This is a genomic window from Amycolatopsis sp. NPDC034160 (genome assembly GCF_055575355.1).
Genome location: NZ_JBVISU010000003.1, coordinates 246,350 through 470,410, shown reverse-complemented (window position 1 = coordinate 470,410; position 224,061 = coordinate 246,350). Strand labels below are relative to the sequence as shown.

General features: G+C 67.4%; 223 protein-coding genes, 4 tRNA genes and 6 pseudogenes (2 of these 233 only partly in view). 124 read left to right on the top strand and 109 right to left on the bottom strand.

Annotated elements, in window-relative coordinates; all coding sequences use genetic code 11:
- Nucleotides 1-345: pseudogene (locus tag ACZ54P_RS10740) on the top strand (SAM-dependent methyltransferase); it begins 56 nt to the left of the window's first position.
- Nucleotides 346-400: 55 nt separating this feature from the next.
- Nucleotides 401-622 (top strand): DUF2188 domain-containing protein, encoded by a 222-nt coding sequence (locus tag ACZ54P_RS10735; protein WP_465461281.1) that lies wholly within the window; start codon nt 401-403, stop codon nt 620-622.
- A gap of 294 nt (nt 623-916) precedes the next feature.
- Here the strand turns inward: ACZ54P_RS10735 and ACZ54P_RS10730 are convergent, their stop codons facing one another.
- The 3 genes from ACZ54P_RS10730 to ACZ54P_RS10720 all read right to left on the bottom strand — a co-directional run bounded on the left by ACZ54P_RS10730 (nt 917) and on the right by ACZ54P_RS10720 (nt 6,632).
- Complete coding sequence (locus ACZ54P_RS10730) at nt 917-1,063, bottom strand: ANTAR domain-containing protein (RefSeq protein WP_465461280.1); 147 nt, start codon at nt 1,061-1,063, stop codon at nt 917-919.
- 928 nt (nt 1,064-1,991) lie between these two features.
- Nucleotides 1,992-5,864: a tetratricopeptide repeat protein gene (locus ACZ54P_RS10725; RefSeq protein ID WP_465461279.1), complete on the bottom strand. Its 3,873-nt coding sequence runs from the start codon at nt 5,862-5,864 to the stop codon at nt 1,992-1,994.
- A 57-nt stretch (nt 5,865-5,921) separates the two neighbouring features.
- The gene (locus tag ACZ54P_RS10720; protein WP_465461278.1) at nt 5,922-6,632 is read right to left on the bottom strand and encodes an NUDIX hydrolase; all 711 of its coding nucleotides are present in this window, start codon (nt 6,630-6,632) and stop codon (nt 5,922-5,924) included.
- Between the two features lie 170 nt (nt 6,633-6,802).
- On the opposite strand from ACZ54P_RS10720, the gene ACZ54P_RS10715 reads away from it, so the two are divergent.
- Together ACZ54P_RS10715 and ACZ54P_RS10710 are read left to right on the top strand one after the other, a co-directional pair.
- Nucleotides 6,803-6,991, top strand: a complete 189-nt coding sequence (locus ACZ54P_RS10715; protein WP_465461277.1) for a hypothetical protein — start codon at nt 6,803-6,805, stop codon at nt 6,989-6,991.
- On the top strand, nt 6,988-7,338 hold the full coding sequence (locus ACZ54P_RS10710; protein WP_465461276.1) for a hypothetical protein: 351 nt from the start codon (nt 6,988-6,990) through the stop codon (nt 7,336-7,338). Before ACZ54P_RS10715 ends, ACZ54P_RS10710 begins: the two co-directional genes overlap by 4 nt.
- A 25-nt stretch (nt 7,339-7,363) precedes the next feature.
- On the opposite strand, the gene ACZ54P_RS10705 is transcribed toward ACZ54P_RS10710, so the two are convergent.
- Nucleotides 7,364-8,503, bottom strand: a complete 1,140-nt coding sequence (locus ACZ54P_RS10705) for a hypothetical protein (protein WP_465461275.1) — start codon at nt 8,501-8,503, stop codon at nt 7,364-7,366.
- Between the two features lie 569 nt (nt 8,504-9,072).
- On the opposite strand from ACZ54P_RS10705, the gene ACZ54P_RS10700 reads away from it, so the two are divergent.
- Together ACZ54P_RS10700 and ACZ54P_RS10695 are read left to right on the top strand one after the other, a co-directional pair.
- Nucleotides 9,073-10,446 (top strand): hypothetical protein, encoded by a 1,374-nt coding sequence (locus ACZ54P_RS10700; protein WP_465461274.1) that lies wholly within the window; start codon nt 9,073-9,075, stop codon nt 10,444-10,446.
- 160 nt (nt 10,447-10,606) lie between these two features.
- The gene (locus tag ACZ54P_RS10695) at nt 10,607-11,833 is read left to right on the top strand and encodes a hypothetical protein (protein ID WP_465461273.1); all 1,227 of its coding nucleotides are present in this window, start codon (nt 10,607-10,609) and stop codon (nt 11,831-11,833) included.
- Nucleotides 11,834-12,222: 389 nt separating this feature from the next.
- Here the strand turns inward: ACZ54P_RS10695 and ACZ54P_RS10690 are convergent.
- A pseudogene (locus ACZ54P_RS10690) lies at nt 12,223-13,028 on the bottom strand (IS5 family transposase); the annotation flags it as partial.
- Nucleotides 13,029-13,247: 219 nt separating this feature from the next.
- Here ACZ54P_RS10690 and ACZ54P_RS10685 point away from each other — a divergent pair.
- On the top strand, nt 13,248-13,493 hold the full coding sequence (locus ACZ54P_RS10685; RefSeq protein WP_465461272.1) for a hypothetical protein: 246 nt from the start codon (nt 13,248-13,250) through the stop codon (nt 13,491-13,493).
- Nucleotides 13,494-13,841: 348 nt separating this feature from the next.
- On the opposite strand, the gene ACZ54P_RS10680 is transcribed toward ACZ54P_RS10685, so the two are convergent.
- Both ACZ54P_RS10680 and ACZ54P_RS10675 read right to left on the bottom strand, forming a co-directional pair.
- Nucleotides 13,842-15,008 (bottom strand): amidase domain-containing protein, encoded by a 1,167-nt coding sequence (locus tag ACZ54P_RS10680; RefSeq protein WP_465461271.1) that lies wholly within the window; start codon nt 15,006-15,008, stop codon nt 13,842-13,844.
- A 125-nt stretch (nt 15,009-15,133) separates the two neighbouring features.
- The gene (locus ACZ54P_RS10675) at nt 15,134-16,315 is read right to left on the bottom strand and encodes a hypothetical protein (protein WP_465461270.1); all 1,182 of its coding nucleotides are present in this window, start codon (nt 16,313-16,315) and stop codon (nt 15,134-15,136) included.
- Between the two features lie 947 nt (nt 16,316-17,262).
- Between ACZ54P_RS10675 and ACZ54P_RS10670 the strand changes: the two genes are divergently transcribed.
- Nucleotides 17,263-17,598, top strand: coding sequence for a hypothetical protein (locus tag ACZ54P_RS10670; RefSeq protein ID WP_465461269.1), 336 nt, complete (start codon nt 17,263-17,265; stop codon nt 17,596-17,598).
- A gap of 93 nt (nt 17,599-17,691) precedes the next feature.
- Here ACZ54P_RS10670 and ACZ54P_RS10665 read toward each other — a convergent pair whose 3' ends face one another.
- Nucleotides 17,692-17,907 carry a hypothetical protein gene (locus tag ACZ54P_RS10665; protein ID WP_465461268.1) on the bottom strand — a complete coding sequence of 72 codons (216 nt, stop codon included), beginning with the start codon at nt 17,905-17,907 and terminating at the stop codon, nt 17,692-17,694.
- A gap of 347 nt (nt 17,908-18,254) precedes the next feature.
- Here ACZ54P_RS10665 and ACZ54P_RS10660 point away from each other — a divergent pair, with 347 nt between their 5' ends.
- Nucleotides 18,255-18,569, top strand: coding sequence for a penicillin acylase family protein (locus ACZ54P_RS10660; RefSeq protein WP_465461267.1), 315 nt, complete (start codon nt 18,255-18,257; stop codon nt 18,567-18,569).
- Between the two features lie 191 nt (nt 18,570-18,760).
- Here the strand turns inward: ACZ54P_RS10660 and ACZ54P_RS10655 are convergent, their stop codons facing one another.
- The 10 genes and pseudogenes from ACZ54P_RS10655 to ACZ54P_RS10610 form a co-directional block, all read right to left on the bottom strand.
- On the bottom strand, nt 18,761-19,003 hold the full coding sequence (locus ACZ54P_RS10655) for a hypothetical protein (RefSeq protein ID WP_465461266.1): 243 nt from the start codon (nt 19,001-19,003) through the stop codon (nt 18,761-18,763).
- Between the two features lie 10 nt (nt 19,004-19,013).
- Entirely contained in the window at nt 19,014-19,325 is a 312-nt protein-coding gene (locus ACZ54P_RS10650; protein WP_465461455.1) for a GNAT family N-acetyltransferase, read from the bottom strand.
- Entirely contained in the window at nt 19,229-19,510 is a 282-nt protein-coding gene (locus ACZ54P_RS10645; RefSeq protein WP_465461465.1) for a hypothetical protein, read from the bottom strand. Before ACZ54P_RS10645 ends, ACZ54P_RS10650 begins: the two co-directional genes overlap by 97 nt.
- Nucleotides 19,511-19,531: 21 nt before the next feature.
- Nucleotides 19,532-19,913: pseudogene (locus ACZ54P_RS10640) on the bottom strand (M15 family metallopeptidase).
- Between the two features lie 2 nt (nt 19,914-19,915).
- The gene (gene vanA, locus ACZ54P_RS10635) at nt 19,916-20,950 is read right to left on the bottom strand and encodes a D-alanine--(R)-lactate ligase (protein ID WP_465461265.1); all 1,035 of its coding nucleotides are present in this window, start codon (nt 20,948-20,950) and stop codon (nt 19,916-19,918) included.
- Nucleotides 20,951-21,116: 166 nt separating this feature from the next.
- Nucleotides 21,117-21,650: a hypothetical protein gene (locus ACZ54P_RS10630; protein WP_465461264.1), complete on the bottom strand. Its 534-nt coding sequence runs from the start codon at nt 21,648-21,650 to the stop codon at nt 21,117-21,119.
- Between the two features lie 33 nt (nt 21,651-21,683).
- Nucleotides 21,684-23,105, bottom strand: a complete 1,422-nt coding sequence (locus ACZ54P_RS10625) for a hypothetical protein (RefSeq protein ID WP_465461263.1) — start codon at nt 23,103-23,105, stop codon at nt 21,684-21,686.
- Nucleotides 23,102-23,572, bottom strand: coding sequence for an ATP-binding protein (locus ACZ54P_RS10620; RefSeq protein ID WP_465461262.1), 471 nt, complete (start codon nt 23,570-23,572; stop codon nt 23,102-23,104). The genes ACZ54P_RS10625 and ACZ54P_RS10620 overlap by 4 nt, the downstream gene beginning before the upstream one ends.
- A complete protein-coding gene (locus ACZ54P_RS10615; RefSeq protein ID WP_465461261.1) occupies nt 23,560-24,048 on the bottom strand; it encodes an ABC-three component system middle component 2 in 489 nt (162 codons plus the stop codon). Before ACZ54P_RS10615 ends, ACZ54P_RS10620 begins: the two co-directional genes overlap by 13 nt.
- On the bottom strand, nt 24,045-24,929 hold the full coding sequence (locus ACZ54P_RS10610; RefSeq protein ID WP_465461260.1) for an ABC-three component system protein: 885 nt from the start codon (nt 24,927-24,929) through the stop codon (nt 24,045-24,047). Before ACZ54P_RS10610 ends, ACZ54P_RS10615 begins: the two co-directional genes overlap by 4 nt.
- Nucleotides 24,930-25,764: 835 nt before the next feature.
- Here ACZ54P_RS10610 and ACZ54P_RS10605 point away from each other — a divergent pair.
- From ACZ54P_RS10605 to ACZ54P_RS10590, 4 genes are all read left to right on the top strand, one after another.
- Nucleotides 25,765-26,343, top strand: a complete 579-nt coding sequence (locus tag ACZ54P_RS10605; RefSeq protein WP_465461259.1) for a hypothetical protein — start codon at nt 25,765-25,767, stop codon at nt 26,341-26,343.
- Nucleotides 26,344-26,712: 369 nt separating this feature from the next.
- Complete coding sequence (locus ACZ54P_RS10600; protein ID WP_465461258.1) at nt 26,713-27,450, top strand: nitrilase-related carbon-nitrogen hydrolase; 738 nt, start codon at nt 26,713-26,715, stop codon at nt 27,448-27,450.
- 149 nt (nt 27,451-27,599) lie between these two features.
- Complete coding sequence (locus tag ACZ54P_RS10595; RefSeq protein WP_465461257.1) at nt 27,600-28,391, top strand: DddA-like double-stranded DNA deaminase toxin; 792 nt, start codon at nt 27,600-27,602, stop codon at nt 28,389-28,391.
- Nucleotides 28,388-28,801 (top strand): Imm1 family immunity protein, encoded by a 414-nt coding sequence (locus ACZ54P_RS10590; RefSeq protein ID WP_465461256.1) that lies wholly within the window; start codon nt 28,388-28,390, stop codon nt 28,799-28,801. The genes ACZ54P_RS10595 and ACZ54P_RS10590 overlap by 4 nt, the downstream gene beginning before the upstream one ends.
- A gap of 591 nt (nt 28,802-29,392) precedes the next feature.
- On the opposite strand, the gene ACZ54P_RS10585 is transcribed toward ACZ54P_RS10590, so the two are convergent.
- The 10 genes and pseudogenes from ACZ54P_RS10585 to ACZ54P_RS10540 form a co-directional block, all read right to left on the bottom strand.
- Nucleotides 29,393-32,290, bottom strand: a complete 2,898-nt coding sequence (locus tag ACZ54P_RS10585) for an NACHT domain-containing protein (protein WP_465461255.1) — start codon at nt 32,288-32,290, stop codon at nt 29,393-29,395.
- A 209-nt stretch (nt 32,291-32,499) separates the two neighbouring features.
- Nucleotides 32,500-33,459, bottom strand: a complete 960-nt coding sequence (locus tag ACZ54P_RS10580; protein WP_465461254.1) for a C40 family peptidase — start codon at nt 33,457-33,459, stop codon at nt 32,500-32,502.
- Between the two features lie 15 nt (nt 33,460-33,474).
- On the bottom strand, nt 33,475-34,512 hold the full coding sequence (locus ACZ54P_RS10575; RefSeq protein WP_465461253.1) for a replication-relaxation family protein: 1,038 nt from the start codon (nt 34,510-34,512) through the stop codon (nt 33,475-33,477).
- A 65-nt stretch (nt 34,513-34,577) separates the two neighbouring features.
- On the bottom strand, nt 34,578-37,079 hold the full coding sequence (locus tag ACZ54P_RS10570; RefSeq protein ID WP_465461252.1) for a type IV secretory system conjugative DNA transfer family protein: 2,502 nt from the start codon (nt 37,077-37,079) through the stop codon (nt 34,578-34,580).
- A 36-nt stretch (nt 37,080-37,115) separates the two neighbouring features.
- Entirely contained in the window at nt 37,116-37,949 is an 834-nt protein-coding gene (locus ACZ54P_RS10565; protein WP_465461454.1) for a GP88 family protein, read from the bottom strand.
- A 62-nt stretch (nt 37,950-38,011) separates the two neighbouring features.
- Nucleotides 38,012-39,904: a VirB4 family type IV secretion system protein gene (locus tag ACZ54P_RS10560; RefSeq protein WP_465461251.1), complete on the bottom strand. Its 1,893-nt coding sequence runs from the start codon at nt 39,902-39,904 to the stop codon at nt 38,012-38,014.
- 14 nt (nt 39,905-39,918) lie between these two features.
- Nucleotides 39,919-41,075, bottom strand: a pseudogene (locus ACZ54P_RS10555) (PrgI family protein).
- Nucleotides 41,072-43,222 (bottom strand): TrbL/VirB6 family protein, encoded by a 2,151-nt coding sequence (locus tag ACZ54P_RS10550; protein WP_465461250.1) that lies wholly within the window; start codon nt 43,220-43,222, stop codon nt 41,072-41,074. The pseudogene ACZ54P_RS10555 and the gene ACZ54P_RS10550 overlap by 4 nt, the downstream one beginning before the upstream one ends.
- A 4-nt stretch (nt 43,223-43,226) precedes the next feature.
- Nucleotides 43,227-43,532 carry a pilin gene (locus tag ACZ54P_RS10545; RefSeq protein WP_465461453.1) on the bottom strand — a complete coding sequence of 102 codons (306 nt, stop codon included), beginning with the start codon at nt 43,530-43,532 and terminating at the stop codon, nt 43,227-43,229.
- A gap of 173 nt (nt 43,533-43,705) precedes the next feature.
- Nucleotides 43,706-44,728: a hypothetical protein gene (locus tag ACZ54P_RS10540; RefSeq protein WP_465461249.1), complete on the bottom strand. Its 1,023-nt coding sequence runs from the start codon at nt 44,726-44,728 to the stop codon at nt 43,706-43,708.
- 509 nt (nt 44,729-45,237) lie between these two features.
- Between ACZ54P_RS10540 and ACZ54P_RS10535 the strand changes: the two genes are divergently transcribed.
- The 6 genes from ACZ54P_RS10535 (at nt 45,238) to ACZ54P_RS10510 (ending at nt 51,092) form a co-directional block, all read left to right on the top strand.
- The gene (locus tag ACZ54P_RS10535) at nt 45,238-46,218 is read left to right on the top strand and encodes a hypothetical protein (protein WP_465461248.1); all 981 of its coding nucleotides are present in this window, start codon (nt 45,238-45,240) and stop codon (nt 46,216-46,218) included.
- Nucleotides 46,211-47,167 (top strand): DNA methyltransferase, encoded by a 957-nt coding sequence (locus ACZ54P_RS10530; RefSeq protein WP_465461247.1) that lies wholly within the window; start codon nt 46,211-46,213, stop codon nt 47,165-47,167. The genes ACZ54P_RS10535 and ACZ54P_RS10530 overlap by 8 nt, the downstream gene beginning before the upstream one ends.
- Before the next feature lie 298 nt (nt 47,168-47,465).
- Entirely contained in the window at nt 47,466-48,419 is a 954-nt protein-coding gene (locus ACZ54P_RS10525) for a DNA-methyltransferase (RefSeq protein ID WP_465461246.1), read from the top strand.
- Nucleotides 48,420-48,556: 137 nt separating this feature from the next.
- Nucleotides 48,557-49,291, top strand: coding sequence for a DNA-methyltransferase (locus tag ACZ54P_RS10520; RefSeq protein ID WP_465461245.1), 735 nt, complete (start codon nt 48,557-48,559; stop codon nt 49,289-49,291).
- Nucleotides 49,288-49,521 carry a helix-turn-helix transcriptional regulator gene (locus ACZ54P_RS10515; protein WP_465461244.1) on the top strand — a complete coding sequence of 78 codons (234 nt, stop codon included), beginning with the start codon at nt 49,288-49,290 and terminating at the stop codon, nt 49,519-49,521. The genes ACZ54P_RS10520 and ACZ54P_RS10515 overlap by 4 nt, the downstream gene beginning before the upstream one ends.
- A gap of 92 nt (nt 49,522-49,613) precedes the next feature.
- A complete protein-coding gene (locus ACZ54P_RS10510) occupies nt 49,614-51,092 on the top strand; it encodes a site-specific integrase (RefSeq protein WP_465461243.1) in 1,479 nt (492 codons plus the stop codon).
- A 126-nt stretch (nt 51,093-51,218) separates the two neighbouring features.
- Here the strand turns inward: ACZ54P_RS10510 and ACZ54P_RS10505 are convergent, their stop codons facing one another.
- The 4 genes from ACZ54P_RS10505 to ACZ54P_RS10490 form a co-directional block, all read right to left on the bottom strand.
- Entirely contained in the window at nt 51,219-51,674 is a 456-nt protein-coding gene (locus ACZ54P_RS10505; RefSeq protein WP_465461242.1) for a hypothetical protein, read from the bottom strand.
- Nucleotides 51,675-51,968: 294 nt separating this feature from the next.
- The gene (locus ACZ54P_RS10500) at nt 51,969-52,721 is read right to left on the bottom strand and encodes a hypothetical protein (protein ID WP_465461241.1); all 753 of its coding nucleotides are present in this window, start codon (nt 52,719-52,721) and stop codon (nt 51,969-51,971) included.
- Nucleotides 52,718-53,476, bottom strand: a complete 759-nt coding sequence (locus tag ACZ54P_RS10495; protein ID WP_465461240.1) for a response regulator — start codon at nt 53,474-53,476, stop codon at nt 52,718-52,720. The genes ACZ54P_RS10500 and ACZ54P_RS10495 overlap by 4 nt, the downstream gene beginning before the upstream one ends.
- Nucleotides 53,477-53,511: 35 nt before the next feature.
- Entirely contained in the window at nt 53,512-54,657 is a 1,146-nt protein-coding gene (locus ACZ54P_RS10490) for an ATP-binding protein (protein WP_465461239.1), read from the bottom strand.
- Nucleotides 54,658-54,828: 171 nt separating this feature from the next.
- Between ACZ54P_RS10490 and ACZ54P_RS10485 the strand changes: the two genes are divergently transcribed.
- The 3 genes from ACZ54P_RS10485 (at nt 54,829) to ACZ54P_RS10475 (ending at nt 58,716) form a co-directional block, all read left to right on the top strand.
- Nucleotides 54,829-55,290 (top strand): DUF2690 domain-containing protein, encoded by a 462-nt coding sequence (locus ACZ54P_RS10485; protein WP_465461238.1) that lies wholly within the window; start codon nt 54,829-54,831, stop codon nt 55,288-55,290.
- A gap of 36 nt (nt 55,291-55,326) precedes the next feature.
- On the top strand, nt 55,327-55,755 hold the full coding sequence (locus ACZ54P_RS10480; protein WP_465461237.1) for a DUF2690 domain-containing protein: 429 nt from the start codon (nt 55,327-55,329) through the stop codon (nt 55,753-55,755).
- Nucleotides 55,756-57,318: 1,563 nt separating this feature from the next.
- Nucleotides 57,319-58,716: a pentapeptide repeat-containing protein gene (locus ACZ54P_RS10475; RefSeq protein WP_465461236.1), complete on the top strand. Its 1,398-nt coding sequence runs from the start codon at nt 57,319-57,321 to the stop codon at nt 58,714-58,716.
- A gap of 51 nt (nt 58,717-58,767) precedes the next feature.
- Here the strand turns inward: ACZ54P_RS10475 and ACZ54P_RS10470 are convergent, their stop codons facing one another.
- Nucleotides 58,768-58,902, bottom strand: coding sequence for a hypothetical protein (locus tag ACZ54P_RS10470; protein ID WP_465461235.1), 135 nt, complete (start codon nt 58,900-58,902; stop codon nt 58,768-58,770).
- Here ACZ54P_RS10470 and ACZ54P_RS10465 point away from each other — a divergent pair.
- Nucleotides 58,891-59,172 carry an iron-sulfur cluster biosynthesis protein gene (locus ACZ54P_RS10465; protein ID WP_465461234.1) on the top strand — a complete coding sequence of 94 codons (282 nt, stop codon included), beginning with the start codon at nt 58,891-58,893 and terminating at the stop codon, nt 59,170-59,172. The genes ACZ54P_RS10470 and ACZ54P_RS10465 overlap by 12 nt on opposite strands.
- 104 nt (nt 59,173-59,276) lie before the next feature.
- Nucleotides 59,277-59,621: pseudogene (locus tag ACZ54P_RS10460) on the top strand (GAF domain-containing protein); the annotation flags it as partial.
- Nucleotides 59,622-59,865: 244 nt separating this feature from the next.
- On the opposite strand, the gene ACZ54P_RS10455 reads toward ACZ54P_RS10460, so the two are convergent.
- Nucleotides 59,866-59,938, bottom strand: a tRNA-Lys gene (locus ACZ54P_RS10455).
- Between the two features lie 196 nt (nt 59,939-60,134).
- Here ACZ54P_RS10455 and ACZ54P_RS10450 point away from each other — a divergent pair.
- Nucleotides 60,135-61,355 (top strand): L,D-transpeptidase, encoded by a 1,221-nt coding sequence (locus ACZ54P_RS10450; RefSeq protein WP_465461233.1) that lies wholly within the window; start codon nt 60,135-60,137, stop codon nt 61,353-61,355.
- A gap of 282 nt (nt 61,356-61,637) precedes the next feature.
- Here the strand turns inward: ACZ54P_RS10450 and ACZ54P_RS10445 are convergent.
- Nucleotides 61,638-61,713, bottom strand: a tRNA-His gene (locus ACZ54P_RS10445).
- A 78-nt stretch (nt 61,714-61,791) separates the two neighbouring features.
- Complete coding sequence (orn, locus tag ACZ54P_RS10440; protein ID WP_465461232.1) at nt 61,792-62,400, bottom strand: oligoribonuclease; 609 nt, start codon at nt 62,398-62,400, stop codon at nt 61,792-61,794.
- A 112-nt stretch (nt 62,401-62,512) separates the two neighbouring features.
- Between orn and ACZ54P_RS10435 the strand changes: the two genes are divergently transcribed.
- Both ACZ54P_RS10435 and ACZ54P_RS10430 read left to right on the top strand, forming a co-directional pair.
- A complete protein-coding gene (locus ACZ54P_RS10435; RefSeq protein ID WP_465461231.1) occupies nt 62,513-64,045 on the top strand; it encodes a helicase HerA-like domain-containing protein in 1,533 nt (510 codons plus the stop codon).
- Between the two features lie 47 nt (nt 64,046-64,092).
- The gene (locus tag ACZ54P_RS10430; RefSeq protein WP_465461230.1) at nt 64,093-64,470 is read left to right on the top strand and encodes a DUF3224 domain-containing protein; all 378 of its coding nucleotides are present in this window, start codon (nt 64,093-64,095) and stop codon (nt 64,468-64,470) included.
- Nucleotides 64,471-64,569: 99 nt separating this feature from the next.
- On the opposite strand, the gene ACZ54P_RS10425 is transcribed toward ACZ54P_RS10430, so the two are convergent.
- The 3 genes from ACZ54P_RS10425 to ACZ54P_RS10415 all read right to left on the bottom strand — a co-directional run bounded on the left by ACZ54P_RS10425 (nt 64,570) and on the right by ACZ54P_RS10415 (nt 67,716).
- On the bottom strand, nt 64,570-65,529 hold the full coding sequence (locus tag ACZ54P_RS10425; RefSeq protein WP_465461229.1) for a S1C family serine protease: 960 nt from the start codon (nt 65,527-65,529) through the stop codon (nt 64,570-64,572).
- Nucleotides 65,530-65,620: 91 nt separating this feature from the next.
- Nucleotides 65,621-66,949, bottom strand: coding sequence for a M20 family metallopeptidase (locus ACZ54P_RS10420; protein ID WP_465461228.1), 1,329 nt, complete (start codon nt 66,947-66,949; stop codon nt 65,621-65,623).
- On the bottom strand, nt 66,946-67,716 hold the full coding sequence (locus ACZ54P_RS10415) for a class I SAM-dependent methyltransferase (RefSeq protein ID WP_465461227.1): 771 nt from the start codon (nt 67,714-67,716) through the stop codon (nt 66,946-66,948). The genes ACZ54P_RS10420 and ACZ54P_RS10415 overlap by 4 nt, the downstream gene beginning before the upstream one ends.
- 142 nt (nt 67,717-67,858) lie before the next feature.
- Between ACZ54P_RS10415 and ACZ54P_RS10410 the strand changes: the two genes are divergently transcribed.
- From ACZ54P_RS10410 to ACZ54P_RS10400, 3 genes are read left to right on the top strand one after another with little or no spacing between them, the layout of a single operon-like run.
- Nucleotides 67,859-68,800 (top strand): DNA-3-methyladenine glycosylase family protein, encoded by a 942-nt coding sequence (locus ACZ54P_RS10410; RefSeq protein ID WP_465461226.1) that lies wholly within the window; start codon nt 67,859-67,861, stop codon nt 68,798-68,800.
- Nucleotides 68,801-68,835: 35 nt separating this feature from the next.
- Entirely contained in the window at nt 68,836-69,549 is a 714-nt protein-coding gene (locus ACZ54P_RS10405; protein ID WP_465461225.1) for a M50 family metallopeptidase, read from the top strand.
- Between the two features lie 52 nt (nt 69,550-69,601).
- Nucleotides 69,602-70,834: an aldehyde dehydrogenase family protein gene (locus ACZ54P_RS10400; protein WP_465461224.1), complete on the top strand. Its 1,233-nt coding sequence runs from the start codon at nt 69,602-69,604 to the stop codon at nt 70,832-70,834.
- 60 nt (nt 70,835-70,894) lie between these two features.
- On the opposite strand, the gene ACZ54P_RS10395 is transcribed toward ACZ54P_RS10400, so the two are convergent.
- The 4 genes from ACZ54P_RS10395 to ccrA form a co-directional block, all read right to left on the bottom strand.
- Nucleotides 70,895-72,049 carry an adenylate/guanylate cyclase domain-containing protein gene (locus ACZ54P_RS10395; RefSeq protein ID WP_465461223.1) on the bottom strand — a complete coding sequence of 385 codons (1,155 nt, stop codon included), beginning with the start codon at nt 72,047-72,049 and terminating at the stop codon, nt 70,895-70,897.
- A complete protein-coding gene (locus tag ACZ54P_RS10390) occupies nt 72,049-72,498 on the bottom strand; it encodes a universal stress protein (RefSeq protein ID WP_465461222.1) in 450 nt (149 codons plus the stop codon). Before ACZ54P_RS10390 ends, ACZ54P_RS10395 begins: the two co-directional genes overlap by 1 nt.
- Nucleotides 72,499-72,602: 104 nt before the next feature.
- Nucleotides 72,603-73,739 (bottom strand): chromosome segregation protein, encoded by a 1,137-nt coding sequence (locus ACZ54P_RS10385; protein ID WP_465461221.1) that lies wholly within the window; start codon nt 73,737-73,739, stop codon nt 72,603-72,605.
- 78 nt (nt 73,740-73,817) lie between these two features.
- On the bottom strand, nt 73,818-75,158 hold the full coding sequence (gene ccrA, locus ACZ54P_RS10380) for a crotonyl-CoA carboxylase/reductase (protein ID WP_465461220.1): 1,341 nt from the start codon (nt 75,156-75,158) through the stop codon (nt 73,818-73,820).
- Between the two features lie 205 nt (nt 75,159-75,363).
- Here ccrA and ACZ54P_RS10375 point away from each other — a divergent pair, with 205 nt between their 5' ends.
- Nucleotides 75,364-75,732 (top strand): SPW repeat protein, encoded by a 369-nt coding sequence (locus tag ACZ54P_RS10375; RefSeq protein ID WP_465461219.1) that lies wholly within the window; start codon nt 75,364-75,366, stop codon nt 75,730-75,732.
- Between the two features lie 16 nt (nt 75,733-75,748).
- Nucleotides 75,749-76,312, top strand: coding sequence for a TetR/AcrR family transcriptional regulator (locus ACZ54P_RS10370; RefSeq protein ID WP_465461218.1), 564 nt, complete (start codon nt 75,749-75,751; stop codon nt 76,310-76,312).
- Here ACZ54P_RS10370 and mce read toward each other — a convergent pair.
- Entirely contained in the window at nt 76,306-76,755 is a 450-nt protein-coding gene (mce, locus tag ACZ54P_RS10365) for a methylmalonyl-CoA epimerase (protein WP_465461217.1), read from the bottom strand. The genes ACZ54P_RS10370 and mce overlap by 7 nt on opposite strands.
- A 132-nt stretch (nt 76,756-76,887) precedes the next feature.
- On the opposite strand from mce, the gene ACZ54P_RS10360 reads away from it, so the two are divergent.
- Complete coding sequence (locus ACZ54P_RS10360; RefSeq protein WP_465461216.1) at nt 76,888-78,069, top strand: acetyl-CoA C-acetyltransferase; 1,182 nt, start codon at nt 76,888-76,890, stop codon at nt 78,067-78,069.
- A gap of 5 nt (nt 78,070-78,074) precedes the next feature.
- Entirely contained in the window at nt 78,075-79,040 is a 966-nt protein-coding gene (gene meaB, locus ACZ54P_RS10355; protein WP_465461215.1) for a methylmalonyl Co-A mutase-associated GTPase MeaB, read from the top strand.
- Between the two features lie 42 nt (nt 79,041-79,082).
- On the opposite strand, the gene ACZ54P_RS10350 is transcribed toward meaB, so the two are convergent.
- The gene (locus tag ACZ54P_RS10350) at nt 79,083-79,670 is read right to left on the bottom strand and encodes a hypothetical protein (RefSeq protein ID WP_465461214.1); all 588 of its coding nucleotides are present in this window, start codon (nt 79,668-79,670) and stop codon (nt 79,083-79,085) included.
- 146 nt (nt 79,671-79,816) lie between these two features.
- Between ACZ54P_RS10350 and ACZ54P_RS10345 the strand changes: the two genes are divergently transcribed.
- On the top strand, nt 79,817-80,497 hold the full coding sequence (locus ACZ54P_RS10345; RefSeq protein ID WP_465461452.1) for a peptidylprolyl isomerase: 681 nt from the start codon (nt 79,817-79,819) through the stop codon (nt 80,495-80,497).
- A gap of 87 nt (nt 80,498-80,584) precedes the next feature.
- Here the strand turns inward: ACZ54P_RS10345 and pdxR are convergent, their stop codons facing one another.
- Nucleotides 80,585-81,964, bottom strand: a complete 1,380-nt coding sequence (pdxR, locus tag ACZ54P_RS10340) for a MocR-like pyridoxine biosynthesis transcription factor PdxR (RefSeq protein WP_465461213.1) — start codon at nt 81,962-81,964, stop codon at nt 80,585-80,587.
- 45 nt (nt 81,965-82,009) lie between these two features.
- Here pdxR and ACZ54P_RS10335 point away from each other — a divergent pair, with 45 nt between their 5' ends.
- Both ACZ54P_RS10335 and ACZ54P_RS10330 read left to right on the top strand, forming a co-directional pair.
- On the top strand, nt 82,010-82,474 hold the full coding sequence (locus ACZ54P_RS10335) for a carboxymuconolactone decarboxylase family protein (RefSeq protein WP_465461212.1): 465 nt from the start codon (nt 82,010-82,012) through the stop codon (nt 82,472-82,474).
- Nucleotides 82,471-83,214 (top strand): isocitrate lyase/PEP mutase family protein, encoded by a 744-nt coding sequence (locus tag ACZ54P_RS10330; protein ID WP_465461211.1) that lies wholly within the window; start codon nt 82,471-82,473, stop codon nt 83,212-83,214. The genes ACZ54P_RS10335 and ACZ54P_RS10330 overlap by 4 nt, the downstream gene beginning before the upstream one ends.
- Before the next feature lie 66 nt (nt 83,215-83,280).
- Here the strand turns inward: ACZ54P_RS10330 and ACZ54P_RS10325 are convergent, their stop codons facing one another.
- The 6 genes from ACZ54P_RS10325 to ACZ54P_RS10300 all read right to left on the bottom strand — a co-directional run bounded on the left by ACZ54P_RS10325 (nt 83,281) and on the right by ACZ54P_RS10300 (nt 89,283).
- Complete coding sequence (locus ACZ54P_RS10325) at nt 83,281-84,909, bottom strand: solute symporter family protein (protein ID WP_465461210.1); 1,629 nt, start codon at nt 84,907-84,909, stop codon at nt 83,281-83,283.
- Entirely contained in the window at nt 84,906-85,247 is a 342-nt protein-coding gene (locus ACZ54P_RS10320) for a DUF485 domain-containing protein (RefSeq protein ID WP_465461209.1), read from the bottom strand. Before ACZ54P_RS10320 ends, ACZ54P_RS10325 begins: the two co-directional genes overlap by 4 nt.
- A 145-nt stretch (nt 85,248-85,392) precedes the next feature.
- Complete coding sequence (locus ACZ54P_RS10315; RefSeq protein WP_465461208.1) at nt 85,393-87,126, bottom strand: sodium/solute symporter; 1,734 nt, start codon at nt 87,124-87,126, stop codon at nt 85,393-85,395.
- Nucleotides 87,126-87,473, bottom strand: coding sequence for a hypothetical protein (locus tag ACZ54P_RS10310; protein WP_465461207.1), 348 nt, complete (start codon nt 87,471-87,473; stop codon nt 87,126-87,128). The genes ACZ54P_RS10315 and ACZ54P_RS10310 overlap by 1 nt, the downstream gene beginning before the upstream one ends.
- Nucleotides 87,470-88,240 carry a LytR/AlgR family response regulator transcription factor gene (locus tag ACZ54P_RS10305; protein ID WP_465461206.1) on the bottom strand — a complete coding sequence of 257 codons (771 nt, stop codon included), beginning with the start codon at nt 88,238-88,240 and terminating at the stop codon, nt 87,470-87,472. The genes ACZ54P_RS10310 and ACZ54P_RS10305 overlap by 4 nt, the downstream gene beginning before the upstream one ends.
- A complete protein-coding gene (locus ACZ54P_RS10300; RefSeq protein WP_465461205.1) occupies nt 88,237-89,283 on the bottom strand; it encodes a sensor histidine kinase in 1,047 nt (348 codons plus the stop codon). Before ACZ54P_RS10300 ends, ACZ54P_RS10305 begins: the two co-directional genes overlap by 4 nt.
- Nucleotides 89,284-89,354: 71 nt before the next feature.
- Between ACZ54P_RS10300 and ACZ54P_RS10295 the strand changes: the two genes are divergently transcribed.
- The gene (locus ACZ54P_RS10295) at nt 89,355-89,834 is read left to right on the top strand and encodes a hypothetical protein (protein WP_465461204.1); all 480 of its coding nucleotides are present in this window, start codon (nt 89,355-89,357) and stop codon (nt 89,832-89,834) included.
- Nucleotides 89,835-89,920: 86 nt separating this feature from the next.
- Here the strand turns inward: ACZ54P_RS10295 and ACZ54P_RS10290 are convergent, their stop codons facing one another.
- Genes ACZ54P_RS10290 through ACZ54P_RS10280 form a run of 3 tightly spaced genes read right to left on the bottom strand, consistent with a single transcriptional unit; the run spans nt 89,921 to nt 92,084 of the window.
- A complete protein-coding gene (locus ACZ54P_RS10290; RefSeq protein ID WP_465461464.1) occupies nt 89,921-90,049 on the bottom strand; it encodes a hypothetical protein in 129 nt (42 codons plus the stop codon).
- A complete protein-coding gene (locus ACZ54P_RS10285) occupies nt 90,046-91,101 on the bottom strand; it encodes a class I mannose-6-phosphate isomerase (protein ID WP_465461203.1) in 1,056 nt (351 codons plus the stop codon). Before ACZ54P_RS10285 ends, ACZ54P_RS10290 begins: the two co-directional genes overlap by 4 nt.
- The gene (locus tag ACZ54P_RS10280) at nt 91,098-92,084 is read right to left on the bottom strand and encodes a LacI family DNA-binding transcriptional regulator (RefSeq protein WP_465461451.1); all 987 of its coding nucleotides are present in this window, start codon (nt 92,082-92,084) and stop codon (nt 91,098-91,100) included. The genes ACZ54P_RS10285 and ACZ54P_RS10280 overlap by 4 nt, the downstream gene beginning before the upstream one ends.
- Before the next feature lie 273 nt (nt 92,085-92,357).
- Here ACZ54P_RS10280 and ACZ54P_RS10275 point away from each other — a divergent pair, with 273 nt between their 5' ends.
- The 11 genes and pseudogenes from ACZ54P_RS10275 to ACZ54P_RS10225 all read left to right on the top strand — a co-directional run bounded on the left by ACZ54P_RS10275 (nt 92,358) and on the right by ACZ54P_RS10225 (nt 102,221).
- Entirely contained in the window at nt 92,358-92,804 is a 447-nt protein-coding gene (locus ACZ54P_RS10275; RefSeq protein ID WP_465461202.1) for a hypothetical protein, read from the top strand.
- A gap of 30 nt (nt 92,805-92,834) precedes the next feature.
- Nucleotides 92,835-93,434: a phage tail tube protein gene (locus ACZ54P_RS10270; protein ID WP_465461201.1), complete on the top strand. Its 600-nt coding sequence runs from the start codon at nt 92,835-92,837 to the stop codon at nt 93,432-93,434.
- Nucleotides 93,435-93,458: 24 nt separating this feature from the next.
- Nucleotides 93,459-93,767 carry a hypothetical protein gene (locus ACZ54P_RS10265; RefSeq protein ID WP_125673574.1) on the top strand — a complete coding sequence of 103 codons (309 nt, stop codon included), beginning with the start codon at nt 93,459-93,461 and terminating at the stop codon, nt 93,765-93,767.
- Nucleotides 93,768-93,814: 47 nt separating this feature from the next.
- Nucleotides 93,815-94,150, top strand: coding sequence for a hypothetical protein (locus tag ACZ54P_RS10260; protein ID WP_465461200.1), 336 nt, complete (start codon nt 93,815-93,817; stop codon nt 94,148-94,150).
- Complete coding sequence (locus ACZ54P_RS10255; protein ID WP_465461199.1) at nt 94,147-95,748, top strand: phage tail protein; 1,602 nt, start codon at nt 94,147-94,149, stop codon at nt 95,746-95,748. Before ACZ54P_RS10260 ends, ACZ54P_RS10255 begins: the two co-directional genes overlap by 4 nt.
- Entirely contained in the window at nt 95,730-96,599 is an 870-nt protein-coding gene (locus ACZ54P_RS10250) for a phage distal tail protein (protein WP_465461198.1), read from the top strand. The genes ACZ54P_RS10255 and ACZ54P_RS10250 overlap by 19 nt, the downstream gene beginning before the upstream one ends.
- Before the next feature lie 14 nt (nt 96,600-96,613).
- Nucleotides 96,614-97,567: a hypothetical protein gene (locus ACZ54P_RS10245; RefSeq protein ID WP_465461197.1), complete on the top strand. Its 954-nt coding sequence runs from the start codon at nt 96,614-96,616 to the stop codon at nt 97,565-97,567.
- Nucleotides 97,568-97,577: 10 nt separating this feature from the next.
- Nucleotides 97,578-98,681: a hypothetical protein gene (locus ACZ54P_RS10240; protein ID WP_465461196.1), complete on the top strand. Its 1,104-nt coding sequence runs from the start codon at nt 97,578-97,580 to the stop codon at nt 98,679-98,681.
- 28 nt (nt 98,682-98,709) lie between these two features.
- The gene (locus ACZ54P_RS10235) at nt 98,710-99,168 is read left to right on the top strand and encodes a hypothetical protein (protein WP_465461195.1); all 459 of its coding nucleotides are present in this window, start codon (nt 98,710-98,712) and stop codon (nt 99,166-99,168) included.
- Between the two features lie 94 nt (nt 99,169-99,262).
- A pseudogene (locus ACZ54P_RS10230) lies at nt 99,263-101,649 on the top strand (GH92 family glycosyl hydrolase).
- Nucleotides 101,650-101,852: 203 nt separating this feature from the next.
- Nucleotides 101,853-102,221, top strand: coding sequence for a DUF3817 domain-containing protein (locus tag ACZ54P_RS10225; protein WP_465461194.1), 369 nt, complete (start codon nt 101,853-101,855; stop codon nt 102,219-102,221).
- Nucleotides 102,222-102,298: 77 nt separating this feature from the next.
- On the opposite strand, the gene ACZ54P_RS10220 is transcribed toward ACZ54P_RS10225, so the two are convergent.
- Nucleotides 102,299-102,799, bottom strand: coding sequence for a MarR family winged helix-turn-helix transcriptional regulator (locus ACZ54P_RS10220; protein WP_465461193.1), 501 nt, complete (start codon nt 102,797-102,799; stop codon nt 102,299-102,301).
- Nucleotides 102,800-102,886: 87 nt separating this feature from the next.
- Between ACZ54P_RS10220 and ACZ54P_RS10215 the strand changes: the two genes are divergently transcribed.
- Complete coding sequence (locus ACZ54P_RS10215; RefSeq protein ID WP_465461192.1) at nt 102,887-103,186, top strand: thiamine-binding protein; 300 nt, start codon at nt 102,887-102,889, stop codon at nt 103,184-103,186.
- A gap of 1 nt (nt 103,187) precedes the next feature.
- Here the strand turns inward: ACZ54P_RS10215 and ACZ54P_RS10210 are convergent, their stop codons facing one another.
- Nucleotides 103,188-103,664: a hypothetical protein gene (locus ACZ54P_RS10210; protein ID WP_465461191.1), complete on the bottom strand. Its 477-nt coding sequence runs from the start codon at nt 103,662-103,664 to the stop codon at nt 103,188-103,190.
- 39 nt (nt 103,665-103,703) lie between these two features.
- Between ACZ54P_RS10210 and ACZ54P_RS10205 the strand changes: the two genes are divergently transcribed.
- Nucleotides 103,704-104,675: a tetratricopeptide repeat protein gene (locus ACZ54P_RS10205; protein WP_465461190.1), complete on the top strand. Its 972-nt coding sequence runs from the start codon at nt 103,704-103,706 to the stop codon at nt 104,673-104,675.
- Between the two features lie 104 nt (nt 104,676-104,779).
- Here ACZ54P_RS10205 and ACZ54P_RS10200 read toward each other — a convergent pair whose 3' ends face one another.
- Nucleotides 104,780-106,246 carry a neutral zinc metallopeptidase gene (locus ACZ54P_RS10200; RefSeq protein WP_465461189.1) on the bottom strand — a complete coding sequence of 489 codons (1,467 nt, stop codon included), beginning with the start codon at nt 106,244-106,246 and terminating at the stop codon, nt 104,780-104,782.
- Between the two features lie 144 nt (nt 106,247-106,390).
- On the opposite strand from ACZ54P_RS10200, the gene glgP reads away from it, so the two are divergent.
- On the top strand, nt 106,391-108,931 hold the full coding sequence (gene glgP, locus ACZ54P_RS10195; RefSeq protein WP_465461188.1) for an alpha-glucan family phosphorylase: 2,541 nt from the start codon (nt 106,391-106,393) through the stop codon (nt 108,929-108,931).
- A gap of 115 nt (nt 108,932-109,046) precedes the next feature.
- On the top strand, nt 109,047-109,898 hold the full coding sequence (locus ACZ54P_RS10190) for a hypothetical protein (protein ID WP_465461187.1): 852 nt from the start codon (nt 109,047-109,049) through the stop codon (nt 109,896-109,898).
- A 4-nt stretch (nt 109,899-109,902) separates the two neighbouring features.
- Here ACZ54P_RS10190 and ACZ54P_RS10185 read toward each other — a convergent pair whose 3' ends face one another.
- Both ACZ54P_RS10185 and ACZ54P_RS10180 read right to left on the bottom strand, forming a co-directional pair.
- Nucleotides 109,903-110,298 (bottom strand): rhodanese-like domain-containing protein, encoded by a 396-nt coding sequence (locus tag ACZ54P_RS10185; RefSeq protein ID WP_465461186.1) that lies wholly within the window; start codon nt 110,296-110,298, stop codon nt 109,903-109,905.
- Complete coding sequence (locus tag ACZ54P_RS10180; RefSeq protein ID WP_465461185.1) at nt 110,295-110,843, bottom strand: cysteine dioxygenase; 549 nt, start codon at nt 110,841-110,843, stop codon at nt 110,295-110,297. The genes ACZ54P_RS10185 and ACZ54P_RS10180 overlap by 4 nt, the downstream gene beginning before the upstream one ends.
- A gap of 345 nt (nt 110,844-111,188) precedes the next feature.
- Between ACZ54P_RS10180 and ACZ54P_RS10175 the strand changes: the two genes are divergently transcribed.
- The 5 genes from ACZ54P_RS10175 to ACZ54P_RS10155 all read left to right on the top strand — a co-directional run bounded on the left by ACZ54P_RS10175 (nt 111,189) and on the right by ACZ54P_RS10155 (nt 115,614).
- Nucleotides 111,189-112,001 (top strand): ABC transporter ATP-binding protein, encoded by an 813-nt coding sequence (locus ACZ54P_RS10175; RefSeq protein WP_465461184.1) that lies wholly within the window; start codon nt 111,189-111,191, stop codon nt 111,999-112,001.
- A 63-nt stretch (nt 112,002-112,064) separates the two neighbouring features.
- Complete coding sequence (locus ACZ54P_RS10170) at nt 112,065-112,844, top strand: enoyl-CoA hydratase/isomerase family protein (RefSeq protein ID WP_005167845.1); 780 nt, start codon at nt 112,065-112,067, stop codon at nt 112,842-112,844.
- A gap of 4 nt (nt 112,845-112,848) precedes the next feature.
- Complete coding sequence (locus ACZ54P_RS10165; RefSeq protein WP_465461183.1) at nt 112,849-113,811, top strand: methyltransferase domain-containing protein; 963 nt, start codon at nt 112,849-112,851, stop codon at nt 113,809-113,811.
- Entirely contained in the window at nt 113,812-114,981 is a 1,170-nt protein-coding gene (locus tag ACZ54P_RS10160; RefSeq protein ID WP_465461182.1) for a class I SAM-dependent methyltransferase, read from the top strand.
- A gap of 258 nt (nt 114,982-115,239) precedes the next feature.
- On the top strand, nt 115,240-115,614 hold the full coding sequence (locus ACZ54P_RS10155) for a DUF427 domain-containing protein (protein WP_465461181.1): 375 nt from the start codon (nt 115,240-115,242) through the stop codon (nt 115,612-115,614).
- Nucleotides 115,615-116,094: 480 nt separating this feature from the next.
- On the opposite strand, the gene ACZ54P_RS10150 is transcribed toward ACZ54P_RS10155, so the two are convergent.
- Nucleotides 116,095-116,814, bottom strand: coding sequence for a hypothetical protein (locus ACZ54P_RS10150; protein WP_465461180.1), 720 nt, complete (start codon nt 116,812-116,814; stop codon nt 116,095-116,097).
- A 67-nt stretch (nt 116,815-116,881) separates the two neighbouring features.
- On the opposite strand from ACZ54P_RS10150, the gene ACZ54P_RS10145 reads away from it, so the two are divergent.
- From ACZ54P_RS10145 to ACZ54P_RS10135, 3 genes are read left to right on the top strand one after another with little or no spacing between them, the layout of a single operon-like run.
- Complete coding sequence (locus tag ACZ54P_RS10145) at nt 116,882-117,667, top strand: helix-turn-helix domain-containing protein (RefSeq protein ID WP_465461179.1); 786 nt, start codon at nt 116,882-116,884, stop codon at nt 117,665-117,667.
- 27 nt (nt 117,668-117,694) lie between these two features.
- Nucleotides 117,695-118,129 carry an acyl-CoA thioesterase gene (locus ACZ54P_RS10140; RefSeq protein ID WP_465461178.1) on the top strand — a complete coding sequence of 145 codons (435 nt, stop codon included), beginning with the start codon at nt 117,695-117,697 and terminating at the stop codon, nt 118,127-118,129.
- A 55-nt stretch (nt 118,130-118,184) separates the two neighbouring features.
- Nucleotides 118,185-118,361, top strand: a complete 177-nt coding sequence (locus ACZ54P_RS10135) for a hypothetical protein (protein ID WP_465461177.1) — start codon at nt 118,185-118,187, stop codon at nt 118,359-118,361.
- A 280-nt stretch (nt 118,362-118,641) separates the two neighbouring features.
- On the opposite strand, the gene ACZ54P_RS10130 is transcribed toward ACZ54P_RS10135, so the two are convergent.
- Nucleotides 118,642-119,898 carry an HNH endonuclease signature motif containing protein gene (locus ACZ54P_RS10130; RefSeq protein WP_465461176.1) on the bottom strand — a complete coding sequence of 419 codons (1,257 nt, stop codon included), beginning with the start codon at nt 119,896-119,898 and terminating at the stop codon, nt 118,642-118,644.
- A gap of 394 nt (nt 119,899-120,292) precedes the next feature.
- On the opposite strand from ACZ54P_RS10130, the gene ACZ54P_RS10125 reads away from it, so the two are divergent.
- From ACZ54P_RS10125 to ACZ54P_RS10115, 3 genes are all read left to right on the top strand, one after another.
- Nucleotides 120,293-121,087: a nitroreductase/quinone reductase family protein gene (locus tag ACZ54P_RS10125; protein WP_465461175.1), complete on the top strand. Its 795-nt coding sequence runs from the start codon at nt 120,293-120,295 to the stop codon at nt 121,085-121,087.
- Between the two features lie 94 nt (nt 121,088-121,181).
- Complete coding sequence (locus ACZ54P_RS10120) at nt 121,182-121,403, top strand: hypothetical protein (RefSeq protein ID WP_465461174.1); 222 nt, start codon at nt 121,182-121,184, stop codon at nt 121,401-121,403.
- Nucleotides 121,404-121,546: 143 nt separating this feature from the next.
- A complete protein-coding gene (locus ACZ54P_RS10115; RefSeq protein WP_465461173.1) occupies nt 121,547-122,533 on the top strand; it encodes an acyl-CoA desaturase in 987 nt (328 codons plus the stop codon).
- A 6-nt stretch (nt 122,534-122,539) separates the two neighbouring features.
- Here the strand turns inward: ACZ54P_RS10115 and ACZ54P_RS10110 are convergent, their stop codons facing one another.
- From ACZ54P_RS10110 to lexA, 6 genes are all read right to left on the bottom strand, one after another.
- Entirely contained in the window at nt 122,540-123,334 is a 795-nt protein-coding gene (locus ACZ54P_RS10110) for an alpha/beta hydrolase (protein ID WP_465461172.1), read from the bottom strand.
- 13 nt (nt 123,335-123,347) lie between these two features.
- Nucleotides 123,348-123,512 (bottom strand): hypothetical protein, encoded by a 165-nt coding sequence (locus ACZ54P_RS10105; protein ID WP_465461171.1) that lies wholly within the window; start codon nt 123,510-123,512, stop codon nt 123,348-123,350.
- Between the two features lie 17 nt (nt 123,513-123,529).
- Entirely contained in the window at nt 123,530-124,186 is a 657-nt protein-coding gene (locus ACZ54P_RS10100; protein ID WP_465461170.1) for an enoyl-CoA hydratase/isomerase family protein, read from the bottom strand.
- Nucleotides 124,167-124,793 (bottom strand): TetR/AcrR family transcriptional regulator, encoded by a 627-nt coding sequence (locus tag ACZ54P_RS10095; protein WP_465461169.1) that lies wholly within the window; start codon nt 124,791-124,793, stop codon nt 124,167-124,169. The genes ACZ54P_RS10100 and ACZ54P_RS10095 overlap by 20 nt, the downstream gene beginning before the upstream one ends.
- 71 nt (nt 124,794-124,864) lie before the next feature.
- Nucleotides 124,865-125,206, bottom strand: coding sequence for a VOC family protein (locus ACZ54P_RS10090; RefSeq protein ID WP_465461168.1), 342 nt, complete (start codon nt 125,204-125,206; stop codon nt 124,865-124,867).
- A 35-nt stretch (nt 125,207-125,241) separates the two neighbouring features.
- On the bottom strand, nt 125,242-125,898 hold the full coding sequence (gene lexA / locus ACZ54P_RS10085; RefSeq protein ID WP_465461450.1) for a transcriptional repressor LexA: 657 nt from the start codon (nt 125,896-125,898) through the stop codon (nt 125,242-125,244).
- 283 nt (nt 125,899-126,181) lie between these two features.
- Here lexA and ACZ54P_RS10080 point away from each other — a divergent pair, with 283 nt between their 5' ends.
- The 3 genes from ACZ54P_RS10080 (at nt 126,182) to ACZ54P_RS10070 (ending at nt 127,488) form a co-directional block, all read left to right on the top strand.
- A complete protein-coding gene (locus tag ACZ54P_RS10080) occupies nt 126,182-126,637 on the top strand; it encodes a hypothetical protein (RefSeq protein ID WP_465461167.1) in 456 nt (151 codons plus the stop codon).
- 29 nt (nt 126,638-126,666) lie between these two features.
- Nucleotides 126,667-126,987: a hypothetical protein gene (locus tag ACZ54P_RS10075; protein ID WP_465461166.1), complete on the top strand. Its 321-nt coding sequence runs from the start codon at nt 126,667-126,669 to the stop codon at nt 126,985-126,987.
- 339 nt (nt 126,988-127,326) lie between these two features.
- A complete protein-coding gene (locus ACZ54P_RS10070) occupies nt 127,327-127,488 on the top strand; it encodes a hypothetical protein (RefSeq protein WP_465461165.1) in 162 nt (53 codons plus the stop codon).
- Between the two features lie 14 nt (nt 127,489-127,502).
- Here the strand turns inward: ACZ54P_RS10070 and ACZ54P_RS10065 are convergent, their stop codons facing one another.
- Nucleotides 127,503-128,345, bottom strand: coding sequence for an alpha/beta fold hydrolase (locus ACZ54P_RS10065; protein WP_465461164.1), 843 nt, complete (start codon nt 128,343-128,345; stop codon nt 127,503-127,505).
- Between the two features lie 86 nt (nt 128,346-128,431).
- Between ACZ54P_RS10065 and sigJ the strand changes: the two genes are divergently transcribed.
- From sigJ to ACZ54P_RS10050, 3 genes are all read left to right on the top strand, one after another.
- Nucleotides 128,432-129,376, top strand: coding sequence for an RNA polymerase sigma factor SigJ (sigJ, locus tag ACZ54P_RS10060; RefSeq protein ID WP_465461163.1), 945 nt, complete (start codon nt 128,432-128,434; stop codon nt 129,374-129,376).
- Nucleotides 129,377-129,458: 82 nt separating this feature from the next.
- Nucleotides 129,459-130,637: an NAD(P)/FAD-dependent oxidoreductase gene (locus ACZ54P_RS10055; RefSeq protein ID WP_465461162.1), complete on the top strand. Its 1,179-nt coding sequence runs from the start codon at nt 129,459-129,461 to the stop codon at nt 130,635-130,637.
- Between the two features lie 25 nt (nt 130,638-130,662).
- Nucleotides 130,663-131,505, top strand: coding sequence for an NAD(P)H-binding protein (locus tag ACZ54P_RS10050; RefSeq protein WP_465461161.1), 843 nt, complete (start codon nt 130,663-130,665; stop codon nt 131,503-131,505).
- A gap of 23 nt (nt 131,506-131,528) precedes the next feature.
- Here the strand turns inward: ACZ54P_RS10050 and ACZ54P_RS10045 are convergent, their stop codons facing one another.
- Both ACZ54P_RS10045 and ACZ54P_RS10040 read right to left on the bottom strand, forming a co-directional pair.
- The gene (locus ACZ54P_RS10045; protein ID WP_465461160.1) at nt 131,529-132,653 is read right to left on the bottom strand and encodes a C40 family peptidase; all 1,125 of its coding nucleotides are present in this window, start codon (nt 132,651-132,653) and stop codon (nt 131,529-131,531) included.
- Nucleotides 132,653-133,612: a nucleoside hydrolase gene (locus tag ACZ54P_RS10040; RefSeq protein ID WP_465461159.1), complete on the bottom strand. Its 960-nt coding sequence runs from the start codon at nt 133,610-133,612 to the stop codon at nt 132,653-132,655. The genes ACZ54P_RS10045 and ACZ54P_RS10040 overlap by 1 nt, the downstream gene beginning before the upstream one ends.
- Nucleotides 133,613-133,665: 53 nt before the next feature.
- On the opposite strand from ACZ54P_RS10040, the gene ACZ54P_RS10035 reads away from it, so the two are divergent.
- Nucleotides 133,666-134,424 carry an acyltransferase gene (locus tag ACZ54P_RS10035; protein WP_044852646.1) on the top strand — a complete coding sequence of 253 codons (759 nt, stop codon included), beginning with the start codon at nt 133,666-133,668 and terminating at the stop codon, nt 134,422-134,424.
- Between the two features lie 7 nt (nt 134,425-134,431).
- On the opposite strand, the gene ACZ54P_RS10030 is transcribed toward ACZ54P_RS10035, so the two are convergent.
- Nucleotides 134,432-134,998: an NADAR family protein gene (locus ACZ54P_RS10030; RefSeq protein ID WP_177242282.1), complete on the bottom strand. Its 567-nt coding sequence runs from the start codon at nt 134,996-134,998 to the stop codon at nt 134,432-134,434.
- Between the two features lie 93 nt (nt 134,999-135,091).
- Here ACZ54P_RS10030 and ilvA point away from each other — a divergent pair, with 93 nt between their 5' ends.
- A complete protein-coding gene (ilvA, locus tag ACZ54P_RS10025; RefSeq protein ID WP_465461158.1) occupies nt 135,092-136,348 on the top strand; it encodes a threonine ammonia-lyase IlvA in 1,257 nt (418 codons plus the stop codon).
- Between the two features lie 82 nt (nt 136,349-136,430).
- On the opposite strand, the gene ACZ54P_RS10020 is transcribed toward ilvA, so the two are convergent.
- Nucleotides 136,431-137,255: an NAD(P)H-binding protein gene (locus tag ACZ54P_RS10020; RefSeq protein ID WP_465461157.1), complete on the bottom strand. Its 825-nt coding sequence runs from the start codon at nt 137,253-137,255 to the stop codon at nt 136,431-136,433.
- 78 nt (nt 137,256-137,333) lie between these two features.
- On the bottom strand, nt 137,334-138,761 hold the full coding sequence (locus ACZ54P_RS10015; protein WP_465461156.1) for a short-chain fatty acyl-CoA regulator family protein: 1,428 nt from the start codon (nt 138,759-138,761) through the stop codon (nt 137,334-137,336).
- Nucleotides 138,762-138,994: 233 nt separating this feature from the next.
- Between ACZ54P_RS10015 and aceA the strand changes: the two genes are divergently transcribed.
- From aceA to ACZ54P_RS10000, 3 genes are all read left to right on the top strand, one after another.
- A complete protein-coding gene (gene aceA / locus ACZ54P_RS10010) occupies nt 138,995-140,281 on the top strand; it encodes an isocitrate lyase (protein WP_465461155.1) in 1,287 nt (428 codons plus the stop codon).
- A gap of 106 nt (nt 140,282-140,387) precedes the next feature.
- Complete coding sequence (aceB, locus tag ACZ54P_RS10005; protein ID WP_465461154.1) at nt 140,388-141,992, top strand: malate synthase A; 1,605 nt, start codon at nt 140,388-140,390, stop codon at nt 141,990-141,992.
- Between the two features lie 366 nt (nt 141,993-142,358).
- Nucleotides 142,359-142,490: a hypothetical protein gene (locus ACZ54P_RS10000; RefSeq protein ID WP_465461153.1), complete on the top strand. Its 132-nt coding sequence runs from the start codon at nt 142,359-142,361 to the stop codon at nt 142,488-142,490.
- A gap of 101 nt (nt 142,491-142,591) precedes the next feature.
- Here the strand turns inward: ACZ54P_RS10000 and ACZ54P_RS09995 are convergent, their stop codons facing one another.
- The 6 genes from ACZ54P_RS09995 to ACZ54P_RS09970 all read right to left on the bottom strand — a co-directional run bounded on the left by ACZ54P_RS09995 (nt 142,592) and on the right by ACZ54P_RS09970 (nt 149,215).
- On the bottom strand, nt 142,592-143,845 hold the full coding sequence (locus ACZ54P_RS09995; protein WP_465461152.1) for a glycosyltransferase family 4 protein: 1,254 nt from the start codon (nt 143,843-143,845) through the stop codon (nt 142,592-142,594).
- A gap of 183 nt (nt 143,846-144,028) precedes the next feature.
- Entirely contained in the window at nt 144,029-144,517 is a 489-nt protein-coding gene (locus ACZ54P_RS09990) for a glutathione peroxidase (protein WP_465461151.1), read from the bottom strand.
- 13 nt (nt 144,518-144,530) lie between these two features.
- Nucleotides 144,531-146,042: a 1,4-alpha-glucan branching protein domain-containing protein gene (locus tag ACZ54P_RS09985; RefSeq protein WP_465461150.1), complete on the bottom strand. Its 1,512-nt coding sequence runs from the start codon at nt 146,040-146,042 to the stop codon at nt 144,531-144,533.
- Nucleotides 146,039-146,812, bottom strand: coding sequence for a class I SAM-dependent methyltransferase (locus ACZ54P_RS09980; RefSeq protein ID WP_465461149.1), 774 nt, complete (start codon nt 146,810-146,812; stop codon nt 146,039-146,041). The genes ACZ54P_RS09985 and ACZ54P_RS09980 overlap by 4 nt, the downstream gene beginning before the upstream one ends.
- Before the next feature lie 67 nt (nt 146,813-146,879).
- Complete coding sequence (locus ACZ54P_RS09975; RefSeq protein ID WP_465461148.1) at nt 146,880-147,938, bottom strand: ParA family protein; 1,059 nt, start codon at nt 147,936-147,938, stop codon at nt 146,880-146,882.
- Nucleotides 147,935-149,215, bottom strand: a complete 1,281-nt coding sequence (locus tag ACZ54P_RS09970) for an ATP-binding protein (protein ID WP_465461147.1) — start codon at nt 149,213-149,215, stop codon at nt 147,935-147,937. Before ACZ54P_RS09970 ends, ACZ54P_RS09975 begins: the two co-directional genes overlap by 4 nt.
- Here ACZ54P_RS09970 and ACZ54P_RS09965 point away from each other — a divergent pair.
- Nucleotides 149,199-149,621 carry a hypothetical protein gene (locus ACZ54P_RS09965; RefSeq protein ID WP_465461146.1) on the top strand — a complete coding sequence of 141 codons (423 nt, stop codon included), beginning with the start codon at nt 149,199-149,201 and terminating at the stop codon, nt 149,619-149,621. The genes ACZ54P_RS09970 and ACZ54P_RS09965 overlap by 17 nt on opposite strands.
- On the opposite strand, the gene ACZ54P_RS09960 is transcribed toward ACZ54P_RS09965, so the two are convergent.
- On the bottom strand, nt 149,602-150,453 hold the full coding sequence (locus ACZ54P_RS09960) for a DegV family protein (protein WP_465461145.1): 852 nt from the start codon (nt 150,451-150,453) through the stop codon (nt 149,602-149,604). The genes ACZ54P_RS09965 and ACZ54P_RS09960 overlap by 20 nt on opposite strands.
- 242 nt (nt 150,454-150,695) lie before the next feature.
- Between ACZ54P_RS09960 and ACZ54P_RS09955 the strand changes: the two genes are divergently transcribed.
- The 4 genes from ACZ54P_RS09955 (at nt 150,696) to ACZ54P_RS09940 (ending at nt 154,312) form a co-directional block, all read left to right on the top strand.
- Nucleotides 150,696-151,481: an electron transfer flavoprotein subunit beta/FixA family protein gene (locus tag ACZ54P_RS09955; protein ID WP_465461144.1), complete on the top strand. Its 786-nt coding sequence runs from the start codon at nt 150,696-150,698 to the stop codon at nt 151,479-151,481.
- A 26-nt stretch (nt 151,482-151,507) separates the two neighbouring features.
- Complete coding sequence (locus ACZ54P_RS09950; protein WP_465461143.1) at nt 151,508-152,467, top strand: electron transfer flavoprotein subunit alpha/FixB family protein; 960 nt, start codon at nt 151,508-151,510, stop codon at nt 152,465-152,467.
- A 175-nt stretch (nt 152,468-152,642) separates the two neighbouring features.
- Entirely contained in the window at nt 152,643-153,425 is a 783-nt protein-coding gene (locus ACZ54P_RS09945; RefSeq protein ID WP_465461142.1) for a GNAT family N-acetyltransferase, read from the top strand.
- Nucleotides 153,422-154,312 carry a lysophospholipid acyltransferase family protein gene (locus ACZ54P_RS09940; protein ID WP_465461141.1) on the top strand — a complete coding sequence of 297 codons (891 nt, stop codon included), beginning with the start codon at nt 153,422-153,424 and terminating at the stop codon, nt 154,310-154,312. The genes ACZ54P_RS09945 and ACZ54P_RS09940 overlap by 4 nt, the downstream gene beginning before the upstream one ends.
- A 45-nt stretch (nt 154,313-154,357) precedes the next feature.
- Here the strand turns inward: ACZ54P_RS09940 and ACZ54P_RS09935 are convergent, their stop codons facing one another.
- Nucleotides 154,358-155,248: an NADP-dependent oxidoreductase gene (locus tag ACZ54P_RS09935; protein ID WP_465461140.1), complete on the bottom strand. Its 891-nt coding sequence runs from the start codon at nt 155,246-155,248 to the stop codon at nt 154,358-154,360.
- A gap of 135 nt (nt 155,249-155,383) precedes the next feature.
- Between ACZ54P_RS09935 and ACZ54P_RS09930 the strand changes: the two genes are divergently transcribed.
- The 4 genes from ACZ54P_RS09930 to mnmA are packed head-to-tail and all read left to right on the top strand — an operon-like array spanning nt 155,384 to nt 160,408.
- Entirely contained in the window at nt 155,384-156,652 is a 1,269-nt protein-coding gene (locus ACZ54P_RS09930; RefSeq protein WP_465461139.1) for a helix-turn-helix transcriptional regulator, read from the top strand.
- Between the two features lie 33 nt (nt 156,653-156,685).
- Entirely contained in the window at nt 156,686-158,068 is a 1,383-nt protein-coding gene (locus ACZ54P_RS09925) for an MFS transporter (RefSeq protein ID WP_465461138.1), read from the top strand.
- 46 nt (nt 158,069-158,114) lie between these two features.
- Nucleotides 158,115-159,311 carry a cysteine desulfurase family protein gene (locus ACZ54P_RS09920; RefSeq protein ID WP_465461137.1) on the top strand — a complete coding sequence of 399 codons (1,197 nt, stop codon included), beginning with the start codon at nt 158,115-158,117 and terminating at the stop codon, nt 159,309-159,311.
- A 5-nt stretch (nt 159,312-159,316) separates the two neighbouring features.
- A complete protein-coding gene (gene mnmA / locus ACZ54P_RS09915; protein WP_465461136.1) occupies nt 159,317-160,408 on the top strand; it encodes a tRNA 2-thiouridine(34) synthase MnmA in 1,092 nt (363 codons plus the stop codon).
- Between the two features lie 74 nt (nt 160,409-160,482).
- Here mnmA and ACZ54P_RS09910 read toward each other — a convergent pair whose 3' ends face one another.
- From ACZ54P_RS09910 to ACZ54P_RS09900, 3 genes are all read right to left on the bottom strand, one after another.
- Nucleotides 160,483-160,926, bottom strand: a complete 444-nt coding sequence (locus ACZ54P_RS09910; RefSeq protein ID WP_465461135.1) for a GNAT family N-acetyltransferase — start codon at nt 160,924-160,926, stop codon at nt 160,483-160,485.
- Nucleotides 160,923-161,960 (bottom strand): MBL fold metallo-hydrolase, encoded by a 1,038-nt coding sequence (locus ACZ54P_RS09905; protein WP_465461134.1) that lies wholly within the window; start codon nt 161,958-161,960, stop codon nt 160,923-160,925. Before ACZ54P_RS09905 ends, ACZ54P_RS09910 begins: the two co-directional genes overlap by 4 nt.
- 178 nt (nt 161,961-162,138) lie before the next feature.
- Nucleotides 162,139-162,945 (bottom strand): LURP-one-related family protein, encoded by an 807-nt coding sequence (locus ACZ54P_RS09900; protein ID WP_465461133.1) that lies wholly within the window; start codon nt 162,943-162,945, stop codon nt 162,139-162,141.
- A 121-nt stretch (nt 162,946-163,066) separates the two neighbouring features.
- Here ACZ54P_RS09900 and ACZ54P_RS09895 point away from each other — a divergent pair, with 121 nt between their 5' ends.
- From ACZ54P_RS09895 to ACZ54P_RS09875, 5 genes are all read left to right on the top strand, one after another.
- On the top strand, nt 163,067-164,104 hold the full coding sequence (locus tag ACZ54P_RS09895; RefSeq protein ID WP_465461132.1) for a methionine synthase: 1,038 nt from the start codon (nt 163,067-163,069) through the stop codon (nt 164,102-164,104).
- A 22-nt stretch (nt 164,105-164,126) separates the two neighbouring features.
- A complete protein-coding gene (locus tag ACZ54P_RS09890) occupies nt 164,127-164,831 on the top strand; it encodes a hypothetical protein (protein ID WP_465461131.1) in 705 nt (234 codons plus the stop codon).
- Nucleotides 164,832-164,841: 10 nt separating this feature from the next.
- Nucleotides 164,842-166,989: an NAD-dependent DNA ligase LigA gene (gene ligA, locus ACZ54P_RS09885; protein WP_465461130.1), complete on the top strand. Its 2,148-nt coding sequence runs from the start codon at nt 164,842-164,844 to the stop codon at nt 166,987-166,989.
- A complete protein-coding gene (locus ACZ54P_RS09880) occupies nt 166,982-167,476 on the top strand; it encodes a GNAT family N-acetyltransferase (protein ID WP_465461129.1) in 495 nt (164 codons plus the stop codon). The genes ligA and ACZ54P_RS09880 overlap by 8 nt, the downstream gene beginning before the upstream one ends.
- A 118-nt stretch (nt 167,477-167,594) precedes the next feature.
- A complete protein-coding gene (locus tag ACZ54P_RS09875) occupies nt 167,595-167,735 on the top strand; it encodes a hypothetical protein (protein WP_465461128.1) in 141 nt (46 codons plus the stop codon).
- 49 nt (nt 167,736-167,784) lie between these two features.
- On the opposite strand, the gene ACZ54P_RS09870 is transcribed toward ACZ54P_RS09875, so the two are convergent.
- The gene (locus tag ACZ54P_RS09870; RefSeq protein ID WP_465461127.1) at nt 167,785-168,438 is read right to left on the bottom strand and encodes an ACT domain-containing protein; all 654 of its coding nucleotides are present in this window, start codon (nt 168,436-168,438) and stop codon (nt 167,785-167,787) included.
- Nucleotides 168,439-168,696: 258 nt separating this feature from the next.
- Here ACZ54P_RS09870 and gatC point away from each other — a divergent pair, with 258 nt between their 5' ends.
- The 5 genes from gatC to ACZ54P_RS09845 all read left to right on the top strand — a co-directional run bounded on the left by gatC (nt 168,697) and on the right by ACZ54P_RS09845 (nt 173,996).
- The gene (gatC, locus tag ACZ54P_RS09865) at nt 168,697-168,996 is read left to right on the top strand and encodes an Asp-tRNA(Asn)/Glu-tRNA(Gln) amidotransferase subunit GatC (RefSeq protein ID WP_061982060.1); all 300 of its coding nucleotides are present in this window, start codon (nt 168,697-168,699) and stop codon (nt 168,994-168,996) included.
- Nucleotides 168,993-170,510, top strand: coding sequence for an Asp-tRNA(Asn)/Glu-tRNA(Gln) amidotransferase subunit GatA (gatA, locus tag ACZ54P_RS09860; RefSeq protein WP_465461126.1), 1,518 nt, complete (start codon nt 168,993-168,995; stop codon nt 170,508-170,510). Before gatC ends, gatA begins: the two co-directional genes overlap by 4 nt.
- Nucleotides 170,507-172,012: an Asp-tRNA(Asn)/Glu-tRNA(Gln) amidotransferase subunit GatB gene (gene gatB, locus ACZ54P_RS09855; RefSeq protein ID WP_465461125.1), complete on the top strand. Its 1,506-nt coding sequence runs from the start codon at nt 170,507-170,509 to the stop codon at nt 172,010-172,012. Before gatA ends, gatB begins: the two co-directional genes overlap by 4 nt.
- On the top strand, nt 172,005-172,511 hold the full coding sequence (locus ACZ54P_RS09850; RefSeq protein ID WP_465461124.1) for a hypothetical protein: 507 nt from the start codon (nt 172,005-172,007) through the stop codon (nt 172,509-172,511). Before gatB ends, ACZ54P_RS09850 begins: the two co-directional genes overlap by 8 nt.
- Nucleotides 172,512-172,595: 84 nt before the next feature.
- Nucleotides 172,596-173,996, top strand: coding sequence for a DUF6351 family protein (locus ACZ54P_RS09845; protein WP_465461123.1), 1,401 nt, complete (start codon nt 172,596-172,598; stop codon nt 173,994-173,996).
- 24 nt (nt 173,997-174,020) lie between these two features.
- Here the strand turns inward: ACZ54P_RS09845 and ACZ54P_RS09840 are convergent, their stop codons facing one another.
- On the bottom strand, nt 174,021-175,250 hold the full coding sequence (locus tag ACZ54P_RS09840) for a PQQ-dependent sugar dehydrogenase (RefSeq protein ID WP_465461122.1): 1,230 nt from the start codon (nt 175,248-175,250) through the stop codon (nt 174,021-174,023).
- 62 nt (nt 175,251-175,312) lie between these two features.
- Here ACZ54P_RS09840 and ACZ54P_RS09835 point away from each other — a divergent pair, with 62 nt between their 5' ends.
- From ACZ54P_RS09835 to ACZ54P_RS09825, 3 genes are all read left to right on the top strand, one after another.
- On the top strand, nt 175,313-176,218 hold the full coding sequence (locus ACZ54P_RS09835; protein ID WP_465461121.1) for a 2-hydroxyacid dehydrogenase: 906 nt from the start codon (nt 175,313-175,315) through the stop codon (nt 176,216-176,218).
- A 32-nt stretch (nt 176,219-176,250) separates the two neighbouring features.
- Nucleotides 176,251-177,075 (top strand): DUF72 domain-containing protein, encoded by an 825-nt coding sequence (locus tag ACZ54P_RS09830; protein WP_465461449.1) that lies wholly within the window; start codon nt 176,251-176,253, stop codon nt 177,073-177,075.
- 79 nt (nt 177,076-177,154) lie between these two features.
- A complete protein-coding gene (locus tag ACZ54P_RS09825; protein ID WP_465461448.1) occupies nt 177,155-177,697 on the top strand; it encodes a DoxX family protein in 543 nt (180 codons plus the stop codon).
- A gap of 104 nt (nt 177,698-177,801) precedes the next feature.
- Here the strand turns inward: ACZ54P_RS09825 and ilvD are convergent, their stop codons facing one another.
- The gene (gene ilvD, locus ACZ54P_RS09820) at nt 177,802-179,646 is read right to left on the bottom strand and encodes a dihydroxy-acid dehydratase (RefSeq protein WP_465461120.1); all 1,845 of its coding nucleotides are present in this window, start codon (nt 179,644-179,646) and stop codon (nt 177,802-177,804) included.
- A 71-nt stretch (nt 179,647-179,717) separates the two neighbouring features.
- The gene (locus tag ACZ54P_RS09815; protein ID WP_465461119.1) at nt 179,718-180,188 is read right to left on the bottom strand and encodes a PH domain-containing protein; all 471 of its coding nucleotides are present in this window, start codon (nt 180,186-180,188) and stop codon (nt 179,718-179,720) included.
- Nucleotides 180,189-180,594: 406 nt separating this feature from the next.
- On the opposite strand from ACZ54P_RS09815, the gene ACZ54P_RS09810 reads away from it, so the two are divergent.
- The 4 genes from ACZ54P_RS09810 (at nt 180,595) to ACZ54P_RS09795 (ending at nt 184,304) form a co-directional block, all read left to right on the top strand.
- A complete protein-coding gene (locus tag ACZ54P_RS09810) occupies nt 180,595-182,403 on the top strand; it encodes an acetolactate synthase large subunit (protein ID WP_465461118.1) in 1,809 nt (602 codons plus the stop codon).
- A complete protein-coding gene (ilvN, locus tag ACZ54P_RS09805; RefSeq protein ID WP_076162709.1) occupies nt 182,400-182,906 on the top strand; it encodes an acetolactate synthase small subunit in 507 nt (168 codons plus the stop codon). The genes ACZ54P_RS09810 and ilvN overlap by 4 nt, the downstream gene beginning before the upstream one ends.
- 43 nt (nt 182,907-182,949) lie before the next feature.
- Complete coding sequence (gene ilvC / locus ACZ54P_RS09800; protein WP_465461117.1) at nt 182,950-183,963, top strand: ketol-acid reductoisomerase; 1,014 nt, start codon at nt 182,950-182,952, stop codon at nt 183,961-183,963.
- Nucleotides 183,964-184,040: 77 nt separating this feature from the next.
- Nucleotides 184,041-184,304 (top strand): DUF397 domain-containing protein, encoded by a 264-nt coding sequence (locus ACZ54P_RS09795; protein ID WP_465461116.1) that lies wholly within the window; start codon nt 184,041-184,043, stop codon nt 184,302-184,304.
- A 32-nt stretch (nt 184,305-184,336) separates the two neighbouring features.
- On the opposite strand, the gene ACZ54P_RS09790 is transcribed toward ACZ54P_RS09795, so the two are convergent.
- From ACZ54P_RS09790 to ACZ54P_RS09775, 4 genes are all read right to left on the bottom strand, one after another.
- Nucleotides 184,337-185,287, bottom strand: coding sequence for an NADP-dependent oxidoreductase (locus ACZ54P_RS09790; protein WP_465461115.1), 951 nt, complete (start codon nt 185,285-185,287; stop codon nt 184,337-184,339).
- 151 nt (nt 185,288-185,438) lie between these two features.
- A complete protein-coding gene (locus ACZ54P_RS09785; RefSeq protein ID WP_465461114.1) occupies nt 185,439-186,395 on the bottom strand; it encodes an ankyrin repeat domain-containing protein in 957 nt (318 codons plus the stop codon).
- Complete coding sequence (locus ACZ54P_RS09780; RefSeq protein ID WP_465461113.1) at nt 186,379-187,215, bottom strand: TIGR03620 family F420-dependent LLM class oxidoreductase; 837 nt, start codon at nt 187,213-187,215, stop codon at nt 186,379-186,381. Before ACZ54P_RS09780 ends, ACZ54P_RS09785 begins: the two co-directional genes overlap by 17 nt.
- Nucleotides 187,212-188,120 (bottom strand): TIGR03620 family F420-dependent LLM class oxidoreductase, encoded by a 909-nt coding sequence (locus tag ACZ54P_RS09775; protein ID WP_465461112.1) that lies wholly within the window; start codon nt 188,118-188,120, stop codon nt 187,212-187,214. Before ACZ54P_RS09775 ends, ACZ54P_RS09780 begins: the two co-directional genes overlap by 4 nt.
- A gap of 97 nt (nt 188,121-188,217) precedes the next feature.
- Between ACZ54P_RS09775 and ACZ54P_RS09770 the strand changes: the two genes are divergently transcribed.
- The 6 genes from ACZ54P_RS09770 to ACZ54P_RS09745 all read left to right on the top strand — a co-directional run bounded on the left by ACZ54P_RS09770 (nt 188,218) and on the right by ACZ54P_RS09745 (nt 198,192).
- Entirely contained in the window at nt 188,218-188,784 is a 567-nt protein-coding gene (locus ACZ54P_RS09770) for a TetR/AcrR family transcriptional regulator (RefSeq protein WP_465461111.1), read from the top strand.
- 95 nt (nt 188,785-188,879) lie between these two features.
- On the top strand, nt 188,880-190,478 hold the full coding sequence (gene serA / locus ACZ54P_RS09765) for a phosphoglycerate dehydrogenase (RefSeq protein WP_465461110.1): 1,599 nt from the start codon (nt 188,880-188,882) through the stop codon (nt 190,476-190,478).
- A gap of 310 nt (nt 190,479-190,788) precedes the next feature.
- The gene (locus tag ACZ54P_RS09760; RefSeq protein ID WP_465461109.1) at nt 190,789-194,193 is read left to right on the top strand and encodes a S8 family serine peptidase; all 3,405 of its coding nucleotides are present in this window, start codon (nt 190,789-190,791) and stop codon (nt 194,191-194,193) included.
- A gap of 235 nt (nt 194,194-194,428) precedes the next feature.
- Nucleotides 194,429-195,472 (top strand): 3-isopropylmalate dehydrogenase, encoded by a 1,044-nt coding sequence (locus ACZ54P_RS09755; RefSeq protein ID WP_037304890.1) that lies wholly within the window; start codon nt 194,429-194,431, stop codon nt 195,470-195,472.
- 305 nt (nt 195,473-195,777) lie between these two features.
- On the top strand, nt 195,778-197,412 hold the full coding sequence (gene cimA / locus ACZ54P_RS09750; RefSeq protein WP_465461108.1) for a citramalate synthase: 1,635 nt from the start codon (nt 195,778-195,780) through the stop codon (nt 197,410-197,412).
- Nucleotides 197,413-197,421: 9 nt separating this feature from the next.
- The gene (locus ACZ54P_RS09745; RefSeq protein WP_465461107.1) at nt 197,422-198,192 is read left to right on the top strand and encodes a fumarylacetoacetate hydrolase family protein; all 771 of its coding nucleotides are present in this window, start codon (nt 197,422-197,424) and stop codon (nt 198,190-198,192) included.
- Nucleotides 198,193-198,259: 67 nt separating this feature from the next.
- Here the strand turns inward: ACZ54P_RS09745 and ACZ54P_RS09740 are convergent, their stop codons facing one another.
- Nucleotides 198,260-199,498, bottom strand: a complete 1,239-nt coding sequence (locus ACZ54P_RS09740; RefSeq protein ID WP_465461106.1) for an FAD-dependent oxidoreductase — start codon at nt 199,496-199,498, stop codon at nt 198,260-198,262.
- Nucleotides 199,499-200,053: 555 nt separating this feature from the next.
- Between ACZ54P_RS09740 and ACZ54P_RS09735 the strand changes: the two genes are divergently transcribed.
- The 4 genes from ACZ54P_RS09735 (at nt 200,054) to ACZ54P_RS09720 (ending at nt 202,041) form a co-directional block, all read left to right on the top strand.
- Nucleotides 200,054-200,788: an HAD family hydrolase gene (locus ACZ54P_RS09735; RefSeq protein ID WP_465461447.1), complete on the top strand. Its 735-nt coding sequence runs from the start codon at nt 200,054-200,056 to the stop codon at nt 200,786-200,788.
- A 51-nt stretch (nt 200,789-200,839) separates the two neighbouring features.
- Nucleotides 200,840-200,911 (top strand) — tRNA-Gln (locus ACZ54P_RS09730).
- A 131-nt stretch (nt 200,912-201,042) separates the two neighbouring features.
- A tRNA-Glu gene (locus ACZ54P_RS09725) sits at nt 201,043-201,115 on the top strand.
- 596 nt (nt 201,116-201,711) lie between these two features.
- Complete coding sequence (locus ACZ54P_RS09720) at nt 201,712-202,041, top strand: hypothetical protein (RefSeq protein WP_465461105.1); 330 nt, start codon at nt 201,712-201,714, stop codon at nt 202,039-202,041.
- Nucleotides 202,042-202,224: 183 nt separating this feature from the next.
- Here the strand turns inward: ACZ54P_RS09720 and ACZ54P_RS09715 are convergent, their stop codons facing one another.
- The 3 genes from ACZ54P_RS09715 to ACZ54P_RS09705 form a co-directional block, all read right to left on the bottom strand.
- The gene (locus ACZ54P_RS09715) at nt 202,225-202,695 is read right to left on the bottom strand and encodes an OsmC family protein (protein WP_465461104.1); all 471 of its coding nucleotides are present in this window, start codon (nt 202,693-202,695) and stop codon (nt 202,225-202,227) included.
- A 233-nt stretch (nt 202,696-202,928) separates the two neighbouring features.
- Entirely contained in the window at nt 202,929-203,780 is an 852-nt protein-coding gene (locus ACZ54P_RS09710; protein WP_465461103.1) for a hypothetical protein, read from the bottom strand.
- 52 nt (nt 203,781-203,832) lie between these two features.
- Nucleotides 203,833-204,594 (bottom strand): hypothetical protein, encoded by a 762-nt coding sequence (locus ACZ54P_RS09705; RefSeq protein WP_465461102.1) that lies wholly within the window; start codon nt 204,592-204,594, stop codon nt 203,833-203,835.
- 287 nt (nt 204,595-204,881) lie between these two features.
- Between ACZ54P_RS09705 and ACZ54P_RS09700 the strand changes: the two genes are divergently transcribed.
- Nucleotides 204,882-205,112, top strand: coding sequence for a hypothetical protein (locus ACZ54P_RS09700; protein ID WP_208616240.1), 231 nt, complete (start codon nt 204,882-204,884; stop codon nt 205,110-205,112).
- Between the two features lie 53 nt (nt 205,113-205,165).
- Here the strand turns inward: ACZ54P_RS09700 and ACZ54P_RS09695 are convergent, their stop codons facing one another.
- Both ACZ54P_RS09695 and mbp1 read right to left on the bottom strand, forming a co-directional pair.
- Nucleotides 205,166-205,387, bottom strand: coding sequence for a DUF6480 family protein (locus ACZ54P_RS09695; RefSeq protein ID WP_465461101.1), 222 nt, complete (start codon nt 205,385-205,387; stop codon nt 205,166-205,168).
- A gap of 128 nt (nt 205,388-205,515) precedes the next feature.
- On the bottom strand, nt 205,516-205,752 hold the full coding sequence (mbp1, locus tag ACZ54P_RS09690; protein WP_465461100.1) for a microaggregate-binding protein 1: 237 nt from the start codon (nt 205,750-205,752) through the stop codon (nt 205,516-205,518).
- Between the two features lie 135 nt (nt 205,753-205,887).
- Between mbp1 and ACZ54P_RS09685 the strand changes: the two genes are divergently transcribed.
- Complete coding sequence (locus ACZ54P_RS09685; RefSeq protein WP_465461099.1) at nt 205,888-206,670, top strand: ATP-binding protein; 783 nt, start codon at nt 205,888-205,890, stop codon at nt 206,668-206,670.
- Here ACZ54P_RS09685 and ACZ54P_RS09680 read toward each other — a convergent pair.
- Nucleotides 206,652-206,930: a hypothetical protein gene (locus ACZ54P_RS09680; protein WP_465461098.1), complete on the bottom strand. Its 279-nt coding sequence runs from the start codon at nt 206,928-206,930 to the stop codon at nt 206,652-206,654. The two genes, ACZ54P_RS09685 and ACZ54P_RS09680, sit on opposite strands and share 19 nt — an antisense overlap.
- Before the next feature lie 199 nt (nt 206,931-207,129).
- On the opposite strand from ACZ54P_RS09680, the gene ACZ54P_RS09675 reads away from it, so the two are divergent.
- Both ACZ54P_RS09675 and katG read left to right on the top strand, forming a co-directional pair.
- A complete protein-coding gene (locus tag ACZ54P_RS09675; RefSeq protein ID WP_465461097.1) occupies nt 207,130-207,555 on the top strand; it encodes a Fur family transcriptional regulator in 426 nt (141 codons plus the stop codon).
- A 23-nt stretch (nt 207,556-207,578) separates the two neighbouring features.
- A complete protein-coding gene (gene katG, locus ACZ54P_RS09670) occupies nt 207,579-209,813 on the top strand; it encodes a catalase/peroxidase HPI (RefSeq protein WP_465461096.1) in 2,235 nt (744 codons plus the stop codon).
- A 65-nt stretch (nt 209,814-209,878) separates the two neighbouring features.
- On the opposite strand, the gene ACZ54P_RS09665 is transcribed toward katG, so the two are convergent.
- Together ACZ54P_RS09665 and ACZ54P_RS09660 are read right to left on the bottom strand one after the other, a co-directional pair.
- The gene (locus ACZ54P_RS09665) at nt 209,879-210,670 is read right to left on the bottom strand and encodes an ANTAR domain-containing protein (protein ID WP_465461095.1); all 792 of its coding nucleotides are present in this window, start codon (nt 210,668-210,670) and stop codon (nt 209,879-209,881) included.
- A gap of 15 nt (nt 210,671-210,685) precedes the next feature.
- On the bottom strand, nt 210,686-211,063 hold the full coding sequence (locus ACZ54P_RS09660; RefSeq protein WP_465461094.1) for a VOC family protein: 378 nt from the start codon (nt 211,061-211,063) through the stop codon (nt 210,686-210,688).
- Nucleotides 211,064-211,140: 77 nt separating this feature from the next.
- Here ACZ54P_RS09660 and ACZ54P_RS09655 point away from each other — a divergent pair, with 77 nt between their 5' ends.
- Entirely contained in the window at nt 211,141-211,485 is a 345-nt protein-coding gene (locus ACZ54P_RS09655; RefSeq protein WP_465461093.1) for an STAS domain-containing protein, read from the top strand.
- Nucleotides 211,486-211,488: 3 nt separating this feature from the next.
- Here the strand turns inward: ACZ54P_RS09655 and ACZ54P_RS09650 are convergent, their stop codons facing one another.
- A complete protein-coding gene (locus ACZ54P_RS09650; RefSeq protein WP_465461092.1) occupies nt 211,489-211,698 on the bottom strand; it encodes a hypothetical protein in 210 nt (69 codons plus the stop codon).
- A gap of 252 nt (nt 211,699-211,950) precedes the next feature.
- On the opposite strand from ACZ54P_RS09650, the gene ACZ54P_RS09645 reads away from it, so the two are divergent.
- Entirely contained in the window at nt 211,951-212,775 is an 825-nt protein-coding gene (locus ACZ54P_RS09645; protein ID WP_465461446.1) for a SigB/SigF/SigG family RNA polymerase sigma factor, read from the top strand.
- Nucleotides 212,776-212,794: 19 nt separating this feature from the next.
- Here the strand turns inward: ACZ54P_RS09645 and ACZ54P_RS09640 are convergent, their stop codons facing one another.
- From ACZ54P_RS09640 to ACZ54P_RS09630, 3 genes are all read right to left on the bottom strand, one after another.
- Nucleotides 212,795-213,004 carry a hypothetical protein gene (locus ACZ54P_RS09640; RefSeq protein WP_465461091.1) on the bottom strand — a complete coding sequence of 70 codons (210 nt, stop codon included), beginning with the start codon at nt 213,002-213,004 and terminating at the stop codon, nt 212,795-212,797.
- 173 nt (nt 213,005-213,177) lie between these two features.
- On the bottom strand, nt 213,178-213,597 hold the full coding sequence (locus tag ACZ54P_RS09635; protein ID WP_465461445.1) for a DUF6292 family protein: 420 nt from the start codon (nt 213,595-213,597) through the stop codon (nt 213,178-213,180).
- Nucleotides 213,598-213,679: 82 nt separating this feature from the next.
- On the bottom strand, nt 213,680-214,117 hold the full coding sequence (locus ACZ54P_RS09630; protein WP_465461090.1) for an Hsp20/alpha crystallin family protein: 438 nt from the start codon (nt 214,115-214,117) through the stop codon (nt 213,680-213,682).
- Nucleotides 214,118-214,222: 105 nt separating this feature from the next.
- Between ACZ54P_RS09630 and ACZ54P_RS09625 the strand changes: the two genes are divergently transcribed.
- A complete protein-coding gene (locus ACZ54P_RS09625) occupies nt 214,223-214,837 on the top strand; it encodes an HSP18 transcriptional regulator (protein WP_465461444.1) in 615 nt (204 codons plus the stop codon).
- A 121-nt stretch (nt 214,838-214,958) separates the two neighbouring features.
- Complete coding sequence (locus tag ACZ54P_RS09620; protein ID WP_465461089.1) at nt 214,959-215,795, top strand: DUF4097 family beta strand repeat-containing protein; 837 nt, start codon at nt 214,959-214,961, stop codon at nt 215,793-215,795.
- A 742-nt stretch (nt 215,796-216,537) separates the two neighbouring features.
- Here ACZ54P_RS09620 and ACZ54P_RS09615 read toward each other — a convergent pair.
- A complete protein-coding gene (locus tag ACZ54P_RS09615; protein WP_465461088.1) occupies nt 216,538-216,663 on the bottom strand; it encodes a hypothetical protein in 126 nt (41 codons plus the stop codon).
- Between the two features lie 80 nt (nt 216,664-216,743).
- A complete protein-coding gene (locus ACZ54P_RS09610) occupies nt 216,744-217,493 on the bottom strand; it encodes a nucleotidyltransferase domain-containing protein (protein ID WP_465461087.1) in 750 nt (249 codons plus the stop codon).
- A gap of 110 nt (nt 217,494-217,603) precedes the next feature.
- Here ACZ54P_RS09610 and ACZ54P_RS09605 point away from each other — a divergent pair, with 110 nt between their 5' ends.
- On the top strand, nt 217,604-218,080 hold the full coding sequence (locus tag ACZ54P_RS09605) for a TspO/MBR family protein (RefSeq protein WP_465461086.1): 477 nt from the start codon (nt 217,604-217,606) through the stop codon (nt 218,078-218,080).
- On the opposite strand, the gene ACZ54P_RS09600 is transcribed toward ACZ54P_RS09605, so the two are convergent.
- Nucleotides 218,073-219,386: a type VII secretion protein EccE gene (locus ACZ54P_RS09600; protein WP_465461085.1), complete on the bottom strand. Its 1,314-nt coding sequence runs from the start codon at nt 219,384-219,386 to the stop codon at nt 218,073-218,075. The two genes, ACZ54P_RS09605 and ACZ54P_RS09600, sit on opposite strands and share 8 nt — an antisense overlap.
- Nucleotides 219,387-219,514: 128 nt before the next feature.
- On the opposite strand from ACZ54P_RS09600, the gene ACZ54P_RS09595 reads away from it, so the two are divergent.
- The 4 genes in view from ACZ54P_RS09595 to ACZ54P_RS09580 are tightly spaced (at most 2 nt apart) and all read left to right on the top strand, a layout consistent with a single transcriptional unit that may run on beyond the window.
- Complete coding sequence (locus ACZ54P_RS09595) at nt 219,515-221,659, top strand: fibronectin type III domain-containing protein (protein ID WP_465461084.1); 2,145 nt, start codon at nt 219,515-219,517, stop codon at nt 221,657-221,659.
- Nucleotides 221,656-222,609: an AAA family ATPase gene (locus ACZ54P_RS09590; protein WP_465461083.1), complete on the top strand. Its 954-nt coding sequence runs from the start codon at nt 221,656-221,658 to the stop codon at nt 222,607-222,609. The genes ACZ54P_RS09595 and ACZ54P_RS09590 overlap by 4 nt, the downstream gene beginning before the upstream one ends.
- Before the next feature lie 2 nt (nt 222,610-222,611).
- Nucleotides 222,612-223,769: a DUF58 domain-containing protein gene (locus tag ACZ54P_RS09585; RefSeq protein ID WP_465461082.1), complete on the top strand. Its 1,158-nt coding sequence runs from the start codon at nt 222,612-222,614 to the stop codon at nt 223,767-223,769.
- Nucleotides 223,766-224,061 carry the 5' portion of a transglutaminase TgpA family protein gene (locus ACZ54P_RS09580; protein ID WP_465461081.1) on the top strand. Its footprint extends 1,882 nt past the window's final position, so only the first 296 of its 2,178 coding nucleotides appear in the window; it begins with the start codon at nt 223,766-223,768; its stop codon lies beyond the right edge, outside the window. The genes ACZ54P_RS09585 and ACZ54P_RS09580 overlap by 4 nt, the downstream gene beginning before the upstream one ends.

Below are 224,061 nucleotides of genomic sequence, written 5' to 3'. Positions count from 1 at the left end.
CCGACTGGGCCCCACCACGCGGATCGACCGGGCCATGCCCAGCGTCTCCCGCATCTACGACTATCTGCTCGGGGGCGCCCACAACTTCACCGCCGACCGGGCCGTCGCACAACGGCTGATCGCCATCCCGCCAGAAGTCGTCGACGTCGACCGGCACAACCGGGCCTTCCTACGCTGTGCAGTGCGCTTCATGCTCGAAGCCGGGGTGCTCAGTTCCTCGACTTGGGCTCCGGCATCCCCACCGTCGGGAACGCTCACGAGGTCGCCGAGGCCGTGTACTTACAGGGCCGCGCCGTCGCGCTGGCTTCGCCGGTCGGGCGCCAGTGCCGGACGGGGTTCGGCTGATCATCGCCCCGGGTATCCCCGCGATGACGGTGATACCGAGGACAGGAGCTGCGTGATGCAGGGCGACGTCGAGACCTACTTCGAGGACGGCCAGTGGAAGAACAAGGTCGAGGGCAGCACGCGCGCGACCAGTACCCATGACACCAAGGCCGAAGCCGTCGACAAAGGCCGCGACATGGCGCGGGAATGTAAGGTCGAGCACTTCATCCGGAACCAGGACGGTCAGATCGGCGAGCGCAACACCTACGGCCATGACCCCCGCGACATCCCCGGCTGAGCGCTCGACAGGGCCTGTAGGGGCGATCCGTTTAACCAATCCGGCTGCGGGCACTCACGCTATGGGCCGTTCAGAGAAGAGCGGTGCTCTGATCCCGCCGGTCCAGCTCACTGTGTCCGGCGGGGCGCAGTCACTTACTCGCCGAAGGACGAGCCCAGCACGGATCGTCGCGTCTCGGCCAGAACCGCCCGCACCACCTCGAGATCGGGCACGGATGGCTCGGCATGGCTGCCCGCGGCGACGATCACCGTTGCGACGTCGTGCAGCTTGACGTTGGTGTGCTGGAGAACGATTTCAGTGCCAGAACGTCCGCTCGGCCGGCCAGCCGCGCAACGACATGAACATCCCCTTGGCCTGTTCGATCACCGGCAGGGTCTCCATGGCCCGGCGCAGCTGATCCCGCTCGACTGAGGGATCCTTCAGATCCTCGTGTGCAGTCATGATGGTTATTTCACCGCACTACCGCCTTGTAGATCACCTCGGAATGCCGCCAACCTGATCTGGCGGAGGTGAAAAGCGGGCAACTTGACGGCGAGGCGCTCGCGCCGGTCAAGTAGCGTCCACGACCCCCGTTGAGCACGGCGGGACGAACGGAGACATAGTAGAGCCCACATTGCCCATTAGCAAACGCAAACATGATCTTTAGGTCCGGAGAAGCCGCAGGTAGAATCCCTGTTTTGTGAAGGCTCCTTCAAGATCGCCGCGATCGAACCCGTGGGCTTTTAATCCCGTAGGTGCTGAGTTCAAGCTTGGAGTTGCTCGCAACATCAACATTCCTACGGGCTGCGCCGGTGACCAAGTTTGGGTGGGCTCACTCGGGGTGCATGTTCGAGCCGGCGTCGAACTAGGGGGCTGGGAACACCGATACGCTGGCGGTGTCGAACTTGCTGAGCGTCGGTGAAGATCAGCTACGAGAACGCACGCCGACAGCTCGGGCGCGTCTCGGGCTCGGATCAGACCATAATGGACAACAAGGAAGCGGAAGAAACGTGTCCACATAGCACAAAGCCCCACGTCATCGAAACTGAAAACGTGAGGCTTGAGAGTGCGCCATCAGGGACTCGAACCCCGAACCCGCTGGTTAAGAGTCGGCACCTCAGCGTGTCGGATGGTGCCGAGTGATGCCAAACAAGACCTTTTCGTCTGGTCGCGAGGCATCCGCTGTGTCGGGGTGTGCCGCCTGGTGTCGTCCTGTGTTGGACCTCTCGGGCTCTTCTCGGGCTCGGGCGTACCGGATTCTGTCGCGGTGGTCGCGAAGGGCGATCGTAGTCTCGGGTTGGGGTTGCCGGGGCCGTTGATCCGCCATGCGTCGCTGAGATGCGCTCTACGTGCGTGGCGCGGCGGGAGCCGGGAGCGTCGGGCTGGTAGTTCAGGCCCGGTTGCTGGCAGCCGTCCGCTGGCCGGAGGTGTTGTCCTTGACACTGGCACTCTGCGGCGCTTCACCGTCTCCCGGCATTGCTGTAAGATTGACGCGGACGGTCTGCAACAACCTGAGATCGCCGTGGTCTTCGAGAACGGCGATCGCGGCTTCCCACAACTCACGGGCCCCTTTCTGATCTCCCTCGTCGAGGCGGATCATGGCAAGGTTGTTCAAGGTCAGCCCCTCGCTGCCGCGGTCGTCAAGCTGGCGCCAGAACTCGAGTGCGGTCCGCAGATGTTCCTGCGCCTCCTGTGCTTGACCGTTGTCCGCGTATGCGTTACCCAGATTTCCCATTGCGTTGGCCTCTCCAACGTGGTCACCGATTACCTGGAACAGGGCGATCGCCGATCTGTGGGAGGAAATCGATTTGCCGTGATCGCCGATTTCCCTCTGAGCCATGCCGAGCGCAGTGAGAACAACAGCTTTTTCGGCCGGAGCGTCGTGGAGTTCGAGGCATGCGGAAAGCGTACGGACCCCGTCGGCGAAGTGCCCGGCTGCGACCTGGGCGAAGCCGGTGATCGACCGCAGTGACGCCGGTGCGCTCCCCTCCTTGCCGCAGAGGCGATACGCTTCTGCGCAGTAGTCCAACGCTGCTGCCGGAGAGTCCGACCTCCAACAAATGGTCGCCAGCGAAACCAGTATCTCAACGGCTTCTTCGTGGTCGTCGGCTTCGGCCATATCCAGCCACTGGCGTCCGTAGTGGATGGCGGCCGGGGCGACGCCCATGCCGAAGTACGCCCGCGAGAGATTGGCGAGCACCATCTTCATCGAGCGTCTGTCGTCGTAGCCGATGTAGATGTTCAGAGCGGTCGAGAAGCAGTCGATCGCGAGCGGAAACTCACGAAGCCGGCAGTACTCGGCGGCCAGGGTGTTCACCACGTCTGCGTGTCGCCGCTGGTCGCGCCACACGTCAAGATCGAGACTCGCGCGCAAGCACCGGACGGCATCGGCGGATCGGCCCAGCCGGCTGTACAGAGAGCCCAGGCTCCACAGCTCGCTCGCCTCGCCGTGCCGGTCCCGGCTTTCGCGAAAGCCCAGCAACGCGCGCTCCCGGTACCGCATGGCCTTCGTGGGCTCTTCCAGCTCTTCGTAGACGTTCGCGATCTCCGAACACACCTTCGCCGCCCCATTCGTATCACCGGTACCGGTGCGGAGTGACAGCGCGGTTTCGAGGTAGCCGACCGCCTTGGTGAGATCGCCCTTCATGCGGTGTGCGCGGGCGAGGTTCGTCAAGTCGATCCCCTCGGCCTGCTTGTCTCCGAGGGACCGGGCGAGTGCAAGACTGTCGTGGTACAGGGCGAATGCCGCATCGAACCAGCGCAACCCGCGACAGGCGTTCGCCAGGTTGCCGAGGATCGCCGCCTCGTTCCGTCGATCCCCGAGTTCGCGGAAGATTGCCAGGGCCTGCTGGCCGCAGCGGACGGCCGACGCCAAGTCTCCGCAGTCGAGGTGAACATTCGCCAGCCCGTTCCAGGCAGCGGCGCTCGCGGCGTCTGGCTGAGCGTCGTCGTCGGTCCGGATCACTGCCCGGAAATGCGCTGTTGCCCGTTCGAACTGCTTCAGCCGGACACAGGTGTCGCCCAGGCGCCACCGGAAATGCCTGATCGATTCGGGGGCTTTGAGCACGCGAGCGGAGTTCACCGCGTGCGTGAAAATGGCCTGCCAGTCCAGCGACACAGGCCGGACCACGACGAACTGGCCAAGAGAATTCGCCAACCGCAGCACATGCTGATGCTTACCGGCGTGCTGGGCGCTCTCGAGCGCCTCGGTCAGGGTCTCGGCCTCGCGGTCGAAGGTGGCCAGTGCCCGCGACCGCAGAGTGCGGAATGCGGTGAGCAACGGGGAAGCCGTGAATTTTTTCGCGATCGCTTCCGAGTGATCACAGAAGTGGTCGAGCAAACGGACCGAGGCGGCCTGACGGTCCTCGGCGCGTTCTCGCTGATCCAGTAGGTCTTCGGCGTACATGCGCAGCAGATCGTGCATCCGCCACGCGACGGAGTCCGCGTAAACCAAGCCGGCGTTCGCCAAGGCCTCGACCGTCCGTTGCGCCTCCTCGATCGAGGCGTCGAGGAGTGCGGCGACTGCGGCCGTGCCGAATCTCGGGCCGGGGTGCAGTGCCAGTAGGCGGAAAGCTCGAACCTCGCCGTCGGCCAGGGTGGCGTGGGAGAAGTCGAACGCGGTGCGGACAGCGAGGTTGCTGATACGAAGGTTTTCCAGGCGGCTCCGCGCGTCGGTCAGCGTGACCGCCAGCTCGCGCACCGTTCGATCAGGGTACCGAATGAGGATTCCGGCGACGATGACCAGGGCCAGCGGCAGACCGCCGCACAACCGGACGATCTTCGCCGCGCACGCGTCGGTCGTGGCGACCCGCTGGTCGGCGGGCAGCGCCGACCGAACCAAGTTCTCGATCAGTGCGATTCCCTCGTGTTCGGTCAATGTTGGCAATACGATGCGGCGTACACCCACCCAGTCGTTGATAGAGGCGCGGCTAGTGACGACGGCTCGGTGTGCGGGCGAGGCCGGGAGCAGGCTGTGGATCTGCTCGTAGGAGCTGGCGTTGTCCAGAACCAGTACTACCTGTTTGCCGGCTTGGGCCCGTTGGTCCAGCTTTGCCTGGTAGAGCGCAGCTGCGGTGGCCGGATCGGCCGGCGTCTCCGCCTCGGAGACGCCCAACTGCGCAAGCAGATTTCCCAGCGCCCGCACAGGAGCTACTCGCTGTTCGGTCGAGTAGCCGTGGAGGTCGATGAAAAGCGCATCCGTGCACCGGTCGTTCCCGACGGCTCTCCGTGCGGACTGCAGGGCCAGTTCGGTTTTCCCACCTCCTGGAGTTCCCGTGATGAGACACCGGCTGCCCCTGGCGATGATCTCCGTGATCGTCGCGAGGTGCTCCGAACGACCGACGAACACCTCGCTGGCGGGCGGCAAGGTGTTCACGTGCGGTGCTGGCAGGCCCGACGTGCAGAAGGTGGTGGCCGTTTGACTGCCGAACAACTGCGCCACGATGTCAGGACGGTCGCGTAGCAGATCGATGGTGCCGACTGCCGGGCTCGGCGGTGTGGTGTGGCGTGCGAGAAGTTCGAAGGCGAACGCGGCGGCGTGGCTGGATGCGGTGGGCTGCCAGCGTGTGTCGGCAGCGTCGGTCTTGTCTGAGAGCAGGTCGGAGATGCCGCGCACGACCAGGGCTTGGACGGTGTCGTTGACGTAGGCGCCGTGCAGGAATCCGTAGCCCTCCATCTCCACCGCAGCGGCGTCTCCGCAGTAGGTGGTCAGGTACTGGGCGGTGGCAGCGTTCTGGTCGGCGATCACTTTGCTGCCTGCGGCGATGGGCTTGATCACCGCCTTCGGTGCCGAGTGCGGGGTGGCGGGCAGGATGCGGTGCTGCCAGGCGTCGTCACGGGCCAGGGCTTTCGCGCGTGCGATCAGCCGGTGGGCTGGCGCCTTGGTCTTGATGCGGGGCAGGAGCTCGCTGGCGGTGTCCTTTCCGGACTCGTAGTCATAGATTTCATCGGCGACCACCACGTCGCCCGGCTCGACGTCCTTGCGTCCGCCGGCCACGCCGACGAACAGCACGATCTGCGGGTGGAACACTGAGATCGCGCGTTCCAGCTCGATTCCGGCCTGGGTGTTCCCGGCGCCGGTCTGCGCGAGCGCGACCACCCAGCGTCCGTGGTTGGTGCGGAAGGTGCCGACCTGGTAGAGGGTGCCGTTCTTCTCGCGCTCGTCGCAGGGTCCGTCCAGGTGCTCGCGGACTGCGCGGTACTCGACGTCCAGGGCGGTGCAGATCACCGCGGTGCCCAGCACGGTGTCGTTGCTGGTGGTCATGGAATCCTCCGCGTGCTCGTGCCGGTGGTTGAGCTTGTGCGTAGTGCTGGTGTCGGGCTACCGGTTTCTCGGGTGACGTTCGCGTAGCAGGGCGGGGTGCAGCCGGGAGGCCGGTCCGGCTCGGAACAGCGCGGCCGGGCGGCCACCGTCGGTGGCGGCCTTGCTGCCGGTCGGGAGGAGGAAGTCTTCGGCGCGGGTGACCTTGCGGTGGAAGTTCGAGGGATCCAGCCTGGTGCCCCAGATGGTTTCGTAGACCGAGCGGAGTTCGGCGATGGTGAACTCCGGCGGGCAGAACGTGGTGGCCACCGTCGTGTCGGAGAGGCTGTCGCGGGCGTGCTCGACGGCGTCGTTGAGCATCTGGTGGTGATCGAACGCCAGCTCGTCCGGCTGGGCCAGCAACTCCTCGGCGGGTCGCCAGGTCGCGGTGGCGGCTCCGCCGCCGGCGGCAGGCAGGGGCAGGTCGGGCAGCAGCGCGACGTAGAGGACGGACACGATCCGGCGGCGAGGATCGCGGCCGGGGTCGCTGTAGGCACGCAGCTGGCGGACGTGCAGGTGCGCGACATCCAGGCCCGTCTCCTGGGTCAGCTTGCGATGAGCGGCATCGTCCAGCGTCTCCCCGGCCAGCAGGAAACCACCTGGCAGAGCGGACATTCCCTGGTGAGGCGGTGTGGCGCGCTCGATGACCAAGACCTGCAGTGTCTGCTCGCGGACCGTGAGAATCGCCAGGTCGACTGCGACCGCGCATTCGGGCGGCTCCTGGATCCTCATGGGCCCACACCTTACCTTCTTGTCTCATTGACTAGAAGAGGTCTCGGCGCTACCGTTCGAGGGGCAGCACGGAATTGTCAGTATGACCAAAAGTGGTGATTCTGCACTGGCGGCGCTGCCGAACAGGCCCAAGCCAGGAGCAGGGCACCTCTATCAGGAGGAGCGGACGAATGAAGGTCCTGTGCTCGGTACGCACCTTGTTCCTGCTCACGATCTGGGCAGGCGGAATCGGCATGATCCTCGGCGTGATCCTGATCCAGGCAGCAACACCATTCCTTCACCGCGCTGGCACTGCCGAATACGTCGGCGACGCACCTCGGGCCGTGGCGATCAGCACTTACTTCACCACAGCGCGATGAAGTCCTGGACTCACATACTCGCCGTCATTGTTGGCGCCGCCCGGGCCGACGGCCCCCTTGTCGGCCGGAAGCGCGCAGGTATCGAGGGACTGCAGGCGTTCAAGAACGCGGGAACGGAGTTCACGCTGGCGGAGCAGGGTGCGCCCCTGGCGGGACTTGACGACGACTTCGTTGAGCGTGCGAAGCAAGTCGATGCTCAGCATCGCGAGTTGTACCAGTGGCCGATCTCGGCCGAAGGCATTCGTAAAGCCTTGGGTGTCGGGGCTGAGCGCTCCCGCATCCTGACGCGCGTGGTCCGCTCGGAATGGCGTGGACCGTCGCATCTCGTCACGGAATCTGCCTCCTAAACGAAAGTCTTGTCGTACAGGCCGATCACAACAGTCGTTCTTGGTTGGCCTCGGCTTCGGTACGGACGGCATCTTCGAACTCGTTGTCGAGTTGTTCGGTGTGTTCGTCCGCCTTGGCGTTGTCGAACTCCTCCTCCATGTCGTCGGCATCACCATCGGAGTACTCGTGGAAGAGGAGACGGCAGCCGTGTATCCCGTCGAGAAGGTCTTCGAGCAGGTCGTGGGCAGGCCGTAATGGGTCCAAGAGGCTGATACGGGGCTGGGTCGTGTCGAGTGGGTCTTCTTCGCCGGGGCGGCTCTGCTCAGCCCATCGCCGCGCGTTCTCGATGGCGTCGGGGAGGGAGGTGAGGTCGGCGATGCGGCCTTCGGCGGCCGTCATCGCGGTCCGGATCAGGTCGAGGACGACCTCGCGGGGCGTCTCGCCTGAACCAAGCCGTTCCAGGACCTGTGTCGGTGTTTCAACGGCGAGCGCTTCGATATCGTCTGCCTGAACCACGACTTCGGCGGGATCGCAATCAGCGATGTCCGCGGTGATGTTGGCGGCGGCTTGGAGCCAGTGCGCTGCCGCTACGGCCGCGGCTGTGGGGTCGACTTCGTGGAGAAGTTTCTCCGACCCCAGGGGATGCTCACGAAACAGGTCATTGGCGGCGTTCACCTGTAGCGGGGAGGCGTCGGCGCGGCTGAGGAGTACTGCCTGTTTTGCCCGGCCGGAAAGATCGCCGCGTTCGGCATGTTCGACAGCGGCGAGCTCGACTTCGACGTCTGCGACCACGTGCTCGGTGAGTGTCGCGTCGTCGAGCTTATGGAGCGCGCGGCCGACTCGGTGTGCCGCTTCCTCGACACGAATGTAGGACTGGATCATGTGGCCTTCTTGCAGCAGATTGGGCTTCTTCAGAGCGTTGATCACGGTGTCGAACGCGTCGCGCTCAACCTGTCGCCGCCACCCTTCGGTGTTCACCTCCAGGCTGCCCGCAGCGCTGGCCGGATGCGTGTACGTGCGCCACAGCTGGCGGGACAAACCAGTAAGAACGTCGGCGAGACGCAGCACGTCCTCCTGTGCCACAGTCTGGGGAAGCTCGGCGACACTGGCCGCAATGCACCCGAGCCCCGTGTCCCAGGTGCTGATCAGAAGGTGCCGTGTCCCATCGAAGGCATAAACTGTCACGACGACGATCCTGCCAGCGATGACACGACCAAGCAGGTTTCGATCGAGCTGTGGTGCCGGGCGTCACGGGTGCGCTGTGGCTCGGCAGAGCGCGCTGCCGGTGGAACGGTGCCGACCAGAAATTTCTGCTGAGGGTGGCTCGGTCGTTGAGCACCAGCTTTCACCCGATCGCACCGATACTGACTCGGCGATTCGAGGCGCCAGCGGTGTGCACCAGGTACAAGCCTTGCCCGGACGAGGGCGTACCACCTCGGTAGCGACATGTGAATCTTCACCTGATTAGAGCAGTCGGAGTTGTAACTAATCGCGTTGGTCTTCCGACTAGTGTTGGTACGTAGCGTTACACCTCGTGACGAGGCGCACCGTGACGTTCGGTCGATCGGCAGCACATCCAACCTCGCAACAGCCATCCTGCGTCCGAAGACGGATGATCGGCAAACTTGGGGCGGGGCCTGCTCCGGTTGCTTAAGTGAGCAGAGAGGCATGGTTCCAGGCATGAATCGCAGTCCAGGATGCGATGTTGCTCCTACGGCTGTTGAGGATTCAGTTGAAGTGCGTGGAGACCTGCCATGCTGACCGTGCTTGAAGGAGGCGGCCAGCCAGACGATCGGTTGGCTGTTGGCGACCTTCCATTGGGGCCTTGGTCCGGCGTCGAGGTCCAGGTATGGGCGAGCAAGACCGGCGCAGTGTGGCACTGCGATCCTGACTGTTCGGACCTTCGCAGCCGTGCACGCAGCGAAATCTATCCGCAGCCTGCCTACGGAACCATGGCTGACATCCGTTTGCCGGACCGCGTGCATTGTTACCCGGCGGGAGAGCTGGGCGACTACCGGCGTGCAGTCAAGGCCATGGTGAGATTCGACGAAGTTACCTGTGACGCCACAGCGGCGTTGAGCCGTCAAGATCTTACCTTGGATGTTCTCGACGAATCGATCCGCGACGTCGGCCGCCGCGGGCATACCGCGAGTTCGCTTGAAGGCATCTTGGACCGTGACCCTTTGGTGGGGCACTGGGAACGTTGCAAAGATCGGCGGGCACGCATCGTGTCCGCCAGCCGCAGGGCACTCACTGCCCGGCTTCCCATCATGCTTGCGGCTACGTGGGTGGAGAGCGGTCGCACTCCGCGGCAGCATCAGGACCGCTACGTCTCGTTTCTCCGAGTAGCTGAGGACGAGTGCGGTCGACGCGGTATCGACGCGACCTCCGGTATTCGCGGTTTCGCCAACGACAAGGTTCTTCCGTACTGGTTGGCTGGCGTTGCGGGTGGAATGCATCCCTCAAACGAGACGAAGAAGCTGGTCGACGATGAGGTTGAACGAGCGAAACAGTGGAACCGCAAGGAAGGCGAAGAGTTTCAGGGCAAGATCCGCGAGGCATGGCTCGCAACAGCCGCAGCGTGGACCCACAGACTGGAGGGCATAGCTCTCGGGCACCCTGGCGAGGTCTTCGCCTTGTTCCACCGGGATCGTCTCGGGCTTGGCTGGGAGTTACATGATTTCCTCGATACTCTTGTTCCGCACGCGAGCCTCGATGCTCATGAGTTCAACTGGGTCGCGGCCAAAGTACCTGCGGTATTCAGTTTGTTCCTGGCCGAAAGGGAGCGTGGTCTGACTGGACTCGTGTTGGACAACGAGCGCATGCGTCGCTTCGATGCATCGACGGCGGCGTTGTTCCTCCGCAACCTTGTGGTCGATCTTGGGCAGCCGGCCCTCGCGCGACACGTTCGGGAACGAGGACCGGGTGTTGCTGAAACAAAGCATGCGGCATCAGAGCCGGAGGCCTGCTCTCTGCCCTGGCAACTGCAAGGGTTCGGTACCGGTATCTCCGACTCTGGATTGACCCGTGAGCAATGTCTGCCGGCGCTGAGGGCTGCGATCGACGGCACAACTCTCGCAAGTGTTGGCGTAGCACGCCGGCGGCGGCGCCCCGCCGCACGACAGTAGGCGTCCTGTGACTTCATATGGCAAAAGTGGACCACCGGGACAAGCCCTTGGCTGTCGATAGATCGCTATGCTGCGTTCGGTGTAGCTTTCTGTTTGGAGGATGTGAATCGTGGACTCCGCTAATACGTCTCCGCGATCCGGCGAGGCTGAAGGGCCACAGATGCTGCGTCGGCTGGCTGCGCCGTTGCTGCGGGCCGGATGGTCAGAAGTGGAATTCGAGACGTGGCGGGACGATGCGGACGGGGCCGCTGAAGACACAGACGATAGTTGGTACCGCAACGCGATTTCCAACATCGAGTTGGAACGATCCGGCTTCCATATCAGCTTGTCGTGGGAGCCCGCTGGCCGCAGGTTGATCGCCGATGACCCGACAGAAGGCTGGGATTGGATCGAGAGCCTGCCTCCATTGTTCCCCCTGGACGCGCCACTGTCCTTCGAATTGACAGACCGCACCTCGCCAGTTGCGCACGTTGAGACGGCGCGTCGAGCGTTCGCAGCCGCAGGCTTGTTGGACGCGACTAGAGTCCGCTTGCCTAAGGAGGCGCGCTCTCTGGACCACGATGTGCTCATGCTGTTCCTGGCTGATCACTTGTTTAGCGTGGCAGAGCAGCATCGCGGGCAACGCGATGCCGGTAAAGTTTTCGAATCGCTCAGTGAAGACTTTTCTTGGCGGATCGCGGCAGGGTTTCGTGCCTATCCTTTGATCGTTCCCGCTCCAGTGCCCACCGCGGCCGCCCTGGGTATCGCCGAATGGTGTTGGCGTAGGGAAAGCGAAGTCGAGGACTGGCACCACAAGGTTGACGACCTCACGATGGCTCGGACCAACATTGCAGCCACCCGGGCTGTGCTGCCTCACGTGCATCTTGAAGGTGTCGACTGGCCCGCTGTGCTTACTGCGCTTACGTTTCCCAACCGTCGTCTCGCCGACGGCCGGGCTCTGAACGACCTGTTCGGAGAGGGGTGGTCTCCAATCTTGACCTCGGTCCGGGACCAGATCGAGGTGTGGCAACGCGCAGACGACGAACTTGGCCCACAGACCGTGCTGCAACTCCTAACTCTTCACGGCTCGCGTACTGAGTCCATCGGCGACTGGTGGGGCTCAGGCTGGTACGAGACTCTCACTCGCGACGTCATCGAGAAGGCTGCGCAACAAGATGAGCTCCCCGGAGCGCTGTCTCAGATGTTCTCAACCTCGGCAGAACTTGCAAATGCTGTCGTGCACAGTCCGGACCTCTTGGACGACGACGCCTTGCGCTGGCTGACTCGTGCGATCTTCGGCGAGCAGTCGGCCAGGCGTGCTGCCGACAAACCGAATCCCACTGCAGTGACACTTCCCGACTGGGCGATCGAGCAGCTCACCGAGCTCCTTAACGCAGGAGGTGAATGACCCGCAGGATTATGCATCAGCTCCTCTCGGTCAATTGAATGGACTGGCGGACCTGGGCTTTCAAGGGATGGTTTGATCGATGCGATGTAACGTCGTGTGGATTGTTCGATATAAGGTGTTTTCTCGCGTGCTGCGCAGGGGGTCTAAGTGGATACCGAGCGAACTCAGCATCGGATCGACGTGGTACCGGTGGTCGATCTTGTTCGCGTGGGGGCTGGCGCTGGCCGTGCGGGTGAGTGGACGTGCCCGTCATCGCTGGGGTGGAAGTCGCGGCCGTTGTCACGGTCGGTCAGCCGTTTCCCTTACGAGCATCTGGATGATTTCGTTCTTCGCCCGGTGATGGTCGCCTTAGAGCTTGCCTTATGTGGTGAGTTTACGGAGTTTTTGTAGCAGGTCAGGCTGGCGCCGAGGACGAGGAAGGCGAGGAAGTGTTCGGCTGTGCGTTCGTAGCGCAGGGTCAGGCGTCGGTATCCGGTGAACCAGGCCATGGTGCGTTCGATGACCCAGCGGTGCTTGCCGAGTTTGTCCTTGGATTCGATACCTTTACGGGCGATGCGGACCTTGATGCCCCGGTTCCGGACCCCCCGTCGCAGGGCGGGCTGGTCGTAGGCCTTGTCGGCGTGCAGCTTGGCCGGCTTGCGCCGCCGCGGACCACGGCAGGACTTGATCGCCGGGATCGCCATCACCAGCGGCTTGAGCGCGTAAGAGTCGTTCGTGTTTGCAGCGGACACGGCCACGGCGAGTGGCAACCCGGCACGATCGGACAAGACGTGGATCTTCGAGCCGGGCTTGCCGCGGTCGACCGGGCTGGGACCGGTCAAAGAGCCCCTTTTTTCGCCCGAACACAGGCACCATCCACGATCGCACGGCTCCAGTCGAGCAGGCCCTGGCTGCCGAGCTCATCCAGCAGCACATGATGCAACTGTCGCCACAACCCGGCCTTGGTCCACTGACCGAAGCGGCGGTGCGCGGTCTGGAACGGCACCCCGAACGACGGCGGCAGATCCCGCCACGCACACCCGCTGGTCAGCACATACACGATCGCCGTGAACACCGCACGAGCGTCCACCGGGGCAGTGCCACCGCCCTGCGGACGCGGCTCGAACACCGGGATCAACGGCTCAACCAAGTTCCACAGCTCATCCGGAACCAACCGCAACGACAACTGATCAACCACAGCAACATCATCGCTCATCAGCGACAAATCACCACGTAAGACACGCTCTTAAGCGAAACCCGGACTTCCGCTGTGTTGCGTCGGCCAACACTTATGGACGTGGGGCTGATCGGGCCTACGTGGGTCGGCAGCAAATCGACCCGGCTACGCTCGATCGCTTCTCAGTTGAAACAATCGGTGTAGACGAAGCGCTGGAGACGTCGCTATGTCTGGCAACGGGACTCGACAAGGTCATGATTGACAGGGTTCTCAAATTCGTGCGAACCCTGCGCGAAAACGCTGAAGCGCGCGCTATGTCGCGCCCAGCACCACAACGACGATTTCGAACTGAACGCCGAGACCGGCATCGCTGCCGGCGACCCGGCGCTGTGCTCGAGCACAGCACCGAAAGGAACCGGCAACGAGGGCCCGCAGGATCGCGCCGCCGAGCCGCTCGGTCAGCGTGTGCTGCCGCGCCAGAATCCGGTCGCCCTGACCGGTTAGCGCGGCAATGCGCCCAGTAGTGCAAGGAACCCCACCCGAACCTCCCAGAACTCCCACCCGTGACATTCAGGCGATCCCGCTTTAATTTGTGGCCAAGGTGGGCCAATCGGCTTGCACTGGCAAGTAAATGTGAACTACCGGGTCGAAATTACGCGAGCTGCGGGTTTCCATCAATCGCCAGCGACGACAAACTATGCGGAAGTAAGCAAAATCAAGGCTAGCAGTGTATCTGTGGCTCGAGGTGGTTTCCGGCAGATTTCCCGCCGGAAACCACCCATGCTGATAGCTCTTAATGTTGCTAACTTGCGATCGAGTTCACATCAGAAGTAGATCGCAATCGATTCGACCTTAGATAATATAATACGCCCAGTACCCGTCTTGCATTGACCAGCCAGGGCGATGCTGGATCGACTGCAATGACCTATTGTAGGTGTCATTGGTGTGGTAGGTCATAAATAGGTCTTCCTTTACTTGTCCGCTTCCATAGTAGGCCGTTACAAACATTGCATGATCAGCGGTGTTAGGTTCTTCATTGTGGTCCCAGTTCACATATACAACATCCCCATTTTCCAGAAGGTATACATCTTGCCAGTTGGGTTGAGGGCTTCCAGCGCGTACAGCAACACCGGAATAGCCGTTGAGGTAAAGCAAATTGTTATGTGCAGCCGCCCAGGTGTAGGAAGTGGTCGCCTGGATGCCTCCCGCAAACCAGACATCTGGATCTTCTCTGTCGAATAGCGATCCATGCTGCTGATGTCCACCCGCATTGAGGATCTGCGACAAGAAGTTCGTGCAGTCGTTATCATAGTTCGGAAAGTCTGAATTTCGCTTGTCCCACCATGCGTTTGCATAATTCAGCATTGCAAACTTGTTCATCTTGCTCGACTTCGGTCGAGGTGTCAACGGGCTATTCGGTAGCTGATGATTTCGAGCTTCTGCCACTGTCGGCGGCCGTGCGGGAGCGGGGAGCCCCGCGCTGCCGACCGCTTTTGACTTGTGGCGACTCGGCATCTGAGCTTTGTCCATTTGAGTTGGCGGCGGAGGCCCGGGATCCAGCTCCGGCGTTGCTTCATCGATTACCCAGCGGCCCTTTTCGACGATAAAGCTGAACCGATGTTCGATACCATATGCCTCGAAATTATCAGGAACTCTTCCTGTGAGGTGATCTTTCGTTATCGACGGCTTCCGGAAGAACAATTTTGTTCTCTCGTGAGCGCGCACGCTAACAGAGGTACCGTGCTCTTCTATTATCACTCTTGAAACCGAAATCTCAGACGAGATGTGGCCGCCGAAAGGAAGATCGCGGAGTCGACGATGCTCGAGAGCGAGGCTGCCTAATTCGTTTTCTGTGCGAGTGTCGGCGCGTCGAGACAGCAAGGCATCGACGCTGGACAAACTCGCCGTAACTTGCGTTCCGGTCAGAATGTTTGCGCGAGTTTGAAGATACCGTTCGATCATTCGTTGCGCTTCGAATGATTGCAGCTTCAACTGTCCAGATGCTGCCGCTGCTGGCATCGCTGCACCTGCGATCAGGACTCCGATTATCCCGGCAATCGTTGCTCCACGAAGTGCTCGTATATGACGAAGTGTTCTACGCCCTAGAAAGCTACTATGCATTCGTTAATCCCTTGCTGTCTATGTTAGTTATAGAGCAGTACCCACAGTGCTTCACCGTCAACTACGCGCCATTCCTTTACGAAGCTCCGAAATTCTGCTTCGGCTGCATCGTTATGGGCCTGACTCACATGGGCAACTGTGTAATCGTCGTTTAGGCTTGGACCCTCACGTGTCATCTCGAATGGGTAGAGATCACAGCTATCACCAGGGCGTGCGGGGTCGGGAACGAACGTCCGGCAGCCTTTATCTCGGTTGCTGGCGATGAGAGATTGATCGGTCGTATAGTGCAGCGGTTTGCCCTTGCCGGGCCATCCCCAATAATTAGGCGCCTTTTGCATCGTATTCCAGACGTGCCGCGTGACTTCCCCGTGCGTGAGACTACTGAGGCTCAAGCGCGCGAAGTTGGGAGTGATACCCGGCACGGCGCAGCCTGGGCTTAGATCCGGAACTGTGCTATCACAACGAATGACTGGAGCTGTCCAGTAAATTGCGCCAGGCGCCTGCGCGGTCGCTGAGTCATAGACCGCTAGAGCAGGACTATTTTGGAGATTATCTACCGGTCTCGTTGATGTGCCATTGCTCATGATGATCTTGCCATCAATCGGTTGGTTGACCTGCCAGTCTGTTCGAGGTTTCTCGAAACTTCCCGTCCGTTGAATTACTCCGCAAGGCCCCGTCCCCTTGCAGCTCGTGGTAAATTCGAGTTTCTGAACCGGGAAGTCGCCCGTGGTTGAGAGCATTTCAATATGAATGTGCTCAGACCACGTGCGCGGCCCCCACTGTGATCCGTTCATGTTAGCAATTACTACACCCAGGTTGAAATTCGCTGTTCCAACCTTGGCTCCGCCAACGATGCGACCAATGGTCGCGTTCGCGGCGAAGCACATATCGTAACGTCGCCCCCACCATTTGCCGTCTTCTTTATTGCGGCACCACTCAGGAAAATTCGGAGGGTTAATCGACTGAGTCGACCTAGAGCTTGCCGGCTCGCTTGTGCAGTAGGAAGTTGTTTTAGCGTGCGTGGTCGGGTTCGCTTTAGTCTGCGCGAGCGCATCGTCGCATGACTGAAGAGCTATCCGCGGCGCTTCTGCGTGGATTTGAACGATGCTGTCGATTGTGTCGGCGTAGGGTGCATTGGGGACCCGCAAATCGGCTGCTGCTGCAGTCAGGTTGGATCCTGGAATTGCGGCTGCGGCCAGCAGCATTAATGCGAACGTGAGCCGAATAGATCTTCGCATAGTGATTCCTTTGTTTTAGACTGCACTATTGTTGCTCAACCGTATATCGATCGACGATTGCCTCGCTTGATATGCCCCTTTCTGGGTATACTCAAGAAACGTGCAAGCTTGGCCGTGTGTAGTAAGTGCTGTCGCGAGCAATTGATAACGTCGATGTCAACAACCCCCTGCACATCGATCAGATTGACAGGACATGCGTCACGACTGCTCGCCCTGGCCTGATCGACTACTGTTATGACATAACAGCCAAGCGATCATCGTGAGCAATCCTCCAACAGAGTGATCGGCCTGCTCATGTGGACATATCGATGGTTCGGGGCAGCTGTGCTGTCGTTCGAAATCGCTGCGAGTTCGTCGCTTTAGGGCTACTTTTCTGCGGACTACGTAATAAGTTCCACTAAAATATGCTTATCGAGCTGCGAGGTCGGCGCCGGAAGGCTCATCGGTCAAGTCTTGGTGACTGCTGAGCTCAGATGAGCTCTCTTAGATCCGTAGCAATCCGTAGCAATCCGTAGCAATCCGTTGCCACCAGCCGCTGGCCATGACTCTTAGTGCTCGTGGACAACTAATGCTGCCGGGGCGAATGCCTATGATGTCCAGGAGGTCGGCATGTCAATCGGCCGAATGTGTGACTGGTTGTGTTCGCGTGCTAGTGTCTGTATTCCACGTCCTGGGCGCAAGTGGTCGAGGATGTACGCCCAGCTGAAGATGTGGCTCGCTCGATCGAATGGGGCCACGGCAGTATCGGGATGTAGGTGTACTGTGGCCTCTGGCAGCTTGGAGGGAGCCGCATGGTAATCGCACTTGCAACAAGGGCTATAGGAACCAAGTCGTCAACTCGAGTTCGAGGCGTGACTTCAGTGCTCGGGGTACTTCTCGTTACCGCTCTTGCGGCTTGTGGAGGAGATCCTACGATGGTGCCGATTCGAGAGGGTGCCAAGGGTGGCGACTCGCCGATCGCGGCCTCTGCTCTGTATGTCGACGCTTTGAACAAGTCGGATCGCGCTTCCCTGCTGAAGTTGTCAACCGGCTCAGCGCCAGCCGAGGAGGCGGCAGTAGATAGATTGATGAGCGCCTGGGGTAACAAGGAAATTCGAATCGCTGACGCTCGGGAATTTCCTGGGCTTACGCCAAGGCAAGCGTATGTAGAGCTTGTAGGAACGGCCTCAAAAGGACAGTTTAAACAGCGTGTCTTCATGAGCAAGCGAGAAGACGACTGGCTTGTCGACATGAGCGCCACGGCCGCTTAGGGACCCTAACAGACTGGGTGGGCTTTGAGTCCGCATCAGTTTGCGGACCACGCACTGGGTCGTGCTCGTCGCGTCAGGAGCGATCTCGGCTGGTCAGGTCCATTGGAGACCGTCGAAGGCAATCGGGCCGGGCTTGGCTCCCTCGATCTCGGCGATGACCGCGCTTTGCCGTTGTCCGGCAGGACTCGGGGCGATCCGCAGCAGATCTTCGGCGTGGCGGTGCAGGTGCTCCAATTCGTCGTCCGCGATGCCCAGCCATCGCTCGTGGGTGACCAGGCGCGGGGCCACGCAGTTCCAGAGGACACCCATTCCGCCGACCAGGTTCAAGAGGTGGAGCGGGTGGCCGGGGTGCCGGCCTCAGAGTCCTGCGCCGGGTGATGGGTGTGCCGGTGAGTTTCGGCTTCGTCAAAGACGTGTCGCCGCCGCAGCCACCCAAACCGAAGACCAAGAAACCGGCTAAGCCGCGAGCATCAAAGAAGGACACGCTGAAACCCTAACAGAACGTTAAGATCTGCGAAGTATGGCTTGCCTGGAGAAGGCGGCACATCGCGGTCATGTGCTGCCGGATTCGATGAACGCTAGTCGGCTACGCCGCGGAAGCCTCGGAGATAGTCGAGGTTTTCGCGCACATCCTCGAGGACTCGGCACCATCCCTGGTGATCACGTCGGACGTGGTGGCCGGAGTGCTGCCAGCGGGCACACCGGTCCTGCCGTTGGACGAGGTGGTGTCGGGCGGCGCGTACCGCAGGCCCTCGGTCGGCCCCGAAACAATGGCCCCCAACCCGACCGGCACCATCACCGAAGGCGCCCCCTGGCGTTTCGTGGCCGAACTGACCGAAGACCATCCAGTCCTCTGGGACGTCCTACGCCACGGCAGTTCAGGCCACCCACTCACACCCCACTACGACGACCAAACCCCCACCCACACCAATGGCCACCTGTACCGCGTACACCTCCATAACGCCCAATAACGCGGAAAACGCATTCGTACACACAGCACACCAGACCGCCACTGGCCCGTTCCGTGAGGTTGACCCTGGACTGTTCGAATGCCAAGCAGATCACCTGGGGGAGCACGCGGGCGAAGGCGTGCACGCTCCTGGTCTTGCTGAGCTGCTGGCGCAGCTGGGCATACGACGTGCTCGTCAGCGTGTCGAGGTCGTTAAGCATCGCCGTCAATTGATGCATCGCGACTGGATCGAGCTTCTGCCCCTGCCGACCACGTTGTTGCAGCGCATACAGCAGTTCCCACCGCACGGTCGGCGATGACGCTGGTGTTCTGCTTGGCCAGCAGGACCGGGCCGACCGCAGCGATCCCGTCGCCGGTGATCAGCACATCGGCGATCCCGTCGAAGCCAGCTGCCGGATCGATCACTCGACCGTCGCGCAGGATTGTCATTGCCACAGTGACGACGTTATCCGCGCGAGCGGGCCGGATCCAGGCTCGCGGGCGACCCGTCTCTGTGCTGATCGGCCTCGGTGAGGTTGTGGCGGAACAGGGTTGACCGTCCGGCTTGGTTGACGTAGCCCCGGCGCCGGAAGAACGCGTGCGCGTCATCGCGCCGGTCGGCGCTGGTGAGCTCCAGCCGGATGCAACCGTGCCGGGCGGCGAACGATTCGGCCGCGGTCATCAGATGGTCACCGATTCCGCGGCGGCGGGCCTGCTCGTCGACGACCAGCGCCACGATCCGACCTGTGTTGCCAGTGCGCTCGAAGAACGGGAACACGTGCACGGCGACCTGACCAGCAACTTGCCATCGGCCTCGGCGACATAGGCGGCGCTGGTCGGTAGTTCCGTCCAGGTCTGGATGCGCCACCGAGTCACCGTGACGTCATCCTGCGGGTAGCCCAGCTGGTGCAGCAGCCCGTTGACGGCAGCGGCGTCGGTAGGGCGTACCGGTCGGATCTGCATCAGCTCCCCCCAGGGAGTTCGCTATTCGATCGGGAAATCGAAATACGTGTCGGGATAGGGCTCGTCCTGCAACGTGTAGTGCCGCCCTTCGCAGTCGTAGGCGATGAAGCGGCTGGTCTCCATGATGTCGCGCAGGCGCTGCCGGTTCTGGGTTCCTCCGTCGTGATACCCGCGGCGCCGTGATGGGAAATCTCGTCCATCACGGCGTGGTCACCGCCTATGGCGGCGAGCTCACCGCTGCCAGATGAAAGGTCGTCAGGTCAACGGTGCTGCCCTGGGTGTGGCCGGATTTGGTGGCCACATAGCCGTCCACTGGCTTGCCGGTGGACGGCTATGTGGCGTACTGGGCGTCCCAGCGAATTCCCGTGACCAGCTCGTCAACGAAGGTGAAATTCTCGTGCATGGTCACTTGTCGGCCAGCGCCAACGACACCAGCCGATCGATCACCTCGGTCAGCGAGAAGCCAGCGGCCTTCATCATCCGCGGGTAACGGCTGTAGGAGGTCAATCCCGGCAGGGTGTTCACCTCGTTGAGCACTACACTGCCGTCTTCCTTAACGAACAGGTCCACCCGAGCCAGACCGCGGCAGCCCAGCGCGCGGTAAATGGCCTTCGCGGTTTCCTTCACCAGATCGCGCGACTCGTCGGAGATATCGGCGGGGCAAATGAACGAGGAGTTCTCGGAGCCGGTTTCCGGCGAGGCTTCCTGATGAATCTTGAAGAATCCGTGCGTGAGCACCACCCGGTCCAGCTCGCCGATCAGCAACTCCGAACCATTACCCAGGATGGAGCTACCGACCTCGCTGCCGACCACTGCTTCCTCGATCAGCACCTTCGCGTCGTATTCCCGGGCAGCGGTCAGCGCTGCGGACAGTTCTTCCTTGCTGGACACCTTGCTGACCCCGAAGGCGGAGCCGGACCGGGCCGGCTTCACAAAAACGGGGTAGTTGAGCTGGTCGGGGTCGACATCCGCGTCGGAGTTGACGATCCAGAATTTCGGGGTGGCGATTCCGGCGTTGCTGACCACGGTGTAGGTCAGCGATTTGTCCATACACACTGCGGAACTCGGGATATCGCAGCCGACATAGGGGATGCCAGAAAGTTCCAGCAGGCCTTGCATCGCGCCGTCTTCACCGAACTTGCCATGCAGCACGGGCAGCACGACATCCAGGCCGATCGAGTCGTACTTACCCTCGTCCAGCACCAGCAAGCCGCGGGTGCTCCGGTCCGGCGACACCACGACCGGGCGGCAGTCGCCGCTTTCCCAGTCCCCATCCGGGCCGTCGCAGAGCTTCCACGCGCCGTCGCGGGTGATGCCGATCCAGAACGGTTCGTACTTGGCCGTATCGAGGCTCTTGGTCACCTCACGCGCCGACTTGACGGAGACGAGGTGCTCCTCGCCCGAACCGCCGAACAAGATGCCGAGCTTCAACCTAGCCATGATGCCTCCCATTTTCGAAATTCAGGCAGTTAAGGAGCTTGTTTTCCACAATATCCTGCAGCGCGTGATCGGTGGTCAGCTGGGGTGCAGGCGGGCCAGTGCGGTGGTGATCAAGCCGGTCCAGGGCCAGTGTGCGGCGACGGCCTGATGATGGAGGGCTGGTGGATCACGAAGTGAAGATCGGATACAGCTTCTGGGGCTTCCTTGTCTCCGGAATCCTCGGCACCCCGACGGCGGACGCAGCCATCGCCGCACGCTGGTCGACGGCCTGCGCTCCCGCGAGCACCAGCTGGTTTTCCTGCAACCTGACCGCGACCACGCCAAGGTCGGACTGGGCCTCTCCGCGCATTACACCTGAGACATCGGCCCGCCCGAGGTCGACGCAATATTCCTGGAGTGGCGGTGGCCGATAACCGGCCGCAACGCCACCTGGTGTGGCGCTGCCGGGCACACCTGTGATTTGCACCGTCAGCTGGATCTGCTCGACAACTACACCGACCGACGCAGAGCCTTGGGCGTTGGGGCGGAGCGCTCCCGAATCTTGACGTGTTGGTCCGATCGGAATGGCGCGGATCGTCCACCTCCACCGAGCGGCTGTCCACAGGTTGATCATGGTCATCCACGCCAGTGCGTCGGTGATCCGTTGGCTTGAAACGAATGCGGCAGATTCGGCCGCCCGCGGGTAGCGGGCGGCCGCCATGCTCGGCGCGGATCCTGCTGGCGTGAATGTGCTTTACAGGGCTGTTTTGCCGCTTGTTTCTTCTGGGCTGACGGTGCCCGTCCGGGGGAACAAGCCGTAGCGCCCGTGGTCTGCGTTTTTGGTGAAGGAGATGTCCCGTGTCCCGGTCTCCAGGTGATTCGGCGGGTTCTGGTTCTCCAGGATGATGATTTGGCCGGAGAAGTTCGTCTGGATATCGGCGAAGAACAGGGCTGAGAGGCTGGTGGTGTCGAGGATGTCGCCGCTGTTGTCGGGTTCGTCGCTCGGGTCCGGGGGCCGGTAGACGACCAGGGGGGAGTCGAGTATGACGAAGCCGGGGTGGGGGAGGTCGTTGTCGAAGCAGTACTGGGCGAGTGAGATGGTGAAGGCGGCGTGCAGGATGGCCCGGACGCCTTTGCCGTGGGCGGAGCGCAGCTGGTTGCCGGACATGATGTCTTGTTTGTCGAAGTTGTAGCTGGTGGTTTCGGCTTCCTGATAGCCCCAGGCCCCTAGTCGGGCTGCGATCATGCGGGAGAGGTTGGCGACCGCGGTGCGTTGCAGACCTGCCGTTCGCTCCATTTTGTCTGGCTTCGGTGCCTCCTGGATCTCGGTGCGGAGTCTTTCGAGGCGCTGAATGCGGTTGATGGCGTCGGCGTCGCGTTCCAGTTGAGATGTTTTAGTGAGTAGGTCGCGGAGCTCGGTTTCCTGGGGATTAAGCAGGCTGTCCAGTCGCGCGATCTCTGCCCGCGCCTGTGCCACTTGGAAGGTGAAGACCTGGAGCCTCTGAACCTTGTCGTTGCGTTCTTCGCGTAAGCCGGCGATGGCTTCAAGCAGGTCCGTGCGGAGTGCGATCGTCTTGAGCTGTTCCTCGCGCACGGATTCGGCGAGCGCAGTTGTGTCGTCGGCGCAGTCTTCGTTGAGGTGCTGGTGTTCAGGGTCTGCGCCGCAGAATACACAACGCCCTGGACTGAAGTAGCCGAGTAGTGTCCCGGCTTCAGCGACGGCGTCCAGCCGGTCTAGGTCAGAGGTGTACTGCTCGTGCAGGAGTGTGAAGCGCGCATCGAGGGTCTCCAGTTCGGTGAGACTTCGCCGTGCGGCGGTGGCAAGCCGCTCGTTGTTGGACAGGGTATGCCCCCACTGCTGCCTCGCTTTGGCTGCCTGCTCGATGCTCGCTGTCGATCTGGCAATCGTTTCTTGTAGGCGCTGGAGTTGTTCGTTGATCTGTTGAAGGGTTTCGTTGCTGTGGAGTTTTTCGCGCAGCTCGGAAATCAACGTGTCGATGACTTCGCTTTTGGTCGTCTTGGACCTGCGCTGGTCCTTATCCGATTCGCCTGGCGTGATCGCGGAGTCGTCATCGCCCTGCAACAGCAGGCGAAACGCAGAGATTTCTTTGGTCTCGTCTGTGCGCTGCCCTGTTGAGATCGGTGAGGTCTTGGCCTGGATCTTAATTTCGTTCACGAGGAACAGGGGGCCAGGGCTCGAATGGTGAACGAGACGGTGTTCCCGGCTCCGTCCTTGCGAATGACCTTTTCGTCGAGGCCGAGCTTGTCCAGGAGATAGCGGGAGAGGTTCTCGGTGCTCGTGGCGCTGTGTTTCGCCGATAGCAGCTTGCGGTCGACGGGCAGCGGGTAAGCACGGTGATCCCCTTGGAAGAGGCTGAACTTGCCACCGTGCGGGCTCCGGGCCAGTGTCACCGGCTCCCCGTCGGGCAGTTGCAGCCCGAGTAGCACTTGGTCGTAGCCGTCGTGTTCAGGGAGTTCCTCGAGTTTCGATCCGCCCAGCATGAAGTCGAGGGAGTCGGCGATGTGGGACTTCCCCGTGTCTGACGGTCCGCGGACGAGGGTGAGCTTGGGGCCGAATTCCACGGTGGCGGGGTCGACCGACGGGCCGATGAAGGTCAGGTGCAGCAGCCTCAGCCGTTCCATGGCTCTGCCTGCCTCTCGCGGCCGGCGGTGCCTGCGTCAGCGGGGCGTCTGCCGAAGATCACCATAGTCTGCTGTCGGCTTTCCTCGTCGGACAGTGTCGCGAACCGCTCGACCACCCACCGGGTGCGGTTGCGCAGTTCGGCGATGTAGCTGGAGGCGAGTCCGCTGACGAAGCTGTATGCCTCCTCGCCGGCTTGGTATCGGATGCCGGCGCTCGGCGCCTGCATGTCGATGAGCCCGGCGCGCAGCATGACTCGTAGCCCTTCTTCGACGTTGGCCCGCCGGACGCCGAGCTCACCGGCGTGCAGGGGATGGTCAGGATGGATGGAGGGCGGCCCTCCGATTTCGGCGGTATGGAGCACGGTGTGGTCGAGCAGGACCAGGTGGTTGATGTCCAGCTGCTGCGGATAGGCCTCGGTCAGCATCACGAGGACGCGGAGCCCGTATTCGAGCGGACCGTTGAGGGGGCTTCTCATGACTCGTCCACCCAGGTCAGGCGGTCATCGTTGGCCAGTTGGTGGCAGACGCCTTGGCGGTCTTCGATTTCGGTCACGTTGATGAGCTTGTGCCTGCTGAGGTCGAGGCTGCCCACGTGCGTCATCACCTGGTTCAGCTTCGCGAAGCCGTCCGGGTGGTCGGCATCGGCGACGTCGACCACCCCTGCGTGGATGTCCTCTTGAAGCTTCTCGAACGTGCCTGGCGGCACCGCTCCGGCGGAGTAGGCCTTCAGCGACTCGGCTTTGAAGAACCGCACCCGTTGCCGCTGCAGGTTCTTGGCCATCTTCGGGACGGCAGCCACGGACTCCAAGGTGGTGATCGTGCCTGGATGGCGTTCGGCATACACCGCCAGAAGCTGCTGCAGGTAGCGCGTCTCGTCCGGCGAGTAGTCGTCCGGCGGGCTCTCGCTGCTACCGCGTTCGGGAAGTGACGTGCCGAACCGGGAGGCATGCCATCTGGTCTGGGAGTGTGTGGTCAGTGCATCTTGCACCTCCACCGACCTGAACATGCTGAAGGCGGTGCCTGCCGCCAAAGTCCGTACGGCTTCGATTGCGTCTTTGTCCAGCCCTTTCACCAGAGCGTCGCTGTCGACGAGCCGGTCCAAGAACTTCGCGCGCAGGGCAGTTGGCTTGCTGACCAGCATGTTGAGCTGAGTAGACAGCCCTCTCGGCGCCAGAAACTGGTAGCTGCGGGGAAGGGTGTATGCCCCCTCCAAGGTGGACATGAAGACCTTGAGGATCTCCTCTGCGGCGACACCGAAGCTGAGCGGCTTGTCGTAGTGCTTGGCCTGGAAGCAGTCCCATGGCCCCTCGAACTGCTGGTGGGTCTTGAACGCGGCGATGTTCCGCGCCCTTGTCACCCGCTCCGCCGAGGCGCTTGACCTGGACGTAGTCCTCATCCAGGGCAGTGGCCCACTCGCGGATGAACTCCTCCCAGTCGTCAGGCGAGTACGACAGGATGCGGGCCATGGGCGGGACAGGAGGCCCGTCCAAGGTTACCGACGGAGTCGAGTCGGCAGGAATGGGCATGGCGCTGATGGCGACGCGCCGGTCGACCTGCTGTTCACCCGTGGTCACGCTCTGCTCGCCCTCCGCCCCAATTGATTGCTGATCATAATGTCGCTGCAAGGGCCGCGCGCGTAACAGAGAGTTTGCGGGCAAGGTCGACGGAACTCGTACCCGTGGCGCTATGCATCTTCGAAATCCGACGCCGTCGAAGCCAAAATGGGCGCCAGTCAGTCGTATCGGTAGTGGATGCATGTCTGAGCCACACGCGGAGGTCGACAGTGGCCGTGGTCGTTCCTCGAAGACCACCCGACCCGGGTGCTTGACCAGCGCATACCCGGCGCTGTTAGGCCAAGCGGGTTATCGTCGAACCACGGACGACGCGCACGTGGAATTCCTGTGTGTGTGGGGATGCAGGACCGGGCGGCGAGCGGTGTTCCGGGGCGGGGTGAGTCCGACGCTAGCTGGCGAAATCGGCCCCAAGGCCACCTCGGATGGCGAATACCTCTCGCCGAAGAGGCTGAATCGGAAGACCATGTGCAGATTGTCGACAAGCTAGGAATGTCGGAGCCCCGGCCGGGTGCTATGGGCAGAGCCGGTTCGGGTGGCGCGAGGAATCGAACCTCACGGCTGCCAGTGCTGTCGGGCTGAGGTGGCCGTTCAACAGGAAGGTACGACTAACATGTTGTGGTGACTTCAAGACTGCTAACAGGGACAGCCCAGGAAGTGCTTCGCCTGGAGATTGATCTTGGTGAGAGCCCCACGCTCTTACAGTTCAGGCAGCAGGTGGAGCGACTTGAGCGACTTGCAATGTCAGCCAGCTTTACGTCCATGCCATTTCGTGAAGTGGGGCTGTATGGCGAACTTGTGCCTGACATCCACGTCCGCCGGACGAGACTTTCAAGTCCTTGGTTGACAATCCTGTCCGAGGCAGCGACCAAGTCGGCACCGGTTGGATATACACTTACAGGCCTGTTCTGTCTGCACAAATTGATGCGGATGACAATGGACTGGCAGAACCATCGGCTAGACCTTGCCAGAAAGCGTGAGGGTGTTACTGGCCTAAAGGCAGTTCGTGAGGCAGAGGCGGGTGACTTGCTCGCTCAGTTTCAGTATGAAGTCGCGCAGCGTGCGGCAGACGCGGGAAGCCCAGTGCCGGCTGACAGGATTCCCTCGCCAAGTCAATCGGATGCACAAGCTGTTGCGGAGTTTGGCCCGATCAGTTCAGTCGAACTCCTGGATGAATCAGACCCAGCGGTCGATATCTGAGTAGGTAGTTCGGCTGACCGACCCTGACGCAGGATGGCTCTGGTTTCGGCAAGTTGATATGGTTCCAGTTCGGCATTCTGAACTGGCCCCGGCGGCTGGGTTGCGGGATCGGTCGGCATCTTGATTTGGCCCCACCTGCTGTGGTCGGCGGTGGGACGGCACTCTGATCTGGCCCTATCTCGCTCAGGCGTTTCTGATGGTCGCACGCGGGCTCGCGGGTGACGATGGGGTGGTGAGCGAGCGTGCGTCGAACCGGTCGTGACGCTGGCGTGAGCGCTGGCCAGTGCGAGATTCTGGCTGAGGGGTAGCCGGTCCTTCCTCGATCTAGGCGGCTAGGTTGGCGGTGTCACCTAGTCGGAGGAGTTTGTGATGCGTGTCGCCGCTGCCCAGGTTCGCTGTCCGTGGATGGACCGTGAGGCCGGGGTGCGCAAGGTGATCGACTTCGTCGGGCGGGCCGCGGAGGCAGCGGTCGAACTCGTCGTGTTTCCCGAGACTTTCCTGCCGGGCTACCCGTTCTGGCTCACTCAGGCCGGTGGCGCGAGACTCGATGACCCCAAGCAGGAGCTGGCCTACGCGGCGTACCATGAGGCCGCGATCGAGCTGACCAGTCCCGAGCTGCGTACAGTCGTCGAGTGCGTCCGGGATCACGGTGTGTTCACCTATCTCGGGATCGCCGAGCGTGGACCGGGACGCGGCACCGTGTACTGCACGCTGCTCGCGATCGACCCGGTGGCCGGGGTGTGTGGCGTGCATCGCAAGCTCGTGCCGACCTTCGAGGAACGGTTGGTGTGGGGCAACGGCGACGGGCACGGTCTGCGGGTGCACCAGGTTGGTGGGGCGCGGGTCGGCGGGCTGTGCTGCTGGGAGAACTGGATGCCGTTGGCGCGGCATGCCCTCTACGCGCAGGCTCCCGACCTGCATGTGTCGGTGTGGCCGGGATCCACGAGGCTGACCGGCGACATCATGTATCGAGTTCGGCTGGATGCAAGAAGGAGACCCCAGCCTCCCCGACCTCAACCGCCTCTACACCACCGCGACCTGGAACCCTCGCAGCCGCCGCTGGACCCGGCCCTGACCGGCCGACCCCGCAAAACCACAATCGAATGATCCGGTCCTCCGGGGAAGGCGAGATGCACCCAGCCACCTCGACCGCACGGCGCCGTCGAATATGGACTGCCGCTGCAGGCCACCGAGCTCAGCTCCCTTGTCAGACCCTCATGTCATGATCCACGACAGGTCCTGACAGGGGAGTCAACGTGAGCGACATCGAAACGATCGTTGCGACGTTGGAGACTGCCATGGCAGCGATCGACCAGGCAGAACGGGCAGGCACGCACGCTGCCAGCGGGTTCGCAGAATCCTCCCTGCACCTCGGCCAAGCCGTCTCCGGCACTAGCAACGCCGAGGTAGCGGCCTTGCCGGGGCTGCTAACCCAGGCCCGCGAGGCAACGGAGCAGGAAACCGGCCGTCTACGCGCTGCGAAGGCGAAAATATCGGCTTACCTAAACAAGCTCGGAGGCTCGAACGGGCCGGCGGAGCACGACGCTACCGTGCCAAGCCCGCGGGCTGATGCTCGTCGGCGGGAGCCGGATGTCGAGACAACAGTCCAGTCCAAACCTGATCCGGTTTCACCGGACCGCGTCGACGAACTACGGCGCAGCCTCCCGTCACCCGTCCAGCCGAGCGAGCGGCAGAAGACTCACGGGGAATGGGTCGCCGGTACGGGCGGCGACGAGGTCGGTGGACACATCGTCAGCGGACGGGATGACATGGAAGCCGCGGCCGTCCAGTTCTTCAAAGACCAAGGGGCGCGGCGAATGCCTTCCACCGTCGCCGACGTCGAGGTCAAGCTCGCCGTTCACATGCAAAACCAGGGCATCACCAGTGCAACGGTGACTGTCAACAACGAAGTCTGCAAAGGCCCGTTCGGCTGTGACACGCTCTTACCTAAGATCCTGCCTCAAGGAAGCGCGCTCACCGTCTACGGGACCATGCCTGACGGCGCACCGACCGGGGCAACCTACCTGGGACAGAGAAGGAAGCCATGATCGAAGCTTGGTACGACAGCAACGCATCGGGGGCGACCAAGGTCACCACCGCGGAAGACCTCGACAGAGTCCTGGACGCCGTAGCAGCCATGGACGGACCTACGCTCGCCGAGCTGTACACCGACGGTGACCCCGACAAGTCATCGCTCGAAATCGGTCTGGACGGCGAACGTGCCAGCTTGCGCTACCTAGGCGACGACGCGCCGAACGGGGCCTACTCGAAGGGCGGAACGTTCGCACCCCCGCCCGGCGGCGAAGTGCTGTACTATTACATGAGAAACCCCCGTGAGTACCCGGCGGACGCGGAGATCCCCGTCGAAGTGGCGAGGAAGGCCGCGCACGACTTCCTTGTGTCCAGTGGACAACGTCCTTCTGGTGTGGCTTGGACTGAGCAGGACGGGCCCTTATAGCATCAGCATTTGCCTGGACATGCGAGTCCCAACCACAGCCCGATGAAGCTGTGGCCGTACAAGCCGCTCGACGGCTGGGTAGAGAATCCGATCATTCTGGGCTAGTCGACAGTGGAGGTAGAAGCAAATGCGTGCTATGGAGTTGCTCGCCGCCTTCACCCGTGTGCGATTGGCAGCCGAAGAACACATGGACGAGCGCGACCGAGCCGGCCTGGGCTGGGCTGGGCCGAGGAATCGGTGACAGGCGCCGCGGTGCACCCGCGGCCTACCCGCAGCTGCACTCGTGGTCCAGTTCAACCGCCTGCAGGAGGGGCGCGGTGTCGGTGCCGACTAAGCTGCTGTACGTTCCGCGCCCGGATGATCACGTTCGACCACTTGGCCCGGTGGTTCCGCGTGGCATGACCACTCGACAAGCGGTTCATTTCCGCACTACTTGATCACTTGCCGTCAAAGCTCCGGATACGGGTCGTATCGGAGCTTACTCGGGGAAGGGAAGGAATTGTGCTGGAGCAGTTCGCGAGCGGCTTGGTCATGCGAGAGTGGGACGGTCCTGCGGCGAGTAAAAGTATCCATCGGTGCTCGGCGAACTGGTCACCCTTCCTTCGAGCGCGCTTGGCCGCGCAGGATGTTGATCTGCTGACGTTCCCTGGGCGAGTGTGCACGCATCGTGAGCTTGCCGGGATTACTGCTGTCGTAGTCTCGAAGCAGAGAGTACAAGCCGGGCACCTGTTCCTTGGGCATCAGCATCCACACCCTGGGCTTTATCGGCTCCTCCATCTGTTTGGGCATCGTTTCTTTGATGAACTCGAGCACACTATCGAGGTTCGACAACAAGGTCTCCGACGCGCGCAAAGAGTCAACGTTCACGGAGAGTCGTCCCAGTCCTTCCTTGATCGCATCTGACCCGCCGTCGAACCGAAACACATCAACCGGATCCGCGTCGAGTTCACGCTTCGACCCAGAACCGGTCCGCGGCACATTGAGGGTGTTCGGACGGGCCGCTATAAGGCCAGCGATCCCGATCACTAGCAACAAGGCGCTTGCAACAGATTCGACCGTTTCTTTGTCGGACCACAGGTGCGGTGTAATGGAAAAAAATGTGAGGCCGGCGAGGGTGACCGCGAAGAAGAGTGCCCGCACCGGAGTGGACCGTGCGCGCCGCACCACGAGCCTTACCTGGTCGACGATCGGGCGTACCATTGGATTGCGTAGAACTCGAAACTGTGGTAGCAGAAGTAGGCGTGCTACGGTGTCTGATGGTGCTGTGGCGGCGTAAACCACCATAGCGGGCGCCCAGGTGAACAACCACAGCCACAACACGCTCCTTGCGGCAGCTGCGACCTGGCCGGTAATAATCTCGCCGATGAGTGAAACTGCTGCGGCGAGACCGCCGAACGCGGCATGCAGAGAGACCACCCAAATGAGGGCGACACCGCAGAAACGGCCGATTCTGCTGCCGCCAGCGGAATGCGGTATCGCAGAAAGAAGCAGAAAGGTCACCGCCGGAGTCGCTATGCACGCTCCGAGCACGAAAGTCGACGGTCGCGGCGTATTAAAAGCCATCCTGACCATCAACCCGATGACCCCTAGAGCCATCACCTGACCGATGCGGAGCATCCATCGCATCCGCCCAGGAAGCGAACCTGCTGAAGTGTCCTGGGCGACGCCGTAAAGAACGTGGTTGAGTCGATGAGGTTTGGTCGACGCGCGCAGCATCCGTATCTGGTTCGCGCCACTCAACCCCTGGTAGATCTCCGGAGAAGCCGCGAGCTGTGTTACCAGCCGGTCGATGAGGCCGGTCTCGTCCTCCAGTCGAATCACATAGTCGGTGACAGCGGCGGCGACTTCGCTTGATGTCAAAGGGAGGAGGTCGATGGCATCGGCTCGGTCACGGTTGGCGCCGGCCGCGATCGCGGTGAGGACCAGGGCATCAGCCTCGACCATGACTGCATTGGTCCGCTGATCCGCCGTCTCGTCGAGAAGTCCGTCGCGGAGCAAAGTGAGTGACGCGAGTGACGCGGGGGGCCAGTTGAAGCTGCCGGGCGTTGGAAGATCACCTTCACCGGCCAGAGCTTCAATGCTCGTGACGACATGCTCCATCGATCCGACGTCCGTAGCGAGTCTCGTCCGAACCGACTCGACGACCTTTTCTTGGAGGGCACCACAACCGCCGCCTAGTGCGGCGACGACCACTGGGTGCCAGCGCGGATCATCCAGAAGCGGGTCCACGTCTACCGTTGCCGCGATTTGGCACAGGTGTTTGCCGGCCAGGTGGTGGTGGATTGCTGCATGGGCGAACCGGAAGCCGGTCGCACTCGTTCGACCGATACCAGAGTGGGCGAGAGTTTCGGCGATCTGGACGTCCGGCGCTGCATTGCGGGGCTCATCGATCGCGAGATATGCCAACTGGCTGGCGTCGACGACGTCGGAGTCTCGTGTCAGCAATGTCGTGATGATCTTGTCGAGCACCTGGTGTCGGGTGGCGCGCAGCTCATCACGCGTCAACGAGGTGCCCAGCAGGCTGAGCAGCAACGGGTTGCCCGCGATGTCACTTATACGCGGGTCATGCCGCAGCCGCCGCAGAACCCCAGGATGCGTGTGCCCGGTGGCGCTGAGAAGTTGTCGCTGTTGTTTCGGCGTGAGTGGTGCCATCGCGAAGGTAGACGACTCGGGCACCGAGGTGCGAGTGGCCACGATTGCGCAGTCATCCCTGCTGATGACGAAGCCGCGGACCGCCTGGACGTATTGCTCGGCCTGTATGGGGGTGAGCCCCTCGTCGAGATCGAATACGAACAACCAGGTCAGTCTCCCCGGTGCTTGCTCGAGGTACTGGGCAAGGTTGTCTTCCTTGCCCTGCACCGAGGCCGCCAGATGATTCTTGATCGTGTCATCGTCTATCCGGCCGTCGGGCAGATCTTCGGCACGCACATCTACGTACAGCGCGAGTCGGCGAGGCCGTCTCTTTGCCCGTTCGCAGACAGCCGCGACGATTGAGCGCAGACCGACGGTCTTGCCTGATCCCGCTGGCCCTATCAGGACGACGAGCTTGCTCGGGGGCCTGCGCCCCAGCCGCCGCAACCTGCCCCGTCTTCTGCCGACGACGTCCAGCTCAACTGTTTCGTGGGCCCGTCCCGTCGGATCTGGCGGGTACGTCAGTCCGTGAACGATTGACGCGATCGCGTGCAACATCTGGTGATTCGGTGCACGGGTGCGAACCACAATGCCCACACCCACGGCACTGAGCAGAACACCGAAAGCAGCGATGCCGCCGCGCACGGCGGAATCAGCGGAAAGTAGCGGCGCCTGGTGGCTCACCAACGAGGTGACGACGCCCGCGGCGGTGAGGAAGCCAAGCAGCGCCAAGCACCAGCCGACCGCCAGCCTGCCGGATTGACGACCGCGCAGGTTGAGGATCAAACCGAGGATTCCCGCGATGCCGGATATCACGCTCACCAAGTCAGGCCAGCTCTTCAGCGCGTCCAGTGGCACCAGGTCACCTCCAGCGAGCTCGTGAGAGTAATCGAACCTTACCAACCCTTGAAGTGGGCAGGATCTCCAGTCAACCGAGCTATCGAGCCTTCGTGGAATGCGAACTGTCGCGAGTCAGCCTGAGGAACTTCCAAGGCATCTGATCAAAAGATCACACGCCTATCATCTAGATCCGGAACATGTCATGTTCCTCCGGAAACTACAGCTGCTTAGTTAGTCGGTCGTGTCGCCCCCGCGTAGTCGTCTCCTCGGCGGCGATGGTTGTCGATCTGAACGGGTTGGCCGAAGGTCGGGGCGTTGATCATTTTGCCGTTGCCGATGTAGAGGCCGACGTGGTGGATTCTGGCGGGTGTGCCGTAGAAGACGAGGTCGCCGGGCAAGAGTGGTTGCCCGTCCGGCACTCGGGGCCCGGCATGAAATTGGGTGTGAGCTGTGCGGGGTAATGGGACCCCTGCTGCGCCGTATGCTGCCTTGGTCAGCCCGGAGCAGTCGAAACCGTCATGCCCGCCGTCCGGGCCGTTTCCGCCCCAGACGTAGGGCAGGCCACGTTGACTGCATGCGTAGGTGATCGCGGCCATCGCAGCGGGAGTGGGCGCCTGGATCGCGTTGCAGTCGCCTGTTCCGCTAGTTGTACAGGTCGCGCCATGGACTGCTGCGACGACCTGGCGAGCGGCGGGTTCGAACTGTGCGTAGCGGTCGGGAAAACCGGACCGTTGCACGGTTTGGGCGGCTTCGGCGACGGGCATCGCCTGCCAGCTCGGCAGCGCTGTGAGGTGCCGGTAGAACTGCTCGCTGCTGTACTTCGGGTTCATGATCTGGGCGACCGAGCCCCAGCCTTGCGAGGGCCGTTGCTGGAAGAGTCCGACGCTGTCGCGGTCCCCGTAGTTGAGGTTCCGCAGTCGTGACTCCGTGATCGCGGTCGTGATCGCGATCACCCATCCCTGTTCCGGAACGTTCATCTGCTTGCCGACGGCGACGATCGTCGCCGCATGGCCCATTTCCTCGGGGCCGTATCCGGTTGCCGGGGTGCTTACTGCTCCAGTGGGGATGCAGCTCGTGCCTTGGGCGGAGCTGCCGACCACTGCGTAGACGACGGCGATCACGCCACCGCCTATGAGAAGGATCAGTACGACGAAGAACGCGACGCCGGCCGCGGCGAGCTTAGCCATCGACTAAGAACCCCCTTAGCGGTTAAGGCGTGAGGAACTGGTCGGCGGCATCGGCGTGGGCGGCTCCAACTCCGGCCGCGCGGTACGAGTGACAACCTCGTGATGCCACTCGCCGCTAGACGGCGGTGATGCAGGTAGATGCGGCCAGAGCCTGGGAAGTTCGGGCAGCGCGACCCGTCCCGCGGTGCCGAGGTCATCGATCCGGCGCCATCGAGGCGCGGTCATGTCGAGTGGTTCACCGGCGGACTCGCCGCTCGTCGTCGCCACCGGCACCCTCGCCGGGCTATCGAGGCCTCGCAGGGCTTGGGTCATGGCGCGGCGCGCGTTGGCTTCCCTGGCCACGGTGGGGAACCAGACCAGAACGGGCGTGGTGATGGCCGTGGCGTCGGCCAGACGCTCGTATCGGACCAATTTGCTCGACAGTCGGGACAGGCTCTCGGTGCCGAAGTCGAACTCGACGAACCATTCGATCTCCCGTCCGGCGTCGGACCACCTGCCGTAGCCGTCCGGGGTGACGATGTCGCCCCAATGCCGTCCGCACCGGGCCGCCGACCACCAGGTGATGAGTTTCCCGGTGGACCCGGGCTGACGGGCAGCGCGGATCAGGGTGGTGAAGAGCGCGTTGCAGCCGACGGTGTGGGCGAGCTGGAGGGAGAAGGCGCGGCCCACTTCGCGTTCGCGGCTGTAGCCGAGGTCTTTGAGTTCGAGGCCGTCTTCGTGGGCGAGCGCGATGGCTCCGGCGGTGTCGAGGACGTAGTGCATCGGGTGCGAGCCGAGGTCGCGGTGTGGCTGGAACCGATGCACAACGCCCCATTGGTAGAGGCTGCGCAGGCGCAGGTTCGCGGCGCGCCGTCCGGGAAAGGCGATGTCGACGATCTGCGTGCTGGTGAGGACGTGATGCTCGAACAGCATCCGGCACAGCCAGCGATCGCGGTCGGTGAGATGCCGGGCGAGCCAGGCATGGTGCTCGGCACTGTTCAGCACTCGCGGCGCGGGACGTTCCGGCCGGTGTGCTCGCAGGTGTCGTTGCGGGGTCGGGTTGCTGATCTGCATTTGGTGTACCTCCAAACGCGCCAATGCGCGACCTTGGTTCCAACGAGGGGATGGCGAGCGCCGGGTCAGGCGGCACGCCGGGGATCGAATTCTGCGGGTCGTGCGTGTTCGGCAGGTCGCGGTGTGCTCGGAGCCTCGGCGTTGGTCCGTGCGAGCCTGCGGATCTCCTTGGCACGTCCGGGAATTGCGGGTGGGAGCTTCTCGGTGACGCCGGTGAACGGAGGCGCTTCTTCGCTGTTGAGCACCAGTCGTGCAGCGATGTGGTAGCGGCCCAGGTTGGCGAGGTCGTGTTCGGAGAGCTGGGGCTCGGTGTGCCGGGCGAGGGCGCGTGCGTCTTCGGGCGAGGCGGAGAAGATGATCTTTGAGCGGGCGTTGGCGCTGATGCCTTCTTCCAGCTCGCGGGGGAGCTGGCGGAGGTATTGGTGTGCCAGGGTCATCGACATCCGGTAGCCGCGGGCTTCGGCGAGCATGTCTTCCAAGGGGTAGGCGAGGGACAGGAAGTTGTGGCATTCGTCGATGTAGAGCGAGCTGTCGAGCCTTTCCCGCTGGGGGATTCGCACGCGGCGGGTGGCGGCTTGCCAGGTTCGGGCGACTACGATCGAACCGACCAGCCGGGCGGTGTCGATCCCGAGCGAGTTCTTGCTCAGCCGGACGAGGCAGATGCCGCCGTTGAGGACCGCGTCCATGTCGACGGTGGATTCGCCGCCTGCGAGGGAGGCGCGGATGAACGGGCGCAGCAGCAGGCCGCGGAGTTTGTTCATCAACGGGGCGACGACCTGGGCTTTGCTGGCATCGGATAAGTCGTCGTACCAGGCCCAGAATCCGCGCAGGACGTCGTCGGAGACCTGCGCGAGGGCGCGTTCCCGGAAGCTCGGCACCGTCAGGAGTTTCGGCAGGTGCGTCAGGGTCGGGGTGCCGGGGAGCTCGCGAAGGGTCAGCAATCCGGATCGGAGGATGTCTTCGGTGCGCGGGCCCCAACTTGAGGCGTACACGTGGGAGAAGATCGACACCAGGTCATCGACGGTGCGTGCGGTGTCGGCACCTTCGAGGGGGTTGAGCACCGGCGGCCGGGATCGGCTATCGGCGTCGAAGAGCACGACCTTGTCTCCAAGCCGCGAGGGAAGCCGCATCAGGACGTCGGTGATCAGGTCGCCTTTCGGGTCGATGACCACCAGGCCGCGGCCGGCGTCGGCATCGTCGAGAATCATCCGCGCCATCAGTTCGCTCTTGCCGCTGCCGGTGGCCCCGAGGATGTGCAGGTGGTGCCGGGCGTCGGCGACGCGCAGTCCGACCGGCCGGGAATGTCCGGAGTCGCTGACCCCGATCGGTTTCACTCCCACGCCACCGGCGGCGATGCCCGGTGGTGGGGGGACCGCCTTTGCTCCGGCTCGCTGCAGGCCGGGTATGGCGTCGTCGGTCGGGAGGTGCGCGAGCGCGGCCAGCTCGGTGATGGAGAGCAGGTCGCCGTCGGTGAGGCGGCGTTCGGTGACGGCCCGGACTGGGTGGGGGAGTCGGACGCGGCGGTAGTAATTGTGTTCGCTGTAGGCCGCGAACGCGCTGGCGATGGCGTGGCCGCGTCCGGCCAGGTGCTCGCGTACCGGTGAACGCTTCGCGTCGGTCAGGTCCTTGTCGACGAGGGTGGCGACGGCGTAGCGGACGCGGGTTTCGAACTGGGGGCCGCGCTGCTTGGCCACGATGACCCGATCTTGGGACGAGGTCTCCAGGACGGTCTGGCGATCGGTGACCGACTTCGTCGCGCTGGTTCGGGGTCGGCGTCCCCTCGTGTGCGGGGTGATCAGGTCGAGGAAACGCCCAGCCAGTTTCGCGGAGCTGCCGGAGCGGACGTGGCGGGCGGCTCGGCGGGCCTTGCGGACACGCGTCCCAGTGACCGGTCGCGCGAGGATCTGGACGACGGCGCGTTCGCGGGAGCCGAGCCCTGCCGGTGCGCCGAGCAGGGCGCGGACCGGGTCGGCGGGGAAGTCGGAGCGGATCGGCAGCGCTTCGCTGCGAGCCAGGCGCATTTCCCCACCGACGGCCTCGACGGCTTTTCCCGCAGGTATGGATTCCGGGATCGGTGGTTTGGCCGGGGTGGTCCGGGTGTGGGCACCGGGCCATGCCGCCTCGATCGCGCGTTCGGCCATGCCGGGCGGGACGATCCCCGGCAGCCACACGCGCACGGCGACACCGGCATGGGAGAACACGTACTCCCACACGATGTGCGGCTGGCCGTGGATCCGGCGTTTCCAGCCGGGGCGCAAGAGTCCGACCAGGTTGGAGAACAGCGCCTCGGCGCCGCCCGGGTCCACGGTGGGCGGGGCCAGCACCGTGACCAGCCTGGCTCCGGCCGCCATCCGGTCATGGCGCCGTCGCATCCACCACCGACGTCCGAGGACAGCACCGGTCCAGGCCAGCGCTAGCACAGGACCGGCGACCGGCCCCCACGACACGGCGACGTCTCGCACCTTGGCGAGCACTGCGTGCACCGCGCCTCCGGGATCACGGAGGTAGTCCTGCAACGGCGAGGTAAACGCCTCCGCGTAAGCAGCCACGGTTGAGGCAGAAGACATCAGAACTCCTTTCTGCACGGGGAAATCAGGGAGGTCTCAGGCTGCGTCGCGATCGGCGTTCGTCGGGCGCGGACGGCTCTGCGGCGACGGCGCTGCCGGGCCGGTGCCGGGTACGAGCCGGAGGTGTCGGCGTCGTTTGTGGGCACGGTTCACGTCGATTTCGGCCTGCCATTCCGATAACCGTCGCCCGTCCATCCGCTTGAGAAAGTGCGGGATGTTGTTCGCAGGAACTCCGACGAGTCGCGGGCCGAGTACGGCCAGCAGGTCGGATGCTTCCTGCGAGGACCACCCGGCCGCGGTGATGGCGTCGGTGTCGGGGAACACGTCGGCGACCCGGTCGCGGCTGGGGTCGATGTGGGCGTCTTCCTTGCCGCCGTAGCTGTAGACCCACAGGAAATTGCCGGGCGGATCCGGCTCGATCAATCGCTTGAACCGAAGGACTTCCTTGGTATAGGCGTAAAAAGTTACGTCCGGGCAGGCGCGCATGACACGGCACCACGCCAGGGTGTAGGAGTCGTCGAAGAAGTCTCCGGCGTCGTGGACGCGGATGAATTTCCCGGTGAATCGTGGGGCTGAGAGTTCGAGGATCATGGCCGATTCCCAGCCGGGAAGGTCGTCGAGAACGAAGGCGAGATTGGCTTGGTGGCGGGCTTTCACGGCAGGAAAGCGATAGGTTCCGTTGCGGGCGTAGCAGATCTGCGCGCATGCCGAGGCCGCGGGACACGTCACCTGTGTGCGTCCGTCGGGCAGCCGGGCCGCGAGCGCGGGCAGTGTCCAGTTCCAGACGCCGATGGCGCGCATCGCCCGGTTCTGCGTCAGCAACCGCGCGGGCCGAGGCGAGCTAGCGGGTTTCGCACTGGGTGAAGATATACGGCACCTCACATAAGGCAAGCGGGAGCAAGAAAAGGGGGCGGCTAAGGCGGGCTTGGCCGTCAGGCGGCGGGGTCGAGGTCGATGTGGCGGTCGGCGTCTTCGTCGAACGCCGGCTCGGTGTCGATGCCGTCGAGGTCGACGAACGCACTGTCGTCGGTCTCGCCGCCGGGCTCGGCGTACACGGCGAGCTCGGCCGGATCAGTGGTGATGAGCGCGTTCTCCTGGGGCGAGGCCAGGGCTTGAAACGCGACTCGCTGTGTCCCAGTGCTGAGCAGGCCTTGCCCCTTGTCCGCGGAGACGAGGAACTGTTTCTCCCCGTCGGACAAGTTGAACGTCGCCACGATCTCGTCGATCGCTTGCGTCGCCTGGCGGAGCAGAACCTGAGTGGCGGCGTTGGCGATGATCGCCTTGCCCAGCTCGGTGCCGAGGACGTCACCGACATCCTGTGTCGCGATGGTCAGCCCTGCCCAGTGTTTCCGGGCAGCTTTGGCCATGCGGTGCAGGAAACGCGCCCCCGCCGGGTCCTGCATGAGCAGCCACGCTTCCTCGACGGTGATCAGCCGCGGTCGCCGGATGGCAGGGTTGGAGACCCGCCGCCAGATCGTGTCCAAGGTGAGCAGGGTCCCGATCGCGCGCAGTTCGTCGGGCAGGTCGCGGAGGCTGAAGACGGTCAGGTGGCCTTCGGGCCTGGTGGTGGTGTGTCCGGCGAACATCGCAGAGGATGCGCCGTCGACGAACGGATGGAGCCGGGACGCGAGATCGGCCGCGACCGGATCACCGGTGCCGGTCAGGGTCGCGGAGAGGTCGGCCAGCAGTGGTGCCTGTCGGCCCCAGGTCCGGGGATCGCTGGTGATCCCAGCCTGCTGGTAGGTGGCCAGGATCGCCCGGTCGAGCACGGCCCGCTGGTGCGCGGACAGTTCCATGCCGAGCAGGACGCCGATCACGGTGTGCAGGAACAGAACCCGGCGTGTCAGCGCGTCCTTCGGTGCGGTGCGGCGTCCGTCGGGCCGGGTCGCGATCGGCAGGTCGAAGGGGTTGATGCGCACCGCGGGATCGCCGAGACGGATGTAGGTGCCGCCGATGGCCTCGCACAACCGGCGGTACTCGTCTTCCGGGTCGATGATCGCGACTTCGATACCCCGGTAGAGCGAGCGGAGCGCTTCGAGTTTGACCAGGTAGCTCTTCCCGGCGCCGGACCGGCCGAGGACGACGCTGTTGTAGTTGTCCGCGGCGAACCTGTTCCAGTGCACCAGCCCCTGGCTGCCGATGTTGAACCCGTACAGCACACCGTCCGGTGCGGCAACGCTGGTCGGGTCGGCGGGCGGAAGGTCCGGTGAGGTGAACGGGAACGAGGCGGCCAGCGCGCTGGTGTCGAAGGTACGGCGCATGCCGATGAGGTCCAGTGCGAGCGGCAGGGTCGATACCCAGCCTTGCAGTGACCGGTAGGTGGTGGGCTGGGCGTTCATCAGCAGAGATGCTGCGAGCGACCGGACGGCGGCGACGTGCTCGGCGAGGTCCGCTTCGCTGGTGGCGTGCACGGTCAGGTACACGCCGAATCGGTAGAGCTTTCCCTCGCCGCGGGCAACGCGGGCGGACAGGTCGTAGGCGTCTTCGGTGGCGGCCTCGACCACCGGGTCCAGCAGCCGCCCCTTCTCGTTGCTGTGCCGTCGCCCGGATTCCAGTTTGGACAGCTGGCGCTTGAGTCGGTTGGCGGCGGTGACCGGGTCGATCGGCTCGATATGCAGCGAGACATCGACACGGCCGGGATAGGACAGCAGCGGCTGAAGCCATCCCGCGTGCACTTCACGCGGGTAGCCGGTGATCGCGAACGACGAGACCCACTCGCCGCCGACCTCCAGATGCCGCGGCGCGACCGAGAGCGAGTCCGGAGTGAACGCGCTCGCCCTACCCGCCGGTGTAGCTGCGGTGCGCCGGGCGCGTCGTCGAATCATGCTGGGTTTCCTGCTCATAGCTCCTCGCCCTCCCACTCGTCGAGCGCTGTCGCTTGCGGTGCCGCGCGGTGCACGGGCGCCCCGCGTGCGCTCTTGGGCCGGATCGGTGGTTCGTCATCGGGGTCGGCGGCGGTGGTGATCACCTCGTCGGCGCCGGCGAGCCCTGCCGATGGCGGGATGAGGGTGTCGGGATTGCAGGCGGTGGCGAGGATGGCGGTGGCTTGCCCGGCGTCCAGCGGGGTGATCGTGATCCCGGCGGGGGAGAGCAGTTCGATGGCTTCGCCAAGGCGGCGCACGAGCCGGGTTTCCGCGGACCGCAGCGCGCTCTCGGAGACCGTGTCGCTGCGGTTGGCGTGGCGGCGTGCGCGCAGGACAGCCAGCGGTGACGCGCCGCCGAGCCCGTCGGTCGGACCGGCCGCGCGCACCGGTTCACGCAGGACGATCAGCACTTGACGGCGCAGCAGATCGGTCGAGCGGCAGAGTTGGTCGAGGTAGGTCGCGTGCTCTCGCGCGGCCGCTTCGAGCCTCGGATGCGGCAGACCGGGAGCGGCCTCGCGCAGATGGCTGATCTGGCTGCTCAGGTCGAGCCGCTCGGCGCGGACGAGGATCTGCACCGGCGCGGAGATCGAGTGCAGGTACCGGCCGAACGACGCGACGAGTGCTTCCTGTTCGCCGGGGGTGCGGAGCGCGAAGTTCACGGTGCTGGCGACCGCGACCATGGCCACGCCGTCGGACCCGAGGTCGATAACACCGGCCTCGGTGACCCCTTCGCGGGCAGTCGCAACGCGGCCGGAGACACTTGCGCACCGTCCGCCGCGCCGGAGGCATCGCTCGCCGCGACGTGGCTGGTCAGCCATTCAGGCGCGGGACGGACCCCTTCAGGCGCGGCTACCCGATGGCGGGGCTGCATGCGTTGCCGGATGGCCGCGAACAGGAGCCGGTCGAGGTTCATGCCGTCGCGCTGACCCAGGGCCAGCACTGCGGCCGCGACTCCGGCCGGGACGGCGATGATCAGGTACACGAGTAGCGGCACCGCGCTGCGGGCCAGGGACCATCCGCCGTAGAGGACGATCCCGGTCACCGCGAGGATCGCCAGCTGCCTGGCGGTGAGGTTGGCGAGGACGCGGTCCTCGCGGTCGACGTCGGACGGTATGCGTACGGGCTGGGTCATGACTTCGTACCTCCACGGGACGAGGGCTTCGGAGCAGGCGGTGGCGGAGTCGGTGCACGGAACGCGACCGGGGGAGCGGCCGGAGTGCGCGGCCGGGCGTCCGCGGGCCGTGGTTCGGGATGCGGGGTCCGGAACACCGGTGCCGACGGCGTCGCGGTCGCGGGCGTGACCGGGCGCGAGAGGTGGCGCGGTTCCGGCACTGCGGGTTGGAACCGCAAGTGCGGCGGGACCGCCGCGACACCGACCGGCCGCGCGGGCGCCTGCCCGTTCCCTGGGCGGTGTGACGGATTCGCCGTCTGGAATCGCGGGTTCGCCACGTGCCGCCGACCACTGCGGGACGGCGGGAGGGGAACGGCGGGCCGGGGCGCCGAACTGAACTCCGGCTTCGGCGGAGGTCCTGACGGAGCGGGGTGGGCGGCGGGGTCGTGCGTCGTGGTTTGCGGTCCCGGTTGCAGGAACTTCGGTTCTTGCGAGGGGATGTGCGGCTGCTGGGCGGCGCGCAGCCGCTCGGCGTCGTAGTGCTGTTGCATGCGCTTGTTCACCGCTTCGGGAGTCGGGGCCAGCCGCGGTTGCGGCGGCCAGGGCGGGTCGGCGACACGGGCACGCCCAGGCCCGCCGCGGCTGGACGATGTTGTGGCGATGCCGGCTGCGCGGGACCCGCCGAACCCGCCGGAGTGACCGGTGATGGCGCCGAAGGTTTTCGCGGCGATCACGGCTTTGACCAAGCCGCCGAGGAACGAGCGTCCGCCTCCGCCGAGCTTTGTGGCGGAGAGGAACCAGGACGGGATCTTGATCAGGATGTAGAGCAGTCCGAGGACGGCGAAGAGCATCATCAGACCGCCGCCGACGGAGCTGAACAGCTTCGTGCTGCCGTTGAGGAAGGTGTTGACCGCGACGATCAGCGTGAGCGATTGGACGACCTGGATACCGAGCGTGGCGGCGAGCGCCCGCCAGCCCCAGCGGGCGATGCCGTCGGTGTGGGGGAGGGCGTGGCAGGCGACCCATATCGGGGCGGACACGGTCAGCAGCAGTGTGATGATCACCCGCACCACGTAGACCAGCAGCAGCGCGATGACGGCGATGACCAGGAGGACTTGCAGCAGGATGACGAACAGCCCGCCGGAGGCCATTGCGGAGTAGGTGCCGTTGATCGACTGGGTGAGGTTGTCGCCGAGCTTGGGCGGATCGGCGCCGCCGGACAGGACCGCGGTCGATAGCGCGTTCGCGAGCCGGATCGCCTTGTCGATGACGAACAGCGACAGCATCGAGGCGATGAAGGAGATGCCGAGACGGGGCGCGATCTCCTTGATCGAGTAGCGGCTCTGGACCGACTCGTGCGACATCACGATGATCCCGCCGATCATGATCAGCCCGCTGTAGCAGGCCAGCACGATCAGCCAGGAGTTGTTCCACAGGTTCGTCACGCCGGGCAGCGAATCCAGCGTCGGCGTGCTGAACGCGGTGTCGCCCAGCAGTTTCAGCAGAGGGTCGAGCGCGGACTTGACCAGCTCGCGGAACACCGCGTTGATGGCCTTGTTGATGCAGCCTTCGATGTTGGTGATCCCGCAGTCCGGGTCGTCACCGTCGGCGCCCGGCTCGGTCGGCCCCGGAGGCGTGGACGGCGCGGGGGAGCTGGGTTGCGGGATGCACCCTTCACCGACACAGGGGCTGCCAGAGCTGGTGTTCGGAGCCGTGCTCGGTCCGCCGGGTGCGCAGCCGATCTGGCCGGGGAAACAGGTCTCCGGTGCCGGCAGTTCGGTGATCGGTGGCAGCGGAGTCGCAGGGACCGACGGCCGTGGCGACCCGGTCGGGAAATGACATGTCGGGTCCGGCGAACCCGGCGCACACGTGTCGCCCGGTGCGACGGTCGGGAGAGGGAGGGGAAGCTCGGGTTGCTGCTGCGCCACCGCGGCCTGCGACCCGCCAGGAGGCGACGAAGGCTCCGGCGAGGCCCACGCGCCGACCGCGAGAAGACAGCCGAGCACCACGACCACGCCGAGCGGAAGCAGCCGCAGCAGGCGACGTCGCGGACGGCCGGTCCCGTCCGAGCCGGACGGGCTGAGCAGGATGCGTCCGCAGACCGTCACGCGCGTGTCGGCCTTGCTGCGGTCGGGTGCGAGCGCGGGGGCGCGCCGGGACTTGGTCATGACCTCAGGCCCCGACAATCCCGCGCAGGATCTCCACGGCGAGCGGTGCCAGCGCCGCAAGGCCGTAGCCCCACGCAGCGTTCCGGAAGGCCGATTTCGCCTTCTCCGTTTCGCCCGGGTCGCCACCGGCCAGCAGGTACCGGACACCGCCGACGGTCAGGAACACCGTCGCCAGTCCCGCCAAGATCCCGACCAGCCAGTTACGGATGTTGGTGAAGACCTGATCGACGGTGGTCGCGAGCGCGACAACATGTGTTGAGGCCTGCGCCGAATCCACCGCGTGTGTGGTGAGAAGGAGCGCGATGACGATTGTCGCGCGCCCCAGCCGGGAGAACGTGGTGCGCGCCGACCGGGCACGAATGCTCGGATGATTGGCCTTCGAGCAGCCGCGCTCTGCACTCGGCAGGGCAGAGCGCGGGTTTTCGGTAGCGCGTGCCGCGTTTGGCGGTGGCGAGACGGTGGGCTGGGTCGAGGGATGGGATGTCAGGCGCATCGGCGCACCTCCGAAGTCGGCTCGTTCTCGGCGGTCCGCGGAGAGTTGGTCGGGCTCTCCCCGCACCCCAAGAGGCCGGATTTCGGGTCGTTTTTCGACACCGAGCGTGACGCTTTCTTCCGGTTGGCCGGTCGCCCGTTGCGGAGACGGCCGCTCACAGCACGTGACTTTCCGGTGTCGTCGTCGGCGGTGGCGGCCGGAGCGGAGGAGCTGAGCGCGCTCAGGGCGGCGTCGGCGACCGGGTCTTCGTCGTCGGTGCCGTCGGTCTGCTGCCGCAGCCAAGTCACCAGTCGGTCTTCGGCTCGATCGCGCGCCTTGAACGCCGTCTTGAGAGCCACGCCGTGGCGCTGAGCCCACGCCGTCATCGATGTCTCGCCGAGGCGCGTGGCGGAGATCAGCTCCGCTTCGGCAGGGGTCAGGATCTGTTCGCCGACTGCCGTCGCGAGCACCAGGTCGGGGTGTCCGTACGGCGGCTTGGGAACGGTCGAACGAAAGCTCATCCCCGCGGGGCGAGGTGCGTCGAGGGACTCCTCCAGTGCCGCCTGGCCGGCGCGACGGGCCGCGAAATGGAGCCGGAGGAAGATGCCGGGATCGGTCAGGTCCACGGTCGCCAACGCCTCGATGAACCCGGCAAGAACTGCCGCGTGTGCGTCGGCGCGGTCGCCGCGATATCGCGCCGCCAGCCACCCTGCGCTCGAGGCCAGCGAGGGCAGTGCCATGCCGACGCAGGCCACCGTCCACGCGCCACCCTGAGCGCGAGAGCTCAAGACAAGATGTGCCCAGACGGCGTCGCGAGTACGCGATGGGCAGTGCTTGCTCAGCAACCGGTCCCGGAGCTCGTCCAGAGGCACCGGCCGCCGTGGCAACCCGGCGAACTTGGAGCCGTGCACGGCCATCGGCTCCGGGCCGGTGACCAGCCAGCTGAACGCATCGCGGGCGGTATCAAGAGGAAACCAGTCGTGCTCGTCCCGTTCATCCCGGGGCGAAGCGGAGAAGGTGTCATCGGCCATCATGATCAGCTCCCGTTCTCGTGGTTCGGAAATCCGTGAGAACAGAACGCCAGAGCTGCGACAAGAAAAGGACAAGAAAAGAACAAGGCGAATCTGATATTGGAACTAAAGAACGACTAAAGGTCGATGTTGAACGATTCGACGGTCAGTCTCGGCGCATGGTTTCGGGGGTCGAAATACCTGCCTACACCTGGGGTTTTAAGTGGTTCTTAGTCGGATCTCGCGTGTTGTGGACATCGGGTGCCCAGTGCTGGCGACGTGGTAGTTCGCGATTATGGGGCGCGATCAGGGGGTGGCGCTGCGAGTGGCCCGTCTAGGCGCAGATTTGCCAACTGTTCGCTAGCGCGTCTCGCGCACGGGGGCGTAATCCTTCGTTTCTGCGATGCCGTTTCATCGGCTCTCCCGATCTGCAGAAAATTCGGAGTGCGGTGTCGAAAAACGGGTCCAAAAACGGCCTCTTGGAGTGACTCGGCTGACCAAGCCGATGAGCATCCGCGAGGAAGGGCTTATCGATGACCTCGACATCGCACCGTGATCACGAAGGGCGCCCCCGGCGCACGCCAGGGCATCGCTCGACCGGCCACAAGCACGACAACCAGGGCGGGCGCCGCGCGGCGCTCCGGGGCGCCGGGCGCAGCCGCATCCGCGGCGCCCGGCCGACGACATTCTGGGCTTTCGCGGACGTCGAGCAACTGCCCGGCACCGCACTGCTCGCCGGCTGGCTGGGACGCACCGTCGTCACCCTCGTCACGACCTACACGCGCCCGGGTGACCGCGTCCTTCTGCTGACACCACCCGCGCCGAACCAGGTTGCTCCGTGCGCCTCCGGTCGGGTCCACGACTCCGCCCACTACGGCGGACTCGCTGAAGCGGTGTGGACCGTCACCCGGCTCGGCCGCCGCGTCGACACCGCGGCCGCCGCGCCAGCCCCGGACTGCCGGGACGATCGCACCGACTCGCAGCCGAACTCCCGAGACGAGTCGGTGATGCGACCCCGCCCGAGTCGGCTCGGCCTGAGGTCGGTCGCCGAACCGTCCCCCGACTCCACGCGTCGTCCACAGCACGACCCGGACCGCTCCCGCGGCACGTTCGATCTGATCATCACCGCGGTCAACCCGGGCGCCACCGACTGGATCCGACACACCGACTGGGACACCCAGATCACTCCGGATGGCCTCGTCGCCATCATCACCCACAGTGCACGCCGCGCCGGGCGTCCCGTCGAACCGACCGCCGAACTGGTCGCAACGCTCAGTAACTTCCAGTTGCGTTGTCTCGACCACATCGCCGTGCAGTCCACCCCTGTCCCCGAGTTCTCGGACGCCCCGCGGGACAGCAGGACGAGCCCGGGCCGTGTCACGAAGCCGCCCGCGGGCATCGCCAGGCCGGTGCCCTTCCGGCAGGTCCATCACGACCTCGTCCTGTTCGCGCGGCCATCTGCGCCAAAGGCAGAGGCTGACGTCGCCGGGGAAGGAGAGACCTCGGATGTCTGAACACACGAGTCGGCCCCAGCTCGCAGAAGAACTCGACCCGCAAGACCCTCAGGTTCTGGCGTCGGTGTGGCAGACAGGGACAACCTCTGTCAGAACCCAGCTCGAGGACGGCGGTTACCACGAGGCAACGAGCACCGATTCCGCGCTCATGGCTCCGGCGATCGCCCGGTACGCGATCTCGGCGTTCACGAGGCCCGGCGATGTGGTCCTCGATCCGGACTGCGGCGCAGGCACCACGGTCGTCGAAGCACTGCGCCGCGGAAGGCACGCGATCGGGCTGACCGGTCAGCGCCGGTGGTGGCGGCTCGCCCGGGCGAACGTAACCGCCACCAAGGCGCGCGGCGTGTTCGTCGACGGCATGGTCCTGGTCCTCGACCGGCGCCCCGGCACGGCCGTCGCCGCTGCGACAGCGGGCCTGACCGGACGCGTCGATCTCCTGCTGACCACGCTGCGTCCCACCGGCCAGAACACCGGCGTGGAAGGCGACGTGGACTGGTTGGGTGCCGTGCTGGCGCAGTACCGGCCGCTGCTTCGTCCCGGCGGCCACGTCGTCGTCACCTGCTCCCCGCACCGCCACCCCGCCCGGCACGAGCTGCTCGACGTTCCCGGGCGGATCGCGGCGATCGGCAGCGCGGCTGGGCTGGTCCCGGTGGCCCGATGCGTCGCCCTGACCGCGGCGGTGCAACGAGGCAGGACCTATACCCGTACGACGTTCGCTCAGCGCCGTGCCGTTCAGGGCGCGGAGGACGCTTTCGGGTACCCGATCGCGCTCCCTGCACACCACACGGTGCTGGTCTTCCAAGCCGGTCCTGACGCCATCGGCCAGGCCGTGGTCGAGCCGACCTGGCCGTCTCCTATGCGGCACCGGCGACGACGCCGAAGCTGGCGACGCCCGGCGACGACTCCCGGGATCGACACTCTCACCGACGAGGATCGGGAGGCGGCGTGAACACGCAACCGAGGAGCGCCGTCCACTACCGCGACGAGTCGGTCACGCTGCTGACCGGCAATGCCGTATCGACCCTGACTGGGGTACCGGATCGGTCGGTGGATTGCGTTGTCACCAGCCCGCCCTACTGGGGGCTGCGCGACTACGGCACCGGGACCTGGATCGGAGGCGACACTGACTGTGCGCACCTGGCCGCGGCCGGGCGCGGCGGCAACGTCCGGCAGTCCATCCAGCGTCAATCCGTTTACCCTGCCTCGTCCGCGCATCGCGGTGGGGACGTGCCCGCACGTTGTCGCCGGTGCGGTGCGCAGCGGGAGGACGACCAGCACGGTCTGGAGCCGACACCGGGGACTACGTCGACCGCCTCCGCGAGGTCTTCGGCCAGCTGCGCAGAGTGCTGGCCGATACCGGCACGGTCTGGCTGAACCTGGGGGACTGCTACTCCACCGAGCCGCCTGGCCGCGCCGATGACGCGATGCGGGCCAGCACGTTGACCGGCCGGAGCACGGCGGCACAGCTGCGGGATTCCGTCCGCCGCGCGGGGGCAGGGCGCACCCACGCCCTTCCGCGGAAGAACCTGATGGGCATGCCGTGGAAGGTCGCGTTCGCGCTCCAGGCCGACGGGTGGATCTTGCGCAACGCGATCGTGTGGCACAAGCCCAACGCCATGCCCGAATCCGTGCGAGACCGGCTGTCCAACCGGTACGAGATGCTGTTCCTGCTGACCAAACAGCAAAAGTATTTCTTCGACCTCGACCCGATCCGCGAACCACTCGCCCGCCCCGAGGCGGTCGGGGAGGGCATCGTGATCGGCGGCGCGAACAAAGGCCGCCACGGCGGGATCGACGCGACCGCACGCCGCCGAGGCCACAGCATGTACGGCAAGTACCGGGACACCGAACCGTTCGCCGGAAAACCCCACGGCGAGGCGATGCGCCCGACCGGCGCCCAGCACACCGCGTCGCATGCACGGGGTAAGAACCCCGGGGACGTTTGGTCGATCACCACCCGGCCGTTGCGGGAGGCGCATTTCGCCGCGTTCCCGGTCGATATCCCGCTGCGCTGCATCGCCGCTGGATGCCCCGATGGCGGTGTGGTGCTCGACCCGTTCAGTGGCGCCGCCACCACCGGTCTCGCCGCGACGAAGCTCGGACGGAACTACATCGGTATCGACCTCAACCCCGACTTTCATGACATCGGCCTCCGGCGACTCGGCCTGGCAACCGGTGGTGGAGATGAGGTTGCGGCATGACGGACCCGCATACGCCCAGCCAAGGGCGACACAACCCTGCCGTCTCCGCTGACGGGGACCGGGATCGTGTACGGCTTTGTCTGGGGGACGCGCGAGAAGTCCTTGCCGCCATGCCCGCGACATCGGTGGATTGCGTGGTGACGTCCCCGCCCTACTGGGGCTTACGCGACTACCGGATCAACGGCCAGCACGGCGCGGAGCCCACGATCGAACAGTACGTCGACCGGCTTGCCGATGTCTTCGACGAAGTCCGGCGGGTGCTGACACCGACGGGGACGGCATGGCTGAACCTCGGCGACAGCTTCGGCGGCTCGTGGGGAAACTACGTCGCCCGCGGATCCATCGCCCGGACCGCATCAGCCCGCTCGGCGCAGGCATACGGAGTGCACCGGCCGCCCCAGTCGAGGTACCGCGCGAAAGACCTGATCGGGGTCCCGTGGCGTGTCGCGTTCGCCTTGCAGAACCGGGGCTGGGTGTTGCGGAATGCAGTGGTGTGGGCGAAAACCAACGGTCGTCCGGAGAGCGTCCGGGACCGGCTTTCCCAGCGCTACGAGTCGGTCTTCCTCTTAGCCCGCGACGGTGAGCACTGGTTCCGCGACGTCGATGCCGAAGGAGTTGAGTCAGACGTCTGGACGGTCGCGGCGGACCGTGGCCGCACGGGGCATCGCGCGGCGGGAACCGTGGAGATCGCCCACCGCTGTGTGCGGCTCGGGTGTCCGGACGGTGGCGTCGTGCTCGATCCCTTTTCCGGTAGCGGAACGACCGGTATTGCCGCGCTCGCGCAGGGCTGCTCATTCATCGGGATCGACCTGGATCCCGAGTGCCATGCTCTGGCCCGGCGCCGGCTCGACAGACTCGTGGAGGCGTCGTGAACCCGGATGCCGAGCGGTTCACGACGTTGACCTTGGCCGAGGTCGCGGCGCTGCCCGCCGTTGTCGATTTGATGACCGCCGCACGCGCGTTGGGGATCGGCCGGACCACGGCCTACGGCCTGGCCCGCAACGACGATTTCCCTTGCCCGCTGCTGCGTGTCGGTGGCGAGTACCGCGTACCCACCACCGGGCTTCTGCAGGCGTTGGGTGTTGATCCACCCATCAGGTGAATTCGCTGCGTCTCGGGCTTCCCCGAGGGGTGTGGTCAGCGCGAGCATCGTGCGAACCCGCTGATTCAACAGAAGAGAAAGGAGGACGACCGGTGGCACAGATACCGTTGGGGTCGGTCTTCAAGCGTTGTTCCTGCCGGGACACCAACAATCGCGAACTGGGCAGCAACTGTCCCAAGCTGACTCAGCACCGTCATGGCCAGTGGTGCTGGCGGATCGAGCTACCTGCCGACACTAAGGGCACGCGGCGTCCCCGCCGCCGAAGTGGCTTCGAGTCGTCGGCGAAGGCCCAAGAGGAACTGGACCATGTCCGGGATCTGCTCGCGATCGCCGAGGACGACGACGAGGACACGCGACGGAAGATCGGTGACGTGATCGCGACCGTGGTCGCGAAGAAGCAGAAGCTGCCGGAGGTGGACGACGTCCGGCGTCTGGTGCGGGCGGGCGCGAGCGTCTTGGAACACCCGTACATGGACGACGTGTTCACGGCATTTCTCGCGTTGAAGAAGAAAAATCGGAGCCGCAACACCTACCGGTCGTATGAGTCGCATGTCCGGCTCTACCTGCGACCGCACCTCGGTCATATCCGTAGGGACAAGCTCGGTGTGCCTCACTTGGAGAGCATGTTCGACGCGATCGTGGAGCACAACGACCTCATCGCCGAGTACCGGAGCAGTGGGGATCCGCAGAAGATCGCGGCGGTGAAGTGGCAGCGTCCGGTCGGGCCGACGTCGATCCGGCGAATCCGGGAGACGTTGCGTGCGGTGCTCAGCCCAGCGGTGAAGCAAGGGCTGCTGTCGGTGAACGTGGCATCGCTGGTCGAGTTGCCACCGGCGAACCGGCCAACACCGAAAGTGTGGACGGCGGAGCGCGTCCTGCGCTGGCAGCTCACGGGAGAGATCCCGTCACCGGTAATGGTGTGGACACCGGGACAGACTGGACAGTTCCTCGACGCCGCGGTGAATGACCCGCTGTATCCGCTTTTCCACCTGGTCGCTCATGTCGGGGTCCGGCGTGGTGAGGCCTGCGGCCAGCGCCGGGCGGACACGTATCTGGACGCGGCAACACTGGAAGTCGCGAACCAGATCGTGCAGTACGGGTGGGAGACCGGCCAGTCAGCGCCGAAGACCACGTCGTCGGAGGGCTTGGTCGCGCTCGATGCGAACACCGTCCTCGTCCTGCGTCGGCACATCGCGTGCCAGGACGCGGACAAGGCACGTCTCGGTAGCGCGTGGGTGGACAGCGGGCTGTTGTTCACCCAGCCGGACGGGAGTCCTCTGTATCCCGCCGATGTCACTGAGCGGTTCTACGAGATCGCCCGGCAAGCCGGGCTGCCGCCTATCCGCTTTCACGACCTCCGGCACGGTGCCGCCACGCTAGCCCTCGCCGCCGGTGCCGATATGAAGGTCGTCCAGGCCATGCTCCGGCACTCGTCGATCACCGTGACCATGGACACCTACACCACGGTCCTGCCCGAGATCGCACTCGCAGCGGCCGAAGCGACTGCCAAACTCATCGCTCAGAGCGCAAGCCGACGGCTTGAGCTTGAACGAGACAGCGAAGAGCGATAGCCAATTAGCGATCACTGAATATGAATATCTGACGCGCGTCTGCTGGATTGCGATATGACTACCTGTGCTCGGTGTCGTGCTCGCCCGGTAGAACTTGTGTTATCGGCAGAATACCCTAGCCGCTCTTCATCTGACGTGCATCTGCTTGTGGGCCACTGCGTTTGCCCGGCTCTTACGTGATGGAGTGAACGGATCTGGCATTACTCCAGCGCGCATTACGGTTCCTGCATGTGGGTTGGTAAGCTTGTCGGCAATATTTGCGAGGCTCGGGCTGCTGGGAGGGACGTCGATCTGGAAGTGGCCGTCCTTCGGGTGTTGTAGATCGTCCGCACCCCAACGGACGACTCCCTCGCAGTCGGCGATGATGTCCCGAATGATCGCCACTTCGGCGGTGTTGAATCCTCCTGCTAGCCCTAGCGGATAACGTTGTGGGTGGATGGCGATTGCGGTGCCAGACAAATAGTTGGATTCGGCAGGAGAAAATATTGATCGGTCAGCTGTGTGCCCGGCCACGTCGCCGCGGCCCAGGGCAAACACTTCATAGTGAAACCGGCGTATAACGTGAGATAGCACGGTGGCCACGTCACCTTGTAGGAGCGCAACTTGAGCTGCCGATCCCTCCACTCGGAACGTTTTCGTCATCATGGAAGTAACTACGGGCCAGCCGTTGGCTGAGGCGCTCCGGCTCCATAAGTGCACTGTGGGTTCAGCTGTGGCGTGCGGAGCGAAGGCGGTGGTGCCGACGCAGGCCGTCAAGCTAGTTAGTGCAACCGCGGTGACGAACCCACGTCTGCTGAACGTGTTCTTGGTCGGTGATTGGCTGTCCATGATTTGCCCTTCTTGTAGCAACGGCTAGCTGCGGCTTGATCTCATGGCTCAGGAGTTTTCAGCCAGCTTCAAGATTAGCTGTGCGTATCCTTCGATGAAAGAATCGAGTTCACTCGCTGGCAGTGCCGATGGGGTCAGCGTGTCCCAGCCGCCCGTGCTGACCATCGCGCCACGACGAAGAGAAAAGAGCACAGGATCTGTGACGAAGTGGTCGCACAGCATCGATCGGCTCGTGTCGCGAACACTCGTACTTGTCCCGCCGTAGCGCTGTTGGAAAAGCCGTGAGAACCGGGTACGGAGGCCGCCTCCGTCGAGGTACGCACGGATGGCGTGGTCGATGCGCGCGCCTTCGCGAACGGCCGTGCCAATCAAATAGCCGTCTGTGTCCTCGATGAGGTCGTTGAATGAGAAGGATGAAGTGACCTCGGTCTTGGCCAATCGCGCTAAGCAGTACTCATAGCCGGATGCATATTGTCCGGAGTTATCTTGCCACTCCCCGTAAAATGTGGTTAGGTCTCCGCCCCAACCTCCGAAATCTCCTCTGTTAGTCGAGGTTTCGGCGCCGGCCTGGGCCCATCCTGAACCTCCTGCGGCAGACTCGATCCACACGCCAACGACCTTGTTGCCCGAGGTGCAGCCTACGTCGAGTGTCAAAGTACGGTCGGTTGCGAGTGGCAACGAGATGGCTAGCCAAAACCACGCCATCACAAGTATGGCTAGCAAGGTGTATGACGACCAGAAGTCAAGATTTGCCCATGGTCGGTGTAGTGGCGGTTCTCCGGATAAATTGGTGCGGCTCATCGATAGATCTCACGTACGGTGTCATCGAGGAAGAATTCCCAGTTCTGGCTGGCGTACCTGATGAGCTCAGTACTAGGTGATCCGTTTGCGACACAGCCGGGGTCAAATTCCAATAGGCGCAATCGCATATCCTCCATGCCCTTTTTTACTGTATCAGCTTTTACTTTGGCGGTGTGAGCAATAGTCTTGTGCTGGTGCTGTCCAAGTGCCAGCGCTCTCCACACTGCGAGCTTGGCGCTGGACGAAAGAACAGTATCTTTGATTGATTTCGCAAACCGAGGAGGCAAATACATTTTGAGAACAGGGTGGATGAACACCTCGTCGGCAAGTGCTGCGCCGACTGCACGCGGTAGATCCGCGACCGCGTCCTTTGAGCACAGTACCCGGCAATTAAGGACCTCGTATGCAAAGATCATGTGAAGGCGTCGGTTAGCTTCGCCGCCAGTCCAGAGAACAGGCCGCGTCGACAGTCTTGCCGTTTTTAGGGAGTTAAGGACTGCTAAACCGCTGACGTGAAGTCGTTCGTCATCAAGGTCGACCTCGTTCCGCCTTCGCCGTGCCTCGAAATGGTTCGTGTATTCCTGGAAGAGCATGTCGACGACGACGGCATGATAGGGCTGCGCGTCACTGTCCGCGGCGGTCAACTGTGAGATTGCTTCCAGGGGGTCGGAGCATACGGTGACCTGGCACGACATTGCGCTGATGAGCGCTTGTGCGGCCATGTCGGCTGAAACCCCCTGGTCTTCAACGATCATGATTCGAGAGGCTGCGGTAGCAGGAGGGTGCGCTGTCATCGCCTGACCCGCAGCGGGAGTGTGAGCTTGATGGCTGTGCCGTCGTCCGCAGGACTCACCAGGGCTAGGTCGCCTCCTAGATCGCGGGCTGCGGTACGGAGCCGTTGCATACTAGTGCCAGGGAGATCAAATTTTGACTGCTTTAAGCCGGGTCCGTTGTCGCGCACAATTAGCTCCATCTCCTCGCCTTTGAGATCAAAATCTATGTGAACCTCTCCGCCGCCGTGTTCTGCAACATTTGCGAGCAGGTCAACGAGTGCACGCTCTAGGACCATCGCGATCTCGTTCGGGAGTGTGAGTGCCCCCAGTGAGGGGAGGTCTATGACTTTCAAGCGGTTTCCAAAGAGGCGAATTGCGTTCTTGAAAATGTCGACCACTTCAATCTGATTTTCTTCCAGAAGCAGCTGTCGTCGGCGATGGTATGTAATCTCACGCAATCGCTGCGCCACCAAGGTTAAGTCTTGCCCTGCGGCGATCGCGCGGCTCGCTTGCTCGACGTAGGAGTGGAAGTCGCCGAGAGCGGTCTCATAGCTCCGGATCAACGCTTCTGACTGGGCGCGTGCGGCGATTCTGCACAATCTTGCAATTCCTTTGCCGACTAGGTACCAAACGACCGCCCATAGCGTGTATTGAAATAGGCTTTGAATATTTTTAACGGTGAAGTTCCAGTGGCGCATCATTCCAATGATGTAGATTGGATGTGATACGACCGCCACTATTAGGCTTACCTCTATTAGGCGTCGTTGGTGCAGTTTGCGAAATTCTCCCCAAGGGTAGAACGCAAGTAGTGCTAAAGGAATCAGGACCAGATTTCCAGCTTGTATGCCATTTCCATAATTTCCAAAGTCTCCGGGGACGAGCAGGTGTGCGATCAGCAGCTGCATGACGAACATCATGGCGATCCACGCTGCAGTCCACGCGTGTCCCCGAGTCAGTGGTCCGCGATAGCGGAGCACCGTGACCGACAACGCCAAATGGCCGACCGTCAACGATAGGACAATCGTCCAGGCTCCGGGCCGGTAGTGATCATTAATAAGGCTCATGCCTAGGTTGGCGGCCTGAAGTAACAATGCGGCCGCCTCTAGAGGACGAATGAGCTCGGAGGTGGTGCGTGCGCGTAGCTCGTTGCTGGTCAAGATCATGTTGAGCGTGCTCCCTAGGCGCAGATCGCGCGGCGAGTATCTGCAGACGCGACTTGATCAACGGTCGTACGTTCGACGGCTCGCAGTCAAGGGGACATTCGTGTATTCCGGTGACCCAATGGCCTAATTAGGCTGCGATGTCTGACCGATACCTCAGAAAGGAGAACAGTGATGTGGCGTAGACGGATCGCGTTGGCGACTGTGTCAATGGCGGCTTGGATGGGGGTGGCGATGGGTGCGGCGATGCCGGCTAGTGCGGCATCTTGTATTGGTGCATCGTGCTTTGGGATTAACCCGCAGGCTACGGATTGTGTCAATGGTGCCCAGACGTTGCTGGGACGTGACTACTCGGTTGGCGGCCGCGTCTCGTTTCGGATCAACTTGCGCTACTCACCAACCTGTCAATCCGGCTGGATGCAACTGGTGGTCTATCCAGGCTCCGGGGGCTCCTCGTTCCAGGGATCGGCATGGAACCCTGGTGGTGCCAGCGTGGGATTCGCAGGACACCAGGCGCCCAGTACCTGGACAGCCATGATAAACGCGACCCCGGGTCGCAACGTCTGTGGCGGCACGCACCTGCTGATCGATGGCGCCCACCGAGGCTGGTACGACCCCGGTTGTGCATCGCGCTGAAAGCTCGATCTCGAATATCAATGAAAGGGCTTAGCCATGAAGACATCGCTACATGCACTGATCATGCTCTCGTTGCTTGTGTTCGGAATTAGCTTGACACCCTCGCCTGGCGTTGCGGTCGCCTCGCCGATGAGCGTCGGTTGCTACGGCGACTACTGTTCCGGTCAGGATCCGATATCCACTAACTGCGCTGCGGATGCGTACACGGTCGTGTCCGCCGGGGTGTACGGGACCGGAGGAACGCAGTACGTCGAGACCCGTTGGTCACCGGCCTGCAAAACCAACTGGGCGCGCACGAACATCATCACTGGCAACGTTAAGTCCGTTCAGCAGAACGGATATACGCAGGGTTACAGCTCGAACAACGGGACGTTCGCCTGGTCGAAGATGATCTACTCGCCGTCACTTTGCGTGAAAGGCGTTATTTGGAAATCATGGGGGGTTACTGAGACCTGGTGCGTCTGAAAACCCGCTGCGCGGCGAGAATGCCAGTGCAGAACGGCGGTACGGCGACGGCCGGGCCACCTGCATCGCGATGCTGACCGACCGGATTATGCATCCGCTATCAGGGCATCGTGGGCGACCTTCTGCAAGTCGAGGTGAGCCATGCGCGCGATGATCCGCAGTGGCGGCCGGTACATCCCGAGGTGTGGCGACGACCCATGGTGCGTACCGAGAGGTTGATCCGTCGGCAACCAGCGCGGTGGCGATTCGGCGAGGGGGCATAGGAGGGGTGATGCGGGCGGCATCACCCCTCCTTGGGTAACCACGGAGCCCGCCAGGCCGTGTCGGGACGGCCAGAGGGGCTGCGATCATCGTGTTTTCGTGGTCATGCGCTACGAGACGCCGGGTCGTCAATACGGGGTTTGTCCATCAGCATCCTAAGCAGTGTGCGGGACCGCAGGACCATGTTGCTGGCCGCGGCGCTTTGCGTGCTTGAGTCGCCGCCCTACTCGGAGATCCTGACGATCGGATGCTTGTCATGACCAGTCCAGGCGAGGCGAGGGGTGATCGTCCACGGGAATGGCAACCGACTGTCGCGCTTGTCCGGAATCCATCCTGAGCTTCCGATGAGTAGTGCAGCCGGTCGTGTTCGCAAGATGTCGAGTGCCGGCGGCGACACCGAAGAGGGTGCAGCACACGCCCGCCGGGTATCCAGCACTGCTCACCAGCGACGGGCGCGCGGAAACACAGCGTGCGCACGATTATCGGATGCTAGGGTGCATCGGTCGTTACGGCGGACAATTCTGCGGATCAGTCTCGAAGGGACGTGATCGCCGCCCACGTGAGGGCGGCCAACGCGGCCTGGACGAGGTTTGAGTGGCCCCCTGGACGGAGAATCCAATGGGCGTGATCACCTCGCTGCATTCGAGGTTGTATTGACCCCCTCGCTCGGATGAGTATCGCAGTCGGCCCTTCGACACTTCATCGCCGATGGTGCTGTCTAGGCCCGCCATGCCGTACGTGCCGACTGCGCCGTAGCGGGGGAAGCGCGGGCGCAGGCGGTTGTCCCTGGACACAGCGGCTGCTGCGCGCGGTAGTCAGTTCCCCTGTGCGTACCCATTTCACCCACACTTTCTCGTGGGCGGTCTGGACGAAGTCTTCCGCGAGCTGAAGCTCGGTACCGTCCTTGTGGACGTGACGGAGCAGCGTCGACGTGGTTCTCTCGGTGAACTTCTCCAGCGCCTCCTCGGTGGAGGCCGGGCTGCACATCGAGTGGTCCGTTCTCGTGGACACACTTGTCGACGGCGAGGCGCGGTCCCCTTGGGGGGCGGGATGATCGCGACCGTCCGTCTGGTTGTCCGGTAGTACCGGAGGCGTGAACTTCGGTTCCTTCACGCCGTAGCCGACTCGCTTTAAGGGGAGACCGAGCAGGAGATCCGCTGGATGCGGATCCAGTCGCACACCACCACGGTTTGCCCCTCGGCGATGCCACTGGCCCACGCCACAAGGCACCCATATGGCCGTATGCGGAGGTGTTGAGCATCTTCCAGGCGGCAGGAGGCATTCTATCTCGACGATCTGTTCATGTTGCTGGACTATTACACCCTGCCCGGCGGCGACATCGACGAGCTCAAGGACATCTTCGCCGAGCAACAGCTCGGAACAAAGGTCGTCCGAAACGTTCCCGCTACGTTGAAGGTCATGACCGACGATCTGCAGCCCGCGGCCGCCCCTAGCCCGCCGCCGAGTCCGACATCGGCGCCTGTGCGGCGATTGCCGGAGTTGACCAGGAAGACGATGTGGACCACCGCGGCCGTGATCGCCGTGCTGACCGCGGCGGCGGTGGTGGCGTTGTGGTGGCCGGCCACCGCCGGGCTCACCGGCCCCGACCTGGTCAAAGCCCGCCTCGACGCACTCAAGACCGGGCTGAGCATCGGCGTCGGCAGCGGAGGAGTGGTCGCCCTCTACCTCGCCTGGCGGCGGCAGCACTCCACCGAAGCCGACCTCGACAACCGTGAACGCGCCGTCGCCCAGCAAGAGCGCGCCGCCGACGACGTCCGCGCCGACGCCACCGAACGCCGGATCACCGATCTCTACACCAAAGCCGTCGAACTGCTCGGCTCGGACAAGGCCCCCGTCCGGCTCGGCGGCCTCTACGCCCTCGAACGACTCGCCCAGGACAACGAGACCCAGCGGCAGACCATCGTCAACGTCCTATGCGCCTACCTCCGCATGCCCTACCGGCTCCCCGAATCATTGCCCGCCGACGCCGAGCAACACCAGACGTTCGCCCAGGAACGCGAGGTTCGACTTACCGCTCAACGCCTGCTGAGCGATCACCTGCGCCCGAACCGCGGTACCGCCTACTGGGGGCCACGTGAACTCGACCTCAGCGGCGCCAGACTCATCAACGTCGACCTGGCCGGCGCGCAGGTCGGAACCAGCACCTTTCAACGCGCCATCTTCAACAGCGACACCGCATTCGACGGCGCGACCTTCATCGGCGACGTGTCATTCGACGATTCGACCTTCGTCGGTGACATCGCAGCAGGCAAAGCCACCTTCCTTGGCGCCGCAACATTCAACAATACGACATTTACTGGAAAGGCCTGGTTCGCTGCGGCGAATTTCGCCAGCTCCGTCACCTTCAACGCAGCGGCCTTCATGAGCACCGCTTGGTTCAGCAGAACGTCTTTCACCGGCAAGGCCTGGTACTCCGGAACAACCTTCAGTTGTGGGGTCATATTCGAAGCGGCGACTTTTACCAGCGACGCCGTGTTCCATAAGGCGACCTTCGACCGCGACGCCAGATTCGACCATACCGTCTTCGACGGCATCGTCATGTTCGACGATGCGACGTTCTCCGGGATCACCGTGTTCGACGCGGCGAGCTTCGCCGGCATGACGTCATTCAGCGAGACCACGGTGAGCGGCAAGCCATTTGACCCCACGGCCGACACCAGCGATAAACCGGAAACCTGAATCGCCAAGGCGAACCGGCGTGCCACCGAGACGAGCGATCAGTGGAAACGATCAGCGGAAGATGTTGCCGAAGGTGCCGGTGTTGACGACTATCGCCACGTCGAGCATGGCGTCGATCCCCGTCTCATCACTGCGGCCGACAAGTTCGATGACCGGAGGCCGTCGATGTTCTCCATGACCGAACAAGCCACTGAGGCGATCAACCAGCTCACCTCGGCCCAGAACGTCCATTCCGAAGGCGGTTTGCGCCTGACCCTCGACGGCCTCCCCGCCGACGGTGCCGAGTTGACGGTCGAGGTCGCCGCGCACCCCATGGCCGGAGATCGCGTCATCACCACCGCGAGTACCCAGGTGTTCCTCGCCCGCGAGACCCGGGCTCATCTCGCCGACAAGGTCCTCGACGTCCGCAAGGACATCGACGGCCACTACACATTCCTGATCACCACCCCCAACTAGCGCCAGATTCGAACTGTCCGGCCGGCGTCGGAACCGGTGCCAAGGTCAAGCCCGAAGACGAGAGGTTCATCGTGACCGCTCAACGGCACGTCGAGCTGCTGAGCATGCTCGACGCCGAGAGCGATGATCCGGCCGTGCTGCTGCGACGAGTGTGTGAACTGTGCGTCGAGGTGTGCGCGGTGTCCGGCGCCGCGATAGTCGTCCACACCGACGGCGGCACCGCGCAGGCCGTCGCCTGCGCGACCGATCCGGTCATCCTTATCGTCGACGAGCTGCAGCGCACCGTCGGCGAAGGCCCCAGGACGGCGGCGCACACCCTGGGTGGCCCGGTGCTGGTCGCCGACCTGGCGACCGCGGGTACCCGCTGGCCCGCCTTCACCCCCGCGGCGCAGGCCTCCGGTGTGGCGGCGGTGTTCTCGTTCCCGCTGCATGTCGGCGCGATCCGGATAGGCACGCTCGACCTCTACCGCGGCAGCGAGGGTTCCCTCGGCCGGGCAGAACTGAGGGGCGTCCGTCGGGTTGGGGTCGAACGTCACCGAGCGACGGTGAAGATCATCCGCAAGAACGCGCGCGACAGCTCGGGCTCGTCTCGGGCGCGGATCAGACCACAATGGATAGTGAAGAAGTGGAAGAAATGCGTCCACATAGCACAAAACCCCACGTCGTCGGAACCGAAAACGTGGGGCTTGAGAGTGCGCCATCAGGGACTCGAACCCCGAACCCGCTGGTTAAGAGCCAGCTGCTCTGCCAATTGAGCTAATGGCGCCTGCTTGTTCCCGCCGCTTTGGTGTTCCCCTCGGCGACGTGGAAAACATTAACACAGGGTTGCTGACCCCCGTTTCAGGGGGGTCCCCTAGTGACGGGCCAGGACGTATTCGGCCATCCGGCCGCGGGCGTTGCGGCCGGTCAGGCAGACTATAGCCAGACGTTGGGGTTGGTACCACGCGAAACGGGCGGTGTGCATGAGGGTCTGGGGAGCGACGGGGCGGTCGCGGGTGTGGGTGGTGGCTGTGGTGGCCGGGGTCACACTCGCCGCGTGCAGCAGTACACCGTCGAGTGAATCGCCGTCACCGGGTGGTACTCCCGGTGGCACGCAACAGAGCAGTGCGGCCGCTCCGGCCCCGAAGCCCGCCGTGATGACGCTGACCCCGGCGCAGGGCGCGGCGAACGTGGCGCCCGGTGAGCCGGTCACGGTCGCCGTCGCCGACGGCAAGGTGGGCGAGGTCAAACTCGCCGGTGCCGACGGCAAGGTTGTCGCGGGCAAGCCGAAGGAGGACGGTTCGGGCTGGGAGTCGGCGGAACCGCTCGGCTTCGGCAAGACCTACACCGTCACCGCGGCCGCGACCGGAACCGACGGCAAGCCGGTCACCGCGACCTCGACGTTCTCCACGGCCAAGCCGGGCCGTCAGATCGGTGTCTCGATCAACCTCGTCGAGGGTGAGACGGTCGGCGTCGGTCTCCCGCTGATCTTCACCTTCACCGGCAACGTGCCGGACAAGGCGGCGACCGAGAAGATGCTGAAGATCGTCACCGAGCCGCAGGCCGAGGGCGCGTTCCACTGGTTCGGCGAGAAGACCGTGATGTGGCGGCCCAAGGAGTACTTCAAGGCGGGCACGAAGATCTCGGTCAACGCGGCGATCTACGGCAAGAACCTCGGCAACAACACCTTCGGCCGTGAGGACAAGCCGGCCAAGGTGGTCGTCGGCGACAAACTGGTCGCGACCGCCGACGGCGGCACGCACCAGATGAAGGTCGTGGTCAACGACCAAGAGGTCAGGCAGATGCCGATTTCGATGGGCAAGCCGTCGAGCAGCACGCCGGCCGGGACCTACACCGTGATGAGCGAGCACACCGGGTACACGATGGACTCGAGCACCTACGGCGTCCCGACGGACAGCAAGGCCGGCTACCGGACGTTCGTGAAGTACGCGGTGCGGATGTCGAACAGCGGCATCTTCTACCACTCGGCGCCGTGGTCGGTCGGTTCGCAGGGCAAGCGGAACGTGAGCCACGGTTGCATCAACCTGTCGACCGAGAACGCGCAGTGGCTGATGGAAACTTCGAAGAAGGGCGACATCATCACGGTCGCCAACTCGGGTCCGCAGGTACTGGAGCCGACCGACGGCTGGTCGGTGTGGCAGATGTCGTGGGACGACTGGAAGACCGGCGGCGACCGGAACTGACCTGATGTCATGAGGGGTCCCCATAGGACGAATTTCGTCCTATGGGGACCCCTCATGACGTTCCGGGCGGGTAGCTCGATACCCGGGGCTCGCATCGCCACGGTGACTTCGTGACGCAGATCGTGGTTTTGCCAGTGCGCGCTAGGTCCGGCGAAAAGGTCGTGCAGGCCAGGCCAGCACGATCGCCCCTCGCAGCACCGAACGGATGGGGGCCCGGCCCCGAGAAAAGGCGAAACCCCAGCTTGGTGGAGGGCCCGCCGGGGCCCGACCAAACTGGGGTGATGGGGTGAGCGACGGGTTTCGAACCCGCGACCTCCTGGACCACAACCAGGTGCTCTACCAGCTGAGCTACGCCCACCATCGCCGGGCTCGGGAAGCTTCCCCATCACCTCGGCCGCACTATATTAGCGTGCCCGTTTCAGGGGCTCGCAACGGGTTAGGGTTCGTGGCGTTCCTGCACTTCAGCGGCCGCGGCCTTGGCCTGTTCGGTGGTCGGGCCGGGCTGCGGGACGAAGGCGACGCGGCGGTAGTAGTCGAGTTCGCCGATGGATTCCTTGATGTCGGCGAGCGCGCGGTGCGCGAGGCCCTTTTCGGGCTTGGCGTAGTAGATCCGCGGGTACCAGCGCCGGACGAGTTCCTTGATGGACGAGACGTCGACCATGCGGTAGTGCAGGTGCCCGTCGAGATCGGGCATGTCGCGGGTGATGAAGCCGCGGTCGGTGCCGATGGAGTTGCCGGCGAGCGGCGCGACGTTGGCCTCGGGCACGTACTCGCGGATGTACTCGAGGACGCGCTGCTCGGCCTCTTCCAGGGTGACGGTGGAGCGCCGGACCTCTTCGGTGAGGCCGGAGCGGGCGTGCATCTCCCGGACGATCTCCGGCATGCCGTCGAGGGTTTCGTCGTCGGTGTGGATGACGATGTCGACGCCTTCGCCGAGGACGTTGAGTTCGGCATCGGTCACTAACGCGGCTATTTCGATCAACGCGTCCTTGCCGAGGTCGAGCCCCGTCATCTCGCAGTCGATCCAGACTAGGCGGTCGTTCACCCCGGAACCCTAACCCGACCCGGGGATTCAGGGTGCGCGACGTGCGGGTCGAGCGCGTTACTGGCAGCGTGTGCATCCTCAAGTGAGCCATCTCACAGATCGGGGAGCGACAGTGGCCGAACAGGGTCCAGCCCAGGAGATCGCGCAGGGTTACGTGAGCGAGGGCGCCGCGGTCGAGCTCGGCGCCGTCGTGATCGACGGCAAGGCCGACGCCGGGGCGGCGGTCCGGCTGCCGCTGGCGACGCTGAACCGGCACGGGCTGGTCGCGGGCGCGACCGGTACCGGCAAGACGAAGACCTTGCAGCTGATCGCCGAACAGCTGTCGGCAGCCGGGGTCCCGGTGGTGCTGGCGGATGTGAAGGGCGACCTTTCGGGTCTCGCCGCGCAGGGCGAGAGCAACGACAAGATCGCCAACCGCGCGGAAGAACTGGGTGACCAGTGGGAGCCGGCCGCTTTCCCTGTGCAGTTCCTGTCGCTGGGCACGGGTGGCAAGGGCTCGCCGATCCGGGCGACGATCACGAGTTTCGGCCCGATCCTGCTGTCGAAGGTGCTGGGGCTCAACGAAACCCAGGAGTCGACGCTCGGCCTGATCTTCCACTGGGCCGATCAGCGCGGCCTCGCTCTGCTGGACACCAAGGACCTTCGTTCGGTCATCACGCACCTGACCGGTGATGAGGGCAAGGAGGACCTCAAGGGCATCGGTGGCGTCTCGGCGGCGACGGCCGGGGTGATCCTGCGGGCACTGTCCAATCTGGAGGCTCAGGGCGGCGAGGACTTCTTCGGCGAGCCCGAGCTGGACGTCCACGATCTGATGCGCCAGGTCGACGGCAAGGCGATGGTGACCTTGCTGGAACTGGACAACCTCCAGTCGAAGCCCGCGCTGTTCTCGACGTTCCTGATGTGGCTGCTGGCCGAGTTGTTCGAGGAGCTGCCCGAGGAAGGCGATCTCGACAAGCCGAAGCTGGTGTTCTTCTTCGACGAAGCGCATCTGCTCTTCAACGACGCGTCGAAGGCCTTCCTGGAGCGCATCGAGCAGACCGTGAAGCTGATCCGGTCGAAGGGTGTCGGGGTGTTCTTCTGCACGCAGCTTCCGACGGACATCCCGAACAACGTCCTGTCGCAACTGGGCGCGCGGGTCCAGCACGCGTTGCGCGCGTTCACCCCCGAGGACCAGGCGGCGCTCACGAAGACGGTGAAGACGTACCCGAAGACGAAGCACTACGAACTGGACTCGGCGCTGACGTCGCTCGGTATCGGCGAAGCGATCGTCACCGTGCTGTCCGAGCGAGGAGCGCCGACACCGGTCGCGTGGACGCGTCTGCGCGCGCCCCGTTCGAAGATGGGCTCCATTGGTGCCGAAGCGATCTCCGCGGCGACGACGTCGTCAGACCTGCACGCGAAGTACTCCGAGACGATCGATCGCGAGTCGGCTTACGAGAAGCTCGCCGCGAAGGTGGCCGTGCCGCCCGCGGGCGAGGTCCCGCCGCCTGCCCCCGAAGCGCCCGCGCCGAAACCTGAGAAGGAAGGGCCAGGGGTGGTCGAGCAGGCCATGAAGAACCCGGCGGTGAAGTCGTTCCTCCGCTCGGCGGCGAGCGCGCTCGGCCGGGAGATCACGCGCGGCTTGTTCGGGAACCGGAGGCGCTGAGGAATACCTGACGTGTTCTGTCAGGTATCTCCGGCAAGATCGACGCCATGAACAACACCGCGACAGCCTCGTTCACTGTGGACGGCTGGGATCCGCAAACCACCGAAAAGGCCGAGGGCACCGAGTTCTCCCGCGTCTTGCTCGGCAAGACCTTCACCGGCGGTGTCGAGGGCACCAGCACCGTGGAGATGCTCACGGCGGTGAACGAGACGTCGTCCGCGTACGTCGCCTTCGAGCGCCTGGCCGTGTCCGTCGACGGGCGTAAGGGCGGCTTCGTCCTGCATCACTCGGCGGGGGAGAACGGCCATCACCTGTTCGTCTTGCCCGGCTCCGGTCACGGTGAACTGTCCGGCATCACCGGCACCGCCACGATCACCAAGGACGACGAAGGCGACCACACCTTCACCCTGACCTACGAACTCTGAACGCGCGTGAAGGACTCCTTCCCTCGGCTCAGCCGAGGGAAGGAGTCCTTCACGCGCTCACCAGCTGGGCCGCCCCCTGACGCGGTCCAGACGGCCGGGTCAGCCGACGATCTGCTCGACGATCTTCTTCGCGTCGTTGACGGGAATCGCGAAACCGATGCCGATGCTGCCGGTCGAGGTCGGGTTGTACAGCGCCGAGTTGATGCCGATGACGTTCCCCTGCGCGTCCACCAGCGCCCCGCCCGAGTTGCCCTGGTTGATCGGGGCGTCGGTCTGGATCGCGGTGTAGCTCGGCCCGGCTTCGTTCGTGGTCCGGCTGTACGGCGAGCGGCGTTCCTGGCCGCCGCTCAACTCGTCGAGTTTGCGGTTCAGCGCGCTCACGATCCCGGTGGTCACGGTGTTCTGCAAGCCGCCGGGCGAACCGATCGCGACGACCTGCTGGCCGACGGCGAGCTTGCTCGAATCGCCCAGCGACGCGGCCGTGAGCCCGCTCGCGTCCTTCGCCTGCAGGACGGCGATGTCGGCCTTGGTGTCCGCGCCGACCACGCTCGCCTTGTACTGCTTGCCGTCCGACAGCGTGACGGTGACGTCGCCCTCGGCGTCGGCCACCACGTGGGCGTTCGTGAGGATGCGCCCGTCCGAAGTCAGGATGACGCCGGAACCGACGGCCTCACCCCGCGCGGTGGTCACGTTCACCTGGACGACGCTCGGCGTCACCTTCGCGGCGACCGCGCTGACGTCACCCGACGTGGTGTTCCCGACCAGCTGCCCGGTGGCGACCGCGGACGAACCCGTGCCGGACGCCGACGACGTCGAGTCGAGACCGACGAGCGCCGCGCCGCCGACTCCGCCGATCAGTGCGGCGGCGAGCGCCGTCGCACTGACGAGGACGGCGACCCTGCCACCCTTCTTGCGAGGCGCCGGAGCCGGGGGAGGCTGCGGAGTGAAGAGCGGATTCGGCGCGGCCTGCCAAGGGGTGTGGTCGTGCTGCTGGTGGTGGTGCGGCGGCTGGTGCCCACCGGTGGAGGCGGGTCCGGGCCGACTCTCGTTCTCGGTCATGGCACCAGATTCGCGCCCGTACTTGTGAACCGCCTGTGGAAAACCCCTGGGCTTTCCTGAGAAGAATCCCCTGAGAAAGCTCAGAATCCTCTCAGTCGAAGAACGCCGGTACGTCCAACGCTCCGCCCGACGCCTCGAACTCCTCGTGCACCGCCGTGCGGAGTTTCGCGTCGGCGAGATAGTCGACGGCGGTCAGTGCCAGGCCCAGCGCGCCGTCGACGACCGCCCGATCGCCGTCCGGCGAACCGGCCGCGGCCGCGAACTCCTTGGTGTGCAAGGCGGTCGTCGGTCCGGCGATGGCGATCATCGGATGGATCGCCGGCATCCGGTAGGAGAGGTTGCCGAGGTCGGTCGAGCCGGTGAGGAAGTCGGGCACGATCCCCGGCGGCAGCGGTTTGCGGCCCGCGCCGACCTGGTGCACCGACCAGCGCCCGGCGAGCGTGGTGTTGAACCGGATCGGGAGATAAGCGGGCTGGCCGTCCCAGTGCAGTTCCACGCCGCAGCCGGTCATCTCCGCCGCGCCGCGCGCGATCGCCGAGATCCGTTCGGCGAGGTCGCGCAGCGTGTCCGGCTGCGAGGACCGTAGGTAGAACAGCAGTGCCGCGCGTTCGGGGACGACGTTCGGCCGCGCGCCACCGTCGGTGAAGACGCCGTGGACGCGGTCACTGGAGGGAAGATGCTGCCGAAGCGCCGCGACACCCTGGTACGCGGCGACGGCGGCGTCGAGCGCGTTGCGTCCCATGAACGGCTGAGCCGAGGCGTGCGCGCCGACGCCGTGGAACACCATCTCCAGCTGACGCCTGCCGAGGAACGGGTGCATGGCGATGTCGTGGCTGAAGGGGTGCAGCATGAGCACGGCGTCGACGTCGTCGAAGACGCCCGCGCGGGCCAGGGTTTCCTTGCCACCGCCGCCTTCTTCCGCCGGGGTGCCGATCAGGGAGACACGGCCGCCCAGCCGTTCGGCGACCGCCGCCGCGCCGAGGAACCCGCCGGCGCCCGCGGTACAGATGATGTTGTGCCCGCAGCCGTGGCCCAGGCCGGGAAGCGCGTCGTATTCGGAGAGGACCGCGATATGCGGGCCGCTTCCGGGCGTGCTCGCGACCAGGGCGGTGTCCAGCCCGCCCGCGCCGATCGTCACCTCGTGGCCGTGGCGGCGCAGCAGCTCTCCGAGCGCGCGGACCGAGCGGTGCTCGGCGAATCCCTCTTCGGGGTGAGCGTGCAGGTCTTGGCTCAGTGCCACCAATTCCGTCGTCAGCGCGCGGATCTCGGCGGTGACGGCGTCCCGCGTGGCGGAATCCGCCCCGTCATGTGGCGAGCCGAGGGGTTCGGCCGCGGCGACGGCGTCCGCGGTCGCTTCGACCAGCGAACGGAGATAGCTGTCGTCGGGCGGAATCGGCGAAGCGTGCTCAGAGCGGATCATGGCCGGATGTTAACCGGTAGCACACCCGTGACGATTTGCGTGACACCGGAGAACCGCTCCTCCACATCGTCGAATCCGCGCCGGAACAGTTTCCCGGAGATCTCGCCGCGGTCGAACATCCGTTGTCCGCTCAACCTGCCGAGGAAGGTGTCCGCCAGCCGCATCGGCTGGTCGCAGTGCCGGGCGCTGGTGAGCAACACCAGTGAGCCGCCGGGTTTCAGCACGCGGGCGAAGGAGTCCAGCGCGGCGTCCGGATCGGCGAACATGTGCAGCGCGGCGAAGCAGCAGACGGCGTCCACAGTGGAATCGGCGAGCGGCAGGTCGACCGCGTCGGCGCGCAGATAGGCCACCGAAGCCGGATTGGGCTCGGCAAGTGCCTTTTCCAGCATGGTGACCGAACCGTCCAGTCCGATCGACAGCCCGTCCGGGCCGACGGCTTCGCCGAACGCGCGGGTGAACCGCCCGGTGCCGCAGGCGACGTCCAGCGCGATCCGCCCGGGATGCAGGTTGAGCGCTTCGAGCGCGATCCGGACCTCGTCCGCCATGCTCGGGCCGCTCAGTCCTTTCGCGACCCTGCCCAGCACCGGACGCCAGTACCGCTCGTAGATCATCGGCACGGCGGAGGTGCGCATCAGCCGTTGCGCGAGACCGGTCGGCGGCCCCGCCTGCGGGATTTCACCCAGCAGATCGAGAAAACCTTCCCTTGCTTCGGTGGGCGTGGTGCCCGGCCGCAGCAGGCCCACGAGACGTTCGCGATGGTCCGGCATGGCTGCTCCCTTCACGGTCCCCACCCGAGAATCTGCCATGACCGGCCCGTTCGCGACATTCGCGGCGCCGCGGCCCGAAACTGTCGGTGGCCGTCTCTAACGTCGGAGGGAGTCGCCGTTCCCCAGCCGAAGGAGCCCGAAAATGACCGGCTCGATCCTGCAGCACACCGCCACGACCACGCTTCGCATCCCGGTGCGCGGCCCGTTCGACCTCGACAAGTCCATCCGGTTCCTGACCGATTTCCCGCCGGCGTGCCGCACCGACGACGCCGCCGAACCCGGCATCTTGCGCCTCGCCTTCCCCGCCGAAGCGGGCTGGGAGCACGTCGGTGCGGCCGTCAGACAGAGATCGCCCGGCTCGATCGAGGTGGAGGTCTTCGCCGAAGAAGGGCTCGCCGTCGACGTCGGTGCCCAAGTGCGGCGGATTCTTTCGGTGGACATCGACGGTGTCGGTTTCGCGAAGGTCGGCAGCGCGGACCCTGTGGTGCGCCGCCTTCAGCAGACGTTCCCCGGGTTTCGGCCCGTCCTGTTCCACTCGCCGTACGAAGCGGCCTGCTGGGCGATCTTGAGCCACCGGGCCCGGATGTCGCAGGCCGCCGTGGTGAAACGGCGGCTCGCCGAGGAATTCGGCAGGCCGGTGGATGTCGGCGGCGAGATCCTCATGTCGTTCCCGGCGCCGGACGTGCTGGCCGGGCCGGAGGCCGGGCGCGGCCTGCCGGACGTGAAGGCCGAGCGGCTGCGCGCGGTGGCCAACGCCGCCAAGGACGGTCTGCTCGACGCCGCGTATCTGCGCGCCATGCCGGTACCGGACGCGTTGCGCTGGCTGCAGCGGTTGCCGGGGATCGGTCCGTTCTCGGCGCAGCTGATCCTGATCCGGGGAGCCGGGCATCCGGACGTCTTCCCCCGTGACGAGCCCCGGCTGCAGGAAGCCATGCGGACCGCGTACGACCTGCCGCTGGCCCCACCCGAAGAGCTGGAGGAACTCTCCACGGCGTGGCGGCCGTTCCGCAGCTGGGTCGCCTTCGCGCTGCGCAACGACCGGGAGTTTCGCACGCGCGGGATCGGGGGTTCGATGACCGCCTGACACGGGACATATCCGGCTTGTGGTGAGCTGGTGCGGTGAGCTCGTCTCCCGCCGAAACGGTTTCCGACATCGCCCAGTCCACCCCGCCCGGCACGATCACCCTGGTCACCGGTGGTCTCGCACTGCTCGTGGTGCTCTCCGGCAGGCCTTGGCGGATCGCCCGCAATGTGATCACGCTCGTCCACGAGGCAGGCCACGCGCTGGCGGCCGTCCTGGTCGGCCGACGGCTGCAGGGCATCAAATTGCATTCGGACACCTCCGGCGTCACCGTCTCTCGTGGCAAGCCCGAAGGGCCGGGAATGGCGTTCACCGCGCTGGCCGGGTACCCGGCGGCCGCGGTGCTCGGACTGGTGTTCGCCGGGCTGCTGTCGTCGGATCTGATCGCCGTCGTGCTGATCGTGATGGCCCTGATGCTGCTGGGTGTGCTGGTGATGGTGCGCAACACCTACGGCGTGTTCGCGGTGGTCAGCAGCTCGGTGGTGCTCGGCCTGGTCGCGCTCGCGGCGCCGTCGTGGTTCCAGGCGATCTTCGTCTACCTGCTGACCTGGTTCCTGCTGTTCGGTGGCGTCCGGCCCGTGTTCGAGCTGCAGATCAAGCGGCGCCGGGGTGCGGCGAGGGATTCGGACGCCGATCAGCTCGGCAGGCTCACCGGCATGCCCGCGGTGCTGTGGGTGCTGGTGATGGCCGTGCTGACGGTGAGCTGTCTCTTCGCGGGCGGGTTGTGGCTGCTGGAGCCGACCGTCGCCTGACCGGGGCGGTACGGCAGACTGGTGGCTCGTTCCGCGCGGAAGGAGTCACCAGATGGACGAGGTCGCCAAGGCCGTCGAGGAATGCGCTCGATCGGCGAAACGGGCCGCGCCGTCACTGGCCGCCGCGTCCGCGGACGCGATCGACGCCGCGCTGAACGCCATGGCGGACAAGCTGGTCGAGCACGCCGACGCGGTGCTGGAGGCGAATCAGGCCGACATCGCCAAGGCGCGCGAGGACGGCATGAGCGCCGGGCTCCTCGACCGGCTCACCATCACGCCCGAGCGGCTGACCGGCATGGCCGAGCAGCTCCGTCTCCTGGCCGGTGCGCCGCACCAGGAGCGGTCCGTCGATGTGTCCACTTTGGACGGCGGACTGAAGCTGGTCGAACGGCGCCGCCCGGTCGGCGTGATCGGCGCGAACTACGAGGCGCGCCCGAACGTCACCGTCGATGTCGCTTCGCAGCTGGTGAAGTCCCGTAACGGCGGCGTGCTCCGCACGGGTTCCGCCGCGCTCGGCTCGGCCCAGCGCCTGCGCGAGACCGTGATCGCCCCGGCGCTCGCCGACGCGGGTATCGACCCGGACGTCATCCAGCTGGTACCGCGCGCCGAACGCGAAGCGGCTTCCGCGCTGGTGCGTTTCCCCGCGCTCGTGCCGCTGGTGATCCTGCGGGGCAGTGGTGACAGCACCCGGGCGCTGGCCACGGAGGCGGCCGTCCACGGCGTCCGCACGCTCGCCCACGCCGACGGTGGCGGCGTGCTGTACATCGATGAAGCGGCCGACACCGACAAGGTGCGCGACCTGGTTTTCAACAGCCTCGACCGGCTCGGCGTCTGCAACCGCCTGAACCTGCTGCTGATCCACGAGGGCGCCCACGACCGCGTCTGGCCCGGCGTTTCCGGTGCGCTGGCCGAGCGTGGCGTCACGCCGTCGCTCGCCCCGCACGAGCACGCCATCGGCTACGAATGGGCACTCGACTCCGACCGCGAAGCGACCGTCACCGTCGCGAAGGTCGCCAGCCTGCCCGAAGCGGTCGAGATCGCCAACGAGCAGACCTCGGGCCTGGCCGCCGGCATCGCCACCGAAAGCAACGAAGCCGCCGACGCGTTCTTCGACGCCTACACCGGCACCGGCGTCTTCTGGAACGCCCCGACTCGGCTGCTCGACGGCTTCAAGCTCCTGGCCGTCCCCGAGACCGGCATCAACCTGGACAAGGTCCCCGGCCCGCGCGGTCCGGTCACCTACACCGACCTCTACGTGCGCCAATACGCCGTCCTGCCAGCCTGACCGCGAGCGACCCGCCAGGCGATAGCAAAGGTCCCTTGCTCCCTCGCCGGGCCAACGGGGTCAGCGCCGACGGCGTCGCTTCGGCCGCGGCCGTGGCGGCAACGAGTCCGCGGTAGCGTCCTCGTCCGGAGCAGGGTTCGAGGCGTCCGGAGCCGGGGCGATTCCCGGTGCCAGCCCGAGCATCTCCGCGGCGAGCTGCTGCGAGGACGCGAACATGCCCGAAGGCCGTTCCCGCGCCCGTCGCAGCGAAGAAGGCCGCAGCCGGTTGTAGCCCCGCACCGAAACCGGCCGTCGGGCACGCACCTCGTAGGTGTCGAAGACGGCCAGTTCGGTGGCGAGTTCCTTGTCCACCAGGATGGTGCCTGGCCGCGCGGTCGAGGTGAGGCGGGCGGCGATGTTCACGACCGAGCCGTAGACGTCGCCGAACCGGCTGAGGATCCGGCCGGAGGCCATGCCTGCCCGTACGCCGGGCAAGGTCTCGTCGGCGTCGGCGCGTTCGGACAGCGTCAGGACGATCTCGGCGCCGTCGACGGCGGAATCGGCGACGAACAGCACCTCGTCACCGATCATCTTCACGATCCGCCCGTGGTGTTCGGCGACGACCTCGGTGGCGAGGGATTCGAACCGGTCGAGGACGGCGCTCAGCTCGTCTTCGTCGATCTGCCTGGTCAGCCGGGTGTAGCCGACCATGTCGACGAACCCGACGACCTCGGTCCTGGCACCGAGATCCTCGTCCGTGGCCGCGAACGCGCGTCCGGCGTACGCCGCGAGATGCCGCCGCCAGACGAAGTTCTGCACCTGTTCCAGCTCGGGCAGGAGCCGGTCGACGAGCCGCGCGATCTGCCGTTCGCTGGTGCCGACGTCCTTGTTCTCGGTGATCATCGTCCACAGCATGTGGACCTGCCATTCCGCGAGCCGCGAAAGGTGCTGGCCCAGTGCGCGCGTCACCGCCAGTTCGATGCTCGGATCGATCAGGCCCGAGTGCATCAGCTGATCGGCCGTGCGGATCGCTTCGATGTCGGCGTCGGTGAAAACGACCTCGTCGTCATCGACGGTCGCGAAGCCCAGCGCACGCCAAAGCCGCCGAGAACGCTCTTCGGGAACGCCCGCCTTCTCGGCGACTTCGAGCCGGGTGTACTTGCGTCTGCCGCCGAGCAGGATCCGTTCGAGACGCTGCTGAAGCGCGTCGGGCGCGGGCTCGCCGGTATCGGCCATTAGGTGGTGTGGACGATGAGCACGTCCACGCCCGATTTCCGGGCGACTTCGGACGGCACTGAGCCCAGGATGCGGCCCGCGAGTGTGTTCAGCCCGCGGTTGCCGACCACCAGCAGGTCCGCCGAGCGTTCCGCGACGACCTTGCGCAGCGAGTCGACCGGGTCGCCGACGACGGCCGCGGTCTCGATGCTCTTCGCGCCGGCCTTGGCCGCGCGGTCGCGAGCGGAGAGCAGGGTGTCTTCGGCGGGTGCCGAGCCGACGACCTGGTACGCCTCGTCGCCGAGGACGTCCTGCGCTTTCTCCACGGCACCCTTGCCGGCGGGGTAGTAGGCGCACACGATGACCAGGGTCGCTCCGGAGTCCCCGGCGACCCCCGCGGCCTTGTCGACCGCGGCGAACGAGGAATCCGATCCGTCCGTGCCCACGACCACGGTCCGATATGCAGCCATCCGCAACCTCCACCGATCTGTCTGCCGCACCAGCGTGCGAGCAGCGACGATAACCGCTCGTCGGCGGCCTCGCAGGCCGTCGTGAGCTCGGTCGGATGAAAAGGTTACTCGCCAGTCGGTTTCCGCGCTGCCGCAGGTCGGGGTGAAGGCTTCGCACCCGATGTGGCCTTCGGCACATCGGCCGTCCGGAGCTGCACGGTGGCCTCCGAATCGGGTGACGGCTTCGCCTTCAGATCCGCCGGGATATGCGGCTCGTCGCCGAGCACGTGGGTCGCTTCGGCGAGCGCTGCCCGCGCGGTGCGGACCTGCTCGGCCAGGCTGGAGCGCACCTTGCGCAGCGCTTCGACCCGTTCGGTGGCCTGGGTGATCCGCCGGTTGGACTCCTCGGTGGCCTGCCGGACGCGGCGGCGGGCCTCGTCGGCCGCTTCGGCGAGCCGGGCGTTGGCCTCGGTGATCGAGTCCTGCTTGCGCTTGTTGGCGTCGGCGACGGACTCGCGCTGACGGCGTTCGATCTCGGCCTTGGCCGCGGTCTCCTCTTCGAGCACCTTCGCGCGGATGGCGGCGGCGTCCTCGGTGGCCTCGCGGACGCGGCGGGCGGCCTCGGCCTTGCTCGCGGCCTCCTGCTCGGCCAGCGCGTGCATGGCTTCGGTGCGCCGCGACGCCATCGCGATCTCGAAGTCCTCTTCGACCTGAGTGCGGCGCTGCTGCGACTCGGCGTCGAGCTTGTCCCGCTCCGCCTTCGCCTTGTCGGTGATGTCCTTGGCCTCGGCGCGCGCCTTCTCGAGCACGCCGCGGTGCTCGGCCTCCATCTCCTTGCGGCGGAGGTCGAGCTCGTTGAGCAGCTGCTCGTAGCGGGCCCGCATGGCGCTCGCGTCGGTCTCCGCCTTGGCGCGGATGTGCCCGGCTTCGGCTTCGGCGCGTGCCTTGGTGTCGGCGGCCTCGTCCTGCGCGAGCCGCAGCATGCGTTGCAGGCGCTCGGAAAGGCCTTCGACGCTCGTCGGCGGCTGGGCCAGCCTGTCGACCTGGCCGCGCAGGTCCGCGATCTCGCCGCGCGCGATCTCCAGCTGCCGTGCCAGGTCGCCCGCCTGTGCGATGGCGGCATCGCGATCGGCGGTGAGCATCTTCAGATCGGCGTCCAGCCGTTCGAGATGTTCGTCGACCTGCGCACGGCTGTAACCGCGCTTCGCCACGTCGAAGCCGGCTCCCAGCGGCACTAGCTCCCGTTCCTCGCCAAGGCTCATCCTTCTACCGTAGTCGAGCTGGAGTCACGGAAGGGTGAGCACCCACTTGAACGCGCGGTGAAAGTGCGTTCTGGTGCGCTAAACGTTCCTGAACGCGTTGATCCCCTCGATGTGCTTTTCGCGCAGTTCGTGGTTCCGGACGCCCAGACCTTCTTCCGGCGCAAGGGCCAGCACACCGACCTTGCCCTGGTGCGCGTTGCGATGCACGTCCAGCGCGGCCTGTCCGGTGTCTTCGAGCGAGTAGGTCTTCGACAGCGTCGGGTGGATCAGACCTTTCGCGATCAGCCGGTTCGCCTCCCACGATTCGCGGTAGTTGGCGAAGTGGCTGCCGATGATCCGCTTCAGGTTCATCCACAGGTAGCGGTTGTCGTACTGGTGCATGAATCCGGACGTCGACGCGCACGTGACGATCGTCCCGCCCTTGCGCGCGGCGTAGACCGAAGCGCCGAAGGTTTCCCGGCCAGGGTGCTCGAAGACGATGTCGGGGTCCTCGCCGCCGGTCAGCTCACGGATCTTCTTGCCGAACCGCTGCCACTCCTTCGGGTCCTGGTTGTGCTCGTCCTTCCAGAACTTGTAACCCTCGGCGTTGCGGTCGATGATCAGCTCCGCGCCCAGCTTCCGGCAGATTTCGGCCTTTTCGGGGCTGGAGACCACGCACACCGGGATCGCGCCGCCGTTGAGCGCGTACTGCGTCGCGTAGGAACCGAGACCGCCCGAGGCGCCCCAGATCAGGACGACGTCGCCCTGCTTCATGTCCGCGCCGTTGCGAGACACGAGCTGCCGGTAGGCCGTGGAGTTCACGAGGCCGGGGGAGGCGGCCTCCTCCCAGGTGAGATGGTCCGGCTTCGGCATCAACTGGTTCGCTTTGACGAGCGCGATTTCGGCGAGCCCGCCGAAGTTCGTCTCGAAGCCCCAGATCCGCTGCTCGGTGTCGAGCATCGTGTCGTTGTGCCCGTCCGGGCCTTCGAGTTCGACGTTGAGGCAGTGCGCGACGACCTCGTCGCCCGGCTTCCAGTTGTGGACGCCGGGACCGGTGCGCAGCACGACGCCGGACAAGTCCGAGCCGACGACGTGATAAGGCAGGTCATGGCGCTTCGACAGCGGCGAGAGCCGCCCGTAGCGCTCCAGGAACTTGAAGGTCGAGACCGGCTCGAAGATCGAGGTCCAGACGGTGTTGTAGTTGATCGCGCTCGCCATGACCGCGACCAGCGCCTCGCCCGGGCCGAGTTCCGGGGTGGGGACCTCGTCCACGTGCAGCGACTTGCGCGGGTCCTTGTCCCGGCTTTCGAGGCCCTCGAACATGCCTGCCTCGTCCTTGTGCACGGTCACCCCGCGATAGGTCTCCGGCACGTCGAGCGACGCCACGGCGCCGAGGTCATCGTTCAGAATGGCCTGCTGGATCTCGCCGAGCTGCGACATCGGAACCTCCGCGAAAAAAGGGGGACGGCGTTAGCGGCACAAATTACTCACCGGTAACCAAGTCCACAACCGTACGAGACGTGGAGCACGTACACATCCCGAAGTGTTATCGACCAGTCTTGACCGGCTGGCCAACCAAGTGGACCATGGGCGGTGGAGATCTCTCCGACCTGCAGGTTTCGTCGATTATCGGAGGTGAGCACGCATGAATGAACCCACGACGCGCCCCTGGACCCGTCCCCATGACTGGGCGGAGGTGGTCATCGGTGTCGTCGTCGCGCTTTCACCCCTCTGGATGACCACGGACAACACCGCCATGTGGACGCTCGTCGTCCTCGGCGCGCTGATCGCGCTCGACGGCCTCGCCTCGCTCGCGATGCCTGGCATGGTTTACGGCGAAGGCATCCAGATCGTGCTGGGCGCACTGCTGTTCATTTCGCCGTGGGTGATGGGATACGCCGACTTCATGGGCGCGTCCTGGACCGCCTGGATCGCCGGCGTCCTGACCGTGGTGGCCGGGGCGGCCGCGATGCCGATCGCCCAGGCGACGCACCGGACAGCGGGACAGCACTGATCGCGAAGGAGACAGCGTGAAAGAGGATTCGGCGAAACAGCGCATCCTGCGGGCCGCGGAGGCGCTCTTCGCCGAATCCGGTTTCGACGCGACACCCACGTCGCGGATCGCGGAGCGGGCAGGCGTACCCAAAGGGCTGGTGCACTACTACTTCCGGCGTAAGTCGGACCTGCTGGCGGCGCTGGTCGCCGAACTGCCGGACGCCCGGATCGAACCGGCCGTCGTGGTGGTCCCCGGCGACCTCGCTGGCAGCCTTCGCGGGCTCGTCGTGGAACTTGACAGGCGGTTCAACCGGTCCCTGGCGCTGTCACATCTGCTGTGGCGCGAGGCCGACACGCATCGGGCGGTCCGCGACGCGCTGGCCGACCGGTTCCAGCAACTCGTCCGCCAGGTGAAGGCGGTGATCGTCGCCGCGACCGGCGGCAAACTCGCGGTCGCCGACATCGATTCGGCCTCGGGGCTGCTCGCGAGGGCGGTCAGCCATCGGCACGCGACGGCACGGCACAGCGAAGACGAGGACCCCGCCGAAATCGATCGCGAGGTCGCCTTCATCGCCGAAGCGTTGACGCGCGGTCAGTGACCCTCCGCCGCGGGCTCGACCAGTTCCACGAGCACGCCACCGGCGTCCTTGGGGTGGACGAAGTTCACCCGGCTGTTGGACGTGCCCCGTTTGGCCTCCGCGTAGAGCAACCGGAGTCCCTGCGCGCGCAGTGCCGCCGCGGCGGCGTCCACATCGGACACTCGATACGCCAGCTGCTGCAGCCCCGGGCCGCTCTTCGCGAGGAACTTGCCGATCGCCGAGTCCTCGCGCAGCGGCGCGAGGAGCTGGATCGCGGTCTCCGTCCCGGCGGTGCCGGGCGCGCGCAGCATCGCCTCGCGGACACCCTGCTCCTCGTTGACCTCCTCGTGCGCCACCTCCAGGCCGAAATGCTCGGCGTGGAAGGCGATCGCGGCGTCGAGGTCGGGCACCGCGATGCCGACGTGGTCGATGGCGGTCACGAACGGTTTCAGCGCCTGGTTCATGCAGAGCAGGATAGGTCCGCGGGCGGGCGAACCGGCGTGCGCCGCCTCACACTGGCTCCATCAAGAAGGCCATGACGCGGGTATGGTCGCGAAGACCGCCTATTGCCCTTGCGCCGATGCTTGGAGGACGCCGTGTCCGGTTCCGTGATCCTGGGTGCCGCCCGTACACCGATCGGGCGATTGCTCGGTTCCTTGAAGGATTTCTCGGGTGCGCAACTGGGCGGATTCGCGATCAAGGCGGCACTGGAGCAGGCGGGCGTCTCGCCGGACGCGGTCCAGTACACGATCATGGGCCAGGTGCTCACCGCGGGCGCGGGCCAGATCCCGGCCCGTCAGGCCGCGGTCGCCGGCGGTATCCCGATGACCGTCCCGGCACTGACCATCAACAAGGTCTGCCTTTCCGGTCTCGACGCCATCGCGCTCGCCGACCAGCTCATCCGCGCGGGTGAGTTCGACCTGATCGTCGCCGGTGGCCAGGAATCGATGACCCAGGCGCCGCATCTGCTCCCGAAGTCCCGCTCCGGCTTCAAGTACGGCGACACCACGCTCGTCGACCACATGGCTCACGACGGCCTGTTCTGCGCCTTCGACCAGGTGGCGATGGGCGCGTCGACGGAGAAGTACAACAGCCGCTACGGCATCACCCGCGAGCGGCAGGACGAGTTCTCCGCGCGTTCGCACCAGCGCGCCGCCGCCGCCATCGCGGAGGGCCGCTTCGACGCCGAGATCGCGCCGGTGTCGATCCCGCAGCGCAAGGGCGACCCGGTCGTCTTCTCCCAGGACGAGGGCGTTCGCGCCGACACCACCGCGGAGAGCCTCGCCAAGCTGCGCCCGGCGTTCGCCTCCGACGGCACCATCACCGCCGGTTCGGCCTCGCAGATCTCCGACGGCGCCGCCGCGGTCGTCGTGGCCAGCAAGGCCAAGGCCGAGGAACTGGGCCTGACCGCGCTCGCCGAGATCGGCGCGCACGGCGTGGTCTCCGGTCCGGACGCCAGCCTCCACGAGCAGCCGTCGAACGCGATCCTGGCCGCGCTGGCCAAGGAGAAGCTGACCGCGGACGCGCTCGACCTGATCGAGATCAACGAGGCGTTCGCCGCCGTCGGCCTGGTGTCGGCCGACAAGCTCGGCGTGGACGTGGACAAGGTCAACGTCGACGGCGGCGCCATCGCGCTCGGCCACCCGATCGGAGCTTCCGGCGCCCGGCTGGCCGTGCACCTGATCCACGAGCTCCGCCGCCGTGGCGGCGGCCTCGGCGCGGCCGCGCTCTGCGGTGGCGGCGGTCAGGGCGACGCGCTGCTGCTCCGGGTCCCGTAAAGCCCTTGCCGGTACAGCTGGACATCGACGAACTGGTCGGTCGCGCGCGGGACGGCGTTCCCCGCGCGATCGCCCGGTTGCTGTCGCTGGTCGAGGACGCCCATCCGCAGTTGCCCGAGGTCGCGGCGAAGCTGACGCCGCATACGGGCAACGCGCGTGTCATCGGGCTGACCGGCCCGCCCGGTGTCGGTAAGTCGACATCGACGTCCGCACTGCTCACCGCCCTGCGGGCGCGGGGGCTGCGGGTCGGGGTGCTGGCGATCGACCCGTCGTCGCCGTTCTCCGGCGGGGCACTGCTCGGCGACCGGATCCGGATGACCGAACACGCCACCGATCCCGGCGTGTTCATTCGGTCGATGGCCACCCGCGGGCATCTCGGCGGACTGTCGTGGGCGACTCCGCAGGCTGTCCGCGTACTCGACGCGTCGGGTTTCGACGTCGTGCTGATCGAGACCGTCGGCGTCGGGCAGTCCGAAGTGGACGTCGTGAAACTGGCCGACACCACGGTGGTCCTGCTAGCGCCCGGGATGGGCGACGGCATCCAGGCCGCGAAGGCCGGTGTGCTGGAGATCGCGGACGTGTTCGTGGTCAACAAGGCCGACCGCGAAGGCGCGGACGCGACCGTGCACGACCTCAAGCAGATGATCTCCTTGGTGCGCCGGGAGATCCGTGGTCCCAGCTGGCGGCAGCCGATCGTGCGAACGGTGGCCTCGCGCGGCGAAGGTGTCGCAGACGTCGTCCGCGCGCTGTCCGACCACCACGATTGGCTGGTCCAGCGCGAAGAACTGCCCCGGCGCCGGGCGGCGCGGGCCAAGGACGAGGTCGAGGCGATCGCCGTCCAGCGGCTGCGCGCGGAGATCGTCGACCTGCGCCACGGTGACCGGCTCACCGAACTGGCGGAACGTGTCGTCGCGCGGAAGATCGACCCGTTCGCGGCGGCCGACGAACTGATAGCGGACCTCCGCTCGTGAGTGGTAATGACGGTTCTAACCGTCATTACCACTCACGAGTTACTAGAATTCGACGTACATCTTGATGTCGCCGAAGTCGCTGTCGAGGTTGTCCAGATGGGCGATGGCGTCCTCTTTCCAGACCTCGAGCTGGTTGGTCTCGCCGAAGGTGAGCTGTTCGCCGTCGGCGACCTTGTTCGCGTAGTTCGTGATCGTGACCGTCTGCCCCCGGCAGAACTCGACCCGCTCCAGGAACCTGTCCGCCATGTCGGGGTCGAAGACGCGGCCCATCCGGACGTAGCCGTTGTTGATGTGCTCCTCGCAGTAGAAATGCGCCGCGGCCGAGGCGATCCACTCGGTCAGCGAAGGGTCGCGAGGCGGCCACTTGTCGCGGACTTGCGACTTGATTTCCCTGGCGAGGCGGATGACCCGGCGCCGTTCGAGGTCGGTCAGCCCGTCCTCTTTGCGGAAGTCGAGGATCATGTCGTCGACGATCTTGGCGAGCCGGAGGACGCGCGGTTTGTCGAGCTCGGCGGGTTTGTCCGGCGGCAGCCCGGCCATGACCCTCTCGTGCACCAGGACGTATTGCGTGTACGCGTAGAGGAAGGTCAACGCGTTCAGCTGCCATTGGTGTCGTTCGGCGATCTCCACGGCTTCGACCCTAACCGCGGACCTACTTCCGGACCTGTGGAAGCGGCGGGGATTCACCCTATGCTCTCTTCTTCGTCCACGGCTGGGAGGCAGGAACCGTGCAGAGGATCGCGAAGGTCGTTGTGAGTGTGCTGGGTGCCGGGCTGATGCTCGCGGCCGGTACCGGGACCGCGTCGGCGGAGGCCGATCCGCCGAAGGTCACGAAGGGGCCCTGCCAGTACACGGAGACTCCGGACGAGCCGGCCGCGCGGCGGGTCCCGCTGCCGCCGGACCCGCGGCGCACGCCGAGCCGGGGCACGGTGCCGGTGCAGCTGAAGACGAACCAGGGCAAGATCGACCTGACCCTCGAGCGGGCGAAGGCGCCGTGCACGGTGCAGAGTTTCCTGCACCTGGCGGTGCACCGGTTCTACGACCGCACCACGTGTCACCGGCTGACGTCGTATCCGACGCTGAAGGTGCTGCAGTGCGGCGATCCGAGCGGCACCGGTGAAGGTGGCCCCGGCTACAAGTACAAGGACGAATTGCCCGTCGGCCTGCCGCCCGCGCCGACCGACCCGACCGGCGAGCGGAAGGTGTACTCCCGCGGCGTGCTCGCGATGGCCAACGCGGGCCCGGCGACGAACGGCAGTCAGTTCTTCGTGGTGTACGGCGATTCCGCGTTGCGCCCGAATTACACGATCTTCGGCACCGTGGGCTCCGACGGTCTCGAAACCCTCGACAAGGTCGCCGCGGGCGGCATCCAGCCCACGCCGGAGAACCCCGCCCCGGTCGACGGCGCTCCGGTGCTGAAGACCGACATCCTGCGCGCCCGCCCCTGGTACTGCTGACCGCCTCTCGACGCGTTTCGTCCTCTGAACGCGGTAGTACGCACTACGAATCACCGCATTTAGAGGACGAAACGCAGGGAGGGGGCGTCAGGTCACCTCGAAGATGGCCTCGCGCAGGGCTTGGGTGGCGCCGGTGAAGGCGTGTTTCGCGGCGGCGCCGTACCCGATGATGAGGCCTTCGCGCTGGGGTTCGCCGATCCAGTAGCCGCTGAGTCCTTCGAGCCCGATCGCGCGACGGCGGCAGGCGGCCAGCACCTCCATCTCCCGGGGCTCCTCGCCCGGGAACTGGAGCACCAGGTGCAGCCCGGCCGAGATCCCTTGCGGCAGCACGGAATCCGGGAGGGCCGCCAGTAGCCGGTCGCGACGCGAGCGGTACTCGGCGCGGCAGCGGCGGATGTGCTGGTCGTAGGCGCCCGACTCGATCAGTTCGGCCATCGCGAGCTGGTCCAGTAGTGAGGGCCGGGCGCCGGTCACGGCCAGCTCCGCGCGCACCGGTTCGACCAGGAACCTCGGCAGCACCATCCACCCGAGGCGCAACGACGGCGCGAGCGTCTTGCTCGTCGTCCCCACGTACACGACCCGTTCGGGTGCCAGCGCCTGCAACGCGCCGACCTGCTGATGGTCGAACCGGAACTCACCGTCGTAATCGTCCTCGATGACGACGGCGCCGGTTTCCGCCGCCCACCGGGTGAGTTCCGCCCGCCGTCCGGGGGCGAGGGTGACGCCCAGCGGGTACTGGTGCGCCGGGGTGACGACCACCGCCGGACTGTCCAAAGCGGACACCCTGATCCCGTCGTCGTCGACTCCGACGCCGACCACCCGGGGACCGTTGGCCGCGGCGATGTCCCGATAGATGTTCAGTGACGGGTTTTCGAACGCGATCTCGTCCGCCCCGCGCGCGTGCAGCACCCGCGTCAGTATCGCGATCGCGTGTGAGAACCCGGCGCAGACCAGGATGCGCTCGGGGTCGGCGACGACACCGCGGCTGCGGGCCAGGTACCCGGCGAGCGTCTCCCGCAGTTCGGCCGCACCGGACTCGGCCGTGTAGTCGAACGCCGACATCGGCGCCCGGTGCAGCGCGCGCCGGGTCGCCGCGAGCCAGGCCGTCCGGGGGAACGCGGACAGGTTCGGCCTGCCGGGGCGCAGGTCCCAGCGCGGCGCCGGGTCGCGGGGGATGGGCCTCGGTGGTGACGCGGGCAGCGCGCCCGCCGTCGCGACGCGGGTCGGCGCGCCCTGCGAGGTCCGCAGATAGCCCTCGGCGGCGAGGTCGGCGTAGACGCGGGTGACCGTTCCCCTGGCCACTCCGAGGTCCTGCGCCAAGGCCCTGGTCGACGGCACCGCCGCGCCCGCCTGCCAGCGTCCTTCCCGGATGGCCGCGCGGATCGCCGCGGCGAGGCCGGTCCGGCCGCTTTCGGGACGCCAGTCCAGATGGACGTCTATTCCCGAACTGGACCATGATTCTGCCATGTGACTGGACCATACTCGTGGGCCAGTTGTCGCTAGGTTCGAGGTATGACCGAGCGAATCCATGTGGGCAAACGAGTGCCCGAGATCTACCAGGCCATGGCCAAACTGCAGGCCGAAGTCGAGAAGGCCGCCGCCAACGCCGGGGTCGACCAGAAGATCCTCGAACTGGTGAAGATGCGTTCCTCGCAGATCAACCACTGCGCGTTCTGTCTCGACATGCACTCCCACGACGCGCTGCAGATGGGCGAGTCGCCGCGGCGGCTCTTCGTGCTGCAGGGCTGGCGTGAGACCGAGCTGTTCACCGAGCAGGAGCGGGCCGCGCTCGCGCTCACCGAGGCGATCACGAACGTGGCGACCCTGCACGAGGTCCCGGACGACGTCTACGAAGAGGCCACCCGGGTCTTCACCGAGGAGCAGTACCGGGCCGTCGTCTGGGAGGCCATCGCGATCAACAGCTGGAACCGGATGTGCGTGACCAGCCACGCGCCGTTGCCCGAGCGCGCCGAATGACGGCGGCGCGTCTGCGGGAACTGCATGTCGCGGGCACACCACTGCTCCTGCCGAACGCGTGGGACGCCGACAGCGCGCGCCTCGTGGAAGCAGCCGGATTCCCCGTGGTGGCAACGAGTTCCTTCGCCATCGCCAAGGTTCTCGGTTACGAGGACGGGGAGGCCGCGCCCGTCGAGGAGATGTTCGCGGCGGCCGCGAGGATCGCGCGAGCGGTCTCGGTTCCGGTGACTGTCGACGTGGAATCCGGTTACGGGCTCGAAGCGGGAGACCTCGCGGGGAGGCTGGCCGAGGCGGGTGCGGTCGGCTGCAACTACGAGGACACCGACCACGTCGCGGGCGGGCTTCGTGCACTGGAGCGACAAGCGGAACAGATCGCGAAGTTGCGCGAGGCCGCCGGAGACGCGCTGGTGATCAACGCCCGGGTCGATGTCTTCGTGGGCGCCTCGGACGAACGCGCCGTACTGGATGACGCGATCGTGCGGGCCAAGGCGTATTTCGAGGCGGGGGCGGACTGCGTCTACCCGATCCTGGCGAAGTCGCCGGAAGTGCTGGGCGACTTCGTGAAGGCGGTCGCGCCCGGTGCGGTCAACGCCATGCCGCTTCCCGGCGGCCCCGATCTCTCCGCGCTCGCCACACTGGGGGTGGCGCGGATCTCGCTGGGCACGGGACTGTGGAAGGCGGTCCGCGCCGATCTCCGGGCGAAACTGACCGAACTGGCGGCGGGAAAGCTACCGTATTAGGGAAATGGGAACCGGGACGATGCGGCCGGGGGGCGTGAAGGATGCCCGGCCGCACCGTCCCGGCGACTAGTGGGCGACGGCCTTTTCGGCGCCGGCGCCGGTGAGGGAGCGGACCTCCATCTCGGCGTACTTCTTCTGGTTGTGTTCCTTGGAGAGGACGGTGCCGAGCCAGCCGAGGAAGAACGCGACCGGGATGGAGACGATGCCGGGGTTGTCGAGGGGGAACCAGTGGAAGTCGACGCCCTGGATCATCGAGGCGCTTTTACCCGTTTTCGGGTCCACGGGCTTGCCTGAGACCGCTGGTGAGAAGACGATCAGCAGGACACAGACCCCGAGACCGCCGTAGATGCTCCATAGCGCGCCCTGGGTGTTGAAGCGTTTCCAGAACAGCGAGTACAGGATCGTCGGAAGGTTCGCCGACGCCGCCACCGCGAACGCCAGCGCCACCAGGAAGGCGATGTTCTGCCCGTTGGCGAGGATGCCGCCGAGGATCGCGACCGCGCCGATCACCAGTGCGGTGATCCGGGCGACCTTCACTTCCGAAGCAGGGGACGCCTTTCCCTTCTTGATCACGTTGGCGTAGACGTCGTGCGCGAACGACGCGGAAGCCGTGATCGTGAGCCCGGCGACCACCGCGAGGATCGTCGCGAAGGCGATCGCCGCGATCAGGCCGAGCAGGATCGGTCCGCCGAGTTCCAGTGCCAGCAGCGGCGCCGCCGAGTTCACGCCACCCGGGGCGGCCTTGATCGCGTCCGGCCCGACGAGCGCGCCGGCACCGTAGCCGAGCACGAGGGTGAACAGGTAGAAGGTGCCGATCAGCGCGATCGCCCAGACCACCGAGCGACGGGCTTCTTTCGCGGTCGGCACGGTGTAGAAGCGCATCAGGACGTGCGGCAGGCCCGCGGTGCCGAGCACCAGCGCGATACCGAGCGAAAGGAAGTCCAGTTTGGTCGTGCCGGTCTTCCCGTACTGGTTACCCGGTCCGAGCAGCGCTTCACCGGCCTTGCCCGCCTTGTCCACGGCGCCCTGCAGGAGGCCGGAGAAGTTGAAGCCGTACATCGCGAGCACCCAGATCGTCATCGCCAGCGCACCGGCGATCAGCAGCGCGGCCTTGATGATCTGGACCCACGTGGTGCCCTTCATGCCGCCGATGAGCACGTAGGCGATCATGATGATGCCGACGATCACGATGATCGCGGCCTGCCCCGCCTTGCTCTCGATCCCGAGCAGCAGCGCGACGAGGCCACCGGCACCCGCCATCTGCGCGAGCAGGTAGAAGAACGAGACGGCCAGGGTGGACGTCGCCGCCGCGGCCCGCACCGGGCGCTGCTTCATCCGGAAGGCCAGCACGTCGCCCATGGTGAACTTGCCGGTGTTGCGCAGCAGTTCCGCGACCAGCAGCAACGCGATCAGCCACGCCACCAGAAAGCCGATGGAATAGAGGAAACCGTCGTAACCGTAGACGGCGATCGCACCCGCGATCCCGAGGAACGACGCGGCGGAGAGATAGTCGCCCGCGATGGCGACGCCGTTCTGCGGGCCGGTGAACGCGCGGCCCGCGGCGTAGTAGTCCGACGCGGTCTTCGTGTTCCGGCTGGCCCGGAACACGACGAACAGCGTGACCAGGACGAAGAGTCCGAAGATGGTGATGTTGAGCGCGGGGCTGCTGCCCTCGACTCCGGCGGCGAGGGTCATTTGGTCTCACTCTCGATGTCCGTGCGGATCTTCTCCGCGAGGGGGTCGAGTTTCTTGTTCGCGTAGCGGACGTAGAGCCCGGTGATCAAAAAGGTCGATACGAACTGCAACAGGCCGAACACGAGCCCGACGTTGATGTTGCCGAACAGCTTCGTGCTCATGAAGCCGTGCGCGTAGTCGGCGAGCAGCACGTAGAGCAGGTACCAGACGAGGAACAGCGCCGACACGGGGAACACGAACCGGCGCAGCCGCGAACGCAGCTCTTTGAACTCGGCGCTGTCGTGGGCTTTGTCCCAATCCGTCTCGGGTGGACTGGGTGAGTCCGTTTCAGTGCTCATGGTGGTCTCCTTGCTGTCCACGAGAACGACCACGGCCGGGGGACCGGGGGAAGCCAGACGCACTCGTACGCACATCGTCTTCCCTTCGCCGCGCCGCGAATGTGTTCCGCGCCACGCTAAGGAGAGGTCAGGTGGACCGGAACCGTCAGCGGTTCAAACGCCTGCCGAGACGACGAACGGTCGACGAACGGTACTCGGACCACGACGAAGGGGTTTCGGCTGTGCGATCGTCCAGATGCAGCCGCAACATGGCGGCGGTTGACCAGGTAGGAGGCCTGCCTCGTAAGGAAACCACGAGCATTACGCCGAATGCCAGTGGAACCGCCCACGGGGCGGGCTGCGACACCAGGATCGCGGGCAGACCGCTCAGCGCGGGCCCGAACAGGGCCACGAGGATCGAGCCGGAAGACGCGACCAGTCCGGTGAGGACGCCGCTGATCGCGCCGGCCGCGGTGAGCCGGTTCCACCAGATGCCGAGCACCAGCAACGGACAGAACGTCGACGCGGCCACGGTGAAGCCCCAGGTGACGAGCACGCCGGCGTCCAATCTGGCCGAGGGCAGCGCGAGCAGGACCATCACCGCCGCCGCCCCGAGCACCGACCAGCGCAGCCGCCGCAATCCACCCGGCATCAGGTCGTGCGCGATGGCGCCGGAGATGACCAGCAGCAGGCCCAGCGACGTCGCGAGGAAGGCGGCGAACGCGCCCGCCGTCAGCAGTCCGGTGAACAGCGAACCGGCCCAGCCCTGGTCGACCTGTGACGGCAGCGCGACGACGACGATGTCCGTCGCGCCGGAGACGTACAGTTCGGGCACCAGCACCCGGCCGAGCACGCCGTAAACCCCTGGGAACAGGTAGAAAACACCGAGCAGGGCGACGGTGATCGCCGCCGTCCGGCGGGCGGCGCGGCCGTCGGGGCTGGTGTGGAAGCGCATCAGCACGTGCGGCAGGCCCATCGTGCCGAGCATGGTCGCGATCAGGATCGCCCAGGTGCCGAGCAGCGGGTAGCCGTGGTCGCCGAGGTCGAGCAGCGGCCGCTGCCAGTCCGGTCCGCCCAACGGAGCGCCACCTCGGACGGCGGGAACCGGTGTGCCTTCGGCGAATTCCAGCGTCTCGCCGCTTCTGGCGATCAGTTCTCCCGGCGGTACCACGTGTTTCTCCGGGGTGAGTAGCGTGGTCGGCTCGCGCAGGGTCAGCGTCACGTCGATCTCGAACGACAGCTGGGTATCGCGGGCGAAGTGGGTGAACTCCACCGGGTGCACCGAAGCGGACCGCTCCTCCGGCGAGAGCTGGGAGACCAACCAGATCGCGGGAATGAGGAACAGCAGCAGTTTCAGCACGAATTGGAACGCCTGGACGTAGGTCGCCGCGCGCATCCCGCCGAGCGCCAGTGTCGCGCTGACCGCGGTGCCCGCGATGACGACACCGACCCAGTACGGCGTCCCGCCCACCGCGGTGAGCACCAGCCCCGCGGTGCGGAATTGGGGTACCAGGTAGAGGGTTCCGATCACGAGGACGACGAGCGCGGCCAGCCGGCGCAGCGCGGGGGAGGCGAGCCGTGCCTCGGCGAAGTCCGGGACGGTGAGCGCGCCGGACCGCCGCATCGGCGCCGCGACGAGCACCAGCATCGCGATGTACCCCGCGGTGAACCCGACCGGGTACCAGAGCGCGCCGATGCCGTCCTTCACCACCAGTCCGGCGACGCCGAGGAACGACGCCGCGGACAGGTACTCGCCGGAGACCGCGGCGGAGTTGACCAGTGGCGAGATCCGGCGCGAGGCGACGAGGAAGTCCGACGTCGTCCGCATGGCGGCGACCCCGCGCAACCCGATCAGCAGGGTGATCAGGACGACGGGGGCCACCGACAGCGCCGCGACCACTAGTCGTCCTCGAGCTTTTCGGCCCGGCGCAGCTGCCACCACGACAGCAGCGCCATCGCCGGATACGGCAGGACCGCGATCATCAGCCAGGACAGCGGGATGTCGAGCAGCCGCACCGAATCCAGGCCGGGGAAGAGGCCGAACACCAGTGGGAGACCGAAGACCAGGCCGAACATCCCGGCCAGCGCGGGCAGCCCGCGACGCCGCTGGGCGCGATAGAGCCGGTCCGCGCGTTCGGCGTCGTTCACCGCCAGCCGGGGCACGCGCCAGCGGCCGCGCGACCGGCGCCGCGAATGCGCGAGGCGGGTCTGCGGACTGGTGACAGCCACCCGTTTGACGCGGCTCACGCGCGGTTCCCCCGGCCGAGGTCGCCGCGTTGCGCGGCTGCGAGCAACCGGTCGCGCAGGTCACGCGCGTGGCGGCGGCTCACCGGGACGTCGCCCGCCTCGGTGTGCGCGAGCAGTCCGCCGGTGGTGTCGCTGCGCAGTTCCAGTACCGCGTCGACGGCGAGCAGGAAACCTCGGTGCACCCGGGTGAACCCCGTGCCCTCCCAATACTCTTCCAGCCGGGAGATGGGCATCCGCGTGACGTGGACGCCGGTTTTCGTGTGCAGCCGGACGTAGTCGCCGTGTGCCTCGACGAACTGGACGTCGTCACGCCGGACGTAGCGTGTGCGCCCACCGGATTCGACCGGCAGCGCCGACATCGCGTCCGGCGCGGGCTTCTGTTCTTCGGCCTGGTTGCCCGCCATTCGGACCACTTTGGACAGTGCGGCGGACAGCCGTTCCGCGCGGACCGGTTTGAGCAGGTAGTCCACGGCGCCGATGCCGTAGGCGGTCACGGCGTGGCCGTCGTGCGCGGTGACGAAGACGATCACCGGCGGTTCGCTGAGCCGTGCCAGCAGCGAGGCCAATTCGAGCCCGTCGAGACCCGGCATGGAGATGTCGAGGAAGACGGCGTCGAAATGACTGGCCTGCAGGAGTTTGAGTGCGTTGAGCGCGTCACCGGCCGCGACCACCTCGGTGACTTCCGGCGCCTCGCGCAGCAGGCTGCACAGCTCGTCGAGGGCGGGCGGGACGTCGTCGACCGCCAGCACCCGCAGTCCGTGCGTCACGGCAGCACCCCCGGCTGGAATCGGGGCACGCGCACCACGACCCGGGTGCCCGCGCCGACCTCGGTTTCCACCGTGAGGCCATACCACGGCCCGTAGACGCTGCGCAGCCTTCTGTCCACATTGGCCAGTCCGACGCCACCGTCGTCGCCGCGCCCGGCCAGGATCGCCGCCGCGCGGGCGGGGTCCATGCCGAGTCCGTCGTCCTCGACGCTGATCACGCAGTCGTTCCCTTCCGCCATTCCCTGTACCTGGATGAAACCGGCCTCGGAGCGCGGTTCGATCCCGTGCCGGATCGCGTTCTCCACCAACGGCTCCAGCACGAGATACGGCACCGCGACGGCCAGCACCTCCGGCGCCACCCGCACCTGGACCCGCAGCCGTTCGCCGAGGACCGCGCGCTGCAGCGCCAGGTAGGTCTCGATGGCGCGGAACTCCTCGGCGACCATCGTGTATTCGCCGTGCCTGGCGAGGCTGTAGCGGGTGTACTCGGCGAAGTCGAGCATCAAATCGCGGGCGCGATCCGGATCGGAGCGGACCAGCGAGGAGATCACGGTGAGCGCGTTGTAGACGAAATGCGGGGAGATCTCGGCCCGCAGCGCACGCAGTTCCGCCTCCGCCGCTTGCTCGGCGGACGCCTCCAGCCGCCCGCGTTCGAGCGCGTGGACGACGAGTTCGGCGGCCTGGCGGGCGACGGCGGTCTTTCCTTCGGTGACCAGGAGGACACCGGCGAGTTCGTCGTGGACGTGCAGTGGCAGCGCCAGCAGCCCCGGCTCGGACACCGGTGTCTCGGAGTGGAGGACCTCGTCGAGCGCCGAGACGACGACGACGTCGGCCGCGGGACGGCCGGACCAGATCAGCGAGCCGGAGAGGTCGGTGAGCCCGAGACCGGGGACGCCGAACAGCCGGCGGAGGCCGTGCGCGGCGTGACGGGTGCGCGGGCCGGCGAGGCCGTCCATGAGATCGTCGGAGACGCGCTGGGCCGCGGCGAGCACCGGCACCGGATCGGCGCTCGCGGCGGGGCGCCAGGGCAGACGGGTGGTCATCCGGCCTCCTCCGCGACGTCGAGGGCTAGATCCTAACGTCGGTGCGTGGTTTCGGCGGTTACGCTCCGGGCATGGTCGTTGGGGATGCCGTGGTGCTGCGCCTGGACGTCGTGATGCGGAGGCTCGCGTGGGCGGGTTTCGTGGTCTTCGGCGGTGGCGGTGTGGCGACCGTCGTCGTCTCGCTGTTCTCCCGCTCGGTTTCCGGCGTGGTGTTCGGCCTGCTCAGCGTCGGTTTCGCGGGGCTGATCCTGCTCGGGCTGCGACGGTCGGCCGCGGTTCTGACGGTGTCTTCGTCGGGGTTCGAGGTGCCGGGCCGGTTCGCTGTCCGGTGGACCGAGGTCACGCGGCTGCGGGTGTACCGGGAGAAGCGGCGGGTGGGGCGGTGGATGCACTGGTGGCACTACCGGCTCGAGTGGACCGGGGCCGGTCCGGATTTCCTTGTCGAGGGTGACGAGTACGTGTACGCGCTGGGGCACCTGGGCGGTGGCGCCGCGCTGTACGGCGCGCTGGCCCGGTTCGCGCCTGCTGGGGCGGTTGAACTGCTTGAGTGAGCGGTGGGACTGCTATGAAAGGACCTTTCCTTGCCAAATTCGCAAGGAAAGGTCCTTTCATAGCACGTGAAGAGACCCGAAGCCGGTCAGCAGCTCTGCTTGTGGAAGTACTGCGCGTTGGCGTCCATGTTCGCCTTCGTGATGGAGTGCAGCGAAGCGGTCAGGTTGCGCGTGACCTCGACCAGGTCCTGTGCGTCGAGCAGGAGCTCGCTCACGACCGCTCCCTCTTCTCCGGTGCCGGCGGCCTGCAGCGGATGACCGTGACGTCACCATCCACAATGGACTGACCGGCGTCGTGCGGGACCACGTAGGTCTCACCCTTGGCCAGTGCGTACTCGCCGCCGTGTTCGGTGCGGAGCGTCCCCGAACCGTCCATGACCACCAGCACCGCGAACGACGGGTCCAGTGACAACGATGTCGACCTACCGGAAACAGCGGGACGGAGCTGGTCGGCACGGAAGTAAGCGTCGCTGCCGTCGGCGAGCAGGTCCACAGTGGACGCTTCGTCGGCCGCCGTGCGCTTGACGATCGTGCCGAGCCGCTCTTCGTCCCAGCCCGAGGTGTCCAGCGTCTCGATGGCGGTTTCGAAGCCGATCCCGAGATGCGCCTTCTCCGGGCTCGCCAGGAAGTCGCGCCACTCCAGGGTCAGCGAGAAGTCGGTCGGCTGCTGGAGTTCGACGACGAACACGCCCTCGCCGATCGCGTGCGGCAGGCCCGCGGGGATGTAGACCGTGTCGCCGGGCGTGACGGCCACGCTGTTCAGCGCGTCGAGCATGGCTGGCGCGTCCTGGGTGCGGGCCCATTCGTTGACCGTCGCCTTGTCGACCGTCTCCTTGAAACCCGGGTACACCCGGGGGTCGTCGCCGTAGGTCCCGACCACGATCCACGCCTCGGTCTTGCCGAAATGCGAGTCGAAATGCCGACGGGCGAACGCATCCGACGGGTGGAAGTGCACCGGCAGGCGCTGTCCCGCGTCGAGCAGTTTCACCAGCAGGCCGGTCGAGTCGCCGAGCGCCTCGACGTGTTTGGCGCCGAGCCAGCCCGCCGGGTCTTCGCGGACGGCGTCGCGCAGCCAGACCCCGTCGGGGAGTTTGGTCAGGCCGTTGGTCTCCTGGCCGAACATCGTCGTGGCCGAGCCGACCCAGTCTTCGGGCCCGAATTTGGACTCCGAGGGGGCGCCCCGCAGCGCCGCGATGGCGTCGCCGCCGCGGTAGAACTGCGGCGGCTGGTTCGCCGGCAGGCGGATCGGTGAGAGGTGGCCGCTCATGACGGGGCGACCTCCCCGGAACCGCGGGCTACGAGATGCACGGGCAGAACTACCTTTCTCGGTGCGGATTGATCTCCCTGGACCCGGGCGAACAGCAGCTCCGCGGCCGCCCGGCCCAGTGCGCTCACGTCGTGCGCGATCACGGAGACCGGCGGATCCAGCAGATCCGCCAGCTCGAAGTCGTCGAAACTGATCATCGCGGGACGCCGCCGCGCGTGCGCCAGCGCGCGCAGCAGGTGCACGGCGACCCGGTTGTTGCCCGCGATCACCGCGGTGGCCGGATTCGGCCCGGTGAGCAGCCGCCGCACGGCGTCGCCGACGCTTTCGGCCGTCGGCGTCCGCATCACGACGAGGGTCTCGTCGTAGGGGATCCCGTTGCGGACACAGCCTTCCCGGAACCCGCGCAGGCGTTCGCCCGCGGTGAAGATGTCCGGGCTGTCGGCGAGGAACGCGATCCGGCGGTGACCGTGTTTCGCGAGGTGGGCGACCGCTTCGATGGTGCCGCCGATGTTGTCGACCAGCACCGTGTCGGCCACGATGTCGCCGGCGGGCCGGTCGAGGAACACCACGGGGGTCCCGGCGCGCATCTCGGGCACGAGGTAGCCGTGCTGCATCCCGGCGGGGACGACCAGGATGCCGTCGACGCGGCGGGAACAGAACTCGAGGACCAGTTCGCGTTCGCGGTCGGAGTTCTCCTCCGACGAACCGGTCAGCACCTGGCGTCCGAACGAGGTCGCGATACGTTCGACCGCACGGTTGAGTTCCGAGTAGAAGGGGTTCCCGACGTCCTCGACGATCAGGCCGATCGTCCCGGTCGTCGAGCCGCGCCGCAGGTTCCGCGCACCGAGGTTGCGCCGGAACCCGAGCTGCTCGATCGCCGCCATGACCCGCTCCGCGGTGTCCGGATGGACGGCGGGCTCGTCGTTCACTACCCGCGAGACGGTCTTGATGCTCACGCCCGCGAGCCGGGCCACGTCGCTCATCGTGGCCCGTCGGCTGGTGGTGCGGTGGCCGTTGTCCGGGCCGCTGGAAGACAACGTTGTCATAGTGGCGGGAATTGAACGCGAGCGACGCGATGATGTCAATGCCCGGTTCGCCGGGCAGGCGCTTTCCGAGTTCGAACCGTTACGACGTCCCAGTGACCGTCTGTGGGCCGTCCGGGGAGGGCACCTTCGCCCGAACGGATCCTTACGGCACAAGATCACTGAGTTACGTTGGTCACATTCCTGCGGGTCCATGGGGGAGGCGAGTGGGGGATGGGGATCACGGTTTCGGCCATGGCCGAGGTGCGCCCGTTGGTGTTCCCGAACGCCGAAAGCGTCGTGGCCGGCTATCTCAAAAGCCGCCAGGAGCTGGCCGGAGTCTCCATCGGTTCGCTGCCTCCGCCGGGTTTCGACGGGACTCAGCGCGCGGTCGTGCTCACCCGGCTCGGCGGTCATTTCGCCGACGACGATCTGCTCGACCACGCGGAAGTGCGGATCGACTGCTACGGGCCCGACAAGCCCGCCGCGCACGCGCTCACCTTGGCCGTGCGCGGGGTGCTGCCGTTGATCACCGGCGTGGCACTGGCGGACGACGTCGTCCTGCCGGACACGACGGAGCTCCAGGGGCCGTGTTTTTCGCTCGACCGCAGGTTTTCGAACGCCGATCGGTATCTCATGAAGTACCGGTTCCTGCTCGTGATCAGACAAAGACCGGCCTGACCGGGCCGGCTGAGACTGGGAGGGGCTCTCATGCCAGGACTGAACGCCAGCGAGATCCGGGTGGCGGGAACCGGATCCCTTTACGTGGCACCCGCGCACACGCCGGCTCCGGCGGATTTCACCAAGGACTGGGCGGCACCGTGGGTGAACCTCGGCTACACCAGTTCCGACGGGGTCAAGTTCGTCAAGAAGGACAAACTCGATCCGGTCGACACCTGGCAGTCGGTGGCGGCGATCCGTTACGTGTTCAGCGACCGCGACTTCTCGGTGAAGTTCTCCCTCTTGCAGATCAACAGCGACACGCTGACCTTCTTCTTCAGCTCACCGGCGCCCGTCACCCCGAACGTCTACCACATCGACGCGGCACCGCGGGTCGACGAACGCGCGCTCGGCATCGAGTTCAGCGACGGGCCCACCGTGCGGCACCGGTTCTACATCCCGCGCGGAGTGGTCACCGAAACCGACGAGACGTCGGTGACGAGGACCTCGGCGATCAAGCTCGGCGTCACCTTCACCGCGCTGACGCCGATCAGGGACAACAAGTTCGAACCGCTGGCGCAGTGGTCGATGAACGCCGCCGCGCCGACGGCGGCCGATGCCGAGAACGAGACCGAAGAACAGTCCGCGTAAGCAGAGCCAGGGGGAACACCGCAAATGGCGAAGTACAACGTCAACGCCGCCCGCGCGCAACGGCTCGAAGCGCTCGGCGAGCGGTGGGAATTCGAACTCGACGGCGAGACCTTCTCGCTGCCGACCGAGTTGCCGAGGGATTCCGTCGGCAGGCTCGCCGCGCTCGATCCGTCCGATTTGGACGGTCTGTTGCAGGTACTGCTCGGCGACGAGCAGTTCAAGCGGCTCGACGAGCACGCCGTTTCGGTGCAGGACGTCCAGGCCCTGCTGGAGGCGTACGGCCGTGACACCGGCATGTCGCTGGGGGAATCTTCGGCCTCGACGAGCTCCTGAAGGAGCACGGCGAGGCCGTCGAAGCCGATCTTCTCCGGTTCTACCGGGTGGATTTACTCGACTACTACCGCGGACGGCTTTCCGCGCGACGCCTGCGGGTGCTGATCCGGCACCTGCCGAGGGAGTCCGCGCTGGTGCGCGCGCTGCACGGGGACGTCGCCGACTGGGGCATCGCCGAACATCTGCTCGCCGGCGCGGTCGACGAACTCGCCGTGGGCAACTGGCTGTTCGTCTCCGCGAATTCCGACGAGAACGCCGAACGACCGCAGCGGCCGCGTCCGGTGCCCAGACCCGGTGTCGAAGAGGAGGAAGAGGTCGTGGCGACAACGCCTGAGCAGCTCGCCGCCTTCTTCGGCGCGCCGGTGCCGGGAGGTGGCCGGTGACCGCGCCGTTCACCCCGATCCCGCCGATCGACATCGTCAGCGGGTTCAAGAAGGCGGCCGACGAGATCGGCAAAGGGCTCGAAGAGTTCGCGAAAGGCGTCAAGGCGAGCGCCCAGTACGTGAAGGCGGACGCACAGGTCATCAAGGCCGACACACAGGCGATCAAGGTCGACTTGAGTGGAATCCAGCTCAGGAGCATCAAGGAGATCAAGGAAGCGGTCGGGGGACTGGCGAGTGGTGCGTCGAAGGCGTTCAGCGCCCTCGGGTCCAAAGCCACCGAGGCAGGGCGGGCGGTGTCCGGATTCGCCGCCTCGGCCAAGGGAACCGCTTCGTCCGCGATGACCAGTACGGGCAAGGCCGCGACCAGCGCGGGGCAGGCCGTCGGGAGACTGGGCACCAGCCTTCGCGGGGCTGGGGCCGCCGCACTGTCCGGGGCGGGGACGGGGCTCAGCAGGTTCGCGACCGGGGTCCGCGGCCTGGCGGTCGCCGCGGCGGCCGGGACACGCGAAATGGTCAAGCTGACGGTCGCGACCGCGAAGAGCGCCGCGGCGTCGGCCATCGCGACGGCCAGAACGATCGTGCAGGCCGTCGCGCAACGGGTCGTCACCGTGGCCACCAGGTTGTGGGCGATCGCGCAGACCCTGCTGAACGTGGTCATGCGGCTCAACCCGATCGGCCTGATCATCACCGCGATCACCCTGCTCGTCGGCGCGGTCGTCCTGGCGTACAACCGGAGTACGACGTTCCGCAACATCGTCAACGCCGTCTTCACCGCGGTCAAGAACGTCGTCGTCGGCGCGGTGAACGTGGTGCGGAACATCATCTCCGTGGTCTGGCCGTACGTCGCCAAGGTCATCCAGGTCGCGGTGACGGTCATCCGGACCTACGTCACCACCTACTTCACGGTCGTCAGGACCATTGTCACGGCGGTGTTCACCGCGGTGCGGTCGATCATCTCCGGCGCGATCAAGTTCGTGGTCGGCACGATCCGCGGGGTCGGTCAGGTGGTCGGCATCGTCCGGAACGCCTTCAACCAGGCCAAGGACGCCGTCAGGTCGGCGATCTCCGGCGTCATCGGCTTCGTCCGCGGCCTGCCGGGGAAGATCGTCGGCGCGCTCGGCAACATCGGCAGCACGCTGTACGGCGCCGGGAAATCGCTGATCACCGGGTTCATCGGCGGTATCCGTGACATGGCGGGGAACATCCTGTCCGCCATCAAGAACTTCATCGTCGACAAGATCCCCGGTCCGATCAAAAGCTTCCTCAAGATCTTCTCCCCGTCCCAGGTGATGGCCGGGATCGGCAAGAACATCGGCGAAGGATTGATCGTCGGCATCGACGGGACCGGCGACAAGGTCTCCACCGCGATGAAGAAACTCGTCCCGGTCCCGAATTCGGCGACCATCAAACCCGCCATGGCGAACCTGAGCACCACGATCGCCGCGACCGTGACCGGACCGCTCGGCCGGGCGGCGTCGGTGCGGCAAGCGGCCGCCGAAGCCGGGGTGACGGTCAACGTGCATCCGAGGGCGGGCCAGTCGGAATACGAGATCGGCCGGGTGGCGGCCAGGGAGGTGGCATGGGCGGCGAAGCGGTGATCACCGGCGTGCTCGCGCTGCCCACGTACACGGTGGACGGCTGGGCGGGAAACACGGTCGACGGTGACGGTGTCGAATGGTGGGTGACCAAAGAGGACGGCTGGTCCAGCGCGCCGGGAGTGCGCCTCGAACTGTCCGACCGGCCACAGCGTGACGGGAGTTTCGACGCGCCCTCGTTCCGGTCGGCGCGGGTGATCACCTTGGAGGGCACGGCCGTCGCACCGGACGAGGACACCCGCGAGCGGGCGAAAGACCGGCTGGTGGCGGTGCTCGCGGACGGGTCGGCGCTCGCCGAATTCGCCGTCGCCGAACGGACGGTGACCCGGCGCGCGCTGGTCCGGCTCACCGCGGGCACGAAGGTGGTGGACACGACGCCGGTCAGTTTCGACTTCTCCGTCCAGCTGGTCGCGCCGGATCCGTTGCGGTACGGCGCCGTCGTCCACGAGGAATCCTGCGGCCTGCCGAGGCCGGGTAGCGGGCTCACGTTCCCGCTCACCTTCCCGCTGGCGTTCGGTGAATCCGTCGACGGGGTGATCGCGGTGACGAACGCGGGCACCACCACCGTGTGGCCACTGTGGACGATCACCGGACCGTGCACGCAGCCGGTGATCCACAACGATTCGACGGGTGAACGGCTCGCGTTCTCCTTGAGCCTGGCGGCGGGGGACGTGCTCATGGTGGATGTGGCGGCCCGGACCGTCCTGCTCGGCGGGGTGTCCCGGCGCGCGGCCCTGCTGCCGAGGTCGAAGTGGTTCGGTTTCCTGCCCGGCAGCACCACGATCGGTTTCGATTCGTTCGACGACTCGGCGTCGGGGAGGCTCACCGTGAGCTGGCGCGACGCCTGGATCTAGGGGAGGCAACGGCGATGGCAGAGCGGCGTCCAGGGTGGGGAAACGGGGTCGAAGCCGCCGACGCGCGGCTGGTCACCGGCGCGCTCGTGCAGGCGCAGGGCATCGGCGACGCCCTCGACCCGCTCCGGGTACGGCCGGGGATCCGCGACAGCGCGGGTACCCCCGGCAACTGCGTACTGGCGAGCAACAAGGTCACGGTCAACCCGTTCCAGGCGGTGCTCGCCGATCCGGCGAAACCCGGTGACGGCGCCTACATCGTCACCCTCGACGCGGCGAGGGAACTCGCGTTCGGCGCGCAGCACGCGTCCTTGCGCCGGATCGATCTCGTGGTCGCCGAGATCACCTCCGAGGGCCGGTTCGCGGTCACCTTGTACGCCGGGGAGAACTCCGCGACGCCGGTGCGCCCGGTGCCGTCGGGCAGTCCCTTCCTCGTGCTCGCCGAGATCACCGTGCCGCCCGCGGGGAGCGTGCCAGGACCGTCGCTTGTGGACAAACGGCAGTTCACCGCGGCGGCGGGGGCGATCCTCCCGGTGCGGGGCGAAGCCGACCTCCCACCGGTCGGGCCCGCGCACGGCAGCCAGTTCGTCTACCGGCTCGACACCGGTCAGCTCCAGGTCAAGAAAGGGGGCGCTTGGGTCGCCTACCGGCCGCCCCGCGGCGACACCTGGCATGCGGCCACCCTTCAGAACGGTTGGCAGAACTACGGTGCCGGGTTCAACGGCGCCGCCTACACGTTGATGGACGACGGCTGGGTGCGGTTGCGTGGCCTGGTCAAATCCGGCACCTTCGACAAGCCGATCTTCACGCTGCCGGTCGGTTTCCGTCCGGTCGCGCAGTGGCTGCTCCCGGTAAGCACGAACCCCGATACGGTCGGCCGGGTCGACATCCATGCCAACGGATCGGTGATGGCCACCACGGGCAGCGCCGGCTGGCTCAGCCTGGACGCCCTGACCTTCTCCACCTACTAGCGGGCAGGCCATGGGCACGACGTACACCTACCTCATCGCGGACCTTCGCGAGGGCACGATCCTGGACGAACTCCCCCTGTCCGGGGTGTCGTTCGACAAGAAGCTGAACGACGTCGGGACCTTGCGGGGGCAGGTGCGCGTCGACGATCCGGTGCTGCGGGCGCGGGAGCCGCGGGTGTCGACCGAACCCGGCCGGACCGCGATCTACGTCGATCGCGACGGGGATCTGTTGTGGGGCGGCGTCATCTGGACGAGCCGGTACTCCGCGGCCAAGGGTGTGCTGGAACTCGGCGCGTCGGATTTCCTGTCCTACTTCGACCATCGGCTCGTCCTCGACCCGGCCGATCTGGCCAAGACCGTGACCTTCACGGGGGTGGACCAGATCACCGTGGCGCGGGGTGTCGTCGGCCTCGCCCAGTCCCATGTGGACGGTGATCTGGGGGTGACCTTCCTCGGGGCCACCGCTTCGGGCGTCGCGCGGACGGTGAGCTACGCGCCCGCCGAAGCCAAGGCGGTCGCCGAGGTGCTGCGGGATCTCGCGGGTGCCGACAATGGTTTCGACTTCACCTTCGACGTCCGCTACGACGGAAGCGGGGCGATCGAGCGTTTCCTGCGGTTCGGCCATCCCCGGCTCGGGCAGCCGGGCGGACCGCACGTCTGGGAGTACGGCGCGAACCTGATCGACTTCACCTGGCCGAGCGACGCGGCGAGTATGGCGACGCGCGTGCTCGGGACCGCGAGCGGGCAGCCGGGCGCGCCGGTGATCCGCGCCGATCCGACCGCGTCCGCGGCGGGCTGGCCGCTGCTGGAAGCCGTCGCGCCGCAGCTGGACACCGCCGACGGCGCCTTGCTGGCGGCGCACGTGGCCGGGGAACTCTCCGTCCGGCGGCGACCGGTGGTGCTGCCCGAACTGACCGTACGGGCGGATCTCGACCCGGTCGTCGGCTCGTACTCGGTGGGCGATGACGCGCGGGTGCTCGTCGACGACCCGTTCTTCGCCGGAGACCTGCTCGACGTCACCGTCCGGATCCTCGGCCTTTCCGTCACTCCCGGCGATGACGCCGGGCTGGAGGAGGTCGTGCTGACCGTGGCACCGATACTGGGGACCGGATGAGCGCGTTCCCTTCCCGGCCGGAGGCGGTATGAGCAAGGTCTACCAACCCGACACGCTGGTGTCGGAGCTGCGCGAGATCCAGCGCCGGCTCCGGTTGCTGGAGGCAGGCGCTCCCCGGGTCGCGATGGCGATGGCCGCCGCGGCCCCGGCGGGTATCGCGCTGGGCGAGCCGTTCGCCCCCGCGCGGCCGTCGGACTGGCCCGGCACGGAGTCCACGGACTGGGAACCCCTTCTGCGTGCCTTCGTCACGCCCGGCCGGGTGCGGCTGATTATCGAGACCGTCGCGGGCGAGGGGACCGTGGGCCGCGTGCGCCTGCTGCTCGACGGCGATTCGCTGGCCACCGAGCTGGGCGCGGGCGAAGACGTTTCCCGAGAAGTCGTCGAACTGGACATCGAGGACGAGCCGACCGAGATCGTCCTGGAAGGACTTCGGCAGTCGGGGCCGGGCACGGTCCGCGTCGCGGCTTTCGTGCTGCCGCTGTCCTGAATCGGACAGGGTTCGGCGGACCTCTTGACCGGGTGGTCGGTTCTTGTCGAAGGTGAGCAGGCAGCGACAACGTTGTCAGGAGGCGGCCTTTCCCATGCCTGCACGCACTTCGACCCGCGTCGCCGGGTTGCTCACCGCGCTCGTCGTCCCCGCCGGGCTGCTCACGCCCGCCGCGTCGGCCGCGCCCGGTGGCGACCCCGTGGACGCGGTCAACACCTTCATCGGCACCAAGGACGACGGCAACACCTTCCCCGGCGCTTCGGCGCCGTTCGGGATGACCCAGGTCAGCCCGATCTCCTCGCATTACGCCGGCTACCGCTACGACGACACCGCGATCCGCGGCTTCGGGCATTTCTTCCTGTCCGGCGCGGGCTGCTGGGAGCAGGGTGGCCTCGTGTCGACCCTGCCCACCACCGGCGCGGTCGGCCCCGGCGCGGCGTTCGACACGGGCAAACCCGAGACGTTCGACCACAAGCGGTACGCCTCGCCGTACACGCACGAGGGCGAGGTCGGGAAACCCGGCTACTACAAGGTGCGGCTCACCGGCTACGGCGGCGTCGACGCCGAGACCACCGCGACCACGCGGACCGGTGTCGAGCGCTACACCTTCGCTAAATCCGGTGACGCGAACGTGTTCGTCAACGTCGGGCAGGCCAATGACAAGGAGCCGGTGACGGCGAGCCAGGTCCGCGTCGTGGGGGACCGCACAGTCGAAGGGATGGTGGAGTCCCAGGCGTTCTGCGGCGGGAAGCCGTACAAGACCTGGTTCACCACGACGTTCGACAAGCCGTTCAAAGCGTTCGGCACCTGGTCGCCGACCGGCGGCACTCCCGGTTCGAAGGAGGCCTCCGGCGGCGAGGGCCTGCGTGGTGCTTGGCTGACCTTCGACGGCGGTCAGGTCACCGCGACGACGGCGATCTCCCATGTGGACGCTTTCGGGGCCCGGCTCAACCTCGCGTCCGAGAAGAACCGTTCGTTCGACGCGGTCCGCGACGGCGCTCAGCGTGCCTGGCGCAAGGAACTGTCCTCAGTGGACATCCGTGGCGCGGCGAAGGACGACCGCACGGTGTTCTACACCTCGCTCTACCACGCGCTGCTGCAACCGTTGACCGGCAACGACGCCGACGGCCGCTACCGCGGGTTCGACGACAAGATCCATCGCGCGCTGGGGTGGACGTACTACGAGTTCTTCTCGCTGTGGGACACCTATCGCACGCAAAACCAATTGCTCGCCTTGTTGCGGCCGTCGCGCGCGAAGGACGTCGCGAAGTCCGTGCTCGCCATCCACGACCAGGGTGGCTGGCTGCCGCGCTGGGCGTACGCGAACCAGGAGACGAACACGATGACCGGCGATCCGGTCACGCCGTTCCTGGTCGACCTGTGGCGGTTCGGGGCGTTGTCGGGCAGGAACTGAAGGCGTACCAGGCACTTCTGCGGAACTCGCGGGAGATCCCGCCCGCGTCGTCGCCGTTCCAAGGCCGTTCGGGAAACGCGAGCTACCAGAAGGACGGGTTCGTCCAGTACGACAAGGACTTTCCGAAGAAGGGGCAGGACACCGATCCGCACCACGGGGCTTCGGCCACGTTGGAATACGCGCTCGCGGACTGCTCACTGTCCATCATGGCCGAGGGGCTCGGCAAGAAGGACGACGCGAAGGCCTTGGCGGACAAGGGACGCGGCTATCGCACGCTGTGGGATTCGTCGGTGACCGACCGCGGCTTCACCGGGTTCTACCGGCCCAAGCTCGAAGGCGGCGAGTGGTTCAGCCCGGCGGGCAAGCCGTTCGACCCGCAGAGCCAGGACGGGTTCCACGAGGGCACGTCGTGGCAGTACCAGTGGCTGACCCAGCAGGACGTCCCCGGCCTGGTCGACCGCATGGGCGGCAAGGAGAACGTCGGCAAGCGACTCGACGATTTCTTCGCCTACGGGGATCTGGTCAAGGATCCGGCGAAGACCGTGCGCGAGGAATGGGTCGTCGGCCCGTACAACTACTACAACCAGTTCCGCTACAACCCGAACAACGAGCCGGATCTGCACTCGCCCTGGCTGTACACGCTGACCGGGCAGCCGTGGAAGACCTCGGCCGTGGTGCGTGCCGCGCACACGTTGTTCACCAACGCGCCGAACGGCGTCACCGGCAACGACGACCTGGGCACCATGTCCGCGTGGTACGTCTTCAGCGCGCTGGGCCTGTATCCGGTTGTCCCGGGCACCGGGCAGTTCGTGCTCAACGCGCCACGGTTCGAGAAGTCCGTGGTGCACCTGGAGAACGGTCGCGACATCACGATCGAAGCCGACGGCGCGGACACGTCGAAACTCCAGTACGTCCAGGGGCTCGGGTCCGGTTCGCAGCGGGCATATGTCGGTTTGGAACAGTTGACGCGAGGGACCACTTTGGACTTCCGCCTGACGGATGACGCCGCGAAGGCGAAGTGGGCGACCGGCCCCGAAGGGGCGCCGAAGTCACCGTGTGCGGGGTGATCCGACTGGTTTAGACCGGTTCGCAGCGGGGGTCGTGAGGAGCATCACGGCCCCCGGTGTTCCGGTGAGGGCCGTCACGCCTCACACTGGTATTACCACGTCCGACAGCGCTGTTGACGTCCTTGACGAGTCCGTCTTGGACAGTGCTCGTCGGACGTAGTCATGTGTGTACACGCAGTGGTGAGACCCCACAGGAGGAGAAAGTGTCCAGCAAGGCCGCTCTAGTATTCCGCGTGGCCGCGGTAGCCGAAGCCCTCTCCTGGGCAGGGCTGCTGGTCGGGATGTTCCTCAAGTACGCCGTCAAGCTCGGCGAGGGCGGCGTTCCCGTCCTCGGCATGGTGCACGGCGTCGTGTTCGTCCTCTACGTGCTGGTCTCCCTGTCCGTGGCGAAGCCGCTCGGCTGGCGCCCGAAGACCCTGATCCTGGCGCTGCTCTCCAGCATCCCACCGCTGTTCACCTGGCTGTTCGAGTCCTGGGCGCTGCGCAACGGCAAGCTCGACGGCCCGCAGCGGCTGTCGCACGGCGGTGTCGGCCTGTTCGCCCGCACCCCGGAAACCGCTGCCGCCGCCTGATCTCCGGTCCCCAAGTACGTGAAGGCCCCCTTCACTGCGCTAGACGCAGTGAAGGGGGCCTTCACGTACTTCCGGGGTTATTCGGTGAAGTCGCCGGTGGCTTTGCGGACCTTGGTGAGCAGGTCGGTCAGCTGCTCGGTCTGCTTGCCGGTGAGGCCGGTCAGCCCGAAGTCGATTTCGGTGACCGCCTTGGTGGCCTCTTCGCGGCGTACGCGGCCTTCTTCGGTGATCTCGACCAAGGTGGTGCGGCGGTCGGTCGGATGCGGGACACGCTTGACCAGGCCGTCTTTTTCGAGCCTGTCGACGATGTTGGTGACGCTCGTCGGGTGCAGTTGCAGCCGCTCGCCCATCACGCGCATCGGCAGACTGGACGCGCGGGCGAAGGTCAGCAGGACCAGTGCCTCGTACCGGGCGAACGTCAGCCCGTGCGGTTTGAGGGCACCGTCCACCGCGGACTGGATGATCTGTTGCACGCGCATGATCCCGGTCACCGCGGCCATGGTTTCGGACGGCCCGATACGGGCCTCCCACAGCTGCGCCGCGCGGGCGATCGGGTCGAACGGCAACGGACGGCTCATGGCGTTCGAAGTTACCAGCGGGTACCCGTGCCACGTCGCACGACCGGGTGTTATGCGTGGGAAAAGTGTCTGAACGAGGAGCAGAAGATGATCGTGGCCTTCAGTGTCAGCCCGTCCGCGACCGAGGAAGACGGCGGGGTCAGCGAAGCGGTCTCCCGCGCGGTCAAGGTGGTGCGCGAGTCCGGCCTGCCGAATTCGACCAACGCGATGTTCACCAACATCGAGGGCTCCTGGGACGAGGTCATGGACGTCGTCAAACGGGCCGTCGAGGCCGCCGGTGAGGGTTCGTCGCGGGTCGGGCTGGTGCTCAAGGCCGACATCCGGCCGGGTTACGAAGGCCAGCTGACCGCGAAGGTGGAGCGCGTCGAGAAGCACTTGGGCGAATGAGTCAGGGGAGTGGCGGGGTGAACGAGACCAGCCACAGCTTGTCCTTGACCGCGATGGCCACCACGTAGCCGAACACGCTGCCGTCGGCCAACTTCCCGCTGACGGTCGCCGAAGTCGGCGCGAGATCGTCCGGGGCGAACTTCACCGTCACGTCGTGGGCGCCGCGGCGGGCCAGCGCGTCGATATAGGACTTCGCGAAGTCGTCCGCCGAGGCGGGCGGATAGTCGATGAGTTCGGAGAGGGCCTCGACGTCGTGTTCGTTGAGCGCGGCGGTGAGGCCCTCCCGGAGTTGGCCGGGACTGGCGACACCAGGGTCGGGTTGATGGGCGATCAGTACCGTGATGACGCTCACCCAGACGATGGCGACGGCGATCGCGGCGGCCACCGTGGCGGTCCTGCGGGTCGGAATGTCGATCACCCCCTCGTGGGCGAGCCTGCCGGAACGGAACCGTCCTGCCAAGCGGGCAGCCGGGGGCATGCGGTGAAACGCTCGGGGATGCGTGCCAGGATGGAACCCGTGACACACCCACGCGGATCAGCATCGAAGACGGCGGCCCTTTCCGCCGCGCTTTCCGGCGCGGTCGACCTTTCCGCGCTCAAGGCGCGTGCCGAGGCGCCCCAGAAACAGCCTCCTGCCCCTCCGCGGCCCGCCGACGGTGCCGCGCCAGGCGGTCCCGCCACGGCGGGTGCCGTGATCGAAGTCACCGAAGCGACCTTCCAGGCCGAGGTCGTCGAGCGATCCCTGCAGCAGCTGGTGGTCGTCGACCTGTGGGCCGAATGGTGCGGGCCGTGCAAGCAGCTCAGCCCGGTGCTGGAGCGCCTCGCCGCCGAGTCCGGCGGTGCCTGGGTGCTCGCGAAGGTGGACGTCGACGCGAACCCGCGCATCGCGCAGCTTTTCGGCGCGCAGTCGATCCCGACGGTCATCGCCATCGGCGGCGGCCAGCCGGTCGACGCGTTCTCCGGCGCGCTGCCCGAACCCGAGATCCGCAAGTGGCTCGGCTCGCTGCTCGACGCGCTGCGCGACCGGCTGCCCGGCATCAAGGCGGCCGAGGAGAACGGCGGCGGCGTCGAACAACCGGAGGACCCGCGGTTCACCGAGGCCGAGGAGGCCTTCGAACGCGGTGACTTCGCCGCGGCGCAGGCGGCCTACGAGCGCATCCTCGACGTCGAACCGGCGAACGAGGAGGCGAAGACCGCGCTCGCGCAGGTCAAGTTCACCGCGCGCGCCGAGGCCGCCGGCCCGGACGCGATCGCGAAGGCGGACGCCGACCCGGCCGACCTCGACGCCCAGCTCGCCGCGGCCGACCTCGAGGTCGCCGGGCAGCAACCCGAGGCGGGTTTCGCGCGGTTGGTCGCGGCTGTGCGGCGTACCGCGGGCGACGACCGCGACAAGGTGCGGGAACACCTGGTGGCGCTGTTCGACCTGTTCGACCCGACCGACGAGCGCGTCATGAAGGCGCGACGGGACCTGGCGAGCGCGCTGTACTGAGGTTTCGCAACCCCCGGATGCTATGAAAGGTCCTTTCCTTGCAAAATTTGCAAGGAAAGGACCTTTCATAGCACTTCAGGGACCCGTGACCGGACCGCTCACGATCAGCCGTACTGGGTCGAGCACACCGACGAGCTCTCCAGGTAGCCCTTCCGCAGCGCCTCGATCCGCTCGAAACCGTTGTCCACGCGCTTGCCGTTGACGTCGGCCGAGACGAGGCTCTCCGGGCTCAGCAGATCCGAGATGGCCTCGTCGAGGTCACCGGACGAAAGCCGCAGGGTCGCGCCGGGCACCGTGCTGGCCTTCGCCCACGCGCCGACCAGGCACGCGGTACGCAGTCCGGCGTTCGCGTTGTCGATCGACGCGCCGACACCCTTCTGGATGCCCATCGCGTAGCGGGACGCGATTTCCGAGAACGCGGCGAAGTCGCCCTTGCCCTCGCTGTGCCCGCTCTTCCACTCGGCTTCCTGGTCGACCGGCTGGGCGAGTTCGCGCAGCTTGGCCATGTCGATGCTGACGGTGTTGTTCGACGCGCAGTACGACGCGGGCGGGGTGCTGGGGCCGCCGGCACAGCTGCCGTTGCCGTCCTCGGTGATCTCCGGGCCCGGGACGCCGGCGCCCTTGAAGGCCTCGTCGAGGCTCTTCTTCAGGATCCCGACGATCTCGGCGTCGATCTTCTCGTCACCCTTGCCCTTGTCACCCTTGTCGAACGGGCGCTCGGTGATCCGCGCCTTGATGTTCTCCTCGTTCATCGCGGCGCATTCCTTCGGGCCCTTCTCGAACCCGACCTGGAACGCGTACGTGCGGTCGAACGCCGTGCCGTGCGCGCCCTGCTTCGTCGCGCTGGTGCCCGCCTGGTCGCGGATCAGGAACAGCGACGCCATGACCTGGTTGAGGCCTTCGGACGTGGAGACGCGGTAGAACTTGCTCTTGTCCTCGGCGACCCAGCGGAAGTAGCCGCCGGCGAAGCAGTCGGCCTGCTGCTCCTTGACGATCGACGGGGTGTTCTTCTTGATGCTGGCCTTCTCGCCGAGCCGGTACTGGACGGCGTGCCCGAGTTCGTGCGCGAGCACGACGGCGCCGGCCATTTTCCCGAACCGTTCGCGGAGCATCGGCAGCAGCACGCCGCGGTCCCACGCCACCGAATCGTCCGGCGGGCAGTAGAAGGCGTTGACCAAGCCCTTGACGCTGCCGCATTCGGTGTCTTCGTCGTCGGTCCGCGCGCTGTAGGACAGCAGCGACTTCAGCGGCTCGTACGGCTGGCCGAAGTCACGCGGCATGACCTCGGCCCAGTAGGTCTGCGCGTCGGCGATCGCGGCGATGGCGAGCTTGTCGTCCTCGGAGCCGTCCTCGTTGCGGACCTGCAGGTCCGGCTTGGGCGCGTCCGGCTTCAGCCCGCTTTCGAAATGCGTGACCGGCAGTCCGGCGATGTCGCCGGCTCCCGGCTGGCTGCCTTCCTTGCCGGTCGAGCTTCCCTTGTCGCCGCAAGCGCTCAGCCCGAGGGCCAGCACCGTCACGACCGCGATCAGAGCCGGGCGGCGACCTAAGCCCCGCGCTCCCCCTTGGATCATCTTCACTCGCTTGTCGTCAGGGCCCCGACCGGGCCGCGTACTCCGGCAAGCAGGGACCATACCCAGCGCTTATGGCCCGCGTGCAGGTAATCCCCGAAGTGGGTCTTGAGCGGGGCGGGGTCGGTCCCGATATGGTCGCTCCTCATGAGAGCTGTCCGCCGGTTCACCGTCCGCGCGAGCCTGCCGGAGTCGCTCTCCGGCCTCGGTGACCTCGCCACGAATCTGCGCTGGACCTGGCATCCGCCGACCCGCGACCTGTTCGCGTCGATGGACGCCGAGCTGTTCGACCGCGTCCGCGACCCGCTGCGGATGCTGACCGCCCTGCCACCGGCCCGGCTCGACGAACTGGCCGTCGACGACGCCTTCCTCGCCCACGCGCGCGAGGCGGTCGCCGATCTGGACCGCTATCTCGCCGAGCCGCGCTGGTACCAGAAGCAGGCCGACGCCGATCTGCCGTCGGCCGTCGCGTACTTCTCGATGGAGTTCGGTGTCACCGAAGCACTGCCGAACTACTCCGGCGGCCTCGGCGTGCTCGCCGGCGACCACCTCAAGGCGGCGTCCGACCTCGGCGTGCCGATGATCGGTGTCGGGCTGCTCTACCGTGCCGGGTACTTCCGGCAGGCGCTGTCGCTCGACGGCTGGCAGGTCGAGCACTACCCGGTGATCGACCCCAACGCCTTCCCGCTGGAGCTGGTGACCGACGGCGGCAAGCCGGTGCTGGTCGACGTCGCGATGCCCGCCGGGCGCACGCTGCACGCGCAGATCTGGAAGGCCCGCGTCGGCCGGATCCCGTTGCTGCTGCTGGACACCGACACCGAGACCAACGACGAGGATCTGCGCGCGGTCACGGATCGGCTCTACGGCGGCGACGCCGACCATCGCATCCGCCAGGAGATCCTGGCCGGGATCGGCGGCTTCCGCGCGGTGCGGCGGTACTGCGAGCTGACCGGGCATCCGCAACCGAAGGTGTTCCACACCAACGAAGGCCACGCCGGGTTCCTCGGCCTCGAACGTGCCCGCGAGATCATCCAGGCCGACGGGCTGGCGTTCGACGAGGCACTGCCCGCCGTCCGCGCGGGCACCGTGTTCACCACGCACACCCCGGTCAGCGCCGGTATCGACCGATTCCCCGTCGACCTCGTCCAGCGGTACTTCACCGACGGCAGGCTCGTCCCGGACGTCGACCCGCGCCGCGTGCTGGCGCTCGGCGCGGAGGACAACCCCGGCCTGTTCAACATGGCGCATATGGGATTGCGGCTCGCGCAGCGCGCGAACGGCGTCTCGGCCCTGCACGGCCGCGTGTCACGGCGGATGTTCTCCCGGCTGTGGCCCGGCTTCGACTTCGACGAGGTGCCCGTTTCGTCGGTCACCAACGGCGTGCACGGGCCGACCTGGGTGGCACGCGAGCTGAGCGCGCTGCTCGGCCGCAACCACGAGGAGTGGGGCCTCGACGGCACCCAGGGCAAGCCGCTGCGGGACGGCGTCAGCGACGAGCAGCTGTGGGCACTGCGGCGTGAACTGCGCGAGAAGCTGGTCGCCGAGGTCCGGCGCCGGGTGCGGGCCGCGTGGATGCAGCGCGGCGCGTCCGCGCTCGAACTCGGCTGGACCGACACGGTCTTCGACCCGGACGTGCTGACCGTCGGCTTCGCGCGCCGCGTGCCGACGTACAAGCGGCTCACGCTGATGCTGCGCGACCCGGAGCGGCTGCGCGCGCTGCTGCTGGACGAGAAGCGCCCGATCCAGCTCGTCGTCGCGGGCAAGTCGCATCCGGCCGACGAGGGCGGCAAGCAGCTGATCCAGCAGATCGTCCGGTTCGTCGACGATCCCGAGGTACGGCGCCGGATCGTCTTCCTGCCCGACTACGACATGTCCATGGCGCGCTACCTCTATCGCGGCTGCGACGTCTGGCTGAACACGCCGGTCCGCCCGCTGGAGGCGTGCGGGACCTCGGGGATGAAGTCCGCGCTGAACGGCGGCCTCAACCTGTCCATCCGGGACGGCTGGTGGGACGAGTGCTACGACGGCAGCAACGGCTGGGCGATCCCGACCGCGGACGGCGTCACCGACCCGCTGCGCCGTGACGAACTGGAGGCCGCGGCGCTGTACGACCTGCTGGGCCACCAGATCGCGCCGCTGTTCTACGACCGCGACGCCGACGGTGTGCCCGGAGGCTGGCTGTCGATGGTGTGGCACACGTTGGAGACCCTCGGGCCGCGCGTGCAGGCGTCGCGCATGGTGCGGGAGTACGTCGAAGCGGGTTATCTGCCCGCGTCGCGGATGGTGGCCGAGGCGACGGGCGACGGGTACCGCGGCGCGCTGTCGCTGGCCGACTACCGGACCAAACTCGACGTCTCCTGGCCACGGGTGCGCATCTTCGACACCGAACTGCTCGTCGAGGACGCCGCGCCGATGGTCACCGGGACCGAGGTGATCATCCGGGCGCGGATCGACCTCGCCGGTCTCGAACCGTCCGAAGTGGACGTCCAGGCCGTCGTCGGGAAGGTGGGCGACGGGGACGAGCTGAGCGAACCCGTCACCGTCGGCATGTCCGGCGACGGGATCGGCGCGTTCTCCGCGCGGCTGAAGCTGCCGCATCCCGGCTCGATCGGCTACACCGTCCGGGTGCTGCCGAAACACCGGTTGCTCGCGACCCCCGCCGAACTCGCGCGGGTGGTCCTGGCCTGAGCGGCTGTCAAGCCGGTAGCGAACAAAGTAAAACCCTGATCTTCGATTTCCGCCGAACAATGACAAACACACAGGTGAAATAGACTTTGCCGGGCCTATCCCGAATATCGGAGGAATGGTGGCTTCGGCGAAGGAAACGAAACTGTCGCGCCGGGCCAAGGACCGGCTGCATCACATCCACGCCCGCGCCGGTATCCGGCAGGAGGGGCTCGCCCACGCACTCGGGCCGGAACTGCGCGCCATCTGGGGCATCGCCGAGGACGCCGAGCCCGGCCGGGTGCGCGAGATCGTCCTCTTGCGACTGAACCGCGTCCTCGGCCGGTTCGCCGATCCGCTCATGCCCGACATCGTCTGGACCGCCTACAACCTTGGCGTGGATCCGGCGGACGGCGAGTCGGGAATGGTCGGCAGGCTCCGGGGTCTGGTCGGCCGCGGCCAGGTCGGCGTCTCCGAGCGGACCTGCACCCGGCGGTTCTACGAATTCCTGGGGAGCGTCAAGAACAGTCTGGACGGCTTCCAGGAGGACCTCACCGGAGAAGACTTCAGGCTCGCTTCGCAGTGGCTCGCGAGGAACGTCCGGCCGGATCGGGAAGAGCTCGCCAGCCCCAGCGCGCTTCCCGAGGCCACCCGCGAACTCGTGTCCCCGGTACTGCGGACGTTCCTCGAACGCACGGTGTGGGGTCCGGCGGATCCGGCGGGCGCGCCGCTCCCGGCCCGGCTCGGCACGCACGGCGACTGGTTCTGCGTCTTCACCGACGAGCGGTTGCTCACCGAGTACCGCGCGGCCACCGGTGCGGGCTGGCCCCGGATCCACCGCCGGACCGGGCGCGAGGTCGTGGCGGCCGCCGCCGGCCGGGCGGTGGCGACCGGCGTGCTGGTCAACCCGCGCCCGATGCGGGGCTCGGGCATCGACGCGGCGCTGCCGTTGTCACCGGACTCGGTCGCCCGGCTGACGATCCGCCGGTAGGGCGTCAGGGGACGGCGGGGGTGCCGCCCTCGCGGATCGGGAGGCCAGCCGAACGCCAGGCGCGGAACCCGCCTTCGAGATCGGTCGCGCCCGGCAGGCCGAGCCGCCGCAGATCGGCGGCGGCCAGGCTGGACGAATACCCCTCGTTGCATACGACGATCACCGTCGAGTCCGGTTTCACCTGAGGCAGCCGCCATTCGCTGTCCGGCGCGAGCCGCCATTCGAGGTGAATCCGCTCGACGACCACCGAACCGGGGATCTCACCCTCTTCGGCCCGGTTGACCTGCGGGCGGATGTCCACGATCAGGGCTCCGTCGCGTTGCAGCCGCAGTGCCTGCTCGGGCTCCGCCCGGTCCAGTCCGGACCGGGCGGCCGCAAGCAGGTCGTCAATAGCACTCATCGGCCCAGTATCGGGGCCAGCGAGGGGATCTCGGCGGGAACGTCGGCGAGCGTGCGGTATTCGCGGGTCGCGACCAGCGGCGGCGAGTACGCGTGAACGCTGGCAGCGGGCTCGGAACCGATGCCGGTCACCTGGTGCGCGCGCCCCGCACCGAAGCCGATGCTCTCGCCAACGACGTGCGTGCGCCGCCGGATCGGGCCGCCGGGGTAGCGGTACTCCTCGCCGAGTTCGCCCTGCAGCACGGTGAACGAACCGGACGCGCCGCCGTGGTCGTGCGGTTTCGTCTGCTGGCCGGGCAGCCAGGACAGCAGCCACAGCTCGACGCCGTCGGTCAGCGCGAGCCGGGCCCACCAGCGGCGGTCGGCGTCGAAGCGCAGCAGACCACGCAGGCCGGTGGTCAGTTCGGTGGCGACGGTGGAGGTCAGCTCGGCCAGTTCCCGTGGCGTCCAGAGCAGGCGCTCGGGGTGCAGCAGCTCGGGCAGCAGCGGGTCGGTCAGCTGAGGGTGGGTCTCGAAGTCATGGCGAGGCGAAAGGGACGTGGTCAACTCGGGGCTCCTCGTGAAGATTCGCGGGCTCGGAAAAGCAGGGCCGAACGCGGCGCGACACGGGTGCCACGGCACACGGGACGTGTGTGCCGTCGAAAGGATCGGGCTCAGCCGTGCCGCGCGGTGGTACACCCGCACGAGGCGACGAGGAGCAGGTCGATGGTCCGGCGGCGCCAGAAAGAACCCCCGATGACGGGGAAGGCGGCGGACACGGACCTGATCACGCCTCCGATCGTGCCACAGCCACCACGCCGGGGTCGCCGCGTCCCACTCCCTGGACCAGCCGGTTTCCCCGGACCGGCGGCCCGGTGTTCACGCGCGCGCGTGTGCGGACACAATGGGCGCGTGAGTGAGCCGATCCAGCCCAGCGAACTTGACGACCTCGTGGTGAGGATGACCGGTGTCGGGGTCCGCCGAACAGGCAACGATCTCCTCGCCGACCTCGACTGGACCGTGGAACTGGACGAGCGATGGGTGGTGCTCGGCCCGAACGGCGCGGGCAAGACCACCCTGCTCCGGCTGGCCGCGGCCGAACTCCACCCGACCTCGGGCACGGTCGACCTCCTCGGCGACCGGATCGGCAAGGTCAACATCTTCGACCTGCGCCCGCGGATCGGGTTCACCTCGGCCGCGATCGCGCAGCGGGTGCCCGGCGACGAGCGCGTGGTCGACGTCGTGGTGAGCGCCGGGTACGCCGTCGTCGGCCGCTGGCGTGAGGAGTACGACAGCCTCGACACCGACCGCGCCCGCGAACTGCTGGGCGCGCTGGGCATTCCGCACCTGGCCGAGCGCACCTTCGGCACGCTGTCGGAGGGCGAGCGCAAGCGGACCCTGATCGCGCGGTCACTGATGACCGACCCGGAGATGCTGCTGCTCGACGAGCCCGCCGCCGGACTCGACCTCGGCGGCCGCGAAGACCTGGTCGCGCGCCTTTCGGAGCTGGCACTCGACCCCGAAGCCCCGGCCATGGTGCTCGTCACCCACCACGTGGAAGAAATCCCGCCGGGATTCACCCACGCGCTGCTGCTCCGCGACGGCCGCGCGGTCGCTTCCGGGCTCATGGACGACGTCGTGACCAGCGAGAACCTGTCCAAGACGTTCGACCAGGACCTCCTGCTCGAACGGTCCGGTGATCGCTACTTCGCCCGTCGCCGCTGAGCTGACGTACTGAGCGGTAACGTGTGGTCTGTCGTGGTGAACGGCCTGTTAAGGAGGACTGGCGTGGGAGAGTTCGTAAGCCTGGAGGTCGAAGGCGGGGTCGGCACGATCCGGCTGGACCGCCCGCCGGTCAACGCCCTGAACAACCAGGTGCAGGCCGAGCTCGCGGAAGCGGCTCGTGAGGCCTCCGAGCGCGACGACGTGCGCGCCGTGATCCTCTACGGCGGCGAGAAGACCTTCGCGGGCGGCGCGGACATCAAGGAGATGGCCGAGCGCACGTACCCCGAGATCGCGAAGTTCGGCGCGGCGCTGACCGCGTCGCTGGCCACCATCGCGAACATCCCGAAGCCGGTCGTCGCGGCCATCACCGGCTACGCGCTGGGCGGCGGCCTCGAACTCGCGCTGACCGCCGACCGCCGGATCGCCGGCGACAACGTCAAGGTCGGCCAGCCGGAGATCCAGCTCGGCGTCATCCCCGGCGCCGGTGGCACGCAGCGCCTCGCCCGGCTCATCGGCCCGAGCAAGACCAAGGACCTCGTGTTCACCGGCCGGTTCGTGAAGGCCGAAGAGGCGCTCGCGCTGGGCATCCTCGACGAGGTCGTCGCGCCGGACGACGTCTACGCCGCCGCGCACAAGTGGGCCTCGCAGTTCGCGAACGGTCCCGCCGTGGCGCTGCGTGCCGCGAAGGCCGCCATCGACGGCGGTCTCGACACCGACCTCGCGAGCGGGCTCAAGCTCGAATCGCACCTCTTCGCCGCGCTGTGGGCGACCGAGGACCAGCGCAACGGCATGAAGTCGTTCATCGAAAACGGCCCTGGCAAGGCCACCTTCGAGGGGAAGTAACCCGATGACGCAGGTGAACGATCCGGCGCCGAACCCGCACGCCACCGCCGAAGAGGTCAAGGCCGCTTTCGCCGACCCCAAGCTCGCCAACGTGCTGTACCACGACTGGGAAGCCGGGACCTACGACGAGAAGTGGTCCATCTCCTACGACGAGCGCTGCATCTCCTACGCGACCGACGTGTTCAACGCGGTCGCCGGTGAGGACGGCCAGCCGTACCCGACCGCGATGGAACTGGGCAGTGGCACCGGCTTCTTCCTGCTAAATTTGATGCAGGGCGGCGTCATCAAGAAGGGGTCGGTCACCGACCTCTCACCGGGGATGGTCCAGGTCGCGCTGCGCAACGCCGAGAACCTCGGCCTCGACGTCGACGGCCGGGTCGCCGACGCCGAGCGGATCCCCTATGAAGACAACAGCTTCGACCTCGTCGTCGGGCACGCGGTGCTGCACCACATCCCGGACGTCCGCGCGGCGTTCGCCGAGGTGCTGCGCGTGCTGAAGCCGGGCGGCCGGTTCGTGTTCGCGGGTGAGCCGACGAAGGTCGGCGACTTCTACGCGCGCAAGCTCGGCCAGCTCACCTGGTACCTCACCACCAACCTGACCAAGCTGCCGGTGCTGAACGGCTGGCGCCGCCCGCAGGAGGAACTCGACGAGTCCTCCCGTGCGGCCGCGCTGGAGGCCGTCGTCGACATCCACACCTTCGACCCGTCCGAACTCGAGTCGATGGCTCGTGGCGCCGGGGCGCAGGATGTCCGCGCGGTCACCGAAGAGTTCGCGGCCGCGCTCGCGGGCTGGCCGATCCGGACCTTCGAAGCCGCCGTGCCGCAGGAGAAACTGACCCTGCGCTGGCGTCTGTTCGCGTACCGGCTGTGGCTGCGGCTGTCCGCTTTGGACAAGAAACTGCTCGCCAAGGTGCTGCCGCGCGAACTGTTCTACAACGTGATGATCACCGGTACCAAGCGGTCGTAGGTGCCGTATCAGTTCACGCTCGACGACGTCGCCTTCCTGCGCTCCGGCGCCGGAAGCGCGGCGCTCGCCGACTGCTCGTCCCTGCCGCTGACCGACAAGACCCGCATCGCCGACGTCGCCGCCGTGCGCCGGATCGCCCCGGACCACGCGGCCGCGGTGCTGGAAACGGTGGTGCTGCGGCGGAAGTCATCCGCCAAACTGGACTCCGCGGCCTCGTGGCTGTTCACCGGTGACGCGCTCCAGCAGGCCAGCGCCACCGCGGTCGCCCGGCATCGGGCCGCGCGGCTGGCGGACCGCGACGTCCACGACGTGACCTGTTCCGTCGGCGCGGACCTGATCGAGATCGCGCGCGTCGCCTCGCGCGCCTTGGGCTCGGATCTGGACGAGGTCCGGCTGGCGATGGCACGGCACAACGCCGTCGAAGCCGGGGTTTCCCCTGACTTACTGCGTGCCGACGCGCTTCGGCCGGTCAGCCGTTCCTCGGTGATCGTCGCTGACCCCGCCCGTCGCGACTCGGCCGGGCGACGGGCGTGGAAACCCGCCGATTTCCTGCCGCCGCTGGACGGACTGGTCGAGGCGTACACCGGCCGCGAACTTTCGGTCAAATGCGCACCGGGGCTCGATTTCTCCATCGCGCCTTGGGCCGACGAGGTCGAACTGGTCTCTTTGGACGGTCAGGTCCGAGAGGCGTGCCTGTGGCGCGGAGTAGGATCCACCGTGTCGCGGCGGGCGACGGTGTTGCGTTCGGACGGTGCACAGTGGACGGTCACCGACGCCGATCCCGACGAGATCCCCGTACGTGAGCCGGGTGAATGGATCGTCGATCCCGACGGCGCCGTCGTCCGGGCGGGCCTCGTGCGGCACTACGCCGCGCGACATGGCTTGTGGCAGCTCGACGAGCGGATCGCCTATCTCACGGGAGACGTTCCACCGCCGGGAATCCGGGCGTTCCGGGTGTTCGAGTACGGACCGTACAGTGAGAAGAATCTGCGCGTACTGCTGAGAAAACACGATATCGGGCGGTTGGAGATCCTCGTTCGCGGTCTCGACATCGACCCGGATGCCTTGCGGCGCAAACTGAAGCCTCGTGGCGGTGAAGAAGCTACCTTGGTACTGACCAGAATCGGCCGTTCTGGAGTAGCGTTCCTGTGCCGCGCACAGCTCACTTGAGGAGCACTTCCCCGAGCCGGTTCACCGGCCTGCTGTAACAGCCCGCCAACATCGGCCAGGTCGAACTAGACGTCAAGCGATCGGCAAAGGCACGTTCCTATCGTGCTCAACTTCGGCGACCAGTTCAGCGACCTCGAAGGTGGTTACGCGGAGGTCCGGTAAAGCTGCCGAACCTGATGTACTACCTGCCCTGAGGGGAATATTCGCGGGGGCGCCGTCGCTGTGCCCGGTATCGGAAACCCCCGAGGGAGCTGATCCATGTCTGACAAGAAGGTGCTCAAGCCCAGCGCGAACCACCCGATCACGGTGACGCCGAACAAGGCGCGGGTGGTCGTCACGGTCGGCGGGAAGGTCGTGGCGGACAGCGCGAACGTGCTGACGCTGCAGGAGGCGAACTACCCGCCGGCGCAGTACATCCCGCGCGCCGACGTCGACTTCGCCCTCCTGGAGCGGACGGAACATTCGACGTACTGCCCGTTCAAGGGTGACGCGTCGTACTACAGCATCCGTACCGGTGACGGCGTCGCCGAGAACGCCGTGTGGACCTACGAGGCGCCGCACGACGCGGTCGCCGGGATCAAGGACCACGTCGCCTTCTACCCGTCGAAGGTCGACGCGATCGAAGAGCGCTGACCCGCCTTACCCAGGCCCGCCCGCGTGCAATGAGCCTTTTCCATCCTGAGGTTCAGAGGGTGTGGGGGCGTGAGTGGCGCCATTCACGAGCAGGTCTTACCTCGCAGGTAGTCGACTGTGAGGTAAGGCTTGGCAGTGAGTGTCCCGATTCCCACATCGTCGTGAGGTTGCCCTGGTCCCGATGTTGATCAACGGAAGATCGGGGACGTTGAATGTCCTCGATCTTCCGTTGATCGGCGTCGTGCAGCTCGGGCCCTGCGGCTGACACAGCCGAGTGGGGAGGATTCCGGCCGTTGGACGGCCGGAATCCTCCCCACTCGGACGTAGCGGCACCAAGGCGAGGTCAGGTTCCAGCAGGTCAGCAAGTACCGGTCCGCCAGAACCGTCATCACCACTCACGCCCCCCACACCCTCGGAACCTCAGGATGGAAAAGGCTCATTGCATGAGGGCAGGCGCGTGAGGGTCACTCCGCGTAGCCGTCAGGGGAGCTGGTTGATCCGGTCGGCGTCCGCGGCGAGCGAGGTGTCGGGTTCGATACGCCAGGCCTCCAGGCCGGGCGTCTTGAGGAGTGCGTCGATCAGGGTCTCCTCGCCTGCGACGAGGGTCGAGTCGAAGTCGACTTCGGTGGCCACGCACCACGCGCGGTCGTCCGGCCAGAACAAGTTGGGTGACTGCGCTTCGAACCAGTTCGGCCGCGGCCGCCAGCCGAGTCGCGTCGCCGCCGTCAGTGGTCCGGTGAACAGCAGGTAGTCGCGGCCGGGATGCCGCAGACGGGGAGCTTCCAGGTGTTCGCGGGACAGGGTGGCCTCGTCGGCCCAGCCGTAGCCTTCCCACAGGCAGAACCAGGCGTCCGCGGTGGACGTATGGTCGCCGAGGACGGCCAGCAGGGCGGTGAGGCTGTGCGACGGCAGGGTGCCGCGGCCGGGCGGTGAGCCCCGCCAGAGTGAGCCGGTGAGGTTCACCGGATCCGGAGAGCCGACGAGGGCCTGCCACTGCATGGCGCCGTGTGCGCGCCGCCCCGTTTCCGCCGCGGCTTCGCTCCAGCTCGCCCAGCCGCCGCGATCGCGTTCGGCCGGGTGACAGATCCGGGCATAGGCGGCGTATGCGCGAGGGACCGTACGGCAGGCCGCGCCGAACGCCCCGCCGAGTCGGGACGAGATCCACTCGGCGGGGGACGGGTCGAGTACCGGCCGCAGCACGCTCGGCAGTCTCCAGCAAGATCAAGTGACGCGCATCTTGTCGGTGGGCGGGGGCATACTGCCGGTCGTGGGAGTTCCGCTGCGCCGCCGTTCGGGCAGGTCGATCTATCGCGAGAGCACACCGGCCGCGGAGGTCGCCGGTGTGGTCGAGCGCGCTTGGACGGGCCGGGTCGGCTGCAGCCGTCCCCTGCGGGTGTTCCCGGACGGCTGTGTGGATCTCGTGTGGGACGGGCGGGGGCTCGCCGCGGTCACCACGGTGAGCGGGGTGCTGCGGCACGAACTGCCGTCGGTGGACTGGACAGTCGGTCTCCGCCTCCGGTGCGGCGCCGGTGGCGCGGTACTGGGGCTGCCGATGACGGACCTGGCGGCGGGCACCACCCCGCTGCGCGAACTGTGGGGCGCTCGCGCCCGTCGCGCCGAATCAGGACTGGCCGAGTGCTCGACGCCCGTCGAGGCGCGATCCGTGCTGGAGGCGCTGGTCGCCGACCGGATCCGGGAGGTCGAGCCGGCCGGTCTGCCGCTCGCCGCCGCCCGTGCGCTGCGGTCGCCCGGCGCTCGCGCCGACCAGGTGGCGAGGCAGCTGGGAGTCAGCGAGCGTGGCCTCCGGCGGCACGTACGGCACGCCGTCGGCGTCGGACCCAAGGAACTGCAGCGGGTGTTGCGATTCCATCGATTCCTCGATCGGGTCGAGGCCGTGGCGCGGACGCGTTCGTCGCTCGCCGATGTCGCCGCCGAGCTGGGCTACGCGGATCAGTCCCATCTCGGCCGGGAGTGCCGTCGATTGTCGGGAACCTCGCCCGGCGCGCTGGTGCGATCCTGGGTTCGGCAGACTGGCCGAAACGTTCCAGACTGAGCGGGCGCCTCCGGCGAAGATCGAGGAATGCCCGAACCTTTCCGCGTCACCATCGATATCCGCACGGACGATCTCGACCTGAACGGCCACGTACGCGGTCCCGCCTACCTCGCCTACGCCGATCACGCGCGCTGGGAATGCGCGTGGGCCGCCGGGGTGGATCCGTTGGCGCTCAAGGCCGAGAACCTCGGTCCGGTCAATCTCGAAACGACGATCCGGTTTCGCCGCGAACTCCGTGCCCGTGCGCGGGTCGACGTACTGACCCGGTTCGCTTGGGAGCCGGGCAAGGTTTCCCGGGTCGTCCAGGAGTTCCTGGCGCCGGACGGTGCCGTGGTGGCCGAGGTGGAAAGCCTTTCCGGATTGCTGGATCTTCACCGGCGGCGTCTGGTCGAGGATCCGGGGCGGTATTGGCGGAAGTACGCGGTGCGGCCGGAAATCCTCGGCCTGGGGGAAAACGTTTGACGGTGGACGACTTCCGGCGGTCGAGCGGTGGCCGTCCGGTGGCACGGTCAACGCCATGTTCCGGCTGGGTGACGACCTCGCCGTGAGGCTGCCGATCGGGGAGAGCGGCGCCGGGGATCTGTTTCCGGTATGGGATCTGCTGCCCGCCGAGGCGAGGGAAGTCTTCCTTGCGGCGTCGCGCGTGGACGACGCGAGCCCCGCGGCCGAGGACGGACGCTTTCGCAGGCGCTGACGGCCTTGCCGTACTCCGGGAAGACCAACGCCGCGATGGCAGGCAACGCGGCACGTGATCCTTGCGGTGCTGGAGGAATGTGGTCATTGAGGGGTGAGGTAACGGCGCGGGTTGATGACGAAGGCGGCGCCGGCCGTGACTGTGGATAGGACGTTGAGCCTTGGATCGGCCGGTGTTGTGGTGCCCGGGGGACGCAAATGCGCACTGGCTTGGAAACCTCGCGTACCGCTGCGGCTGGTCGGTGAGGTTCGAGGGATCTGACTCGCGCGGTTGCTTCGGTCTATGTCCTGAGGTGCATGGTGTTGCGCCTCGGTTGGCCGGTGGGGTCGAGGTAGGCGGGTGGGGTGAATTCGGGGAGTCCGTCTTGGGCGATCTGGACTTTCCATTGGCTGTGGTGGATCAGCCGGTGGTGCTTGGTGCAGAGCAGGACGAGGTTGTCGATTTTCGTATCGCCGTGGTGTCGCCAGAAGACGATGTGGTGGGCGGTGCAGCGTGGCACCGGCATGTCGCAGCCGGGGAAGGCGCAGCCTCCGTCGCGGATGGTCAAGGCGTATTTCTGCGCCAGTGACACTGTCCTTTTGGATCGGCCGATGTCCAGCGGTTCGCCTGCGGTGCCCAGTACTCCGGGCCGGACGCGGGCGTCGCAGGCCAGGATGCGGGCGTCGGTGGCGCTGATCGGCCCGACGAGATCCAGATGCGCCTCGCCGAGATCGTTGATCAGGTCGTCGTAGGACATGGTCACCAGAATGTGGGTGGCTTCCCCGGCTTGGCCGGGCAGGTTCCGGCTGGTGGTCTTCAACCGCACGTAGTCGGTGAAAGCATCCCCGTAGCGTTCGTCGGGGGTACGAGAGTCGCGGACCCCGTCGATGGCTTTGTGGGGTTTGGCCATGGGGTCGAGGTCGGACTTCAATCGCGCATAGGTTTCGAGGTCGAGGGTGGCTGTGAGGCCGAGGGTGCCGTCGCGGTGTGTGATGAACCGCAGCTCCGGCCGGACGTCTTTTGGGTCCTCGTTGCGGGGTTCTTTCCCGTCAGGGTCGAGCTTGTCCAGGAGCCGTCGTCCGGCGCGGGCGATCTGCCGGGGCCCGGCCCGGCGAGCCAGCTCGACCAGGATCTTCTCTCCACCGCGCACGTCTTCTTCCGAGACGGTGGACGGGATGCGGGCGAGAGTACGGATGATCGCGTCGATCTGACTGCCGCCGATCGCGCCCTCGGCGGCGGCTTCGGCGGTCAGCGGTGCCAGCGGCGGCTGAGGATCTCCGCCGATAGACGGGCCTGGATGCAACGCCAGCACCCGGTCAGCGCGGGCATTGGCTTCCTTGTCCGTGACATGGAAGTCCTCGAAGATCAGCGCAGCCAGCGTCGAATGACCAGAACATCCACGAACCCCACGGCTATTGATTTCCGCGAGAATCGCATTCTGCTCCGCATCCAACCGGCGCTTCAAAAACTCGATTTCCTGTTTGCGGGCGTGCAGCGTCGCAGTATCGGCACGCCACCACTCGGAGCGCACCACCTGAGGACTGTTTTCGCTGGCCACGACCTCAAGAATACCCGCGCTCGAACAGGTGTGCTAGCAAATTCTTATGCAGAGTTTGGCCATCGCTCGATTCCCTTAGGTGGGTTAAAGGGCTGCGAAGTGACTTGAAAGCCGCGAAGCGGCAACTACACGGCCAGTAGGGAGGTGCGCGAGAAGTCGACCTTGTGCTAGCGTCTGCTTCGAGCCCCGTATGGGCCTACGCATGGAGGTAGCGGCTACTCAGCCACCAGAGATCGGCACACACCGTCTCTCGTATTCCACATCCCCACGTCGTGGGATGACGCCTCCATGCGGTGTGTTCGGGACCCTTTGTATCAGTGGGTCGCCCTCGTTGTGCCCTTCTTCCGGTGGCGGTTCCGCCCTCCTGTCGACATAGCGATGGGAAAGGAACACGTTGACCGGCTTCAACGAACTGATCCAGCTGACCACCACCGGCGCGAAGAGCGGTGAGCGCCGGACGAATCCCTTGGGGTATCTGGAAATCGATGGCAAGACCGTCGTCGTGGCTTCGAACCTGGGAGCGCCGAAGCATCCCGGCTGGTACCACAACATCCGGCACGACCAGCGAGTGACGATCGAGACGGGAACCGAGACCTACGAGGCGATCGCGGCCATTCCTGCCGGAGCGGAGCGTGACGCGTTGTTCGCGAAGGTCGTCACCGCGGAACCGGGATTCGCCGAGTATCAGGCGAAAACGTCGCGGGTATTGCCCGTCGTGATCCTGCACCGGATCGACGACCGGGTGCGGGGGATGGGGGATTTCCTGGTGGAGGTCCACGAGTGGCTGCGCGGGGAGCTCAAGACGCTGCGCGCCGGAGTCGACGATATTGTCGCCGGTCGCGCGGATTCGCTCAGTATGGAGAAAACCCTGCGGGCGCACTGTGTTTCGTTCTGCGAGGCGCTGACCAAACATCATACGGGCGAGGACATGGGTGCGTTTCCGATGCTGGCGCAACGGTTTCCCGCGCTCGCGTCGACGTTGACGAAGCTCGGTGAGGACCATGTGGTCGTCGCGGCGCTGCAGAAGCGGATCCGTGACCTCGTCGAGGGATACGTCCACGGCGAGAGTGACCCGGTCCGGCTGCGCGACGACTTCGACGCGCTCGCGGGCAAGCTCGAAGCACACTTCGCCGCTGAGGAGGAAGCCGTCGTCGTCGCTCTCAACGTGACGGCGCCGTCAAACGGCTGATCGAGGGCGGACGCCCTGGGGTTCCGGCCCCAGGGCGTGTATCCTTGACCACGGCGGCGCTCTTCAAGCGTGACGCCGATCCGGCACGAGACGGGTGGAAATCGCCCCCGACCTCGCCGAAGACCGCGAACCAGCGGTCCTTCCGAAAGGTTTCATCGTCAAAACTCACAGCATGGACAGTGCGCTGTTCAGCCATCCGCTCGACACTCAGGTCGAGCGACACGACCATACGGCCCCTCAGGGCGAACGATATGTGGATCTTTTTCGCGAACCCTCTTACCCCACACCGGAACCTTCGGCTGACGTCGTTCGTTGAACGAACCAGACCAACGTTTTGGGTGGTGTGTTGACCAAGCACGCTCGCGCAGAATTCGTCGCGGGCGTCGCCTTCGTGCGTCGCGCCGTGACACCGGCTGACTCAGCCGGTATCAGTCCTGGCAATCGACAAGAAGCGACGACATGACTTCAGTTCTAAGTAACCCGGACAGCGAAGAGCGGCAGGCGCCACAGCCCCTGTTGTCCGGGGAGCAGTCCAACACCGAAAACTTTCTCGTCAAGCTGTTCGCGGTGGTGCCCCTGCTGGCACTGGCCGCTTCCGTCCCCTTCGCCTGGGGCTGGGGCCTCGGCTGGGTGGACCTCGGCCTCGCCGCCGGGTTCTACTTCCTGACCGGCCTCGGCGTGACCATCGGCTTCCACCGCTACTTCACCCACGGCGCCTTCAAGGCCAACCGCGGCCTGCGGATCGCCCTCGCGGTCGCGGGCAGCATGGCCATGCAGGGCCCGGTCATCGGCTGGGTGGCCGACCACCGGCGCCACCACGCCTTCGCCGACCGCGAGGGCGACCCGCACTCCCCGTGGCGATTCGGCACCACCCCGGCCGCGCTGGCCCGTGGTTTCTGGCACGCCCACATGGGCTGGCTGTTCGACCGTGAGAAGACCAACGTGGCACGGTTCGCGCCGGATCTGCAGGCCGATCGTGACATCGCCCGGATCGATCGCTTGTTCCCGGTGCTCACCCTCGTGACGTTGCTGGCCCCGGCCGTGCTCGGCGGGCTGATCACGATGTCGTGGTGGGGTGCGCTCACCGCGTTCTTCTGGGCGAGCCTGGTCCGGGTCGCGCTGCTGCACCACGTGACGTGGTCGGTGAACTCGCTGTGTCACCTGATCGGTGACCGCCCGTTCGCCGCCCGCGACAAGTCCGCGAACTTCTGGCCGCTCGCCATCGCTTCGATGGGCGAGTCCTGGCACAACTCCCACCACGCCGATCCCACCGGTGCCCGGCACGGTGTCCGTCGCGGTCAGCTCGACATCTCCGCGCGGCTGATCTGGCTGTTCGAGAAGGCGGGCTGGGCGACCGACGTCCGCTGGCCGAAGGCCGATCGCCTCGGCCGCAAGCTCAACCCCGGCCACTCGTTGTCACTGCGCCGGAGCGCGCGGCAAGGCTGAGCCCGGTCAACGGGCCGTGTCCGCGATGGCGTCGACCAGTTCCGGCCCGGCGGAGAGCGCCGGGTCGTTATGGTCGGCGCCGGGGACTTCGACCACCCTGGCACCGGCCGCCTTCGCCACCTCCTGGCATTGCCCGGCCGGAATGATCGAGTCCGCCAGGCCGTAGACGACGGTGACCGGAGCCCGCACACGCGAGACATGCTCGCGCGTCGGGAATTCGTCCCGCAGCAGCCAGTGGACCGGCAGGAACGGATAGTGCCGTTGTCCGGCCGACGCGAGGTCGACGAACGGCGAGCGCAGCACGAGGGCGGACGGCGGACGTTCGGTGGCCAGTTCGGCGACGACCGCCGAGCCGAGGCTCTCACCGAAGTACACCAGCGGCGTTCCGGCCTCGCGCGCCAGGAACTCCTGAGCGGCGCGGACGTCGAGCGCGAGCCCGTCCTCGGACGGGTCGCCGGGATTGCCCCCGTAACCGCGATACTCCAGAAGCAACACCGATAGTCCGCGTGCGGTCAGTGCGCGGGCTATCGGCGTGCGGAAGGACCGGTTCCCGGCGTTGCCCGGCGCGACGAGCACGGTCGCCTTCGCCTCGGGGATCGGGAAGTACCAGCTCGCGAGGCTCAGCCCGTCCGAGGTGGTGAGTGTGACGTCCCGCCCGCCGGGCAAGACATCCGCGGCGCTGGGCAGTGGACCTCCCTCGGGGAGGTAGATCAGCTTGCGCTGAAAGGCGAACGCGACGGCGAAGACCACGCCGACGATGGTGACGGTCACCGCCAGCCCGATCAGCATCTTCTTGCGCATGCCTCCGTCACACTCACTTCGTGGGCGGAAGGTCGAATCTCGCGAACAGGTCCGAGTCGAGGAACGACGTGATCTCGCGGATCCGTTCGTCCCGCAGCGAGAGCACGTTGATCGACCAGGCGTGGTGCGTGGCTTCGGCCGACTCGCCGACGTCAACACGCGAAATATCTTCGCTCACGATCGACGATTGTGCCCTTAAGCGGTGCGAAGTGCCGTCACGGCCGGGGTGAACATCGTGGTCTTGATCGCGGAAATGGTGCCGCGATCCTTTCCGGCGAGCGGCCGGACGACGTCGGCGGCGTACCCGAGCAGGGCCGGCTCCTCGGCGACGGCGTCCACGAGACCGAGGTCTCGCGCGTCCGTGCCACCGAAGCGGCGTCCCGTGGTCATCGAGGCGATCGCGGCCGCGGGGGTGAGCTTGCCCTGGATCAGCGCGGCCATCCCCGGCGTGAACGGGATGTCGATGTCGGCTTCGGGGAAGCAGAAGTACCCGCGGTCGGCGCGCATCACCCGGAAGTCGTGCGCCATCGCCAGCATCGCGCCGGCGCCGAACGCGTGCCCGTTGATCGCGGCGACCGTGTGCACGCCGAGAGTGAGCACGCGGGCGAACAGTTCGTGGACGTCGGCGACGTACTTTCCGGCCTGGTCACTGTTGGCGGTGAGCCATTCGAGGTCGAGGCCGTTCGAGTAGAACCTCCCGGAGCCGGTGGTGACCAGCACCGCCGGATCGGGATGCGCGACGACGGTGTCCAGCAGGGAATGGACGGTCTCCAGCCACGACGGCGAGAAACGGTTCTCGTCGTCGCCGAGGTCGAGCACGAACACCGGGGCTTCATCGCGCAGGGTGGGCATTTCGGTCCTTTCGGGGCGGGAGCAGGAGTACGGCGCGGACCGCGGCGGTGAGCCGCGCACGCGAGTCTTCGGAGATGGGCTCGCCCGCGGTGAACGCGCGGCGGAACAGGGCCGTCGGCAGGTCGACCACGCAGGTCGTGAGCACCTCGACGGCTTGGGCGTCGCGCCGGTCCCAGAGCCTTTCGGCGAGCCTGATCAGGAGCGCGAGCAGGCGTTTGTCCAGTGCCAGGAGGTCGCCGGCGAGATCCTCCGGAACCTGCGGGCCGAGCAGGTGCTCCTTCTTGACGGTCAGGAGCATCCTGGCCGCTTCGGGTCTTACGTCGGCGAACGCGGCCGGTGCGCCCGCCGCGGCCACGACCGCCGCGACCGGGTCTTCCGCCTGGCCGGCCAGTTCGGCCTGGAGGTCGAGGAAGTCGCCCGCCGCACGCAGCCACACGCGGGCCAGCAACGCGCCGAGTGAGCCGAAGGCGTGGTAGATCGTGCCGTTGGGAACTCCGGCCGCGGTCGCGAGAGACCGGAGGGTGACCCCTTGGGCGCCGGCCTCGACGACGAGGCGCTCGGCGGTGTCGAGCAACCGGTCCAGATCGTGCACGCGAGGGCGGGGCATGGGGCGACAGTAACAGAGCGCTTGCTCTAAAACGTGCCGTCGAGGGTTGTGACGTGGTTCGCCGTTCGAAGTCAGGCGTCCGGGGTCCACACCGCCAATTCGGCGCCACCGGGCTCGCGGAAGTGGAACCGGCGCCCCCCGGGGAAGGCGAACGGCTCCACCGTGACGACTCCGCCCGCCGCCTCGACGGAATCCCTCGCCCGGCCGAGGTCGTCGGTGCGGATCGTCACGAGCGGCGCCGCGGTCTGCTGCGCGGCGTCCTGCTGGAAACCGAGCGAGACCACGCCGCCGCTCTGGACGTCGCTGTATGCCGGACCGTACGGCGTCGCCGTCCAGCCGAAGGCCTTCTCGAAGAACCGGCTGGAAGCCCCGGCCGAGTCCGACGGGAACTCGACGAAGTCGATTTCGTACATGGGCCGGAACCCTACTCCGGCCCACCGACAGAAACTCAGACGCTGCGCAGCACCGAGACCACGACGCCGAGCACGGCCGCACGATCCCCGTCGATGACGTCGTAGGCGGGGTTGCGCGGTTCGAGGTACACGTGGCCGTCGCGGCGGCGGTACACCTTGACCGTGGCCTCCTCGTCGATCATCGCGGCGACGATCTGGCCGGAATGCGCCTCCTGCTGCTGCTTCACCACGACGATGTCGCCGTCGCAGATCGCCGCGTCGATCATCGAATCACCGCGCACCCGCAGCCCGAAGACGTTCCCGCGACCGGTAAGTTCACGCGGAAGGGTCATCACGTCGTCGACGTGCTCGACGGCCGAGATGGGCGTTCCCGCGGCGATGTCACCGACGACGGGAACCGGCACGGAGTCCTCTGTGGATTGTCGCGACCGGGTGCCGTGCAGGAACGCGCGCACGTCGATGGGCCGGGAAATCGAGCTGCTGCGACGGAGGAAACCTTTCTCCTCCAAGGCCGCCAGATGCTTCGACACCGAGGACGTCGACCGCAGCCCGACCGCTTCGCCGATCTCCCGTGTGCTCGGCGAGTATCCGTGCTCGACCACCCATTCGCGGATGGTCAGCAGGATCTTCTGCTGGCGCTCCGGCAGGGAAGCGGCTTCCTCGAACACGTCAAGATCGTGGTAGGCGGTCATCCGCGAATGGTAGTTCGTGCAAGCCGCCGCGATCGCCGCGGTGTCCCCATGGAATGGCCACACCTCGGTGATGCGCCGGTGCTCCATGCCTTCGTGGCCGCGCCGGATTCCGCCGTACGGCAGGCCATCCGGTTGAGGCGGCACCAGATAGGGGGAGAAAAACGGGGTGAGCGGCGCGAAGCATGCCTTGCCGGGACCGCCCGCGGCGAAATCGGCCGGATGGTCGCCCGGCGGGGCCGAAAGGCCGATCACGCCGCCACTTCCGCTTGCTTGACTCGATCGTATGAACACGAAGATCACGGCGGCGGTGCTCGTCACCGCGACCGCGACGGTCGCCTTGGCCGGATGCGGTCTCAAAGAAGGTCTGACCGAAAAGGCGAACGGCCACGTCAAGACGGTCGGCTACCCGACCGGCGCGGAAGGCAAGCAGGACAAGGACACCCGGCTGCCGGAGTGGGTGCCGGACAAGGCCGCTTCGGTCACCGAGGTCATCCGGACCACCGGTTCGGAGCGGCTCCTGCGGTTCACCGGCGGGGAGCTGCCCGACCTCTGCGTGCCGGGCCCCGCCGCGCCCCAGCCGGCCACGCTGATCGCCCCTTGGTGGCCGCAGGGCCAGGAAAGCCGGACCGACAAGGTCTGCGGTGAATGGCATGTGCTCGTCCAAGACGGCGCTGTCTACGCGTTCAAACCGGAAACGCTGGTGAGTTCCACGTCCTCCGGTCGTCGTCCACGAGGGTGAGCCCTCGCCGATGGCGCGGGCGCAGGGGGATGCTCGACATCCACGACTGCAACGGCCGGCTCGCCGTCGAGGCGGCAGGCCTGATGGACGAGTTCCGCGGCCTGATCCTGGAGGGCAGCCAGGCGCTGCGCGTCGTCGATTCGGACGGGACCGTCCTGTTCGAGAAGGGCGACGACGCCGTCGGCGCGCGGACACTGGACGACGGCCGCCACGAAGTGGCCTTCGCCGACGGCAGCACCACCGTCACCGGTCTCCTGGTCGGCGCCGACGGCGCGTGGTCACGGGTGCGGCCGCTGCTCACGGACGCCGCACCCGAGTACACCGGCGCGTCCGTCGTCGAGACTTATTGAGAAGTAAAGACAACCGTGTCGTGGTTGCGGGCGGGCCTGTTCGTCAGGGTGAGGGGCAGGCCGGAAGGCGTAACACGCGTGCTCAGAGACGGAACTCGCGTGCCTGGACCCCGCACTCGGGTGTTACGCCTCCAAGCACGCGAGATCCGGCTCCAAGCACGCGAGTTCCGGCGCCACGTCACCCAAGCCACCACCCCGCCCGAACACACCACGTCTGCCTCAACCCTCTATCTCTGTTCGACGCCGACACCCGGCATGTCGCCGCGGCAAGGCGGTCGGCGGCGGGTCGATGTCCGGGAACGGGGCCGAACCGCTGGACTGGTTCGAGACCGGGCGTCGGTGGGATCGGGTGCCGGGAATACCCTCATCGGCGACGCCGCGCACCTCGCGGCCCTGAACGGCGAAGGCGCCAACCTGGCGATGCTCGACGGCGCCGAACTCGGCAAAGCCCTCCCCTCCCAGCTGCTCGACCTGTTCGGAGGCGGGGATCGCGCGTCCTGAGCCCAGGACGATGACTAGAGCTCGAGCATCGCGGCGGCGATCTCGTCGGCGGCCGCGGCGGGGATCGCCGTCGCGGCCTGTTCGAGCACCAGCAACCGCGCTCCGGGGATTTCGCGCGCGAGCGCTTCGCCGTTGCCGACCGGGAAGAACCGGTTGAGCCGGCCGTGCACCACGAGCGTCGGTATCGCGAGCTCCGGAAGGCGCTCACGCCACCGCGGCGCGCAGTCGAGTTTGGAGAAGACCAAACCCATCTGATTGGCCATCTGGACGGGGGGCTCCGTGCTCGGCGCGCGGTCGAAGACGCGCTCGGCGGTCGCGCGCGCCGCGGCGGGATCGTCGCCGAGGACCTCCGCTCCGGCGGCGGCGAACTCCGCCACGGCGGCGCGATCGGACCAGTCGGGCATCGGGAGCGCGAACCGTCGCTTCAGCACCGCCATGTCGTGGTCGGGCAGGTCCGCGTCGACCGGGCCCGGCGCGACGGGCCGGGTCCCGGCGAGGGTCAGCGCGGAGAACGCGTCCGGGTGGTCGAGCGCGGCGACCTGGGCGACCATCCCGCCGACACCGGCGCCAGCCAGATGCGCGGGCCGGTCGTCCAGCCCGCGGGCGAGCGCGGCCGCGTCGGCGGCGAGATCCCGGAGCGTGTACGCGGGCGCTTCGGGGTCGACGGTGGTCGACGTGCCGGAGTCGCGCAGGTCGTAGCGCACGACGTGGCGGCCGCCGTGCGCGAGCGACGCGCAGAGCTCGTCGGGCCAGGAGAGCATGGTCGTGCCGCCCACCAGCAGCACGAGGGGTGCTTTCGTGTCACCGAAATGCTCGACCCCGAGCGTGACGCCTTCGGGTGTGCGGAACGAGTGCATCGTCAACCTCCAGAACGGCCGCGTGATCGTGGCCACGTTAGCCAACGGGCGGAGTGACGGTACGCGTAACTGGTTAACTGGGCGCCATGCTGGTGGGAGCGCACGAGGTCGAGGCATTCGAGGCGGCGAGGGCGCGGCTGGAGGCGATCGCGTACCGCCTGCTGGGGTCCGCGAGCGACGCCGAGGACGCGGTGCAGGACACGTACCTGCGCTGGCAGTCCGCCGACCGGGAGCTGATCGAGACACCCGAGGCGTGGCTGACGAAGGTGCTTACCAACCTGTGTCTCAACCGGCTCACCTCGGCGCGGGCGCGGCGGGAAACCTATGTGGGCCAATGGCTTCCCGAGCCGGTCTTCGCCGGGGACCGGATGCTCGGCCCGGCCGAGACCGTCGAGCAGCGTGATTCGGTCTCGATCGCGATGCTCACCCTCATGGAACGGCTCTCGGCCAAGGAACGCGTCGTGTACGTGCTGCGCGAAGCGTTCGGTTACTCGCACGGCGAAATCGCCGAGGTCCTCGACCTCACCGAGTCGAACTGTCAGCAGATCTACCGCCGTGCCAAGCAGCACCTGGCCGCCGACCGGCGACGGGTCGAGGTCGACGCGGCCGCGGCCAGGAAGATCGTCGAGGAGTTCCTCGCCGCGGCTCTCAGCGGCAGGACCGACTCACTGGTGCGGATGCTGACCGACGACGCGATCCACGCGGGCGACGCCGGTGGCGTGTTCTTCTCGCTGCCGCGGCCGATCACCGGTGCGCTGCGGGTGGCGAGGTTCCTGCGCGGACTGTTCCAGCCCAGCGAGGCCAGATGGGAGATGATCGGCGGCAGGCCCGTCCTGTTCGCCGCGGTCGCCAACGGGATGCCCGCGCTGGTGCTGATGGTCGGAGACCGGGTCGTCATCGTCCTCACCCTCGACGTGACCACCGACGGCATCGCGGCCGTCCACACCCAGGCGAACCCCGCCAAACTCGACCGCGCGGCACGCCAATGGGCCATTTCGGACCAAGGGGAAGCACTCGTCGACAACTGGTGACCTGGATCATAACTCGCATCTGTCAGGTTTCGTGCCGCTGTCCGGTTCAGGAAGCGAACACCGACCAGACAGGAGCGAGACCATGAAGCACCGCATCGTCGTCCTCGGGGCCGGATACGCCGGAGCCAACGCCGCCGGGCGCCTGGCCAAGCGACTGCACCCCGCCGACACCGAGATCACCCTCGTCAACGCCGACCCCGAGTTCGTCGAGCGTGTCCGCATGCACCAGCTCGCGACCGGCCAGGACCTGAAGCCCCGCGCGCTGACCGACGTCTTCGCGGGCACGGGCGTGCAGGTGCGGATCGCCAGGGTCGCCGCCGTCGACGCCGAGCGCAAGACCGTCGCTCTCGCCGACGGTTACGGCAAGATCGCCTACGACACGCTCGTCTACGCCCTCGGCAGCACTGCCGCCGAGCACGGAGTTCCCGGCGTCGCCGAGCACGCCCACCACATCGCCGGCAAGCAGTCCGCGCTGCGGCTGCGCGCGCGGCTGGCCGACCTCGCCGCGGGCGGGACCGTGCTCGTCGTCGGTGGTGGCCTCACCGGCATCGAGGCCGTCACCGAGATCGCCGAAGCCCGGCCGGACCTCGAAGTCGCGCTCGCCGCCCGCGGCGGCCTCGGCGACTGGCTGAACCAGAAGGCGCAGCGCCACCTGCGCAAGGCGATCGACCGGCTCGGCGTCACGGTGCACGAGCACACCGGCGTCGCGAGCGTCGGACCGACCGGCGCGGTCACCGCCGACGGCCGCGCGATCCCGGCCCAGGTGACCGTCTGGACGGCGGGCTTCGCCGTCCACCCCATCGCCGCGGCCACGACCCTGGAGGTTTCCGCGACCGGGCAGATCGTCGTAGACGAGACCATGCGGTCGGTCTCGCACCCCGACGTGTACGCCGTCGGCGATGCCGCGTTCGCACCGGGCGCGAGTGGCAACACCTTGCGGATGTCCTGCGCCTCGGGCGTTCCTTCGGCCCACCTGGCCGCCGACGTCATCGCCGCGCGCCTGACCGGGCGTCCGATCCCTCCGAACAAGATCGGCTACACCGGACAGTGCGTCAGCCTCGGTCGCCATGACGCCATCGTGCAGTGGGTGACCCCGGACGACCAGCCCAAACCGTCCGCGGTCACCGGCAAGACGGCCGCACGCCTGAAGGAGCTGATCTGCAAGACCGCGGCCTGGAGCGTCTCCCACCCGACGTCGATGCTCCCCACCCGTCGCCGCCACGCGATCCCGGCCGAAGAGCCCGTCGCGATCACCGTCTGAAAGTTCGAGCGAAGGAAAGACCATCATGATGCTGATCACCGGAGCCAACGGCGTCGTAGGCCGTCAGGTGATGAATCTGCTGCTGCGCGAAGGCACCGCCGTCGCCGCGGTCACTCGCGGCCCTGGTGGCGCCCCGCTTCCCGGCAAGGTGAAAGCCGTCAGTGGCGACCTGTTCCGTCCACAGTGGATCAAAGCGGCCCTGGACGGAATCGAAGCGATCCAGATCAGCCCGCGTGCGACCGGCCCGGGCCTCGACGAGCTACTGAAGCTGGCGGTGGGGCAAGGCGTGCAGCGTGTGGTGCTGCTTTCGGCCACCACCGTGGCATACCCGGCGGGGGAAACCCGCTTCGCCGCCCAATTCTCCTCCGCCGAGGATCTCGTCACCGGCTCGGGTCTGAAGTGGACGATCCTGCGCCTGGCCGACTTCGCCGCCAACGCGCTGGCTTGGGCGCCACAGCTCAAGGCCGGCGATGTGGTGCGCGGCGCGTACGGCCGAGCCGCCACCTCCCCGATCCACGAAACCGACATCGCCGAGGTCACCGTACAAGCCCTCCGCGGCAGCATCCCGGCGAATTCCGTGTACACCCTGACCGGTCCACGGTCCCTGGACCAATACGAAAAGGTGCGGCTCATCGGCGACGCCATCGAGCGGACGCTGTCCTTCCAGGAACTCCCGCCCGAACAAGTACGGCAAGGCATGCTCGCGCAAGGACTGCCCGAGGAGGTCCCCGCCCGGCTGCTCGGCTCGCTGGCCGACTACAGCGATCGCCCCGGCCCCACGACGGGCACCGTGGAAGACCTTCTGGGCCGCCCCGCGCTCACCTTCGCCGACTGGGCACGCGACAACGCGGACGCCTTCCGGCGCTGATCATTACAAGGACGCGGCACGGCTCAGGTGGCCGGGCGCCCCGCCCCGGCGTAGTCGTCGCCCTGCTTCCGGTAGGTGTGCACCTGCACCGCCTGCCCGGTCTGCGGGGCGTCGATCATCTGCTGGTTCCCGATGTACAGCCCGACGTGGTGGATCTTCGTGTTCGGCTCGCCGTAGAAGATCAGGTCGCCCAGCTGGGGATCGGTCACCTTGGTCACGCTGTGGTACTGCGTGTGGGCGGTGCGCATGAGCTTGACGCCGGCGCTCGCGTACGCGGCCGTCGTCAGGCCGGAGCAGTCGAAACCGGGGTCGCCGCCGCCGGTGCCGTTGCCGCCCCAGACGTAGGGAAGGCCGATCTTGTCGATGGCGAAGTTGACCGCGCTGAGCGCCGCGGCGTTCGGCGGCTGCGGACTTTGGCCGACCGTGCCATAGACGTTCACGGTCGCGAGGGTGCGGTGCATCAGCAGCGGCGCGGGCTGCAACGTGCTCACCGCGTTCCACCAGGTCTGGCCCTGGCCGAGGTCGCGCCCGTCCGCGCACAGGGCGCGCCCGGCGGTGAGGGTGGCGTCGTCGATGTTCTGCGGGTTCGGTTCGCCGCCGCTCGCCGAGGCTTTGAACCGGTTCCAGACCGAGGGCGCCAGCTGCAGCGGGCCGCTCGCGTTCTGGACGGACACGACCTTGTTGTAGAAGTCACGGACCTCGATCATCCCGATCGGCACGGTCGTCACACCGTCGGCGTCGATACTCGAGCCGGTGGCCCGGCCGTGGTCCGACGCGATCTTCCCGAGCGCCGCCAGCGTCACCCAGGACAGCCGGCAGCCCGGCGTCTCCTTGCTCAGCGTCACGGTGGTCTTGGCGTAGCCGGTCATCGCGCGCAGCGGGATGTCGAGCCAGCCGCTGGTCTTCGACACCCAGGCGTCGAACTCCTGCCCCAGCTGCTGCGGAACCTTCGGCTGCTCCTTCGGCATCTCCGCGGGAGCGGAAGACGACGGCGGCGCGGGCGGGACCGAGGACTGGACGGCGGCGGCTTCCGGCTTGGTCTCGTCCTTCGGCGCGAAGGTGATGGCGGCGACCAGTGCGGCGCCCGCGACGACGACCGCGGCGGCGATCACCGGAAGTCTGCGGCGGCGTGAGATTTCCTGTTCCATCAGCGACCGCCGATGATACGGCCGAGAACGAAGTCGCGGAAGGCCTCGACGTCGGTGGTCAGCGCGACGTCGATGACGCGCCCGGGCACGGCCTGCGGATCGGTGCTTCGGAGCCTTCGCCGGTCGACCAGGGTCGCTCCGCGGGCAGGGCCGAAGCCGCATTCGACGTCCACCGGATACGACTCGGTGTCGAGGATGCCCGGCCGGATCGCTTCGGCGACGGCGACCGCGTCGTGCATGACCATCCCCGGGAAACCGAGGATCGGGCTGTAGTGCTCGACGTAGGTGGGGGTGAGCGCTTCGAGCGCCGCGCCGAGCGGGCCGGACGCGGCGAGTTTGCCGAGCCAGGTGGTGTCGACCGTGCACTGGTGCGTGATGTCCAGCGGGACCAGCACCGTCGGGACGTCCTCGTCGGCCAGTACCCGGCGCGCGGCCTCGGGGTCGCTCCAGATGTTGAACTCGGCGGCCGTGGTGGAGTTCCCCTTGGTCACGCCGCCGCCCATGATGACGAGGCGGCCGATCTTCTCGCGCAGTTCCGGATGGGCGGCCAGCAGCAGCGCGATGTTCGTGAGCGGGCCGACCGGGGCGATGGTCACCGGTTCGTCGGCGGCTTCGAGCAGATCCGCCAGCAGGCGGACGGCGCCGCGTTCGTCGAGCGGACGTGTCGCCTCCGGCAGCAGGCCGGCGTGGCCGGACAGGCCGTCCTGGCCGTGGACGAAACCGGCGGCTTTGGCGTTGTCGTAGACCAGAGGCCGCGCAGCACCGGCGGCGACGGGCACGTCGTCCCGGTCGAACAGCCGCAGCAGACGCCGCGCGTTGGCGGTGGTGTGGCTCAGCGGGACGTTGCCGAACACCGTGGTCACGCCCAGCAGGTCGACGTCGTCGGACCGCGCGGCGAGCGCCAGCGCGAAAGCGTCGTCGACCCCCGGGTCGGTGTCGATGATCAGCTTGGTGCCCATACGCGTGCTCCCCTTTGCGGTCGGCGGCCTGATCACAGGTTACGGTCACCGGTATGACGTCCATGTGGGGTGCGCCCGCGTTGTCGAGACTGCGCGCTTGGGGCCAGGCCAGGCGCGACCCGCGGCAGGCGAAGTTCCTGACCGCCGATTCGCTGCGCTGGGTGCTGCGAAACCGCGCTTACACACCTTGGTACCTGGTCCGGTACTGGCGGCTGCTCAAGTTCCGGATCGCGAATCCGCACATCATCCTGCGCGGCATGGTGTTCCTTGGCAAGGACGTCGAGATCCACTGCCGCCCCGGGTACGGGCGCCTGGAGATCGGCCGCTGGGTGCACATCGGCGACGGCAACGCGATCCGCTGCCACGAGGGTTCACTGCGCATCGGCGACAAAGCCGTGTTCGGGCGCCAGAACGTGCTCAACGGCTACCTCGACATCGAGCTCGGCGCGGCCACCCTCGTCGCGGACTGGGTGTACATCTGCGACTTCGACCATGTCACCACCGACATCACCGTCCCGATCAAGGACCAGGGCATCGTGAAGTCACCGGTGCGGATCGGTCCGGACACCTGGATCGGCACCAAGGTCTCCGTGCTCAAGGGCACCCGGGTCGGCCGCGGTTGCGTCCTCGGCGCACACGCCGTGGTGCGAGGCGACATCCCGGACTACTCGATCGCCGTCGGCTCACCGGCCCGTGTGGTGCGGAACCGGCAAGACGACTACGCCGCCGACGCCGCGCGTCGCGAAGCCGTCGCGGACATGGCGCGTAAGGCGAACAAGGCGCTTCAGAAGACCCTCGGCGTCGATTCCTGATCGAGGGCTAGCCGCGCAGCTGCTCCCGGACCTCCATGAGCGCGAAGCCCAGCAGGTTCTGCCCGCGCCAGTAATCGGGGCGCGTGGCGTTCTTGTCGTCACGGGCGACGCCGCTGCCCCAGACCAGGTCCATCTTGGACGCCTCGACGATCACCTTGTCGCCCGTGCTCAGCAGGAACTCGCGCAGTTCGGCGTGCTGGCGGAACTTCTCCAGGTTCCCGTCGACGACGACGTCGAAGCGGTGCCGTTCCCATTTCTCTGCGTCGAAGTTCGCGACCTCGCGGCCGAGGATTTTGGCGGTCTTGGGGTCCGGCGCCTCCCGGATGGCCCGCGCGGCGTCGTAATCGCCGAACAGTTCGGCCTTGCCCGCCATCATGTAGTGCTCGGCCGTCGGGTACCGCTCGCCGCCCGCGACGAACGGCGCCACCCACCACTGGCTCAGGCAGGCTGCGTTGACCCGGCCGCTCTTGAGCGGGGTGTGGCCGTAGAAGAGCTGGTACTCGGGCTCCGCGCCACTGTGGACCAGCTCGCGCAACGCATCGAGACTCCGGACTCCGTCGACCTTGCTCACCATGACGTCCAGTGGACCACAGACCACCGACAACCCGTGCACTGGACTAGGACCACTCTCCGGCGTGGCCCGGGGTGGTCAGTACATTCAGCATTCGTGCGAGGGATCGAAACGGTGAGCGCCCGAACGGTCGAAGAGGCCGCGAAACGACTGGCCGGGGTGGTGACCCGCACGCCGCTCGAACCGAACGAGCGGCTCTCGGCGCGGGTCGACGCCCGGGTCTGGCTCAAACGCGAAGATCTCCAGACCGTGCGTTCGTACAAGATCCGCGGCGCGTACAACTTCATCGTCCAGCTCGACGCGGACAAGCGGGAACGCGGCGTCGTCTGCGCGAGCGCGGGCAACCACGCGCAGGGCGTCGCGTACGCGTGCCGCCGTCTCGGCGCCGACGGCCGTGTCTACGTCCCCGGCACGACTCCCCGGCAGAAGCGCGAGCGGATCGCGACCTTGGGCGGTTCGCATATCGAGGTCATCGTCGTCGGCGAGACCTACGAAGACGCCTTCACCGCCGCGAAGCAGGACGCCGAAAGCACCGGCGCGACGCTGGTCCCCGCGTTCGACGCGCCGGAGACGGTCGCCGGACAGGGCACGGTCGCGATGGAGGTCGTCGCGCAACTCGGCTTCATCCCGGACGTGATGGTGGTGCCGGTCGGCGGGGGCGGGCTGCTCGCGGGTATCGCCGCATGGGCGGCGGAACGCGCGCCGGAGATGCGGATCGTCGGCGTCGAACCGGCGGGCGCGACCTGTATGGCGGCCGCGCTGGCCGCCGGTGAGCCGGTGCGGCTCGAAGCCGTCGACACGTTCGTCGACGGTGCCGCGGTCGCGCTGGCGGGGTCGGTGACGTATCCGCTGGTCCGCGACGGCGGCGTCGAACTCGCCGACGTCGCCGAGGGCGCGATCTGCACGGAAATGCTCGCGATGTACCAGTCCGACGGCGTGATCGCCGAACCCGCGGGCGCCCTCGCGACCGCGGCGCTGGGCACGACGGTGAAGATCGATCCCGGGCAGATCGTGGTGTGCGTCGTCTCCGGCGGGAACAATGACGTCAGCCGCTACGGCGAAGTGCTGGAACGGTCGCTGATCCACGAAGGACTGAAGCACTACTTCCTGGTGGGTTTCCCGCAGGAGCCCGGTGCGCTGCGGCGGTTCCTCGACGAGGTCCTCGGCCCGGACGACGACATCACGCGGTTCGAGTACGTGAAACGCAACAGCCGCGAGACCGGGCCCGCGCTGATCGGCATCGAACTCGCGCGGCCCGGTGACCTGGAAGGGCTGCTGCACCGGCTGGAGACGAGCCCGCTGCAGGTGGAGCGCGTGGAGCCGGGCAGCCCGCTGTTCCACTTCCTGGTGTGACGCCTTCGTCCCTTCCGCGTTTCGTCCTCTAAATGCGATACTTGCGTGTGCAACTACCGCATTCAGAGGACGAAACGCGGAGTCAGCGGAAGGCGGCCAGGTGGGCTCGCGCCCAGTCGGCGAACGGCCGCGCGTCGCGTCCGGTGAGGTCCCGCACGGCGGAGGTCACTTCGGAGTCGTCGAACTCGCCGTCGGCGAAGAAGCGGAAGAACGCGTCGACGTACTTCTCCGGCATCTCGGCGCTCATCGTCACGCGGGCCTCGGCGTCCGAAAGCGGCGACAGCCGCAGGTCTCGCCCCAGCAGTTCGCCCAGGATCCGCAGCCGGTCGGCGGGCCGGAGCGCCTCCGGTCCGGTGATCGCGTAGGCCCGCCCTTCGTGCCCCGGTGTGGTCAGGGACTCCGCTGCGACGGCCGCGATGTCGTAGGGATCGATCGTCGCCACCGGCACGTTCGCGAACGGCTCGCGGACGACGTCGCCCTCCTTCAGCTGCGGGATCCACCGCAGCGTGTTCGACATGAACCCGCTCGCCCGCAGGAACGTCCAGGCCAGCTCCGACGCGCGCACCGACGCCTCGGCCGCCAGGTGCATCCCGGCGACGGCGTTGTCCTCGTGCCCGCCGACGACCGACCGCGACGAGAGCAGCGTGACCTGCTCGACGCCCGCGTCCCGCATCGCCGCGAGCGCGCCCGGCATGTCGTCGTAGCCGCCGAGAAGGAAAACCGCGCGCACACCTTCCAGCGCGGGTTTCAGGCTCGCCGGATCGTTGAGATCGCCCGGCACGCCTTCGACGCCGTCGGGCAGCGGCCGCGGCATGCGGACCAACGCCCGGACGGGATGTCCGCCGCGGGACAGTATTCCGGTCAGTTCCGAGCCGACGTTCCCGCCGGCTCCGGTCACCAAGATCATTCGGTTCTCCCCAGTGCGGTGGCCGTTGTCACAGGCGGCGGCCGTCGTCGGCAACCCTGCCAGGGAGATCGAGACGGCTCAAGGCGCTTTGGGCACCGCCGGGTACGGGACGAACGTGCTGGTGTTCTCGTCCACCGTCAGCTGCTTGCCGATCGTGGGGAACGCGCGCTGGGTGCAGGCCGGGCGTTCGCAGACTTTGCAACCCATGCCGATCGGGGTGGCCGCGGCCCGGTCGTCGAGGTCGAGACCGGTCGAATAGATGAGCCGTTTCGCGTGCCGTAATTCGCAGCCGAGCCCGACGGTGAACGTCTTCCCCGGACTGCCGTATCCGCCGATGTTGCGGGATACCGTCCGCGCGATCCAGAAGTAGCTCTTGCCGTCCGGCAGGGTCGCGATCTGGGTGAGGATCTTGCCGGGTTGGGTGAACGCCTCGTAGATGTTCCACAGTGGACAGGCGCCGCCCACGCGGGAGAAGTGGAAACCGGCCGCGGACTGGCGTTTCGACATGTTCCCCGCCCGGTCGACGCGCACGAACGAGAACGGCACGCCGCGGTTCTTCGGCCGTTGCAAGGTCGAAAGCCGGTGGCAGACGGTCTCGAAGCCGACGCCGAAGTGATCGCACAGCCGCTCGATGTCGTAGCGGAAACGCTCCGCCGTCGACAGGAACGGTCCATACGGGAGGATCAGCGCGCCCGCGAAGTAGTTCGCCAGCCCTACTCTCGCCAGCGAACGCGCCGCCGGACCGGAAAACGCCCACGAGTCGGCGAGTTCGGTGATCAGGTCGTCGTACTCGAGCAGCGCGATCTGCGAGGCCATCCGGAACGCCTGCTGCCCGACGCGCAGGCTCGGTGCCAGCCGCAGCACCCGCGGTCCCGGCTCGTACCGGTGCTGCTCGCCGTTGGACTCGTCGATGCCCTCGTTCGTGACGTCGACGCCGTAGCGCTGGGTCAGCGTTTCCTTCAGCGCCGCGAGCACCTGACCGCGTTGCAGCGGGATGTCGTGCGCCATCCGTTCGGCGCGTTCGTCCAGTTCGGCGACGTAGTTCTCCCGTTCGTAGAAGAAGTCACGGACCTCTTCGTGCGGCAGCGCGGTGGCGGCGCTGCCGTGCATGCCAAGGCCGTTTTCGGTGGTCAGCGCGGCGGTGTTCTCGATGGCGTTGCGATAGCTGCGGTGCAGTTTGACCAGGGCCTGGGCGATCGTCGGCAGGTTCGTGGCGAGGTCGTTCAGTTCACTGGTGGTGACGTCGACGCCGAGGACCTCGTCGATCAGCGCTTCCTTCACGTCCGCGACCAGCCGCGCGGTGTCGTTGTTGGCGAAGAACTCGGTGTCCACTCCGAACGCTTGGGTGATGCGAAGGAGCACAGGGACGGTCAACGGACGTGAGTTGTGCTCGATCTGGTTGAGGTAACTGGGTGAGATCTCCAGCACACGTGCCAGATCCGCCTGGCTCATCGACCGGCTTTCGCGCAGATGCCGAAGCTTCGCTCCGGCGAAGGTTTTGTCCACGCAGGCCTCTCTGTCCGCAAGGTTTCCGGGCCTGAACGATTCAGTGAACGGTTAAGCCCGTGGTTTTTCGTCCAGCTTGCGAACCTGTAATTCGCAACCTTTGCAGAATGCTACGGAAGATTCGCAGAAATTGGCAAATTGGAGGCCTGGATCCGATTTCCCCTGTCGTGTCAGGGTCTGGTCTGGTCAGGCAAGGCGATCACTCGCAAACTTCGCAACACCGGGAGAATCCGATGACTGAGCACGCGCAGCAGCTGGAGCAGGCGGCCGCCGAACTGACCAAGCAGTGGGAGACCGACCCCCGCTGGGCGGGCGTGCAGCGGTCGTACTCCGCGGCTGACGTGGTCAAGCTGCGCGGCAGCGTGGTCGAAGAGCACACGCTGGCCCGTCGCGGCGCCGAGAAGCTGTGGGACCTCCTGCACAACGAGGACTACATCCACGCGCTGGGCGCCCTGACCGGTAACCAGGCCGTGCAGCAGGTCCGCGCCGGCCTCAAGGCCATCTACCTGTCCGGCTGGCAGGTCGCCGCCGACGCCAACCTGTCCGGCCAGACCTACCCGGACCAGAGCCTCTACCCGGCCAACTCGGTGCCCGCCGTCGTCCGCCGCATCAACAACGCGCTGGGCCGCGCCGACCAGATCAACTGGGCCGAGGGCAACACCGACATCGACTGGTACGCCCCGATCGTCGCCGACGCCGAGGCGGGCTTCGGTGGCCCGCTCAACGCGTTCGAGCTGATGAAGGGCATGATCGCCGCCGGTGCCGCGGGTGTGCACTGGGAGGACCAGCTCGCGTCCGAGAAGAAGTGCGGCCACCTCGGCGGCAAGGTGCTCATCCCGACCAAGCAGCACGAGCGCACGCTGAACGCCGCCCGCCTCGCCGCGGACGTGCTGAACGTGCCCTCGCTGATCGTCGCCCGCACCGACGCCCAGGCCGCGACCCTGCTGACCAGCGACGTCGACGAGCGCGACCAGAAGTACACCACCGGTGAGCGCACCGCGGAGGGTTTCTACACCGTCACCAACGGCATCGACCCCTGCATCGACCGCGGCCTCGCCTACGCGCAGTACGCCGACCTGCTGTGGATGGAGACCTCCAAGCCGGACCTCGAGGTCGCCCGCCAGTTCGCCGAGGCCATCAAGGCGAAGTACCCGGACCAGATGCTGGCCTACAACTGCTCGCCGTCGTTCAACTGGAAGAAGCACCTGGATGACGCGACGATCGCGAAGTTCCAGCGCGAGCTCGGCCACATGGGCTACAAGTTCCAGTTCATCACCCTGGCCGGCTTCCACGCGCTGAACTACTCGATGTTCGACCTGGCGCACGGTTACGCCCGCGAGGGCATGACCGCCTACGTCGACCTGCAGGAGCGCGAGTTCGCTTCGGAGGACCGCGGTTACACCGCCACGAAGCACCAGCGCGAGGTCGGCACCGGCTGGTTCGACAACGTCGCGACCGCGCTGAACCCGGCCAGCTCGACGACCGCGCTCGCCGGCTCCACCGAGGCCGAGCAGTTCTGATCCCCCGCAAGTAGGTGCCAGGTGGCGGTCTCTCGAACCCCCCAAGGGAGACCGCCACCGCCCTTCCTTCCTCCCCAACTCTCGCGAAGCCCAGCGGAGGCACACCATGGTTGAGAAGCTGAACTACCGGATCGACGTCTGCGGACCCACCGGTGACCGGTTCGACGAGATCCTCACCCCGGCCGCACTGGACTTCGTGGCCAAACTCGACAACGCGTTCGCCGGCCGCCGCCGCGAGCTGCTCGACGCCCGCCGCACCCGCCGCGAGGAGCTGCAGTCCGGTGAGAAGCCGCTGGGCTTCCTGCCCGAGACGCGCTCGATCCGCGAGGACGACAGCTGGTCGGTCGCCCCGGCCGCGCCCGGTCTCGAAGACCGCCGCGTCGAGATCACCGGCCCGACCGACCGCAAGATGACGGTCAACGCGCTCAACTCCGGCGCGAAGGTCTGGCTCGCCGACTTCGAGGACGCGACCTCGCCGACCTGGCACAACGTGATCGACGGCCAGCTCAACCTGTTCGACGCGATCCGCCGCGACATCGACTTCACCACCGAGGCGGGCAAGCGCTACGCGATCGGCGACGAGCCCGCGACGATCGTCGCCCGCCCCCGCGGCTGGCACCTGGTGGAGAAGCACATCCGCATCGACGGCCGGCCGGTTTCGGCGAGCCTGGTCGACTTCGGCCTGTACTTCTTCCACAACGCGCGCCAGCTGCTGGCCCGCGGCAGCGGCCCGTACTTCTACCTGCCGAAGCTCGAAAACCACCTCGAAGCGCGGCTGTGGAACGACGTCTTCCTGCTGGCGCAGCGGGAACTCGGTATCCCGCGCGGCACCGTCCGGGCCACCGTGCTGATCGAGACGATCACCGCCGCGTTCGAGATGGAGGAGATCCTCTACGAACTGCGCGAGCACGTCTCCGGGCTCAATGCCGGCCGCTGGGACTACATCTTCAGCGTCATCAAGAACTTCTCCTCGCACGGCGCGGACTTCGTGCTCCCCGACCGCGCGCAGGTGACGATGACCGTCCCGTTCATGCGGGCCTACACCGAACTGCTGGTGCGCACCTGCCACAAACGCGGGGCGCACGCGATCGGCGGCATGGCCGCGTTCATCCCCAGCAAGGACCCGGAGATCAACGCGACCGCGCTGGAGAAGGTCCGCCAGGACAAGGAACGCGAGGCGAACGACGGCTTCGACGGTTCCTGGGTCGCCCACCCCGGTCTGGTCCCGGTCTGCCGCGAGGTGTTCGACGGCGTGCTCGGCGGCTGGCCCAACCAGCTCGGCAAGCTCCGTGAGGACGTCGACGTCACCGCCGAGGACCTGCTCGACGTCGCCAGCGCTGGCGGTGAGGTCACCGAAGCCGGTGTCCGCGCCAACATCAACGTCGCGCTGCGCTACATCGACGCCTGGCTGCGCGGCACCGGCGCGGCGGCGATCCACAACCTGATGGAGGACGCCGCCACCGCCGAGATCGCCCGCTGCCAGATCTGGCAGTGGATCCGCAACGGCACGAAGCTCGAAGACGGCACCGCGCTCACCCACGAACTCGCTGTGTCCTATTTGGACGAAGAGCTGGCGTCGATTCGCGCCGAACTGGGCGAGGGCAACCGTCTCGGCGACGCCTACGAGATCTTCACCGAGACCGCGCTGGGCGAGAAGCTGCCGAGCTTCCTCACCACCGGTGCGTACGCGCGGTACCTGACCACGCACTGACGAAAGGCTCCGGCCGCCCCTACCTGACGCGGGGCGGCCGGGTTCCACACCGGTTTGGGACGGTGTGGCCCATCGGGTCCGGCGGTGGAGGCTCCCCGCCGCCGGACCCGCTTCACGCGCGCGCTCCTCCGGTGGCGCCTGTCGGGCGCGCGCGTGTCATGAGGGGTCCCCATAGGACACTTTTCGTCCCATGGGGACCCCTTATGACGTGCGGGACGAGAGCAGCCCCGGCACCGGAATCGGGACGAACCGGTCACGGACCGCGAATAGGTAGGGGTACGTAGTGATACCCCCGTTGTTTCCCTGGCACGGCGCGCGGATGCTCTGCCCCGGGTGGGTTTCCGCCCGAATCCCCGAGGAGCCACCATGAAGAAGCAGTTGAGAACCGTCTTGGCCGCGACCTTCGCCGTCCTCGCCGTCGCTCTCGCCGCCCCCACGGTGTCCGCTTCGGCCGGGGTCTCGGTGCGACCGGACTGTGTCCGGCCCTGCCACTTCTGATCTTCGCCACCTAGAGCAGACACGGGGGTCGTGCCCCTCGCGACCCGCGACGCTCGTGGCGGGGGAGCCGGGTCCCCCGACGCCCGGCCCCCTCGTCACCCTCACGGCTCGAAGGCGTTGCCCGTCGCGATCTTCGGGCGGCCCAGCTCCACCGGTTCCCCGACGCGAGCCCGCCGGTAGACGGCGGCGGTCGCCTCCGCGATCCGGCCCCAGTCGAAGTCGGCGGCCAGCCGCGACTGCGCGGTCAGCGCCCGCCGCGCCGCGGCGACCTCGTCGTCCAACACCGCCTCGACCGCGTCCCCGAGGGCGTCGACGTCGCCGGGGCTGAACGCCAGCCCGGTCTCGCCGTCGACGACGACCTCGCCGAGCCCGCCCGCGGTGGACGCCACGAGCGGTGCCTTCGCGGCGGCGGCTTCCAGCGCGACGATCCCGAACGGTTCGTACCGGCTGGGCAGCACGACGGCGTCGGCAGCGGCCAGTACGGCACGCAGTTCGCGGTCGGACAGGTGCCCGACGAAGTCCACCGCGCGGCGGACGCGCAGCTTCCGCGCCTGGTCGACGAGTTCATCCAGATGCCTGCCCTTGCCGGCGACGACCAGCCGCGTACCCGGCTTGGCGCGACGGATCCGGGGGAGGGCGGCGAGCAGATCCTGCACGCCCTTCTCCCATTCCAGCCGTCCGAAGTAGAGCAGCAGAGGCGCCCCGGACGGGCTGTAGACCTCACGTGCGTGCGCGACCTCTTCCGCGGGCACCTGCCAGCTGCGTTCCTCGATGCCGTTGTGGATCACGGTGACGGCGTCGCCGTCGACCTCGAACAGATGTGCCACCTCACGGCGCATGGCCTGCGAACAGGTGATCAGCGCGTCCGAGCGGTTCGCGAGCCACCATTCGACCGAGTGAACCTGCTGGTTCAGCGGATGCGAGAGCCAGCCGGAGTGCCGTCCGGCCTCGGTGGCGTGGATCGTGCCGACCAGCGGGACCCGCGCGGCCTCGGCGATCGCGATCGCGGGGTGGGTGACCAGCCAGTCGTGCGCGTGCACGACGTCCGGCTGCCAGCCGCGCAGCAGGTCGTTCGCGGCCCGGATCATCGCGTGCCCCATGGCCAGCGTCCACGCGACGAGGTCGCGTTCGAAGGTGACGTGCAGCGGATCTTCGGCCACCCGGATGATCCGGACGCCCTCGACGACGCGATCGGTCCGCGGATGGGTCTCGGCGTCGGTGCCCGCCGTGTGACGGCACAGGACGACCACGTCGTGGCCTTGTCGGGAGAGGTGCCGGGCCAGGGCGTGGACGTGCCGTGCGAGTCCGCCGACGACCACGGGTGGGTACTCCCACGACAACATCAGCACGCGCATGGGTGGAGGTTACTCGTGAGTCGGTCGGTACCGGGACGGGGCGATCACCCCCACAGTCCGCGAACGCCGGCTGAGCAGCGGAACACCCCGGAAGGGATCATCTGCACCGCCCCCCTGTGCTCAAGGTCACAGGTGGCGCGCGAGGTCCTCTTGAGCGCCAGCATCGAGGCGGGGAGCTGACGCTCAGTCGCCGACTGTCGCCTCGATCGCCTTGGTGATCTCGCCGCCTTCGGGTTCGGTGCGCGGGCGGAATCGGCCCACCACTTCACCGGAGGGGGCGACGAGGAATTTCTCGAAGTTCCACTGCACGTCGCCCGCGGCGCCTTCCGCGTCGGCCGCCTTGGTCAGTACGGCGTAGAGCGGGTGACGATCTTCGCCGTTCACGTCCAGCTTTTCGAACAGCGGGAACGAAACCCCGTATGTCGTCGAGCAGAAGGTCTGGATCTCCTCGGCGGTACCCGGCTCCTGACCGGCGAACTGGTTGCACGGGAAGCCGACGACGGAGAAACCCTTGTCCGCGTAGCGTTCCTGCAGCTTTTCGAGACCGGTGTACTGCGGCGTCAGGCCACACTTCGACGCGACGTTCACCACCAGGAGGGTCTTGCCGCCGAGCGCGCCGAGCGTGGTGTCCTCGCCCGCGAGTGTCTTCAGTGGAATGTCGTGGATGCCCATGGTTCCCCTTTCGTCATTTCCTCAGCAGGTCGCGCGCGTCGATGTGGCCGAATGGCCCGTCGTCACGCCGGTACGCCGCCGCGGCCTGCCTGGCTCGCTCGGGTGAGCCCTCGTGGACCAGTCGGGCGAGCGTGTCGAACCGATCGGTGTGCACCTTCGCCCGCCGTCGCGCGTAGTCGGCGGCGGAATCCTTGGTGACCATGAACGCCCAGTCGCTCGAAAGCGCCAGCATCGCCTCGGCGACGGCCTGATCGCGGACGGCGTCGCGGGTCGTGGTGTCCATCCCCGTGACCAGGTCGAGCATCCGGTGCTGCAGTGCGGTGTTGTCCCGCACCATGTCCGCGACCTGCTCGCCGTCCCAGACCCGCCAGTCCTTGCCCGAACCCCACGACGACGCCGGCAGGTCGACCTTCCCGCCGAGATGGCCGGCTTCGAGCGCGCCCTTGAGTGTCGTGACGCGGACACCGGCCTCGGGCAGCGCGCGCAGGACGCCTTCGAGCCAAGCTGGTCCCTCGTGCCACCAGTGCCCGAACAATTCCGTGTCGTAGGCGGCGACGACGAGCGACTCGCGGCCATGTTCGGCCTTCAGTGCGCGCAACCGGGCGACGACGGTGTCGACGAAGTCCCGCACGTGGCCGCCGAGCGTGCCCGCCGCCATCACCGGGTCGTACGGGGCCTTGTCCGGCGGTTCGACGGTCTTGCCGGTCACCCGGGACGGTTTGAGGCCGACCTCGTGCGCCCAGGTGTGGAAGTCGCGGTAGGCGGCGTGGCCGGGGTAGCCGGCTTTCGGCGACCAAACACGATAGGTGACTTCGAGATCGCGGCCGAAGCAGACGACGTCGGAGTCACCGACGGTCCGCGCCGCCGAGGTGTCACCGTGCAGGGACGGCCCGTCGACCATGAAGCGCTGCACACCGGCCGCGGCGTACCCGGTTTCCATACCGGGCGCGTAACCGCATTCAGGTGCCCAAATGCCTTCGGGACGCTGTCCGATCCGCAGTGCGGTGTCGGCCAGGCCGCCACGCAGCATGAAGTCGCGGACCGTCGGATCGAGCAGCGGCTGGAACGGATGCGCCAGCGGTCCGCCGAGCAGTTCGATCGTTCCCGAGTCCACTAAGGACCGGAGAATCGGGGAGAAACCATGGCGCCAGCGGGTTTCGAGTTCTTCCGCGGCTTTGGTAGCGGTCCGGTACTCGCTCGCTGCCAGCTCGCGCAGCAGTGGGTCGCCACGCCAGAGCGTGGACGCGTGCCAGGCGCGCAGCTGCCAATGCCCGAGCCAGTCGTGGAAGGCGTCGATGCAGTAGGGGTCGTCGAGCTGCGCGGCGAGGATCGGCGTCATGCCGAGGGTGAGGACGTCTTCGCGGCCCTCGTCGGCGAAGCGGCGCAGGAGATCGACCATCGGCAGATAGGAGTGGGCCCAGGCCTGATAGAGCCATTCTTCGCCGACCGGCCAGGACCCGTGGTGCGGCAGCCACGGCAGATGGCTGTGCACGACGAGGCAGAACGTGCCCTCGTACTCGCTCATGCGCGCACCGCCACGGCGACGAGGTCGAGGCTGGCGTCGAGGTCTTCGCCGTGGATGGCGAAATCCGCCGCCTGGATGCCTTCGACGTCGGCGAGCAGTTCGGGTGGCCAGGTCGCTTGCCCGGGCAGCTGGCCCATGACGACGTCGAGCTGGGCGTCGATGATCGAGCCGCCGTACTTGTCGTCGAGTTTCCGCACGCCTTCGCCGTGGTGGAGACCGTGCAGCGTCTCGACCTCGAAACCGGCCTCACGGAGCAGTTCGTCCAATTCGGACGGTGCGAGTTCCCTGGTGTGGAATGGGTTGAGCGGGGTGTCGCTGTCCGGGGTGAAGGTCAGCCGGTTGGGCGTGGTGACGATCAGCCGTCCGCCGGGGGAGAGCACGCGGCGGCATTCGGCGAGGAACGCACCCTGATCCCAGAGGTGCTCGATCACCTGGAAGTTGGCGACGACGTCGACCGAGGCGTCCCGCAGCGGCAGGAACACCAGATTGGCCCTGGCCACTCCGATGCCGGAGTAGCGCCGGGCGACGTGCTCGGTAGTGGCGATGTCGTAGTCGAGCGCGAGCACCCGCTCGGCGACGGTGGCGATGAGCCCGGCGCCGTAGCCCTCGCCGCAGCCGGCCTCCAGGACGCTCTTGCCCGCGCACAGCGGCAGGAGCTGGTGATACGCGGCCTCGTGACGGCGGTACCAGTAATTCTCCGCGGCGATGCCGGGCACGGTGCGTTCACCCGTGAGGTGCAGCGCTTCGGCCCTGGTGGCTGGGGTGGTCACGCCGCGACCCTACCGGTGAGTCACTTCGGCACGAACGACCCGAACGAGTAAAGGGGGGAGGGTCACTTCAAGGTCCGTCCACTCTCAGGCTCGTCCCCGAGACGCCGTCCAGCCTGTCGACGAGGGTGCGCGCCAGTTGCTCGAACTCCTGACGGCATCTCTGGACGAGAGTTTGCGTACTGCCGAGCGCGCCGTCCGCCGAACGCAGGTCGAACATCGGCTTCCGGGCATCGTGCGCCAAGGGCATCAGACTTTGATAGTTCCTCAGGGTCGCTATCTCGTAGTTCTCGTCGGTCGCCGAGTCCTTGCCGAGAACCGCCGAGTCGTACACGTCCGGGATGCGGTCGAGCCACCTTCGATATGCCTTGACCGGGCGGTCCAATCGCATTACCGGCTGCATGATCACGTAACCCAACGGCGTCATGTCACCACTGGGCGCGGAAATATCCGACGGTAACTGCGGCCTGATGTTCCGCTGCCAGCTTCGGCGCCAACCGCGCAGCGTGGGGCCGAGGTTGTGCAGTCCTCGTAGGGAGAAAAGATCGGCCGAGAGCGGCGTGAGCACCGTGTCCGCGGAGAGCAGTGCCGCACGGTTGATAGCCCCTAGATTGGGGCCGACGTCTATGAGGACGATCTCGGCCTGCACATCCGCCTGTGCTCTTTCTATCAGCCGGTAGAACGCCGTCGTGACACGCAGAGCCGCTTTATCACCTTCGAAGCACCTGAACCAGCTTTCCGAGAGCTTGTCTTCGAACCCGCTCAGCTCCAAATCCCCAGGCAACAACCAAAGATTGTCCCTGATCCGAATGGGGCGTTGTGGTGCGATGTCGCCCACCCCCTCGCGGATGGGGGCGAGGGCGGTCGCGATCGTGCCGGAATCGGCGTCCACCGGACCGAACAGCTTGGGCATGGTGATGTCGGCCTCCGGCCAGGCCGGGGTTTGCGGTTCGTCCCAAAGCATCGCCAGATCGTCCTCTTCGAGGAATTCGGCCGTCAGGTTCGACTGGGGGTCGAGATCCACGGCCAGCACCCTGAAACCGAGCCGCTGAAGCATGTGAGCCAGGTGATAGGTCAGCGTGGTCTTCCCGACACCGCCTTTGTTGTTGAACATCGCCACCGAAGTCATGAAGCCCTCCGCAGGGTTACCGACCAGGATGACGAGTCCACCGCGAACTCAGGCGCCGGATTCCCGTTCCGCGCGAGGGAGGCACGAATGCGGCCGATGCCGCGGCCGAATCGGTTCACATAGCCGAGCGATTTCATGGCCGCCGCCAAGGACGGGTTCCGGTAGTCGTTGACCCGGTCGAAGTTGTCCGCCCGAACTTGTCCGTAGGGCCCGCCGGGGTTGGTCACCTCGATGCGATCGTCGAACCAGGCCACCCGAACCGGAGCATTGGAGCTCTCGTAGTTGCGGTGCATGACCGCGTTCATGCATACCTCTCGCAGCGCATCGAAGGGATAGTCCGGCTTTTGCTCTTCGCGGAACCCCGGCCCTTCCGACAACCGTGTGTGCAAGTGGCCGCGGAGCACCGCCCCGAGTCGCGTGGCGCTGCCGATCAGATTGGACCGCATCTCTTGATCGTCGGCGATGGCCGCGTCCAGATCGGTCCCTCGATAGCGCACGAATTGCAAGTATGCGCCGGGTATGAAGCCGCTGGGATCCAATCCCAGCACCAGCAGTCCCAGCACTGTCGGCGTGCCTTGCATGTCCGCGAGCCGCAACGACGCCAGCTGCTGTTCCGGCGTCCTGCCGTTTTCGTCGATCACTTCCGGCGCGACGATCGAGGGAAGGTAGTCGGACCGAAAAAGGGAGAGATCGAGGTCGTCGAGCTTGGCGATGCCGACCGGTCGGCTGTCGTAGGGAAGATCCGTCGCACGACGGCGCTCGCTGAGGACCCGTTCGTCGTCTCGCGTCGCTTTCCTCGTGGTAGGCCCCGGACGGACCCAGGTGATCCCCTTGTACCTGACCGGAGGCGTCGAGGATGCCCGCACCTCGATATGCACGATCGGCTTGCCGCGATACTCGGCGGCTTCAACCGTCATCGATGGGCGATCGAGGATCTGGCCGTCCTCACGAAGGTCCGTGTAGCGGAGGAGTTCCTCATCGCTCGTGTCGACACCGTCGACAGGTTCGCCGTGCTTGTCGACACCGATGAGCAAGTGCCCGACGCCCTTCCGCGCGAGGTCGTTGGCCAGCGCACAGATCGCCTTCCGAAGCACGTCTCGATCCTTGCCGGACTGCTTGAACTCCAGGTTGACCGTCTCCTGGCTGCCCAGCAGGTCGGCGAGATCCTTGGTCATGACCAACATAATCGCAGACCAGGTGTTCGAAGCTCGCGCGCCGCGCGGCTTGTCACGTTTCGCGGCGCTACCAAGTCCAGGGGGTATGCAAAGGACAATCACGCGCGTACTGCTCGTCGTCTTCGGCCTGATCGAACTGCCGGTCGGACTCTGGTCGCTGTTCAGCCCCAGCGGCTTCTACCAGGACTTCCCCGGATTCCGCACCGGCTGGGTGGCGATGGACGGCCCCTTCAACGAGCACCTGCTCCGCGACTTCGGCGGACTCAACCTGGCCCTCGCCGCCATCCTGTTCGGCGCCGCCGTGATCGGGACGACCGCGGTGGCCAGGCTCGCGGCGCTCGCCACCTTCTGTTTCGGACTGCCGCATTTCCTTTACCACCTGGGCCACGTCTCGCATTTCGAGCCGGTGGACCAGGTGGGCATCCTCGTGACGACCGCGCTGGGCGCGGTGCTTCCGCTGGTGGTGGCGCTGATTCCGGGCAAACGGGTCACACCGGCGACACCGTGATGCCGATGGCGCCGGGGCCGAGGTGGGCGCCGAGGATCATGCTGGCGTCGACCAGAGTGCTGTCGACGATATGCGGCACCCGCGCGCGCAGCCGTCCGCCGATCTCGAGGTCGCGTTCGTCCGGGCCGAACCGGGTGATCGCGAGTTCGACCTCCTGATCGCCCGCGCATTCCACCGCGAGGTCGACGAGTTTGTTGAGCGCCCGCCGCTGGCCCGGCACCCGCGTCAGCGGCGCGACCTCACCGTTCTTCAATGTCAGCAGGGGTTTGATCGAGAACGCGGAGCCGAGGAACGCCTGCGCCGCGCCGATCCGGCCACCGCGGCGCAGGAACTCCAGCGTGTCGACGTAGAGGATCTCCCGGCTGCCGCGGAACCGGCGTTCGGCCGCGTCGATGACCCGCGTGGCCTGCCCGCCCGCGGCGGCGACCTTGGCGGCCGAGGTCGCCGCGAAACCGAGGCTCATCCCGGTGGTCCCGCTGTCGAGGACGTGGACCGGGACGCTCACCTGCTCGGCGGCCTCGCGGGCGGCGTTCACCGTCTCCGACATCCGCCCCGAGATGTGGACGCTGACGATCGCCGAGGCGCCTTTGCTCGCGGCGTCCTGGAACGCCCAAAAGAACGCGGCGACCTCGGGAGGCGCCGTCCGCACCGGCGTACCGGCGCGCAGTTCGCGGATGATCTCCTCGCGGTCGCAGCGGTTCTCTTCTTCGAACTGGGCTCCGACCTGCAATTGGACCTGAACGACCCGGATTCCCCAGCGTTCGGCGACCGAGGTGGGAAGGCAGGCGGTCGAGTCCGTGATCACGGCGACAGGGCCGGGAAAGGAACGCATGGTGCGGCAGATTAACCCGTCGCTCTACCGGGAGTACTCCCGAGTACGTCCGTTCGGGTTAGTCTCGCGGTTACACTCACTTCCGGGTGAAAAACCTGGACGATGGTCCCAGTAAAACGTGCATCCAGGTGAATGAGGTCACCTCGGCGGGCCGCGGCGCGGAAATGGCCCTAATCTACCGGCCAGTAGAGCTGTTGCCCCGTGGCCGTCGCCGGCCACCAACGGGAGGTCGAAGTAGACCCATGACGAACATCGTTGTCCTGGTCAAGCAGGTACCGGACACCTACTCGGAGCGGAAGCTCTCCGGTGCCGACAACACTCTTGACCGCGAATCCGCCGACGCCGTGCTCGACGAGATCAACGAGAAGGCCGTCGAAGAAGCCCTGAAGATCAAGGAAGCCGGCGAAGGCGAGGTCACCGTCGTCTCGGTGGGCCCCGACCGTGCGACCGACGCGATCCGCAAGGCGCTGTCCATGGGTGCCGACAAGGCCATCCACGTCTCGGACGAGGCTCTCCACGGTTCCGACGCGATCGCCACCGCCAAGGTGCTGGCCGCCGCGATCGGCAAGGTCGAAGGCTACGACCTGGTCATCACCGGCAACGAGGCCTCCGACGGCCGCGGTGGCGCCGTGCCCGCGATCATCGCCGAGCTGCTCGGCCTGCCGCAGCTCACCCACGTGAACGAGCTGACCGTCGACGGCACCTCGATCAAGGCCGACCGCTACACCGAGGACGGTGTCACGCACCTCGAGGCGAGCCTGCCCGCGATCGTGAGCGTCGGCGAGAAGATCAACGAGCCGCGCTACCCCTCCTTCAAGGGGATCATGGCCGCGAAGAAGAAGCCGGTCGAGACGCTGACCGTCGCGGACCTCGGCCTGGACGCGGGCGAGGTCGGCCTCGGCAACGCCTGGTCGGCCGTGCTCGAAGCCTCCCCGAAGCCGCCGCGCACCGCCGGTGAGCGCGTCGAGGACGAGGGTGACGGCGGCAGCAAGGTGGCCGCCTACCTGGTCGCGCAGAAGCTCATCTGAGACAGGTTTCGAGGAGGAATAGGGAAATGGCTGAAGTACTCGTCCTCGTCGACCACGTCGACGGTGAAGTCAAGAAGGTCACGCTCGAGCTGCTGACCGCCGCTCGTGAGCTGGGTGAGCCGTCCGCGGTCGTCGTCGGCCCGACCGGCACCGCCGCCAAGGCGAAGGAAGCCCTCGCCGCGCACGGTGCCGCCAAGGTGTACGTCGCCGAGGGTGACAACGCCACCGGCTTCCTGGTCACCCCGAAGGTGGACGTCCTCACCGCGCTCGCGGAGCGGACATCCCCGGCCGCCGTACTCGTCGCGGCCAGCGCCGAAGGCAAGGAGGTGTCCGCTCGTGTCGCGGTCCGCCTCGGCTCCGGTCTGCTGTACGACGCCGTCGGCGTGAACGGCGACGGCAGCGTGGACCAGTCCATCTTCGGTGGCGCGTTCTCCGTGAAGTCCAAGGCCACCAAGGGTGCCCCGGTCATCTCGATCCGCCCCGGCGCGGTCGAGGCGACCCCGGCCGACGGTGCCGCCGCCGAGGAGACCGTCGAGGTCCCCGCGGGCGACCCGGCGAAGTCCGCCAAGATCACCGGTGTCGAGCCGATCGTCGGCGGCGACCGGCCGGAGCTGACCGAGGCCTCGGTCGTCGTCTCCGGTGGCCGCGGTGTCGGCTCGGCCGACAAGTTCGACGTCGTCGAGTCGCTGGCCGACTCGCTCGGCGCGGCTGTCGGCGCTTCGCGTGCCGCTGTCGACTCGGGCTACTACCCGGCGCAGTTCCAGGTCGGCCAGACCGGTAAGACGGTCTCGCCGCAGCTGTACATCGCGCTGGGCATCTCCGGTGCGATCCAGCACCGGGCGGGGATGCAGACCTCGAAGACCATCATCGCGGTCAACAAGGACGCCGAGGCGCCGATCTTCGAGATCGCCGACTTCGGTGTGGTGGGCGACCTGTTCAACGTCGCGCCGCAGCTGACCGAAGAGGTCCAGAAGCGCAAGGGCTGAGTCCTTCGTTCGAAACGGGGCCGTCCGGGATTCTTTCCCGGGCGGCCCCATTTCTGTGACCCGAAAGTGATCTTCCAGCCTGAGAGAACCCTGAGAACCCGCAATTAACTGAACGTGCACTAAGCGGCCATCGGGCGCATTGTCGTTGGTACCCCCCGAGGAGTAGACCTGGGTCATGACGACGTCACAGCTCCTCGTCAGTACTGACCAGGCAGGTGTCGAACACCCGGCAGACGCGCCGCGGTACTCACTCCTCGTCGCCAACGGAAACGAAGAAGTCGTTGCCGCGCAACGCCTTCGTCATCAGGTGTTCGCCGAGGAAATGGGAGCTAAGCTCAATTCGCCCACCCCGGGCCTCGACGTCGACTACTTCGACGAGTTCTGCGATCACCTCGTGGTTCGGGACGACAACACCGGCGAGATCGTGGGCACGTACCGGATGCTGCCGCCCGACCGGGCCGCACTGGCGGGAAAGCTGTACTCCGACAGCGAATTCGATCTCACCGCGCTCGATTCGCTGCGTCCCTCGCTGGTCGAGACTGGCCGCTCGTGTGTGCACCCCGACCATCGCAGCGGTGCCGTGGTGAGCCTCGTCTGGGCGGGGATCGGGCGCTACATGCTGCTGGCGGGCCACCGGTACCTCGCCGGCTGCGCGTCCGTGCCGCTGACCGACGGCGGAAGCTACGCGGCGGGTGTCTGGGATGTCTTGCGCGCCAAGCACTACGCGGACGAGTCGCTCCGTGTGACGCCGCTGAATCCCTGGCGTCTCGAGGACGTCGAGCGGCCGACGCGGGCGCTCCTGCCGCCGCTCATCAAGGGGTACACGCGACTGGGCGCGAAAATCTACGGTCCGCCCGCGCTCGACGCGGATTTCGGCGTCGCGGACTTCTTCGTCCTGCTGGATCTGCACAACGTCGACGAGCGGTACCTCAAGTTCTTTCTGGGAGTGCAGGGATGACTCACGCCTGGATGCCGAAGTCGCCGTGTGGCGAGGGATGCCTCAGCGAAGGGGCACCGACGGTCGCGTTCCCGCGCCGCGTCCTGCGGTTCACCGCGGCGATCGGCGTCATCTTCGGCGCTTTCCTGTCGGCGCCGCTGGTGCTCGTGCTGCGCGGTATGCCCCGGGAACGGTTGGTGCGCCTGCTTTTCGTGGGTATTCTTCGCTCGTTCGGGGTGAAGCTGCGTGTGCTCGGTGACGAGCGTTTCCGCGCCGTGCCCGGCCGCGGCGCGCTCGTGGTGAACAACCACATCTCGTGGCTGGACATCATCGCGGTCAACGCCATCCAGCCGATGCGGGCGCTGGCGAAAAAGGAGGTCGGCGCCTGGCCGGTGCTCGGCCTGCTGGTGCGCCGCGGCGGCAGTATCTTCCTCGACCGCGAAAATCTGCGAAGCCTGCCCGGAACGATGGACGAACTGGCCGACGCGATGCGCGGCGGATCACTCGTCAGCGTCACGCCGGAGGGCACCACCTGGTGCGGTCTCGGCTCGGGCCGGTTCCGCCCGGCGACCTTCCAGGCGGCGATCGACGGCGGTGTCCCGGTGCGGCCGCTCGCTTTGCGCTTCCGGCTCGCCGACGGACGGGAGACGACGCAGCCGGCGTTCATCGGACCGGAGTCGCTGATCGCCTCACTGCGGCGCGTCGCCGCCTTGCGCGGTCTGGTGCTGGAGGTGCACGTGTGCCCGGAGATCGCGCCGGGCCGCGCCGCGGACCGGCGGGAACTGGCCCTGCTGGCGGAATCCGCGGTGCAGGCGGCGCTCGGGCGGGTGCAGATCCCGGCGCAGCTGCGACGCCGTGCTGCCTCCGCTCCGGTGCCAAGGCCGGTCGCCCAGGTGCCCGGCTCGTGAGTGGTAATGATGGTTCTAACCGTCATTACCACTCACGAGGCCGGGTCACTTCACGGTCAGGGTGATCTTCCCGCCCGCGTGCCCCGTCGCGCTCTCCCGGTGTGCCGCCGCGGCCTCCGCGAGCCCGTAACTCGACCCCAGCTTGATTTTCAGCTCACGCGACACGAGATCCTCGAGCACCGCGGCGGATTCCGAACCGCCTGCCGAGAACTTCAGCCCCTGCGCGTACGCCGCCGGGTCGGCGATGGTGATCAGCCGGTCGGGTGAGCCGAGCAGTTCGACGGAGTCACCCAAGACACCGAAGCCCGCCGCGTCGAACACCGCGTCGACGCCGTCGGGCGCGGCCGAGCGGACCCGCGAAACCCAGCCTTCGCCGTACTGCACCGGTACCGCGCCGAGCGCCTTGACGTCATCCAGTGAAGAAGCCCCGGAGAGCCCGATGACCGTGGCTCCCAGCGCGACGGCGGCCTGTGTCGCGAACCGGCCGACCTGGCCGCTCGCGCCGTGGATCACGACCGTCTCGCCCGGCTTGACCTCGAGTTCTCCCAGCACTCGCAACGCCGTCTCACCGGCGACGGGCAGCGCGGCGGCTTCGGGCCACGAAAGTCCGGCGGGTTTGCGGGTGACGTTGGTGGCCAACGCGTACTCCGCGTACGCGCCGGTGTCGGACCAGCCGAAGACCTCATCGCCGACGGCGAATCCGGCGCCTTCGCCCACCGCGTCCACCACGCCCGCCAGTTCCAGGCCGAGGAGGTGCGGGAACTCGACCGGGCGGACCTCCGCCATGGCGCCCGACCGGATCTTCCAGTCGAGCGGGTTGACGCCGGCGGCCTTGACCGCGACCCGAACCTGTCCCGGGCCGGGTTCCGGCAGCGGGACCTCGGCCGTGTGCAGGACGTCCGGTTCGCCGTACTGGGTGATGGTGATCGCTCGCATGTTCACTCCTCATCGGATTTCTTCGCTGACGATCAGTCAACCGGCGGGCGCACCCCGGCCGAACCGCTCGGACGAGCAGTGTTCGCTAGCCGGGCGAGCAGCGTGCCCACGGGAGAACACGCTTACTGTGGAGTCATGGACGAGTGGGCGGATCCGCTGTATGTGCTGAGCCAGGTCGAGTACATGCTCGCCGCGCCCCGCCCCGAGCTGTTGCCGCGGTTTTCCGCGACGGCCGCTGCCGTCCTGCCGCACCGCGCCGCCGCCATGGAGACCGGTGACTGCTCCCGCCTGCCGATCAAGGTCCACGGCGATCCGTCGATCACCGGCGCGGTCACGAGCGCGGAGCTGCGGAAGCTCGCCGCACTCGGCGTCCCCGGGCAGGCGGTGATCGCCGACGGGACACTCGGTGGAGAGCGCCGGAAACTCGTCGTCCTCACCTCGGCCCCGGTGATCGGCAAGGGCGCGATGATCGCGCTCGTCCCCACCGAGGACGCGCCCGCGGATCGCGCGCTCGAAATCGTCGCCAAACTGTGGGACGTCGTCAGCGTGAACGCCGCACAGCGCGCCACCGACCCCGAGCCCGCGGTGCTGGAGAGCAACATCGCGGCGGCGACCGCGCGGGCGCGGGCGATCACCGATCTCGGGCAGACGCACGCGACCACCCTCGCGTCCCTGCTTTCGGTGCTGCGGTCCCGGCGGCTCGGCGACGACGCCGCCCGGCAGACCGCGACCGACCTCGCCGCGGCCGCGCTGATCGAACTGCGCGCGGTCGCCGACCGCGATCAGGAGCTTTCGGCGGAACCGGCGTCGGCGGCGTTCGACACCCTCGCCGCTCAGCTGGATCCCTTGGTACGGCACAGCGACGTGCCCGTGGACCTCGCCGGACCCGGTGACGAACGGCCGCTCCCGCAGGATATCGCGCACACCGCGCGCACGGTCACCCGCGGCCTCGTGCTCACCGCGCTGGAGCGGGGCAGCACCCGCGTGCGGGCGTCCTGGCAGCTCGACGGACAGGCGCTCCTGGTCACCGTGCGCGACGACGGTCAGGACGTCGCCCGCGCCGCGCCCGCCGCCGGCCTCACCGAGCGGATCACACCGCTCGGCGGCCGCTGGGAGGTCGACGCCGTACCCGGCTGGGGCGCCACGATCACCGCCGTCCTGCCGCTGGGTGTCCAGGAAATGCCGGAACTGCGCCCGCTGGACCGGCTGAACCCGCGTGAACTCGAAGTACTCGCCGGGATCGCGCGCGGAAAGCGGAACCGGCAGATCGCCGAAGAGCTGCGGCTGACCGAGCACACGGTGAAATTCCACGTGCGGAAGATCCTCGGGAAGCTCGAAGTCACGTCGCGGGGCGAAGCCGCGATGCTGGCGCGGGAGCTGCGCCTGGAGTCCGTCAGCGCTTGACCTCCACCGAACTGGAGGTTGCAGGCTCACGGCATGACGATCACTGGGGACACGGCGAAGCCGAAGGGTGTGCTCTGGACACCGGAGCACCGGGTGACCACGATCGGGTTGCTGCTCATGGTCACGCTCATCGCGTTCGAGAGCATGGGCGTCGCCACCGCGATGCCGACGATGGTCGCCGACCTCGACGGCCTCGCGTTGTACGCCTGGCCCTTCACCACGTTCCTGGTCGCCAGCGTGGTCGCGACCGTCCTTTCCGGCCGCGTCGGCGACCGCAAGGGCCCGGCGCCCGCGCTGCTCGCCGGTACCGGCCTGTTCGCCGTCGGGCTGCTGGTCGCCGGACTCGCGCACGACATGCCGTTGCTCCTGCTGGGCCGCGCCTTGCAGGGTTTCGGCTCCGGGCTGCTGCTGGTTTCGGTGTCCCTGCTGATCGCGCTCACCTTCAGCGACCGCGAACGACCGGTGATCTACGCCGCCAACGCCGCCGCGTGGGTGCTGCCCGCGGTGATCGGCCCTTCGATCGCGGGCGTGGTGACGGTGAGCGTCGGCTGGCGCTGGGTGTTCCTCGGGTTGATCCCGCTGACCGGCGTCGGGCTCGCGCTGCTGGTCGTGGTCACGCGCAAGCTGCCCCGGCACGTGCCCGGCACGTCCGCGAGTCACGCCGGTGTCGTGCCCGCGGTGGTCGCCGCACTCGGTGTCGCCGCGCTCACCTGGGCGGCACAGCATCCTTCGCTGCCTGCGCTGGCCTACGGGGTCGCCGGACTGCTCGCGCTGGCGTACGCGCTCCGCAAACTCCTCCCCGTGGGCACCCTGACATCGCGGCCGGGGTTGCCGACAGTGATCGTCTCCCGCGGGCTGATCGCGGGCGCCTACGCGGGGATGGAGGCCTATCTGCCGCTCACGATGAGCGAAGTCCACGGCTACAGCCCCGCGCTGGCCGGGTTGCCGCTGACGGTGACCGCGCTCGGCTGGTCGGCGGGGTCGATGCTGCAGGGCCGGTTCCTCGACTGGTCCCGGGAAGCGTCCCTGCGGACCGGATTCGCGCTGGTGGCGACCGGTCTGGCGATTTTCGCCTTCGTTCCGCTGCCCTCGTTCCCCGGCTGGCTGGCGTTCGTGGCGTCGGCGGTCGGCGGCGCCGGGATGGGGATCGCGATGCCCGCGATCTCGGTGTTGCTCCTGCGCTACTCGCCCGAGGCCGAACGCGGGTTCACCACGTCGGCGCTGCAGCTCGGGGACTGGGTCGGCTCGGCGCTGACCATTGGTTTGGGCGGTGTCCTGCTCGCGTCGATCGCCTCGGCGAAGGAGCCTTCGGTGGCGATCTTGGTGCTCGCGGTGCTGCTGACCGGGCTCGCCCTGCTCGGCGTGCGGCTGACCGGCCGGTGGCCGGAGGGGATGACCCAGGCCACCGCCGGATGAGGGTGGGCTTGGTCACGGCCCGGAGCGGTCTACCCTGGTGGGTGCGATGACCTATCTCGACCACGCGGCGACCACCCCGATGTTGCCCGAAGCCGTAGCGGCGATGTCCGAGGCGCTGTCCACTGTGGGCAACGCCTCCGCGCTGCATTCCTCGGGACGCCGGGCCCGTCGCCGGGTCGAAGAGGCCCGCGAGGTGATCGCGGAGGCGCTGGGTGCCCGGCCCTCCGAGGTGATCTTCACCGGCGGCGGCACGGAAAGCGACAACCTCGCGGTCAAGGGCATCTTCTGGGCCCGTCACGGCGAAGACCCGAAGCGCCAGCGGGTGCTGTGCAGTGCCGTCGAGCATCACGCCGTCCTCGATTCCGTCGAGTGGCTGGAGCAGCACGCGGGCGCCGAGGTGGTCTGGGTCGAGGCCGACCAGATGGGCCGGGTGTCGCCGGAATCGCTGCGCACCGCCATCGGCGACAGCCCCGAGACGGTCGCGCTGGCCACCGTGATGTGGGCGAACAACGAGGTCGGCACGGTCAACTCGATCGCCGAACTCGCCGCCGTCTGCGCCGAGCACGGGATCCCGCTGCACACCGACGCCGTCCAGGCCGTCGGCGCGGTAGGAGTCGACTTCGCCGAGAGCGGCGCCGCCGCGTTGACATTGACGGCGCACAAGCTCGGCGGCCCATACGGCGTCGGCGCGCTGCTGCTCGGGCGCGACACCGCGTGCGTCCCCGTTCTGCACGGCGGTGGCCAGGAACGCAGTGTGCGTTCGGGCACCCTCGACGTCCCCGCGGTGATCGCGTTCGCGACCGCGGTCAAGGCCAGTGTCGAAGGTCGTGAGGAGTACGCCAAGCGCGTCGGCGAGCTGCGGGACGAGCTGATCGAGGCCGTCCGGCGCGAGGTGCCGGACGCGGTCCTCAACGGCGGCGAGGGCGAGCGCCTCCCGACGCACGCCCACTTCACCTTCCCCGGTTGTGCCGGTGACAGCCTGTTGATGCTTTTGGACGCCAAGGGCATCGAATGTTCCACTGGATCGGCGTGCACGGCGGGTGTCGCGCAGCCGAGTCACGTACTGCTGGCCATGGGTGCCGATCCAGCGGCCGCGCGCGGCTCGCTGCGGTTCTCGCTCGGGCATACCTCGACGCCGGAAGACGTTGAAGCGGTTTCGAGGGAGATCGCGGGTGTCGTCGACCGGGCGAGGCAGGCGGGACTGGCCGGCATGCGCAAGCAGACGCAGAAGCAAGAGGTGTGAGGAAGATGCGCGTACTGGCCGCGATGAGCGGGGGAGTGGACTCGGCGGTGGCCGCCGCGCGCGCCGTGGACGCCGGGCACGAGGTCGTCGGTGTGCACCTGGCGCTGTCGGCGAAGCCCGGCACGCTGCGAACCGGCTCCCGTGGTTGTTGCACGATCGAGGATTCGGGTGACGCGCGCCGCGCGGCGGACATCCTCGGCATCCCCTTCTACATCTGGGACTTCGCCGAGCGGTTCACCGAAGAGGTCATCGAGACCTTCGTCGGCGAGTACGCCGCCGGCCGGACGCCGAACCCGTGCGTCACCTGCAACGAGAAGATCAAGTTCGAGGCGTTGCTGGACAAGGCGATGGCGCTCGGTTTCGACGCCGTCGCCACCGGGCACTACGCCCGTCTGTCCCTTGTGGACGGTGTGCCGGAGCTGCGGCGCAGCGTCGACTCCGGCAAGGACCAGTCCTACGTGCTGGCTTCGCTCACCCCGGAGCAGTTGCGGCATTCGCTGTTCCCGCTGGGTGACTCGTGGAAGACCGACGTCCGTGCCGAGGCCGAGAGCCGCGGCCTGTCGGTGGCGAACAAGCCGGACAGTCACGACATCTGCTTCATCCCGGACGGCGACACCAAGAGCTTCCTGGAGAAGCGGCTCGGCCAGCGTCCCGGACAGCTCGTCGACGCCGAGACCGGCGCCGTGCTGGGTGAGCACACCGGCGTGCACGGGTTCACCGTCGGCCAGCGCAAGGGCCTCGGCATCGAGGCGCCCGCCCCGGACGGGCGGCCGCGCTACGTGCTTTCGCTGGAGCCGGTTTCGGGCACGGTGAAGGTCGGTTCGGCGCGGGATCTCGGCGTGAACGTGATCGAGGCGGACCGCCCGATCTGGCCGAGTGAGCGCCCGCTGGACGGCCCCACCGAATGCGTCGTCCAGGTGCGTGCGCACGGCGGAATCGTCGAGGCCGTCGCCGAGGTCTCGGGTGACGAAGTGACCGTCCAGCTTCGTGAGCCGCTGCGCGGCGTCGCGCCCGGTCAGGTCGTCGTGCTGTACCGCCCGGACGCCGCCGAAGGCGATCTGGTGCTGGGAAGCGCGAAGATCTCGGGAACCCGCTAGACCGCGCATTTCGTCCTCTGAATGCGTTCCTTGCGTGTGCAACCACCGCATTTAGAGGACGAAATGCGGGCGGGTCAGAGCTTCAGTTTGAAGCCGGTGTGGCTCGCCACGAAGCCGAGCCGCTCGTAGAACCGGTGCGCGTCCTCGCGTTTCACGTCCGACGTCAGTTGCACGAGCGCGCACCCCCGCCGCCGGGATTCGTCGATCGCCCACGTCATCAGCTCGCCGCCGAGCCCGGAGCCGCGATGGCTCGCCTGGACCCGGACCGCCTCGATCTGACCGCGCAGCGCGCCTTTCCTCGCCAGGCCGGGAACGATCGACAGCTGGAGCGTGCCGACGGCCTCCCCGTCGTCGTCGGCGACGATCAGCAGCTGGGCAGGGTCGGCGTCGATCTCGTCGAAAGCCTTGAGGTACGGCGTGAGATCGTCGGTCGAATCGCGCGTGGCGCCGATCTGGTCGTCGGCGAGCATCTCGACGATCGCCGCGACGTCCTCGCGGCGTGCTTGACGGATGATCATGCGGCGTAGTGTCGCACGCCCTCGGTCTCGGTCGCGGTGAGTTTCCCTTGCGCCACCAGCAGATCCAGATGCGAACCGGTCTCGAGGACGGCGAGCATCCGGTTGAACGGGTCCATCTCGCCGAGCTTGCGCTGTTTGCGCGTCCAGCCCAGCCGGAGCGCGACCTCGTACGCCGTCGTGACGTCCGCGGTGATCTCCGCGCCCATGACCTCGAGCCGGTCGCGGTGGTGCTCCAGCAGTTCGTCCACGCGGGCGTGGACGCTGTCGGTCACCCGGCCGTGCGCCGGCAGCATGCGCCGGTCCGGCAGCTCGCGGACCAGGCGCAGGGAGTCGAGGTAGTCGCTCAGCGGCAGATCGACCGGCACCGGCTGGAATCCGATGGACGGCGTGATGTGCGGCAGCACGTGGTCGCCGGAGAACACCAGTCCCGCCTCGTCGTCGACGAAGACGACGTGCCCGGCCGTGTGGCCCGGCGTGTGCACGATGTCGAACTCGCGGCCGGGCACGATCGTGCGCTTGCCGGCGGTGAGCCATTCGTCGGGCTGCTCCCACAGATGCGCCTCGGTGTGCCGGAGGCCGCCGAAGGCCTTGGCGAGTTCCTCGACCACGGGGCCCGCGCCACAGCGTTCGAGCAGACCGACCTGCGCCTCCATCGGGAAGCGGTCCGGATCGCCGGAGCGCGCCAGCGAAGGCTGTTCCAGCTTCCCCAGCCCGATCTTGCCGCCGAACTCGCGACGCAGTTCCACCGCCAGCGTGTAGTGATCGCGATGGACGTGGGTGATCAGGAACTCGTCGATGTCGCCGAGGTCCGCGCCGAGCGCCTTCAACCCCCGCGAGAGCCGTTCGCGTGCCGACTCCAGCGCCCAGCCCGAGTCGACGAGGACCAGGCGGGTGCCGTCGGTGACGACGTAGACGTTGACCGCGCGCAACGCGTCGTGCGGCAACGGCAGCGGGATCCGGTGAACCCCCGGCGCGACCGTGTAGACGCCCGGCTCGGCCCAGTCCCGTTCGCCGTCTTCTGGCAACGGCTCCATGGTGACCTCCGTCCCGGACGCACTCCGGCGTGCCGCCCAGTTCTTCCACCTTGAGCCGCCGGAAGCCGAGTGTCCACTTATGGGGGTGAGACCCGTGTCACTCGCGAGGCCCGCGTTTAGTCCTCTGAATGCGGTAGTTGCACGCGCAAGGACCGCATTCAGAGGACTAAACGCGACGTCAGTTGTCGTCCTGCTTCAACGCCGTATCGATGGTCAGTGCCGAAGCGACCACCATCGAGGCCAGCGGATCCCGCAGCGGCCGGTGGATCTCGACGACGTAGTTGTCGGCGGTGGTGAACGCGGCCTTCACGAAACCACCCCAGGTCTTCGTGATCCGCGCGATCTCGACGTCGGCGTGGTCCTTGATCGCGAAGTTCCACGCCCGCCAGTTCTCCGCGAAGATCCCGCCGACCTTCCGGCCGTCGACCAGGAAACCCAGCCGGATCTTGCCGAAGACGTTCTCCTGCACGATCTCCCCGATCGGCGAGTCGTCGGCCCGCGTCACCAGGAAGCGGGATTTGAACACCTTCGCCGGTCGCGTCACCTTCAGCACGGTGCTGTGGTTCGCGTCGCGGATTTCGAAGCGGTGGGTCAGGAACTGGTCGTAGTTCGTGAGCAGCCGGATCGCCTTCTTCAGGGTGCTCTGCCCGACCTGCACGACACCGCCGAGCCGGTTGCCGTTCTGGTCGAAGACCCCGAACTCGTTGGACATTTCGATGAGTTTGGCGCGCTGGTTGACCACGAGCACGGGTTCGGAGAACAGCGTCCCACCGCCGGTGGCGGCACCGCTCCGGCCCTGGGTCCCCTTCGCCACCTGCGCCCGGATCTTGTCCGGGCCGGGCGCGCCTTCGATGTCCAGTTCGATCATCTCGGCGTCGTGGGACGGCCGCGTGTCGGCCGTCCAGGCCTGGCCGTCCCACCACCGGTAGACCCGGGGGTTCTGCTGGTCGGGGTACCAGCCGGCGGGCTGTGGAGAGCTCGTCATGGCAGGTCAGCGTAATGCGCTCGGAGCCACCGCGGGCCCGTCGACGGCAATTGCGGCGAATGTCCGTGTCCTCCCCCGGCCCCGCCGCCCCGCCGAGTGGGACCAAGGGGAGAATCCGGATGTGAACGAACGACCTTGGCCTGTAGGCGCGGCCACCGCGATCGGTTCCCTGCCCGGTACCGATCCGGTCGAGGCCGCTTCGATCGTGTTCGGCGAACTGCCCGAATTCCCGTGTCTGCCCGAACTTCCCGCGCGCGGCGTCGGTGCCGACGTCATCGGCCGGACGGCGGCGCTGCTGGTCGATCTCGCCGTGGAGGTGGTGCCGAGTGGTTATCGGGTCGCCGGCCGCCCCGGCCACGACCACCGCCGTGCCGTCGACCTGATGAACTGGGACCTCGACGCCGTCCAGGAGGCGAGGGAGAAGGCCGGTGCCGCGCCGCCGGTCTTCAAGACGCAGGTCGCGGGACCGTGGACGCTCGCCGCGAACGTCGAACTCCCGCGCGGGCACCGGATCCTCACCGACCGGGGCGCGTTGCGCGACTTCACCGCTTCCTTGCTGGACGGCCTGGCCGAACACGTCGCCGAACTGAAGTCACGGCTCGGCGCGCCGGTGGTGGTCCAGTTCGACGAGCCGTCGCTGCCCGAGGTGCTCGGCGGCGATCTGCCGACGGTGTCCGGCTACGGCACCGTTCCCGCGGTCCCCGCGCCGGAGGCCCGGAACCTGCTCGCGACGGTGATTTCCGGGGCGGAGCGCATCACCGGGCAGCCCGTCGCGGTGCACTGCTGCGCCGAGAAGCCGCCGATCTCGTTGCTGCGCGCGGCGGGCGCGAAGGCGATCGCCTTCGACTTCTCTCTGTTGAAGGGCGCTTCGCCCGCGCAGCTCGACGAGATCGGCGAGGCGCTGGACGACGGCACGACGTTGATGCTCGGGCTCGTCCCCACGACCGATCCCGGTGTTCCGGTGAAGCTGCGCGACCTGGTCACCCCGGTGTTCAAGCTGGTCGACAGGCTCGGCTTCCCCCGCGAGATCCTCGCCGAACGGGTCGTGCCGACCCCGGCGTGCGGCTTGGCGGGCGCGACCCCCGAGTGGATGCGCCGCGCGCTCACGCTCAGCCGTGAGGCGGGCAAGGCTTTCGTCGAACCACCTGAAGGCTGGTGAGCGGGGCGGTAACCTGCCCTTCATGCGTTTGTTCCGCCGTTCCCGCAAGTCCGAGGACGTTCCCGACCCCCGCACGGCGTGGCCCGAGCAGCCGGTCCCCGAGGACGCGGCGGCCGCGGCGGCGAAGTTCTGGGAAGCGTGGTTCGAACTCCTGCCGGAGGTCAGCGCCGCGCTCGGCGACCGCGAACCGCACCGGGTGGAACACGACCTCTGCACCATCGTCGAGGCACTGCATCCGAGGCTGCATTTCTCCCTCGACCGGGGGCACCGCGCGATCTACTCGCTGGTGCTCACCGGTCAGGAGGACCCGGAACTGCGCCCGTACACCGACGCGTGGAAGGCCGCCGCGCCGCCGGAGGACGCGATCTGGGAGTACCACGACTCCGTGCCGCCGGTCCCCGACCCGAGTGAGGTCACCGTCAACCTCGGCGAGACCCGGATCGCGCTCGCCGACGTCCGGGTGACCGCGAAGGTGGACGAATCAGCCGGACGGGTGGACGTGACCGTGTTCCATCCGCTGATCGAGGAACTCCGGCCCGAGACGCGCACGACCATGACCTTCCTGCCGCTGGACGCCACGCTGGGTGAGCGTGTCGCGGCCGAACGGCTGGGCCGCGTCGAGCTGGCGACCGAGGCGCGTGACGGGGAACTGACGCTGCTGGAGCTCCGCGAAATGGTCGGCCGACTCGGCTCACCGGCGCCCGGAAATGTCGGTACCCCCGGCTAGGCTCACTACCGTGAGCAGCGAACTTACCCCCTCAGACCTCGAGACGGCCGACGTCGCGCAGGACGTCACCGACGTTCCGGCGGAGGTCCGCGAACGACACGGCGCACTGGCCGAGGAGATCCGCGGGCATCAGTTCCGGTACTACGTGCTGGACTCACCCACCGTGTCCGACGGTCAGTTCGACGAGCTGCTCAACGACCTCCAGGCCATCGAGGACGAGTATCCGGGGCTGGTGACGCCGGAGTCGCCGACGCAGAACGTCGGCGGCACGTTCTCCACCGAGTTCGTCGCGCACGACCACCTCGAACGCATGCTCAGCCTGGACAACGTGTTCGACACCGAAGGTTTCGAGACCTGGGTCGAACGCGTCCAGAAGGAGATCGGCGCGACGAAGTACCTCGCCGAGCTCAAGATCGACGGGCTCGCGATCAACCTGCTGTACGAGAACGGCCGCCTCACCCGCGCGCTGACCAGGGGTGACGGTCGCACCGGCGAGGACGTCACGCTCAACGTCCGCACGCTGGAGCAGGTGCCGGAGCGATTGCGGAGCACCGACGAGTTCCCGGTCCCGGCGCTGGTCGAGGTCCGCGGCGAGGTGTACTTCCGCGTCGAGGACTTCTTGGCGCTCAACGCGAAGATGGTCGAGGCGGGCAAGGACCCGTACGCGAACCCGCGCAACACCGCGGCCGGATCGTTGCGGCAGAAGGACCCGAAGATCACGAAGTCCCGGAATCTGCGGCTGATCTGCCACGGGCTCGGGAAACGCGAAGGCTTCGAACCGAAGCGCCAGTCCGAGGCGTACGAGGCGCTGGCCGCGTGGGGCCTGCCGGTCTCACCGCACAGCAAGGTGCTGAGTTCGGGCAAGGAACTGCTGGAGCACATCAAGTACTGGGGCGAGCACCGCCACGACGCCGAGCACGAGATCGACGGGGTCGTCATCAAGGTCGACGAGGTCGCGCTGCAGCGCCGTCTCGGGACGACCTCGCGCGCGCCGCGCTGGGCGATCGCCTACAAGTACCCGCCGGAAGAGGCGATCACCACCCTGCTGGACATCCAGGTCAACGTCGGCCGCACCGGCCGGGTCACGCCGTTCGCGGTGATGGAGCCGGTGAAGGTCGCCGGATCCACGGTGGCGATGGCGACGCTGCACAACCAGGAAGAGGTCAAACGCAAAGGCGTGCTGATCGGGGACAAGGTCGTCATCCGCAAGGCGGGCGACGTCATCCCCGAGGTGCTCGGCCCGGTGGCCGACGCGCGCACCGGCGAAGAGCGCGAGTTCGTCATGCCGTTGCGCTGCCCCAACTGCGACACCGAACTGGCGTACCAGAAGGAGGGCGACATCGACATCCGTTGCCCGAACGCCCAGTTCTGCCCGGCGCAGCGACGGGAGCGGCTGTTCCACCTCGCGAGCCGGAACGTCTTCGACATCGAGGTGCTCGGCTACGAGGCCGCGGTGGCCCTGCTGGACGCCGGTGTCGTGCACGACGAAGGGGACATCTTCGATCTGGACGAGGAAAAGCTGCTCCAGGTGGAGCTGTTCCGCACCAAGGCGGGGGAGCTGTCGGCCAACGGCCGCAAACTGCTGGAGAACCTCGAAACCGTCAAAGACCGTCCATTGTGGAAGGTCATCGTCGGGCTCTCGATCCGCCACGTCGGCCCGACGGCGGCGCAAGCACTCGCGCGGGAATTCGGTTCGCTGGAACGGATCGAGAACGCCTCCGAGGAGGAGCTCGCCAGTGTCGACGGGGTCGGCCCGACCATCGTGCGGGCCGCGAAGGAATGGTTCGAGGTCGACTGGCACCGCGAGATCATCGAGAAGTGGCGCGCGGCGGGCGTGCGGATGGAAGAGGAACGGGACGAGTCCATCCCGCGCAACCTCGAAGGCCTGTCGATCGTCGTCACCGGTTCGCTGAACGACTACTCCCGTGACGAGGCCAAGGAGTTCATCATGGCCCGAGGTGGGAAGGCGGCCGGTTCGGTGTCGAAGAAGACGGCGTTCGTCGTCGTCGGCGACTCGCCGGGGACGAAATACGACAAGGCCGTCCAGCTGAAGGTGCCGGTGCTCGACGAGAACGGCTTCCGGGTGCTGCTGGAAAGCGGCCCGGAGGCCGCCGCCGAACTCGCGCTGCCGACGGACGAAGAGGAGAGCGATGAGTGACCTGCGGATCCGGTCCGCCCGCCCCGAGGAACTGAAAGAGGTCGGAGAACTCACGCTGGCCGCGTACGCGGGAGCAGAAGTGCTCGTCGAAGGTGTGGGTTACACCACCGAACTTCTCGACGCCGCCCGGCGAGCCGAACAAGCCGAACTCCTGGTGGCGGAGGACGGCGACGGCACGCTGGTCGGCACCGTCACCATCGTGCGGCCTGGGACGCCCTTCGCCGAACTGTCCCGCGAAGGCGAACTGGAGTTCCGCATGCTCGGCGTCCTCCCGTCGGCCACCGGCCGCGGCATCGGCGAGGCGCTGACCAGGGCGGTCATCGAGCGGGCGCGCGACCTGGACGCGGCGGCGGTCGTGCTGTGCAGCCTGAGCACGATGCTGCGGGCGCACCGGCTCTACGAACGGCTCGGATTCGTGCGGATCCCCGAGCGGGACTGGCAACCGCACCCCAGCGTCGCGCTGATCGCCTACCGCCTGGAGCTGTGAGCCGTGGATTTCTCGCCGCGGAACGCAGCGCCGGTGAGCACCACCGCCGACATCCTGGCGCTGGAAGGGGGCGGCTGGGAAGCGGATCTGGACGAGATGCGCGATAACGCGGCCGAAGGTGATCGTCACCTCCGAGCCCAGCGTGATGGAACTGCTCGCGGGAGCGAACGCCGAGGCGCTCCCTAGCTTCGAAACGTCGCTTGCCGGTTTCGTGAACCCGGCCACAAGGCTCCGCGCCGAGGCGATTTTCGACTCGTGAGCCGTCCTCGCTGATGTGCAATGAAGGGGCGGGCCCCAGGGAGCGAGGGTCAGCTGTCCAGCACGACGGCGACGATCCCCGCGAAGTGCGCCAGACGTGCCACTTCGGCGGCACGGAAGTTCGGCCCGCCCGGCCGCGCGACCAGCAGCGCCTTCCCGGGCTTCCCCAGCGGCGTCGCCGCCAGTTCGGTGCCCAGCTCCTTCCACGTCTCCGGGATCCACGCTTCCTCGGCGTCGAGGATGGTGGCGCGTTCCAGCGGAAGCCACGGCAGGTCGGTGATCGGCGTCTCGGGCGCGGCGTTGGACGACGCCAGCCGGATCGCGCCCGATTCGGCGTGTTCGACGACGACGGCCCAGCCGGCCCGGATGATCCGCGGCACGCCCTCGGCGAGGATTTCCAGCCCCGAAGCGGGCTTCGCGGCGATCTCCTCGACCAGTTCGAGTTCGCGATGGGTGTCCAGGACCCCGGCGTACGGGCGGACGGCGTCGACCTCGACACCGTCGACGCTTTCGGCGGCGGTGATCAGCGCGTCCGGCAGCCTCCCGGAGGGGATTTCGACGACGAGGTCGTCGACGGCGATACCGCCGCCGCGTTCGACCACGTCCACGCTCAGGATGTCGGCGCCGACGGTGCCGAGCGCGGTGGCGACCGCACCGAGGGTCCCCGGGGTGTCCGGTAATTGGACCCGGATCAGGAACGACACACGCGCCCCTCTCGCCTCAGGCGTTCCAGCCTCGCCGTGGAACGCGCTACGCCGGGCGCCGATTGTGACAGACCGGACGATGTAATGGGGTCCGCCATCCGGTCTTCGGGATAACGAACCAGGCACTCCTTACCCGAAGTGCCCTACCCCGAGCAGGAGTGCGGGCCGCGGCATAACCCAGTCGAGTACGCCGACGCCGCCACCATAGACTTGCAGCTTCCGACAGAACCCGCACAGCACACCCCGGGAGTCACCCGCGTGCCCAACATTTCCCGCGACGAGGTCGCACATCTCGCCAAGCTGGCCAGGCTTGCCGTCACCGAAGAGGAGCTGGACGTCTTCGCAGGCCAGCTCGACCAGATCCTGGACTCGGTGGCCAAGGTGAGCGAGGTCGCAGGCGAGGATGTCCCGCCCACGTCGCACGCCGTGCCGCTGACCAACGTCTTCCGTGACGACGTCGTCCGTCAGGGGCTGACCCAGCAGCAGGCCTTGGCCGGTGCGCCGGCCGCCGAAGAGGGTCGTTTCCGGGTGCCGCGGATTCTGGGAGAAGAGCAGTGACCGAACTCATCAAACTGACCGCCGCCGAACTGGCGGACAAGATCCAGATGCGTGAGGTCTCGGCGGTCGAGGTCGCCCAGGCCCACCTGGACCGGATCGCCGAGGTCGACGAGCACATCCACGCGTTCCTGCACGTGGACACCGAAGGCGCGCTCGAGGCCGCTCGCGCGGTGGACGCCGACGTCGCCGAGGGCAAGGCGCCGAAGTCGCCGCTCGCCGGGGTGCCGCTGGCGCTCAAGGACGTGCTGACCACCCAGGGCATCCCCACCACCGCCGGTTCCAAGACGCTGGAGAACTGGATCCCGCCGTACGACGCCACCGTGACGCGCAAGCTGCGCGAAGCCGGTGTCGTGGTGCTCGGCAAGACCAACATGGACGAGTTCGCGATGGGCTCCTCCACGGAGAACTCCGCGTTCGGCCCGACGCACAACCCGTGGGACCACGCCCGCATCCCCGGCGGTTCCGGTGGTGGCTCCTCGGCGTCCATCGCGGCCTTCGAAGCCGCGATCGCGATCGGTACCGACACCGGTGGCTCGATCCGCCAGCCGGGCGCCGTCACCGGCACCGTCGGGGTGAAGCCGACGTACGGCGGCGTGTCCCGCTACGGCCTCATCGCCTTCTCGTCGTCGCTGGACCAGGCCGGTCCCTGCGCGCGGACGGTGCTCGACGCCGCCCTGCTGCACGAGGTCATCGCCGGCTACGACCCGATGGACTCGACCTCGATCGACGCGCCGGTCCCGCCGGTGGTCGCCGCGGCCCGCCAGGGCCTGACCGGTGACCTCAAGGGCGTGCGCGTCGGCGTGGTGAAGGAGTTCGCCGGTGACGGCTACCAGCCTGGCGTGCTGCGGTCCTTCGAGGCCGCCGTCGAGCAGCTGCGCTCGCTCGGTGCCGAGGTCGTCGAGGTCTCGTGCCCGAACTTCACCTACGCGCTGCCCGCGTACTACCTGATCGCGCCGAGCGAGTGCTCGTCCAACCTCGCGCGGTTCGACGCCATGCGCTACGGCCTGCGCGTGTCCGACGACGGCGCGCACAGCGCCGAAGAGGTCATGTCGCTCACCCGCGAGAAGGGCTTCGGCCCCGAGGTCAAGCGGCGCATCATGCTCGGCACGTACGCGCTGTCGTCGGGCTACTACGACGCCTACTACGGCTCGGCGCAGAAGGTCCGCACGCTCATCACGCGTGACTTCGAAGCCGCGTACGAAAAGGTGGACGTGCTGGTGTCGCCGACCACGCCGACCACCGCGTTCAAGATCGGCGAGCGGGTCGACGACCCGATGGCGATGTACCTGGCGGACCTGTGCACCATCCCGTCGAACCTCGCGGGCAACGCCGCGATGAGTGTCCCGAGTGGACTGTCGCACGAGGACGGCCTGCCGGTCGGCCTGCAGATCATGGCCCCGGCGATGGCCGACGACCGGCTGTACCGCGTCGGCGCCGCCTACGAGGTCGCGCGTGACGCCGCCAACGGTGGCTCGCTGGTGCACGAGGTTCCGGAGCTGGGAGGAAAGAAGTGACCGCCGTGGTTGAGTTGATGGACTACGCCGACGTCATCGAGCGGTTCGACCCGGTGCTGGGCCTCGAGGTGCACGTCGAGTTGAACACCGACACCAAGATGTTCTGCGGCTGCGCCAACGAGTTCGGCGGCGAGCCCAACACCAAGGTGTGCCCGACCTGTCTCGGCCTGCCCGGTGCCCTGCCCGCGTTGAACGGCAAGGCCGTCGAGAGCGCGATCCGGATCGGGCTCGCGCTCAACTGCGAGATCGCGCCGTGGTGCCGGTTCGCCCGGAAGAACTACTTCTATCCGGACATGCCGAAGAACTTCCAGACCTCGCAGTACGACGAGCCGATCGCCTTCAACGGCTACCTCGACGTGACGCTGGACGACGGCGAGGTCGTGCGCGTGGAGATCGAGCGCGCGCACATGGAGGAGGACACCGGCAAGTCGCTGCACGTCGGCGGCGCCACCGGCCGGATCCACGGCGCCGAGCACTCGCTGCTCGACTACAACCGCGCCGGTGTGCCGCTGATCGAGATCGTCACCAAGACGATCGAGCACACCGGGGAGCGCGCTCCCGAGGTCGCGCGGGCGTATGTGAGCGCGCTGCGGGATCTGCTGCAGGCACTCGACGTCTCCGACGTCCGCATGGACCAGGGTTCCCTGCGTTGCGACGCGAACGTTTCGTTGATGGCCAAGGACGCCACCGAGTTCGGTACGCGAACCGAGACCAAGAACGTCAACTCGCTGCGCAGCGTCGAGCGCGCCGTGCGGTACGAGATGACGCGCCAGGCGGCGATCCTCGCCGAGGGCGGCTCGATCAAGCAGGAGACGCGGCACTTCCAGGAGTCCGACGGCACCACGTCGCCCGGGCGCACGAAGGAGACCGCCGAGGACTACCGGTACTTCCCGGAGCCCGACCTGGTGCCGATCGCGCCGTCGACCGAGTGGGTCGACGAGCTGCGCAAGACGCTGCCGGAAATGCCGTCGGAGCGCCGCAAGCGCATCCAGCGCGAGTGGAACCTGACCGACGAGGCACTGCGCGACCTGCTCAACGTCGGCGCGGTCGACCTGGTCACCGCGACCGTCGAGGCCGGCGCGACCCCGGACGAGGCCCGTAGCTGGTGGGTCAACACGCTGGCGCAGGAAGCCAACTCCCGCGAGGTCGAACTGGCCGAGCTGGCGATCACCCCGGCGCAGCTGGCCGAGGTCATCGGGCTGGTGAAGTCCGGTGAGCTGACCAACAAGCTGGCCAAGGAGGTCGTGCAGGGCGTGCTCGCCGGCGAGGGTTCGCCGTCCGAGGTCGTCGAGAAGCGCGGCCTGAAGGTCGTTTCCGACGATTCCGCGCTCATCGCGGCGGTCGACGAGGCGCTGGCCGCGCAGCCGGACATCGCCGAGAAGATCCGCGGCGGCAAGGTGGCCGCGGCCGGGGCGATCGTCGGCGCGGTCATGAAGGCCACCAAGGGCCAGGCCGACGCCAAGCGCGTGCGCGAACTGATCGTCGAGCGAGTCGGTGCCTGAGCTCGCTTTGAAGAAGGTCACTTGGCGTGAGTGGCTCGGCCTCACGGCCGGGCTGCTCGCGCTGATGGCCTTGTTCCTGCCGTGGACGACCCTGACCGCGGCGCGGCCGGAAATCGAAGACGCGCTGACGACGTTGCCGGCCAACGACGTCACGCGTGACGCGTGGCATGCGGGTTTCCTCGCCTGGGCGCCGCTTTTTCTGCTGTTCCTGCCCGGCCTCGCCGTCGTGCTGTTCGGCCGCGTCGACGCCGTCCGTCGCGCGGGCCTGCCGCATCTGTGGCTGATGGCGGCCATCGGCGCGCTGCTGCTGATGCTGCTCGGCTGGGCCATCCTCGACTGGCAGTTCACCGCCGACCAGCGGGGGATCTTCTCCGCGGCGGGTATCGAGATCGGGACCGGCCTCGGCCGATACCTCGGCCTGCTCGCCGCCGTCGTCTCGGCGGTGGCCGCCTTCTTCGACGTCCGGGTGCTGCGCGCCGAGACCCGCACCCGCCGCTGACCACCCCTTCGCATTTAGTCCTCTCAATGCGGCAGGGTTCGCCGGACGTTGACATGTGACCTTTTGGTCACCTATTTTGGGCTCATGAACCGAACGCTCAAGACTCTCGTCACCGCCCTCGTCACGCTCCTGCTCGGCGGCCTGCTGACCGCGGTCCCGGCCGTGGCGAAGGAGTCGTGGCGAACACACGAAGGAACGATCGACGGCGCGAGATACCTGGTCAAAGTGCCGAAACGATGGAACGGCACGCTGGTGCTGTACAGCCACGGGCTCTATGTGAAGGAATGGCCGCCGGAGCGGATCCACCTGGCCACCCGGCCGGAGACCGAGGCTTGGCTGCTCGATCAGGGCTACGCACTCGCCGCGTCGAATTACCAGGGCGTGTTCGGGTACGTGATCGAGGAGGCGCTGACCGACCAGGTCGCGTTGCTGGACTGGTTCCAGGCGAACGTGGGGAAGCCGCGGCGGACCATCACCAGCGGGATGTCCATGGGCGCGGTGATCTCACTGAAGCTGGCCGAGGACAACCCTGGCCGTTTCGACGGTGTGCTGACCCAATGCGGCGAATACGACGCGAACGGCACCTGGAACAGCGCGCTCGACATGCTCTTCGCCCTCAAGACTCTCCTGGCGCCGGACGCGGACATCGACCTGGTCAGGCCGCGCGACCCCGAAGCCGCCCAGGCCGCGCTGACGGCGATCGTGGCGGAAGCCCAGAAGACCGGCTCGGGGCGCGCCCGGATCGCGCTGGCCGGGGCACTCGGCAACATCCCGGGCTGGGCCTTCGCACATCAGCCGGAGCCGTCCGCGCCGTCGGACCGGCTCGCCCAGCAGGCGATCTGGGTCACCGCGGCCTACGTGAACGGCTACGGACCGGTGGCACGGGCCGAAATCGAGCGCCGGGCCGGTGGGAACCCGTCGTGGAACACCGGGATCGACTACCGCCGCATGCTCGACGGCTCCGCTCGGCGCGACCTGGTCCGGCACGCCTATCGGCAGGCGGCCGGCGTGGATCTGGCGGCCGACCTCGACCGGCTCGCCGCGGCGCCGAGGATCTCCGCGGATCCGGCGGCGGAGGCCTACCTGCGGCGTCACACCGTGGCCGCGGGCACCACGCCGTCACCCGTGCTGACCGTGCACACCACCGGTGACGGCGGCGCCGTTGCGGATCAGACCCGCTGGTACGCCGACCAGGTCCGCCGGAACGGTGATCCGGAGCGGCTGCGCCGGACCTACGTCGAGCGTGGCGGCCACTGCTCGTTCAACGCCGCTGAGGAGATCGTCCTGCTGCGCACCCTGCTGTCCCGTGTGGACAGTGGACGCTGGCCGTCCACCGGCCCGCACCCGCTCAACGCCGCGGCGAACGGACTCGGCCCCGATCACCGGCTGGTCCCGGAGCTGTTCAGCGAAACCTTCGAGGAAAAGCCGATGGCACCGGCGTTCGTGCGGTTCACCCCGCCGGTGTTCCCGCGGCCGACCAGCTGAGACACGGAGGAGGGCGGGGGCGGATCAGTCCTTGCCGCCCCCGTTGCCGCCGATCGTCGGCGAGATGAGGACCACGCGGTCGTCACTCGACACCGGTGTGCCGCCGTCCTTGTTGACGGTTCCGGCCACGGCCAGCTGCGGATTGATCATGCTCATCCCGGCCAGGCGGCCGAAGGTCTTCGGCGGTTTCCCGGTCTTGCCGTCCAAGGCGAGATTGGGTTTGCCGGTCACCGCGCCGTCCGGGGTGACCGGAAGGTTCTGCAGGTTCCCCGCGACCGACGTCGTCACGTACAGGTAGCCGACGGCACCGACGAAATCCGCGCAGCCCGCCACCCCGGGCTTGTCCGGCCAGCTCCAGGCCGGGGTGGTCAGCGGCTGGCCGGCGCGGAGCCGGTAGACGACGTCCTTGTCCGCCAGCCTGTCGGTCAGCCACATCCGGGAACCGGCTTCGTCGCGGCAGATCCCGCCAGGGGAGTGCACGCCGGTGGAGAAGACCGCGGAGCCGGCCGTCGGATTGCCCGGCGCCGGTTTGCCGGAGGTGTCGATCCGCAGCACCTTCCCGGCCAGCGACGCCGGATCGGCCGCGAGCCCGGCGTTGCCCGCGTCGCCGGTGGCGACCAGAAGCGCGCCCTTGGCGTCGGTGCCGATCGCGCCGCGGTTGCCGGTGGCGCCCTTGGGAATGCCGGTCAGCACCGGTTTCGGCGCCTGCCCCTTCGCGAGCCGGACGACCCGGTTGTCGGTCGGGGTGGTGATGTAGGCGAAGACGAGCTGGTCTTCCGCGAAGCCGGGCGACAGGGCGAGTGAGGTGAGGCCGCCGTCGCCGGAACCGTCCACCGGGATGGTGGCCCAGGCGGCCGGATCCTTCCCGGCGGCGGCGAGCACGATGCGGCCGCTCTTGCGTTCACCCGCGAGCGCGCCGGGCGCGCTGCCGTCGCCCGGGATCGCGGCGACGGCGGCGACGGTGTCCAGGCAGGTCGCGATGACGATCTTGTCGAAGTCCTTGCAGCCCTGGGGCGGCGGTACCGGGGTCGGTGTCTGATTCGGTCCACTGCCGTTGCCGCGGCCTGGACCGGAGTCGCCCGCGTCACCACCGGGCCCGGCCTGCGGCGGGGATTCGGGGGACGGCGGGTTCACCGGGGTGAAGGTCTGGCCGGCCGCCGTGTCGTCGAATTTGGCGCAGCCGGAAAGCACGAGTGCGCCGCAGGCCAGCAGAGCCAGCGGCGAAGTCCATTTCCGCCGGTACCGGGTACGCACGGGATCAGCCTAGGTGGGCGTGCGTGAACCACGGGTAAGCGGTTCTCGATACCGTGGTGATCATGACCGTTACCGTGCTGGTGCCCGACGAAGAGGGTGTGACCGCGCTTTCGGAGATCGACGGTGTGCGTCCGGTGGTGTACCGGCAGGGAGAGCCGGTGCCCGCCGAAGCCGCCGAAGCCGAGGTCCTCGTGACCGGTGGACGGCCGACCGAAGCGATGTGGCGCGAACTGCCGAACGTCAAACTCGTGCAGCTGCTGGTGGCGGGGGCCGAGGACTGGATCGGCAACGTGCCGGACGGCGTCCTGCTTTCGACCTGCCGTGGCGCGCACGGCGGAAGCTCGGCCGAATGGGTCGTCGCGGTCCTGCTGGCGATGTACCGCGGTCTCCACGATTTCGCCGACGGCCAGCGCCGGAAGCGGTGGCAGCGCCGGACCACCGACACGTTGCAGGGCAAGCGGGTGCTCATCGTCGGTGCCGGTGACCTCGGCAGGCAGCTGCGGCGTCGGCTGGAGACGTTCGACGTGCGCTGCACGATGGTCGGCACGACCTCCCGCGAAGGGGTGCACGCCGTCGGTGAACTTCCCCGGCTGCTGCCGGAACACGACGTCACGGTCCTGATGGTGCCGCTGACGCAGCACACCCGCGGCCTGGTCGACGCGGAGTTCCTGGCCGCGATGCCGGACGGGGCGATCCTCGTCAACGTCTCGCGAGGACCGGTCGTGCGCACCGACGCGCTCGTCGCCGAACTGGCTTCGGGCCGCCTCCGCGCCGCGCTCGACGTCACCGATCCCGAGCCGTTGCCCGACGGGCACCCGCTCTGGGACGTGCCGGGGCTGCTGCTGACCCCGCACGTCGGGGGCGCGGTGAGCGGCGTGCGGCAGCGCGCCTACGCGGTGGTGGTCCGGGAACTGAGCCACTATCTGGGTGGGGAGCTGCCGAAGAACCTGGTCCACGGCGAATACTGATCAGCGTGGCGAATCTTCATGTCGGTTGCGCGATGTGGGCGCACAAGGCGTGGGCCGGGCGGTTCGTGCCGCGGTCGACCACGGCGGGGGAGCGCCTGCGTGCCTACGCCGGTTGGTGCAACGCGGTCGAAGGCAACACCACCTTCTACGCGACACCCGCCCGCGACACCGTCGCGACGTGGGCGCGGCAGACCGATCCCGGCTTCCGGTTCTTGGTCAAGCTGCCCAAGGTCGTCACGCACGAGCGACGGCTCACCGGTGTCGAGACCGAGATGCGGGCGTTCCTGGACGCGGTCGAACCCCTCGGCGACCGGGCGATCCTGTGGACCCAGTTGCCCGCCTCGTTCGGCCCGTCGGAGGTCGACACGCTCGGTCGCTTCCTGCGCCGTCTCCCCGCCGGACTCCGGCGCGCCGTGGAGGTACGCCATCCCGGCTTCTACACCGACGCCCAGTCGACTTCGGTGCTGGAGAAGACCCTCACCGACGTGAGCACCGAGTGGGTGCCGTTCGACACCACGGTTTTCTTCCAGCGCCCGCCGACCAGCGAGATCGAACGGGAGACCTGGACCAGGAAACCCCGGCTGCCGCGGCGGACGCGGGCGCTGACCGACCGGCCGATCGTCCGCTACCTCGGCCGGGACTCGGCCGAGGAGACGGTCCAGGGGTGGGGACCGTGGACCGAGGTGGTCGCCGAATGGCTGCGCGTGGGCCGCTCGCCGACGGTCTTCGTGCACACCCCCGACAACGACGACGCGCCGCCGCTCGCCCGCCGGTTCCACGACGACGTGCGCGCCCTCGTACCCGGCCTTGACCCGTTGCCCGAGCCCGAACCGGTCGAGCCCGCGACCCTGTTTTGAGCCGCCACACCGCTGTTCAGTCGCCCGAGGCGCCTGTTTCCCCTACTCTTCGCGCGTGAGCGATGACTACCAGACCAGCATGATCTCGGACGTGGCCGACCCCGACGGTGGCCCGAACCCGGTGGAGACCAGGGGCGGGATCGATCTCGGTCTGCTCGTGCTGCGAGTCGTGCTCGGCGTGACCATGGGCGCGCACGGGCTGCAACACCTCTTCGGCGCCTTCGGTGGCCCCGGGGTCGGCGGCTTCGCGAGGGTGCTCGGCAACCTCGGCTACACCAGCCAGACCACGCTGCTTTCGTGGATCACCGGCATCAGCGAGGTGCTCGGCGGCGCGCTCGTCCTGGTCGGCCTGTTCACGCCGATCGGTGCCGCCGCGCTGCTCGGCGTCTGCGCGAACATCATGTACGTGAAGTTCAGCGGCGGGTTCTTCCAGAAGGACGGACAGGGTTTCGAGTTCGAACTCCTGCTGGGCGCCGCTTCGCTGACCATCCTGCTCGCGGGGGCCGGGCGGATCGCGCTGGACGTCAACACCCCGTGGCGGAAGCGGCCGCTCGCGTTCGGGCTGATCGGCCTTCTGCTCGCGGCCGCGGCTTCGGTCGTGGTGCTCGTCCTGTGCCGCTGACCCGCGGAACAAGGCGCATTTAGAGGACTAAATGCGCTCGTTCCGCCCACGAGGAGTGAGCGAAGGGCGCATTTAGTCCTCTAAATGCATGCTTGTGACGGGGCTTACTTGTTCGGGTCTCGCACGGCACCGGTGTCGGCCGAGGTCGCCATCCGCGCGTAGGCCCGCAGCGCGGCGGTGATCGGCCGGTCCCGCGAGACCGGCTGCCACGGCCGTTCGCTCGCCTCCATCTTCGCCCGCCGCTCGGCGAGGACGTCCGCCTCGACGAGCAGTTCGAGACGGCGCTCGTGGACGTCGAGCAGGATCCGGTCGCCGTTCTGGACGAGGCCGATCGTCCCGCCCGCGGCGGCTTCGGGGGAGATGTGCCCGACCGAGATACCCGACGAGCCACCGGAGAACCGGCCGTCGGTGATCAGCGCGCACTTCTTGCCGAGGCCGGAGCCTTTGAGGAACGCCGTCGGGTGCAGCATCTCCTGCATCCCCGGGCCGCCCGCCGGACCCTCGTACCGGATCACCAGCACCTCACCGGGCTGGATCTCCTTCTTGAGGATGGCCGAAACCGCCTCCTCCTGGCTTTCCAGCACCCGCGCCGGGCCCTCGAAGTGCCAGAGTTCCTCGTCGATGCCCGCGGACTTGATGACCGCGCCGTTCTCGGCGAGGTTCCCGCGCAGGATCGCGAGCCCGCCGTCCTTGGTGTAGGCGTGCTCGACGTCGTGGATGCAGCCGTCCGCGGCGTCGGTGTCCAAAGAGGACCAGCGGTTCTCGGTGGAGAACGCCTCCGTGGTCCGGACGCCGCCGGGGGCCGCGTGGAACAGTTCGATCGCCCGCTCCGACGGCGCCTTCGCGCGGATGTCCCAAGTGGACAGCCAGGACTCGAGGTCCGGTGAGTGCACGGAGTGGACGTCGGTGTTCAGCAGCCCGCCGCGGTACAGTTCGCCGAGGATGGCCGGGATGCCGCCGGCGCGGTGGACGTCCTCCATGTGGTAGTCCGAGTTCGGCGCGACCTTCGACAGGCACGGCACCCGGCGGCCGATGGCGTCGATGTCGTCGATGGTGAAGTCGACCTCGCCCTCCTGTGCGGCGGCGAGGACGTGCAGCACCGTGTTGGTCGAACCGCCCATCGCCATGTCGAGGGCCATCGCGTTCTCGAACGCCTTCTTCGACGCGATCGAACGCGGGAGCGCGGACTCGTCGTCCTGCTCATACCAGCGCTTGCACAGTTCGACGACCGTCCGCCCCGCGTCCTCGAACAGCGCCCTGCGGGCGGCGTGCGTGGCGAGGGTGGAGCCGTTGCCCGGCAGCGAGAGCCCGAGGGCCTCGGTCAGGCAGTTCATCGAGTTCGCGGTGAACATGCCCGAACACGAACCGCAGGTCGGGCAGGCGGAGCGCTCCACAATGGACAAACCGTCCTCGTCGACCTCGCTGCTGGCCGACGCGGCGATCGCGGTGATCAGGTCGGTGGGCGCCTGTGCGACCCCGCCGACGACCACGGCCTTCCCGGCCTCCATCGGCCCACCGGAGACGAACACCACCGGGATGTTCAGCCGCATGGCCGCGTTCAGCATGCCGGGGGTGATCTTGTCGCAGTTGGAGATGCAGACCAGCGCGTCGGCCTGGTGCGCGTTCACCATGTATTCGACCGAATCGGCGATGATCTCGCGCGAGGGCAGCGAGTACAGCATTCCGCTGTGCCCCATGGCGATTCCGTCGTCGACGGCGATCGTGTGGAACTCGCGGGCGACACCGCCCGCCTCCTTCACCGCGCCTGCCACGATCTCGCCGAGATCCTTGAGGTGCACGTGCCCCGGCACGAACTGGGTGTAGGAGTTCGCGATGGCGACGATCGGCTTGCCGAAGTCGCTGTCGGTCATTCCGGTGGCGCGCCAGAGCGAGCGGGCGCCCGCCGCGTTGCGGCCGTGGGTGGTGGTCCGGGAACGGAGTGGGGGCACGGCTGACTCCAAGGTTCGGGATGAGGACCAGGGGCACGGGACGAGCCGGCGCCAAACTGGTCCTACCAATCCTACTCCCCGGAACCCTCGGTCTTTTCCGGAGCCGTCTCCTTGACCGCGTCGACATCGTCGGTGAGCCCGGACGGATCGGCCATATGACCCGCGCTGACCAGCGAGATCACCGGAAGATGGCGAGTGCGCACGGCGGGCAGGGCGACCTTGGTCTCGTCCTTCAGCACCGCCTGCACCTTCGCCTTGTCGGTGATGGCGAGGCCCTTGAGGGAGGACCACGGCAAATCCCGCCGTCCGAACATCGTGCGAACCTCCAGGCCGTTCGCCGTCGCGGTCGTACGGGTCCGGATCACGAACACCGCCAGCGCGATCGGGAAGAGGTAGAGCCACTGGAGATAGGGCACGTCGCCGAACGCGACAGGCGTCACACAAACGACGAGAAAAGCGATCGCCAGCAACGCCGTGTTCGGGATTTTGAAGACGGCCTTATGGTCCTCGTTCGCCTGTTCCTGCTGCTTTTCTTCTGCCACGTCAAAGATGGTGCACCGCGGCCTTCCGGACCCCGAACGCGGGTCGCGTGAGGGGGGTGCGGTGTCCAGCATACGGAATCGCCGTCCCGCAGAGTTGACACTCTCAACGGGGACCGGCTAGTTTCACCAACGTGACAACGCAGACCGGCCTCGTACTTCCCAAGCGCGTCGACGCTTAGGGAAGTCTCCGCTGCGTCGACGCGCGACCCTCGTGCGACCACTCCGGTCGGCGGGGGTTTTTTGTTGCCTGGATAGAGTTTCACCGCCGAACCAGCCAATGAATACCCGAACGAGTGACTAGACAAGACGAGGCATACAAGCGATGACTAGTGCCACCTCGCGAGCTGAAGCGAACTCCGGTACGTCCGGAGCCCGACCCAAGCCGGCGCCGCCCGCCGGGACCCCGGTGCGGGTCACGGGCGCGCAGTCGCTCGTCCGCTCGCTCGAGGCGGTGGGCGCGGAAGTCGTGTTCGGTATTCCCGGCGGCACCATTCTCCCGGCGTACGACCCGTTGCTCGACTCGACGAAGGTCCGCCACGTCCTGGTCCGCCACGAACAGGGCGCCGGCCACGCCGCCACCGGTTACGCGCAGGCGACCGGCAAGGTCGGGGTGTGCATGGCCACTTCGGGTCCCGGCGCGACCAACCTGGTCACCCCGCTGGCCGACGCGAACATGGACTCGGTCCCGGTGGTCGCCATCACCGGTCAGCAGTCCCGCGCGCTGATCGGCACGGACGCCTTCCAGGAAGCCGACATCTGCGGCATCACGATGCCGATCACCAAGCACAACTTCCTGGTCACCGACCCGATCGACATTCCGCGCACCATCGCGGAGGCCTTCCACCTCGCCTCGACCGGCCGCCCCGGCCCGGTTCTGGTGGACATCCCCAAGGACGTCCTGCAGGAGATGACCTCCTTCTCCTGGCCGACGGAGATGCGGCTGCCGGGCTACCGGCCCACGCTGCGCCCACACGGCAAGCAGGTCCGCGAGGCCGCCCGCCTGATCAGCAAGTCGCGGCGCCCGGTCCTCTACGTCGGCGGTGGCGTGATCAAGGCCGACGCCTCGCGTCAGCTGATGGAACTGGCCGAGCTGACCGGGATCCCGGTCGTCACCACGCTGATGGCCCGCGGCGCGTTCCCCGACTCGCACCCGCAGCACCTCGGCATGCCGGGGATGCACGGTTCGGTCGCCGCCGTCGCCGCGATGCAGCGGGCGGATCTGCTGATCGCCCTCGGCGCCCGCTTCGACGACCGCGTCACCGGGCAGCTGTCCTCGTTCGCCCCGGACGCCGCCATCGTCCACGCCGACATCGACCCGGCGGAGATCTCCAAGAACCGCAAGGCGGACGTGCCGATCGTCGGCGACTGCGCGGAGATCATCACCGAACTGATCGAGGCCGTCCGCGCCGAGACCGACAAGTCCGCGAAGCCGGATTTGAAGGACTGGTGGACGCAGGCGAGCGCTTGGCGTGACGACTACCCGGCCGGCTACGAATGGCCCGAGGACGGCACCCTTTCCCCGCAGTACGTCATCCAGCGCATCGGCGAACTCGTCGGCCCGGACGCGGTCTACACCGCGGGCGTCGGCCAGCACCAGATGTGGGCCGCGCAGTTCGTGAAGTACGAGAACCCGCGTACGTGGATCAACTCCGGCGGTCTCGGCACGATGGGCTTCGCCGTCCCCGCCGCGATGGGCGCCAAGTTCGGTCTGCCGGACAAGCAGGTCTGGGCCATCGACGGCGACGGCTGTTTCCAGATGACGAACCAGGAACTGGCCACCTGCGCCATCGAAGGCGCGCCGATCAAGGTCGCCGTCATCAACAACGGCAACCTGGGCATGGTCCGCCAGTGGCAGAACCTCTTCTACTCGGAGCGGTACTCCAACACCGACCTCGGTACTCACAAGCACCGCATCCCCGACTTCACCCTGCTCGCGGAGGCGCTCGGCTGCGCCGGGCTCCGCTGCGAGACCAAGGAGGACGTCGACGCCACCATCCGGCGCGCCATGGAGATCAACGACCGTCCCGTCGTGATCGATTTCGTGGTGGGGAAGGATGCCCAGGTGTGGCCCATGGTGGCCGCGGGAACCGGTAACGACGAAATCATGGCCGTGCGCGGAATCCGCCCGCTCTTCGACGACGACGAGGTCGCCGCCGCTGGTGAAATCGACGCAGCGGAGCTGAACGCCGCCACAGCTGAAGGAGACGCCCGATGAGCGTGCACACCCTGAGCGTTCTGGTGGAGAACAAGCCCGGTGTCCTCGCGCGGGTTTCCGGACTGTTCTCCCGGCGCGGTTTCAACATCGAATCCCTCGCCGTCGGGCCCACGGAGAACCCCGAGGTGTCCCGGATGACGATCGTGGTCGCCGTCGAAGAGCTACCGCTCGAACAGGTGACCAAACAGCTCAACAAGCTGGTCAACGTCATCAAGATCGTGGAATTGGAAAAGTCCACAGCCGTGCAGCGCGAGCTGCTGCTCGTCAAGGTCCGGGCCGACGCCACCGTGCGCAGCCAGGTTCTCGAGACGGTCCAGCTCTTCCGCGCGAAAGTGGTGGATGTGTCCCCCGAGGCGCTCACCGTCGAAGCCACCGGGACCTCGGACAAGATCGGTGCCCTGCTGCGGATGCTGGAGCCCTATGGCATCCGCGAACTGGTCCAGTCCGGAATGGTCGCGGTCGGCCGTGGCGCGCGCTCCATCACCGCCACCTCCGCCCGCTAGAAGTCTTTAATTCAGTAAGTCAGGAAAGGAAGTAGTACCCCTCATGGCAGTGGAAATCTTTTACGACGACGACGCGGACCTTTCGATCATCCAGGGTCGCAAAGTCGCCGTGATCGGCTACGGCAGCCAGGGCCACGCGCACTCGCTCAGCCTGCGCGACTCCGGTGTCGACGTCCGCATCGGGCTGCCCGAGGGCTCGAAGTCCCGGGCCAAGGCCGAAGAGCAGGGTCTCCGCGTGCTCACCCCGGCCGAGGCCAGCGCCGAAGCCGACCTGATCATGATCCTCGCGCCCGACACCAAGCAGCGCGCCATCTACGAGAAGGACATCGAGCCGCACCTCAAGGACGGCGACGCGCTGTTCTTCGGCCACGGCTTCAACATCCGGTACGACCTGATCAAGCCGCCGGGAGGCGTGGACGTCGCCATGGTCGCGCCGAAGGGCCCGGGCCACCTGGTCCGCCGCCAGTTCGTCGACGGCAAGGGTGTCCCGGCGCTCATCGCGGTCGAGCAGGACGCCTCCGGCAACGCGCAGGCGCTCGCGCTCTCCTACGCGGCCGCCATCGGTGGCGCGCGCGCCGGTGTCATCAAGACGACCTTCACCGAAGAGACCGAGACCGACCTCTTCGGCGAGCAGGCCGTGCTCTGCGGTGGCGCCTCCGCGCTGGTGCAGACCGGTTTCGAGGTGCTCACCGAGGCCGGCTACGCCCCGGAGATCGCCTACTTCGAGGTGCTGCACGAGCTGAAGCTGATCGTCGACCTCATGTACGAGGGCGGCATCGCGCGTCAGCGCTACTCGATCTCCGACACCGCCGAGTACGGCGACCTGACCCGCGGCCCGCGCGTCATCTCGCCGGCGGTCAAGGAAGAGATGAAGAAGATCCTCGGTGAGATCCAGGACGGCACCTTCGCCCGCGAATGGGTCGCCGAGGACGAGGCCGGACGGCCGAACTTCACCAAGCTCGAGGAGCAGGGCAACCAGCACCCGATCGAGGAGACCGGCAAGAAGCTGCGCGACCTGATGTCGTGGGTGGACCGGCCGATCACCGAGACCGCCTAGTTGTTTTCGTCGCGAAGGGGCCCTTCATCGTGAAGGGCCCCTTCGTTTGCGCATCGGAAAGCGATAGCGTGTGCACCATGAGTAAGCAGCCGGTGGACGACAAGGCCCACATCCGGCACGAACTGGACCTGAGCGACGCGAAGTGGATCCGGGCGGAGCCGGAAGGCGCCGACCTCGACGACTGCGTCGAGTACGCCTTCGTGCCGCACACCGATGGAGTCACCTACACCGCGATGCGCCAGTCCTCGAATCCGGACGTCAACATCCTGGTGTTCACCCCGGCGGAATGGGACGCCTTCGTGAAGGGTGTCCGGGACGGCGAATTCAACCTGCCTGGTTGACGCGGCCCTTACGGACGGGTCGCCACGTTTGTCTACCTCTCGAGAGACGCGACCGACAGCACGATCTTTCCCTTGGTCCGGCCCGCCGCCCCGAGTTCCTGCGCCTTCGCTGCCTCTTCCAGCGGGAACACGGTGTCGACGGTCGGCTTGAGCCGTCCGCTGTCGACCAGTTCCGCCAGTGCCTGCAGACCGGCGCGATCGGGCTCGGCGAGGGTGAAACCGCAGGCGACACCCGCTTTCGCGGCCAATTCGGGCAACCGCTCGTCGTTGGTGCGGGTCAGCTGGATCAGCCTTCCGCCGCGGCGCAGGGTCTCGAGCGACCGCGGGCCGTACTCCATGCCGATCGTGTCGAGAACGACGTCGACGTCGCGGACCTCCTCGGCGAAGTCCGCGGTGCGGTAGTCGATGAGTTCGTCCGCGCCGAGCCCGCGCAGGAAGTCGTGTTTGGCGACGCTGGCCGTGCCGATCACGTACGCGCCGCGCGCCTTGGCGATCTGGACCGCGAGATGGCCGACCCCGCCCGCCGCCGCGTGGATCAGGACCCGTTGCCCTGGCTGGATTTCGGCCGTCTCGACGAGGCTCTGCCAGACGGTGAGCCCGGCGAGCGGGACCGCCGCCGCGTGCGCATGATCCAAAGTGGACGGTTTCCGCGCGAAGTGCCGGCTCGGCGCGGCCACGTACTCGGCGTAGGCCCCGGCCTGGAACGGGAACGACGGCATACCGAAGACCTCGTCGCCGGGGGAGAACAGGGTCGCGCCCGCGCCGACCGCCTCGACCACGCCGGAGACGTCCCAGCCGAGGATGAACGGCGGGTCGCCCATCGGGCCGATCCCGCCGGTCTCGCGGGTCTTCCAGTCCACCGGGTTGACGCCCGCGGCGTGCACCCGGACCAGGATCTGCGTCGGGCCGGGCGTGGGCCTTTCGACGTCGACGAGTTCGAGGACTTCGGGGCCACCCAGGCGGTTTTGGCTGATCGCTCGCATGGGTTCATTGTTCGGTGAGCGTCGTACTTCGGCGAGGCGCGGGAGGGTCACGCGTCGTCAGGATCGGGACAGGGGGCAGTGGGTGCCGGGATGCTATGAAAGGTCCTTTCCTGGCAAAATTTGCCAGGAAAGGACCTTTCATAGCGCGCGCTCAGGCGGATCGCAGCACCGACAGGATCTCCGCCTGCCCGAAATGCTCAGCCCACCCCAACGCCGACGACGAGTACAACGAATCCTCTAGGGAAGGATCCGCCCCCGCCGCCAGCAAAGCCCGGACCGTGTCCACATGCCCGCCCTGCACGGCCAAATGCAGTGCCGTGACGCCCTCCCCGTGGGAATGCCCGCCGAAGGTGCCCCGATGGTTCACCGAAGCGCCGAGTTCCGCCAAAGTCCCGATCACCTCGGCCTTCCCTTGCGCGGCTGCCCACGTCAACGCCGTCCCGCGATAGACGTCGGCGTCCACTTCGGCACCCCGCGCCACCAGCGTCCGCGCCGCGTCGGACCGGTCGTTCCGAGCGGCCCACGAAAGGGCCTCGTTGACGACCTCGGCCGGATCGTCGCTCGGTCGCCATTCCGGGAACCCGCTGTGCGGCCGGTAGAACTCGCGATGCGCGCCCGCCGCCGTCGCTAGCGTGCCGTCCGGCGCGATCAGGGTGTCGAGCAGGTCGGCCCGGCCGAGGCCCGCCGCCACCCGCAGGTTGCCGGGGGAGAGGTCGCGCGCCGCCAGCACTTCGGCGGCCTCGCGGTGGCCCCAGAACAGCGCGACGACCAGGGGTGTCCCGCCGTCGCCGCGGGCGGGCACGTCGACCGGGGCCCCCACGTCGAGCAGCATCGTGACCAGCAGCGGCAGCCCGACATACGCGGCTTGGTGCAGCGCCGTCCAGCCGTGCACGTTCGCCGAGGCCGGATCGGCACCGTGCTCCAGCAGGATCCGGCACAGCCGCTCGTCACAGGTGGCGGTGGCCATGCCGAGCAGGTCGTTCCCGTTCTTCCCGTGCGAGTGGACGAGGGTGGGCAGGTCACCGATCAGCCGCGCGAGCCCGTCGAGGTCTCGCGCGTCGATCAGTTCGCGCGCCTTGTCGAAAGCGAGTTCAGCCGGTGACGTCACGCTTCCGCACGCTACCGCCCACCCCCGACAGAATCCGCCATTCCGCCAGCGGGATCCGGTCGTCCCCGGTCAGCACCTGAAGGCAGACGTGGTCGGCGCCCGCGTCCAGATGTGCCTGGATCCGCGCGGAGATCGCCTCTTCGCCCACGGCGACCAACGCGTCCACGAGTGCGTCCGAGCCGTAGTCCTCCTCGGTGAAGCCGAACCGCCGCAGATTCGCCTGATGGTGGGCCGTCAGTTCCAAGTACGCCGACACGTGTTGCCGCGCGAGTTCCCGGTCCGAACCCAGGACGACCGCCTGCTCGACGGCCAGGAAAGCCGATGGTCCCATGACCTCCCGCGCCTGCGCGGTATGCTCGACCGGGACGAAGTACGGATGTGCCCCGTCGGCGCGTTCCGCCGCCAGGGCGAGCATCTTCGGTCCCAGCGCGGCCAGCAGCCGCCGATGCGGGGAGTCCGGTGTGGACAGTTCGGCAGCGTCCATGCCGTCGAGGTAGCCGCGCATGGCTTCCAGTGGTTTCGTACCCCGCCGGTGTCCGCCCAGTCCGAGGATGAACCGCCCGGGATAGGCCTCGGCGAGAGTGCGTCCGGCGGCCGCGGCGGTGGCCGGTTCGCGCTGGTCGAACCGCGCGATCCCGGTGGCGACCTTCAGCCGGGAGGTCGCCGCGAGCAGCAGACCTGCCTGCGTGAACGCCTCCCGGCCCAGGTACTCCCCGAACCACAACGTGTCGAATCCCAGTTCTTCGACTTCGGAGGCGGCGTCGCGGACTTCGCCGATTTTCTTGCCGTCGAAGGAAAAGGTCCAGATGCCGACGCTCATCGGGTCACCGCCGTCAAGGCGGGGGCGAGCCGTTCGAGCTGCGTCACCAGTGTCTCGAGTTCGTAGCCGACCGGGCTGACGAGCACGGTGTCCGCGCCGGCGTCGACGAGTTCCTTGATCCGCCGGGCGATCTTCTCCTCGTCACCCCAGGCGACCAGCCCGTCCACGAGCCGGTCGCTGACGCCGTCGATGTCCGCGTCGGTGTAGCCCAGCCGCTTCCAGCCCTTGAAGTAGTGCGGGACGTCGTACTGCTTCATCAGCGCGATGTCGTTCGCGACGCTCGCCCGCGCCTGCTCCCGGTCGCCGAGCAGCACCGAATGGGTCGGGATGAGCAGCTTGTCCGGTCCGAGGATCTCGCGGGAGTACGGCGTGTGCTCGAAGGGCTGGGCGAACGGATGCGCGCCGTCCGCCGCGTCCCGCGCGAGTGCGAGCATCTTGGGGCCGACGGCGGCGAGGACGCGCGGAAACGGTACCGGCGAAGGGAATTCGGCCGCGGCCTCGGCCATCTTGGCGAGGTACTCACGGGTTTGTTCGAGCGGCCGGTAGTCCGATCCGGACTTCGCGGCCTGGTGGGCGTGGCCGATGCCGACCCCGAGCACGAACCGGCCGGGGAAGGCGTGCGCGAGCGCCCGTCCGCCGGCCTGGGTGGTGTACGCGGGCCGTGACCAGATGTTGGCGATGCCGGTGCCGATCACCACTCGTTCGGTCGAGGCGAGCGCGATCGCGCTGTGCGCGAACAGTTCCCGGTTCCCCGGTCCTTCACCGCCCCACACCGTGCGGTAGCCGAACTCTTCCAGTCGTCGCGTCGCGCGTCGTTCCTCGTCGGGTGGTGGCTGGACCATGCCCAGCGGCAACCAGACACCGACCGGTCCGAGCTGGTCCCGTGTCTCTTCGATCAAGGTCATTCTTGCGTCTCCCCAGCTAACATGAGGCTGCCTCCGGTTACTGGGCGAACTATACGGAGGCTGCCTCCGATTTGTCGAGGCTAGGCTCAGGGGCGCGATGGACACCGTGAAGAAACCGCTGCGCGCGGACGCCCGGCGTAACTACGAGCGCCTCCTCGAAGAGGCGCGGCGCGCTTTCGCCGCACACGGGGTCGAGGCGTCGCTGGAAGAGATCGCCCGTCAGGCCGGTGTGGGCATCGGGACGCTCTACCGGCACTTCCCGACGCGGGAGGCCTTGGTCGAGACCGTGCTCCGCGAGGGGTTCGACGCGCAGGCGTCGGCGGCACGCGAACTCCTGGACTCGCCGGAGCCCTTGACCGCGCTGAAGGCCTGGCTCACCGGGATGGGTGAACAGTCGGCGAGGTACCGCGGACTGCCCGAACTGATGGTCGACGTCCTCAACGACGAAACCTCTCCGCTGTACGCCTCGTGTCACGCGATGCAGGGGGGCGTGTCCCACCTGGTGGAAAGGGCGAAGGCTTCGGGGGAACTCCGGGCGGACGTCACAGCACACGAATTACTGGTGCTGTTGCACGCGCTTTCCTGGGCCAGTGAACATCTTTCGGGTGACAAGGGCCTCGACCGGCTCCTGGATCTCGTTTTCGCCGGATTACGGGCGAGTTAACAATCCCCTGTCACCAGGTCTAAACTGCGGCGCAACCGGGCACAACGGCGTGGCCGTAGTTCTGAGGCACTGGACCAGATAGTGGGAGCCGTATCGTGACCAAGCCGAACAAGCCCGTCGTCCTCATCGCGGAGAAGCTCGCTCCTTCCGTGCTGAGCGTGTTCTCCGACGAGGTCGAGGTCCAGCATGTGGACGGTACGGACCGCCCCGCGCTGCTCGAAGCCGTGAAGACGGCGGACGCGCTGCTCGTGCGGTCCGCCACCAAGGTCGACGCCGAGGTCCTTGCCGCCACCACCTCGCTCAAGGTGGTCGCTCGCGCCGGCGTCGGACTGGACAACGTCGAAGTCCCCGCCGCCACCGAACGCGGCGTGCTGGTGGTCAACGCGCCGACGTCGAACATCGTCTCCGCCGCCGAGCACGCCGTCGCACTGCTGCTCGCGGTCGCCCGCCGGGTCCCGGCCGCGGACCAGAGCCTGCAGGGCGGCGCGTGGAAGCGCAGCGCCTACTCCGGCGTCGAGATCCAGGGCAAGACCATCGGCGTGGTCGGCCTCGGCAAGATCGGCCAGCTGTTCGCGCAGCGCCTCGCCGCCTTCGACACCAAGCTCATCGCGTACGACCCCTACGTCTCGGCTGCCCGCGCCGCGCAGCTCGGCATCGAGCTGGTCACGCTGGACGAGCTGCTGGAGCGCGCCGACGCGATCTCCATCCACCTGCCGAAGACCCCGGAGACCAAGGGCCTGATCGGCGCCGAGGCGCTCAAGAAGGTCAAGCCGGGCGTCATCATCGTCAACGCCGCGCGCGGTGGCCTCATCGACGAGCAGGCGCTGGCCGAAGCGGTGAGCTCCGGCCACGTCGGCGGCGCCGGTGTCGACGTGTTCGTCACCGAGCCGACCACCGAGAGCCCGCTGTTCGGGCTGCCGAACGTCGTCGTCACGCCGCACCTCGGCGCGTCGACCGCCGAGGCGCAGGATCGCGCGGGCACCGACGTCGCGAAGTCCGTGCTGCTCGCGCTGCGCGGCGACTTCGTGCCGGACGCGGTGAACGTCGCGGGCGGCGGCACGGTCGGCGAGCTCGTGCGGCCGTACCTCTCGCTCACCCAGAAGCTCGGCACCGTGCTGACCGCGCTCAACCCGAAGGCGCCGTCCTCGGTCACCGTCGTGGTCAAGGGCGAGCTGTCCAGCGAGGACGTCAGCGTGCTCCCGCTCGCCGCCGAGCGCGGTGTGTTCTCCGGCGTCGTCGAGGACCAGGTCACCTTCGTGAACGCGCCGCGCGTCGCCGAAGAACTGGGTGTCCAGGTCGAACTGGTCACCGAGACCGAAAGCCCCAAGTTTCGCAGCCTGGTCACCGTCCGGGCGGTCTACGCCGACGGCGCGACCCTGTCGGTGTCCGGTTCGGTCACCGGCAAGGACGACGTCGAGAAGCTGGTCGAGGTCAACGGCCGTCACTTCGACCTGCGCGCCGAGGGCAACGTGCTGCTGCTCGAGTACCCGGACCGCCCGGGCATCATGGGCCGCGTCGGCACGCTGCTCGGCGAGGCGGGCATCAACATCGAGGCCGCGCAGATCAGCCAGACCACCGACGGCGCGGACGCGGTGATGCTGTTGCGCGTCGACCGTTCCGTGGACTCGCACCTGCTGGAGCCGATCGGTGCCACCGTCGGCGCGCACACGATCCGCGCGGTGAACTTCGGCTGACCTCCCCAGTAAGTACATGAAGGCCCCCATCCTTGCGCCTAGCGCAAGGATGGGGGCCTTCATGTACTTACTCGCAATTCGTCGACTAACTGCGGTAGTTGTGTGTGCGGGGTTCGCGGAACGCAGAGCAAGATTGAATAACGGGTGAAAAATGCCTACTGAAGTCGTGCTGGTCCCCGGATAGGTTCTTGCGGCGAGGCCGAACCATCGCGTCGTCAAGGGCACGGCGCGGCGCCGGGGCTCACCGTCGGGGGTGTGTTCGAGCGGCAGGCAGGTTCGAAGTCAAGGCCTCGAGTGAGGGCACGTACTCATGAACAGATCCCGCGTACCCCGGTGGGCCGTCCGCTCATCGGCCGCGGTCTTCGCCGCACTGCTCGCGACGTCCGTGACCGGGGCGACGGCAGCCGCACAGGATGTCCCGCTCGCGGACGGCGTCACGCCGGCGAAGATCGACCGTAATGGCTTCCAGGGGAAGGTCGAACCGAAGCTCAAGGCCGCGCAGGGCAAGATCACCGCCTTTGTCGAGCTGGCCAAACAGCCCGCCGTCGACGCCTTCAACGCCGAGCAGAACAAGGGTGCCGGCAAGGAGAAGGCCAAGCAGGCCGCGAAGGCGGCCAAGGCCGACGCCGCCGCCACGGTGAACTCGGTGGTCGGTCAGCTCAAGGCCGCCGACGCCGGCACCCAGCTGGTCACGCAGACCTCGAACGCGGTCGCGGGCGCGGTCGTCACGGCCGACGCGGCGAAGATCCGCGAGCTGGCGAAGCGGCCGGACGTCATCTCGGTCAAGAAGGTGGTGCCGAAGACCCGCACCAACTCCAGCGCGGTCCAGCTGACCAACACACTCGCGTCGTGGCAGCAGACCGGCCGTTACGGCGACGGCATCCGCGTCGGCGTGATCGACGACGGCATCGACTACACCCACGCCACCTTCGGCGGCCCGGGCACGGCCGAGGCGTACAAGGCGATCAACCGCGACCAGGCCACCCCGGCCTTCCCGACCGACAAGGTCGTCGGCGGTATCGACCTGGTCGGCGACGCCTACGACACCGGCAGCGACGACCCGGCCCTACACGTCCCGAAGCCCGACCCCAACCCAATCTCGTGCGGCCACCACGGCACGCACGTCGCGGGCACGGTCGCCGGATTCGGTGTCGACGAAGCGGGCAAGACCTTCACGGGCGACTACAAGAAGCTCAACAAGAAGAAGATCGAAGCGATGCAGATCGGCCCGGGCACCGCGCCCAAGGCCCTGCTGTACGCGATCAAGGTCTTCGGCTGCGACGGCTCGACCAACGTCACCTCGCAGGCGCTCGACTGGTCGCTCGACCCGGACGGCGACGGCGACTTCACCGACCACCTCGACGTGGTCAACCTGTCGCTGGGTGGCGACTTCGCCACCCCGGACGACCCGGATTCGCTGTTCGTGCGCAAGATCGCCGCGAACAACGTCGTCCCGGTGTTCTCCGCGGGCAACGGCGGTGACCTCAACGACGTCGGCGGCGCGCCGGGCAACACGCCCGAGGCGCTGACCGTCGCCAGCAGCCGTGACGCGTCCGTCCTGCGCGACGCCGTCGAGGCCGTCGCTCCCGACGGTGTCAAGGGTGCGAAGACCGGGCAGTTCAGCCAGAACTACGCGGCCTACGACACGCTCGACGTCACCGCGCCGGTGGTCACGCTGTCGGCCGACAACGCCGCGGGCTGCAAGCCGTACTCCGCCGCCGACAAGGCCAAGGCCGCGGGCAAGATCGTCTTCCTCGAATGGGACGACAACGACGCGACCCGCGCCTGCGGTTCGGGCGCCCGCTCGAACAACGCGCAGGCCGCCGGTGCCAAGGGCGCGCTGTTCTCGTCGACGTTGGAGCACTTCTCGGCCGGGATCGCGGGTAACGCGGCCCTGCCGACGTTCCAGCTGACCGGCAGCGCGACCGCCTCGGTCCGCCCGGCGCTGACCGCGGGCACACTGCAGGTCCGCATGACCGGCAAGGGCCGCGTGTCCGTGCCGACCACCGATCAGTCCATTGTGGACACCCCGAGCTCGTTCACCTCGCGTGGCGGGCGTGGCCCGGCGGTCAAGCCGGACGTCGCGGCGCCCGGTGACTCGATCTCGTCCGCGTTGAGCGGAAGCGGGGCCGGTCGCCTGGTCATCTCCGGGACGTCGATGGCGGCTCCGCACACCTCGGGTATCACCGCCCTGATCCGTCAGGCGCACCCCGACTGGTCGGTCGAGGAGGTCAAGGCCTCGGTCGTCAACACCGCCGGGCACGACATCCGCGACGCCTCCGGCCGCACCTACGGCCCGCAGCGCGTCGGCAGCGGCCGGATCGACGCGAAAGCCGCGTTGGACAACCAGGTCCTGGCGTACGTCGTCGACAACCCCGGCTTCGTCACGGTCAACTTCGGCGTCGTCGAAGCGGGCGGTCCGGTCACCCTGACCAAGACGGTCAAGGTGGTCAACAAGGGCATCAAGCCGGTCGAGTACTCGGTGGGCTACGAAGCCGTGAACTCGCTCCCCGGTGTCGAGTACACAGTGGACAAGCCGACCGTGAAGCTGAGCCCGCGCGGTGTCGCGCTGGTGAAGGTGACCCTGAAGATCGCCGACCCCAAGGCGCTGCGCAAGGTCATGGACCCGACCATGGCGGCCACGCAGGTCGGGCTCGCCCGGCAGTTCGTGGCGGACGCCTCCGGCCGGATCGCGTTCACCCCGAAGAGCGGCACGACCGTTCCGCTGCGGCTCTCGGTGTACTCCGCGCCGAAGCCCGTCTCGTCCATCAACACCCCGGGCAACGTCAACTTCGGGGCCGGCCAGAACCAGGCCGTGCTGAACCTGACCGGCAAGGGTGTGGACCAGGGCACCGGCCCGCAGCGGTACCGCTCGCTGATCAGCGTGCTCGAACTGCAGGCGGAATCCCCGCAGTTGCCCGAGTGCGACGGCGACGTCACCACCGACTGCACGCTGAACCAGACCGCCAAGGGCGCCGACCTGCGCTACGTCGGCGCGGCGTCCACGGCCCCGCTGGCCAAGGCGCAGGGTGAGCCGGAGAACGCGTTGCTGGCCTTCGGTCTCACCACCTGGAGCGACCTGGCCAACCTCGGCAGCAACACCTCGCCGTTCGTGGACATCGACACCACGGGCGACGGACAGCCGGACTTCGAGACCTATGTGACCAAGGTGACGTCGACCGACGTCCTCGTGGCGGTCACCGTGGCACTGAAGCCAGGCTTCCCGCAGGTCGACATCCAGCCGATCAACGGCCAGCTCGGCGACGTCGACACGAACGTGTACGACACCAACGTCGTCGTGCTGCCGGTGAGCATCGCCGCGCTGGGCATCGACCCGAACGCCGCGTCGCACAAGATCAGCTACACGGTCGGGACCTCCGGGTTCTACGCGGCGCCGGGTGCGGACTCGTCGACGATCGACTACGTCGGCACGCCGCTTTCCTTCGACGCCTTGGCTCCCGCGTACACCGTCCAGGGCGGCGGCGACTCCGCGCTGGGCTACGTCGCGAAGCCGGGCACGGCGCTGGTGGTCAACCGCAACGCGGCCGCGCAGGACACCGTGCTCGGCCTGCTGGCGATCGAGCACCACAACGCCTCGGGCAACCGGGCGAACGTGGTGAAGATCCAGGCGAACGCCGGTGGTGGCGACGCCGGCGTCGACCGGCCGGGCAACGGCGGGCGGCACACCGGTCGCCAGCCGATCGGGGTGGGCTGATCGGTAGTGCGGTGATCCGCGTTCGATGAGGTGAGGGACGCCCTGGCGGCAAGCTGTGCGCCAGGGCGTCCCTTCTTGTATTCACCCTTTCGGCTGTCTCGCTCTGTGGGAGGTTCCGGCATAAGGGTGGTGCGGCTACGGCTACCGGGCTACAGCCGGTAACCTTCCGCTGCTGGCGTTTTCTTGCGGATGGGCCATCCGGACTGCCGGTGGCCTGGTCTACGGAGGTGTGTGGATGCGGCTCGCGGTGATCCCAGGAGACGGGATCGGGCCCGAAGTGGTCTCCGAGGCGCTCAAGGTGCTCGGTGAGGTCGTACCGGCGGCGGAGATCACGAACTACGACCTCGGCGCCGCCCGGTGGCACTCCACCGGTGAGCTGCTCCCGGAGTCCGTACTCGGTGAACTCCGGCAGCACGACGCGATCCTGCTGGGCGCGGTGGGCGACCCGACGGTGCCGAGCGGCATTCTGGAGCGTGGGCTGCTGCTGCGGCTCCGGTTCGAGCTCGACCACCATGTGAACCTCCGCCCCGCGCGGTTGTACCCGGGTGTGCGCGGCCCGCTCGCCGATTCGGGCGAGATCGACATGGTCGTCGTGCGTGAAGGCACCGAAGGCCCGTACGCGGGCAACGGTGGCTTGCTGCGCAAGGACACCGAGCACGAGATCGCGACGGAGGTCAGCGTCAACACGGCGTTCGGCGTCCGGCGCGTGGTGACGGACGCGTTCAACCGTGCCGAGGCGCGGCCTCGTAAGCACCTGACGCTGCTGCACAAGACGAACGTGCTGGAGTACGCGGGTTCGCTGTGGTCGCGGATCGTCGAAGAGGTCTCGTTGGAGCACCCGGAGGTGACGGTCGCCTACTCCCACGTGGACGCCGCGACCATCCACCTGGTGACCGACCCGTCCCGCTTCGACGTCGTGGTGACGGACAACCTGTTCGGCGACATCATCACCGACCTCGCGGCGGCCGTGACCGGTGGCATCGGGCTCGCGGCGAGCGGGAACCTCGACATCACGCGGCGGAACCCGAGCATGTTCGAGCCGGTGCACGGCAGCGCCCCGGACATCGCGGGCCAGGGTCTCGCCGACCCGACCGCCGCGGTGCTTTCGGTCGCGCTGTTGCTGGACCACTTGGGACAGAAGGAAGCGGCGCGCCGGATCGAGGCCTCGGTGGCCTTCGACCTCGCGACCCGCGACCAGGCGTCGCCCGGCGCGACGCACGCGATCGGGGACCGGCTGGCGGCCCTCGTCTCGTCCAACGTGCGCACGGTCACGCAGTAGTTCCCTAGCGCGCTATGAAAGGTCCTTTCCTTGCAAATTTCGCAAGGAAAGGACCTTTCATAGCATTCGGGCCCCACACGGCGTCTCAGCGGTTGGGAAGTCCTGCCCGGCTTGTGGACGTCCGGCGGAGCGTGTGCCATGATGCGTTCGTGACCTCCTGCACCATCATTATCGCCGAGCGCGCCGGATAACCGCTCCACAAGAGCCCCCGGCGCGCAACCTCTCGCACCCATGCGGGAGGTTTTTTTGTTTTCAAAACACAGCGTTGCCTGAATCAGCTTTGCCGCCACCATGAGGAGTTCCCCGTGACTCGCACGGAGCCCGCCGACACCCCGCTCGGCGACGCGTTCCACCTCTACGACACGACGTTGCGCGACGGCGCGCAGCGCGAGGGGATCTCCTACTCCGTCACGGACAAACTGGCGGTGGCGAGGCTGCTCGACGATCTCGGGGTCGGGTTCATCGAAGGCGGCTGGCCGGGCGCGCTGCCCAAGGACACGGAATTCTTCGCCCGCGCGGCTTCCGGCGAACTGAAACTCCGCCACGCCGCGCTCGTTGCCTTCGGCGCGACCCGGAAGGCGGGCACCACAGCGAAGGAGGACACCCAGGTTCGCGCCCTGCTCGACTCCCAGGCACCGGTGATCACGCTGGTGGCCAAATCGGACCTTCGTCACATCGAGCGCGCACTGCGGGTCGACGTCGACGAAGCCTGCGCGATGGTGCGGGACACCGTCGCGTTCCTCGTCGGCGAAGGACGTCGCGTCTTCCTTGACGCGGAACACTTTTTCGACGGCTACGCGTTCTCCCCGGACACCGCGTTGAAGGTGCTCGACGCGGGGATGAACGCCGGAGCCGACGTCGCCGTGCTGTGTGACACCAACGGCGGCCAACTGCCGCTCGGCCTCGCGGAAACCGTCCGGGAGGTCAAGGAAAGGACCGGATTCCGGCTCGGGATCCATTGTCAGGACGACACTTCCTGCGCGGTGGCGAACTCCGTCGCCGCCGTGCAGGCCGGCGTGACGCACGTCCAGTGCACCGCCAATGGTTACGGCGAACGGGCGGGTAACGCCGATCTGTTCGCCGTGACGGGAAATCTGGTGACCAAGCTCGGAATGGCGGTTCTCCCGACCGGAGGCGCCGCCGAGCTGACCCGGGTCTCCCATGCGCTTGCCGAAATCGCCAACCTCGCCCCCTTCACCCACCAGGCTTACGTAGGGGCGTCGGCCTTCGCCCACAAGGCGGGACTGCACGCGAGCGCGATCAAGGTGGATCCGTTGCTGTACAACCACATCGATCCAGCTTCTGTCGGCAATGACATGCGGGTACTGGTCACCGAGATGGCCGGCAGGGCCAGTCTGGAGCTCAAGGGACGTGAGCTCGGGGTCGACCTTGCCGGCCAGCCCGAAGCGCTGACGAGCGCCATACGCAAGGTGAAGCAACTCGAGTCCGAAGGCTGGTCCTTCGAGGCCGCGGACGCTTCACTGGAATTGTTGCTGCGGCGGGAGGTCGACGGCCCGCAGAGCGACGTCCTCGACGAACCGCCGTTCGAACTCGAGTCCTACCGGGTCGTACTCGACCACCGGTCCGACGGCGAGGTCGTCTCCGAGGCGACGGTGAAGGTGCACGTCGCCGGCCAGCGGGTGATCGCCACCGCCGAAGGCAACGGCCCCGTGCACGCGCTCGACGCCGCCCTGCGCGAGGCACTCAGCCCGCATCTGTCCTGGTTGGACAGTGTCGAGCTGGCCGACTACAAGGTGCGGATCCTGCCCGGCCATCCGGGCACCGACGCCGTCACGCGCGTGCTCGTCGAAACGAGCGACGGTGAACGGGAATGGACCACGGTCGGCGTGCACGGCAACATCGTCGAGGCGAGCTGGCTCGCGCTGTGCGACGCGCTCGTGCACAAGTCCCTCAGCGAGGCACCCGCGCACAGGTCGTAGAGTGGGGGAGTGCGCCTAGCCCGAATTGCTCATCCCGGTGGTGTCGCGTTCGCTTCGATCGAAGGGGACGGCGACGACGCCCAGGTACTGGAAATCGCCGAGCACCCCTTCGGCAACCCCAACTTCACCGGCAAGCGCTGGCCGCTCGCCGACGTCCGGCTGCTCGCGCCGATCCTTCCGTCGAAGGTGATCGCGGTCGGCCGCAACTACGCCAAGCACGCCGCGGAGTTCGGCAACGAGGTCCCGGCGGACCCGATGCTGTTCATCAAGCCGTCGACCACGGTGATCGGCCCGAACGCGCCCATCCGCCGTCCCGACGGCATCGGCCGCGTCGACTTCGAAGGCGAACTGGCGATCGTCATCGGCCAGCCGGTGAAGAACGTGCCCGCCGCCCGCGCGGCGAGCGTGATCCTCGGCTACACCGTGGCGAACGACGTCAGCGCGCGTGACCTGCAGAAGGCCGACGGCCAGTGGGGCCGGGCGAAGGGTTTCGACACCTTCTGCCCGCTGGGTCCGTGGATCGAGACCTCGATCGACGCGGCCGACCTCGCGCTCAGGTCCGAGGTGGACGGTGTGCTCAAGCAGGACGGCCGGACGTCGGACCTGGTCCACAAGATCCCCGAACTGGTCGAATTCGTGTCCGGGGTGATGACCCTGCTGCCCGGCGACGTCATCCTGACCGGAACCCCCGAGGGCGTCGGCCCGATCGAGGACGGTCAGTCGGTTTCGATCACCATCGACGGCATCGGCACCTTGACGAATCCGGTCCAGGCCGTCTGACGCGTGTCATGAACGGGACTTTCATCGCAAAATTCGCGATGAAAGTCCCGTTCATGACATCTGGAGGCTAGCTCCCGGCCGGCTCCATCGCCCGCCGCGCGAAGGCAGGGGCGTGCTCGGGCCGCAGCCCCAGGCCTAGCAGCCGCGCGGGCACGTAGGAGAGCACGGGAAAGCGGCTGAACAGCTTCACCATCAGGGCGGGCGGGCCGTCGCGCCTGCCCTCCATGACCGGTCGCATGACGTTCTTGTGCAGCATCCGCTGGAGCCCCTGCACCAGCATCGTCGGCGCGAGACGGCGCCTGCGGACCTTCGCCAGGTCCGCCACGGTCGGCCTGCCCCGGCGCAGCGGTTCCGCGAGCAGGGTGGCGGCCGCGACCGCGTCCTGCACCGCGAGGTTGACGCCGACCCCGCCGACCGGTGACATCGCGTGCGCCGCGTCACCGATGCACAGCAGCCCGTCGAGATGCCATTTCCGCAGCAGGTTGAGCTTGACGTCGAGGAACTTGATGTCGTCGGTCGTCTTCAGCTCGTCCACGCGATCGGCGAACTCGGGGCAGACGTCGGCCACGTTGTCCCGGAACCATTCGATGCCCTTGGTCCGCAGGTCCTCGCCCTTGGGGCCCAGGTAGGCGACCTGGAAGTAGCCCTTCCTCGGCAGCGGCACGGCGAACCGGCGGTTCCGCATCTTCGGGGTCAGCATGCCTTCCCCTTCGCCCTCCCGCCGCGAGATCCGGAACCACCACGCGTCGAACGGGGTGCCGTACTCCTTCGGCGTCAGCCCGGCCTCCCGCCGGGCCAGTGACCAGCGCCCGTCGGCGGCGATCACCAGGTCGGTGCGCAGTTCGCCGGTCTTCCCGTCGGCGTCGCGGTAGCGGACCCCGCTCACCCGGCCCCGCTCCAGGATCAGCCCGGTCATCTCGGTGCTCTGCCGCAGCGTGAACGTGGGCTCCTTCGCGCCGGCATCGGCGAGCAGGTCGAGGAAGTCCCACTGCGGGACCATCGCGATGTAAGGGTGCGCCACCTTCAGCCGGGTCAGGTCGGCCAGCCGCATCATCGTGCCGTCCTCGGTGGGAAAACCGGCGTAGGAGATCTCACTGTGCGGCAGGCTGAGGAACTTCTCGCCGAGCCCCAGTTCGTCCAGCAAGGTCAACGTCGACGGGTGCACGGTGTCGCCGCGGAAGTCCCTCAGGAAGTCCTTGTGCTTCTCCAGCACCGTGACCTCGATGCCGGCCCTGGCCAGCAGCAACCCGGCGACCATGCCCGCGGGGCCACCGCCGACGACCACGCAGTTCGGGCGTTCACTCATCCGTCCCACCCCTTCGAAACCCTTATTCATCACTTGTTGAATAAGCTCAGCATGCACCTGCCCTGCCGGTGCGTCAAGCGCCATCCAGACGGAGCCGCTGATCGGAGCGGCGGGCACAGGCGCGATCCGCGAGCCCCGCGGTCAACTGTCCAAAGAGGACTTGAGTCGAGTGGGAACGGTCCCAGAAGGACAGTCGAACAGGAACACGGGCGAAGATACGCTTGTGGACGGTCCGGGTCTCAAGTCCTGTAAGGCTTTCGTGTCCGTTACCGGGTGTGCGCGACCTGACGGGCCTGAAGCGCGCTGAACGGTGACCCTTCACTCGGTCGTCATCATTCGGCGTTGTCCGGTAACTAAAACACGACATCTCACCAACTGGGAGTAGAGTGCCCGCGCCGGAACAGAGCAGCTTTAATCACCTCATCGGCAGAGTCGCGATCGCGCTGAGTGCCCTAGCCTCACTTGGTGGATTTCGCTCTCGTGCCCCGGACCTCGTCACGAACCACGCCTGCCGTTCCGGACGGAGCCCCTTGGGAGCCCCCGGAGTTGCGGTTGGTGTGTCTCGACATCGACGACACCTTGATCGACTGCACGGCGGCGATCCGGCTCAGCCTGCGCACGCTCACCGGCCAGAACGACCTTTGGCCGCTATGGGATCTCATCACCGAGGAGCACGTCGCACTGGTGGTGGCGGGCGAAATCGATTACGCGACCATGCATCACAAGCGTACTGAATGCTTCCTCGCGGAGATCGGCATTTTGGCCGACGAAGAGCAGGTCACCGGCTTCGAAAGACGTCGACGTGAAATTCTCACACGTTCATGGCAATTGTTCGATGATGTCCTTCCCTGCCTGGAATGGCTACGCGCCGCCGGTGTCCTCGTCGCCGCCGTCACGAACGCATCCGGCGCGCATCAGCGCAAGAAGATCGCCGATCTCGGCCTCGCCCGGTTCTTCGACCACGTGGCCATCGCCGGTGAACTCGGAGTAGCCAAACCGGACCCGGTGATGTTCCACTCGGTCTGCCTCGGCCTCGGCTGCGACCCGGCGCAAGCGGTCCATGTCGGAGACAAGCTCGACACCGACGCCATCGGCGCACGCGACGCCGGACTGGGCGCCGTGTGGCTCGACCGGGACGGCATCGCCGAGCGCGCGCCGGTCGGCGTGCACACCATCTCGGGCCTCGACGAGCTCCCTGAGCTGCTGGTTTCCGAGTTCGCGAAGCTCGGCGTCCCGGCCCAGCGCGCTACGGAGACCCCCGCTTTCACGGTGCGGAACAGCGTGCTCTAGTATTCTTTCTCGTGCGGCACCGAGCCGGTCAAGGCCGGAACGGTACCTCACTGGGGTATGGTGTAATTGGCAGCACGACTGGTTCTGGTCCAGTTAGTCTAGGTTCGAGTCCTGGTACCCCAGCTGGAGAACTCTCCGGAGCGAAACGCAGAGTGACCCCCCTGCGAAGGCGGGAAACCCGGTCTGGTAAGTTTCTCCGCAGCAACACAGCAGGTCGACAACTGAAAAACTCCTCTCGCAGGAGGAAATTCCTAGCCCCCGTCGTCTAGCGGCCTAGGACGCCGGCCTCTCACGCCGGTAGCGTGGGTTCGAATCCCATCGGGGGTACGTACAGCTTCATCGCAAAGGCGCCGATCATTTTTGATCGGCGCCTTTGCTATTTCGGGAGCTGACATGGCGTCGGTGGTCCTTCTCCTGCTTTCGCTATCGCGGTCATTTGATCTGTGGGCAGATCAAGTCCGATCGTCACGATGTCGCCGAGGTCGTTGCACTTCACGGTGAGCTGACTCTCCTCGAAGAGCCTCTAAAGGAGGGTCTGCGGAGCCGTGGCCAAGTTGACCCGTAAGTCGGGTCGTCAGGTGCACCGTCTTGGGCTTGCCGGAGCAGCGTTTCTTACTTGCGCCGCGCTGCCGTCCACAGTGGTCAGGACGGCTTCCAGAATGGACGTACGGTCAGGTCCGAAGGTGGAGGCGGCCCGGCTGGCTGGTCGTTCAACCAGCCGGGCCTCGGCCGCGCTCAACCGGTTGGACCAGGTGACACGACCGCATGCCAGTGATTAACCAACATTAGTGCTATTAAACCCTTACCGACTGCTCTATCCAGGTAGTCAACGTAAGGGCGCTTTTCTCGGTGAACCGCAATGGGCGGCATTCGAGTCCCGTGGCAGAGGCGGGTCATCGCCCCCTGCAGGTCGCCAGGCGTTCATGCGGAGACGCAAGGGACGAACGGCGAAAGCGATCATCGCGTCGCTTGTGCAGGGGTACCTCCAGGTCATCGACCGCGCCTGCGCCAACGCCGCCCCGGTGGGGGACACCATCGAGTTGCAGGCGATCGGCACCGCCATCGGACGCCGCCGGGAAGCGGGACGTCCAGTGTCGACTGGGCCGGACTGGGGATCGCCGGTGTCCGCCCTCAGATCGCTTGGCCCTATCCCGGCGCGGCCGTCGCTGGAAGTCGGCGCCTACGGGCTGTCCGGCATCTCGTGCACATCGTGGTCGGCGAACCGCCGCGCGACTGAGCCGCTCCTCGGTTGAAGGGCTGTACAAAACTGGGTAGGTCCGCAGTGCCGGAACGCGAGAAGCAAGGGCGGGCGGGACAGGGAGGCGATGGTCGCCTGGCGGTCGCGTGCGGGGACGAGCCTGGCCAGCAGGCGCGGAGTGCGTTACGGCAGCAGCAGGGCGACGCCGTCGAAGAGCTGGTCGACATGCTGTTGCGTGTCAATCGTCGGCGAAGGTCGGCTCGGTACGGACCTCGAAATTGACGGAGTTGGCGATGAAGCACAGTTCGTGCGCCTTTTCGTGCACCGCGAGGGCACGTTCGCGGTCGGCCTGGGATGCCAGCTTCACCAGCGGGCGGAGGACAGCTTCTTCGAACCGGCCACCGCCGGTGGCGTTCTCGACCATGGTGCCGGACGGGTTGTCGGAGTACTCGGTGACCACGATGCCCTCACGGGCGCAGAGCACGAGATACCACAGCATGTGGCACTGGGACAGGGAGACGATCAGCAGTTCTTCGGGATTCCATCGCTCCGGCAGGCCGCAGAAGGCCGGATCGGCGGTGCCGGGAATCATCGGTTTGGAACCCGCGCTGATCTCGTGATCCCGGCTGAAATCGCGGTAGCCGGTGGTGCCCGACCCGGTGTTGCCGGTCCATCGCACCGCGGCGACGTAGTGATGGCTCTTGGTCAAGGATCTCCTCTTTCGGCCGGCTATTCGACGGAGTGGTCGCGCTCGAAGCCAAGCCTGGCTCGACAGGGAGCGCCAACGCCTCCGCTTTTCGTTCAGCTGGTTCTTCGACGATGCCAACGCTTCAGCCCTCCGTCAAACCAAGCGGGGTCCGGAAACGAGAAAGCGCCGATCACGGTGATCGGCGCTTCCTGCTGTTCCCTTGTCTCACTTGGCGGTTCGGTGATGCAGCCGGGTCAGCCGGTGCAGTCCGGTACCGCCGGGGTGCTGCCGACGCAGTTGCCGGGGGTGTTGGCACTGATCGGCGCGTTGTTCGTGGTCATGGTCCCGTTGCTCCGGAAGACCCCGCCCGCGGTCAGGAGCGCGTGGTTCACGGTCACGGCGGTCTGGGTGATGGTCGTGGCCGTCGAGTCGACCGCGGCTATCCCGCCACCTTGCGCGCCGGTGTTGCCGCTGATGAGCATCGGGCTGCCGGTGACGCCCGTGGTGGTCAAGGTGCCGCGAAGACCGTTGTAGATGCCGCCGCCCTGGAGCAGCGCGGTGTTTCCGAGGACGTCACTTCTGGTGAACGACGCGGCGGGCGCGGTGCCGGACGGGGTGTCGACGTTGGCGAGACCGCCGCCCGCGAGAGTGGCGTGATTGCCGCTCAAGCTGCTGCCGGTGAGCGTCACAGCGCCTCGGTTGAGGATGCCGCCGCCGGCGCCGACCACGCTGCCGTTGGCGAAGGTGACCGAGGTGGTGAGGGTGAGGTTGCCGCCTGCGCTGACTTCGGCGATCCGGAAGGGGAGTACCGCGCTCCGCGTGATGGTCGCCGGGCCGAGCAGTTCGATCGGCGTGGTGATGACCGGCAGCCCGTTGGCGGGTCCGCCGTGCGGCGAGGTCAGTGCGTAGGTGCAGCCGCCCGCCAGCGTCAGGGTGTCCTTGTCGACGGTGGAATTGGCGAGGTTGATGGCGTCGACGAGGGCGTTTTCAGAGCATGCCACGGGAATGGTGGTCGCCTGGGCCAACGGTGTCAACGCGATCATTCCACCAGTCAGGATGGCGGCGCCGGTGACGGTCCGCAAAACGCTGCGGCTTCTTCGCATCATTTCTTCTTTCCTGGAGAAATAGCCAAGCTCGTTATCGCGAAAGAACGGGAAGTCATCCGATGCAGCCGGGGACCGGCGAGGGACTGCCCGTGCAGTTGGTCGCGGTGTTGGCCGTCACCGTGGAGGTGTTCAAGCTCGCCGAACCCGCCGCGTAATAGATCCCGCCGGGATTCACCGTCGCCGCGTTGGTGGTGACCACGCTGCTGGTAAGGGTGAGCGTCCCGTTCACACTCGCGATACCGCCACCCTGCCCGGCGGTGTTGCCGTCGACCGTGCTGCTGGTGAACGTCGCCGCCGACGAGGTTCCGGTGCTGTACAAGGCTCCGCCTCGACCGTTGGCGGTGTTGCCCGACAGCGCGCTTCCGGTAAGGGTCACCGCGCCGAAGCTGAGGATGCCGCCGCCGTCGTTACTGCCGGCGGTGGCCGCGTGACCGTTGCCGAAGGTCACGGCCTTGAGCGTGATGCCTCCGGTGGAAGCCACCTGGCCGATGCGGAACGCGGCCGCGGACGAAGCGCGGGTGATGGTGTTGGCGTTGCCATCGAGGGTGATGGGCGTGGTGATGATCGGAAGTCCGGCCGGGCCGTGCACGCCGTCGTCGCCATGGGCGTCGGTGAGGGTGTAGGTGCAGCCCGGGGTCAAGGTCACGGTGCCGCCGCCTGCCGCGTTGGCCGCGTCGAGCGCGGTGATCAACGCCGTTTCGGTGCAGGCGACGGATTCGGCACGGGCCTGCGCCGGAAGGGGCAGGAGAACGGCCGATCCGGCGGTGAGGACCATGGCGCCGGCAAGGGTGGAAATCGTGCGATTGCGTCGCATTTCGACTTTCCTGGATCCGAGACCGATGGTGGAGGAGCAAGAAGCTCAAACGTCCCGCTGGAAAGCGGTCATCGGTGGTCGATGAAACGACCGATTCCGACCCTACTCCGGTCCGGCGGAAATAGATACCGAGCCGCTTTCCGACGGTGCGGAATTCGTAGCGGCATTATGGAGTGACTGGGCTGAATGGGTTCAGGGTCGAAACTCCGCCGCCGGTCCGGCATGAAACCGCCCGATGCCGGGTATGCGGTCGGTTCGGGAGAAAGTCCGAGAGGAAAGGAGCGATCGTGACGCACACCGAGACCGGCGAGATCACCGGCACCAAGGACAAGCACTACAACCTCATCTGGTTCACCGAGGCCTGCCTGTCCAACGCGCTGCGCATGGAGGCCTACGCGAAGGACGCGGACCGCGACGGGGATGAGGAACTGGCCGGATTCTTCCGCCGCGCGCAGGAGGAGAGCCGCAAGGGTGCCGAGCAGGGCAAGAAGCTTTTGGCGAGCCGCTTGTCCCAGTAGCGGACGCGCGGAAATGATGCCCGGCACGGGAAGCCCGTGTCGGGCATCGGCCGCTAGAGCAGGTCGAGGGCGCGCAGTACGAAGAATCCGGCGACGCCCAGTACCAGGACGCCGATCACGATGAGCGTGACGATTCCCGGTCCGCGTGACGGGATCGGCTGAGGGTGCGAAAGGCCGGAGGTTTGCCCGGCGTCGGGTGGCACGTCTCCCGGCCGCACGGAACCACCTCGTTCGAGGCCGGGGACGTCTTCGGGTTCGGGGCCGGGTGCGGTCATGTCTCCTCGCTGACACAGTGGCCAAGGCCCTCGCCGAGGCTCTTGGATCGGTCCTGGATCAGCGGGAGGCCGCCGGACGGTCCGTCCGGCGGCCTCCCCCTGTGTGTGCGGACCATGGGATGTCGCGCCTACTGTTCCTTGCGCTCGCGTGCCTCGGCCAGGTCGGCCTCGGCCCTCGCGCGATCCGCCTGCGCCTCCTTCTCGGCGACCGTCTCCTGCGCGGATGCCTTCTGCTGCTGTGCCTTGCCTTCGCGCTCCAGCGAGTCGTTGCCCGTGAAGGTGCCCGCGGTCTCCTTGACCTTGCCCTTGATGTCCTCGATGGCGCCCTTGACGCCTTCGGCGGACGCGTCGCTTCGGTCGGTCATCTGCGCCTCCTTGAGGTGTGTCCTGGGGTCGCGATTTTCGAACCCTGTCGGGGAGTACCCGGAATCGAGGCGAGTATTCGGCGGCCACGTTTGGGCGGTGTGATCCGGGTAACCCGGAGGTATGGGGATAACCTGATGAGCGCTACCGACAGTGAACTACGGCTGGTACCGGAGAGTCGCCCGGAGTCGACGGTGCTCACGGTGACCGGCACGCTGAATCGGGTCAACTGCTCTCACCTGCGCGATGGGCTCCTGAAGGTCGCCACCGGCTCTCCGGATTTCGTGATCGCCGACATCGACGGACTCACCATCCGCGACCGTTCGCTGGTGAAGGTGTTCGCGGTGGCCGCGCGCCGGATCGGCGACTGGCCGGGAATCCCGTTCGCGATCGTCTCCTCCTCGCCGGAACACCGAGGGCTGCTGGCGTCCGCGGCTGTCGACAGACTCGTGGCCGTCCACCCCGATGTCGTGACAGCCGAACGGGCGCGCGCTCATCCGCCGCGACGCCAGGCGGTGCAGGACCTCGTCGCCACGGACGTCGCTTCCGTGCTCGCCCGGCGCTTCGTCGGGCGGGTCTGCGCGGAGTGGAGACTGGCCGAGTACGCCGAGGACGTAGCGCTCATCGCGACCGAACTCGTGGAGAACACGATCCGGCACACCGCCTCGCGGCCGAAACTGAAGTTGGAGCTGCGGCGCGGGTTGTTGTCCGTTTCGGTCGCCGACGACGATCCGCACCAGGCCGTGCTGCTGGAACGACGGAGCGCGGGCGTACCCGGAATGGGATTGAGGCTGGTCGCCGAGACGGCTCGTATCTGGGGCTGCAGCTTGTCCTGGTGGGGCGGGAAGGTCGTCTGGGCCGTGCTGAACGTGCGCGGCCCGCCATGGCTTCGTGTGGGTGATCAGACCGAGGGCGGCTGATGTGGCGTGCGAACCGAGTGCGGACGCTCTTCGCGATTCAGCGAAGCCATGGCGAAGGCCGTGGCCACACTGATGAGCACCACCGGTGCGGCACCGGGACTCACGGCCCACCACGATGTTCCCGCCACGAGGGCGGACCAGGCCGCGGCAAGAGTCCGCTTCGCCGAAACCGGGTAGGGCTCGGTCGATGCGCGGGTCGCCTCGATCGCGAGCAAGATCACGCCGGCCGAAGCCGCGAGAAGCACTGTCCAGTAGAACAACCGGGCTACCTCACCTTCCGTGTCCTTTCACCACGGCGGGAGTACCCGGAGCGCGAGCCGGCAATCCGTGGCGTGGCGCACAGACGGCTGGGACCCCGGCGAAGCTCCGGCGGCGACTGTCCCGTAAGGACGATCCGTCCCGGGTGAATCGCCCGCCCTGATTTGACTGATTCCAGACAAGCTTTTATCGTCGTCGGTGATGTCCGACTTCGAGGCACAGCTGCGGGCCGTCTCGTTGCGGGTGACGCGGCCGAGGCTGGCCGTGCTCGCCGCGCTGCGCGACCACCCGCACGTCGATACCGAAACGGTGATCGCGCTGGTGCGGGCCGAACTTCCCACGGTCTCGCACCAGGCGGTGTACGACGTCCTGCGCGCGCTCACCGAAACCGGCCTGGTCCGGCGTATCCAGCCCGCCGGTGCGCTCGCCCGCTATGAAACCCGGGTGGGGGACAACCACCACCACGTCGTGTGCCGGTCCTGCGGTGCGATCGAGGACGTCGATTGCGCCGTCGGCCACGCGCCCTGTCTGACCGCCTCGGACGGCCACGGTTTCGTGGTCGACGAGGCGGAGGTCGTGTACTGGGGTCTATGCCCTGGCTGCGCGGCCGAACCCATCCAGCGATGATTCGCCTGCTCGGAAGGAAGTAAATGAGCGACACCCCGGCCAAGGGCTGCCCAGTGGCCCACGACTCCGTGACCGCGCACGGAAGCGAGAGCGAGAACCCGGCGATCGACTCGCCGACGCCGAAGTCGGGAGGCCGTCCGCGCACCAACAAGGACTGGTGGCCCAACCAGCTCGACCTCTCGGTGCTGCACGCCCACTCCTCGAAGGCCAACCCTCTCGGCGAGAACTTCAGTTACGCCAAGGAGTTCGCCAAGCTCGACGTCGAGGCCCTCAAGCGGGACATCGCCGAGGTGCTCACCACTTCGCAGGACTGGTGGCCCGCCGACTTCGGCCACTACGGCGGCCTGATGATCCGGATGAGCTGGCACGCCGCGGGTACCTATCGCATCCACGACGGCCGTGGCGGTGCCGGTGACGGCGCTCAGCGGTTCGCCCCGCTCAACAGCTGGCCCGACAACGCCAACCTCGACAAGGCACGACGGCTGCTGTGGCCGGTCAAGGAGAAGTACGGCCAGCAGATCTCGTGGGCCGACCTGCTCGTGCTCGCGGGCAACGTCGCGCTGGAGTCGATGGGCTTCAAGACGTTCGGCTTCGGTTTCGGCCGCGAGGACACCTGGGAGCCCGAGGAGATCTTCTGGGGTCCGGAAGACACCTGGCTGGGTGACGAGCGCTACGCGGGCGACACCGAGATGGTGCCCGACGTCGGTGCCACCGAGATGGGCCTCATCTACGTCAACCCGGAGGGACCCCGTGGTAGCGCGGACCCGGCGGCGGCCGCGCACTTCATCCGGGAGACCTTCGCCCGGATGGCGATGAACGACGAGGAGACCGTCGCGCTCATCGCGGGTGGCCACACCTTCGGCAAGACCCACGGCGCCGGCGTCGCCGATGACCACGTGGGCCCGGAGCCCGAGGCCGCCCCGATCGAGACGCAGGGCCTCGGCTGGTTGAGCACCTACGGCAGCGGTAAGGGCGCCGACACGATCACCAGTGGTCTCGAGGTGACGTGGACCGACAAGCCGACGCAGTGGAGCAACCGCTTCTTCGAGATCCTCTTCGGCTACGAGTGGGAGCTCACCACGAGCCCCGGTGGCGCCAAGCAGTACGTCGCCAAGGACGCCGAGGCGATCATCCCCGACGCGCACGACCCGGCCAAGAAGCACAAGCCGACCATGCTCACGACGGACTTGGCGCTGCGCGTCGACCCGACGTACGAGAAGATCTCGCGCCGCTTCCTGGAGAACCCGGACGAGTTCGCACTGGCGTTCGCCAAGGCCTGGTACAAGCTGCTGCACCGCGACATGGGTCCGGTCAGCCGCTTCCTGGGACCGTGGGTGCCCGAACCGCAGCTGTGGCAGGACCCGGTGCCGGAGGTCGACCACGAACTCGTGGGTGACGCCGACATCGCCGCGCTCAAGGCGAAGGTGCTCGAGTCCGGGCTCACGGTCGCCCAGCTGGTCACCACCGCGTGGGCGGCCGCGGCGAGCTTCCGCTCCACCGACAAGCGCGGCGGCGCCAACGGTGCCCGGATCCGCCTCGCGCCCCAGCGTGACTGGGAGGTCAACGAGCCCGAGCAGCTCGCGAGCGTCCTGGAGACCCTGGAGGGCATCCAGCGCGAGTTCAACGACGCCGGCGGCGCCAAGATCTCGCTGGCCGACCTCATCGTGCTGGCGGGTACGGCCGCCGTCGAGAAGGCGGCGCGCGACGCGGGCACCGAGGTGACCGTGCCGTTCCACCCGGGTCGCACCGACGCGACGCAGGAGGACACCGACGTCGAGTCGTTCAAGCTGATCGAACCGCGGGCCGACGGGTTCCGCAACTACCTGCGTTCCGGTGAGAAGCTCCAGCCGGAGGTCCTGCTCGTCGAGCGTGCCTACATGCTCGACCTGACCGCGCCCGAGATGACCGTCCTCGTCGGCGGCCTGCGCTCGCTCGGGATCAACTTCGGCGGCAGCAAGCACGGTGTCCTGACCGACCGGCCCGGTGTGCTCACCAACGACTTCTTCACCAACCTGCTCGCGCCGGGGACCCGGTGGAAGGTGTCGGAGTCCGAGGAGAACGTGTACGAGATCCGTGACGTCGCTTCGGACGAGGTGAAGTGGACCGCCACCGCGGTCGACCTCGTCTTCGGCTCCAACTCGCAGCTGCGCGCGCTCTCCGAGGTCTACTCGGGCCAGAGCGGCCGCGAGAAGTTCGCCGCCGACTTCGCCGCGGCCTGGACCAAGGTCATGGAACTCGACCGGTTCGACCTCGACTGAGTCGTCGTACCGAGTCGAGACGTCGACGGGCCCGGCCGATCCTTCGGCCGGGCCCGTTCGCGTTCTCAGTGGCCGTCGAGTTCCGTATGCCGGGCGGCGAGGGTGCTCGCGAGCTCGGCGAGTTTGACGTTGAGGTCCTGCGAAGTGCGGCGCAGTAGGTCGAAGGCCTCGTCCGCGGTCAGCCCGCGGCGACGCATGAGAATCCCTTTGGCCTGGCCGATGACGTCGCGGGATTCGATGGCACGCCGCAGATGGCGCGCTTCCAGGTCCGCCCGGCTCACGGCGTTGGTGCCCGCCAGCGCGAGTGAGCCGTGCGTGGCCAGCAGCAGGGCGGTGTCCTGGGCGACCGGGCCGAGGGCGTCCGGGCGGCGGCTGTAGATGTTCAACGCCCCGGGAAGCCGAGGCGGAGTCGCTTCGGGCAGCAGAACGGTCGTCAGGATCGCGGTGAAACCGTGCCGCACCGCGGCCTGGGAGAAGTCCGGCCACCTCGTCTCGTGGGCCAGGTCATCGCTACGGACGTGGCCGGGGCTCTCGCTGGCGGCGGCGTCGACGCAGGGTCCCGTTCCGGCGCGGTACTGCACCGCGTCGAGCTCCACGGCCACCTTCTCGGTCGCGACGGGCGTGTGGAAGGTCCCGTCCGCTGCCCGGAGGGTGACCGACACCAGATCCGCGCCCGGTACCACCCGGTACGCGGCGTCGATGATCTGTTGCAGGACCTGTGCCGGCGTCGAGGCGGTCAGCAGCAGGCGGGTGAGTTCGACGAACTGCTCGGACAGCGGGCCTGACCCGACCTGGCCGGAACCGTCGGCGGTAGCGAACGCGGTCTTGTCGAGCTGCCACAGTCGTTCGTCTGTCATCGGTTACCGTCCAATTCAGGGGTCGACCCGACGGCGAAGGAGACAGAAGACGTTTCCTTCGGGGTCGGCAAGCACATGCCACGACTCGGAGCCGGTCTGTCCGATGTCGGCCTTCCGCGCCCCCGCGGCGAGCAACCGCTCCAGTTCCGCGTCCTGATCGCGGTCGGTGGGGCTCACGTCGATGTGCAGGGGCAGTTTGCCGGGTTTCGGGTCCTCGCTGAGACTGAGGACCAAGGTGGGTTGCGGGCCGCCGAAGCCGGTTCCGGGCGGGCCGATCTCGATGTCGGCGCCCTCTTTGCCGAGTTCGACGTAGCCGAGTACCTCGCACCAGAACTTCGCCATGTGGACCGGATCGGCGCAATCGAGGACCAGCTCGGTGATGCGGCAGGCCATAGGGCGAGGTTAGCAGCGGGCGTCCCCACGGGAGGCTGACGGTTGCGTACCGGCCACGGGGCTTTTACGGTCGTGGAATGGCGTTCGATACCGAGGCCGCGCAGCCCGCACCACTCGCCGTGACCGCGGCGGAACACCCGCACGATGCCCTCACCGTCGAGGTCGCGGGCGATGTCGATGCCGCGAGCAGCCCTCGGCTCCGCAGCCAAATCCGTGACCTGCTGGAAAGCCGCCGGCCGAGCACCGCGGTGATCGACATGACCGCCGTCGGCTTCTGTGACTCCTCGGGCCTGTCGGTGCTGGTCCAGCTGAACCGCTACTGCACGGAGTCGGGTATCGCGCTGAGCATCAGGCCGTCCAAGGTCGTACGGCGGGCCATCGAACTCACCGGCCTGTTGGCGACGTTGACGATGGCCGACTAGGCCTCAGCGGCCCAAGGCGTCCTGCAGTTCCTTCTTGGTCATGCTGGAGCGGCCCTTGATGTCGCGCTTCTTCGCGTCGTTGTAGAGCTGGTCCTTGGGCGGCCCACCGGGACCCCGGCGGTTGCCGAGCGTTTGCCGCCCCGCGCTTATTCCGCGAAGACTCGATGTGCTTGTACTGCCGTTCTCGCTTGTCGCTCCAGCTCTGTTCCGCATCGCTCCTCCTTCGTCTGACCTGCGAACACCCGTTCGGTGCACGGGCAAACCGTGACGTCACCCGCTCAGGGCGCTGCCGTGAGGGGGTTTGCCGGAGCAGTGTTCCGGGTACAACGGAGGAGACGACGACGAAGGAGAGTGGATCCATGCCGGCGTTGCGCACCGGGGAGCGCCTGGGGCCCGCGCGTGTCCACAAAGGACGAAGGGACCGATGAAAAGATGCCGTCCCTGATGGAGGAACTCGTCGAACCCATGTTGCGGGAGGAATCGCCGCCGCCCGCGCCGCGCGCCCCGGTGAGCCGAAAGACGCGGCGAAGTGACGACTACTCGCACTGCCGCCCCCTGTTTGACGAACTGGTGACGTTGCCCGCTGACGACCCGCGGCGACGAGAGCTGCGCGAACGGCTCATCCTCGAACTCCTGCCGATCGCCGAACACATCGCCGTGCGGTTCAGCGGCCGCGGCCAGCCTCGGGAAGACCTCGTGCAGGTGGCGCGGGTAGGGCTTCTGAAGGCCGTTGACCGGTTCGATCCCGCGCAGGGCGGGGAGTTCCTCGCCTACGCGGTACCGACCGTGATGGGTGAAGTGCGCCGGTTCTTCCGCGACACCGGCTGGGCGGTGCACGTCCCGCGAGGGATGCAGGAACTGCGCACCCGGCTGGCGCGTGGCACCACGGAACTCACCCAGCTTCTCGGCCGTGCGCCGACCCCCACCGAACTCGCCGAGCACCTCGACCTCGACGTCGACACCGTCCGCGAAGGTCTGCTCGCGGCCAACAGTTACCAGACGTCATCGCTGGACCGGCCCGTCAACGACGGTGAAGGTTCGGTTCCCCTGTCCGACGTGGTGGGGGAGCGCGATTCCCGCTTCGAACTCATCGAGGACCGCCACACCGTGGTCCCGCTGCTGAACCGGCTGCCGGAACGGGAGCGGGCGATCGTCACGATGCGCTTCTTCGACGGCCTGACCCAGTCACAGATCGCCGAGCGGATCGGTATTTCCCAGATGCACGTGTCCCGGTTGCTGACGAAGACCCTGCACGAGCTGCGCCGTCACCTCGACGGCGCCGAGAGTTGAGTACCGGGGCTTGAGCCGCTCAGTCGCGCCCGTTGGCGAACACGGTGCCGAGCCCTTGCCGGAGCGGTGATCCGCCGATCCGGCGCGGGGCGTCCCAGAGGGTGACCCCGGTGGCCGTCAGCACGGGTTTGCCGAGCTCACGTTCGAGGTCGTCCAACAACGGTGTCGTATGCAGCGCGGTCTTCGGGATGAGCACGGCTCGCGCTTCGGCGTGCTCGGCGGCGGCCACCAGTTCGGTGATCCGGCGGCCGTCCCAGCAGGCCAGTGCCCGATCCGAGGGCGCGTCGGCGGAGACCGAATGAACGGCGGCGACCCCGGCTTCGGCGAGGAAACCGGCGAAAGGTCGCGGTCGTGTCGCGGTGGTAGACGGAGTCCCTTGAGGGGCACCCGAAGTGGCCGTGACTACACCGGCAAGGCGGACCTGCCGAGGACGGCCTCGAGGTCGGCCAGCCCGGACGCCGTACGCAGCGATGGCGGGGTGAGCTGACCGAGGCGGTGATCGTCTTCGCGCAAGGCCTTGACGAATTTCGAGACCTGCGCGGGCGGCGGGACGACGGTCTTCCCGCCGAGGTAGCGAAGGACGATGAGGTCCTCGCCGGAGTGGGTCTCGATCGCCGCGGCCCAGCCGTGGATTTCGTCCCACAACAGGGCGACGTCGCGGTCGGGGTGGCCGGGGAGCCGCTCGTCGAGCGCCACGTAGGCCGAGACGGGGCTGTCGTGGTCGACGGTGCAGGATTCGAGGCCGACACCGAGCGCGCCGGTGACTTCGGCGAGGTAACCCCACACGGCGTCGAGGGCGGGTTGGGGGTTGCGGACCGGCATGGTGAGCGTGGCGGTCAACGAGATGCCCTTTCCTTCCTCGGCCGTCCGGCCGGGGCGCGGTGGCCCTGGCCGGACGGGATGCTCAGGCCTGGATCTCCTTGCGGTCGGTGTCGGCGCCGGAGATTTCGATGCGCCGTGGCTTGGCCTTCTCGGCGATCGGGATGCGCAGGGTCAGCACGCCGGCCTGGTAGTCGGCCGCGATGTGCTCGGTGTCGAGAGCGTCGCCGAGGAACAGCTGACGGGAGAAGACGCCCAGCGGGCGTTCGGAGACCTGCATCTGCACGTCTTTGCCCGGCGCCGGCCGCCGTTCCGCCTTGACCGTCAGGACGTTGCGTTCGATGTCCAGCTCGATCGCGTCGGCGGCGACGCCGGGAAGATCGAAGCAGACGACGAACTCTTCCCCCTCGCGGTAGGCGTCCATCGGCATCGTGGCCGGCTTGGACCACGTTCCCGGCGCGGCGCCGAACATCTGCTGGGTGAGGCGGTCCAGCTCACGGAACGGGTCGGTGCGCATCAACATCGGTTCCACCTCCTGGAGTCGCTGTCTCTGGTGTCAACACGCACTACTGTTCTAACATGTCATCGAAACGATGACAACTATCGAGTCGTCGATTGGATGACAACTATGGAGGAAGACCCGGCATGGATGGTGCGCACCGTGCACGACGTCGTGGCCGAAGCCCGATCCGGCGCCACGGAGCCGGACCGGGTGCTGTCGGCTTTGACCACATTGCGCGCGGTGCGGGAAGAACTGGCCGCGTGGGAGCCGGAGCTGATCGCGGCCGCACGGGCGAGCGGCACCAGCTGGACCGCGATCGCGCCGGCGCTCGGGGTCGCGAGCCGTCAGGCGGCGGAGCGCCGTTTCCTGCGCTTGCGGCCGTCGGTGACCGGCGAGAACACGGGGGAGGCGCGGGTCGACGCCGAACGTAAGCGGCGGGCGGGTGATCGCGCGGTGGCGGAGTGGGCGCGGCGTAACTCGACCATCCTGCGGCAACTGGCCGGGCAGGCGGGTGCGCTCGACGGGTTGAACGGCCGCGCCAGGGAAAGCGCCGACAGGCTCAGCACGGCGCTCGGCGAGAACGACGTGACCGGACTCCTGGCGCCGCTCGCCGACCTGCGTGCCCACCTTCCCCGCGAGCACACCGGCTTCGCGGAACGGCTCGGGGAAATCGGCGCGCATACCGATCAGGTCCGGCGGGACGCCGTCGACAACCGCCGGGATCGCCAGTCCTCGCCGTGAGTCCCCGGTGTCAGTGACGTGTCAGCCCGGTGTCAGTCCTGTCAGCGAAGGTGGTCACAACGAACCGCCGCGCAGAAACTCCTTGAGCGGCAACGGGATCACACGACAAGGGGACACCGTCATGACCGCATTCACCACACCGGAACCGATCACCGCCACCCTGACCACCGCCGGGGCCCTGGTGCGCGTCGCCGCGAGCGAGCGATCGGACACGGTGGTGCGCGTCGAGCCCGTCGACGGCGCGAACAAGTCGAACGTGAAGGTCGCCGAGGGCACCAAGGTCGCCTTCTCCGACGGCGAACTCTCGATCAAGACGACCAAATCGGGCGACAAGAACGGTTCCGTCGCCATCACGATCGAGATGCCCGCCGGATCCAGGCTGATCCTGAACTCGGCGACCACCGACGTGCACGCCGAAGGCCCGCTCGGCGCCTGCGAGCTGAACACCTCCTCCGGCCGGATCCGGCTCGACCGCGTCTCCGCGCTGCGGGCGAACCTCGCCGCCGGAGCGGTCGAGATCGGGCACATCGCCGGAACCGCCGACATCGAAGGCGGCTCGGCCGGGGTGCGGATCGGCGAGGTCGGGGGTGTCGTCAAGTACGAAGGCTCGACCGGAAACGTCTGGATCGGCCACGCCCGGTCCGACGTCGAACTCGGCGGCTCCGGCGGCGGCTTCGACATCGATCACGCCGAGGGCGACGTCCTCGCCACGACGGGCAACTGCCCGATCCGGATCGGCCGGATGACCCGCGGGCAGGCGAACCTGACGAACGCCGGTGGCGGCATCGAGGTCGGCGTCAGCGAAGGCAGCTCCGCCTTGGTGGACGCGAAGAGCACGAAGGGGACGGTGCGCAGCACCGTGCCCGTGCAGGACCACGGCCGATTCGACGAGCAGGTGAAGATCCACGCCCGCACCCGGCTGGACGACATCGTGATCCACCCCGTCGCGGTCGCCTGAGGGGGTCGGACTGCTCTTGACTGTCCACAAGGGACGCAGTTCGAGACCATGGCACCCGATTTAAGCGCTTTGTTCGGTTTCGCGACGGGGTCGTGGGTGGCGAATCGGGTTCTATTGAGGGGTAAAGCAAAGGTGTCATGTTCGGGAGGGGGCCTGTGACGTTGGACGTCAGGCTTCGGCACTGGGCGGTGGCGTCCCGAAGGTGTCGCGAAAGCCACTTTCAGGACATGTGATGTCCTGAAAGTGGCTTTCGCGACACATCCTTGAGGGCTGGGGGAGGCTGGTCAGAGCGGGGAATCGGGAGACGGGCATGTCCCCAATGCGGCATTGGAGACGGTCAGCGTCCCCAATGTCACAGTGGCGGCATCCGGCCGCGGCGCGAACAAGCCCGCCCGTAACACGACACGTTTGCCTTACCCCTCAATAACCCTCGATGCCACTCACGACCCCGCGCAGATCAGGGCATGGCGGCACGAATCGGGCAATCGATCGCCAGGGTGCGTCCTTTGTGGACCACGATGCCTGGTCGGTGTCCCGAATCAAGCCTGCCGTTGTGACTGGTGGTGTGGCTGAGACTTGATGGCGGCGGCCAAGTCCGTGAAGGACTCCCTGAGGGACTCGGCCGGGCCGTCCACAAGTCGTGATCGGCACGAGCTTGATCGACGGAAGACTGGGGACGTTGAGTGTCCCCGATCTTCCGTCGATCAACCCTCACGGAGGCCTTCACGGACTTGCGCAGGACTTACTGGCAGGCTTCGCAGTCGGGGTCGTCGATGCGGCAAGCGGCGCCGTCGGTGAGCGGGAAGTCGAAGTCGTCGAGCGCGGGGACGGCCAGAGCGGTTTCTTCCGGCATGGCGGTGGCGGACATGTCACTCCCTTGGGTACGAACGGGTCTCATCTCTCTGTAGCGCTGAAGATCGCGGGTCATTCCGTGACGCGCGCCACAGTTCAGGCGGCGGCCTGGAACAGCGCTTCCGCCTCGTCCACCGCTCGGGCGAGAACGCCCGGATCCGCCCGCAGACCGGTGACGATCGCGTCGATCTCGCGTAATCCCGCCCGCCGCAGCAGCCGTTTCTCGTTGGTGACCCACTCCCCGCGGGCCGCCAGTACCGCGTGCGCCGTTTCCATGGCGGCGGTGGCCAGCGCGCCCGCGACCTCCGTGGCCTGCCCTCGCGGGACGAAGGCGCCTCGGGTGTAGCGCAGCGTCAGTTCCGCTCTGCCCCGCCACATCGCCGGAGCCGTCTCGCGTAACGCGTCCGGGTAATCAGGCCGCGGCAGGTCACCGCGCAGCACCCGGTTGACCGCGAGTTCGGCGACCACCAGGTAACTCGGGATACCGGCGAGGTGGAACATCAACGGCTCCCAGTGGAACCGGCCCTCCCGGGCTTCGGCGAGCTGGTGTTCGACGACGTCGAGGTCGCGGTAGTGGACGTCGACGTGCCTGCCGTCGATCGTCAGCCAGGCGCCGCCGTTGAACACGCCACCACCCCAGGCACCGATTTCGGAGACCTCGCCGTCCCATCCGGCGGCGCGCAGTTCCGCCGGATCGAAGCCGCCGCGGTAGTAGACGGCGAAATCCCAGTCGCTGCCGGGATCGTGCGTGTTCTGCGCACGTGATCCACCGAGGGTGACGGCGTGCACGGCGGGCAGCACGGCCAGCTTGTCGGCCACGTCGGCAAGAAAGGTGTCGTCGCTCATCGCGACACGATCTTAGAGACGGCCACGGCCGGACGCGACGCGTTTTTGAGCGCGCGAGACACCGCCCACGGCCGTACGCTCGAAAAACACGCGAGAGACGGGAGCCGAGGATGACCACGATCCCCCAGCGACTCCGCACGCCACTGGCGTTGCTGCCGTTCTTGGCCGCGGTCGCGGTGGCCGCACTCGTCGGCGGGCTGGCCGCGGCCGACGCCCGCGCTGTCTACAGTGGACTCGACCTGCCGACGTTCGCGCCGCCCGCTTGGCTGTTCGGTCCGGTGTGGACGGTCCTGTACCTCGGGATCGCGGTGTCGGGCTGGCTGTACTGGAAATCCGGCGGCGACCGCCAGGGCCTGGTCTGGTACGCGGTGCAACTGCTCCTGAACGCCGTGTGGACTCCGCTGTTCTTCGCCGCCGGCGCGTACGGCATCGCCTTGGCCGACATCGTCCTGCTCGACGTCGCCATCGTCGTCACCGCGCTGCACTTCCGCCGGTCTTCCCCGGTTTCGGCCGCGTTGCTGCTGCCGTACCTGGCTTGGACGTGCTACGCGACCGCGCTCAACATCGCGATCGTCGCCCTCAACTGACCCCGATCGGCAACGTGGCAGCCACCCCCCGGGCGTGCCTGCCGTCGAGCCGGTCCAGGGTGAGCCCGGCCCGGCGGGCGGCGAGTTCCAGGTCCCGCGTCGCGTGGTCCACCGCACGGGCTCCCGCAGCGGCGACCCGGATCGTCGCACTGACCCGGGGTTCGGGCTCGGCGGCGCCCCGGCGCGCGGTCACGGCGAGGGTCACCGCCGCCCCCGGGGCGGCGGCGAGCAGGCGGCCTGACAGTTGTGCCGCGAGCACGGGTGACAGCGAGGCCCAGCCCTCGATCCGGAACGTCGCCTGGCAGATCGGGCCGCTGTGCCAGAACCGCCATTCCTCCCGGATCCGCGCCCGGCCCGCCGTGACGTGCGCCAGCGACGCGAGCGTGCCGAGGACCTCGTTCTCGGCGAGCGCCCGCACCGGCAGCCCGTCGCGCCGGAGCTGACGCCGCACGCGCCGGACCGTGTTCCCGAGTGCCTGCCGCACATCGGCGTCACGGTGGACGTCGACCGTGCGCAGCGCCTGCAGCGCGACCCAGCCGCGTGGTGGCCGAGAGCGGTCCGCGCCGGTGTGCTGGATGACCTGCACGGCGGCGTCCGAAGTCTGTTCACCCGGCGGCAGCAAAGTTTCCGGTGACGGCATCCGCCGCTCGCGAGCGGCGGATTTCGGGTGCAGCACCGCGGTGATCCCGTCGGCGCGGCTGACCATGAACACCGTCTCGTCGCCGATCTCCCCGGTGGTCCCCGCCGCTTCGGGCGACAACAGGAGCAGCAACGCCCTGCCTGCCTCGCCCGCGTTCCGGAGATCCCGGTCACGGTCGCGCGTCAGGTATCCCGACGCCGAACCGAGCCATTCGTAGAGCCAGCGTCCGCGAACCCGCACCGCCGTGAGCGCGACGGTCACCACCGCCGCGGTGCTCACCGCAGCCGCCAGCGGCCATGGCCGCCCCGCCACCAGGACGAGCGCGACGAGGACGAGTTGCCAGCAGACGATCTGCGGTACCCCGATACCGCCGAAGCGGCCGGCACGCCGGACCGGGGCAGGCACAGGCGGATTCGAGGGCGGTGCCGCGTGCACCGGTGGCGGACCGGGTGCGGCGGCCGACCAGGACGGCCGTTGCCCGGTCTGGCGAGCGGCCGTCAGCGCGGCGAGTGCGGCCTCGCGCGCCGCGGCCCGTGCGGCGGGCGCGGCGTAGGCGAGCGGGTCCGCCAGTGCGACGGGCCGCGGTACGGCCGGTGCCTGCCGGGGAAGCGGCGGGGGCGGCGCGGCGAACCGCCCGCTCGTCCTGGCCGCGCCGGGATCGGACATCGTCGAGCCTCCTCAAGCAGTGTCCGCCTGAGCGTGCCGGGCGAACATGAGGTTTCGATGACACGTGGCGCCAAGCCCGGGACAGGCTGTTTCATCGAAATTTCATGGTCGGTCACTAGCTTGATCGCGTGAACACCGAGGAGCAGGGCACGAAGCGGTTCAGCGTGGTGGCGCGGACCCGGGCGGCCGTGGCGCTGGTGGTCGCGGGCTGCCTGGCGCTGGTTGGCCTGGCCGTGACAGGGCAGGCGTCGACCCCGGACGGGCTGGAGTTCGTCCAGGTCGGTCACTGGGTCTACAACGACGCCGCCCAGTCGGCGTTCCACGTCGACGGCTCGACGAACCGCGTCGACGCGCGCGCGAGCGTGCCCGGCGCCGAACGCGGCAGCCAGGTCGTCCAGGGGGACGATTCGGGTTACGTCGTCGAGCGGAACCGCATCACGGAGTTCGACAAGGCGACCTTGAGCGTGGAGGAGTCCACTCCGCCGCCCGCGCCGGAGACGCCGTTCGTGCTGGAGATCGCGGGTGGCCCGTACCTGGTCTACCGCAACGCCGGCCAGATCGTGCGGCTCGGCGACCCGACCGCGACAGTGCCCGCAGGGGGGCCACTGTCCCGGCCGGTCGCGACCGCCGACGGCACGGTGTGGGTGCACCGCGTCGACAACGGCTCCCTGTGCGAACTGCCCAAGGGCGCCGCCGTCCTGACCTGCACCGCGCATCTCCCGCCGGGCCACGCCGGAGGACTCACGCTGGTCGGCGACCGGCCGGTCGTGCTCGACACCACCGGCGACAGCCTCCACCGGGTCGGCCCGGGCGGGCTCGGGGAGGGTCTTCCCCTCGGCATCAAGCTCTCGCCGTCGGCGCAGGTGGCCAACAGCGCGGTCGGTGACCGGCTGGCCATCGCCGACCCGGAGCGCAACCAGCTCCACCTGATCGACGTCAGCGGCCTCGACCAGGACCGCCCGGCCGCGAAACCGATTTCGGTCGAGCTGACCAAGGGCAGCCGGTTCAACGGCCCGGTCTCGTCGTCGAATGTCGTCGCCATGGTCGACGAAACCCGCGGCGAGGTGCTGACCTACGACGGCGGCGGCACGCTCAAGGCCACCACGAAGGTGCCCGGCCAGGGTGCGGCGCCGAGGCTGACGAAGGGCGAGGACAACCGGATCTACGTCGACAGCTCCGACGGTTCGCATGTGCTGGTCGTCAACGGTGAAGACGGCAAGGTGCTCGACGTCGACGTCGACAAGGCCGCCAACAGCCAGACCGCGGGCGAGCCGCAGGCCAATCCGGAGCCGCAGCCCGGCAACGAACCGCCCACACAGCAACCACAGCAACCTCACCAGCCGCAGGCGCCTCCGCCCACCCGGAAGCCCGTCCTGCCACCGGTGGCGAAAGCGACCCCGCCCGGCGCGCCGCGGAACGTGGGCGCGACCGCCGGGGACGGTTTGATCAAGGTCTCGTGGAGCCCGGCCGCCGACAACGGCGCGCGGGTCACCGGCTACCGGCTGACCTGGTCCGGCGGCTCCATGCGGGTCGGCGGATCGGCGCGCGGCGCCACCGTTTCCAGGCTGGCGAACGGAACCGCGTACGTCATCACCGTGGCCGCGGAGAATTCGGCGGGTATCGGTGCGGGCGCCAGCGCCCGGGGCATCCCGGTGCCGGCGGGCAAACCGGCCGGAGCCCCGGTCGTCACCGCGAACGCCGGCGCCGACGGCAAGGTTTCGGTGAGCTGGACCAAACCCGACCTCCGGGGCGGCACACTGGTCCACTACCTGGTGAGCGCCACGGGCAAGGGAGAGCGCACGCTGTCGGGCACGTCCACGGAATTCACCGGGGTCACCGGGGCGGCCACCGTCACGGTCCGCGCGGTCACGAAGTTCGGTTCGGGACCCACCCTCACCGGCGCCGCCGGCAGCAAGAAGGTCACCGTGGCGGTGGCTTCGGGGCCGCCGACGATCACCATCACGCAGGTGCGGGGCAAGGACACAACGCTGTTCGTTTCCGTGAAGGCCGACGGGAAGGGCGCCCCCGCGACCTGCACCGCGGAATTCTTCGAAGAGACCAAGCCCACGGCCTGTTCCGGGGCCACGACCCTGTCCATCACGGAAGCCGCCTGGTTCGGCGCCATCACGATCACAGCCACCATCAAGACCTCCGCGGGCACCGCCACGGACTCCTGGCGGGGTGTGCCGACGGTGAACGGCGGTGCGCTGTTCTGGCTCGGCCCGCTAGCGTTGGTCGGCTTGCGCCGACGGAAGGACAAGGAAGTTCTGTGACACTCACACCCAGGGTCGCCTACGAGCAGATCGCCGAGAACGTGCAATCGGTGGTGCGCGGCAAGCCCGAAGTCGTCCGCCTCACCGTGGCGGCGCTCTTCGCCGAGGGACACTTGCTGATGGAGGACGTGCCCGGCGTCGGGAAGACGACGATCGCGCGCTGCCTCGCGGCCAGCATCGGCGGCCGCTGGAACCGCATCCAGTTCACCCCCGACCTGTTGCCCGGCGACATCACCGGCGTGATGGTCTACCACCAGAACAACGAGCGGTTCCAGTTCCACCCCGGCGGGATCTTCGCCAACGTCGTGCTGGCCGACGAGATCAACCGCGGTACGCCGAAAACGCAGGCCGCCCTGCTGGAGGTGATGGCCGAGCGGCGGGTGACCGTCGATTCGGTCAGCCAGGTCGTGCCGCGGCCGTTCCTCGTGGTGGCCACGCAGAACCCGATCGAGCTGGAGGGCACCTACCGGTTGCCCGAAGCCCAGCTGGACCGTTTCCTCATGCGCATTTCCGTCGGCTACCCGGATCTCGAATCGGAGATGCGGGTGGTGATGGGGGACTGCGCCGGGGTGACCCCGGACGAACTGAAGCCGGTGCTGAGCATCGAGGACGTCCAGCGGGTGATCGACGAGGTCCGGAAGTCCCATCTGGCACCGGAAATCGTCAACTACGCGGTCCGGCTCGCCGCGGCGAGCCGGTCGCATCCGGACGTCCGCTACGGCGCGAGCCCGCGCGGCAGTATCGCGCTGATCCGGGCGGCACAGGCACTCGGCGCCACCTACGGCCGCGACTTCGTCACCCCGGACGACGTCAAGGACGTCGCGCACCCGGTACTCGACCATCGTCTCGTGCTGACGCCCGACGCGGAACTCAACCAGCGGCGGACCGCCGAGATCGTCGACGAACTCCTGGGTGCGACAGCGGCTCCCATGGCCGCGATGGGGCGGTAGACGTGCGGCTCACTCGCCGCGGCGTCATCGTGCTCGTCTGCGCCGCCGGGTTCTACGCCGTCGGCGAGCTGGCCGGGTACACGTTCTTCCGAGCCTTCGCCGGGATCGCGGCGGGCGCGGTGCTGATCGCCTTGGCCACCACCAGGTTCCGGCCGCAGGTGGAGATCGGCCGGACCGTGCGGCCGGACCGGGTCGAGCGCGGCAAGCCCGCGCTGGCCTCGCTCGTCGTGCGCAACACCGGTGCGCGCCGGCACGGCGGATTCGCCGCGGGGGACGGGATCGGCGCCGAAACGCATCGTTTGCGCGTCCGCCCGCTCGCTCCCGGCACGGAAGCGACGTACCACTACGAACTGCCGACGACGACCCGCGGAAAGCTGCGGGTCGGCCCGCTCGTGGTGCACCGCCCGGATCTGTTCGACCTCGCCCGCGGCGATCAGACCGTCGGCGGAACCGCGTGGTTGTGGGTCCACCCGCGACGGCACGCGATGCGCCCGGCGCAGGCAGGCCATCCGCGACACCACCACGAAGGCCCGATCACGGACCCGCCGCTGCGTGGTTCGGCGGATCTGCGCGCGGTCCGCGAGTACGTGGTCGGCGACGAGGTCCGGCATCTGCACTGGAAGGCGAGCGCCCGGACCGGACGGCTCATGGTGCGCGAATACGCCGATCCGGCCCAGCCGCGCTTCACCGCCGTACTCGATACGCGACGCGCCTCGATGAACCCGACCATCTTCGAAGAGGCTGTCGAGGTGGCGGCCTCGTTGTGTTACGCCTCGGCTTCGGCCGGACAACACTGCCGCCTGATCACCGCGACGGGCGCGGACACGCTGACCGACAGCGGGGTGCGCGCGGCGAGGACGTTGCTGGACGAACTCGCGCTCGTCACCCAGGACGCCGCCGACGACGCGCCGCTGCTGCCGTCGGTGCTGGCCGCCGCCCCCCGCCCCGGTGGCGTGCTGGTCGTGATCACCGGGCCGGACGCCGACCTCGGCCACGCCGCCCGCTGGCAGCCGGACACGGTGTTCCGGCTCGGTGACCTCAGGCCGTCGGCAGGCTCCGGCGGATTGATCGTCGCGGTCGACGCCGCCGGTGCCGCGGCACGGTGGAATTCAACTCAGGGGAATTCAACTCAGGGGAATTCCTTGGCGGGGACGGCATGAGCGCGGGATTCGACCGGCTCGCGGTCGCCGGGCTCCTCGGCGCGACCGCGGTCGCCGGACTGCTGTTCGCGCCGGTGTTCGGCTGGAAGTCGTTGCTCGTTCCGGTACTCGTGGTCGCCATCGTCGGCTACGGCTGCGTCGAACTGACCGCCAAGTTCCCGAAGCTGGCTCCCTACCGGCCTTTGCTCGTGGCGTTGCTCGGTATCCTCGGCTTGATCGAGACGGTGCTGGCCCCGACCACGCTCGCCTTCCTGCCCACGGCGGCTTCGTTGCGGGGGGTGGCACGCGGATT

Bases quoted from the DNA above. Each gene is read 5' to 3' on its own strand.
- ACZ54P_RS10735 (WP_465461281.1), top strand. From the start codon at position 401: ATGCAGGGCGACGTCGAGACCTACTTCGAGGACGGCCAGTGGAAGAAC.
- ACZ54P_RS10730 (WP_465461280.1), bottom strand. From the start codon at position 1,063: ATGACTGCACACGAGGATCTGAAGGATCCCTCAGTCGAGCGGGATCAG.
- ACZ54P_RS10725 (WP_465461279.1), bottom strand. From the start codon at position 5,864: ATGACCACCAGCAACGACACCGTGCTGGGCACCGCGGTGATCTGCACC.
- ACZ54P_RS10720 (WP_465461278.1), bottom strand. From the start codon at position 6,632: ATGAGGATCCAGGAGCCGCCCGAATGCGCGGTCGCAGTCGACCTGGCG.
- ACZ54P_RS10715 (WP_465461277.1), top strand. From the start codon at position 6,803: ATGAAGGTCCTGTGCTCGGTACGCACCTTGTTCCTGCTCACGATCTGG.
- ACZ54P_RS10710 (WP_465461276.1), top strand. From the start codon at position 6,988: ATGAAGTCCTGGACTCACATACTCGCCGTCATTGTTGGCGCCGCCCGG.
- ACZ54P_RS10700 (WP_465461274.1), top strand. From the start codon at position 9,073: ATGCTGACCGTGCTTGAAGGAGGCGGCCAGCCAGACGATCGGTTGGCT.
- ACZ54P_RS10695 (WP_465461273.1), top strand. From the start codon at position 10,607: ATGCTGCGTCGGCTGGCTGCGCCGTTGCTGCGGGCCGGATGGTCAGAA.
- ACZ54P_RS10680 (WP_465461271.1), bottom strand. From the start codon at position 15,008: ATGCCAGCAGCGGCAGCATCTGGACAGTTGAAGCTGCAATCATTCGAA.
- ACZ54P_RS10675 (WP_465461270.1), bottom strand. From the start codon at position 16,315: ATGCTGCTGGCCGCAGCCGCAATTCCAGGATCCAACCTGACTGCAGCA.
- ACZ54P_RS10670 (WP_465461269.1), top strand. From the start codon at position 17,263: ATGGTGCCGATTCGAGAGGGTGCCAAGGGTGGCGACTCGCCGATCGCG.
- ACZ54P_RS10665 (WP_465461268.1), bottom strand. From the start codon at position 17,907: ATGGGTGTCCTCTGGAACTGCGTGGCCCCGCGCCTGGTCACCCACGAG.
- ACZ54P_RS10645 (WP_465461465.1), bottom strand. From the start codon at position 19,510: ATGCAGATCCGACCGGTACGCCCTACCGACGCCGCTGCCGTCAACGGG.
- vanA (WP_465461265.1), bottom strand. From the start codon at position 20,950: ATGGCTAGGTTGAAGCTCGGCATCTTGTTCGGCGGTTCGGGCGAGGAG.
- ACZ54P_RS10630 (WP_465461264.1), bottom strand. From the start codon at position 21,650: ATGGCGGCCGCCCGCTACCCGCGGGCGGCCGAATCTGCCGCATTCGTT.
- ACZ54P_RS10620 (WP_465461262.1), bottom strand. From the start codon at position 23,572: ATGGAACGGCTGAGGCTGCTGCACCTGACCTTCATCGGCCCGTCGGTC.
- ACZ54P_RS10615 (WP_465461261.1), bottom strand. From the start codon at position 24,048: ATGAGAAGCCCCCTCAACGGTCCGCTCGAATACGGGCTCCGCGTCCTC.
- ACZ54P_RS10600 (WP_465461258.1), top strand. From the start codon at position 26,713: ATGCGTGTCGCCGCTGCCCAGGTTCGCTGTCCGTGGATGGACCGTGAG.
- ACZ54P_RS10590 (WP_465461256.1), top strand. From the start codon at position 28,388: ATGATCGAAGCTTGGTACGACAGCAACGCATCGGGGGCGACCAAGGTC.
- ACZ54P_RS10580 (WP_465461254.1), bottom strand. From the start codon at position 33,459: ATGGCTAAGCTCGCCGCGGCCGGCGTCGCGTTCTTCGTCGTACTGATC.
- ACZ54P_RS10575 (WP_465461253.1), bottom strand. From the start codon at position 34,512: ATGCAGATCAGCAACCCGACCCCGCAACGACACCTGCGAGCACACCGG.
- ACZ54P_RS10570 (WP_465461252.1), bottom strand. From the start codon at position 37,079: ATGTCTTCTGCCTCAACCGTGGCTGCTTACGCGGAGGCGTTTACCTCG.
- ACZ54P_RS10560 (WP_465461251.1), bottom strand. From the start codon at position 39,904: ATGATTCGACGACGCGCCCGGCGCACCGCAGCTACACCGGCGGGTAGG.
- ACZ54P_RS10550 (WP_465461250.1), bottom strand. From the start codon at position 43,222: ATGACCAAGTCCCGGCGCGCCCCCGCGCTCGCACCCGACCGCAGCAAG.
- ACZ54P_RS10540 (WP_465461249.1), bottom strand. From the start codon at position 44,728: ATGATGGCCGATGACACCTTCTCCGCTTCGCCCCGGGATGAACGGGAC.
- ACZ54P_RS10535 (WP_465461248.1), top strand. From the start codon at position 45,238: ATGACCTCGACATCGCACCGTGATCACGAAGGGCGCCCCCGGCGCACG.
- ACZ54P_RS10530 (WP_465461247.1), top strand. From the start codon at position 46,211: ATGTCTGAACACACGAGTCGGCCCCAGCTCGCAGAAGAACTCGACCCG.
- ACZ54P_RS10500 (WP_465461241.1), bottom strand. From the start codon at position 52,721: ATGAGCCGCACCAATTTATCCGGAGAACCGCCACTACACCGACCATGG.
- ACZ54P_RS10495 (WP_465461240.1), bottom strand. From the start codon at position 53,476: ATGATCGTTGAAGACCAGGGGGTTTCAGCCGACATGGCCGCACAAGCG.
- ACZ54P_RS10490 (WP_465461239.1), bottom strand. From the start codon at position 54,657: ATGATCTTGACCAGCAACGAGCTACGCGCACGCACCACCTCCGAGCTC.
- ACZ54P_RS10485 (WP_465461238.1), top strand. From the start codon at position 54,829: ATGTGGCGTAGACGGATCGCGTTGGCGACTGTGTCAATGGCGGCTTGG.
- ACZ54P_RS10480 (WP_465461237.1), top strand. From the start codon at position 55,327: ATGAAGACATCGCTACATGCACTGATCATGCTCTCGTTGCTTGTGTTC.
- ACZ54P_RS10475 (WP_465461236.1), top strand. From the start codon at position 57,319: ATGTTGCTGGACTATTACACCCTGCCCGGCGGCGACATCGACGAGCTC.
- ACZ54P_RS10465 (WP_465461234.1), top strand. From the start codon at position 58,891: ATGACCGAACAAGCCACTGAGGCGATCAACCAGCTCACCTCGGCCCAG.
- ACZ54P_RS10450 (WP_465461233.1), top strand. From the start codon at position 60,135: ATGAGGGTCTGGGGAGCGACGGGGCGGTCGCGGGTGTGGGTGGTGGCT.
- ACZ54P_RS10430 (WP_465461230.1), top strand. From the start codon at position 64,093: ATGAACAACACCGCGACAGCCTCGTTCACTGTGGACGGCTGGGATCCG.
- ACZ54P_RS10425 (WP_465461229.1), bottom strand. From the start codon at position 65,529: ATGACCGAGAACGAGAGTCGGCCCGGACCCGCCTCCACCGGTGGGCAC.
- ACZ54P_RS10420 (WP_465461228.1), bottom strand. From the start codon at position 66,949: ATGATCCGCTCTGAGCACGCTTCGCCGATTCCGCCCGACGACAGCTAT.
- ACZ54P_RS10415 (WP_465461227.1), bottom strand. From the start codon at position 67,716: ATGCCGGACCATCGCGAACGTCTCGTGGGCCTGCTGCGGCCGGGCACC.
- ACZ54P_RS10410 (WP_465461226.1), top strand. From the start codon at position 67,859: ATGACCGGCTCGATCCTGCAGCACACCGCCACGACCACGCTTCGCATC.
- ACZ54P_RS10400 (WP_465461224.1), top strand. From the start codon at position 69,602: ATGGACGAGGTCGCCAAGGCCGTCGAGGAATGCGCTCGATCGGCGAAA.
- ACZ54P_RS10395 (WP_465461223.1), bottom strand. From the start codon at position 72,049: ATGGCCGATACCGGCGAGCCCGCGCCCGACGCGCTTCAGCAGCGTCTC.
- ACZ54P_RS10390 (WP_465461222.1), bottom strand. From the start codon at position 72,498: ATGGCTGCATATCGGACCGTGGTCGTGGGCACGGACGGATCGGATTCC.
- ACZ54P_RS10385 (WP_465461221.1), bottom strand. From the start codon at position 73,739: ATGAGCCTTGGCGAGGAACGGGAGCTAGTGCCGCTGGGAGCCGGCTTC.
- ccrA (WP_465461220.1), bottom strand. From the start codon at position 75,158: ATGTCGCAGCTCGGCGAGATCCAGCAGGCCATTCTGAACGATGACCTC.
- ACZ54P_RS10375 (WP_465461219.1), top strand. From the start codon at position 75,364: ATGAATGAACCCACGACGCGCCCCTGGACCCGTCCCCATGACTGGGCG.
- mce (WP_465461217.1), bottom strand. From the start codon at position 76,755: ATGAACCAGGCGCTGAAACCGTTCGTGACCGCCATCGACCACGTCGGC.
- ACZ54P_RS10345 (WP_465461452.1), top strand. From the start codon at position 79,817: ATGCTCGCGGCCGGTACCGGGACCGCGTCGGCGGAGGCCGATCCGCCG.
- pdxR (WP_465461213.1), bottom strand. From the start codon at position 81,964: ATGGCAGAATCATGGTCCAGTTCGGGAATAGACGTCCATCTGGACTGG.
- ACZ54P_RS10335 (WP_465461212.1), top strand. From the start codon at position 82,010: ATGACCGAGCGAATCCATGTGGGCAAACGAGTGCCCGAGATCTACCAG.
- ACZ54P_RS10330 (WP_465461211.1), top strand. From the start codon at position 82,471: ATGACGGCGGCGCGTCTGCGGGAACTGCATGTCGCGGGCACACCACTG.
- ACZ54P_RS10325 (WP_465461210.1), bottom strand. From the start codon at position 84,909: ATGACCCTCGCCGCCGGAGTCGAGGGCAGCAGCCCCGCGCTCAACATC.
- ACZ54P_RS10320 (WP_465461209.1), bottom strand. From the start codon at position 85,247: ATGAGCACTGAAACGGACTCACCCAGTCCACCCGAGACGGATTGGGAC.
- ACZ54P_RS10300 (WP_465461205.1), bottom strand. From the start codon at position 89,283: ATGACCACCCGTCTGCCCTGGCGCCCCGCCGCGAGCGCCGATCCGGTG.
- ACZ54P_RS10295 (WP_465461204.1), top strand. From the start codon at position 89,355: ATGGTCGTTGGGGATGCCGTGGTGCTGCGCCTGGACGTCGTGATGCGG.
- ACZ54P_RS10285 (WP_465461203.1), bottom strand. From the start codon at position 91,101: ATGAGCGGCCACCTCTCACCGATCCGCCTGCCGGCGAACCAGCCGCCG.
- ACZ54P_RS10280 (WP_465461451.1), bottom strand. From the start codon at position 92,084: ATGAGCGACGTGGCCCGGCTCGCGGGCGTGAGCATCAAGACCGTCTCG.
- ACZ54P_RS10275 (WP_465461202.1), top strand. From the start codon at position 92,358: ATGGGGATCACGGTTTCGGCCATGGCCGAGGTGCGCCCGTTGGTGTTC.
- ACZ54P_RS10270 (WP_465461201.1), top strand. From the start codon at position 92,835: ATGCCAGGACTGAACGCCAGCGAGATCCGGGTGGCGGGAACCGGATCC.
- ACZ54P_RS10265 (WP_125673574.1), top strand. From the start codon at position 93,459: ATGGCGAAGTACAACGTCAACGCCGCCCGCGCGCAACGGCTCGAAGCG.
- ACZ54P_RS10250 (WP_465461198.1), top strand. From the start codon at position 95,730: ATGGGCGGCGAAGCGGTGATCACCGGCGTGCTCGCGCTGCCCACGTAC.
- ACZ54P_RS10245 (WP_465461197.1), top strand. From the start codon at position 96,614: ATGGCAGAGCGGCGTCCAGGGTGGGGAAACGGGGTCGAAGCCGCCGAC.
- ACZ54P_RS10240 (WP_465461196.1), top strand. From the start codon at position 97,578: ATGGGCACGACGTACACCTACCTCATCGCGGACCTTCGCGAGGGCACG.
- ACZ54P_RS10235 (WP_465461195.1), top strand. From the start codon at position 98,710: ATGAGCAAGGTCTACCAACCCGACACGCTGGTGTCGGAGCTGCGCGAG.
- ACZ54P_RS10220 (WP_465461193.1), bottom strand. From the start codon at position 102,799: ATGAGCCGTCCGTTGCCGTTCGACCCGATCGCCCGCGCGGCGCAGCTG.
- ACZ54P_RS10215 (WP_465461192.1), top strand. From the start codon at position 102,887: ATGATCGTGGCCTTCAGTGTCAGCCCGTCCGCGACCGAGGAAGACGGC.
- ACZ54P_RS10210 (WP_465461191.1), bottom strand. From the start codon at position 103,664: ATGCCCCCGGCTGCCCGCTTGGCAGGACGGTTCCGTTCCGGCAGGCTC.
- ACZ54P_RS10200 (WP_465461189.1), bottom strand. From the start codon at position 106,246: ATGATCCAAGGGGGAGCGCGGGGCTTAGGTCGCCGCCCGGCTCTGATC.
- glgP (WP_465461188.1), top strand. From the start codon at position 106,391: ATGAGAGCTGTCCGCCGGTTCACCGTCCGCGCGAGCCTGCCGGAGTCG.
- ACZ54P_RS10190 (WP_465461187.1), top strand. From the start codon at position 109,047: ATGGTGGCTTCGGCGAAGGAAACGAAACTGTCGCGCCGGGCCAAGGAC.
- ACZ54P_RS10185 (WP_465461186.1), bottom strand. From the start codon at position 110,298: ATGAGTGCTATTGACGACCTGCTTGCGGCCGCCCGGTCCGGACTGGAC.
- ACZ54P_RS10165 (WP_465461183.1), top strand. From the start codon at position 112,849: ATGACGCAGGTGAACGATCCGGCGCCGAACCCGCACGCCACCGCCGAA.
- ACZ54P_RS10155 (WP_465461181.1), top strand. From the start codon at position 115,240: ATGTCTGACAAGAAGGTGCTCAAGCCCAGCGCGAACCACCCGATCACG.
- ACZ54P_RS10140 (WP_465461178.1), top strand. From the start codon at position 117,695: ATGCCCGAACCTTTCCGCGTCACCATCGATATCCGCACGGACGATCTC.
- ACZ54P_RS10135 (WP_465461177.1), top strand. From the start codon at position 118,185: ATGTTCCGGCTGGGTGACGACCTCGCCGTGAGGCTGCCGATCGGGGAG.
- ACZ54P_RS10115 (WP_465461173.1), top strand. From the start codon at position 121,547: ATGACTTCAGTTCTAAGTAACCCGGACAGCGAAGAGCGGCAGGCGCCA.
- ACZ54P_RS10110 (WP_465461172.1), bottom strand. From the start codon at position 123,334: ATGCGCAAGAAGATGCTGATCGGGCTGGCGGTGACCGTCACCATCGTC.
- ACZ54P_RS10100 (WP_465461170.1), bottom strand. From the start codon at position 124,186: ATGCCCACCCTGCGCGATGAAGCCCCGGTGTTCGTGCTCGACCTCGGC.
- ACZ54P_RS10095 (WP_465461169.1), bottom strand. From the start codon at position 124,793: ATGCCCCGCCCTCGCGTGCACGATCTGGACCGGTTGCTCGACACCGCC.
- ACZ54P_RS10090 (WP_465461168.1), bottom strand. From the start codon at position 125,206: ATGTACGAAATCGACTTCGTCGAGTTCCCGTCGGACTCGGCCGGGGCT.
- lexA (WP_465461450.1), bottom strand. From the start codon at position 125,898: ATGACCGCCTACCACGATCTTGACGTGTTCGAGGAAGCCGCTTCCCTG.
- ACZ54P_RS10080 (WP_465461167.1), top strand. From the start codon at position 126,182: ATGAACACGAAGATCACGGCGGCGGTGCTCGTCACCGCGACCGCGACG.
- ACZ54P_RS10075 (WP_465461166.1), top strand. From the start codon at position 126,667: ATGCTCGACATCCACGACTGCAACGGCCGGCTCGCCGTCGAGGCGGCA.
- ACZ54P_RS10065 (WP_465461164.1), bottom strand. From the start codon at position 128,345: ATGCACTCGTTCCGCACACCCGAAGGCGTCACGCTCGGGGTCGAGCAT.
- sigJ (WP_465461163.1), top strand. From the start codon at position 128,432: ATGCTGGTGGGAGCGCACGAGGTCGAGGCATTCGAGGCGGCGAGGGCG.
- ACZ54P_RS10055 (WP_465461162.1), top strand. From the start codon at position 129,459: ATGAAGCACCGCATCGTCGTCCTCGGGGCCGGATACGCCGGAGCCAAC.
- ACZ54P_RS10050 (WP_465461161.1), top strand. From the start codon at position 130,663: ATGATGCTGATCACCGGAGCCAACGGCGTCGTAGGCCGTCAGGTGATG.
- ACZ54P_RS10045 (WP_465461160.1), bottom strand. From the start codon at position 132,653: ATGGAACAGGAAATCTCACGCCGCCGCAGACTTCCGGTGATCGCCGCC.
- ACZ54P_RS10040 (WP_465461159.1), bottom strand. From the start codon at position 133,612: ATGGGCACCAAGCTGATCATCGACACCGACCCGGGGGTCGACGACGCT.
- ACZ54P_RS10035 (WP_044852646.1), top strand. From the start codon at position 133,666: ATGACGTCCATGTGGGGTGCGCCCGCGTTGTCGAGACTGCGCGCTTGG.
- ACZ54P_RS10030 (WP_177242282.1), bottom strand. From the start codon at position 134,998: ATGGTGAGCAAGGTCGACGGAGTCCGGAGTCTCGATGCGTTGCGCGAG.
- ACZ54P_RS10020 (WP_465461157.1), bottom strand. From the start codon at position 137,255: ATGATCTTGGTGACCGGAGCCGGCGGGAACGTCGGCTCGGAACTGACC.
- aceA (WP_465461155.1), top strand. From the start codon at position 138,995: ATGACTGAGCACGCGCAGCAGCTGGAGCAGGCGGCCGCCGAACTGACC.
- aceB (WP_465461154.1), top strand. From the start codon at position 140,388: ATGGTTGAGAAGCTGAACTACCGGATCGACGTCTGCGGACCCACCGGT.
- ACZ54P_RS10000 (WP_465461153.1), top strand. From the start codon at position 142,359: ATGAAGAAGCAGTTGAGAACCGTCTTGGCCGCGACCTTCGCCGTCCTC.
- ACZ54P_RS09995 (WP_465461152.1), bottom strand. From the start codon at position 143,845: ATGCGCGTGCTGATGTTGTCGTGGGAGTACCCACCCGTGGTCGTCGGC.
- ACZ54P_RS09990 (WP_465461151.1), bottom strand. From the start codon at position 144,517: ATGGGCATCCACGACATTCCACTGAAGACACTCGCGGGCGAGGACACC.
- ACZ54P_RS09985 (WP_465461150.1), bottom strand. From the start codon at position 146,042: ATGAGCGAGTACGAGGGCACGTTCTGCCTCGTCGTGCACAGCCATCTG.
- ACZ54P_RS09975 (WP_465461148.1), bottom strand. From the start codon at position 147,938: ATGACTTCGGTGGCGATGTTCAACAACAAAGGCGGTGTCGGGAAGACC.
- ACZ54P_RS09965 (WP_465461146.1), top strand. From the start codon at position 149,199: ATGCAAAGGACAATCACGCGCGTACTGCTCGTCGTCTTCGGCCTGATC.
- ACZ54P_RS09960 (WP_465461145.1), bottom strand. From the start codon at position 150,453: ATGCGTTCCTTTCCCGGCCCTGTCGCCGTGATCACGGACTCGACCGCC.
- ACZ54P_RS09955 (WP_465461144.1), top strand. From the start codon at position 150,696: ATGACGAACATCGTTGTCCTGGTCAAGCAGGTACCGGACACCTACTCG.
- ACZ54P_RS09950 (WP_465461143.1), top strand. From the start codon at position 151,508: ATGGCTGAAGTACTCGTCCTCGTCGACCACGTCGACGGTGAAGTCAAG.
- ACZ54P_RS09945 (WP_465461142.1), top strand. From the start codon at position 152,643: ATGACGACGTCACAGCTCCTCGTCAGTACTGACCAGGCAGGTGTCGAA.
- ACZ54P_RS09940 (WP_465461141.1), top strand. From the start codon at position 153,422: ATGACTCACGCCTGGATGCCGAAGTCGCCGTGTGGCGAGGGATGCCTC.
- ACZ54P_RS09935 (WP_465461140.1), bottom strand. From the start codon at position 155,248: ATGCGAGCGATCACCATCACCCAGTACGGCGAACCGGACGTCCTGCAC.
- ACZ54P_RS09930 (WP_465461139.1), top strand. From the start codon at position 155,384: ATGGACGAGTGGGCGGATCCGCTGTATGTGCTGAGCCAGGTCGAGTAC.
- ACZ54P_RS09925 (WP_465461138.1), top strand. From the start codon at position 156,686: ATGACGATCACTGGGGACACGGCGAAGCCGAAGGGTGTGCTCTGGACA.
- ACZ54P_RS09920 (WP_465461137.1), top strand. From the start codon at position 158,115: ATGACCTATCTCGACCACGCGGCGACCACCCCGATGTTGCCCGAAGCC.
- mnmA (WP_465461136.1), top strand. From the start codon at position 159,317: ATGCGCGTACTGGCCGCGATGAGCGGGGGAGTGGACTCGGCGGTGGCC.
- ACZ54P_RS09910 (WP_465461135.1), bottom strand. From the start codon at position 160,926: ATGATCATCCGTCAAGCACGCCGCGAGGACGTCGCGGCGATCGTCGAG.
- ACZ54P_RS09905 (WP_465461134.1), bottom strand. From the start codon at position 161,960: ATGGAGCCGTTGCCAGAAGACGGCGAACGGGACTGGGCCGAGCCGGGC.
- ACZ54P_RS09900 (WP_465461133.1), bottom strand. From the start codon at position 162,945: ATGACGAGCTCTCCACAGCCCGCCGGCTGGTACCCCGACCAGCAGAAC.
- ACZ54P_RS09890 (WP_465461131.1), top strand. From the start codon at position 164,127: ATGCGTTTGTTCCGCCGTTCCCGCAAGTCCGAGGACGTTCCCGACCCC.
- ACZ54P_RS09880 (WP_465461129.1), top strand. From the start codon at position 166,982: ATGAGTGACCTGCGGATCCGGTCCGCCCGCCCCGAGGAACTGAAAGAG.
- ACZ54P_RS09845 (WP_465461123.1), top strand. From the start codon at position 172,596: ATGAACCGAACGCTCAAGACTCTCGTCACCGCCCTCGTCACGCTCCTG.
- ACZ54P_RS09835 (WP_465461121.1), top strand. From the start codon at position 175,313: ATGACCGTTACCGTGCTGGTGCCCGACGAAGAGGGTGTGACCGCGCTT.
- ACZ54P_RS09830 (WP_465461449.1), top strand. From the start codon at position 176,251: ATGTGGGCGCACAAGGCGTGGGCCGGGCGGTTCGTGCCGCGGTCGACC.
- ACZ54P_RS09825 (WP_465461448.1), top strand. From the start codon at position 177,155: ATGATCTCGGACGTGGCCGACCCCGACGGTGGCCCGAACCCGGTGGAG.
- ilvN (WP_076162709.1), top strand. From the start codon at position 182,400: ATGAGCGTGCACACCCTGAGCGTTCTGGTGGAGAACAAGCCCGGTGTC.
- ilvC (WP_465461117.1), top strand. From the start codon at position 182,950: ATGGCAGTGGAAATCTTTTACGACGACGACGCGGACCTTTCGATCATC.
- ACZ54P_RS09795 (WP_465461116.1), top strand. From the start codon at position 184,041: ATGAGTAAGCAGCCGGTGGACGACAAGGCCCACATCCGGCACGAACTG.
- ACZ54P_RS09790 (WP_465461115.1), bottom strand. From the start codon at position 185,287: ATGCGAGCGATCAGCCAAAACCGCCTGGGTGGCCCCGAAGTCCTCGAA.
- ACZ54P_RS09780 (WP_465461113.1), bottom strand. From the start codon at position 187,215: ATGAGCGTCGGCATCTGGACCTTTTCCTTCGACGGCAAGAAAATCGGC.
- ACZ54P_RS09775 (WP_465461112.1), bottom strand. From the start codon at position 188,120: ATGACCTTGATCGAAGAGACACGGGACCAGCTCGGACCGGTCGGTGTC.
- ACZ54P_RS09770 (WP_465461111.1), top strand. From the start codon at position 188,218: ATGGACACCGTGAAGAAACCGCTGCGCGCGGACGCCCGGCGTAACTAC.
- ACZ54P_RS09760 (WP_465461109.1), top strand. From the start codon at position 190,789: ATGAACAGATCCCGCGTACCCCGGTGGGCCGTCCGCTCATCGGCCGCG.
- ACZ54P_RS09755 (WP_037304890.1), top strand. From the start codon at position 194,429: ATGCGGCTCGCGGTGATCCCAGGAGACGGGATCGGGCCCGAAGTGGTC.
- ACZ54P_RS09740 (WP_465461106.1), bottom strand. From the start codon at position 199,498: ATGAGTGAACGCCCGAACTGCGTGGTCGTCGGCGGTGGCCCCGCGGGC.
- ACZ54P_RS09720 (WP_465461105.1), top strand. From the start codon at position 201,712: ATGCGGAGACGCAAGGGACGAACGGCGAAAGCGATCATCGCGTCGCTT.
- ACZ54P_RS09710 (WP_465461103.1), bottom strand. From the start codon at position 203,780: ATGATGCGAAGAAGCCGCAGCGTTTTGCGGACCGTCACCGGCGCCGCC.
- ACZ54P_RS09705 (WP_465461102.1), bottom strand. From the start codon at position 204,594: ATGCGACGCAATCGCACGATTTCCACCCTTGCCGGCGCCATGGTCCTC.
- ACZ54P_RS09695 (WP_465461101.1), bottom strand. From the start codon at position 205,387: ATGACCGCACCCGGCCCCGAACCCGAAGACGTCCCCGGCCTCGAACGA.
- mbp1 (WP_465461100.1), bottom strand. From the start codon at position 205,752: ATGACCGACCGAAGCGACGCGTCCGCCGAAGGCGTCAAGGGCGCCATC.
- ACZ54P_RS09685 (WP_465461099.1), top strand. From the start codon at position 205,888: ATGAGCGCTACCGACAGTGAACTACGGCTGGTACCGGAGAGTCGCCCG.
- ACZ54P_RS09675 (WP_465461097.1), top strand. From the start codon at position 207,130: ATGTCCGACTTCGAGGCACAGCTGCGGGCCGTCTCGTTGCGGGTGACG.
- katG (WP_465461096.1), top strand. From the start codon at position 207,579: ATGAGCGACACCCCGGCCAAGGGCTGCCCAGTGGCCCACGACTCCGTG.
- ACZ54P_RS09665 (WP_465461095.1), bottom strand. From the start codon at position 210,670: ATGACAGACGAACGACTGTGGCAGCTCGACAAGACCGCGTTCGCTACC.
- ACZ54P_RS09660 (WP_465461094.1), bottom strand. From the start codon at position 211,063: ATGGCCTGCCGCATCACCGAGCTGGTCCTCGATTGCGCCGATCCGGTC.
- ACZ54P_RS09655 (WP_465461093.1), top strand. From the start codon at position 211,141: ATGGCGTTCGATACCGAGGCCGCGCAGCCCGCACCACTCGCCGTGACC.
- ACZ54P_RS09650 (WP_465461092.1), bottom strand. From the start codon at position 211,698: ATGCGGAACAGAGCTGGAGCGACAAGCGAGAACGGCAGTACAAGCACA.
- ACZ54P_RS09645 (WP_465461446.1), top strand. From the start codon at position 211,951: ATGTTGCGGGAGGAATCGCCGCCGCCCGCGCCGCGCGCCCCGGTGAGC.
- ACZ54P_RS09635 (WP_465461445.1), bottom strand. From the start codon at position 213,597: ATGCCGGTCCGCAACCCCCAACCCGCCCTCGACGCCGTGTGGGGTTAC.
- ACZ54P_RS09630 (WP_465461090.1), bottom strand. From the start codon at position 214,117: ATGTTGATGCGCACCGACCCGTTCCGTGAGCTGGACCGCCTCACCCAG.
- ACZ54P_RS09625 (WP_465461444.1), top strand. From the start codon at position 214,223: ATGGAGGAAGACCCGGCATGGATGGTGCGCACCGTGCACGACGTCGTG.
- ACZ54P_RS09620 (WP_465461089.1), top strand. From the start codon at position 214,959: ATGACCGCATTCACCACACCGGAACCGATCACCGCCACCCTGACCACC.
- ACZ54P_RS09615 (WP_465461088.1), bottom strand. From the start codon at position 216,663: ATGTCCGCCACCGCCATGCCGGAAGAAACCGCTCTGGCCGTCCCCGCG.
- ACZ54P_RS09610 (WP_465461087.1), bottom strand. From the start codon at position 217,493: ATGAGCGACGACACCTTTCTTGCCGACGTGGCCGACAAGCTGGCCGTG.
- ACZ54P_RS09605 (WP_465461086.1), top strand. From the start codon at position 217,604: ATGACCACGATCCCCCAGCGACTCCGCACGCCACTGGCGTTGCTGCCG.
- ACZ54P_RS09600 (WP_465461085.1), bottom strand. From the start codon at position 219,386: ATGTCCGATCCCGGCGCGGCCAGGACGAGCGGGCGGTTCGCCGCGCCG.